Source organism: Nocardia sp. NPDC023852 (assembly GCF_040639505.1).
GTDB lineage: Bacteria > Actinomycetota > Actinomycetes > Mycobacteriales > Mycobacteriaceae > Nocardia.
Map to the genome: position 1 here is coordinate 573,021 of NZ_JBFAAB010000002.1, position 230,686 is coordinate 803,706.

Here is a 230,686-nt window from a genome sequence, read left to right on the forward strand (position 1 = left end):
GGTGAGCGGCTGCAGGCCTGGACCGACCCGACGCGCGAGGCCGCGCAGTCATCTACTGTAGCTTCCGTCGCTGACCCGCCGGAACGTCCGCGAAACTCCCGCGACACCTGTGCGACACGCCGGGACATAGGATCGACGAGTGCGGGAATCCGGAACGACAAGTCTGGCGACATTGCTCGCGCTCGCCGACTCGAGACTGCCGATCGGCGGGCACGTGCACTCCGGCGGCGTCGAGGAGGCCGTCGCATCCGGTCTGGTCCGCGACGTCGCGTCCGTCGAGCTGTATCTGCGCCGCAGGATCCGGAGCTCCGGGTTGGTCGCGGCGTCGATGGCCGCGGCGGTGTGCGCGGGCGAACTCGATCCGGTGCGCGCCGAGGCCGAGACCGACGCGCGGACACCCGCGCCCGGTGCGCGGACCGCATCCCGCGCACAGGGCCGCGGCCTGCTGCGCCTCGCTAAACAGCTGTGGTCCCGACCGGATTGGTCGGTGCTGGGCGCCACACCGCACCTGTCCACCGTCTTCGGCGTAGTCGGCGCGACCTGTGCGGTGTCGCCGAGGGAGACGGCGGGTGTCGTCGTCTACACCACGCTCACCGGTGCGGCGACCGCCGCTCAGCGCTTGCTTGCCCTGGACCCCGCCGCGGTCGCCGCATGCACGATTCGTCTCGCCGACCTGTGTGACCGTACCGCTGAGCAGGCGGCGAGTGGTCTCGCCGCGGTGTCCGATCCGCTGCAGGACGCGCTCGCCCAGCGCCACCTGCAACGCGAAATGCCGCTGTTCGCCAGCTGAAGCCTCGGGAAGAAGGAGATCGCGCAATGCCCCCGCACCTGATCGACGGTGAGCCGCACGACCATATCCACGATCGGCCCAAGCGGGCACGCACACCCGGCGAGGCGCTGCGCATCGGCATCGGTGGCCCGGTCGGGTCGGGCAAGACCGCGCTGGTGGCCGCGCTGTGCAGGCAGCTGCGCGACGAGCTGTCGCTGGCGGTACTGACCAACGACATCTACACCACCGAGGACGCCGACTTCCTGCGCCGCCACGCGGTGCTGCCGGACGAACGCATCACCGCTGTGCAGACCGGCGGCTGCCCCCACACCGCTATTCGCGACGACATCACCGCGAACCTGGACGCCATCGACGACCTGGTCGCGGCTAACCCCCCGCTGGACCTGATCCTGGTCGAATCCGGCGGCGACAACCTCACCGCGACCTTCTCATCCGGACTGATCGACGTGCAGATTTTCGTCGTCGACGTGGCGGGCGGTGACAAGGTCCCGCGCAAAGGCGGCCCCGGGGTGACATTTTCGGATCTGCTGGTGATCAACAAGACCGACCTGGCCCCGCTGGTCGGCGCCGATCTCGGCGTGATGGAGCGGGACGCAGCGCGGGTGCGCGATGGCCGCCCGACCGCGCTCATCTCGCTCACCGAAGACCCAGCCGCCATCCCGGTACTTTCCTGGGTGCGCCAGCAGTTGCGCACGGCAGCCGAGCAGGACCGCGCGGCGGGCACTGAATCCTCAGTTGCGCACTGAGCTACGGATAGTCGCGACCAACGCGACCCTCCCGGAGATCCATGCGAGCGGCGGACTGTCGGCTCGCCGTACCGGCCCGCACATGGTGCATCTGATCGGCACCGCCGCCACGCCGCTGGGTGGTGATCAGCTCGATATCACCATTGCGGTCGGACCGGGCGCCGAGCTTGTGGTGCGTTCGGTCGCGGCGACCATCGCACTACCGAGCGTGGCGACTCCGTTGTCGATCGGTCGCTGGCACTTCGAGATCGGCAGCGGGGGCACACTGGATATCGATCCCGAGCCGATGATCGTCGCGGGCGGTGCGCGGCACCACACCGTCACCACGATCCGGCTGGCCTCCGATGCCCGGTTGCGGATGCGCGAACGAATTCAGATCGGCCGCGCCGGCGAGGACGACGGTTGGTGGCAGGGAGAGCTGATCGCCGACCTCGACGCCACGCCGTTGCTGCGCCATCGCCTGGAACTGGGTGCGGGCACGCCGGCAGACGATGCGCTGGCGGCCCCGCGCGCACTGGAGAGCGAACTCGTCTACCCCGACAAGCGCCCGGTGGCGACAACAGGATTGACGCAGACTCGGCTGCCGCTCGCGGCCGGCGGCAGCTTGTTCACTCGCACCGGGTCGCTGCTCACTGTCACCGGATGACGCGGAGGGGATCGGTGTCGACCCGCCGTTGGCGCCGCGCTCTGATGGCGCCCCGACATTCCGAAGTCGGCCTCGCGAGTCGTAATGAGCGGCTGGTGTGCCGAATTCGTCCAGCTACGGTGTAATCCGGACGGGGGAGAAAAGTGGTGGGAACCCGACAATGTCGTCGGGTTCCCACCCTTCTCGGTCATTCCTCGAGCGCACCGTCTGATGACTCGCTGATGGCACGCGGTGGCGCGCTGAGAGAGTGCACCGCACCGACGGCCGCACCGACGCCCGCCCCGATGGCCGCGATGGGGACGGCGATGACAGCCGCGCCGTAAGCGATGCTTATGGGAATGGCGGCGAGGCCGATCGGCGCGAACGGCAGGCCGATGGCTGTGCCGATCACGCCCCCGACGGCTGCCGAAAACAGCGCGAAAGGGCTCGCTATCGCCGCGCCTGTCGCCGCGCCTGTCGCCGCGGCGCCGACGGTCTCGCTTGCGATCCTGTCAGACCTGCTGCGTTCCATTCCGATCGAGTCGAGGAATGTCGCCATATTGGCCTCGGCTACCGCTGCGCCGTCGTTGATCTGGATGGCTTGTTCGCGATAGAGCTGCGATTCCGGCGCGTCGACCACCACGTCACCGAAGCGGAACTTGCCGGGCGGCGGCGCGATCGGCGGAACCGGGGCGACCGGAACGGGCCCGTGTAGGGGGCCGAGGGGCGCCAGGTACTTTCTGTCCGGTATCGGCCGCGCCCACTGCAGTGAACTCAGCGTGCCCTCCGGGATCTGCCGTCCCAAGTACGGATGCACATTCGGCTCTTCGGCGGCAGGCCACTGCGCCGACTCGTCGGTCTGGCCGGTCTGGGGGTCGGTCTGGCCGGTCTGGGGGGCGGTGGGGTCGGTCTGGGGGTCGGCTTGCGGGTCGGTGGGGTTGGTCTGGGGGTCGGCTTGCGGGTCGGTCTGGTCGGGCTGGGTCACCGGCGGGGTGGGCCGAGCGGGCTCGGCGTTCGCAGTGCCGGTTCCCACCAGCAGCGCCAGTGGAACTGCTACCGCCACGACCATCGAGCTCATTCTCTGTCGCTGTGGGTCGTGAACTCTGTGCTTGCCTGTGCCCATCGATCACCTTTCATACGGAAAGAGACTTTCGACGCCGACATTCGTACCTGCTGGCCACGCGGATTGGTTGTCTCTCGGTGACACAACAGCGCGAGCATAGCTGAAGAGTTGCTATTAGGTGGCTTCTTGGGCAAGCTTCCGTCTCGACGCCGAAGCCGCCCGGATCGGGCCGCTCGACGGGCCGGGACGGCAACCTGTGACGTGGAGCCCGGAAAGGGCCGACCGGAAAGGGCCCACGAGGAGACCACGAAGGTTCGCCGGATGGGTGCAAACGGGCGTCAGCCCGCCTTCGCGTCCCTGGTGGCTTTGTCCACTGCGACCCGGCTGTTGCTGGCGGCACCGAGCGTGGCGGCGAGTTCTTCGGCGTCCTCGTCGTCGCCGGTGCTGATGGCTTCCAAGGCGAGCCGCGCGAATACCCACTGCTCGGTGGCGGCCATCTGTCCGCGAGTGCGCCCGAGGAAGGTGACGAACCACTGGATGACGGTGATGATCCGGCTGCGGTAGCCGACCAGGTAGTACAGGTGCAGCCCGAGCCAGGCCAGCCATGCGAGGAAACCGCCGAACTCCAGCTTGCCCACCTGGCATACAGCGCTGAACCGCGAGACGGTGGCCATGCTGCCCTTGTTGAAGTACTTGAACGGCTTACGTTCCGCCTGGCCGTTCAGCCCCGCTTTGATCTGCTTGGCGGCGTAGGTCGCGCCCTGAATGGCGCCCTGCGCCTGGCCCGGCACATTCGGTACCGACATCAGGTCGCCGACGACGAAGACGTTCGGGTGGCCCTTGACGGTCAGATCCGGCTCGACCACGACCCGGCCCGCCCGGTCGACATCGGTGCCGTCGGACTGTTCCGCGATCATCCTGCCCAGCGGGCTGGCCTGCACGCCGGCCGACCACACTTTGCACGCCGACTCGATGCGGCGCACCGTGCCGTCGGAGTCCTTGACTGTGACCCCGAATGCGTCGACATCGATCACCATGGCGTTGAGCTGGATCTCCACGCCCATCTTCGCCAGCCGCCGTTCGGCCTTGCCGCCGAGCTTCGGCCCCATCGGTCCGAGTACGGCGCCCGCGCCCTCGAGCAGCACGACACGCGCATCGCGCGGATCGATGTTGTGGAAAGTGCCCTCCAGCGTGCGGTCGGCGAGTTCGGCGATCTGCCCGGCCAGCTCGACGCCGGTGGGGCCCGCGCCGACGATGACGAAGGTCAGCAGCCGGTCGCGCTGCTCCTGGGTGGTGGCCAGCTCGGCCTGTTCGAACGCGCCGAGAATACGCCCGCGTAGCTCGAGTGCGTCATCGATGGTCTTCATGCCGGGGGCGTACGTGGCGAACCGGTCGTTGCCGAAGTAGGACTGCTGCGCGCCGGTCGCCACGATCAGGCTGTCGAACGGGGTGACGGTGTCCTGGTCCAGCAGCCGCGAGGTGACGATCTTCTTCTGCAGGTCGATGCCGGTGACCTCGCCGAGCAGCACCTGCGCGTTCTTCTGCTTGCGCAGGACGAGCCGGGTGGCGGGCGCGATCTCGCCGGTCGACAGGATTCCGGTGGCGACCTGATAGAGCAGCGGCTGGAACAGGTGGGTGGAGGTTTTGGAGATCAGGGTGACATCGACGTCGGCGCGCTTGAGGTGCTTGGTGCCGAACAGGCCGCCGAAGCCCGAACCGATCACCACCACCCGGTGACGGTTCTCGACAGTCTGAGTGCTCATCGTCCTGCTCCTCGATGGACCGGGGGTTCGTCCCCGGCAACGGTTTCTGACACGCCCAACCGTAGTCGGCGCGCCCTCCACCGTCACGACGAGATCCCGGTCCTGGCATGTCGCAGTGCGACATCTCACCGCTGCCGGGCGATTGCGGCGAGGCATGTCGCGCGAACCGACCGAGCGAATGCGCGAAGAAGAATACGATGGAAATCGTCGCTGAGGAGGTTTGCCATGGTCGCCGGGGACCGTGTGGTCGGCCGAAAGCCCAGCGTGCAGTCCGAATCCGAGAATCAAGCGCTGATCGAGGTCCCGCATAGGCACTTGATCGACCGCGCCCTCGGGTTGCTGCCGGAACGGCACCAGGTGCTGGCCACTCCACCGCAGGGCAGCGCGATCGCCCCGGTCCAGGGCGACGCGGGGTTGCCATATCTGGGCCGGGCGTTGCACTACATGCGCTGGGGTCCAGCCGAGATGATGGAGCGCTATCGCCGATACGGTCCGGTCTCGTTGAACACCTCGCTCGGCGTCGATCGGGTGTTGGTCGCCGGTCCGGACGCGATCGACGAGGTGCTGGGCCGCAGGCGCCGCGATTTCGGGCAGGGCTGGGACTACTTCATCGGCCCGTTCTTCCGCCGCGGATTGCTGTTGCTGGAATTCGACGAACACAAATTCCACCGCAGGATCATGCAACAGGCCTTCACCAGAGACCGGCTGGAGGCGCATCTCGCCGCGCTGACCCCGGTGGTGCGCGCGAGTATCGGACGGTGGGTTCCTCAGGGGCGCAACGCGGAACGCACCGTGGGCCTGTATCCCATGATCAAGGAGCTCACCCTCGATATCGCGGGAGAGAGCTTCATGGGCGTCGACGTCGGTGCACGGCGCAAACAGCTCATCGATGCTTTCGTCGACTGCACCCACGCCGGGCTTGCCATCATCCGGCACTCGGTGCCGGGCGGCAACTGGCGGGCCGGGCTGCGCGGCCGCAAGGTACTCGAGGAGTACTTCACCGCGATGCTGCCGGAGAAGCGCCGCACTGTGTCGCCGGACTTCTTCTCCGGGCTGTGTCATGCGCGTAGCGAGGACGGCGGTGTCTTCGGCGACGCCGACGTGGTGAACCACATGATCTTCCTGATCATGGCCGCGCACGACACCACGACCACGACTGCCACCGCGGTCGCCTACTACCTGGGCAAACATCCCGAGTGGCAGGAACGGGTGCGCGCCGAGGTCCGTGCGATGGACGACCGGGTCCGCAACGCGCCGCCGACCATCGCGGACCTGGAGGGTCTGCGCGATCTGGATCTGGTGGTCAAGGAGAGCCTGCGGCTGATGCCGCCGGTTCCCGGGTTCTCGCGCCGCGCTGTGCGTGACACCGAGATCGCGGGCCACTACATTCCGGCGGGCGCCCCGGTCGATGTGGCCTACCAGGTCAATCACCTGTTGCCTCAGCTGTGGACGCGGCCGGAGGTATTCGATCCCGAGCGGTTCGGCGAGCAGCGGCGCGAGGACAAGTCGCACCGTCTGGCCTGGCTACCGTTCGGCGCGGGCGCGCACAAGTGCATCGGGATGCACTTCGGCACATTCGAGGTGAAGACGGTGACCGCCGCACTGGTGCGCGAGTACGAGTGGTCCATCCGGGAGAAATATCGAATGCCCTGGGGATTCACCACGATCCCCTTCCCGAGGGACGGTGCGCCGATGACGCTGCGCAGGCGCTCGGCCGACTGACGGGAGAGCGCACCACCCCGGCGGACGCTGCGCGTCAGCGTCCGGAGAAGAGCAGCTGGGCGACCTTGGTGTCGGTGTCGGCGCCCTCTGCGTAGCCGCCCGTGTCACCCAGCGAGTTCATCACGGCCAGGGTGTAGCGCTCCCCCGGCCCTGCGAAGCCGACCGAGTTCACGACCCAGCCACCCTGCTCGGCGGACCAGCCGTTCTTCAGGCCAGGACGCATCTGCTCACCCGCGCCCCACACGCCCCAGTGCTGATTGGAGTCCACCGCACGCATCCGGTCGACCAGGTAGTTGCGGTCGTCGGGGTGCATCTGGTTGAGGATGTGGTCCATCAGCCGATCCAGGTCGGCGGCGGTGCACTTCTGGAACGACCAGTCCGGGAACAGGGCGGTGTTGGTCGGCTGCGGCTCCAGCGTGGACATCCCGTTGGCGCGGAACGCGTTGTTGAACGCCATACGGTCGATGCCCGCGTACTTGACCCACAACCGGTCCGCGGCGCCGTCGTTGGAGGTGGCCAGCATTGATTCCAGCAGCCCGCGGTCGTCCGGCGACAGGGTGATCGCCCCGAGGCGTGCGCGGTTCAGCAGATCCGCGGCGATCGCGAGTTTGATCGTGGACGCGGTCCAGACCGCGTTCTCCGCATTGCCGTTGGCGTAGACCCCGCCGGAGACCCGGTCGCGCACGACGTAGCCGGTGATGCCGGGACGGCTGCTCAGGTAGGCGTCGACGCTGGCGATGCGGCTGCTCATATCGCAGTCGAAACCGGGCAGGCACGCCTGCGTATGCGCGAGCGGCGCCGCGCCCGCGGTCGGGAGCATGGCGGGCACGCTCGGAACGAGAATCGCCGCGGCGGCGAGGACACAGGCTGAGGCGGCGACGCGGGGAATGGCCCGGGTGGCGGGGATCGGGTAACGCACGAGGGACCACGATCGCACATCCCGGCTCCGGACGCACGTCTTGAGCTCGGTCACAGGTTGTGCTAGCGCTGGTTGCACACTTGTGCCGCAGTGGGTTTCGGCCATGGGTATGGTCAGCGGAAAGCGGCGCGCAGCTCTTCGACGGTGCGTCCGTTGAGGCGGTAGCAGTGCTCGAACGCCTCGGTGTGCCGGTCGCGGGGCCAGGAATGAAGGATGACGGTGCGACCGTAGTGGCGGGAGTTGACGAGCTCCCAGCAGTCACCGATCCGGCGGACCGTGAACCCACCTCTCGGAACCAGGGGAATCACCATCGCATCCATGAACGCGAACCAGCCTTTCGGTGCAGCTCTCTCGTTCCTCCCCGGTTCAGCACTGTTGCACATCAGGCCCGCGGATCCTGCGTGACACGGCGGACGAATCCGTTCTCGTGTGGTCTATTTCACTTCGGTCCGCCAGGGGTGATGCAGTTGCGCGTCGGTCGCTGGGCGTATAAACGTGCACGAAGCCCGAGGGGCCGCGCCATCCCCGAGTAATTAGGGAGCCGCGAACTTCCAGCGCAGTCCGACACATCGACCGAGAGGGCGCAGATGCCGCTGCACATCCACCGTGCCGAGCGCGCCGACGTCCTTGCCGAGGCGCTCGCCGGTGCGCTGACGACGCCGCAGGCGGACCCGTTCGCGGCCGAGGTGGTGGCGGTGCCCGCGAAAGGTGTGGAGCGATGGCTGACGCAGACGCTGTCGGCGGTGCTCGGGGCCGCCCACGCGGCGGACGGTATCTGTGCGAATATTGCCTTCCCGTCCCCGGCCGCGCTGGTCTCGGAAGTACTCGCCGCGGCGAGTGGGGTACGCCCCGCTGATGATCCGTGGGCGCACGAGCGGGTGGTGTGGAGCCTGATGCGGGTGATCGACGCTTCGCTGTCCGAACCGTGGTGCGCCGTACTGGCCAGGCATCTCGGCGCGCAGGACGCCTCGGCTCGCGATCACCGCCTCGGCAGGCGGTACGCCACCGCGGCTCACCTGGGCGCGCTGTTCGACAGCTACGGCTCGCAGCGTCCGGAGCTGCTCACCGCATGGGCGGCGGGCCTGGATGCCGATGGCGCGGGCGGAGAGGTGCCCGACGACCTGCGCTGGCAGCCGATGCTGTGGCGCAAGCTGCGCGCCGAGATCGGGGCGCCGAGTCCGGCCGAGCGACTGGATGCCGCTTGCGCGCGGCTGCGCGCGGAACCGGGTCTGGTGACGCTGCCGCCCCGACTGTCACTGTTCGGCGTGACCCGGCTACCCAGCGACCAGCTCGCGGTGCTGTCAGCGCTGGCGGGGGGCCGCGAGATCCATCTCTGGTTGGCGCATCCGAGCCCGGCCATGTGGTCGCGCCTGGACCGGACGTCCGCGGTGCGGAAGCGCGCCGACGATCGCACCGCGACAGCGGTGGCGCATCCGCTGCTTGCGGGACTGGCCCGCGACGTCCGGGAACTCCAGCAGCGGTTGGCCGAACTCGCCGCAACGGGCACCGATACATACCATCCCTCGAAGGAAGGCACTCCTCGTTCGGCGGAAGTTGGTGCGCTGGACGAGGATTCGCTGCCCACGACATTGCTGCGCGCGTTACAGGTCGGGATCCGGGATGATTGCCGGCCGTCGACGGCCGGCAAGGTCGGCGCCGACGGCACCGTGCAGGTGCACGCGTGTCACGGTCCCGCGCGGCAGGTCGAGGTGTTGCGGGACTGCCTGCTCGGACTGTTCGCCGCCGACGAGACTCTGGAGCCGCGAGATGTGCTCGTCATGTGTCCCGAGGTGGAGGCATACGCGCCGCTGGTGCGGGCCGCGTTCGGGCAGCGCATGCCGGGACCGTCCGAGTGGCAAGACGATTCAGAGCACCCGGCGCATCGGCTGCGGGTGCGCCTGGCCGATCGCGGACGCGGCGTGACCAACCCGCTGCTCGCGGTGATCGGCGTCCTGCTCGAGCTGGCCGACGGCCGAGTGACCGTCACCCAGGTGCTCGACCTCGCAGCCGCCGAAACAGTCCGGCGCCGTTGCGGATTCGATGACGAGGACATCGAGCGGCTGCGCGAGTGGGCGGCCGAATCGGGCGCGCGGTGGGGGATCGGGCAGCGCCAGCGGCAGGCGTTCGGGTTGGCCGACTTCGCTCAGAACACACTCAACAGCGCGGTGGATCGGATCTTGCTCGGCGTCACGGCGGGCGAAACCTCCGACGACTGGCTGGATCTCGTGCTTCCGCTGGACGACGTGGACAGCAACGACGTCGACCTGGCCGGACGCTTCGCCGAGTTCATCGATCGGCTGGCTGTGTGCCTGCGCGACCTGCGTGGTCCCCGCCCGGCGCACGAGTGGGCCGCGGTGCTCGGCCGCGCGCTCGACCTGCTGACGGATGTGGCGGACGCCCAGGCCTGGGTGCGTACGGAGGCCAGGCAGGAGATCGCCGCCGCCACCGACCACGCGGGCGAGGTGCCGTTGCGGCTGGCCGATGTCGCGGTGCTGCTGCGCTCGCGGCTGGCGGCGCGGCCGGCCCGGGCCAACTTCCGTACCGGCGAGCTGACCGTGTGCACGATGGTACCGATGCGGTCGGTGCCGCACCGGGTGGTGGTGCTGCTCGGACTGGACGACGACGTGTTCCCGCGCGCGGGCGGTGTCGTCGGCGACGACGTGCTCGCCCGGGAACCGCTGCTCGGGGAGCGGGATCCGCGCAGCGAGGACCGGCAACTGCTGCTGGATGCGGTCCTCGCGGCGCGCGACACGCTGCTGGTGCTCCACACCGGCGCGGACCCGGTCAGCGGTGCACACCGCCCGCCCGCGATCCCGGTCGCCGAGCTGCTGGACGCGCTGCGGGCCCATGTGGGCGCCGCGGCGATGAGCGCGGTCGTCACCCGGCATCCGTTGCAGCCGTTCGACCTTCGCAATTTCCGTGCCGAGCGGCCGTTCAGCTTCGACACCGTGGCGCTGGCCGCTGCGCACGCGGCCGACCGGCCCGCGCAAGCGCGCCCCCCATTCCTCGCGACACCGCTGCCCGCGCCGGAGGCGGCGGATGTCGCACTGGCCGATCTGATCGCTTTCGTCGAGCATCCGGTGCGCGCGTTCCTCTGGCAGCGGCTCGGCCTGCGGGTCCCTGAGCACGAGGAGGACATCGCCGACCGGCTGCCCATCGAACTCGACGGCTTGGCGAAGTGGGAGCTGGGCGAGCGCCTCCTAGCGGCCCGTCTGACCGGCGCCGATCCGGCCGGGTTGCGCGCGGCGGAGTGGCGGCGCGGTACGCTGCCGCCCTTCGGCTTCGGCGCCGCCGTTCTCGACGAGGTCGAGCACACCGTAGACCGGCTGGTCCGCGCCTCGCAGGCCGACTACGCGGGTACTCCGCGAGCCGTGGACGTGGTGGTGGATCTGGGCAACGGCCGCAGGCTCACCGGCACTGTGCCCGAGGTGCGCGGTGACACCCTGGTCCGTACAACCTTCTCCCGCCTGGCCCCGAAACATCGCATCGGTGCGTGGGTTTCGCTTCTCGCCCTCACCGTCACCGAGGATCGGTCCTGGCGTGCGGTGAGCACCGGCCGCGGCCGATTCGGCCGCCCGACATGGCGTTGCGAGCTCACCGCACCCGATGCGCCCGTAGCCAGGGAGATCCTGCGGGAGCTTGTCACCATGCGTGAACTGGGACTGACCGAGCCGCTGCCCATCGCGCCCGCCGCCACCGCGGTCTATGCCGAACGCCGCTTCCGTGGCGCGAGCATCCACGACGCCGTTGCCGCGGCCGTACGCGAATTCGACGGCGGCCCCAACGGTCCCGGCCCGTTCGGCGATCACACCGACCGCCACCTGCGCTACGTGTGGGGTCCGGATCCGCGCCTCGACGACCTGATGGCCGCGCCCGCTCCCGTGGGGGAGCCCGGCGAGGCCACCCGCTTCGGCGCGCTGGCACGACGGATGTGGGCTCCGCTGCTCGGCGCGGAAAGCCAGGGGCAGCCGTGAACGGCCACGGCGCGGTCCGTGACCATCCGTTCGGCACGGCCCGGCCTGCCGAACTCGCCGCGCCCGGATTCGACTCCACCGATCCGTTCCAGCTGTATGGTCCGCTGCCGACGGGAACGACCGTGCTGGAGGCCAGCGCGGGCACCGGCAAGACGCACGCCATCGTGGGTCTGGCCGTACGGTACGTCGCCGAAGCCGGCATCGACGTGTCGCAGCTGCTGCTTGTGACGTTCAGCCGGGCGGCGACACAGGAGCTGCGGGAACGCACGCGTGACCGGTTCGTCGCCGTCGCGGCGGGGCTGACGGATCCGGACTCGGCGCGAGCACACGCCGACGACTTGGTTCGATATCTGGCGCGAGCCGACGACGACGAGGTGCGGCTGCGGCGGCGCCGGTTGCTGACAGCGCTTTCGGATTTCGACGCGGGCACCATCGCCACCACCCACAGCTTCTGCCAGCGCATGCTCGACGAACTAGGTCTCGCGGGAGAACACGATCCCGGCTCTCGGCTGGTGGAGACCGTGGACGATCTCGTCGGCACTGTCGCCGACGATCTGTACCTCAACCGCTACGCCCGCGCCGAACCGCGGTTCTCTCTGAAAGAGGCGCGCACCCTGGCTTTGGCGGCGGTGCGGGACCGGCACGCGGTGCTCGTTCCGGACGACGAGTCCGCGGCGGGTGAGCGGGTGGCATTCGCGCGCGCGGTGCGCGCGGAGACCGAGCGTCGCAAACGACTGGCCGGCCTGCGCGACTTCGACGACCTGCTGGTCTTGCTGCACGACGTGCTCGCCGATCCCGAGCACGGCCCGCGCGCTTGCCGCCGCATCCGCGCGCGGTACCGAGTCGCCCTCGTCGACGAGTTCCAGGACACCGACCCGCTGCAGTGGGACATCCTGCGCAGGTCCTTCCATGGGCACGCCACTCTGGTGCTGGTCGGCGACCCGAAGCAGGCGATCTACGCTTTCCGCGGCGCCGAGGTACTCAGCTACCTGGACGCGGTCGCGCACGCCGACACTCGTATGGAACTCACCACCAACTGGCGCAGTGACGCAGGGCTGCTTGCCGCGCTGGACCACCTGCACGGCGGCGCGGCTTTGGGACACCCGGAGATCACTGTGCACCCGGTCGCCGCGACCAGGCCGTGGTCGCGTCTGTCCGGCCCCGGGGAGCTGACCACCCCGATGCGGGTGCGGTGCCTGCCGCGGACCGGCGCGGGTCCGCTGAACAAGTCCGGCTTCCCGACAGTGGGCAGGATGCGGGCCGAGGTTGCCGCCGATCTGGCCGCCGACATCGTCCGCCTACTCGAATCCGGTGTCCTGCTCGACGCGAAAGCTGAACCTGTTGTCGCCGCCGATGCCAGCGGGCTCCGGACGCCCGGCCCCGCGGTGCGCACGCCGGTAGGGCCCGGCGATATCGCGGTCCTGGTGCGGACCCGGTCACAGGTCGATGTGGTGCGCGCCGCGCTGGACCGGGTCGGTGTCGCTTCCGTGCTCGCCGGCGGCACCAGCGTCTTCGCGACCAGCGGCGCGACCGACTGGCTATGGCTGCTGCGGGCGCTGGAACAGCCGCACCGCGGCGACCGGGTGCGGCTTGCCGCGTGCACGCCGCTGCTCGGTGTCACGGCGGCCGAGATCGACAGTGGTGGCGCCGACCTGGTCGGTCGGATCAGCGCACAACTGCGAGACGCGGCGCGGTTGTTCGCCCGTGCGGGTTTCGCCGCCGTCTTCGAGAAGCTCTCCGCCGAAGCGCGTCTCGCGCAGCGGCTGCTCGCCATCGAGAACGGGGAACGCCAGCTCACCGACCTGCGCCACCTCGCGCAGCTGCTCGATCAGGTCGCGGTCACCGAGGGACTCGGGCTGACCGCGCTGACCAGGTGGCTGGCCGACCGGGTGCGTGATCCCGCCTCCGGCGCCGTGGCCGATCGCAGTCGCAGGCTCGACCGCGACGCCGCTGCCGTGCAGATCGCGACCGTGCACGCCAGTAAAGGGCTCGAGTTCCCCGTCGTCTATGTGCCTTTCGCATGGGACAGCGCGAAGAACCCGTATCCGGCGACGCTGCTGTTCCACGCCGACGATGGTGCGCGCGTACTCGACGTGGGTGGTCCGGACGCCCCGGGATACGCCGAACGCAAAGGGCGCTGCGAATCCGAGGAGGCGGGGGAGGAGCTTCGGCTGCTGTACGTCGCGCTGACCAGGGCCATGTGCCAGATCGTCGCCTGGTGGGCGCCCGCGATCAGCACAGCGGCCTCTCCGCTGCACCGGATGGTGTTCGGGCGGCCAGAGGGCGGCGCCGCGGTGCCTGCCCGCGCCGCGGTCCCGGCGGATACCGTTGCGGCGTCAACCCTTTCGGCATGGGCGGCGAGCGCGCCGGAGGCGATCGCGGTCACGGCGGTGGCCGGTGCCGACGATGTCGCGATCCGGCGAGTTCGCACCGAGCCCGCAACCGGCGAGCTGGCGGTCGCCCGGTTCGACCGAGCCTTGGACCAGCAGTGGCGGCGCACCTCGTATTCGGCACTGACCGCCTCCGCGCACGGACCCGCCGCGCCGGAGGTCGACAGCGAACCCGAGGAAGCCATAGGCGTCGCCGATGAGCCCACCGGCACCCCGCTGGTCGCCGAATCCAAGCCTGAGCAGGCGGGCATCGCCTCGTTGATGAACGCGCTGCCGTATGGCGCGGAGTTCGGCACCCTCGTGCACGGCGTGCTGGAGCGCATCGACACCGACACCGCGGACCTCGACACCGAGGTGCGCGACCGGTGCCGCGAGGCCGTGACCGAACTGATGGCCGAGGCGGACCCGGAGCTGCTCGCCACTGCGCTGCTCGCCGTGCTGCGCACTCCGCTCGATCGCGGCTGTCTCGCTGACATTCCCTGCCGCGACCGGCTCAACGAGCTGGAGTTCGAACTGCCGCTGGCGGGCGGCGACCGGCCCGGCGGCGCCGCGGCGACGCTGCGGCGGATCGCCGACCTGGTGCGCGCCCACTTGCCGCCGGACGACGACCTGTTCGAATACGCGGACCATCTGGCGGCGCTGGAGGACATTCCGCTGCGCGGGTATCTGACCGGCAGCATCGACGCCGTCCTGCGCGTCACGGACGGCACGGACCCGCGCTTCGTCATCGTCGACTACAAGACCAATCGGCTCGGCACCGGAGACCTCACCGTCGCGCACTACACCCGCGATCGCATGGCCGGCGAGATGCTGCGGTCCCACTATCCGCTGCAGGCGCTGTTGTATTCCGTTGCCCTGCATCGGTATCTGCGCTGGCGACTGCCAGGCTACGACCCGGCCCGCCACCTCGGCGGCGCGCGATACCTGTTCGTGCGCGGCATGATCGGCCCGCGAACGCCCGCGGGTTGTGGTGTCTTCGACTGGAACCCGCCCGTCGATTTGATCGTCGCGCTGTCGGCGTTGCTGGCAGGAGAGGACGGGCGATGACCTCGATTCAGCTGGCGCAGCGGGGAACCGGGCTGTTGCGCACGTTCAACGAGGCTGGCGTGTTGTCGGCCGCCGACGTGCATGTCGCGCTCAGGTTGGGCAGGTTGGGCGGGGAGCCGTCCGAGCAGGTGCTGTTCGTCGCGGCGCTGGCCGTGCGCGCGGTGCGGTCCGGGTCGGTGTGCCTCGAGCTGCATCGGATGCGGGAGATCGGCGTCGACGCCGACGAAACCTGGGACGCTGGAATCGATCCGGCGACGCTGCCGTGGCCGGACATCGCCGCGGTGGTGGCCGCGCTGCGGGTCAGCCCGCTGGTGCGCGGCGGACCGGCGGGGCCGCTGCGGCCGTTGCGACTGGTCGAATCGCAAAGCGCGGACGATTCCGGGCCACTGCTCTACCTGGATCGTTATTACCAACAGGAGCAGACCATCCGTCGGGTGCTCACCGAACGGTCCGGCAATCATCCGGTGGTCGATCAGGAGATCGTGCGCCGCGAACTGGACCGTTTGTTCGAGACGCCGACCGGTGCGACGCTCGACCGCCAGCGTCTGGCGGCCGCGCTGGCCGCGACGCATTGGACCACCGTGGTCGCGGGGGGTCCCGGCACCGGCAAGACCCACACCATCGCGCGGATCATCGCGTTGCTGGACGCACATCGCAAGGCCACCCCGAAGTTGCCTGCCCTGCGCATCGCGCTGGCCGCCCCGACCGGCAAGGCGGCGGCTCGACTGCAGGAATCCGTGCGTGAGCAGGCCGAATCGCTCGGGCTGCCCGAGCTCACCGCCGCCACCCTGCACCGGCTGCTCGGTTGGCAGCGCGGTCGCACCACCCGGTTCAAGCACCACGAGTTCAACCGGCTGCCGTACGACGTGATCGTCGTGGACGAGACATCGATGGTTTCGCTGACCATGATGAGCAGGCTGCTGGCCGCGCTGCGCCCCGACACCCGACTGGTCCTGGTCGGCGACCCGGACCAGCTCGCCTCGGTCGACGCGGGCGCGGTGCTCGCCGACCTGGTCGCCGGACCTGTCGCGGGCGCCCGGAACCCGGTGCTCGACGAGGTCATCGGCCTGGAATCGGCTACGCCCGAAGCTCATCCGGAAGGATTGACCGCGCTGGAGCGGATCCGTCTGCGTGGCGGCATCGTCCGGTTGACCCGCGGACGAAGGTTCGGCGGCCGGATCGCGGATCTCGCCGTCGCCGTACGGGCCGGCGACGCCGACACCGCGCTCGGACTGTTGCGTGCGGGCGGTACCGAACTGTCGCTGAGCGCGTCCGACGACATGGCCGCGGTCCGTGCCGACGTCGCGCGGGCCGCTCACGCGGTCACGGCCGCGGCGCTCGACGGGGACGCAGCCGGCGCGCTCACCGCCCTCGAATCGCACCGGTTGCTGTGTGCCCACCGGCAGGGCCCCTTCGGCGTCGAACGCTGGGACGGAATGGCCGCCGAGTGGGCCGCCGCCGCGGGAGCGGGGCCCGACTCGCATCAGGCGCCGTGGTATCCCGGCCAGCCGTTGCTGGTCACCGCGAACGATCACGAGGCCCGCATCTACAACGGCGACACCGGCGTCGTCGTTCGGATGCCTGACGGTTCGCTCCGTGCGGCACTGCAACGCGGCAGTGAACCATACCTGGTCCACCCCACGCAGTTTCCCGCGGTGGTGACAGTGTTCGCGATGACCATCCACCGCAGCCAGGGCAGCCAGTACGACACCGTCTCGGTCGTGCTGCCAGAGCCTGAATCGACCTTGCTCACCAGGGAACTGCTCTACACCGCGATCACCCGTGCCCGCCGCCATGTGCGGATCATCGGGACCGACGATTCGGTCCGTGCGGGCATCGCGCGTCGAGTGCTGCGCGCCAGTGGACTGTCGCGCCGGGATGGGGGACCGGGCGCTCGATGACGGAAGCACCTTCGCGATGCTGTTGCTCGCCACGATGCCCGCGCGCCCGCCCGGGTCCCCAATCCCATCGAAGCCGCGACGCCGTGCTCGTCACCCGGATCAGCCCGGGATGCTCGCCGTCCCCGCGCAGCTGGACGCTGCCGCGTGACAGATCGACGAGTACTTGCAGGCGCCGGAACGCATTTCGATTTTCGCTGAATCCGCGGCTGTCGGCAGAACACGTCGCTGATTCCGAGGCGTCGGCCTGGTTTATTGCCCGGCCGAGGCGAAGAGCAGATGGCTGCACCGATTCGGCAATTCTCTATGCTCAGAGGTACATTCGTCTTGTCAACCATTGAGCGATCGGTTGGTAGGCGCGAATACCCCCGAACGAGCCCCGAACCGACACGAATCGGTCCGGGGCTCGATTGGTATGTGCGACCCTGCATTCCACGACCGATCGCCAACGCACGCCTCGCAGTGGTGTTGTTCCTGAAATGCGTGACCCGCCCGGCATTGTTACGTCGTCCGGGCGGGTCACCTCCCCGCTACCGAGCGGACGCCGCCACGTCCGAGCGCGCAGCGATCGTACGCAATTGCGAGAACGTGTGCGACGGCGGGAGAATGAGATCAGCGAGCCCTGCAACCGGAGATATGCGCGGATCACGGAGATACATCGGGGAAAGGTGAGGTGATCCCGTGGTTTCGTCGGGCAGCGCACCACCTCGGCAACAATGGCCGCACGATATCGACATTGCCGAGGTGAGCTGGGTGAACTCGTATACTGCTGCCAGGGCGGGAATTCGGGTCAGCTCGCCTCGTCGAGCCGCACTTTCACCATGACACGGCCGCGTTCGTCGCGTCGTGCCACGGCATGTCCGCGCCGATCGGCACCATTCAAATGCAGCGTGATCGGACCGCCCTCATCGAGGAAGTTTCGCCACCAGCTCTTTGTGTCCGGCAGGGCGACTCCGATGAGGAGCTCGTTGCCCTTTCGCCGGTAGTTCACGGGCGTGCTGAATGTCCGCCCGGACCGCCGCCCCACATACGTGATTACCACGAACCCCTTGCCCATCAAAGGCCCGAGCACCGGAACCTCGAGGAGGGCGACCACCCCGGTATTGAATCCTCGCGCGACGCGCCCCAGCCCCGTTTTCAGCCCCACGATATTCTCCTGGTCAGCAAGCGGAAGTATCCGAACACGACCACCCTAGCCCGCCGCAGCGGTAGCCCGCCTCGGTCTCGGTGTCAGCCTCGGTCGACTGCGCAGTGACTGACGCTCGGCTCGCGCGCCATCCTGCTCGGCGTGAGCGCGCATAGTTCGAGGGTGAGTACGGCGTGACATCAATTTCGCGGCGCGGCATCAGTCGGGAGTCGAAAGGCGATGCCAGTGGAAGCGGCCGCGCCCCGTTGCGCGCCGTGCCACGCAATGGTCGGGTTCGGCCTGCACCGGACGAGACCTCAGCTGAATCGGACAATCGAGAGCAGCCCGGCGACCAGGCAGTAAACCGCGAACGGCAGCAGCGTGCGGGTGTGGAAGTATCGCTCCAGGAACCGCACTGCCAGCCACGACGACACCCCGGAGACGATGGCGCCGACCAGCACCGGTCCTCGGATGCCGTCGGTCTTCGGCCCGACCAGTTCCGGTATTTCCAGTACCCCCGCGCCCAGGATCGCCGGAGTGGCAAGCAGGAAGGCGAATTTGGCGGCGTGCTCGCGTTCGAGACCACGCCACAAACCGCCGACCATGGTCAGACCCGCCCGGCTGAAGCCGGTCAGCAGCGCGCCGACTTGGGCGAACCCGATGCCGATGGCATCCACGGCCCCGAGGGCGGCCAGTGGCCGGTCGGATTGGCGGCCCGTTTCGGCTTCGGCGCGGAGAACGCATTCGCGTGCCTCCCGTCGGGCGAACCGTCGCCCGTATTCCGCCAGTGACGGCTCGTTGCGTCGGCGCAGTCCCTCACCGACGATCAGCACGACACCGTTCAGGGTCAGGAAAATGCTGGCGTATGTCGGCGCCGCGAACAGCGCGTGCAGCGGATGTTCCAGCAACGGCCCGAGCACACCGACCGGGACGGTGGCGATCACGATCAGCCACGCGAGCCGCTGGGGAACAGTGTCGAGGCGCCTGGTCCGCAGCGTGGTGATGAAACCGGCGCCGATGGCACACCAGTCGCGCCAGTAGTAGCCGAGCAGCGCCATTGCCGTCGCCACATGCAACGCGACCACGAACGCCAGATACGGTGTGCCCGTGATGGACTCGCTCTGGACGGCCAACTTCCTCCAATCGTCGCCGAGCCATGCGGCAACCAACACGGAGTGCCCGAGGCTCGAGATCGGGAAAAGTTCGGTGACACCCTGCACCGCGCCGATGACAGCCGCTTGAAAGTAGGTGAGCATCGTGACGAGTCTCGCATGCGCGCAACGGAAACACCGAAGGGCCCTTTCGCGACCAGGTCTGCCCGAACGCCTTTTCCCTCATTGACTTTCGTCGAATTCACCCGGTGCGTGGTGCCTCGGTTCGAACTGATGACTTGCCATGCCGCATCAGTTCACGCCAGAGTGGCGGACTGCCCTACGAGCTTGTTGCTCGTAGTCCACAGGTCGGTTGCCTTCTTTCGGTCGTAGGAGTCCGCAGAGGACGCGATTCGGCGTCGACCGGAGAAGTAGCCGCCGGTGATTCCTTCGAGCTCAGGGTCCAGGATGAGTCGTGCCAGCGCTGTTGCGGAGCGGCGTGGTGTGTGTATGTTCAGGCCGGGGACCACGGTGAGGCTGGGGAGCAGGTTTCGCCAAGCCCATCCTTGGATGCCGTGATAGTCCCGACCCAGGCCGGTGCCGGGCATCAAGCCGGGATCGAAGGCGTTGCTCGTGATCGCTGGATACGGTCCGGTATCGAGTTGCCGGGCGAGTTCGTAGGCGGTGAGGACGTTGCAAAGTTTGGACGTGGTATATCGGCGTCGCCCCGACGGGCCGGTGCCCTCGGGGTCAGTCGCAGTCGGATGGGCAAGGTCGGCCGCTGTGGTGTACGCGGGTGCGGGCATGCCGGTAGGTTTGGTGGGATCATGGGTATCACTCGCGACAAACACCACCCGACCGGGCGTGGCCATTCGCGGTAATAGCCTGCGCACGAGCAGCAGGTGTGCGAGGTGGTTGACAGCGAATGTCTCTTCGAAACCGTCGACAGTCGATCTTGTGCCGGACACGATTTGAATTCCGGCATTACAGACAATCGCATGCAGTGGTGGCAGCCCGTTCGTCGAGAATTTGTCGGCGAATTCGCGAACGGTCTCGAGCGAGGCGAGGTCGAGTTGCAGACCGATGGCGTCGGATCCGAGTCGGCGAGCAGTGTCTTCGACCGTCGCGGCATTACGGCCGGTAATGACCACGCACCAGCCTCGATCAGCCCGAAGGATTGCTTCGGCGGCGCGGTAGCCCAAACTGCCGGTGCCGCCGGTGATCAGTACGGTGCGTGCGGTCATCGGCTCTCCTGTGCTGATACGGTTTTCGCTTTCCGTGCGCGGTCGAGTGCGGCGGGCGCCAGGGCGAGCAGTGCCGTCAGGAGGTCGCTGTACATCTGGTGTAGGTCGACCTCGTCGGGTTCGAGTTGGCTGGCGAAAAAACAACCGTCGGAAAAGGCGACCGCGAACCGCGCCAACTCGACTGCCGCATCGCATGCGATCTCTGGTGCGGCAAGATCGCCGAGCAAACCAGCGATGCCCTCGGAGAAGTAATTCTTGGCGCGCTCACGCACCCGCCGAACGAAATCACCCGCAACCTCGTCCGCGCCGGCCTCCAGCGCCAGGAGGTAGAACAGGCGCAGGAAAAGCGGATGCTCGCCGACGGCCGCGGCGCCAAGTCGCTGGACTGTCGCCGCACGCTGCTGATGATCGCCGGTCAGCTCACTCCAGCGCGGCAAGGCGGCGAACCAGCGGGCAGCGCCACGTTCCATTACCGACGCCAGTAACCCTTCTTTGCTGCCAAAGTGCCAGTACAACGAAGTCGGCGCCACACCGGCTGCCTTGCAGATGGCCGACACAGGCGTGCCCGCATAGCCTTTCTCGCTCATCAGCTGTTCCGCTACATCGAGTAGCTGGTCTCTGGACTGCACACCACTCCGGCCTGACGGTGCGGCGGAACTTCTAGACATACCGCCAATGTAGTGATCGTTACATACAGAGTCAACGCCGCACTTGGTCCAACGGCATGAACTATCGGGAAGACGACCTCAGGCAGTATTCGCTGCAAGTCGAGATCGCGGCCCGATGCACATTCTGCTGCACCGAGTTCGTGGCGCTGCCGTCGTATCCATCACGCTGATGTTCCTGGCGATGTTCGGCTTCTACCTGTTCATGAGCTACTACATGCAGACCGTCCTGGCGCCCACCCGAGTTGACCGCGATCGCCCGGCGACCTTGCCGGTCTCGGCCCTGGGTGGGCATCTTCCGCGGAGGTCGACGCCGAAAGCGCTGGCCGGAACCGCATACCGCCGGCATCGCGTCTTCCTCGCTGCCGAATCCGACGTCGGCGGCGCGCGCCGACACCGGCGAAATCGTCACGCTCACCGCGGGATTCCTGGTCTCGTGCTCCGGCTGCTATCGCTAGGGAGAGGGCTGGCCAACCGAGTTCGCCGTATCGAGCGGTTCGCCGGGCCGATCGTGCATCCCCAGTTCTCGCCGGAGGATCTCGACTGTGCAGGCAAGGTCGAGCGCGTGGCGATCCGAGCTGGTCCGAACGAGGGACTAGGCCTCGGTGTCCAACGTGGAGCGCGCCGTGGCGATCCGTTCGATGACATTCGCGGCGTGCTCGTCGAAACGTTTTCGCGGGACGGCTATCTCGCCGTCCAACCACGGTGGGTAGAGGTAGGCCAGGGCGCCGAAGATGGCACTGGCGTTGAGCGCGTTGTCGAACTCGTCGGGCACCGAGTCGCTCGCACCGATGATCAGTGCGATCGGCGCGGTGAACAGTCCGATGAGCTCGTGGGCGTGCGGCATCAGCACCGGCGTGGCCTGAGATTCCACGAACATGATCCGGCCGCGGCGGCGGTCCTCGACCAGGTAGTCGGTGAAGACGCCGACCATGTGGCGGAACATCGCGTCGCGTTCGACCGGCGCATGGGATAGCTCCTCGAGCAGCCGGTCGCGTGCGCCGAGGACCACGGTGTCGAGCACGGTGGTCAGCAGCGCGTCCAGGTTCGGAAAGCTCTCGTAGAAATAGCGCTCTGTCAGCCCGGCCTGCCTGCACACGCCGCGCATCGAGGTCTCCGCGGCGCCGACCGTGGCCATCAACTCCATGCACGCTTCGATCAACTGTTCCCGCCGGGCAGCGACCCGATCGGCGGGCGAGCGTCCGCGCCAGTGACGCATACCCGGAACCGATCCGTCCGCTTCGACCATGGCGTCATCCTCTCATAGCTACTGAATTGACATCATGTGATGTTGACAGCATGTGATGTCACCAATAGATTGCGAGAACGACGACCATTGACGAGGGGTGTGATATGGGGCCTGACGCCTACGTCGACCAGGCACACGCGATCAACGCGCGCGCCGTCGACTTCGATTTCACCACGGTGCCGATGCATTACATCCCCGGCGAGGCGATGGCCACGCACATCATCAACGTGATGCACTTGGTGCTACCGGAAGGCGAACGCGCGATGGCGCAGGCGCTCGCCGAAGCGCTACCGCTGATCGACGACGAGCGACTACGCGAGGAAGTCCGCGGTTTCATCGGCCAGGAGTCCATGCACGCGAACTCGCATGAGAAGGCGCGGCGGCAGCTGGAACGGCTCGGTCTCGAGGTCGGCCCGATGGTCGAGCGGGTCGCGTGGCTGATCGACCGGGTGCTCGGCGACCACGGGCTGACCGGTCGGGCCAAGCACGAGTGGCTGTGCGAGCGGCTGGCGCTGTTCGCCGGCATGGAGCACTACACCGCCGTGATCGGCGAATGGTTGCTGACCAACGACAAACTGGATGCCAAGGGCATGCACCCGGCGATGCTGGACCTCATCCGCTGGCACGGCGCCGAGGAGGTCGAGCACCGCAACGTGGTCTACGACGCGTACATGTACGTCGACGGCGGCTACGCGCGCAAGGCGCGGCAGGCGCTCATCGCCAGTTCGGGATTGCTCGTTCTATTCGTCATCTCGGGCGGCTACTTGTTCTCCAAGGATCCGTCCAGGAACAAGGGGCGCTTCTGGCCGCTACAGCTGGCCAGCGCGTCGGTCCGGGGTGTGGTGCCCAGCCTCACTACCTTCTTCACCGAAATCCCGCGTTACCTGCGGCCGGGCTTCCACCCGTCGCAGCTGGGCCCGATGGACAACGCACTGCGCTACCTCGCACAATCGCCCGCGGCACGGGCGTCGGACGCATGACGGCCGTCAGCGAGCGGTTCCGCCCCGGCGCCGCGCTGCGGCTGATCGGTTCGGCGGCCGACGTGTACAAGCGAATCTTTGTCGAAGGCGACGCCGCGCAGCTGCTGTCGCGACCGCACCCCGTGCGGCACATCGGCTACGACTTCGAAGTGGTCGTCGAACGGATCGAGCAGGAGGCCGACGAGGTGGTCAGCCTGACGCTGCGCGACCCGGACGGGACGCCGCTGCCCGCTTGGACGCCCGGCGCGCATCTCGACGTCTTCCTGCCGTCGGGTCGCCAGCGGCAGTACTCGCTCACCGGCGACCCGGACGACCGCCGCTCATACCGGATCGCGGTGCGTCTCATCGCCGGCGGGGAGGGCGGCTCCGTGGAGATCCACCGGCGGCTGCGAGCGGGTGACCGACTCCGTGTGCGGGGGCCGCGCAACGCCTTCGCCTTCGTCGAAGCGCCCTGCTATCTGTTCGTCGCGGGCGGTATCGGGATCACGCCGATCCTGCCGATGGTCGCCGCAGCCGAACGCGCCGGGGTGCCCTGGCGGCTGATGTATCTGGGCCGCGCCAGGTCGCGGATGCCGTTTCTGTACGAGCTCGCCGAGTGCACCGGCGGTGACGTGGTGGTACGGCCGGACGACGAGTTCGGCGCCCCGGACGCCAGGATGATCTTCGAGCAGGCACCGACCGGTGCCGCGGTGTATGTCTGCGGGCCGCCTCCGCTGGCAGCGGCCGCGCGAGCGGTGCTCGCCCTGCACGACCCGACGGTCTCGCTGCACACCGAGCGGTTCTCGCCGCTGCCCGTACGGGACGGCGAGCCGTTCCGTATCCGTCTGCACCGCAGTGGATTCGATGTGGAGGTGGCCGCCGACGAGTCCGCGCTCGCGGCGATCCGCCGGGTGCTGCCGGGTGTCGCGTACTCCTGCCAGCAGGGTTTCTGCGGCACCTGCAAGACCAGGGTGCGCGCGGGCGTGGTGGAGCACCGGGACCGCCTGCTGCCCGACGCCGAACGCGAGCACGCGATGCTGACTTGCGTATCCCGGTCGCGCGGCAGCCAACTCGAACTGGACCTGTGAGTTCGGCGGGTAACGGTGCCCGCGTGGGAGAGGAAGACATGACTGTGCTTGCGGATGCGCGACACGTCCCGATCGCGGTGATCGGTGCGGGCATCGCCGGAGTGGGGCTGGCGGTGTCGCTGCGCGCCGCGGGAATCGACGACTTCGTGGTGCTCGAACGCGCCGACGACCTCGGTGGGACCTGGCGGGCGAACACCTATCCCGGCTGCGCCTGCGACGTACCGTCGCAGCTGTACTCGTACTCCTTCGCCCCCAACCCGGACTGGTCGCGCACCTACGGCACCCAGCAGGAGATCTTGGCCTACATCCGGTCGGTCGCCGTTCGACACGAGGTGGTGCGGCATATGCGGTTCGGCACCGAACTGCTGGAGGCGCGCTGGGACGACGCGGCGAGTAGGTGGCGGGTGCGCACCACCCGGGGCGAACTGACGGCCGACGTGCTGGTGTCGGCGGTGGGACCGTTCAGCGAGGCGCAGGTTCCTCGGCTGCCGGGCGCGGAGACTTTCGAAGGAACACAGTTCCACTCACTGCACTGGGATCACGAGCACGATCTCACCGGCGAGCGGGTCGCGGTGATCGGCACCGGCGCATCGGCGGTGCAGTTCATCCCGGAGATCCAGCCGAGAGTCGGCAGGCTGACCGTATTCCAGCGTTCGGCGCCGTGGATCGTCTCGCGGCTGGATCGGCGTACGCTGTCCGCCGAACGGGCGCTGCTACGCCGTGTCCCTGCGCTCGGCAAGGCGCTGCGCGGCCTCTACTACACCGGCATAGAGGGGTTCGGCCTGGTCGGCTTCGTGGACAAGCGATTTCGGCACCCGTATGAGGCGGTGGCGAAGCTGCAGCTGCTGCGCCAGGTCCGCGACCCCGCTCTGCGTCGCAAACTCACCCCCGACTACGTGATCGGGTGCAAGCGCGCGATCTTTTCCGACGCCTACTATCCGGCCCTGACCAAACCGAATGTCGAGGTGGTGACCGAGGGTATCGAGGAGATCCGTGCCAACTCGATCCTCAGCGCCGACGGTGTCGAGCACGAGGTGGACACCATCATCTGGGGCACTGGCTTCGGCGTGCCGCCCGCGGTTTTCGACCGCGTGCACGGCACCGACGGCCGCTCGATCGGCGACCGATACCGAGAACGTCCGAGCAGCTACCTCGGCGCGACGCTCGCGGGATTCCCGAACTTCTTCTGTACGCTCGGGCCGTTCGGTGCGGCGGGCAATCAGTCCGCGATTTATATGATCGAGGCGCAGGTTCGCTATATCGTCGATGCGGTGACCACCATGCGCGCGCAGAACATTCACCGGATCGATGTGCGTGAGGAGGTCCAGCGGGCCTTCCTCGACGAAGTGAGCGAACGCAGCCGCGACACCGCCTGGCTCACCGGCGGCTGCCGCAGCTACTACCAGACGGCCGACGGTGGCAACGCCGGGCTATATCCGAACTGGAGCTTCGAATATCGGCGGCGCACAAGCCGGTTCGATCCGGAGTCCTACGAGGTGCGGGCCCGGTGAGCGTCATGAGCCTGCTGCGTCAGGTGCTGCCGCTTCCCGTCCCGTTCGCCGCGGAAACACTGGACGTGCGGGGCCGGGTGGTCGTGATCACCGGTGCGGGCACCGGCATCGGCCGCGCCCTCGCCGAAAAGCTCTACGCCACGGGCGCTTCGCTGGCACTGATCGACATCGACCAAGCCGCCGCCGCGGCGGTCGGACGCTCGATGGGGGAGCGTGCGGTGGTCGTGCGTGCGGACGTGTCCGATCGAATCGGCATGCGCGAGGCGATGTCCAGGGTGCGTGCCCGATTCGGCCGGATCGATGTGGTGGTGGCCAACGCGGGGGTGGTGCCCCAGCCTGCGACGATCCGGACGATGAACCCCGGTGATTTCGATCGCGTCATCGGCATCAACGTGACCGGCGTGTTCAACACGGTGCACCCGGCGCTGGACGACATCATCGCCGCCAAGGGGCACGTCGTGGTGGTCTCGTCCGCCGCGGCGTTCGCGCCGGGCATGGGCGGCTCGCCCTACATGGTGAGCAAGGCCGCGGTCGAGCAGTTCGGCCGGGCATTGCGGGTCGAGCTGGCCGCGGTCGGGGCCACCGCCGGCGTCGCGTATTTCGGTATCGTCGACACCGCGATGACGCATGGCACCCTCGACGAGGACGAACTGGGCGCCGATCTCGGCGCGCTGCTGCCCTGGCCGCTGAACCGGCGGATCACGGTGCGGGACGCGGCGGAATCCCTTGCGAACGGCATCGAACACCGTGCGCCGCGCACCATCGCGCCGCCGCAGTGGGAGCCGTACGCCCTGTTCCGCGGCGTGATCAACGTGGTCCTCGATAACCAGCTCGCGCGCGACCCGCGTGTACACGCTCTGATCCACCGCGTGGAACAGCGGATCGCCGAGAGCCGTCCGATCAGCCCTGTGCCGCGCTGAGCCGTGGGCTCGTCGATCACGGGGCGGTGGGAAAGATTCCCGGCAGCGCCGGAGCATACTCGAGGGCCCACCGTGCTGGCCGGCGGGCGCGCCCGCTGTCCGGTGCCATCGACTGGTGATTCGCAGCCATCGCTGACTGTCGTGGCCGACGTCGGTCAGGCGGGGCGGGTGCCGATCACAACGGTCGCGTAGTGCTCGTCGGACTCCGCGATTCGGCCCGCGAGTCCATGTCTTGCCAGCACGGCGAGCGCGACCGGCGCCTGATGCTCGCTGGACTCGACGAGCAGGTGCCCGCCCGGGGCGAGCCAGGAGGGTGCCTCGGCGACGACGCGGCGGAAGATGTCGAGTCCGTCGAGGCCGCCGTCGAGGGCGATACGCGGTTCATGGTCGCGGGCCTCCGGGGGCATCCGTGCGATCATCTCCGAGGGCACATACGGGGTATTGCAGAGCAGGATGTCGATGCAGCCGCGCAGCTCGCCGGGCAGCGGTTCGAAGAGGTCTCCTTGGTAGACCGGGGCGCCGAGCGGGGCGAGATTTCGGCGGGCGCACTCGACCGCGACCGGATCGATGTCGGCCGCCGTCAGCGTCACCGGGCGTGCCTCGGCGGTGATGATGGTGGCGACCGCGGTGCCCAAAGCGCCCGAGCCGCAACACAGGTCGACGATCACCGGATGGCCGGGCCCGGCGCGGATCAGGTCGACCGCCTCGTCGACGAGGAATGCGGTCCGTTGCCGTGGCACGAAGACGCCCGGGGCCACGGCGATCCGGAGCCCGTGGAACTCGGCCCAACCGAGTAGATGCTCCAGTGGGGTACCGGAAACACGTTGCGCGACGAGCACCTCGAGTACGGCACCGGTCTCCGCGGCGGCCGCGGTGAGCAGCCGCGCCTCGTCCTCCGCGAACACGCAGCCCGCTGCGCGCAGTTGAGCGACCACATCGCTACGTCCGGCTGACATCACCGATCCATCCTGCCGTGCAACCGCGTGATTCCGCCAACAGATTCGGCGCATCCGGTCGGGGAGGACCCGCACCTGCACAGACCCTCGAGCGGGTGCGGATCCCCGTGAGATCAGTGGGCGGCGTTCAGCTCGAAAGTGCGTATGGCGTCGAGATAGATGCCGCGCTGAGACGGCTTGGCGGGCGGCGGTAGGTGCGAGACCAGCTGCTCGAGCGAGGTCATCGCCCCCACGACCCGGGTGCCCGCGACGATGAAATCAGCGACGGCGCGGCGGACGTGGTTGGGCGAGGTGACCACGATCGCGCTTGTCGCGCCCGCATCCCGCAACATCCTGGTGCTGAACAGGGCGTTCTGCACGGTCGAGCTCGCACGGGTCTCCACGTTGATGCGCGCTTGCGGCACGCCGTGGCCGACCAGCCAGTTGCGCATTGCCTCGGCCTCGGTGATGCCGTTCTGGGGGTTGCCGCCGGTGACCACAATGGGCGAACCGGGAGCCACGAGCGACTGCAACCAGGCGGCGGTCAGCCGGTTCTCCAGCTCGGGGCGCAGCGAGCCGTCCGGGAGCAGCCCGTAACCGAGGACGACGATGCCGGTCTGCGGCCCGGCCAGCGCCGGCAGCGGATTGGGCAGAGTGCCGACCGCGGCGCGGACGGCGCCGAGGACGTTGTCGGTGCCTTGCGCCATCGCCGGGTCGACGATGTGCAGCCGCCCTAAGGCACCGGCGAGCGCGGGCAGGTCGCCCGCGTAGTCGGACCAGATCGCTTGCAGGGCCAGCGCTTCGGCGTGATTGGGATCGGCCCCGATGAGGGTACGTAGGTCGGCGCGGCCCGCGGCGTCGTTGCCGTCGGTGAAGTTGCGCTGGGCGGAGTTGTAGAGGGCATCGGTGTCCGGCGCTGCGTGTGCGGGGACACCGGCCAGGCCGGTGATGGTGCAGGCCGCGAACGCTGTCGCGACAAGAAATTTCCAATGCCTCGAGGTCTTCACTACAGTCGACACCTTTCCGCGGATGAAACCGATTGGTATGTGCTGACGGTTAGCGGAGCAAAGCAGAGATCACAATACGGACGCCTGACTTCGATTTAGTGCAATTGCCAGGAGGATTCTTCAGCCTAATTCTCGGTGCGGGTGCGCACCGGGTGCGCCGGTGGACTGCGTGCAACCAGGTAGGGCGACCGGGATAGGGTGTGTCAACGTGGATACCGTTTCGCTGTCCGGCAAGGAACTCGCCGCCGCCATCAACGCCGACACCAAGGACCGCGCCGCCGCGCTCACCGGCCGCGGAGCGGCGCCGCGCCTTGCTCTGATCGTGGCGAACGACGACCCCGCCAGCGCCTGGTATGTGAACTCGCTGCGCAAATCGGCCGAGCGTCTCGGAATCGACTGCGCCACCGTCGATCTCGGCGCTGACGCGAGCGCCGACGCGATCCGTCAGGAGCTTGCCGCGCGCGGCACGGACGGCGCCACCGACGCGATCATGCTGCAGACCCCCCTCCCCAGTGGGGTCACCCTGGACGACGTGAGCTCCGCGATCGTCGCGACCAAGGATGTCGACGGCGTGAGCCCGCTGTCACTCGGCCTGCTTGCGGCGGGACTCGCCGGTTTCGTCCCCGCCACCTCCGAGGCGGTGGTCGAACTGCTGAAGTATCACGACATCCCGCTCGCCGGCCGGCATGTCGTGGTCGTCGGCCGCTCCAATATCGTCGGGAAGCCGCTCGCCCAACTGTTGCTCGCCGAGGACGCCACCGTCACGGTGTGCCATTCCCGCACCGCCGACCTGGCGGCGGTCACCGTCACCGCCGATGTCGTGGTCGCCGCGGCGGGTCGCATCGGCCTGGTCTCCGGCAAGCACGTCCGCGGCGGCGCGGTGGTAGTCGACGTCGGCACCAACGAGGCGCCCGACGGCAAGATTGTCGGCGATGTGGACGCGGAGTCGGTGCGCGGCAGGGCCGCGGGACTCAGCCCGGTGCCGGGCGGTGTCGGCCCGGTCACCACCGCCCTGCTGATGCGCCACGTGGTGGTTGCCGCGGAAAACGCACGTAGGAGTTGAGGCTGCTGCCAAGCGTCGATCCTTCCGGGTCGACATACTGGTCGGGCCGGGTGACCGGGGCGGAATTCAACCCCGGCTGATCGCGTTGATCAGGTGGCGGTTGCCTTCTTTGGCGGTGGAAACTATCTGCGGGTTGTAGGCCATCGGGCCGTGGCCGGGACGATGTTCCGTGATCACGACGACGTACTGACCCGCGAACGCGCCGGGGGTGATTGCCAGGCAGTAGGTGGTGCCCGCCGGGATGGAGTCGATGCCCTCCTGGATGGCGTGGGCGGTGGGGACCGCGGCGTGGGCGGTGGCGGTGGCGCGGGCCTGCTCGCCGGAGCGCGACACGTAGTAGGCGTGCTGGAAGGCGAAGATCGCGGCCGGTCCGGAGTCGAAACCCCCGATGCCGTTGCCCTGGATCCGGTTGCCGACTCGCTCTGCCGGACACTGGTTGCCGGGTCGTGCCGCGGGCGGGTTCGCCTGTGTCGGCGCGGACGGCCCCGCCTGCTGGTCGGAGCCGCCGCCCCAGAACTGCGTGAAGGCCGCGAAGGTCAGAGCGGCGATGGCGAGGGTGCCGAGAAGCGGTGGTGCCCACCAGCGCTTCGTGCGCCGCGGGCGGGAGCGATCGATCAGCCCGGAGAATTCGCCTTCGTAGTGCTCGGGTTCGGGCGGCGGTGCGGTGGGTAGCCTGTCGACCCATGCGGACCAGTCGCCCCGGTACTCCTCGTCGCGCGTGGAGGACTTGTCCGGCCCACCATGTCCGGTGAGCTGAGGATTCCCGCGGTTGTAGCCCGGTCGTGCGCTCATCTCCGGTCGATCCATCGCCCCACCTTCATCAAGGTCACAGTCAGGTTGTCCGCACCGGCCCGGGCGCGCTCCGCCGCGTTCGTCCAGCCGAATGGGAGAATACTGCCCGATACCTGGTTCGAGTACTCGCTTGTGCACTCAGCGTCCGGGAGTGTCGAGTGTGACGAGCAGGTCGCACATGGTTTCGCGCTGCGTAGTCGAGAGCGTCGCGAGCAGTTCCTCGGCGGACGCACGACGCGTCTCGGTTACGCGGGTCGTGCGGCGCGGCCCGCGTCGGCGTGACCAGGGTCGCGCGTCGGTCGGCGGGGTCGGGTGAGCGCGTGACTAGTGCCACCGCTGAGACATTGCCGCAGGGCGCTGGAGGTTACCAGTGTGTGACCACCGGGTCGCCGACGCCGATCGCGTGGTAGACCCATTCGGCGTCAGCTGGCGCCAAGTTGATGCAGCCGTGGCTGACGTTCGAATTGCCCTGCTGCTCTACCGACCACGGGGCGGAATGAATGAAAACCCCGCTCCATGTGAGGCGTTCGGCGAATTCACCCTTGATGACGTAGCCCTCGGGTGAGCTCAGCGGAATGCCGATGGTGCGCGAGTCGAACACCACCGAACGGAACTTCTCCAGCACCGGCCACGTCCCCGACGGTGTCTCCCAGCCCGGCTTACCCATGGAGGCGGGCATCGTCCGCACGACATTGCCGCCGACGCGGAGCGTGAACGTGTGCGCTGACATGTCCGCGTCGCCGACGACTCCCGCGTTTGTTCGGAAGTCCGTGCGCGCGTTACCGACTGCGACAGAGATACGGGCGTTGGCGGGCAGGAACCCGGTCGGCGTCCACATCGCCTCACGGTCGTCGGTCCACGCGAATGTGCCCGCGACTGGCTGGGTAGTTCTGATATCTATGGATTCTTCCGCGCGTGCGCGATCCGCGACGGGAGCGGCGAAACGAATGGTCACGGGATGAGCGACGCCCACCATCTGGCCGTTCGAAGGTTCGATCGCTGCCACCGCCTGCGCGGAGGGCGTTTCGATCAGCATCGCTGTCGCCGCACCCGACCCGAACGCGGCGAGTGCCACGATCACGGTCGCGAGGAACAAATACCGAATTGCGCTCCTCATGGCTTCCACCCCTTCGAAATGGTGTGGTAGGCAAGCAACATTCTAGGCCCGCGTGATCAACTCGACCGACGATAGCCTGGTCCACGGTCCAGTTGTGACCCGGTGGACCTGCCTACATTGATCGGCTACCCGGTCGGACGCGAAGGAAACCCAGCGCTGCCGCAGGCACGGTTTCAGCGGAACGGGGGAGCGAGGTGGCCGGTCAGCGAGAGGGGTCGGACGTGAGCGGCTGCGGCGCGGTTATCGCCCGCGCGTCGAATTCCGCTCGCGCGGCGAGGATTCGGTCCTGGTGCTGCACCGCCCAGACACCCATGGCGTGGCTGAGTTCACCTATGCTCGCGCCGAGCTCGGTGAGGGAGTACTCCACCCGCGGCGGCACCGTGGGATAGACCGCACGGCGGACCAAGCCCTCACGCTCGAGGTTACGCAGGGTGCGGGTGAGCATCTTCTGGGTGATGCCGTCCAGGCGGCGGCGCAGATCGTTGAAGCGGACCGGTCCGTCGCTGCCGCGCAGCACGCTCAGCACCAGAATGACCCACTTGTCGGCGAGGACGGCTAGCACCTCGCGCGCTGGACAGTGGTGCAAATAGCTCTCGACCAGGGTCGGAGAATCGGACCGACCAAATGCAGTATCCATTGGGAACCTCGGTATCGAGAAGGTGCCTTCTTTCCAGAAGGTACCAGGCCCCCGCAGAATCGCCATATGCTCGCAATAACGCAGAAAGTCTTCGGTGGTCCGGAAGTACTCGATATCGAGGAGGTCGATCGACCGCGTCCCGGCGCAGGCGAGGTGCTGATTCGGGTAGCCGCGACCAGCGTCAACCCGGCCGACTGGAAGGTGCGTGCCGGGCTCCTCGACAGGATCGGTGAACCACTGCTCACGCTCGGCTTCGACGTCTCCGGCATCATCGAGGAGCTCGGCCCCGGGGTGGACCGCTTCGGTGTGGGAGATGCGGTATACGGCATGGTGTTCGGCGGCGCGAACGCCGAATATGTTGTCGTCCAGGTCCATACGTTGGCGCCGAAGCCGCACCACATCGACCACGTGCACGCGGCGGCTTTGCCGACGGCTGCGCTGACGGCGTGGCAGGCGCTGGCCGCGATCGGCGTGGAACAGCGCATCCTTGTGCACGCGGCCGCCGGCGGGGTGGGGCATCTCGCGGTGCAGATGGCGAAGCATCGCGGCGCGTACGTGATCGGCACCGCGCGCGCCGTCAACCACGAGTACCTGCGCGGGCTGGGCGCCGACGAGCTGATCGATTACACCGCGACCGATTTCGGCACCGCAGTGCGCGACCTGGATATCGTGCTGGACCTTGTCGGCGGCGAATACGGTTCCCGTTCGGCGCGGGTGCTGCGGGCCGACGGCAGGTTGATAGATACGCAAGGCTCGGACGCGGAGGACGACCCGCGCTACGAGCGCTTCTATGTCGAACCGTCCGGGGTCTCGCTGCGTGAGATCGCCACCATGGTCGAGCACGGGTATCTGGGCGTCACGATCGACCAGGTGCTGCCGCTCGCGGAGATCGCGAAAGCTCACCAGATCAGCGAATCCGGCCGGGTGCGCGGCAAGATCGTGCTGGTCCCCTGGAATCCGCCGGCCTGACAGCGCCGGAACGCAAGGGCGCCGGTGGCGAATCGGCCACCGGCGCCACGCCGAAGCTGACGCTAGCTGCGCACCGCGTGCACGACGTCGGCGTGCAGGGCGTCCGCGCGGGCGGTCAATTCGTCGATGCGAATCAGGACGGTGGCGAAACGATCGCCCTCGCCCGCGGGCAGCGACGCCACGTTGATCTCGATGTTGAGCTGCGAACTCGCCGCGGCGGCGCGGCAGGCGTCGGCTGCGGCGCCGATGTCGGTAACCACGTTCGGGTTCCCGATCGGGAACAACTCCGCCGCCAGCGTCAGCACCTCGTCGGCCTCGTCGACGACCGCGGCGGGCACCTGCGCGGCTTCGATGAGCGCGGCATTGATCGCGGCGGTGCGGGCGGCGAGGTTCTCCGGGGTGTCTTTCGGCAGTTTGTAGGCGGCGCCGACGGCCGTGAACGCGGCGGCGTCGGCATCGGCCAGCGCGAGAGCCCGGTCGCGGGCGGAATCGGCGGCCTCGATGATGCGATCGACCACCGGGCGGTTGTCGGCGTCCTTGGCGCGGGTGGTGTAACGCGCGACCATCGCCACCAGCGCCGCCGCCTGCGCGGCGTGCAGTGCGGCCACCGCGCCTCCGCCCGGCGCGGGAATCTTGGCGGCCAGATCGCTCAGGTACTGCGCGAGGTTTGCCCTGCCGAAGGACGACGCAGTTTCCGTGGACGAGGTGCTGGGCTGCGACACGAGAGTGTTGCCTTTCGTTCTACGGCGAGGGGATGGTCAGGAATAAACGCTACTCGGTTGCGCTGCCGGCCCCGGCCGATACCACCACCTGTCGCACGTTCCCCTGTGGCCGGTGCGTGGGCGCCGGTCAGCCGCCGTTATGTTGAGTGCTATGCGGATCGGATTGGGCATCAACTACTCGGGCGGTTTCAAGGAGGCCGCGGCGGAAGTCGCGGATCTCGAACGGGCTGGTCTGGATATCGTATTCGTCCCCGAGGCGTACTCGTTCGACGCGGTGAGCGCGCTCGGCTACTTGGCGGCCAAGACCACGCGCCTGCAGCTGGCCTCGGGCATCCTGCAGATCTACACCAGGACCCCGAGCCTGACCGCGATGACCGCGGCGGGCCTGGACTTCGTCTCCGACGGCCGCTATGTGCTCGGTCTCGGCGCATCCGGCCCGCAGGTGGTCGAAGGATTTCACGGCGTGCCTTACGACGCGCCGATCGGCCGCACCAGGGAGCTGGTAGAGATCTGCCGGAAGGTCTGGCGGCGCGAACGCCTGGAATACCAGGGCAAGTACTATCAGATTCCGCTGCCCGCCGGGCAGGGCACCGGACTCGGCAAGCCCCTGAAGTTGATCAATCACCCGGTACGGGAACGCATTCCGGTGCTGCTTGCCGCACTCGGCCCGAAAAACGTGGAGCTGGCCGCCGAGATCGCCGAGGGCTGGCAGCCGATCTTCTTCCTGCCGGAGCGGGCGAAGCAGGTGTGGGGTGATGCGCTGGCAGCGGGCTCGGCCAAGCGCGATCCCGCGCTCGGCCAACTGGATGTGTACGCAGGCCCGACACTGGCCATCGGCGAGAACGTGGAACACCTGCTCGAGTTCGTGAAACCGCATTTGGCGCTCTATGTCGGCGGCATGGGCGCCAAGAGCAAGAACTTCTACCACGCGCTGGCCACGAAGTACGGCTACGGCGCCGAGGCCGACCGCATCCAGGAGCTGTACTTGGCGGGCAAGAAGGACGAGGCCGCGAAGGCCGTGCCGGACGACCTGGTGCGTGATATCTCCCTGGTCGGCCCTGCGAGCTACGTCAAGGAGCGGGTCGCGGCCTTCAAGGAGGCGGGCGTGACGGTCTTGAACGTCGTCCCGATGGCGGCGACTCCCGCCGAGCGGATCAAGCTGATCGAGCAGCTGCGCGAGTTGGTGTGAGAAAGGCCGCTGCGCCGCTATCCGGGGATGACAGCGGCGCAGCGGCTCCGGTCAGCTCTGCCGGAACGCTGCCAGCGCGGCGTCCAGGGTGGAATGTAGCGCGAACACCTGGTCCAGGCTGGTCATCTTCAGCTGACGGCTGGTCGCGGGGCCGTCGGCGACGACAGCGATCGCGGTCGCGGCACCCGCGCGCTGGTGGGCCGCAACGAGCGTCGCCATGCCCGCCGAGGCGAGGAAGCTGACCGCGGTGAGGTCGATGATCAGGGCCGCGGGTGTGCCGCTGAGGATGGCCTCGATCGCATTCTCCAGCGCCGGTGCTGTCGCCAGATCGACCTCGCCGGCCACCGTCAGCACCGTCGCGCCGTCCTGCGCCGCGATCGTGGTGGTCATCGTGTCCGCGAGGGGATACGCGTCTCCGGAAGTGTTGGTCACCTCACCACAACACACAAATCGCAGCGGATTTGCAACATTTGAGTGTTCATAGCACAAACCATACTTCGTTCGCCCGGCCTCCCCGGGCGATGACTCCACAGCGTCGCGGTCACCGACGCCATCGGGTGCCTCTCGCTATCTGTTCGTGCACAGCCCCGCCTACGACATTCCCTTGAAACCTCGCCGCCATTCTGGACCCGGGGCCGCGGTCGCGGCACCCAGCGGGCAAGCCGGACGCCGCAACCACGCACATCAGGCCGGCGAGGTGATCGGCCGGCCGAAGTGCCGGGCGAAGAACCGGACCCCGCTGTCGGCCTCGAACCGGGGCAGCTCCTTGTGCTTGCCCGAGTTCGCGTGCAACGACTTCTCCTTTGAGGCGAAGGCGTCGAACAGCGCGAGACCCTCCTCGCGCGAGATGTGCTCGTCGTCCCACTGCAGGTCGAACTCGATCGGGATGGTGATCTGCTTCGCCTTCTCGGCCAGGACATCGGGCCAGTGCTGGCCGAAGACCGCGGCGGTGATCCTGGGTTCGATCGCCACGAACGGTATGCCGATCGCGGTGCCCATGTTGATGCCCCAGAAGCCGACCGGCCCTTCGGTGCCGATCTCCGGAAGTTCCTGGAGGGCGTTCAGGGTCGCCTGGTACTCAGGCACGGCGAGCTGCGCCAGGTGCGCGTTGTAGCGCACGACGATCGGGCCTTCCGGCTTGCCCGCCGCCCGCGCCCGGAACAGGTCGGCGATTTCCGTCTCGTCGTGTGTCGTGCGCGGCCGGTCGCCGTGACCGGGCGCGTCGATGACGGCGACGTGGAAGCCGCAGCCGGTCACGAGGAGACGGGCGCGGCCGGACATCGCCGGATGCTTCTTGTGGTTGCCGCCACCGTGGGCCATCAGGACCAGGGGTGCGCGATTGGCTGCGGCGGAAGCCGGCGACCAGAGAACGCCGGGGATGCCGCCGACGATGAAGTCGCGTTCGACCATGCCGTTCGACGACGACTCGGCGGTGAACTGCAGAGAATGCATAGGTGTTGCCTTTCGGGAATGCCTTGGCGAGGCGCTCCCGGCGACACCTACGTCAATCGCCGGCCGTGATGGGAAGGGGGAGCACCCACATGGATACAGCGTTCATGGGTCTCACCTCCTCGGGCGGTGTCACGGTCGACTGAAAGCTACCAGCCCGATGACCACCCCTCAACCCTTTCCCCGTCACGTCGTTACGACTCCGGATAGGCCCTGGGCATCGATCCTCGGCGCCCGTGTCGTCGGGTGCTGACCGGCATCCGCCGAGAAACGGCGGCTCTTCCTGTAGAGCGCCGCGACCCTTGCCGAAACCGAATCTCTATGTCTGGGAGACAAAGGCGATGCGGTTCGGGGATACGGGCCGTCACCGATGCTGCGCCTTGCTCAGCTCGTCGGTGAGCCGTGCGAGGGCGTCCTCGGCCGTGGGGACGGGGCCGAACAGCTGCTCCTGCCGACGGGGGTCGGCGACGTAGCGGCCGCTGTCGAACCAGCCGAACATCGCGGCCATGTCCTGAACCGTCGGCATGAAGCGGCCGGTGACGGCTCCTGCGGCGCGGGTGACGGCGGAAGGGATGGCCCACACCTTGATCTTCTTTCCGGCCCGGTTGCCCATCAGGTCGGCCATCTCGCGCATGCTGACCGGACGGTCCCAGCCGATGTCGATGCGCTCACCGTCGTCGACGTCGGCGTCGACCGCGGCCGCCAGGTACGCCGCGAGTTCGGAGGTGTGGACGAAGGTCAACGGGACGGTGGTCTTGCCTATCCACGTCAGGCGGCCCTTGTCGATCGGGTTGCCCGCCATGCTCGCGATCTGGTCGACGAACGCCCCCGGGCGCAGTGCGACGAACGGCACGCCGAGCTGTTCGAGCTTGTCCTCGGCGATCTTCTTGTGCCAGAAGTGTGGGACGCCGGGCGTCTGGTCGCTGGTGAGGATGCTGGTCAGGACGAACCGCCGGATGCCGGCGCGGTGGGCGGCCTCGGCGAGGTTGGCGTTGCCGACGGTGTCGATGTCGTGCGCGTTCTTGCCGCCGCGGGTGTAGCCGGCAGCGGTGGTGATGACGGCATCGGCGCCGTTCATGGCGGCGATGAGCGAGCCGAGGTCGAGCATGTCGCCGCGGGCGATCTCGACACCCCGGCTTTCGAGCCTGCTCGCGTCAGTGGTCGGCCGGACCAGGGCGCGGACGTTCTTGCCGCGCTCGAGCAGTTCGTCGACGACCTTGCCTCCGAGGGAGCCGGTCGCGCCGACGACGAGGACTGGGAGGGGGGTGGGACGAGTGGGGGTCATGGGGTCTCACTTTCGATCAGGTCAGTAGTGGGGGCTTGGGAGATGGATCCGCGGCGCCGGTCGCCGCCGGTCTGCAGGAGCTTGCCGAGGTCGACGGTGACCCGGACGCGGGGTGCCGTCCTCGATGTGCAGTTAGCTGGCGACGGGGAATGAACTCGCAGAGGTGAGTGGTGACCCCGCCACAGCCCATCGGGGTTTCCCCGTTACATGGAATCCTCTTGCGGAAGAGCGCGGCTGTTGATGGCGTCGATGATCGCGTATGCGGTGCGGACGAAGGACTCTGCCTGCTGCGCCGACAGGTTCCGTGTGGAGGTTTCCTCCAGGGCCTGCCACATGGCCGCGATGGGCTCGCGCATGGCCCGGCCCTTGTCGGTGAGGTGGACGACCATCACGCGCCTGTCGTGTTCGGCCGGCTCGCGGACGAGCAGACCGGCGTCCTGCATACGGCGGAGCGACTTGGAGACGGTGGAGTGGTCTAGGCCGACGCTTTCGAGCAGCTCGGACTGGGTTTGGCCATCCCGGTCGAGCAGATGCATCAGTAGGAGTTCCTGTCCGGGATGCAGGCCCATCTCGCGGAGGAGGGCGGAGGCGTAGCCCCGGTGAGCGCGGGCGAGCTCGAAGATCGCGTAGCTCACCTGCCCCCCGCTGGCGGTAGCAGGGGTGCGGGGTGTGGGTTCGGGCATGGTGCGGTGTTCCTCAGGCGGTGTAGGTGGGGTAATCGGTGTAGCCGGCCGCTCCGCCGCCATAGAAGGTCGCCGGGTCAGGGGCGTTCAGCGGGGCATCAGCGCGTAGCCGCTCGACCAGGTCCGGGTTTGCGAGGGCGAGGGCGCCGACGGAAACAAGGTCGGCCGTGCCGTTGTCGATGTCTTTGGCACGGATGGGCAGGTCGGTGCCGCCACGGTTGAGGATCAACGTGGTTGGCCACAGCGTGCGCAGGGTTTCCAGCAGTGCATCGTCGCCCATCTGCATGACGTGGAGGTAGGCGAGGCCGAGTGGGCCGAGGGCGCGCACGAGCGCCGGATATAGCTCGGCGGTGTCGGACTCGGCGATGTCGTTGTAGGGGTTGCCGGGGGAGATACGCACGCCGGTGCGGTCGGAGCCGATCTCGTCGGCCACGGCAGCGGCGATCTCGACGGCGAAGCGGATACGGTTGTCGATGGAGCCGCCGTAGCGGTCGGTGCGCTGGTTGGTGTTGCCGGACAGGAACTGGTGCACCAGGTAGCCGTTGGCGGCGTGGATCTCCACTCCGTCCGCGCCTGCCGCGACGGCAGCCGCTGCGGCGCGGCGGAACTCGTCGACGGTCGCGGCGACCTCCTGCGTCGACAGTGCACGCGGTATCGGCATCTCCTGGGGCCCGGACGCGATAAACATCACGCCCTCCGGCCGGATCGCCGAAGGGGCGACCGGCTGGCGCCCGTGTGGTGTGTTGTCAGGGTGGGAGATGCGTCCGACGTGCATCAGCTGGATGAAGATCCGGCCGTTGGCCGCATGCACGGCGTCGGTGACCTTGCGCCATCCGGCGATCTGCTCGTCACTGTGGACGCCGGGTGTGAGGAGGTAGCCCTGGCCGTCGGCGGACGGCTGGGTTCCCTCGGTAATGATCAGCGCGTGCGAAGCTCGCTGGGCGTAGTACTCGGCGTTCAGGTCCGTCGGTATGCCTTCAGGTGTGGAGCGGTCACGGGTCATAGGCGCCATGACCAGGCGATTCGGGAGGGGCATGCCACCGACGGTGGTCGGTGTCAACAGTGAGTTCAGCATCATCGGTCCCTTTTCGGTGCGGTGATCGAGCAGGTGGTAATCGGCAAAGCGGCGGGCGTAGTGGAAGGAGAGGGCGGGCGTGATCAGTCGAGAGTGAGGACGAGCTTGCCCCGGACATGTCCGGTGTCGCTGACCTGCTGAGCCGTGGCGGCCTGCGCGAGCGGGTAGGCGGTGACGACGGTGACGACCTTGCCGGTCGCGGCGTCGTCGGCCAGGGCGGCCAGGCGAGCGGCTGAACGTTCCTGGGTGTTGGAGAAGGTGATGCCGAGCTGGTGCGCCCGGAAGTCGGCGACGGTCACGATGCGTTCCGTGCCGCCACGCAGGGTGATGGAGTCCTCGAGTGCTCCCTTCCCGGCAACGTCGAGGACCGCATCCACGCCGTCGGGGGCGAGTGCCATGACCCGCTCGACCAAGCCCTCGCCGTAGAGGGTCGCGGTGGCGCCGAGCGAGGCGAGGTATTCCTGGTTGGCGGGGCCGGCGGTGCCGATGACACGTGCTCCGCGGGCAGTGGCGAGCTGGACCGCCAGGGTTCCGACCGCTCCGGCTGCGCCGTGGATCAGCACGGTCTCCCCGGCGGTGACGCCGAGCAGGTTCAGGGTCCGCTCGGCCGTCTCGCCCGCCACCGGCAGCGCGACCGCGTGCTGCCAGTCCAGGCCGGCGGGCTTGGTGGCCAGGGTGGTGGCCAGCGCGTACTGGGCGTATGAGCCGGTGTCCGACCAGCCCAGCACCTCCTCGCCCACATTCACGTCCTTCACGCCCTCGCCCAGGGCGTCGACCACGCCGGCGACCTCGTGTCCAGGGATGGCGGGCAGCGGCGTCGGGAACAGGGCCTGCAGCGCCCCGGAGCGGATCTTGCCGTCCAGCGCGTTCACCCCGGCCGCCTTGACGCGGACGCGGACTTGTCCGGGGCCGGGTTGCGGGACCTCGATGTCCACCTGGTGCAGGACTTCCGTGCCGCCGAAACGGTCGAACAGGATGGCTTTCATATGACAACTCCTCACGTATTACCACCAATTAGGTGGCTAGACACATAAAACTAGCACTGAATCCGTGGCTAGCCAAGTATTCGCGACAGGTGGCGTGGAGGATGGGACAGCAATCCGCCGACATTGCGCAGGTCAGTGAAGTTTTTCCCGCGAAGGCAACGTCGGATTGACGGCCCTACCCCGGGTACGATCGACTTGCCGGGGCCTTTCCAGCAGCTCGAGGGGTGCGCGTATGGCCGGCCATGATCCGTGGTCCGGTCGAACTCACCGTCGGCGAGCGGCAAAGCCTCGGCGTTGCCGAGTGTCCCCTCGACGCCGAGCGCCCCGTCGGCGGCGGCGACCATGGCTGTGGAGTTGTCGTCGCCGACCAGGCGCCGGCGGTGCCCGTGTTCGGTGAGCTGGGCGAGGAATCGGCCGTGGCCGCACCCGATGTCGGCCAGCGCCTCCGAGCCGGTCAGCTCGAGCGCGTCGAGAACCGCGTGGACTGGATCGTCGGGGTGCTCACTGCCGTGGGCATGGGTGTCGATTCGTACCTGTAACGGCGTCGTCGAGGTGTACTCGGACGCCGGTCGGCGATCTCGCGGACCAGGCCATGATCGAGGTCGAACCCCTCGGGTGTCATCCAGGTGCAGCCACCATCCGGCTGCCGACGGCACCGTATTCAGCGGCCGATGATCACGCGACCGTTCCCGGGGTTTCCCAAAGAGTGGCGAGCTTGTCCACGAAACGAAGCATGCCAGGGTCGAACCGGCTGGGATCGGTCCATTCGGTGGGGTCATCGAGGGCGAACCAACGCAACTCGTGCGCTTCGGCGGGGTCGCCCACGAGCGCCATCGCCTCACACCCGGACAGCACGAACCAGAACGACACATCGGTATGCGAATGCGCGCCACGGGTCTGGGTGACGGTCAGAAAGAATGGATCCTCGCCGACCTCAGGGTGCAACTCGGCTTCGATGCCCAATTCCTCACCTGCCTCGCGCAGCACCGCCTCGCGCGGAGACTCCCCATCATCGACGTGTCCGCCGGGCGGCAGCCATGCCCCGGCTTTCACGTGATCGGCCAGCAGCACCTTACGTGCAGCGGTGTCCACCAGCACCGCATACACACACAGGTGCGGATCTGGGGTGGCCGGCGGCTGGATGCGGAACAACCCAGCACCGGAGGCGATCCAGTCCAGCGTGAACGCCTGCGCTTGACGTTCCTGCTCGTCGTGGGGGGTAATCGCCTCAGCGAGATCATGAACAACATCGCGCGGACTATTCGACGACACGGGGCCCTCCCAAGCATCGGCGGTCTCCAGCAGGGGTGTGCGCAGCACCTTAGTCATCTCGCTCGTAAGTTCGTCGGGGCCAGGCCCAGGCGGTGGGGTCGTTGAGGTAGAGGCCGCAGGTTGTGTCGAGGGCGTCTTCGGTTGCGCCGACGTGGTGGCCGGTGGGCGGTGGGCAGGATGGAGGCTTCGTAGCCGTTTTTGCTGGCCGGGTAGATCGCGAAGCTCCGTCGACGCGGGTGAGCTGGGGTCATCGCTCGCGGGCAGGGTGATGCGGGTGGAAACATCACTACCGCGGCGCCAAAGCTGTTGCACGGCTGCGCGACGCGCACACCAACGCGATCATGATCCACACACCGGTCCAGCCGCACTGAGGGGACTCGTGCGGGGGCTGAGTGGGGGACTGAGGCGGGCTGAGCCAAGTAAGTGTTGCGAGTGAGCCAATATGATGCCATACTGGCTCACATGGATCTCAGGCCCTATCTCGAAAGCCTTCGGTACGAGCTGGTCGTCGCTGCGGATGCGGGCGGTGACGAGGCGCGTGAGCTGGCAGAACGTCTCACCTCGACACTCAACTCGGCGACGCGGCTGGCCCTGCTCAACGCGTTGTCCGACGCCGCTGACGAGATCACCCGCGACCTCGCGCCGGGCTCGGTCGAGGTGCGCCTGCGTGGCGTGGATCCGACCTTCGTCGTAACTCCGCCTCCCTCGGACCAGTACTGGGAGGGAGGTGCCACGGTGGCACCGGCGGTGCCATCAGTGGCACCACTCGATGACGGCGGTGGCACCTCGCGGATCAACGTCCGGCTCCCGGATCAGCTCAAGCAACGGGTCGAGGAGACGGCGGGCCGCGAGGGACTCTCCGTCAACGCCTGGCTCGTCCGTGCGGCAGCGGCGGCACTGGAGCCGCGGCCTCTTCCGCCCGTCGCGAGCCGAGGGTCCCGTGCCACCGCGAGCGGACAGACCTTCACGGGCTGGGCTCGCTGACATAGCGCCGCAGTCAACGACTTTCACGCCCCAACCCCACCCGGGGATTTCGCACCACATCAACAAGAGAGGGCACCGCCATGCCTATATTCGACACTCCCGAAGCCATTTCCGTCGTCGTCGACGCCTACGTGGGCGACATCAGAATCGTCGCGAGCGAACGCGCCACCACCATGGTCGACGTTCACCCGGTCAGCCAGAACCGACTCGACGTCGAGGCCGCCGAGCAGACCCGGGTGGATTACTCCGCCGGGCTCCTGCGAGTGAAGGCGCCGCGCCCGCCGATGTGGAAGCAGGCGGTCATCTTCGGCCGCAGGTACGGCTCGATCGAGATCGTGATCGAGGTGCCGAATGGCTCACGAGTCCAGGTTGACATGGAAATGGGGGCGATCCACACCCGAGGCAGGCTCGGTGATTGCCAGTTGAAGAGCTCGTTCGGCGACATCGAGGTCGACACGGCGGGCGCACTGGAATTGACCTCCGGCATGGGCACCATCTCGGTGGAGCAGGCCCACGGTCGGGTCGAGGTCCACACCGGTTCCGGGGCAGTGCGCATCCGGCGCGTCGACGGCTCCGCCGAGATCGACAACTCCAACGGCGCCACCATGATCGACGAGGTCACCGGCGAGCTGCGGGTCAAGTCGGCCAACGGCGATATCACCGTCGGCACAGCGGAATCCGGCGTCATTGCCAAGACGGCCGCGGGTTCCATCCGCATCGGAGAGGTCGCCCGGGGATCGGTCTCCATGGAGTCCTCCGCCGGCCGGCTGGAGGTCGGCATCCGCCGCGGCACCGCGGCCCTGCTCGACCTGCACACCAAGTTCGGCTCGGTGCGCAACGAGCTCGACACCGCCGAGGGCCCCGAACCGTCCGACGAGAAGGCCGAGGTGCGAGCGCACACCTCCGCCGGCGACATCATCGTCCGCCGCTCCGCCTGACGACCGCGGCAGAAACGAAAGGGAAACAGCTATGTCCACCACCGCGATCGACGTCCGCGGCCTGCGAAAATCGTACGGCGACAAGACCGTTCTCGACGGCATCGATCTCACCATCGCGGCGGGAAGCATCTTCTCGCTGCTCGGCCCGAACGGCGCCGGCAAGACCACCACCGTGCAGATCCTGTCGACCCTTATCCCCGCCGACGACGGCGAACTGCACGTGGCAGGTTACGACGTGACGCGCGAGCCGGAAGCCGTGCGCGCCACGATCGGCGTCACCGGCCAGTTCTCCGCGGTCGACGAGCTCATGACTGCCGAGGAGAACCTCCTGCTGATGGGCGACCTGCACCACCTGGACCGGCGCGAGAGCAAGCGTCGCGCAGGCGAACTGCTGGAGAAGCTCGACCTCGTCGACGCGCGCGGCAAGATGGCGCAAACCTTCTCCGGCGGCATGACCAGGCGACTGGACCTGGCGATGACTCTCCTCGGCGAGCCGAGCATCATCTTCCTCGACGAGCCGACCACCGGCCTGGACCCCCGCAGCCGCCGCGCCGTGTGGGACATCATCCGCGGCTTGGTCGCCGAGGGCATGACGGTCTTCCTCACCACCCAATACCTGGAAGAGTCCGACGAACTCGCCGATCGGATCGCGGTGCTCGACCACGGCCGAATTGTCGCCGAGGGCACCCCGGACCAGCTCAAGCGCCTGGTGCCCGGCGGCTACATCCGCCTGCAGTTCGCGGACATGGATAGCCTCGCTGCGGCCGCGAACACCCTGAACGGTGCGCTGCGCAACGGCCACGACCTGACCCTGCAGGTCCCCAGCGACGGCGGCATCGGCTCACTACGCGCCGTGCTCGACCGGCTCGACCACGCCCGGATCCCTGTCGACGGCCTCTCGGTGCACACCCCCGACCTCGACGACGTCTTTCTCGCACTCACCGGTCACGCCACCGGAAAAGAAACGGAAGCGGCACTGCGATGACCACCCTGGCCTACACCTCGAACGACTCGCTCACGATGCTGCGGCGGAATCTGTTGCACGCCCGGCGCTATCCGGCGATGGTCTTCTCGATCATCATCATGCCGATCTTCTTGCTGCTGATTTTCAACTACTTCTTCGGCCACGCGCTCAACGCAGGCGTCGGCGGCGGACACGGCGGCAAGTACATCAACTACCTCGCCCCGGGCATGCTGCTCATGATCCCGGCGTGGATGGTGGCGTCCACAGCGGTCGGCGTCGCAACCGACCTGACCAAGGGCATCGTCAACCGGTTCCGCACCATGGCGATCTCCCAGACGTCGATGCTCACCGGCCACGTCGTCGGCTCGCTGATCCAGGCGATGCTCGGGGTGGGGTGCATGATCGGAGTGGCGTTTGCCGTCGGATTCCGACCGACCGCCAACACGGTCGAGTGGCTCGCCGTCCTCGGCCTGCTGGCTGTGATGTCGTTCGCGTTGATCTGGCTGGCCGTCGGATTCGGCGCGTCTGCGAGCAACCCCGAGTCCGCGAGCAATGCGCCGACCCCCATCATCATGCTGCCCTTCCTCGGCAGCGGATTCGTGCCGACCGATTCCATGCCGACCGGCGTCCGCCAGTTCGCCGAGTACCAGCCGTTCACACCGATCACCGAAACCGTGCGGGGACTGCTGATGGGCAGCCACATCGGCAATAACGGCATCATCGCCGTGGCTTGGTGCGTCGGCATCGCCGTCATCGGATATTTCTGGGCTCGAGCGTCTTTCCAGCGCAAGGCCACAGCGTAAGCAGCCCGGTTCCCGCCCCGCCCGCTCGAGTACACCGAGCAGGCGGGGCTGTGTCGTTGCATGCCGACCGAAAATCAGTGCGAAATCGGCACGTCAGTACCAACCGCGCACTAGCGATCATGGTCGATTCGACCTCGTGTGCACGCTGGTGGGTCGCGGCACCGCGTCCTTTCGGATACCACGCACGGGGTGCCCACCTCTGACGAGGCGGGCGCCGATCGCGGCGCCGATCTGGCCGGGGTGCAGGAGTCCGACGATCACCGCGCCCCCGCCGCTGGGCAGGGCCGGTCGAGGTCGACACTCACTTCCACCACAGCCAGGTCTGGCGAGAGTTCCTCGCCGGCGACTACGACCGCTGACAATCGGTGTCGTGGATCACAGTCGCTACGGCTGTGTCACACCGTGAGGGCAGTGAGGCTCTTCGGTGGCGAACATAAAGACGGCTGAGGAGGTTCACTATGACGTCGATGCCGCGGGATGCCGCCGACGATGCGATTACGGAGCGGTTTATCGGTTTTCGCGAGCTGTTGTTCTCTGTGGTCTACACCATGCTCGGCAGTGTTGCCGACACTGAGGACGTTCTGCAGGAGGTGTGGCTGGCGTGGGCGGCTCGGCACCGGAGCACTGACGCCGAGCCCGTGGAGAACGCCCGCGCTTACCTGGTTCGGGTCGCGGCGAACACGGCGTTGGCCCGGCGTGCCGAACTGAGCCGTCGCCGGGAGACCTACGTGGGTCAGTGGCTCCCGGAGCCGTTGGTGGCGAGCGATGATGATGTGAGCGGGGGCGTCGAGCGCGCGGAGTCGTTGTCGATGGCACTGCTCGTAGTACTGGAGACGCTGTCGCCGCTCGAACGTGCGGCATTCGTGCTGCACGACGTATTCGGGTTCGGTCATCCAGAGGTGGCGCTGATTCTGAACCGTTCCCCGGCGGCCGTGCGTCAGCTGGCCACACGCGCCCGTCGGCATGTGCATGCGCGTCGTCCGCGGCAGCGGGCCGAGCCGGGCGTCCATGCCCAGGTCACCGAGCGGTTCGCCGCGGCGGCGCTGGGTGGTGACCTACCGGCGCTGCTGGAGGTGCTGGCACCGGAGGTGACGTTGTGGACTGACGGCGGCGGTAAGGGGCCGGCCACCAGCCTGCGGCCGGTCCATGGCCGCGCCGCGGTCGCCGCGCTGTTCATGTCGGTGGCCGAGACTCTGCCTCAGGGACTGGATATCCACTACCGCCGGGCCGGCGACGATCCGTGCGCGCTGGTGTTCACCGGCAGCAGCCCGCTCGCCGTGGTTGTGGTGGACCTCGCTTCGGAGGGTGACCGGATCACCAGCGTCTATTCGATTACCAACCCGGACAAGCTCACAGGCATCCGATGACCGCCATGCTGTCCCGGCATCCGCGACGCGCACCAGCGCGCGATGGCCGGTGGTCCGGTGCACGTGCATCTCGATCCGTTCTTGGTCGTCGCGCGCAACCACCGGCGCCCGGACAGTTCGACTCGGGGTGGAAGGACACCATCGACATGAATCCGTCCGAAGCTGGGAGATCGCCGTCCGCTTCACCGACCACGCCGGGACCTACATGCGCCACTGTCACAACCCCGCGCACGAGGACATGGCCATGATCGCCGACTACGTCACCGAGGAGTGAGCGGTTGTTCGAGGAGAAGCAATGTCGTTGACCGCCATAGGACTTCGAACCAACGGCCGGGACGCACCGTTGGGAATCGACAGCCCGGCACCCGTATTCTCCTGGCTCCCGGTCGCGGATGACGACGGCGCGGAGCAGATCGCCTATGCGATCGAAGTATCACGTTCGGAGCATTTCGGTGCGGAGATGGTGTGGCGCAGCGGTCGAGTCGAGTCTGCGTTGCCGTTCGGTGTGGTTTACGAGGGGCCGGCGCTGCAGTCGCGGTGTCGCTATCACTGGCGGGTTCGTCTGGAGGATTCCTCGGATGGCATCGGGAAGTGGAGCCAGCCGGCGTGGTTCGAAACCGGGGTGCTGGATCCGGCGTCATGGTCCGCGCAGTGGATCACGGCGGCGCCCGTGACGTTGCCGAGCGCGGACGCCGCAGTGTACCTGCGCGGTTCGGTCGAGTTGACCAAGGAGGTCGTGCACGGCCGGGCCTATGTCAGCGGGCTGGGCTGGTATCGGTTCTTCGTCAACGGCCGCGATCTGACCGGCGCTGCGCTCGTTCCACGGTGGACGCCGTTCGACACGATCGTCGAGTATCAAACCTACGACGTCTCGGAAAACTTCCGACGTGGGCGCAACATCCTTGCGCTGGCGATCGGTGACGGCCGCTATCGGGGTCGTATCGGCATGAACGCCCGGCGCGCGGTGTATGGGGATCGGCTTGCGGGATTCGTGCAGATCGAACTGAAACTTGCCGATGGCAGCACCGTCACCATCGTGACCGGTGAGGGGTGGCACGGCGGACCCGGGCGGATACGCGCTTCGGACCCGATGCACGGTGAGCACATCGACCTGCGTGTCCCGGACGACGACTGGCTCCTTGGCGAAAACCCGCCCGCGCGGATGTCGCCCGTACAGGTGCTGGCGCCGGCGTCTCGGTCGCTGGTGGCCGAAGAACTCCCGCCGGTGCGCGTGATCGACGCGCCGACGCCGCAGACGATCACCCGGTTGCCGTCCGGTGCGCAGATTGTCGACTTCGGCCAGAACATCGCCGGGGTGGTCCGAATCCGGTTGTCCGGACCCGAAGGCTCGCATGTCCGGCTCACCCACAGCGAACTACGCACTCCCGACGGCGAACTGGACCTGACCTACCTCGACGCGCCGCCCTTCATGAAGGTCGCGCCGCAGCGTGACGAGGTGACGCTGAGTGGTCGAGACGAGTGGATCGAGCCGTGGTTCACCATCCACGGATTCCGCTATCTCCAGGTCGATGGACTCGGACACGGCCTGCGCCCGGATGACGTGCGAGCGATGGTGCTGTCTACCGACCTTCCGGTCACGGGCACGTTCGAGTGTTCCGACGAGCGCCTGAATCGGCTGCAGCGCAACGTGTTGTGGAGCCTGCGGTCGAACTTCACCGACACCCCGACCGATTGCCCCACCCGCGAGCGGTCCGGCTGGACCGGTGACATCCAGGTTTTCGCCCCCACCGCTACCTTGCTCGTCGATGCGCACGGTTACCTGAACCGCTATCTGCGCAACCTGGCGCTCGAGCAGTTCCCGGACGGCACCGTGCCGCCGTTCGTCCCCAGCGAAACATCCGCGTTCAGCGGTGGTCCACCTCGACTCGTCCGGATCACGGCGAGCGCGGTCGGCTGGGGCGACGTCGCTGCCATACTCCCGTGGACGCTCTATCGATACTACGGCGACACGACGGTATTGCGCCGCCAGTACGACAGCATGCGGCGGTGGATCCATCATCTCGAGCGCACCGCCCGGACGAAGCGTTCACCGACGCGGTTGCTGCGCAAGCGTGTCGGTGCGAAGGAGCGCTACATTCTCGACACCGGTTTCCACTGGGGGGAATGGCTGCGGCCCGGCGAATCCTTTGCGGTGCTCGCGCGGGATCTGTTGTGGCACCGGCCCGTGGTCGCGACGGCGTACTTCGCTCACTCCACGATGCTGATGTCCCGCATCGCCGAGGTGATCGGCGTGACCGCCGATGCTCGGCACTACGCCGAGTTGTCCGAACACGTCAAAGACGCATGGCGATCCGCGTTCGTGCGGCAGGATGGCCGGATCGGGGCGGACCACCAGGACGATTACGTGCGTGCGCTGGCATTCGATTTGCTCACCCCGCAGCAGCGTCCGGTCGCCGTCGAGCGGTTGGCGCAGCTGATCGAACAATCAGACCATCATGTCGGCACCGGCTTCCTGAGCACGCCGATGATCCTGCCAGTCCTCGCCGACAACGGCCGCGCCGAACTGGCTTTCCACCTGCTGTTGCAGACGACCGGTCCGTCGTGGCTGCACCAGATCGAGCGGGGCGCGACGACGGTCTGGGAGACCTGGGACGCCTACGACAGGAACGGCAAAGGCAAAGGATCGCATAACCATTACGCGTTCGGCGCGGTGGCGCAATGGCTGAGCGAAGGGATTGCGGGGATTACTCCCGCCGAGCCCGGTTATCGCGTCGTCCGGGTCCAGCCGCTCGTCGGCGGCGGCATCACCCATGCGGCGGCGTCGATCACCACTCCTTTCGGGGTCGCCCGCAGCAGCTGGCGGGTTGTCGGTGAGCTGGTCGAACTGGACGTGACGATTCCACCCGGGGCGGCCGGAGACATCCGGCTCGGCGACGGCCGGGTCGAGCGCGTGGGGTCTGGAACACACAGATTCGAGTGGAGTGCCGGCTGAACGCGGCTGCGTCGGCGGCTGCGATGTCACACCGGATGCCTCAGCACCCTCTATGGCTGTGCCCGGAGCGGTTCCGGGATACGAGTCAGGAGAAGAAGCGATGACCATCTCGAACAACGACGACAAAGCTCTGCTTGTCCGGCACGACGACGCCGAGACACTGGACACCATGGGGGTGCGGCTCTACGCCGATCACGACATGACCAACGGAAAGCTCAGCGCGAACCGAGCCTTCCTGCCAAAAGGCGCGGATGGCCCGCCACCGCACTACCATTCGACCTCCGCCGAACTGTTCTACATGCTCGACGGCCGGCTGCGTGTGCTCGCCGGGGACGAGATCCACGAGATCGGCGCGGGCGACTTCTTGCTGATACCGCCGAACATGACCCACGCGTGGGCAGCTCCCGCAGCCTCATCGGCGGACGTCCTGGTGATCTTCACTCCAGGTATCGAACGTTTCGATTACTTCCGGCTGGGCGATCGCATCCGCAAAGGCCTGGCGAGCCCACTCGAAATCCTCGACACCCAGGAACGATTCGACAACCACTTCGTCGACAGCCCGATCTGGCGACAGGCCACGAACGGCGACGGTCGTGGCCTGCTGGATCGCGAAGAGCACCGCACCGCATTCCTCGCCAGTGACGTACTCCAGGCCCAGCCCGGCGGAGCCGCCCGACCGACCGCCGGTGCGGGCTGACCGAACATGTACATCGCGGAAATCACCAAGGCCCGAGCGGCTACGCCGAGTGAGGCCGCCGACACCCGCCTGTGACGGGCGTTATGTGAGCACCGTCGCTGACCACGCCGCACTGACTTCCTTCGCTGAAACTCCGAGCTTCGGGCAGATCCCGCCCCGCTGTCCGGCGGGGGCGCGGCAACCGATTCGAATGAGCGCGCGACATGCATCCCTCGGGATCTCGTCGATGCTGGTCAGGATGATGTAACGTCGGTGCCGCCCTCATCATGTTGGGGAGCGCGATCGCGAAGTCGGCCCCGGTCTTCCTGCAGAGACCGGGGCCGACTCCTGGGCGGACGCACCCGATCGAGTGGTTCGATGGATCGTCGAATGTGTCGAACAGTTTGTCGCTGACGACATGTTGACAGAGACACTTCGGCCCTCGTAGCCAGCCCAGCCCGCCGGTGGCCGGAGGTATGGGACGCGGCCTGATCGGGGTCATCGACCTCGGCAAGGGGTACGGCCGATGAGGTCGGACGCATCCTGCCTGATCCGGTCAGCTTGCCAAGGGCTGGCCATCACAAACATTTCCGACCGTTGATCCAGTGCTTCCGGAGGCCAGATTGTCGTGGGCTTGGCGGATCGCGAAGGTGGCGATGGAGTTGATGGCGGTGCGGGCTTCGGGGAGCAGGTCCCAGGCGGCTTGGAAGGCATGTGGCGCGCGGTCCCAGATTTGTAGGGTGCACCGCACCTTTGCTTCAGCACAACGTTGCGCGAGCCGCTCGGCGTCCGACAGGAGAATCTCGGTGGAGCCGACCTGGATCAATACCGGTGGCAGGTTGGTGAAGTCGCCGTTGATCGGTGACCAGCTCGGGTCGAGCGTGTTGTCGCGCCGGAATCCCCAGCGCGCGATGACGCCGAGAGCCTCGGTAGGTATATAGGCGTCGCGCCCGGCGTTGGGGTGGGCGCGGCGGTGGGTGTTTTCGAGGTCGCCGAATGGTGACAGCGCGACGATTCCCGCGGGCATCGGCATGCCGTGCCGGCGGGCTCTCATAGCTGTCAGAAACGTGAGTCCGCCGCCCACCGAGTCGCCTGCCAGAATGATTCTGTGCGCGGGAAAGCCTTCGTCGAGTAGGTAGCGATAGGCACTGACGCAGTCGTCGACTGTGTCAGTGATGTGTGCGTGGGGCAGTTGTCGGTAGGCGATATTGAGTACCGGCATGTTGGCGGATCGGCCGATTTTGGCGGCGAGTCTGCGGTGAGTATTGAGGCCGCAGGTAATGAATGCGCCGCCGTGGATGTACAGGATCGCCGACCCCGCTTCACGTATTTTCTCGAGGCTGTGATCGCGCCACAGCCATTCACCACGGAACCGTTCGTCGACTGTGACAGGTATTCGTTGGGTTCCAGGTGGCGGAGCGAACGGTGCAGCGTAGCCGTCGGCGCAGCTGGTGACTGCGAATATCCGCCTTGTGGTGATCGGGCTGAACTTGCCTGCGACAGTAAGCGCGGTCAGCGTCCACCGAAGCGGGGTCAGAGCGGTGGGAGCCAATCGAGTCGCCAAACTCGCGGTACCGGTCGGCTCGATCCGCACCGCATGGTCACTTTCTACCGGGAAATTATTCGGTGAATTACGGTTGCCTATCGAACGAGCGTCCTGTCTGGGATGGACAGAGCGCTGGGCGCCGGTTTCTGTTGAACGGGGCATTTCAGAGTGCCCGCCGAGCAGGGCCGGCTTCGTATGCGCCGTGTCGGCCGGCCTGGCGCGGCCGCTGGACATCGCCACATGCGCAGGACGGCGCATCCTCTCGGGAGACTTGTCACATCCGCGTACTGCACGGAGGACAGCTACATTGTGTAGTCCAGCCAAGACCAGGCCTCCTGCCAGCAATGCGTGAATGACCATATCGCTCCTACCTCATAGGTCCCTCTATTTTGTTGACCCGGAGGAGGATCAACGGCGTGGTGGCTATTCCGAACGGTTGCCGCGAAAGCTACGATGCCAAAGTTTGGATATCGCTGGAAACGACGACCGGGTCGGTCGATCTATTCGGCTGGATATTTCTGTTCAGCGCGCCAGATACAGGCGTTCATTGGGCAGACGCGGATAATTGCCGGTGTCTCCGGAGGAGACTGTGACATGCTTCGGATACCGTTGGGCGCGGCAATCTTGTATGAACAACAAAGCTGCGGTGACGCAAGCCGTGAAGTGGAAGAGCACATCACCGAGTTGCACTGATAGGTGCACGTCCTCTTCCTCGGGCTGCGGAGACATCCGATTATCCATTCTCAGCTTCGGCGGCATCAGGCGCAGGGCGAAAGTCCAGGTGCCCATCGATCGCGACGAGCCGACGGTAATTCATGAGTTCGTTCCTTGGCATATCCCAATTAAGGCCTTACGCCGCCGGAAAGATACCTGCCGCGTCCGCGGTGAACTACCCAGGCGATCGTAGTCCGGCATGGGGAATTTGCCGCGACCCTCCGCGTCCGCTCACGGGCTACATGCGGGTGCTGCCACGAACCAGCACAAAACCGCGAGGTCGCTCGACGGGATGAGAAGCGACCATGGGCGGCGGGTTGTCGTCTCGGGCGCGAGCGTCCGGGTGAGCCGCGCCGCAGAGTGGAAGCGCGGGCAGTGGTACGGCGTCCCACCTCGTCGACGTCGACGAGGTGGCCACCGACTGTGGTGGCGGTGGTATACCCCATGTCCGGAGGAAGGGCCATGTGCTTGGCGGTTACGTCGCCGGCTTGCAGATCGGTCATGCAATGTCCTCGGAAGTAGTCACCAGAGCACTCGAGTCAATATCTACGCTGATAGTTATCTGGTGATGTGGGACACACACTAGCTACCGATATAGTGGTTGGCAAGGACGGACTGGTCGTTGAGGAGACATGAGCCTTCGTTACGCTCTCTTGGCCTTGCTGACCGCTGGTCCGCTCACCGGCTACGACGCCGCGAAGCGGTTCGGCGGATCGGTGGGACAGGTCTGGCACGCGCCCGATTCCCACATCTATCCGGAACTGCGCCGCATGTACAAGGAAGGCTTGGTCGAAGCCGAACAGGTCCGGTGGGGGCCACGCAGCACCAAGACGCAGTACCGGATCACCGAGGACGGCATCGGCGCGTTCCGTCAGTGGATGAATACTCCGCTCGGCCATCCCCCCGAGCGCGATGTGCACCATATGCAGGCGGCGTACTTCGAATGGGCCGAACCCGAGCATGCGCGGGAGATCCTGCGCCGCCACATCGAGTACTACACGATCCATGTCCAACTGCTCACCGACGTCCGCGACGGCATCCGAGCCGGAACCGATCCCGTGATCGTCCGCCGCCTCGGCAATTACCCCGACCATGAGCACGCACGAATCATCGCCTACAAGGCATACACCTACGAAGGAATGATCGCGCGCAGTCAAGCCGAAATCGACTGGGCTCGAAGGGGACTCGAACTCGTCGACCGCTTGTCGCAAGACCGCCCCAAGGGCATCGATTCCCCTGGTGCGCAGGCGCGGCCTCCCGTTTGATCGTCGACCGGAAACGGCCGCGACCCGGCCCGATCGCCGATGCCACCGCATTCTCGAGGGTCGAGCCGGAGTGTTCTCCGGGCCGGATGCGCGCCCGCCGTGTCGGTGGCTCGCGGTGGCGGTGAGTAGAGTGCGCTCTCTCGACCGGCCTGCCGCGAGTTCGACTCACCGTCGAGACGATTGCCGCGATGACGTTGCCTGTTGTGGCCCGATCGACTCCGGCAGGTGCACGAGGATCAGGCCGACGGCGGCGATCAGGAAGTTCTGCAGCGCGGCCGACGACGCGTTCACCTCCTTGTTCGCCCACATTCGGAACCATTCACCCGCGACCGTGAGGAACCCGCCCGCGAACAGGAGCATCGCCATGGTCCAGCCCAGGCTTGACAGTTTCACGGCAACGTCCACCCCGGCTCGAAGCCGGCGCGGGCGACCCGTCAGTACGCGGGCCCAGACAGCCGCGGCGGCAAGCAGCACGAAGGCGATCAAAAACTCCCAGATCACGACGAGGATGTAGGCGACAAGGGCGACGCTGCCGCTGGTGATCGCCCGCCAGTCCGTTCCGGTGTTGTGGATCGTCGATCTCATCGACAGCACGGCGGCAACGCCGTGCCGGTTGGTGTCGGTGTCCATGCAGTTGGTGACCGCGACGAACAGGTAATAGAACCCGGTGATCGTTGCCAGCATCGCCACCGCCATCCGACGGCTACCCACTACGTCGAGAATCCTTGTACCACTGCGTCTCACATGCCCTACCTCAGGTCGACTGTCACCACTGTCGGGCCATCTCGGCGCCGACGTCACGGATTATCTCAAGGTGAACGCCGATACCGCACCGGAACTCCGCCGGTGCTGCTCAGGTGACTCGCTCGCACTGATCGTTGTCGGCCGAGGGCATGGTGCGGCGACAACCGAGCGGGCTGTGCTGGCTCGATGCAGCCCGGTCGCCGCGTGATTCGACCCGGGGGAGTTTGTGGCGCGGCGGCGCCTGGGCGCACGTCCGCACTCCGGCATAGGTCGGAGGCGCTTGACGAGAACATCACCCGACCCGGGTGTTGCTCCGAAAAGGAAAACACCGCAGATCTTTTCGCATCCGTAGGGCGACGGAGCGGCCACACGCATGGTTCCTGATCGGAATGCTCTGGCCGGAGATCTTCTGACGCGAGGCTGTGTGGGTCAGGCTGGGCCCTCCCCTCACAGACCTCATTTGGCGTTGACGGCGCCCTTCGTCACTACATTGCCCATATTGTCGAGGACGGGTCGGTAGTGAGGAATTATCGCCGGTGACCTCAGATGCAGAAGGCAACACTGCCGAGGGGGAAACACAACACGACCGATCCCCCGACGGGAGTGGCTGAGTTCGATGGCGACACAACGGATGGCGTCGTGTTTGCCGAAGCCATAGGAGCTGCGACCGTGCCCAGAGACAAGGTCATTGCTGTCGCGGCGGCGATTTTGATTGCTTTAGTAGACATTTTGCATCCTTCTGGTCGGGTGGATGAACGGCTTTGGTCAATCACTCACAACCCTCAGTGTTCGCCTACATGACCACGGAAGCTAGACAAGGATTTATCAATTTCCGGAAGGTGACGTCACAGGGCGGTCACCCGTGATGTATTCGCAAGTGGGGCAGTGAGTGATCTGGTAGCATACCGCTGGTCTCCGTTATTGCGCGCCGGCGATCGAGCATTATTCAGTTCCGCGCGGAGCAGGGCAACTGCGAGGTGGTGACTGCGTATCGGCACTGTGCTGGGATTCTGACGGACGTATGCATGAAAGCCGCGCAACACTCGACTATTTATGGCTGATACTGCCCGAAATGTCGAATAATTCTGATTGATATCCCGAGACGTCGAGTTGCGGCCGCGTATGCACGGATCGATGAGCCGACGCTGGTGGTCGGGTCAGGACTGCGCGAGTTGGGGTGGGAATCCGCCGGCGGCGATCGGTCCCCACCGATCGATATGGATGCGGATCAGCGACTTGTTCTGCTGGGCCATCGCTTCGCGGTACTCGTTCCAGTCCGGGTGCTCACCGGAAACGCTGCGGAAGTACTCTACGAGACCGTCCAGTGCCTGTGGCATGTCCAAAACTTCGGCGCGCCCGTCGACTTGGACGTAGGGGCCATTCCAGTCGTCGGAGATCACGCATATCGACACCTGCGGGTCGCGGCGGATGTTGCGGGTCTTGGCTCTGCCAGGATAGGTCGACACCACAATGCGCTCGTCCGGGTCGACTCCGCAGGTTACGGGCGAAATCTGCGGACGTCCGTCGGCTCGAGTGGTGACCAGCACGCCCTGGTGTCGAGGGCGCAGAAACTCGAGTAGCGCGGGCCGCTCTACCTTGTCCGCGGTGGCGATGCGTGGCATACACCGATCCTATCGGTGACGCGGCGCTCCAGCAGTCTGCTCGAAAGGCAAGTACCAGCGGCCGCCGCCGTCTTTACCACACGCCGCACAGCCAGTCCAGCACCACCGCGGCCGTCCACGACTGGTTCGTGCTGCCCAGCGGCTCGCCCGTGAACGGTTCGTAGTACTCGCCGAACGAGCCGTCCGACACCAGATGCACGCCCTGGGCACGGAATTCGCTTGCGTGCCGCGGCCAGTCGCGCTGCTCGAACGCCCATCCGAACAGCCAGATGATTACCGGCCACTGCGGACCACGCCAGTAGCAGCGCGAGTCGAAGTCCGGCGACGACGGCGAAATCGACGGTGGCACTGCGGCGAGCAGGTGCGGGTTGCCTGACCAGTTCGTTCCGTCCAAGGTCGACATGAGTTGCTTCTCGACGTCGCCGGGCAGGCCGCCGCACAGCAGCGGCGCGAACCCCGCGATCGACTCGGTGGTGAGCCACCGACCGCGCCTGATGTCGCGGTCGCGGGCCATGCCGGTCTCGGGGTCGACGCTGTCGGCGACCGCATCTCGCGCCCGCGCCGCCCAGGTTCGGAGTTCGCCGATCTGCCCGGGATCGCATCCGAGGTCCGCGCCGACCTCGGCGAGCGCGTCGCTGGCCAACGCGAATACCGCCGTGGTGAACACGTCGCCGACCAGGAAGCTCGACGTGCGCACGACGTCGTCGGGCTGGTAGTTCACGCGCCTCATCTGCTCGATGAGCCACAGGTAGCGGTCGTACTCGTCGCTGCTGGGACGCTCGCCCACGTCGTTCACCTGCTGCAGGTCGAGCCGCACGTACGGCGGCAGATCCGGGCCCGGAACAACGGCCGCGTAGGGCTCGTCCCAGCGTGGCGAGTTGTCCATTCCGGACTCCCACCCGTGCACGATCGCCACCAGGCCGCTCGCGTCGGGCATGCGGTGCCGCGCGATCCATCGGTGCCAGCGATACAGTGCGGGCCACGCGCGTTCGGCGAACCGCTCGGCCAGCTCCGCGTCGGCCTGCGAAGTCTTGCGCGCGATGTCGACGATCCGCCGCAGTGCGATCGCGTGCACCGGCGGCTGGCAAATCCCCGACGTGCGAACGTCGGCCGGTGCCTGCGGCGCGGAATCGGTTCGCCAGCGGTCCGGGCCGGGGAAGTAGTTGCTGTCGTCGGTGAACACGATGTGCGGGATCATCCCGTCGTCCCACTGCGCGTCCAACAGTGTGCTCAACTCCGTGACAGCGCGGCTCACGTCGAGATATGCCAGTCCGATCGAGATGAACGCGGCATCCCAGCTCCACATGTGCGGGTAAAGCTTGGGTGCGGCGGTGACCAGCGTGCCCGTGTCGTTGTCGCGCAGGACCAGCGTGGCCTTGGCGACAAGGCGGGCGGGCTGGAAATGGATATCGCGGTCGCCCGCGGCGGTGATCACCTGACCTCCTGTGTCTTGCGGGGGTTCCCGCACCCCGTCGGCGCGATGAGCGCTGCGCGATTGTGTCTCATCGAGCCTCCAGCAGCAATCCGGTTTCCGGGTCGTACCAGCGGCATGCCTCTGGCGGCATGCGCAGTGTCAGCGTGCCGCCCTCGTCGGCGCGGAAGCCCGGCGCCGCTTGAACTTTTACGGTCTGCCCGCTGACGTCGGTGGTCAGCAGGGTCGACGAACCGAGTGGTTCGAGCACTTGGAGTTCGCCGCGGACCGCGTCGTCTACGGGCCCGCTGCCCACCACAATGGCCTCGGGGCGGATACCGAGCCGGAGCGTCCCGCCCTCGAACGACGACAGCGCCTCAGGCACGGCGAGTGACTGCCCACCCAGGTCGATGCGTGGCCCGGCATCTCCCGCCGCGACTTCGCCGGTGAGAAAGTTCATCGGCGGGCTGCCGAGGAAGCCACCGACGAACTCTGTCGCGGGGCCGTCGTAGACCTCCGTGGGCGGGCCACATTGGGCGATCGCCCCGGCCCGCATCACGGCGACGCGGTTGCCCAGCGACAGCGCCTCGACTTGGTCGTGAGTGACGTAGATCGTGGTGGTGCCGAGCTCGGCGACGAGCTTCTTCAGATCGGCGCGGAACGACAGCCGCAGCAGCGCATCCAGGTTGGACAGCGGCTCGTCCATGAGTAGCACGTCGGCGTCCATCACGATCGCCCGCGCCACGGCGACACGCTGGCGTTGCCCGCCCGACAGCCGCGCCGGGTACCTGTCCAGGTACGGCGTCAGCTGCAGCAGATCCGCGGCCCAAGCGACCTTACGGCTGATCTCGTCGGCGGCCACGCCGTGTACCTGGAGGCCGAAGCCGATGTTGTCGGCGACCTTCTTGTTGGGGAACACGGCGTAGGACTGGAACACCATCGACAGGTTGCGCCGCCGTGGCTCGAGATAGGTGACGTCCTTGCCGCCGATCACGATCTGCCCGGAGTCCGGGAGCTCCAACCCTGCGATCATGCGCAACAAGGTCGTCTTGCCGCAGCCGGACGGCCCCAGCAGCACCATGAACTCGCCGTCCGCGACCTCGAGCGACACCTGGTCGGTGGCGCGCGTCGTACCGCCGGGATAGGTCTTCACCAGATCCCGGACAACCACCTCTGCCATTAGCGAACCTCTGTCATCTGAGCGTCGTCCCCCACATGTTCACCAGGTAGCGCCGCATCACGAAGATGAAAACCAGCGCTGGAATGATCAACGCGAAACCGCCCGCGAAGCGGTACGCGGTCGACGCCTCACCGAGCGCCGTGAGCACCTGCGCCGGAAGCGTGCGGTGCCCGAGTGTGACGATCGTCGCGCCGAGAATCTCGTTCCAAGACAGGACGAACGTGAAGATCGAGGACGCGGCGAGGCCCGGCAGCGCGAGCGGCACCACGATCTTGCGCGCGGCCTGCCACCGCGTGCAGCCGAAGATCTGCGCGGCCTCCTCGAGGTCGGCCGGCACCGAGACGAAGATGCTCGCGGTGATCAGCACGGTGGTCGGCAACGCGAGCGTGGTGTGCACGAGCGTCACCGCGAACACCGTGTCATAGACGCCGATCCGAAGGAACATCGTGGCGAGCGGCACCGAGAGCACCACGATCGGCAACGCGCGCACGAAAAGGATGAACACTTGGTAGGTGTCCTTTCCGCGAAACACATGCCGTGCCAACGCGTATCCCGCCGGTGCGCCGACGACAAGTGACAAGAACACCGTGTAGATGCCGACGAGCACCGAGTTGCCCAATGCTGGAACAGTTCCCGTGGCCCGGAAGAACGCGACCAGCGTTTCGGTGGAAAACTCATGGGGGATCAACGACTTCGGGAACTCGTTGAGCGCGTCGCGTGAGGACACCGCGGCGAGTCCGATGAGCACGATCGGCAGCGCCATGAACAGCGTCACCGCGATACACGCCACCTGAACCCATATCGCGCGCCAGCGGCGCCTGCGCAGCGGCGCACGGTCGACGGGTGGCAGCACGGTCTTCGGCGCCTCGGCCTTGTTCATCGCGACCCCTGTGCCTCGCGGGGGTTTCCGCGCCCCGTCGGCTCGATGGGCGCTGCGCGATGGTGCCTCATCGAGCCTCCTGTGTCCTGCGGGGGTTCCCGCGCCCCGTCGGCTCGATGGGCGCTGCGCGATGGTGCCTCATCGAGCCTCCTCTGGCTGCCGGACCGTCCGCAGGTAGAACACGGCGGTGGCGAGGGAGATCGCCAGCACGATCAGCGAGACGGCGCTGGCTACCGCGGGGTTCTGCAGGTTCGAATACCACTCGTAGGTCTCACCGACGAGCAGCGGAAAGTCGCGCCCGGTCAGCGCCTGCGCGACCGCGAACGCCTGCAATGCGAGGATCGTCCGGAGGATCAGTGCCACTTGCAGGCTCGGCCCGAGCAGCGGCAGCGTGACATGCCGCAGTCGCTGCCAGAAGTTCGCGCCGAACACCTGCGCGGCCTCGTCGTAATCGCGCGGAATCATCTGGACGCCTGCCACCACGATGACGAAGACGAGCGAGGTCGCGCGCCAAACCTCGGCGAGCACGACCGCGAGCAGCATTGTGCCGGTGTTCTGATAGCCGAGCCACTGCACGCCGTCATCCGAAAGGCCGAGCGAGACCAGCAGCGAGTTCAGGTAACCGCGGTTGTCGAAAATGGACAGCCACACCAGACCCGCGGCCAGCTCGGAGATTGCCAGCGGGAGGCACCACAGGTAGAAGTGGCCGCTGGCGAATCTCGGCCGTGCCTGCATGAGCAGAGCCATGCCGATAGCGAGCAAGATCTGGATCGGCACGACGATGACGATCAGCACAAGCGTGTTCCGCAGCGCGGTGAAGATATAGGGATCGTTGAACAATCGCTCCCAGTTGGCGAGTGTGAAGCCTTCGTCGCCACGGAATGCCTCGAGGACGCCCTGCATGAGTGGCCAGCCGAACAGCGCCAGCATCAGCATGATCGAGGGCAGCAGCAGGATCCACGGAGAGCGCAGTCGCGACATCATGTCTATCCCACCTCGCAGACGTCGGCGGCCGGGTCGGGAGCCCAGCACGGCACCTTCAAGTCGTCGAGGAGGCTCTGTAGCACCCGTGCCTGCTGGTCCAACGTGGATCGAATGTCGGCTCCTTCGAGCACGATCGAGCGGAAACTGTCTTTGAACACCTTGCTCACCTCTCCCTCGCGCTGGCCGAGGCCCACCGGCGGCAGGGAGAGGATGGCGCCCTTTGCTTGCTGCTGTCTGCGCACGGCGTCCGCCTCGAGTTCGATGGCCGGTGGCAGGTCGTCGGGGATCGTCGTATCGACGGACGGGAAGAAGCCGTTGGAGCGCAGCAGCTGAATCTGGGTTTCCGGACGGGTGAGCGCGCTGATCGCCCGTTGCGCGAGTTCGGGGTCGGGACTGCCCTTGGGGACCGCGAGCCCGGCGATCACAGCCATGTAGCCGAGGCCGTGCGCTCCGCGCGGTGCGGGCAACATGCGCCAGTTCTGCGGGTCGCGCTCGGGCGCGTGGACGAGGCGCACGACATGGTCCCACGCCATCCGCACTTCGCCGCTCTCCAGCGGCTCCTGCATGAAGTCGTAGTTCGTGCTCGACGACACGCAGTTGGCCCACAGCTCGCGAAAGTACTGCCACGCCGTCACTGCCTCGTTCGAGCGAAACGTGGTGATCTGACCGCCGGTGAACGACGGCAGCAGGAAGCCTTGCGTGAAGCGGTGTAGCAGACCCTTCGGGCCCGCGGGTAGGCCGAGCACCGGCCGGTTCCCGTTGGCGCGGCGAGCGGCGATAGCCCAGTCGAGGAACTGGTCGTAGCTGAGCGACGTGGCGTCAGCGCCGGACGGCAGGTGCGCGAGCGCATCGGCGTGTGCGGCAAGAACGTAGCTCGCGGTGGCCCACGGGATGTACCAGGTGTGGGCGGTGCCCGCCTTGGCGAGTTGCAGGTACTCGGCGGGCCAGCGGCGGTCGCCGAGATCGGCGAGCAGTCCGGTGAGGTCTTGCAGGTAGCCGTCGGCGAGCGGCGCGACGTCGCCGTGCAGACCGCCGAGCAGACCGATCTGTGTCGAGCCCGCGTCGACCTGGCTGCGCACCTGGCTCGAGAACGGGCTTTCCTCGATGGTCACATAGCCGACACCGGGTGCGGTCTCGGCGAGCAGGCTGCGAAACCGCTCGGCCTCGTCGGCGGGCCGGAACTGCGTGGACAGGAAAATCATGCCGCCATTACCGCTGGTGGCGAAGCCGGTGCAGGCCGCGGCGGAGAATGCGGCCGCGCCGACACCCGCAGCGCGCAAGAAGGACCTGCGCGTCAGGCCGGGTACCAGCATGCATGACTCCTGTGCTGTCGCACTATGTTTCGAACTTTTGTCAGTTTGGTTAACGTAAGTGCAATGGGGGATATTGTCAACATGCTCGTGACCACATCGACGCCCTCGAGCCCCACCTCTGCGGGACACGTGCTCGCCCTGCTTCGCGCGGCGGGCCCACTGACGCGGCTCGAGCTGCAGGAACGTGTGGGGCTGTCCAGGGTGACTTTGGTTGAGCGGCTGGATGTTCTGCGCAGTCTCGGGCTCGTCCGCCAAGCCGGGCACCGGAAGTCGAGCGGCGGCAGGCGCGCCGAAGTGCTCGAGGTCAACGACACCGGCCGCACCGCGCTCGTCGCCGACCTAGGGCAGAGCCATGCGACGCTGGCGGTGGTCGACCTGCGTGGGACGGTGTTCGCGCGCGAGGATCACCGGCTGCCCATGCGGCACAGCCCGCGCGAGATCGTGCCCGTGTTGCTCGACGCGGGGCGGAAACTATTGCGGCGCACGGAGCGTGCCGACACTCTGTGTGCGATGGCGCTGTCGGTCCCAGGTCAGATCGACCATGAGCGCGGCGTCACCGTGGCACCACCAACCATGCCGGACTGGAACGGCGCGCCGCTGCGCGAGCCGTTCGCCGCCGCGCTCGGTGTGCCTGTTCTGCTGGAGAACGACGCGAACGCGTTGGCACTCGGCGACTTCTGTGCGTTGGGTCGTCCCGACGTGACACTCGTCGGGGTCAAGGTGGGGACCGGAATCGGTGCGGGCGTGGTGATCTCGGGACGCGTGCACCGCGGCAAGAGCGGCTCCGCGGGCGAGATCGGGCACATGCGGATCGAGGGCAGCCAGCAGCAGTGCAGCTGTGGCCGCCGCGGATGTGTCGCGGCCAGTGCCAGCGGGCAGGCGCTGACTCGCGACCTGCAACCCCTCGGGGTGCGCACGGTGGCCGATGTCGTCCGCCTGGTCGACGAGGGCAGATCTGACGCGATCCGGGCGACGGAGAAGGCCGGGCGACTCGTCGGGGCCGTAGTCGCGACGATGGTGTCGATCGTCGATCCGACTTACGTCCGCGTGGGGGGAGCGGTGGGTGTGTTACCACCGTTTCTCGAGGGGCTGCGGCGCACCGTCGAGGCGAACGCTCACGCGAGTGCGCTGCGCAACCTCGACATCGGCCCGTCGCAACTGGGGGAGAACGGTGCGTTCGTGGGATTGGCGGGCTTGGTAGCCGACGAGATGTTGTCCCCGGCGACGGTGGACGCGATGGTCGCCGGGCGGTAGGCCGACACGGTGCTTCGGGGCGCCAGCATGCTCGCGGCCACTCCGGGCCAGCCGAACACCGCCTGCGAAACCGGGCCCGCGGGGCGGAGCACCCCCGTAGATCGAGCTCACGCTGTGGTTTCGTACGCCGACCAAGGCTTTCAGGGCAGCGCGCCCGGGTTGCGGGTTCGGCTGATGAGGGGGATTCGATTCCTGCTGCGTCACCCAGAAAAACGCCGGGGCGTATCACGCAACGGATTGGCCACCGGGAATGTAATCGCGGGCAGGGTCACCGACATCCGGACCGTGGTGCCTGGTCCAGAGTGATCGATGTCGAGTTCCTCGGTCAACGCGCGCATCATCTCGATCCCGCGGCCGCGATAGCCGGGATCGGAGGCGCGCGGCTTCCAGTTGCCCGAGTCGGTGACCATGATGACCACCGTATCGGTGTCGCAGGTGGCCGACAGCCGGACCCGCCCGCCGTCGCCGTTGCGGTAGGCATGCTCGATGCTGTTGCTGCACGCCTCGTTGGCCGCCGCGACCAAATCGGAAGCCAGATCGTGCGGCACCGCCGCGGTGGCCAGCCAGCCCTTCAGGGTGCGCCGCAGCACCGCGAGCTCGTCCGCGTGCGCGGGCACGTCCAGCTGCAGCGGTGCGGGGGGCTGACGGTAGACCACCATCGCGACGTCGTCGTCGTATCCTGCCGCGGGCCGCAGCCGGGAGAGTACGGCGTCGGCCACCTCACGTGGCAGCCGTCCCGAGGTGTCGGCGAGCACTGCCGCGATCTTGGCGAATCCGTCATCGATGTCGACGCCGCGCTGTTCCACCAACCCGTCGGTGAACAGCACAAGCGTCGAACCAGGTGTCAGCGCCGTGGTGGCCTCGGGCCGCCTCGGCGTGTCGAACGTCGCCAGCGGAACCGCGCGTCCGCCCTCGAGCAGCCTGCCGGTCGCGGCGACGTCGGCGAGGATCGGCGGCATGTGCCCGGCGCTGCTGTAGCGGACGAGCCCGCGTATCGGATCGAGCACCGCGGCGCACACGGTGGTGCACATGGCGCCGGGGATCCGTCCGGCGACGGTGTCGAGTTCGGCCAGCAGCTGCGCCGGGCCGGCGCCGCGCAGCAGCAGCGCTCGTGCGGCCGTGCGCAGCTGGCCCATCACGACGGCGGCGGACAGGCCACGTCCGACGCAGTCGCCGACCACGACGCCGATGGTGCCGTCGCGCAACGGCACCACGTCGTACCAGTCGCCACCGATCTCCAGCGGCGGCAGCGCGGGCTCGTAGTGCACCGAGAACCGCGGCGGCAGCTCGATCGGGCCGAGCATGGCGCGCTGCAGGGTGAGCGAGGTGGCGCGCGCCTGGTCGAAGTTCCGCGCTCGCTGCACTGCGAGGCTGAGATGGCCGATCAGCAGGGAGAACAACGTCCAGTCCGCGGCGCTGATCGCTCGGGGCGCGGCGAAGCGCAACCACATCGCCGCATCGCCGGTCTCACCGAGCGGGGCGACGATGCCCTCGGAGCTCTCGGCGCCCTCGGGAATGGCCGATAAACTGCGGGCCGGCCTGCGCCGGGCCCGGCCGAGCAGCGTGCGCGAGCGTTCGTCGAGCGTGACATCTCTGTCGTGTGAGGTGCTGTCGGCCCCCACGCCGGAGACGTACACCTCGGGTGCGGCGTTGCGGCTCGGCCACACCGCCACCACCGCGGTCTCCGCGCCCACCGTGCGCCGCAACTCGTCGAGCCCGACGGCGAGCACCTCCACCACGCTGGTCGCCGCGCCGACCGCGGTGGCGAGCCGGGAGGCCGCCTGGTCGCGGGCCTGCGCATCGTGCTCTGCGGTGACATCACGGATGGTTCCGACGAAGATCCGCTCGTTGCCCTCCGGCTTGATCAGCGCGCTGGTACTTACCGCGAGCCACACGTTGCGGCCGTCCCGGTGCCGGATCGGGATGACGAAACGCTGTGCCTCGGTCCCGAGATGGGGGTAGCGCGGCCCGTCCGGGCAAGACCAGGGATGCGGAAGCGGATAGGGGATACCTGCGGCGCCGTAGCCGGTCAGCGCGCCGAAGGCGGTGTTGACCTCGATGATGGTGCCCTGCGCGTCGGCGACGAAGAACCCATCCTGCAGCGATTCGACGAGCGCGGTGCGGAACGCGTCGCGTCCGGCGAGATCGTCGGCGCGCGAACGCTGTTGCTCGTAGCGGCGGGTGCCGTCGAGATAACCGCGAGTGGCGATGTCCAGCGGGACGAGGGTCTGCAACAGGAATTCCAGCGCCGCTTCGGGCAGGCGGTTGTCGGATTCGCCGCCTTCCCACTGGATCTCGTGCCGTTGCTGTTCGGCGTCGTGGACCACCTGGAAGTGGTTCTCGGTGATGTCGAGCAGACTGATGCCCTCCACCAGCGCGCGCCGGCCGAGCTCATAGCCTTCGGCGAGGCCGGCCTGGGTCGGCGCACCCAAGTGCCGCCGTAGCGCGTCGGCGTAGGCGCTGAGGAAATCGGCCAGCAGCTCACTCATGTCGTCGGGCCTGCTGTGCCGCGATGCCGCGCCGCCAGCACGAGTGCGTCGTCGGTGTCCTTGGCGTCCCTGGCCAGGATCTCGCTGGTGATGTCGGCGGTGGACTTGGAAAGGTCGACCCGCTCGGCGGATTCGGTGACGATGCCGTCGGTGGACATCAACAGCAGATCGCCGGGGCGGACCGAAACGGACTGCGGCTGTAGGTTCGCCGGTAGCCGATAGCCGACGATGCCCGCGGTGAGCAGCACGGTGGCGTGCACGCTCAGACCGATGGGACCTGCGGTGAGTACCCGGGATTCGACGTTGCCGACACCGAGCCAGCGCACCCTGTCGCCCTCCTCGAAGTGGGCGAGCGAGATCGCTGCCCCTCGGGTGTCGGCCAATGCGCGGTGGCAGAGCACCATGAGCACATCTAAGGGTTCGGCGCGGTTCTCCGCGAGCACCTGGGCCGCACGGCCAGCGGCGTCGGCAGCGGCGGCACCGTGCCCGAGTCCGTCCAGGACAGCGAAAAGGACTGTGCCGCCGCCGGTGTCGAGGACAACCCCGCGATCACCGGAGACATCTTGACCGGGTAGTGCGCGACCGGCCACGGCCCACTCGATCCGGCCGATGAACCCGTCCTCATGCACCGTTGGGTACCCACTTCCACATCTCCACCAGCGTGCCGCGCCCCGGCGCAGAGTCGACGGTGAGCCGGTCCATCAATCGTCGGGCGCCGGGGAGGCCGAGCCCAAGACCGCGCCCGGTGGAGTAGCCGTCCTCCAGCGCGCGAGTTATGTCGAGGATGCCCGGCCCCTGATCCTCGGCCTGCACCACCAGCGCCTGGCGGCCCTCACGGTCATCTACCAGCAAACGTATTTCGCCGCTTCCCGCGTAACTGGTGATGTTGCGGGCGATTTCGGAAATCGCTGTGGAGATCATGGTCCGGTCGGTCAAGGTGAATCCGAGCTTTGCTGCCAGTTCACGTCCGGCCTGACGTGCGATCACGATGTCCCCCGACACCCTGACCGCGATTACCACGTTCTCAGCGGCCACTGTCACGACCGTCTCGCTGGCGACGGGCTGGGGTCTTGCGGTTCAGCCAGGCGAGGCCCTCTTCCAGATCGAGGGCAGTGTGCATGTCTTCGAACGTGAGCCCGAGCTGCACCATGGCGAACGCGACTTCCGGTTGCAGCCCGACGATCACCGTTTCGGCGCCGCGCAGCTGCGTCATGTGCGCGATGGTACGCAACGATCTCGCCGCGAACGAATCCATCACGTCGATCGCGGTGACGTCCACGATGATGCCGTGCGCCCGATATTTGCTGACCTGTTTCATCAGGTCGTCCTGCAGGCGTTCGGTATCAGCGTCGGTCAGGGCGGACTGGACCGACGCGATGAGATACGTACCCTGTTTGAGAATCGGAACCGGCATCAGGTCAGCCTGATCAGCGGCCGTCGCGTTCGGACACCCGGGAAACCTCGTAGCCCAGGAGACGTTCCGCTTCTTCGATACCACCCTGAAGGTCGCCGACCGCATTCATCTTCGACAAATCCAGGCCGATGGTCACCAGCGTCAGCGCGATCTCCGAGGACAGACCGGTGATGATCACATTCGCACCCATCAGGCCGGACGCGTCGACGGTCTGCACCAGGTGGTTGGCCACCGTGGAGTCGATCGCGGGCACACCGGTGATGTCGATGACGACAACCTTCGCGCGGTTGGCCCGGATCGCCCGCAGCAGCTGCTCGGTGAGCTGGCGGGCGCGCTGGCTGTCCAGCACACCGATGATCGGCAGGATCAGCAGCTGCTCGCGCACCTGGAGCACCGGCGTCGACAGCTCGCGGATGGCCTCCTGCTGCTGGCGGATGACGCGCTCACGCTCTTGGACGAAGGAGACGCCTACGGTGTTGGCGATGCGGTTGGCGGCCGGTTCATACGCGTCGAGCACGGCGTTGAGCAGCTCGAAGTCGGCCTGGTACTTCTCGAACAGGGACCGGGCCAGTACGTCGCGCAGCAGCAGCACGATGCCGAGCACTTCGTCGGTCTCGACTCCTCTCGGGATGATGCGTTCGGACAGGTCCCGAGCGTAGGCCTGCAGGGCCTCGACGCTACCGGTCTCGAGCACCTCGACGTAGTTGTCGTACACCGAGGTCGCTTCGGAGAAGATCTCCTCGGGGGTCATCGCGGTGAGCAGTTGGGCGTCGGTGATTCGCCGGGCCCATTCCTCACGTAGCGCGGTGCGGTTCTGGCGTAGATGCTCGACCAGCTGCGGGAGCAGGTTGTCGACCGGGCCCGCGGTCAGCGAATCCGCCGAAAGGCTCATGGACACCTCGGACATGGAAACTCCTGCCCCTTTCGACGGTTGCGTCAGGATCTTCGTACGTTTCGGCTGCGAGCCGATACCGAGCCTAGTCATACCCCACCCGGGTCGCCGCCGAAACCTGCCGCTTGTTCCGCCCTCGACCCGGATGGCATGGACGTCATGGCACCGTAGCGAATCCCCTTTCCAGCGCCGCGAGTGCCTCGTCCAAATACACGGTGAGGTCGCTGTCGGCACGGGCGAGCCAGGCGTCGAACGCCGCGCGGGCCGCCGCGAGGGTGGTCCGCCCGACGGCGAGGGGAATCAGGCCGTCCTTCGGCTCGCCGAGCCGCTCCGCGGCGAACGCGCTCACCGTGCGCTCCCAGGCGTCGTAGTGTGCGCCCGCGGTGGCGGCCAGCGCGGGGATGGTGGCGACGAGCTGCATGCGGGTGCGCAGTTCGGGGACGTCTTCGGCGCGATATCGGTTCGCGTTGACCACGACTCGGCGCACGGCGGTCATCATCGGTACATCGTCCGGCACCGTGGCGAAGGCTCCGCGTAGTGCGGCGACTTCGTCGTCGAACTGGTACCAGAGCACCTCCGCCTTGGTGGGGAAGTAGCGGAAGAAGGTTCGTCCGCTGATGCCCGCCGCGGCGGCGATCTGCTCGACGGTGGTGTCGTCGAAGCCCTGCTCGGTGAAAAGCCGCATGGCGATCAGTTCGAGTTCGCGCTTGGTGGTGCCGCGTGGGCGGCCGCGCGTGGTCCGGTTCTCCCGCATCGTCTGATTCTGCTCGGCGGTCATGTCCCTTGATTATGTCAGTGGCTGACGATAATCTCGCGGCATGTTGGCGGATCTCACCTGGCCCGAAGCGGGCGCGCGGGCCGCCGCCGGTGCGATCCTCGCCGTGGCGGTGGGGGCTACCGAGCAGCACGGTCCGCACCTGCCGCTGTCCACCGACACCGACATCGCCGCGGAATTGTGCGCCCGCCTCGCCGCCGTACGGCCCGAAGTGCTTGTCGGGCCGGCCATTCCATACGGCGCCAGCGGTGAGCACGCGGGCTTTCCCGGCACGCTGTCGATCGGACAGGCGGCGCTGGAGCTGCTGATCGTCGAGCTGTGCCGCTCGGCGACCGAAACCTTCGACCGGATCCTGCTGGTCAACTGGCACGGCGGCAATATCGAACCATTGCGCAGGGCGAAGGACCTGCTGCGCACCGAGTCGCGCGACGTGCGCGTCTATCTGCCACGCTTCCACGGCGACGCGCATGCCGGGCGGTCGGAGACCGCACTCCAGCTGGCGCTCGCGCCCGATCGGGTCCGCAACGACTCGGCCGCCGCAGGCGACACCCGTCCGCTGGCCGAGTTGCTGCCGCTGCTGCGCGCCGGGGGAGTGCGCGCGGTGAGCGCCAACGGCGTGCTCGGCGACCCGGCGGGTGCGACCGCCGGCGAGGGCGCCGCTCTGCTCGAACATCTCACCAGCGACCTGATCGACCGAACCCGGCTCTGGTGGCCGGTAGCCTCCCAGGAAAGGACCGGAACATGAACCCGTGGTTCGAGACTGTCGCCGAAGCGCAGCGACGTGCGAAGAAACGGCTCCCGAAGTCGGTGTACGGCGCGCTGATCGCCGGATCCGAGCGCGGCCAGACTATCGAGGAGAACCAGAGGGCGTTCACCGAACTGGGCTTCGCGCCGCACGTCGCGGGGCCGATCGGCACCAGGGATCAGACCACAACGCTACTGGGACAGCAGCTTTCGATGCCGGTGGTGATCTCGCCGACCGGCGTGCAGGCGGTGCACCCGGACGGTGAGGTCGCCGTCGCCCGCGCCGCGGCCGCGCGCGGCATCGCGATGGGCCTGAGCTCGTTCGCCAGCAAACCGATCGAAGCGGTGACCGCGGCCAACCCGGCTACCTTCTTCCAGCTGTACTGGTGCGGCGGCAAGGACGAGATCCTGCAGCGGATGCGCCGCGCGAAGGCGGCGGGCGCGGTCGGCCTGATTCTGACCCTGGACTGGTCGTTCTCGCACGGCCGCGACTGGGGCAGCCCGGTGATCCCGGCAAAGCTCGACCTGCGCACCATGCTGAAGTTCGCGCCGCAGACGCTGGCGCGGCCGCGTTGGCTGGCCGGCTATGTGCGCTCGGGCCACATCCCGGATCTGACGGCGCCGAACATGGCCGTCGGCGACGGTCCCGCCCCAGGTTTCTTCAGCGCCTACGGCGAATGGATGGGCACGCCCGCGCCGGACTGGGGGGACGTGCGGTGGATTTGCGAGCAGTGGGGCGGGCCGGTGATGCTCAAGGGCGTCATGCGGGTGGACGACGCGCACCGCGCAGTCGACGCCGGTGTCGCGGCGATCTCGGTCTCCAACCACGGCGGCAACAACCTCGACGGCACTCCGGCCGCGATTCGGGCGCTGCCGGTGATCGCGGAAGCGGTGGGGTCGCAGATCGAGGTGGTGCTCGACGGCGGCATCCGCCGCGGCAGCGATGTGGTGAAGGCGGTGGCGCTGGGCGCTCGGGCGGTGCTGATCGGCCGTGCCTACCTATGGGGGCTGGCCGCGAACGGGCAGGCCGGCGTGGAGAACGTGCTGGACATCCTGCGTGGCGGCATCGATTCGGCGTTGCTCGGCCTGCGCAAGACCAGTATCGCCGAGCTGGAACGCTCGGATCTGGTGGTGCCTGCCGGATTCGAGCGGGCGCTCGGGACACCCGAATCGGCCGGTGCGGCAGGCGCATCGGCGGAGCGCGCGGTGCGACCGGCGGCGTCCACGTCGGCCTGACGGTTCAACTCTGGGCCGCCGATCTTCGATGGTGTGTGAGCAGCGTGTCGTAGATGTCGGCGAGCGCGGCCAGCTGCTGGCGATCGAGGATGTCGATCATGTGCCTGCGCACGCTCTGCACGTGCGCGGGCGCGGCGCCGGTCAGCACCTCGGCGCCGCGCGGGGTGAGCCGCGCGGCGGTGCGGCGGGCGTCGTCGGGGATCGGCTCGCGCACCACCAAGCCGCGTTTCTCCATCCGGGTCATCTGGTGCGAGAGCCTGCTCTGCGACCACTCGAGTTTGGCAGCAAGCGCTGCGAAGGTGAGCTGGTGATCGGCGGTCTCCGCCAGGTAGGCCAGGACCGAGTATTCGACATAGGTGAGGTTGGACTCCCTGGTGGAGTCCCGCCCGACCGCCGCGGCGATGAGGTCGCGGGTGCGCACGAAACCTACCCAGGCGCTCATCTCGACGTCGTCGAGCCACTGAGGATCGGTCACGATAGCGCTCCAAACTCTGACATATGGCATCACCCATTCCGCGTCGCTGTGCGCGGCGCGCGAATAGTCTGCGCGCGGCCGGGCGAGGGGACGCCCGAGCGCTTTCTCAGAGATGAGAGGTAGCACCACCTGGGTTGAACGTGCAACCTTTTCGGGTCGGCTGTCCGACATAGGGTTGCCTAACCATCGGTGCGGTGCGGCTCAGTGGCTAGGCTCGCTTTTCTCGTGACCAGCCCGGCTGTTCGTCAGCGCTCGGGCCCACCCAAAGGAGTGCGACTGGTGACCGCGCCGGACTTCCGCTATTCAGACCTGCTGCCGATCGGCGGGGATGACACCCCCTACCGGTTGCTCACCACCGAGGGCGTCAGCACCTTCGAGCACAACGGCCGCACGTTCCTGCAGGTCGAGCCGGAGGCGCTGAGACTGCTCACCGAAACGGCGATGCACGACATCAGCCACTACCTGCGACCAGCGCACCTGGGCCAGCTGCGCAAGATCATCGACGACCCGGAGTCCAGCGGCAACGACCGCTTCGTCGCGTTGGACCTGCTGAAGAACGTCAACATCTCCGCGGGCGGTGTCCTGCCGATGTGTCAGGACACCGGCACCGCGATCGTCATGGGCAAGAAGTCCGAGGGAGTCCTCACCGGCGCCGACGACGCCGAATGGATCAGTCGCGGCGTCTTCGACGCCTACACCAAACTGAACCTGCGCTACTCGCAGTTGGCGCCGATCACGATGTGGGAGGAGAAGAACACCGGCTCCAACCTGCCCGCGCAGATCGAGCTGTACTCCACGGCGGGCGACTCGGCGCATCCGGCGTACAAGTTCCTGTTCATGGCCAAGGGTGGCGGCTCGGCGAACAAGTCGTTCCTGTACCAGGAGACCAAGGCCATCCTGAACCCCACGCGGATGCTGGAGTTCCTGGACGAGAAGATCCGCTCACTCGGCACCGCGGCCTGCCCGCCGTATCACCTCGCGGTCGTCATCGGCGGTACCAGCGCCGAGTTCGCGTTGAAGACGGCGAAGTACGCCTCCGCGCACTACCTGGACAACCTGCCTACCGAAGGGTCGCTGGCCGCGCACGCTTTTCGCGATCTGGAGCTGGAGGAGAAGGTCTTCGAGCTGACGCAGTCCTTCGGCATCGGCGCGCAGTTCGGCGGCAAATACTTCTGCCACGATGTACGCGTGGTGCGTCTGCCGCGGCACGGCGCCAGCTGCCCGGTGGCCATCGCGGTGTCCTGCTCGGCGGATCGACAGGCGCTGGCAAAGATCACCGCGGAGGGCGTGTTCCTGGAGCAGCTCGAGCGCGAGCCCGCCCAGTACCTGCCGGAGCAGACCGACGCCATCCTCGGCGGTGACGTCGTGCGGGTCGATTTGAATCGGCCGATGGACGAGATTCGCTCCGAGCTGTCGAAATACCCGGTGAAGACTCGGCTTTCGCTGACCGGGCCGCTCGTTGTCGCGCGCGATATCGCGCATGCCAAGATCAAGGAGCGCCTCGACGCGGGCGAGCCCATGCCGGACTACCTGCGCGATATGGCCGTCTACTATGCGGGCCCGGCCAAGACGCCCGAGGGCTACGCCTCCGGCTCCTTCGGCCCGACTACCGCGGGCCGGATGGACTCCTATGTCGACCAGTTCCAGGCCGCCGGCGGCTCGTTCGTCATGCTGGCCAAGGGCAATCGGTCCGCGCAGGTTACCAAGGCATGCAAAGAGCACGGTGGCTTCTACCTCGGTTCTATCGGCGGCCCGGCCGCGCGGTTGGCGCTGGACTGCATCAAGGCGGTCGAGGTGCTGGAGTACCCCGAACTGGGCATGGAAGCCGTGTGGAAGATCGAGGTCGAAGATTTTCCCGCGTTCATCGTCGTTGACGACAAGGGCAACGACTTTTTCGCCGAAACCCAGAAGCCGATCGCGCTGCGCGTGCGCACCCGCTCCCGAGAGCGCGTCTGAACCCGTCGTTCGAACCCGCGCGGTGGCAGCGCGCGGACACGACGATGTCCTCCGATCACCGGGGTAGCGTCGCCATTTCGCCGGGCACCCTCTGCGAAGTACGTCGTTGATTCCGGCTGCCGACGCAAGTCGAGGAGGGCAATGAGTACATCTAGGGCTGTACCGATGTCGTTGTGTATTTCCGAGTCGGCGGCTCGGCGATTGGCCGAGCGCGCCGCCCGGGACGGAACGAGCTGCACCGCACTACTCGATCGCCTGATCCGGGAGGGTGTCGATCAGCTGGACCATCCCGGGATCGTCTTCCGTGGTTCGATGAACGACCGTCGTGCCGCGCTGGCGGCAGGGCCCGAGGTCTGGGAAGTCGTTGCGCGTCTTCGAGAATTGGATGGTCCGGTGGAACGCCGCATCGAAATCCTCGGTGCGAAATCGGACCTGAACGTCAGCCGGATCCGGGTCGCCGTCGCCTATGCCCGCGCGCATGGCGCCGAGATCCTCGAGCGGATCGGGCGCAATCGCCAAGCGGTAGAAGCGATTCGCCGCGCACGCGCGCGGGTGACCGCGACGCCGGCGGGGCCGAGCGCGCAGGACCGTTCAACGCGCGTGTAATTCGGCCGGATTGTCCGGTGTAGTAGCTCTTCACATGCTGGGGAGCGAATGTGGAAACCCGTGTTTCTGGAGCGACCGATCGACCCGCGGACGGCTACCCGGCGTTGGCCCGGGAGCCGTCCGCGGTGCGTCCGGCCGGATTCGCAGGGCTTGGAGAGCAACGAATTACGTGCTTTCGGCATCGACCGTGGGCGATGGTGCGGTCGCGAAGCGGGTGGCAGGTCGCCGGATTCCGGCAATCCGGATGAATAGCAACCTATTTCCGCTGTGATCCACAGCACTGGAATAGATTGTGGACAAGGCGATTTCCTTGTGAGCGAATTGTTAGCCAGCTGGGGATGGCTGACCCGAAATTCGACATAGCACATTGCTATGATCTCAAGTCATCTGCTCTGTGTATCCGAATTGTGCTGTTCTCAGTATGATTCGCCAGATATTGTCTACAGGGGCGCGGCTTCGAATCGGCGCAGTCGATCGCCGTGCTCGCCGGCATACTGAAGCGGCTCGGTCGTCGCGTCGCCACCGTCCGCTTCGCGCGGGTAGTCGGCGCGGGCCATGAGCGAGCCGATATCGGCGCCGCGAGCGCCACGCACCGGGATGCCGGGTCGGCAACCGCAGGCGATAGCATCGCGACATGGCGCTGTGGAGTGGTGGGCGGAATCGCATGCTGATGGTGCTGCCGGTGGCGGTGCTGTCCGCGCTGGTCGGGACCGTGGCGATGGCAGGGCAGACGCAGGCGGAGCCCGGTGTTGCGACCGATCAGCGGCAGTCGGCGGGGTCGGCGACCGGAACCGAGGGGCTCGAGCCCCGATTGGCCCTGGCGTACACGCTCGCCGAACGCGAGGCGCGTGCACAGGGCGTGCCGCTGTCCATCACCTCCGGATATCGGACGCCGGACGAACAACAAGCGCTGTGGGACGACGGACTGGCAACCTACGGCAGCCCGGAATCCGCGCGTCGGTGGGTGCTCCCGCCGAATGAGTCCACCCATGTCCAGGGCAAGGCCATCGATGTCGGCCCGAAGCAGGGCGCGGCATGGCTGGAGGCCAACGGTAACCGTTGGGGTCTCTGTCGCACGTTCGAGAACGAATTCTGGCACTTCGAGTTGCAAACCCTGCCTGGGACGCCCTGCCCACCCATGCTGCCCGACGCAAGCGTGCGGTGATCGCGAGGTCTGTAGGACGTGACAAGTTCGACAACGAGTGGTGGTGTTTCGAGCTGGCCACCATGTCAGGCGTGGACTGTCCGCTGATGCGGCAGGACGCGAGCGGGCGGTAACCATTTCGGCGAACAACCGCACCCGCGCCATCGTCCGGTCGGGACCGGCGACTGCACCCCGGCAGCCTCCGAAGTCAGGTCACCGGCGCCAGCTCGAGTCCGTCCTCGATCGTGTTCGGGACGCGGCGGCGATTGGGCGAGCCGAGCGCGGCGGTGAGATCGGTGCCATCGTGTTCGGCGAGCAGATCACCGCTGTCCCACACCAGTAGCGTCGCGCTGACGGTGTTCTCGGCCGCGGCGTGCGCCAGGTCGTAGTGCGCGCAGCCGGGGACGTGTGGGTAGGTGATCCACAGGTCGTAGCCGGTCATGAACAGGTCGAGGTCGAATTGCACGCTCAATCCGAGCAATTCGCTGCGTCCGTTGTCGTCCACACCCGCGAACGCCTCGTCCAGCGCGAGCAGGCGTGGGGCCTGCGGGTCGGCCGAATCGAGCATGACGTGCGCGGCGGCGAACAGCGGCAGGTGCAGCGACACCGACTGCTCGCCACCCGACAGCGCGCTGTGGCGGGCTACCGTGAGCTTGTCCTCGCTGCCGTCGGCGGAGATCAGCGTGAACGAGAACACCCGCCAAGTGCGGTAATCCAGGGTCGCCGCGAGGATCTCGGGGTAGGAGCGTTCCGGGTTCGCGGCCCGCGCGGCGCGGATCTCGGCGGCGAAATGCGCCCTGATCGACGCCAGGTCCTCCGCGGACAGAGCCGAGGCGTCGCGTTCGAGTAGCTTGCACATGGAACGCGCCGCGTCGGACAAGCTGTCGGCGAGTACCCAGTGCACGCCGATGGTGTTGCCTGAGGACATACGGCGTTGCTTCATCTCCGCGCCCATTCTGGCGATGAGGTGGCGGGCGTCGCTGGTGCGTTCGTGGATCTGCTGGGCGAGGCCGGTCAGCAGCGCGTCCTCCAGGATGCGCCGCTCGGCGTCGGTGAGCAGCAGCTCTTGGTCTTTGCGCGCGGCATCGATTCGGGTGGCGAAATCGGCCACCGCCGAAACGCCGTACTCATCCTGTACCTGGACCACGGTGAGGCCGTCGGCAGCGTCCCACTGCAGCCGATAGTCGCGACCGGAACCGGCGAGCGCGGCGTCGAACTCCTGCAGCGCCGCGGTGACCGCGCTGCGAGTGGACTTGCGGGTGGCCTCGCTCGCGCGCACGGATGCGGTGGCTGAGGTGAGACTGTCGAACAGCTCGGCAACCTCGTCGGGCAGCACCCGTGGTTCGGCCTGCGGCCCCGCCGACGCGATCCGGTACAGCAGCTGTTGCGGCGTCGACCACGCGGCGTCACTGCTCGGCCAGCGTCCGCCGGGCGGCGCGCCGAGCAGGGTGAGCAGATCCGGCTCGGCATAGGGCCCAAGGGCTTTCACCTCCGCGAGTACTTCGGTGAGCGCGGTGCTCAGAGACTCGTGCGCGGTGCGGTAGGCGGCCTCGGCGTCGCCGACCGCCTCGATCGCCTCGTTAGCGGCCTTGCGCGCGGCCTTCTGTTCCACCTTGGTCGCTTCGATCCGCTGCCTGGCCAGGTCCAACGCGCGGTCGATATCGGCCGCGCCCGCACCAAGCGCATCGCGCAGCGTCTCGAGTTTGCGCGATTGCTCCTGGTAACCGGACTGCGCCGCCTCCGCCTCCTCCGCAAACGCCTCGGCCAAGTCCGTCGCCTCGGTCAGGCGGTCCTCGCCTTCTCGTTCGCGTTCGCGTTCGCGCTCGTATTCGGTGCGCAGGCGCAGCAGCCCGGTGCCGGTGTTCTCGAAGTGCCGGATGGCGGCGGCGAGGGCGTCGAGCTCGCGGGCCGAGCGTGGTGTCCGGTGTGCCGCCGCGGCGGCACGTAGCTTCTTCTCGACGGCAGACGCCTCCGCTACCGCCTGGTCGAGGTCGCGCTCGGCTTGGGCGGCGGTCTCGGAGCGGGACCGCATCATGCCCGCGGTCTCCGCGACCGCGCGCAGCGCGGCGGTAACCGCCGTCGGACGCGAAAGTGTCTTGGCAGCGGCGGAGATCCTGGCGAGTTCGGCGGTGGCGTCCGCTTCGTCCTCTTCGGCGACACACCGGGATTCGTTCGCGACTTCGATGGCGGCCGCGAGTTCGGCCGCGCGGGCCTCGCGCCGTCTGGCCCGCGCGGTGGCACCGATGAACTCCGCTTCGGCCTTCCGGTGTCCGCCGACCTGCACGCCCTGGCGGAAGCGACCACTGGTCGCGACTGCGACCACGCCGGTCGGTGCGTCCGCGTCGTCGTGCAGGGCGATCGAAGCGAGCAGGTCGGTCACGATCTGCCGCGGCACCGTGAAGGTGTCCGAAGCGTCCTCGACGACAAGGACATCCGCGAGCGTGCGTCCGGAAGGTCGCTGTTTCGCCGGCAGCGGCACGAGGAACTGATCCGACTCGTAGTCCGAGGGCGGCTCGTCATCCGCGCAGACCCAACCGTCGAGCAGATCGGCGGCGTGCAACGCGGCCTCGATGCCTGCCGCGGCCGCGGGGGACACGTCGTCGGCGAAACGGACCAGGCGCCACAGCGGAGCGCCGGACCGGTCGCCCGTCCGACCGGAGCGCGCCGCGAAAGCCGGTGGCGCGTCGTCGCGCTGGGCGCAGACCCGGTCGCGTTCGGTGGTCAGCTCGGTAAGGCGCGCGGTCGCTGCGGCCGCGCGAGCGCGGGCGTCTTGGCGGCGAGTACGGATCTCGTCGAGCAAGGGCTCGGTCCGCTCGGCCAGCACCTCTGCGATGGTGGCCTCGTCCGAACCGGCCTGGGCCACAGCGGTGTCCAGTGCCTCGAAGAGGCCGTCGCGAAGCGGTGAGTAGACCTCACGGTGCTCGTCCCACCAAGCCCGCAGGGCGCACGCGGCCTCGGTACGGGCCAGTGCCACGGCCGCCTCGGCGTGGGCGACCTCCGCGGCGGCCGCCTCGCGCAGCTCGCGGGCGCGCTCGGCGAGCCGCTCGGCCCTGGTGCGCTCGGCGGTCGCGCTGTCGAGGAACCCCAACGCCTTCCGTGTCGCGCGCACGTCGGCGTCGCGTTCCTCGGCGTGCGCGCGGACGGCGGCGGTAAGTTGCTCGGCGCGCACCGTCCCGGGCAGCGGCGTCCACACGATCCCGGCTTCTTCCGCGGTCGTGCGCAATTCGTCCTCACCGCGGGCGAGCGCGGCGGCGGCGGTACGAACCGCCGTGCGCGCGCGTTCGGCTTCCTGGGCACGCTGATCCATAGTCCGACGCGCCTCGAGTGCCTTGTCGCCGTGGACGCCCGCCGAGGTCTCCAGGCGCCGCACGGCGTCGGCCAGGTCGTCGAGCTGCTGCTTGCCCTCGTACGCGCTGGAGCGCTGCAGGTTCTCCCGGTCGGCGAGGGCCTGCTCGTAGGTGCGGTCGGCGTCCTCGGCGCGGGTCTCGGCGGCCGTGCGCTCGGCCTCCCTGCGCTTGCGCAGCGCCGTGGCGGCGAACAGAGCCGTGCTCGCATGGGTGACAGCTTCCAGCCGGGCGCGAACCAAGTCGACGTCCGTCTTCGCCTGGACCGCAAGGTATTTTCGGTACACCGCCAGGAAAGTCCTGGTCGCGGTGTCGGCGTGCACCAAGCCCTCCAGGGTGCGACCGACCTCTTCCATGTCGCTGAAGGAACGGGCGGCGTCGAGAATCAGCTGCTCGTCGAGCGGACGTAGGCCATCGGTGAGCGCCTGGGACAGACCGCGCGGGTCGAGATTCTTCGCCAGCTGCGGGCGGCGCAATGTGAGGATCAGGTTGATCAGCTGGTCGTAGCGCTGCGTGCCGAGGCCGAACATGCGCGCGTCGATGGCATTGCGGTAGTCCACCGGCCGGTCGACGATCGAGTCGGTGCCGATCTGCTCGGCGAGCTGCTTGCGAGTGAGCGGGCGGTCGTCCGGGCCGATCAGCGAGAAGTCGACGCCGACCCGGCCGTCGGCGACGAAGTACCAGCGTGTCACCTTGTCCGACGAACGGGTGGCGCGCATGCCGATCCCGACGGTGACCACCTCCGGGTCGTCCCGGCGACCGCGCGCGAACTCCATCCAGACGTAGGAGTAGGCCGACTCTTGCTTACGGTAGAGCAGGTTCGACTTCATCGTGCGTTCCTCGCCGGCGAACGGGTTGAGCCTGCGCGGCTCGATCCGACCGTCCAGCACGAAGGGGAACAGCACCTCCAGCGCCTTGGTCTTGCCCGACCCGTTCGGCCCGCGCAGCACCAATCTCCCGTCGGCGAAACAGAATTCCTGATCGCGGTAGTCCCACAGGTTGACGATCCCGGCGCGGGTCGGGGTGAACCGCACTCCGCCGTGAATGAGCGACATCAATCAGTTCCCTTCCGTTCCGGTGGTGTCGCGCCCATAGGTGTCGGCCGCGGTGACGAATAATTCCGCCGCACGCTTGGTGCGGACTGTCACGACCGCGCCGCGGTAGCGCGCCAGGGCGGGCAGCACGAGCAGTCCGTCGTCGACCACCCGAACCAGCCGCAGCCGCTGCAGCAGCGCCACCACCTCCGTCGCGAGGCCAGGGATGTCGGCCTGCCACTGTGCGGCAAAGGTGGCGCCATAGCGGTCGGCGAGCGCCTGCACCGTCTCGCGCACCCACGTGGTGTCGACGAGCGGATACGTTGCGACCCCGCCCACCGCGTGTCCCGTAAGGCCGTCCGGATCCGGTAGATGTTCTTTTCCCAGCGAATCCAGCGAGCGCAACTCGGCGAGCGGTGCGAATACGGTGGATTCGGGGATGGCGTCGTCGAGCTGCTCCGCGAGCACCTCACCCGCGTCCGGTGCGCCGGACCGCAGGGGCAGTGGGTTGTCGATGTCGAGCACGCGGTCGGCGATCTCACCGGCCAGCAGCAGCGCTACCTGGGCGAGGGTCCCGGTGCCGGGAAAACGGATGTCGGACAGCCGTCCCGAGGTGTCGATCAGTGCGACGCCCTCGGCGCGGCGCTCGGCGCGCAGGCCGGTGAACAGTTCCACGTCGGTGACGATCCGTTCCTGCGCGAGTACCGGGCGTTCCTCGGGCGCCAGATCGTCGGTGTACACCACCGGTCGTTCGACCAGCGCCCTGCGGACGCGCCGCGCGATCTCGGCGGCGGTCGGCGGGTGCGGGGAAACGCTGGTGGCCGCGGCCTCTTCGGTGAGCAGCCCGCGCACGCTGTGCAGATGCTGCAGTGCGCGCGGCGGCCGGAACAGCGCGAAGACCACCGGTCGGTCGATGTCGTAGAGCGCCTCACCGGCCTCTGGATCGCTGGCCCAGCCGCCGGCGTCACCGTCGGCGAGGGTGATCGCGCCGCGCCGGGTCAGCCAGCCCACCGCGTCGACGAACGCGTCGCGGTCGGCGGCCCGGTCGGTGGATAGCTCGAGCCCGTCCACCCGGCCGGTGTAGGCGGCGACGTGATCGGCCAACTCCGACAATGTGATCTGATCGCCTGCTCGGCCCAGCGCGGCGAGTGCCAGCGCGAGATAGGCATAGCGGCGGCGATCGAAGACGCGCTCGCCCAGCGTGCGCGCGGGCCTGCCCGCGTCGAGGTGGTCGAGCACCGGAAACACCCGCGCGGTGGTCTCGGTGACTTCCAGCCGGTAACCGAACAGCTCGGCCAGATCCTCGCGCAGCTCGGTGGCCCATCGGCGGATCAGCGGCAGCGCGATCCGGTCCGGATAGGTCCGGGTGACGAGGTGATTGGCCAGGACGACCCGTGCGGCGCGTTGGTAGTTGTCCAGCGCGAGGGTGTCGATCTTGTGTCCGCGCATCAGGTGCGCCTCCCGATGGCACGCGACCGCGCCATGGTCGTCTGCTCGACCTTCAGCGCGCGATTGTTCAGGTGCAGCAGCCCGCGCGCAGTACGCACGACGGTCGACCCCTCGTGCTCGGACACGGTGAGGGTGACGCCGCTGTCGGAGCCGGTCGTCCCCGCGACCCGGCCGCGCACCGGAACCCACGCGGTGGACGCGGCGTCCAGCAGCCGAAGCAGCACCTCGGTTTCGCGTTCGTCGAGAACACGTGCATGCACGTCGCCGGAGGCCAGCGACGCGGCGGCCTCCGCGCGGGCCCGCTGCGTGTCGAGCTGCGCCTCGCGCAGCCGCCGGATGCCCGCGTCGTTGCGGTGGATACGCGCCGGCGCGGCCGCCGACGGCGGACGCCCGGTCTCGGCGAGCGTTCGCGAGATCTCCAACGGCGGTGCATCCCACCAGGATCGGATCGCCGGAATCAGGTCGGCGTCCGGGTGCTCCATCGCCAGATGCCGCGGCCTGCCCAGCCCGAAGACGGCGTCGAAGAGCGCATGGGCGCTCTCGGCCGTCGGCGCTGCGGTGAACCATCCCGCCAGATGCCGCAGCGCCGACTCCCGGCTCACCCCGCCGCGCCGAGTCTCGGTGACCCGGCGCAGGAGGGACAGCACCGCTGCGATGGCGCTCATGGTCGCCTCGCGTAGCCGCTCGGCCTCCGTCGTACCCGCGGACTCGCCGCCGCCCGAGGCGACGAACCAGGTCCGCAGTCCATTCCATCGGGAGCGCCAATCCGACTGGCGCTCGGGAAGACTCAACAGCACTCGCTCGTCACAGTTCGCCGCGCGCTCGATCAGGTCCTCGACGCCGGTCTTCTCTATCTCCGCGATCGCGCCTGCCAGGCGTGGTGTGAATCGGGCAAGGTCGAGGCTGAACTCCCGCATGTGCGCCAGCAGTGCGTCTTTGTGCGCGAGAAACGATTCCGGGGTGACCTCGGTGGTGCGTACCAGGTCGCCGAGCCCGAGATAGAAGTGCGCGGCGCGGGCGGCCATGTCCGATAGCGCGGCGTCGAGGCGGCGCAGCGTGCGATACACGCGTTCGGCGTCGCCCGTCCGATTGGCTTCGGCCAGGGTATGTAGGTCGGCCAGCAGTTCAGGAAGCACGAGCCGCGAGAGCGCGGCCTCGTCGAGGCGGGCATCGAGCACACCGGCCACCGCGCGGTAGGCCCGGAAACCGGCCTGCGAGAACTGGTACACGTAGTGCCGGTTGCGGTACTCGGCCAGGGTGGCGGCGCGGGTTCCGTCGTAACTGCGCTCCAGCACGCCCCATCGGTGCAGCTGGTCGAGCAGCGTGCCGATCTCGGCGGCGGTCAGACGCGGAGCGTTCGGCCGGCCTTCGGCCGCGGCGGTTCGGGAGGGTACACCGGCATCCGACTCGTCAGCACCACCGAAGTCGGACGTGCGCGGGCTGCTTCCGTCTCGCTCCATCCATTCCGCCACGTCGTTCGCGTGCAGCAACACCACGTATGCTGCCCGCGCGCTGTCGAATGCGCGGAGCACCCAGAGGTAGTCGGCGCGCCGCTCGGCGGTGGTGAAGGAGAACAGCCGAAGCCGGTCGTCCCAGGGGACGGCGGAGCCGTCGACGGAGTCGGTCACCGGGAACAGGGTAGTAGCGGGCCGATCGCCGCCCACGCGATGCTCCGGAGTTCGGCGTGGCTGCGTCCAGTTCGCCGCCGTTCGCCAACGTTTCGGTGGCAAGCCCGCTCACTCGATGGACAGCGAACGCAGCTGGTCTGTATACACCCGAGTACGTGGGTCGCCGGGATAGCGTTCGATCATCTCGCGCGCGGCCTCGCCTGCGATCCATACCAGTGAGGGCAACGAGCGTCGCTTTCCCGCGAAGGCACGCATGCCCTCGTCCAACGCCAGTTCCAGATCGCGGTTGCGGACCGCGACCACGGCCAGGGTCAAGTGCGCTTCGGACACCCGCATCGGGTTGCGCACGGAACCGTCGGCGCGGGTGGCGTTCCGAATCACCTCGCGCGCGTACGATTCGGCGAGCCGATCCTCGCCCGCCACTCGGCAGCAGTCCATCGCATAGAAGTCGAACTTCTGCGCGTCGATCACGAAATGGTTGTCCAGATTCGCCGGATGATCGAGTCGCTCCAGGATCGCCCGGCCGTCGGCCAGTGCGGCTTCCGCCTCCCGTCGTTCGCCGAGCCTGGCCCAAGCTTTGGCCCGCTGGGCGGTGAGCTGGACACCGACCCGCAGACTCCGGCTTACTTCCAGCATCGGGTCAACCGTGTCGATAACGCCCCGGTAGTTGCCTTCGGTGAGCGCGGCCCAGGCTGCCAGTTCCGCGGCCCAGCAGGTGATCTCGGCATGCTCGGCTTCTCGCCCCAGCGAGTACGCGGCACGGCGCGTCGCCTCAGAGGCAGTCCGCCGACCCAGGTCGAAGTCGACACATCCGACAAGTAGCGCGACCCAGCCTGCGAGGACCAGGATTTCGCGGTGCTGGGACAGCGTCAGGCGACCGTCCAGCAACGAAGTGATCCTGCGCAGCCACGCGGTGCCTTCGGCGTGCAGTTCATGGGGGTCGGCACAGGAGTAGTCGCAGCACAGGCGCTCGGCGGTGATCCGAATGGCCTCCAGCGTCACGGAAGACACGTCCGAAATGCGTAGTCTGCCGAGGAACTCCAGGGTGTCCATGCCGGTGGCGGAAAGCAGTTCGTCGTCCCGGTTCGGCCTGGCCTTGGGGAAGAACGCCGCGGTGACCGTGTCGAACGCGGCGGCGATGATCGGGGCGTAGAAATCATCCGGGCGTGACTCCCCGGATTCCCAGCGGCGCCAGTTCCGTAGGAGTGTACTGTCGGTCGGCAGGTTGCTCGATGACTTCGCGCGCATCACGCGGACGGCGTCGGCTTGTGACCACCCCCTCGCGTCGCGCTCGGAACGCATTCGAACAGCCCAGACGGGTCGATCGTCAGCAGCGGCCACGTCTGTAGTATCGCACCAGTTAACGCTCGAGGGTCGCATTAGGGCAGAGCGATGTCACCGGGTTGACATCTACATTCGCACTGTGGCGTTGTGCATGCTGGAGATGGAAGCTGAGAGTTTGCCCTACATCTACTCTTGTATGAAGCGCAATAACCCCGTAAGACGGGTGGATCCACATAAGAGAACAGCGATCCCAATCCAACGGAGGTTCGGGTGGAAGCGTTGATCTATGGATACTTGCGTGACGATCTGGCCGATGGCAACAGCGAAGAGCTCGAGGACGCGATGAGCAGCTTCGCCCGCGAAGAAGGGCTATGTTTCGCCGCAACGTTCCATGAATCGACAGCGGGGGACGGTACGGCGTTCGCCGAGCTGACGGCCGAACTCAAGCGTGCCGACGCACACCACGTGGTGGTTCCCTCACTTGATCACTTTGCCGGCCAGACGATTCCGCGCGACATCTTGATCGCGAAGCTTGCCCACGAGGCGGCGGCCCGGGTCTGGACCATCCAGAGCTGAGCCGAGCGACAGGATCACCCTGCACCGCGGGGAACCCCAGCGCCGTAGACCAGCCACCATCCTCGTCGCGACCACACCGGCCGCGAGGGACGCGAGCAACGCCGCGACCTGGCGCTGCCCGAACAGTGGATACACCTGCCAGTGCAGCAGATAGGCGAACAGCGAGCTATCGGCCAGCACCGCGGCGCCGACGGCGACGAGCGCCGGGACCCGGATCGCGGGCAGCCACACCAGCAGGAGCAGGCCTGCCATGATCAGCCTTTCCCGATCGGGAACGCCGAAATACCCGGGCACGGTAGCCAGCACGACCGCGCCGACCATCAACCGCTGCCACGCCGTCGTCGCCTTCGCCGCTGCCCAGCCGAGCGCGAAGAACCACACGGCCAGGGGCGAGAAGGGCACATCCTTCGCCGGGTACACTCCGAAAGCCTGGTAGCGGAACATGATGGTCACGGTGACCAGCGCCATCGCGAACCAGAACGGGGCACGCCGCTCCAGCCGGTCCACCAACGGGATACGGATCAGCAGCGCGGCCACGATCATGAAGTAGACGAGCACCTCAAGGAACCACAGGTGCCCCGCGGTGGCGCTGTCGCGTGGGCCGAGAATCTTGTTGAGCAGCAGCACGTTCTGCCAGCTGTAATAGTCGTCGGCCACCAGGGTGAGTGCCACCCACGCCGCGGTCGGCACCGCGATCAGCGCAACGGTGCGCAGTGTGTGGCGCAGTCGTTCGGCACGCGGCGTCGCCGTCACCGCGAATCGCGCGAAGTTGAATCCCGCCACGCCGAGCAGCACGTGTGCCGCACCCCACAGCACGAACAGGCCGACGTGCGAGCCGACGATCAGCACGATGCCGATGGCGCGCAGCAGTGTCCCGGTGTCCAGCGAGCGCCCGAACCGCGTGCGGCGCTCGGGGATCCGTTCCAGTTCCGCGACCGTCGTGGTCGGCCAGTCGCCGGGCAGGCGGCCGAGTGCGCGCTCCAGCCGCGCCGCGGCGGTCACGTAGGTGAGTGAGTTGCCACCGAGATCGACGAACGTGCTGTCCTGGCGGATCAGTACGGGATCGATCCCGAGTGCGTCAGCGTACAGGGCGCGGATGTCACGGACCTGCGCGGCGGGCTCGGCCAGCCGCCGGATGGCGGGATAGTCGGGTTTGCCGTTGGCCAGCCGCGGCATCCGTTCGACCGGACAGATTCGGACGGCCGTGGCGGGCAGCCCGGCCAGCCGCGCCGCGGTCTCGGTCGGATCGGACGGCGGAGCCTCGACCGCCACGACCAGATGTTCGTCGTCGTCGGCGCAGCAGGCCGTGAATCCGGCGGCGGCGAGGCCGGATTCGAGGCGTTGCAGGTCGACGCGCAGGCCGAAGATCTTGGCGAACCGGCTGCGCCTGCCCACCACCTGATACAGCCCCTCGGGAGTACGCCGGGCCAGATCGCCGGTGCGCAGTACCTCGACGGTGCGACCCAACGCGAGCTCGCGCGCGGACTGCGCATAACCCATCATCACATTGGGGCCGCGATAGACCAGCTCACACGGCGCGTCTGACCCGTCGCCGGCATCCTCGAGCGGCTCGAGAGTGAATTCGCCGCCGGGAATCGGAATTCCGATGCAATCCGGATGCTCGGCCGCCAGATGCGCGGGCAGATAGGCCATACGCGCGGTCGCCTCGGTCTGGCCGTACATGACCACGAAGTCCCAGCCGGATTGCTTGCCGAGCGCGGCGTACTCGCGCACCCGCTCCGGCGGGAGCCTGCCGCCCGCTTGGGTGATGTAGCGCAGGTCGGGCAGCGTCATGCGGGCGAAACCGATGCGGTCGAGCAGATCGATGGTGTACGGCACCGCGGCGAATGATGTTGCGCGGTAGTCGAGGAACTCGCGCCAGAACTCGTCGTGGAGCACCGACCGCTCGGTGAGCAGCAGACTCGCGCCGCGCAGCAGGTGGCTGTGCACCACCGAGAGGCCGTAGCAGTAGAACATCGGCAATGTGGTCGCGGCGCGGTCGTCCGGGCCGATGGACAGGTACTCGGCGATAGCGGTGGCGTTGGCGCGCAAGTTCGCCGCCGAGAGCCGGACCAGCTTCGGCGAGCCGGTGGAACCCGAGGTGCTCAGCAGCAGCGCGAGATCCGGGTGCAGGCGATGCGCCGAGGTCTCGCGGATCACGTCGGCGTGGCCCGCTTCGACGACGATGTCCGGATCGTAGGTCGCCCGCAACTCTTCGGTGATCTCGGAGGCCAGCAGCACGGCGCAACCGGCGCTGAGCGCACCCAGATACGCGACGAGAGACGCGAGGTCGTTGCGCGCCGCGAGCGCGACGAGGCGCGGGGCCGGTCCGAGCTCGGTCGCGTAGTCCTCGACGAGCGTTGCCAGTCGCGCGTAAGTGACCTGTTGCGGACCCTCCCGCACCGGCTCCGCCGCGATGACGCTCGCTGAGCTCGGTGCAGAGCACTGGACGGCGATCCGGTCGTCGAAGCCGCGGAGATGCGCGACGATCGGGAGAACGGTCACCGGCGGAAGTGTAGGTGGCGGGCGTTTCCCGGCCAGAAGGTGGCCCCCTAGCGAACTTCCGGTGAACCGGCGATGGGTACCCGCGGGAACCGAAGTCGCCGCCGCGACAAGCTCAGAGCCCGAAGCTGCCCGGACCCCGTCTGCGCAGGTACTTCTCGAACTCGGCTGCGATGGCATCGCCGTCGATCTTGGCCATCGCCTCGTTCACGTCGGCCGCGGCATCGCCGCGCTCCTCCAGTGAGCGCACGTACTCGCTGATCTCGTCGTCGCCAACGGTCATCTCGTTGACGGCGGTCTCCCAGTCTTCGGCCTGCTTGGGCAGTTCGCCCAGCGGCACCTCGATGTCGAGTACGTCCTCGACTCGGTGCAGCAGCGCGATCGTTGCCTTCGGGTTCGGCGGCTGCGAGACGTAGTGGGGGACCGCGGCCCAGAACGACACTGCGGGCACGCCCGCCTTCACGCACTGGTCCTGCAGCACACCGGTGATGCCGGTCGGTCCCTCGTAGCGGGTCTGCTCCAGGCTGAACCGCTCGGCCGCCTCCTTGCTGTAGGCGGAGCCGGTCACCGGGACCGGTCTGGTGTGCGGGGTGTCGGCCAGTAGCGCGCCGAGGATGACGACGGTCTGCACTCCGAGCTGTTCGATGAACTCCAGCAGGTCACCGCAGAAGCTGCGCCACCGCATGTTCGGCTCGATGCCGCGCAGCAAGACCACATCGCGGTCGCTACCTGGCGGCGAGCAGACCGACAGCATCGTCGAGGGCCACTGGATTTCCCTGGTCACACCGTCCACCTGGCGCACCGTCGGCCGGTTCACCTGGTAGTCGTAGTAGTCCTCGGAGTCGAGTTCGGCTAGCGGTTCGGCGTCCCAGATCAGTTCCAGATGCTCGACGGCGCCGCTGGCCGCGTCACCGGCGTCGTTCCAGCCCTCGAAGGCGGCGACCAGTACCGGATCCCGCAACGTCGGCAGTTCCGGATCGGGAGTTTCACTGGCGTTCACTCGGTCAGCCTACGGCGTGAGCGGAGGTGGCGTGTCGTATGACGGTCGGATGGGTCCGCGTGTTCCCCGGCCTGTCGCAGATCGGCGGTGTGGCGCAGGACACCGAGCCCCTACGCCGTGGGCTGGATCGGCCGCCCTGCCCACTACGCTGATCATATGTCTGCGCCCATCCCCGCCGAGTTCGACACCACGCTACTCGACACGCTACGCCGCCGTGTTGTCATCGGTGACGGTGCGATGGGCACGATGCTGCAAGCCGCCGATCTGACGCTGGACGATTTCCGCGGGCTGGAGGGTTGTAACGAGATCCTCAACGAGACCCGCCCCGACGTGCTGCGCGGTATCCACCGTGCCTATTTCGAAGCGGGCGCCGACGCGGTCGAGACCAACACCTTCGGCTGCAACCTGCCCAACCTTGCCGACTACGACATCGCCGACCGGATTCGCGACCTCTCCGAGCGCGGCGCGCGGCTGGCCCGTGAGGTCGCCGACGACATGGGCCCGTCCTCGGACGGTACGCCACGGTACGTACTCGGTTCGATGGGGCCGGGTACCAAGCTGCCCACACTGGGCCATGCGCCATACACCGCGCTGCGCGACGCCTACACCGAGGCCGCGCTCGGCATGCTGGACGGCGGCGCCGACGCCATCCTTATCGAGACCTGCCAGGACCTGTTGCAGGTGAAGGCGGCGGTGACCGGCAGCCGCCGGGCGATGTCGAAGCTCGGACGCCGGATCCCGATCATCACACACGTCACTGTGGAGACCACCGGAACCATGCTGGTCGGCAGCGAGATCGGCGCGGCGCTGACCGCGCTGGAGCCGCTCGGCATCGACATGATCGGCCTGAACTGCGCGACCGGCCCGGACGAGATGAGCGAACACCTGCGCCATCTGTCCCGGCACGCGCAGGTGCCGGTCTCGGTGATGCCGAACGCCGGTCTTCCGGTGCTCGGCGCCGACGGCGCGGTGTATCCGCTCACGCCCGAAGAGTTGGCGGTCGCGCTGCGCGGTTTCGTCTCCGAGTTCGGGCTCGCCCTGGTCGGCGGCTGCTGTGGCACCACCCCGGAACACATCCGCCAGGTCACCGCCGCGGTGCGCGAGGTCGAGCCGAGTCTGCCGCCGATCGCCGAGCGCCGCGAGCCGGCGCACGAGCCGAGCGTGTCCAGCGTGTACACCGCGGTGCCCTTCGAGCAGGACGCTTCGATCCTGATGATCGGCGAGCGCACGAATGCCAACGGCTCCAAGGCTTTCCGTGACGCCATGCTGGCCGAGGATTGGCAGAAGTGCCTGGACATCGCCAAAGACCAGACCCGTGACGGCGCGCATATGCTCGACCTGTGCGTCGACTACGTCGGACGCGACGGCACCAAGGACATGGAGGCGCTGGCCAGCAGGCTGGCCACCGCATCGACGCTGCCGATCATGCTCGACTCCACCGAGACCCCGGTGCTGCGGGCCGGCCTGCACCATCTCGGCGGCCGCTGCGCGGTGAACTCGGTGAACTACGAGGACGGCGACGGTCCCGAATCTCGCTTCCAGCAGACGATGCGGCTGGTCGCCGAGCACGGCGCCGCGGTGGTCGCTCTGACCATCGACGAGGAGGGCCAGGCCCGCACCGCGGAGAAGAAGGTGTCGATCGCCGAGCGTCTGATCACCGACATCACCGGCAACTGGGGCCTGCTGGAGAGCGACATCATCATCGATACGCTCACCTTCACCCTCGGCACCGGCCAGGAGGAGTCCCGCCGCGACGGCATCGAGACCATCGAGGCCATCCGCGAACTGAAGCGCCGCCACCCGGACGTGCAGACCACGCTGGGCTTGTCGAACATCTCCTTCGGCCTCAATCCGGCGGCACGTCAGGTGCTCAACTCGGTATTCATGCACGAATGTGTGGAGGCCGGTTTGGATTCCGCGATCGTGCACGCCTCGAAGATCCTGCCGATGAGCCGGATCCCCGACGAACAGCGGGAAGTCGCACTGGATCTGGTGTACGACCGTCGCGGCGAGGACTACGACCCGTTGCAGAAGCTGATGGCGTTGTTCGAGGGTGTATCGACCGCGTCGTCGAAGGCTTCACGTGCCGAGGAGCTGGCCGCGCTACCGCTGTTCGACCGGCTGGAGCGGCGGATCGTCGACGGCGAGCGCAACGGCATGGAGGCCGATCTGGACGCGGCCATGACCGAGGTGCCGCCGCTGCGGATCATCAACGAGACCTTGCTGTCCGGGATGAAGACAGTCGGTGAGCTGTTCGGATCCGGCCAGATGCAGCTGCCGTTCGTGTTGCAGTCCGCCGAGGTGATGAAGGCCGCCGTGGCGTACCTGGAGCCGCACATGGAGGCCACCGACGACAGTGGCAAGGGTCGCATCGTGCTGGCCACCGTGAAAGGCGACGTGCACGACATCGGTAAGAATCTGGTCGACATCATCCTGTCGAACAACGGCTACGAGGTGGTCAACCTCGGTATCAAGCAGCCGATCGCGACCATCCTCGACGCAGCGGTGGACAAGAAGGCCGACGTCATCGGCATGTCCGGTCTGCTGGTGAAATCGACCGTCGTGATGAAGGAGAATCTGGCAGAGCTCAATGCCAAGGGTGTGGCCGAGCAGTTCCCCGTGCTCCTGGGCGGGGCGGCGCTCACCCGCTCGTATGTGGAGAACGACCTCACCGAGGTGTACGAGGGCGACGTGCACTACGCGCGAGACGCGTTCGAGGGTCTGCGGCTGATGGACGACATCATGACTCGCAAGCGCGGCGGCGGCCCCGACCCGGACAGCCCGGAGGCCATCGCCGAGCGGGAGCGGACCGCGGAGCGCAAGGCGCGCCACGAGCGGTCCAAGCGGATCGCGGCAGAGCGCAAGGCGGCCGAGGTGCCCGTCATGGTGCCCGAGCGCTCCGACGTCGCGGTGGACGTGCCGGTGCCGGTGCCGCCGTTCTGGGGCACTCGCGTGGTGAAAGGACTTGCACTGCAAGAGTATTCGGGCTTGCTCGACGAGCGGGCACTGTTCCTCGGGCAGTGGGGGCTGCGCGGACAGCGCGGCGGCGACGGCCCAGGCTACGAGGAGCTGGTGGAGTCCGAGGGCAGGCCGCGGCTGCGTGCCTGGCTGGACCGGCTGAGCACCGAGGGCGTGCTGCAGCACGCCGCAGTGGTGTACGGGTATTTCCCGGCGGTGTCCGAGGGTGACGAGGTCGTCGTGCTCACCGAGCCGGACCCCGCTGCTCCGGAGCGCTATCGGTTCACGTTTCCGCGCCAGCAGCGCGACCGGTTCCTGTGCATCGCCGACTTCATCCGGTCGCGGACCTACGCACAGGAAAGCGGTCAGGTGGACGTGCTGCCGTTCCAACTGGTCACCATGGGCCAGCCGATTGCCGACTTCGCCAACGAGCTGTTCGCGGGCGACAGCTACCGAGACTATCTCGAAGTGCACGGCATCGGCGTCCAGCTCACCGAGGCGCTGGCGGAGTACTGGCACCGCCGCATTCGGGAAGAGTTGGTTCTCGACGGCAGCGCGGTCGCCGACTCCGATCCGGCGGACGTGCTGGAGTACTTCAAGCTCGGCTACCGGGGCGCCCGGTACTCCTTCGGTTATGGGGCATGCCCCGATCTGGAGGACCGCGCCAAGCTGGTCGATCTGCTCGAGGCCGACCGCATCGGCGTCGTGCTGTCCGAAGAGCTTCAGCTGCATCCGGAACAGTCCACCGACGCGTTCGTCCTGCTGCACCCGGAGGCAAAGTACTTCAACGCCTGAGCCGGGCTGCGGTACCGCCCGGGCGGGCCCTCGGCCGAGGGCCATCCGCTCGGCTCGGGCTGTTGTGACGGTGTTCACCGTGCGGCGTAGCGGAATTCGGTCGCTGCAAGGTCCTCGGCTACCTGGACATATAGCCTGATTTGCGGAAATCCGGCGCCGCGGAGGGTGGGACACGGCGCGCGGGCGCGCGGCATTGACCTGGGGGATCGCCGGAACCCGCGCCGGAAGGTGGATGTCTGTCGGGTCGGTGTGCCATTGTCGAAGCGTTGCAACTGCATCCGGAGCAGTCGGCGGATGCGTTCGTGTCGCTGCTTTGGGGGTGCAAAGCACCTTGGCGCGTGGGATGTTCGGAGATTTTCCGGGCGTGCGCGCTGAATGCTGGACGGCTGGGCGCGTAAGTAGGAGAGGCACACCACCATGACTGCGGATCGATTGATCGCGGGACGATACCGGCTCACGGATCCGATCGGCACCGGTGCCATGGGAGTCGTCTGGCGAGCCACCGACGTCCGGCTGCGGCGCACTGTCGCGGTCAAGCAGTTGCTGCTCGGTCCTGGTCTGTCGCGTTCGGCGGCGCTGGAGGCGAAGTTGCGCGCCATGCGCGAAGGCAGAATCGCGGCGCGGCTGCACCATCCGAACGCCATCACTGTTTTCGACGTGGCGGAGGAAGACGGCCAGCCCTGGTTGGTCATGGAGTACATGGACGCGCCCAGCCTGGCGGCCAAGCTGTCCGGAAAGCGCACGCTGGCCCCCACCGAGGTTGCGAAGATCGGCGCTCAGGCCGCGTCCGCGCTGGCCGCCGCGCACGCCGCGGGCATCATGCACCGGGACGTGAAGCCGGCCAACCTGCTGGTCGGTGACGACGGCACGGTGAAGATCACCGATTTCGGCATCTCCCGCGCCGTCGGTGATGTGACGGTCACCGCCACCGGATTTCTCGCGGGGACTCCCGCCTATCTGGCGCCGGAGGTGGCGCGCGGGGAGGATCCGGAACCGGCCTCCGACGTCTTCGCCCTCGGCTCGACGCTGTATACGGCTGTGCAGGGCAGTCCGCCGTTCGGTGAGGGCGACAACCCGCTCGCGGTGCTGCACGCGGTGGCCAGGGCGCGGGTCGAGGAGCCCGAGCGAGCGGGCGTGCTCGGACCCGTGCTGATGCGTCTGCTGGCCCCGACCATCGATGCCCGCCCCACCATGCGCGAGGCGAAGGAAGCGTTGGAAGCCGTTGCGGCGGGCCGGGAGCCGGGACTGGCGCCGCCGGTGCTGACCAAGGTGATGCCCGCGCCCGGCGCGACGGCGATTCTTCCGCAGTCGGGTGCCGCCGGGTCGACCGGTAGGCCGAGCGATACCGCCACCGCGGTCGTGCCCGCAGCCCTCGCGGGTCCGAATGCACCCCACCCGGTTTCCGCCCAGCCGCCCATCCCGCCGCAGGGCGGCGCGACGCTGCCCGGCGGTACGAGCGGACCCGAGCGTGGCCGGATAGCAGCGCTGGCCGCCGCCGCGGTGATCGTTGTGCTGATCGCGGCAGGCATCATCGCGACGATGACCGCCGGAAACGGTGAGGAGGGTGGCACCGCGGCGGCATCGTCGATCGTGCCCTCGACCTCGTACGCCGAGAGCTCGCCGCCCCCGGCGAACGCGGTCGGGCCCGCCCCACAGGAGACCGCGGCGCCAACTACCGCGGCCCCGACCACCACTCCCGGCCCTGGTTCCGCATCAGCCACGCCGAGTAGATCGGGTCAGCCCACGACGCCGAGTCGAACGTCGACCGCCATCACCACCACCCCGTCCGGCCCCGCGTCGCCCGACCGGATCGTCACTTTCATCCAGGGCTACTACGGCATGCTGCCCGGCAACGTGTCCGGCGCCTGGTCCCAGCTATCTCCCGGGTACCAGGCGCAGACCGGCTACGACTCCTATGTGAGCTTCTGGGGCACGATTCGCTCGGTAAGCGTGGGCGCAGTCACACCGAACGGCGTGAACCGGGCGGTTGTCGCGCTGACCTATACCCTGAAGAACGGCACGACCACCTCGGAGAATCGATGGATCGAGATCGTCGGGGACAATAGCCGACTACAGATCGCCGGATCGGGCACCTAGGCGGCCTCGCCTTCGCTCGGCCCGGCGCGAGGCTGCGGACGAACTTCGTCCGGCTGCGCGAGTTACGCGGCAGTCTCGCCTTCGCTGGGCTTGGCGCGGGGCAGCGGACAGACTTTCGTCCGGCCGCCTCATCAGCAGACGAGACAGAGGAGACGCACCGAACGTGACAGCGCGACTGGCCGGAGTGCTCTGGGATATGGACGGCACGTTGCTCGATTCGGAGAAACTCTGGGACATCGCGGTACGCGAACTTGCGCGCGAGCACGGACATGAGATGACCGATGCGGTCCGGCACGCACTGATCGGCGCTTCAGGGCCGAACGCGCTGCTGATCATGTTCGCCGGTCTCGGCATCGAGCCGACGCTCGACGCACTGCGGTCGGCGGGGGAGTTCCTGGATCGGCGGGTGACCGAGCTGATGACGGGACCGATCCCGTGGCGGCCCGGTGCGAAAGACGCATTGGCCATGGTGCGCGCGGCCGGTCTGCGCAGCGCGCTGGTCACCAACACCAAGCGGTCGCTGACGGAGTTCGGGCTCGACACTCTCGGGCGCGACTTCTTCGACGTCTCGGTCTGCGGCGATGAGGTGGCGCACGGCAAACCCGAGCCGGATGTCTACCTGCGCGCCGCCGAATTACTCGGCCTGGACCCGCGAGACTGTGTGGCCGTGGAGGATTCGCCGACCGGCGCCTGCGCCGCCGAGGCCGCCGGCTGCGCGGTGCTGGTCGTCCCGTGCGAGATTCCGGTACCGGACGCGCCCGGGCGTGTCTTCCGCGATTCGCTGGTCGGGCTGAGCTCCGACGAACTCGAGCGCGCGCTGCTGGTACCCGGCGGCTGAGCCGGCGGATACGACACTCCCGACCTCGGTCTGCCGAGAGTTACTGTGCCGCAACCAGAGTGATCGCAGCTGATAGGTGTGACGGTGATCACCGGCAATCTCGCCGAATCTCGGGCGTGTCGGCAGACGCTACACGAAAATGACGCCATGGCAGCGTGGGGTGCACTCGACGAGATCGTAGATACCGCACGGTATTCTCTCGCGGATCGGGAAGGGGCCGGCCTGCGCGGGGTGGTGCGCCGCGCCCGCGCGGAACTGGACGACGGTGGCTGCACCGTACTGCCTGGTTTCATTCGGCCGGAGCTGATCGACACGCTGCGCGCGCAGGGGGAGCGGATGGCACCGCACGCGTACTACCAGGTCGAGCGAGTCAACGCCTACAACATTCCGCTGGACGCCGAACTGCCACAGGATCATCCGGGCCGGATCGTTCTGGAGCGGGGCAACGCATTCGTGCCGCGCGACCGCATTCCGGCCGATGCGCTGATCCACCGGCTCTACATTGCGGAGCCGTTCCAGCGATTCATCGCGGACTGCTTCGGTCTGTCCGAACTGCACGAGTTCGGCGATCCCCTCGCAGGACTGTGCCTCAACGTCGTCGCGCCGGGAATGTCGCATCCCTGGCATTTCGATACCAACGAATTCACCGTCTCCATGGTGACCCAGCCTGCGGAGACCGGTGGAATTTTCGAGTACTGCCCCAACATACGCACACCGGAGGCGGAGAATTTCGACGATGTGCGTGCCGTTTTGACCGGTTCCGGCGAGCGTTTCGTCCAGCGGCTCCAGTTGCGCCCCGGCGATCTGCAGCTGTTTCGCGGCCGTTTCTCGCTGCACCGTGTCTCACCTGTCGACGGAGCGCGCCAGCGCCATTCGGCCATCTTTGCCTATACCAATCGTCCCGGGATGGTCGGCACGGTGGAACGTACTCGGCAGCTGTTCGGCCGCGTGCTGCCCGACCATAGAGCCGCCGCCGACGTGGTCCGGGGCGACCGACTGCTCGACTGAGCCGAGCCGTTCGACTGACCGAGCTCGACCCGAAAGGACCGACAGTGCCAGTTCCATTACATACAACCGGGAAAGCGTCTTTCGACGATATCTACGTCCACCCCGATCCGTGCGCGTACTACACTCGCATGTCCGATCTGGACTACCGCATTCCGGAACTGGCAAAACCATTCTTCCAGCAACAGATTCGGGAATACCGCGCCTCCGCCCGGGTTACCGCCCCGACCGTCCTGGACATCGGCTGCTCCTACGGCGTCAACGCCGCGCTGCTGCGCTTCGACACCACGGTGCCCGGGCTGGCCGACTACTACAACCACACCGACTCCGACCGGGCCGGCCTCATCCGGCGCGACCGAGCCCGGGTAAACGCGGGCACCGGCCGCACCGACGTCCGTTTCCTCGGCATGGACGTTGCCCGTCCCGCCCTGAACTACGCGCACGAGGCGGGCCTGCTGGACGATGTGGTGCACGCCGACCTGGAGTCCGGTGAGCCGACCGAGGAGCAGCGCGCGTTGCTGGCCACCGCCGACCTGGTCGTCTCCACCGGCTGCGTCGGCTATGTCACCGAGAAGACCCTCGCGCGCGTCGCCACCGCGCATCCGCGGAGGCGACCCTGGATGGCACACTTCGTGTTGCGCATGTTCGACTTCGCCCCGATCGCCGCGGAACTCGCCGCACTCGGTTACCGAACCGAACAGGCGCCCGGGCTGTATCAGCAGCGCAGGTTCGCCTCCGAGGCCGAGCAGGCTCAGGTGCTCAACACCCTGTCCGTCAACGGGATCGACATCACCGGCTGGGAGGACAGAGGTTGGCTCTACGCCAATCTGTATCTCTCCAGGCCGTTGCCGAAACATCACGCCGACATCGAGGATACGCATTGACCGAACGCACCTTCGCCGCCGACGACCATCTACCCCGGGTGCCCCTGCCGACGCTGGAGGACAGCTGCGGCCGGCTTCTGCAGTGGTGCGCGCCGTTGCTGACCGCCGACGAACTCGCCACCACCAGAGCCGCGGTCGACGACCTGCTGCGCGCCGACGGACCGGGCCGCACGCTACAGGCGGCACTCGCGGAGTACGACGCGACGCCTGGTGTAGGCAGCTGGCTGGATCTTTTCTGGCCGTCGCGGTATCTGGGCAGGCGTGATCGAATCGCGCTGAACGCGAACTTCTTCTTCCTGTTCCGCGACGACACCCCGCTGGCCACGTCCACCGCGGCGACACAGGTGGACCGCGCATCCGGGATCATCTCCGCCGCCGTCGACTACAAGCTGGCCCTCGATCAGGAGGCCATCCCACCGGTGTCCCAGCGCGGACAGAAGCTGTCGATGTGGCAGAACAAGTACCTGTTCTCCGAGACCCGGATCCCCGGTGTGGAACAGGACACCGTGCGCGTGCCCTACAGTGCCGAGTGGCCGGGCCACTCCGAGGCCAGGCACATCGTGGTGTTCTTCCGCGGCAGCATGTTCCGGATGGACGTGATCGGTCCGGACGGTGCGCCGTACTCGCCGGAGGATCTCGCCGACGGGCTGCGCGCCGTGCTGAAGGCGGGCGCGCGGCCGACCCGCACCGACACCGCCGTGGGGCACCTGACCACGAAGGCCCGCGCCGAATGGGCGGCCAGCAGGCAGGCGCTCTCGACCGAACCGGCGAACGTCGCGGCGTTGGACGCCGTCGAGACCGCGCTGTTCGCGATCTGTCTAGAGGATTTCACCCCGCGCGACGAGCTGCACGCCTGCGATCAGCTGTTGCACGGCGACAGCGCGAACCGGTGGTTCGACAAGTCGGTGTCTTTCATCGTCTTCGGCGACGGGCAGGCGGGCATCAACGTCGAACACTGCGGGCTGGACGGCACCACCATCCTGTCCTTCGTCGACACCCTGCTGGAAACTCCGGTACCAGAGCACGCCGTCCGGTCCGGAGCGCAGGCGCAGGGCCTGCCCACGGTCGAGCCGATCGAGTTCGTGCTCGATGCGTCGCAGCGCGCAGACATCGCCGCGGCGGGTGCCGCCTTCGCCCGCTACGCCGCGGAGAACGCCACGCAGACGGTGACGTTCCCAGGCTTCGGGACCTCCCGCGCCAAGCAGCTCGGCATCTCCCCGGACGCGTTCGCGCAGCTGAGCTACCAGCTCGCCCACCGGCGCAGCAAGGGACTCACCGGCGCCACCTACGAGTCCATCGCGACCAGGCAGTACCGCAATGGCCGCACCGAGGCGATGCGGGTGGTCACCCCCGAGATGGTCGCCTTCGTGGACACGATGCAAGACCCGGAGACCGGCCACGAGTCGAAGCGCGCGGCCGCGCGTGCGGCGGCAAGCGCGCACGTGGCGCGGGCCAAGCAGTGTCAGGCGGGCGACGCGCCGGAACAACACCTGTGGGAACTGCAGTGGATCCAGCGCCGCCGTGGTGCGGAACTGGGCGTCACCGACCCGATCCCGCTCTACGACAGCCCAGGTTGGACCATCCTGCGCGACGACTACCTGAGCACCAGCTCGGCGCCGTCGGTCAACATCCGCTACTTCGGGTTCGGCTCCACCAGCTCTCGGTGCATCGGGGTCGCCTACGTCTTGCTCCCGGACCGCTGGAACCTCTACTTGGCGACGCCGACGCCGGTCGCCGACCAGATGTACGCGTTCGCCGACCACCTCCGCACGGCGGTCGCCGACCTGGAAGCGCTGCTGGCCGGAAGCTGACGGCACAACGCCCGGCTTTCCGCACTCCGAATGCCAGCGGGGAAAGCCGGGCTGAGCCGTAGCCTCCAGTGTGGGCCGGAGCAACAGGCCCGCATACGGGTCTGAGACAATGGCCCATCGTGAAGAACTTCGAAACCCTGTTCGCCGAGCTGCAGGATCGTGCGGTCAACCGCCCCGCGGGGTCCGGAACCGTTGCCGCGTTGGACGCCGGCGTGCATAGCCAGGGTAAGAAGGTGCTCGAGGAGGCCGGTGAGGTGTGGCTGGCCGCCGAACACGAGAGCGACGAGTCGCTCGCCGAGGAGATCTCCCAGCTGCTGTACTGGGTGCAGGTGCTGATGGTGGGTCGCGGGCTGAAGCTCGAAGACGTGTACCGACATCTGTGACGGCCGTCTCGATTCCGGTTTCTCCTCCCGAAAGGACTCCCATGCTGCGTGTCGCTGTCCCCAACAAAGGCGCTCTGTCCGAATCCGCCGTCTCGATCCTCGCGGAGGCGGGGTACCGCAAGCGCACCGACTCGCGTGACCTGACTGTCCTGGACCCGGCCAACCAGGTCGAGTTCTTCTTCCTGCGGCCCAAGGACATCGCCATCTACGTCGGCTCCGGCGAACTCGACCTCGGCATCACCGGACGCGATCTCGCTCTGGATTCCGGCGCACCCGTGCAGGAACGGCTCGCACTCGGCTTCGGGCGCTCCACCTTCCGTTACGCTGCGCCCGCCGGACCGGAGTGGAAGGTGGAGGACCTCTACGACAAGCGCATCGCGACCTCCTATCCGAACCTGGTGCTGAGCGATCTTCGGCGACGAGGCATCGAGGCCGAGGTGATCCGCCTGGACGGCGCGGTGGAGATCTCCATCCAGCTGGGCGTCGCCGACGCCATCGCCGATGTCGTGGGCTCCGGGCGCACCCTGCGTCAGCACAACCTGGTCGCGTTCGGCGAATCGCTGTGCGACTCGGAGGGCGTACTCATCGAGCGCAAGGATGCCGACCAGCGCGACCGGGCCCGCAACCAGCTCGTCGCCCGCGTCCAGGGCGTCGTCTTCGCCCAGCAGTATCTGATGCTGGACTATGACTGCCCCAAGGACCTCCTCGACCGAGCATTCGCGATCACCCCAGGGCTGGAGTCGCCGACCGTGGCGCCGCTGGCCGACACCGGCTGGGTCGCGGTGCGCGCCCTCGTGCCACGCAAACAGGGCAACGAGCTGATGGACCAGCTGGCCGATCTAGGCGCGAAAGCCATCCTGGCCACCGACATCCGCTCCTGCCGCGCATTCTGACCGTCCGACTCGCCTGGCCGGGTGATTGGTTCACGCTGAACGCGATCCGTGTGCCCGCTGATCCGGTGTAGTTACCGTGCGGCCTCTCGATGAGGAAATGCCAGGAGCGCACCTATGTCACAGCCACCGCCCGGGTGCGGAGGCTCCGCTTCGGGATGTTCGAGGAGGATGTTCTGCCGCTGCCGATTTCGCGCATTCGATCGAGATTTCCGGTTCATCGGGAACACTGTCGGTCGTGTCGGACGAGATGAACGACGAGAAGGCCGCAACGCGATCGAAGGTGCGTGGCCGCATCGGGGTGGACGGCGCCGCGCCGCGATGGCCGCGGATGCGGAACCTCTTGATCATCGCGGGCGATGGGGTCGGTGTCGCGGTTCTCATCGCGGCGCTCGCCCTCATCGCATCGCATGGCTCCGCATTGGATTTCATGGTTGCCGCGACCGGCCGCTAGCCACTCACTCGGACACCGCGTCCGCCAGGGTCTCCGCCGGCGACTCGTCCGTGCCGCCGGTCGGCCAGCCCGGGTAGGGCGGGGGTGTGCCGCCGAATTCCGGGCACAGTGGTTTGTAGTCGCAGTAGGAGCACAGCCAGCTCGGGTTCGGCGGGAATTCGCCGGTGCGGCCAGCATCCAGGATGGCCGTCCACAGCGCCGACAGCGTGCGCTCGAAGCGCAGCAATTCCTCCTCATCGGGGGCGTAGGTGAGGATCTGCTCGTCGGCCAGGTAGATCAGCCGCAGCTGGGCGGGCACGATTCCGCGGGTGCGCAGCAGGACCAGCGCGTAGAACTTCAGCTGGAACAGTGCCCTGGTCTCCTGCGTGGGCCCGGGCGCGCGGCCGGTCTTGTAGTCCACCACCCGCAGCGCGCCGGTCGGGGCAATATCTATTCGGTCGACGAACCCACGTAGCAGCGCACCGTCGGCGAGCTCGACCTCCACCCGAGCCTCCCGCGATTCCGGGTCGAAGCCGGTCGGATCCTCCAGCCGGTAGTAACGCTGGATCAGCGCGCGTACCTCGCCGAGGAAGGCATCGAGCGGCTCGCCGGCGAGCAGCTCGGCCACCTCAGGTCGCTCGGCGCGCACCCGCGCCCAAGCCGTCGGCACCAGTGTGTCGGCACGCTCGGGCAGGCGCTCGACCGCAGGCAACCCGTACAGGTCCTCCAGCACCGCGTGTACCACCGTGCCGCGCACGGCGTGCCGCGACGGCGGCTCCGGAATCCGGTCGATCGCCCGGAACCGATATTTCAACGGGCACTGCTTGAAATCCATTGCCCGCGAAGGAGACAGCGCGGGCCGCGCGCGGCCGACCCTCGCACCGGCAGCGGATGCGTGCGCGTCATCGGCAGGGGGCGTGGATACGGGCGAGGACATACCTGGCAGGCTATCCGGCGGCACCGACACGCCGGTGCGCGGCAGCACGATTCGAACCAGCGGAACGGAGATTCATGACGGCCAGACGGACCGGGCCATTCACCATCGGTGACCGGGTGCAGCTGACCGATGCCAAAGGGCGTCTGTACACGGTGGTCTTGGAGCCGGGCAAGGAGTTCCACACCCATCGCGGCGGCATCAAGCACGACAGCCTGATCGGCGCCGACGAGGGAAGTGTGGTGCAGTCGACCAACGGCACACCGTACCTCGCGCTACGTCCACTGCTGGTCGACTATGTACTGTCCATGCCGCGCGGCGCGGCGGTGATCTACCCGAAGGACGCCGCGCAGATCGCGCACGAGGGCGACATGTTCCCCGGTGCGCGGGTGCTCGAGGCGGGCGCGGGGTCCGGCGCGCTCACCTGCTCGCTGCTGCGCGCGGTCGGGCCGCAGGGGCAGGTGGTGTCCTACGAAATCCGCGCCGACCACGCCGAGCACGCCGTCCGGAATGTGGAGACGTTCTTCGGTGAACGCCCGGCCAACTGGTCGCTGACCATCGGCGACGTCGCCGACTACAGCGCAGAGCCGGTGGACCGTGCGGTGCTGGACATGCTCGCGCCTTGGGATGCGTTGCCCGCCGTCTCGAAGGCGCTCGTCCCCGGCGGTGTCCTGATCGTCTACGTGGCGACCGTCACGCAACTGTCCAAGGTGGTGGAGGCGCTGCGCGAGCAGGAGTGCTGGACCGAACCGCGCTCGTGGGAGTCGCTGGTCCGACCATGGCATGTGGTCGGCCTCGCCGTGCGCCCGGAACATCGCATGCAGGGCCACACCGCCTTCCTGGTCAGCGCCCGCAGGCTCGCCGAGGGCACGGTCACCCCCAAGCCGCAGCGCAGGCCGTCGAAGGGCTGAGCGGGGCAGCGACGGCTCGTTCGGCCGACACTCGCCTCCGATCGGATACGGCTCAGGCCGGGACGCAGGGCGCCTGCGCGAAGCCGAGCATCAGGCAGCCGCTCGCGTCCGACAGCTTCCAGGTGCCGCCGATGTTCTCCCAGGTCATCGGCACAGCGGGTGCGGCGCCGTGCGGGGAGTTGATGGTCACCTTCGCGTTCGCGGCGTTGCCCTGAGTGGTGATGTCGGCGATCGTGAAGGTCAGCGTGTAGCCGTGCAGCCCCGCGTTCATCTGGTCGATGTTGGCGGCGCGCTTCTCGCCGTCGACGATCAGCTTCGTCTTGTCGGCGGTGGGGACGTTCGGGTCGGCCAGCTTCACCAGGATCGCCTGCAGCGTCTCGGCCGTCGGCGCGGCCGCCGCTTGGTCGCCGTGGTTGTGGGTACTCGCCGTGGCGGCGCCGGTGGTAGTCGCGGTGGCGGAGTCGTCGTCGGAGCCACAGGCCGCCAGGCCGACGGTAAGGGTCAGTGCCGCCGCGGCGGTGACCACAGAAACGCGCAGAGTTCTGGCGGGAAGGAGCATCGTCAGCAACCTTTCGGCTCGGTCGGCGAGCGCGCTCGCCTGGTATGGGTTAGGGCAGGCTAACATGGTTGTCCGGCCGTTGATCGCCGCCCAGATGTGATCACCACGAAATCATGTCGGAAAGCGAGAATGGGCCGCGACCGGTAGCGTTGATAGACCGGGACTGGGAGGAGCAGCACATGAGCCCCATCGAGAATTCGGATTCGGCGGCCTGGAGAGAGCTCGAGGCAGTACGCGCCGAGGCGGCTGCACTCCGAAGGCAACTCGCCGATTCGCCGGATCGCACACGGGAATTGGAAGCCCGCATCGATTCGCTGACCATTCGCAACACGAAGCTGATGGACACTCTCAAGGAGGCGCGCCAGCAGCTGGTCGCGCTGCGCGAGGAGGTCGATCGGCTGGGTCAGCCACCGAGCGGATACGGCGTTCTGATCGGTGTGTACGAAGATCAGACGGTCGATGTGTTCACTTCGGGGCGCAAGATGCGGTTGACGTGTTCACCGAACATCGAGACCTCGACGCTCGAGTACGGTCAGACCGTCCGCCTCAACGAGGCGCTCACGGTCGTCGAGGCCGGGGTCTACGACGCGGTCGGCGAGATCGGTACCCTCCGGGAAATCCTCGACGACGGTCGTCGCGCCCTGGTCGTCGGCCATGCCGACGAGGAGCGTGTGGTGTGGCTGTCGGGCCCGCTGGCCAAGGTCGCCGAGGTCGATGACCTGGACGACCCCGATTCTCCCATCCGCAAGCTGCGGCCGGGCGATTCGCTCCTGGTGGACACCAAGGCCGGCTTCGCGTTCGAGCGCATCCCCAAAGCCGAGGTCGAGGACCTCGTGCTGGAGGAGGTGCCCGACGTCGGCTACGCGGATATCGGTGGTCTCGGTCGGCAGATCGAGCAGATCCGCGACGCGGTGGAGCTTCCGTTCCTGCACAAGGACCTTTTCCGCGAATACGCGCTGCGTCCGCCGAAGGGCGTGCTGCTCTATGGTCCTCCCGGCTGCGGTAAGACGCTCATCGCCAAGGCGGTGGCCAATTCACTGGCCAAGAAGATCGCCGAGGCGCGCGGTGAGGATGCCAAGGAAGCCAAGTCGTACTTCCTCAACATCAAGGGTCCCGAGCTGTTGAACAAGTTCGTGGGCGAGACCGAGCGTCACATCCGGATCATCTTCCAGCGGGCCCGTGAGAAGGCGTCCGAGGGCACTCCGGTGATCGTGTTCTTCGACGAGATGGACTCGATCTTCCGCACCCGCGGCTCGGGCGTCTCGTCGGACGTGGAGACCACGGTGGTGCCCCAGCTGCTGTCGGAGATCGACGGCGTCGAGGGCTTGGAGAATGTGATCGTGATCGGTGCCTCCAATCGCGAGGACATGATCGACCCTGCCATTCTGCGGCCAGGCCGCCTCGATGTGAAGATCAAGATCGAGCGTCCGGACGCGGAATCGGCCCAGGACATCTTCTCGAAGTACCTCACCGAGCACCTTCCACTGCACGAGGACGACTTGGCCGAGTTCGGCGGCGACAAGGGGCTGTGCATCCGCGCGATGATCGAACGGGTCGTCGATCGGATGTATGCCGAGAGCGAGGACAACCGCTTCCTGGAGGTCACCTACGCCAACGGTGACAAGGAGGTTCTGTACTTCAAGGACTTCAACTCCGGCGCCATGATCCAGAACATCGTGGACCGCTCCAAGAAGTACGCCATCAAGGCGGTGCTCGACACCGGCAACCCGGGTCTGCGCATCCAGCATCTCTACGATTCGATCGTGGACGAGTTCTCCGAGAACGAGGACCTGCCCAACACCACGAATCCGGACGACTGGGCACGCATCTCCGGTAAGAAGGGCGAGCGGATCGTCTACATCCGCACGCTGGTCACGGGCAAGAACGCCAGTGCCAGCCGCGCCATCGATACCGAGTCGAATACGGGTCAGTACCTGTAGCGGAGGGCGAACGGACCGACTACGGCTGCGTCTGATTCACCCGTAAGGTTCCACCGATCGAAGGGCCGCGTCTCCACTGGAGACGCGGCCCTTCGGCATTCGGCGGACGTGCGGTTTGCCGTCCGCGCGGCTTGATCAGAGGGGCCCGGGCGCGGCTGGGTAAGCAGGTCGCGGAGGTAAACGTTGTAGCACTGCGACGAAGCCGACTCGATCGCGTCGGCGGCCTGGTTACCCGGTTTCCGGGCTGGGTTCGGAATCGGGTCGGCGGTGCGTACTTCGAGCCGGATGTTCCGCCGGCTGCATCCAGCGTCGCCGCTCGACGGTGGATTGCACCAGCACGAGCTCCGCCGACTGGTCTAACCCAACGTGCTAAAATTTGGCCATGGGGCCAGAAAAGCATACGACCGGCCAACGGAGGTCGTTCATCGAGGAGGCGCGCAGGCGGCAAATCATCGCCTCGGCGGTGGAGGTGATCTCCGAGGTCGGGTACGGCAACGCGTCGTTGGCGCGGATCGCCGAGCGCGCGGGCATCTCGAAGGGCGTGATCTCCTACCACTTCGAGGGCAAGGACGAATTGATGACGCAGCTGGTGATCCAGCTGTACGTCTCGGCGGCGGAGTACATCGCGCCGAGGGTCGCCGCGGCGGTCGGCCCGCGCGATCACCTGCTGGCCTACATCGAGTCGAACCTGGCTTTCATCGACGCGAATACGAAGTACGTGGCGGCGCTCATCGACGTCGTAACGAATCTTCGTGACGCGGAAGGCCATCCGAGGTTCGCCTCCGCCGACGGCGAGCGCGACATCATCGTTCCCCTCGTCGACATCATGACCGAGGGGCAGCGCATCGGGGAGTTCCGGGAGTTCGATCCGTTGCTGATGGCGAAGTCGATTCGCGACGCCATCGATGGTGCGGCCGCACGGGCGGTCCGGGAACCGAATTTCATGATGGACGCGTACTCGGCGCACATCGGCAGGTTGTTCGATCTTGCGACACGAAAGGCGGGGAACAATGACTGAGGTGCTGGACACCGAGTCTCGGGAAACCGATACCCGGAAATCCTTGCCGCCCTTCGCCCTCGTCGGTGTGGGCGCGGTGGCGGCGCTCGCGGCGCTCGCGCTGCTGGTCTCGATCGGCCGGTACGGATTCTTCGGTGACGAGCTGTATTTCGTCTCCGCCGGGCGCAGGCTTGCGGTCAGTTACGCCGACCAGGGGCCGCTGGTGCCGGCGATCGCCCGTCTGATGGATCTGCTCGCCCCAGGTTCCCTGGTGGCGCAACGGATTCCGGCAGTGCTCATCACCGTGGCCGCCGTGGTGATCACCGCGCAGATCGCCAGGGAGTTCGGCGGAACCAGGGCAGCGCAGGTACTGGCCGCGGCGGCGTACGCAACCTCACCGTTCCTGCTGATACAGGGCGATCAGCTGGCCACCAACTCGATCGACACGGCGCTGTGGGTAGCGGTGAGCTGGCTGGTGATCCGCTGGGTCCGGACGCGCCACGACGGCCTACTGCTGGGAGCCGCGGTGGTCACCGCATTGGACATGCAAGTCAAATGGCTGATTCCGTTCTTCTGGATCGCGCTCGCGCTCGGTGTGGCGTTGTACGGGCCGCGGGAACTGCTGCGCCGACCGGCCCTGTGGTCGGGTGCTGCGCTCGTCGTCGTGACCGCGGTGCCCAGTCTGGTATGGCAGGCCACGCACGGGTGGCCGCAGCTGGGCCTCGGGAGTGTGGTCGCCGAGGAACAGGACACGATCGGCGGCCGCTATACCTGGCTGCCCCTTGCACTCGCCTCGGCCGGGCTGCTCGGCGGGCTGTTGCTGATCTACGGGGTGTGGACACTGTGGCGAGCCGACTCCTGGCGGCCCTATCGGTTTCTCGGCCTGCTGCCGCTGGTGCTGGTCGTGGTCTTCATCGCGACCAACGGACGCCCGTACTACGCGGCGGGCTGCTACGGCGCGCTGATCGCGGTGGGTGCGGTGCGCTGGACGAACGGCTGGGGCCGCTCACGCACGATCGTCACCGTCCCGCTGGTCGCGATGTCGGCCGCACTGCTGGTGTACTCGCTGCCGTTGCGCGCGGAGACAGATATCGAGCCGGTCGACACCCAGGCCGAGGCGGGGTTGGAAATCGCGGTCTACGGACGTTTCGGTTGGTCGGAACTCGCGACACAGACGGCGGCCGCCTATCAGGCGTTGCCGGAGTCGGAACGGGCGTCGGCCGTGGTGATCGCCGATTCCTATTGGCAAGCAGCCGCGTTGGATGTGTACCGCGCCGAATACGGTTTGCCCGCCGTCTACAGCCCAAACCGTGGCTTCGGCTACTTCGGCTCTCCGCCGGACACGGCGAGCACGGTCCTGTGGGTCGGTGGCGCCGAGCAAGACGTGCGCGAGTTCTGCGCCGAGGTGACGCCGGTCGGGCGCGTCGACGCCCGGCTCGGGTTTCCCGGCGTCACCCGCCACGTCACCCTCTGGCGCTGTGCCCAACCGCGCGCGTCGTGGTCTCGCGTGTGGCCGGACATGCTGCGCCTGAACTGACCGGGCGCCGCCTCACCACCAGCCGAGGATCGGTGAAAGCTGCCTGCCCAGTTCCGGTGCCAGCGACCGCGAATAGCTGGCGGTGAGGTGATGCTCGTCGTGGTAGATCAGGATGTTGCCCTCGGTGACTGCGCACACGTCCCGCTCGCACACCGCGTCGCTCAGGTCCACAGGAAACACGTTGGCGAACGAGGCGGCGAACTCCAGCGCCGGATTGACCTCGTCCAGCGCGGCGGTGCGCGGCATGCCGCAGCTGATCCGGTCGCCGTTCTGGGCGAGACAGTCGATCGCCCGATAGCGGACGCCGTCGCGGCGCAGCCACGGGGTGTCGCGAATGGCCAACACGTTGAGCCCCCGCTCGGCCAGGTGCGACCACACGTCCAGATAGTCGGCGGGCGTCTCGTCGCCGAGCTTGTCGCGGGGGCGGGTCGCGGTGGTGAACACCCACTCCGGGCGGTCGTGGCCGAGGCGGTCGATCACCTCGGTGGACCAGTCTCGGCAGTCCGGAATGGCCTCGCCCTTGTACTTCGGCTCCGCTGCCACAGTCAGTGGGCAGCCCATCTTCAGATAGACGTCGACGCGGAAGTTGTGCTCACGCGCCAGCAGGTCGAGGGCAGGAACCCAGTGTTCGGCATGCGAGCTGCCGACCACCGCCACGGTGCGCTGCGCGTCGGTGTTCCCGTAGGCGCAGGTGATGACGTCGCGGGTGTCCCAGTCCGCGATACAGCCGTCCTGTGACGGATACGCGTGATCGGCGGGCGCCTCGTACACGGTCGGACGCAGCCGCGCCCGGGGCGTGGTTGCGCCGCCGACCAGGGCCTCCGCGCCCGGATAGTGCACAGGGTCGAGGAAGGCCACCGGCTGCGGCGGGTTCGCCCGAGTCACCACCTGCTCGCCCACCGATATCGCGAGCACGGCGATCCCGAGCACCGCGACCACCTGGCCGGTGCGGCGGCGGGCGGGGGTCTGCTGGGCCGACCACGTGGGCCGCCGGATTCGCAGCGGCTCCTCGATGAACCTGTTGGTCAGGTAGGCCAGCACCAGGGACCCCGCGAGCACGCCCAGCCCGCGGACGAATCCGGCCGTGGCCGACCTGGTCTCCGCGAGGACGAAGATGAGGATCGGCCAGTGCCACAGGTACAGCGCGTAGGCCAATTCTCCCAGGCGCACCGCGCCGGTTGTGCCGAGCAGCCGGTTGGGCAGCGGGTGCGCGGCGCTGGGAACATTGGCCCCCGCCACGATCAGCGCCAGGGCAGCGCCCACCGGCACCAGTGCCGCGGGCCCGGGGAACTCCTCCGCGCCATCGATCAGCCAGCCGCACGTCACCACGGCGGTGGCGCCCAGCACGGCCAGCGTCACCCGCAGGAGACGCGGCGCGGCCAGCCACGGCACCACGACCGCGAGCAGTGCACCGGCCAGCAGCTCCCAGGCGCGCGCGAAGCTGTCGTAGTAGTTCCAGCCCTGATGCACGGAGGTGCCGTACGCGGCGTAGCGGAACGAGGCCGCCGCGCTCGCCGCGAGGATGATCGCGAGGCCCGGCCGCAGCGCGGCTGGGCCCGCGAGGCGCCTGCACAGTCGCACCGCGAGCGCCACGCCGAGCAAGATCACCAGGTAGAACTGCCCCTGCACCGCCATCGACCAGAGATGTTGCAGCGGGCTTACCGAAGGGTCGGCGGCCAGGTAGGCCGACCAGGACAGCGCCAGATACCAGTTCTGGTAGTACAACAGTGACGCCAGCGTCTGCGCTGCGATCTCGTGCCACTGCGTGAAGGGACGCAGCGGTATCGTCGCCGCGAACACCGCGGTCAGCACCGTCACCAGTGCTGGAAGCAGCCTGCGGGCGAGCCTGCGCACGATGTGACCGATACGAATTGCGCCGCTGGACTCCGCGCCGCGCAGCAGCGAGCCGGTGAAGAAGAAGCCAGTGAGGACCAGGAAGACCTCCACCCCGCCCGAGACGCGGCCGAACCAGATATGGAACGCCACGACCAGTGCGATCGCCACACCGCGCAGCCCATCCAGATCGTGTCGGTAACTGCCCGCCGCGCCGCGCCGCGGCGCCGCGGCAGCATCCGTGCCCGACCGCCGCAACCGGCTCACCACTCGGGCGACCGTCACCGGACTCGCATGGCGTCGCTGAATCGACAGTCGAAGGTGACGGCGTAGCGACGGGCTGAGGTACGGGACACGTCATTCTCTTACCACGGGCGACTAACGACGGTCCAAACCCGCGCGGCCGGAGTGTCGTGCGGAATTACCGAAGTGATACGGACAATTCGGGCACCTTTCTGCGGGGGTGCCCCGCTGGGTGGCTAGGCTGAAGTCGTGAACGTTGAGGTGACACCCCTGCCCGGTATCGGTGTACGCAAGGACTTTCGGCTGACCAACAGCCGGCGCCGGATCGGGGTGATCGATCATCGCGACGGCACCATGGATCTGATCGTCAGCAAGGCCGACCACCCGGACGAGACCGAACAGATACCGCTGTCGGGCAAGGAGGCGGCACTGATGGCCAACCTGCTCGGCGCGCCGCAGCTGGTGGAGCAGCTGCGCGAAGAACACCGCCAGTTCGCCGGGCTGACCACCCGCCAGCTCTCCGTACCCGACCGGTCCCGCTACGACGGGCGGATGCTGGGGGAGACCCAGATACGAACGCGCACCAAGTCGTCTATCGTCGCGGTGGTGCGCGGCGGGCAGCCGATCCCTTCGCCCGGCCCGGATTTCACGTTCACCGCTGGTGACGTGCTCGTCGTTGTCGGTACCGCGGAGGGCCTGGAGGCCGCCGCCAAGATTTTGCTGGACGGCTGAGCGGGGATGGTTGCTCAGGAGACCGCGCTCGCGCTGATCCAGTTGGGCGCGGTATTTTTCGGCCTCGGTCTGCTCGGCCGGATCGCCGCGCGCATCGGCATGTCGCCGATCCCGCTGTACCTGGTCGGCGGGCTGGTGTTCGGTACAGGGGGTCTGGTCGAGCTGCGGCAGGTGGACGACTTCATCCACCTTGCCAGCGAAATCGGCGTCGTCCTTCTGCTGTTGCTGCTCGGCCTCGAATACAGCGCGCCTGAACTGGTCACCGGGCTGCGTCGATCCTGGGCCGCGGGCATCGTCGACATCGTGCTCAACGCCACCCCCGGCGTGCTCGTCGCCTTCGCGCTCGGCTGGGGCCTTACCGGTGCCATCGCCATGGCGGGAGTTACCTATATCTCGTCCTCGGGCATCGTCGCGAAAGTGCTCAACGACCTGGGGAGGCTCGGCAACCGGGAAACACCGGTCGTCCTGTCCATCCTGGTGTTCGAAGACCTGGTGATGGCCGGTTATCTGCCGGTGCTCACAGCCGTGCTGGCCGGCGTCGGTTTCCTCGCGGGGCTGAAGACGCTGACCATCGCGCTGGTCGCGGTCACGGTCGTGCTCATCGTCGCCCTGCGCTACGGCCGCTACGTCTCCGCGATCGTCGACAGCGAGGACCGGGAGATCTTTCTGCTGAAGTTGCTCGGCTCCGCACTGCTGGTCGCGGGGGTCGCCGCCGCGGTGCAGGTGTCCGCGGCGGTGGGCGCCTTCCTGCTCGGCATCGCCATCTCGGACTCGACCGCGCACAACGCCACCAAAATCTTGGAGCCGCTGCGCGACCTGTTCGCCGCGCTGTTCTTCGTCCTGTTCGGTCTGAGCACTGATCCGGCCAGCATCCCTCCGGTGCTCGGCTGGGCCTGCCTGCTCGCGGTCGTCACGACGGCGAGCAAGGTAGCGACCGGATGGTGGGCGGCCAAGCGGGCCGGCGCGGGCCGCTACGGCCGGGCGCGAGCAGGCACCGCATTGGTCGCCCACGGCGAGTTCTCGATCGTCATCGCGGGACTGGCGGTCTCCGCGGGCGCGGTCCCCGCCGAGTTCGCCGCGCTGGCCACCACTTACGTGCTGCTGATGGCGATTCTCGGCCCGGTCGCCAGCCGCGTCGTCGAGCCGGTCCTCGCGCTGGTGCCGCGGCGCATGGTCGGGGGTGTCCTGACTCGCACCGAGCTGTCGCCAACTAGCGGTGGCGGCGCCGAATCGGCGCCGCCACCTGATGCGATGTGACTCAATTGCGTACGGCGGCAACCGAATCGAGCACGACGTCCACGGCTGGCGCGCCGTCGGCCGAGCCGTCTTTGACGCCTGCGGCGGCGATGGACGCGAGCACGTCCAAGCCCGCGGTGACCCGACCGAATGGGGTGTAGTTCGGCGGCAGCTGGGTGTCCTGGTAAACGAGGAAGAACTGGCTGCCGTTGGTGTCCGGTCCCGAGTTCGCCATCGCGACCGTGCCGGCCGGGTAGGTCGCGTCCGCCAGGTTCTCGTCGTGGAAGCGATAGCCGGGGCCGCCGGTGCCGGTCGCGGTCGGGTCACCGCACTGCAGGACGTAGATGCCCTCGGTGGTGATCCGATGGCACTTCGTGTGGTCGTAGTACTGCTCATTGGCCAGGAACACGAACGAGTTGACCGTATGCGGCGCGCGGGCGGCGTCCAGCGCGATCGTCACCGCACCGCAGGTGGTCGCCAGTGTCGCCGTGTATCCGGCGTTGGCATCGATCGTCAGAGCCGGCTCGACGGTCCACTGCTTGTTGTTCGGCTGACCGGCGGCCGGCGCATGACAGCCGGCCGGCGCCTTCTCCCGTACGGTGCCCGGATTCGCGGAGGCACCGCCCGCAGCGGACACCGCCAGCGTCGCGCCGACGGCAAGGACACCGAGAACGCGCAGTGTCCGCCACGGCACGCCGAGGCGTCGCCGACCGCTGCCGAGTTGCCGTGCCTGCACTTCGCTCACGCTGGAAATCTCCTTCATTCGAGTTGCGCACCGGACGATGCGACGCGAATCATTCCATCTCGCTCCGTCGGGCGTGGCCGTACGGCCTGATTTCCCTACCGCGCGTTACGGTACGGTCCCGCTCATACCCGTCGCATGCGGCGGTAGGTCGGGGCGACCGTGGCGGCGGCCGCGAGTTCGGCCGCGAGCCAGTCGACATCACCGTCGCTGACGGCGGCGATGGTGAGGCGCAGGTGATCGGCGCTCGGATGATGGCCGACCGCGAAGGGGCCACCGGGGGCCGCTTTGATGCCCGCGGCGGCGAGGGAGATCATGGCCGCGTTCTCGTCGGCGACGGGAAGCCAGAGGTTGATGCCATCGCCGCGGCCAACGGTGACGCCGCGGCGGGCCAAGGCGCGCCGGAGCGCGCCGGAGCGCTTGCGGTATTCGGCGCGCGCGGTGGCGACAGCTTGGCAGGCGGAGTCGTCGTCGAGCATGTTCACCAGCAGGCGTTGCAGCAACAGGCTGGTCCAGCCTGGGCCGAGCATGCGGCGCGCGACGACCGGGTCGAGCAATTCGGCCGGCCCGCCCGCCACGGCCAGACGCAGGTCCGCCCCGTGGGATTGGGAGTATGAGCGGATGTGTACGGTGCGGCCCGGTAGCCGGGCGCCGAGCGAACGCAACGCGGCGGAGGCAATTCCGGCGGAGTGGTCATCCTCGATGACCACCGTTCGGGAGCCGTCCAGAACATCGGACAGTTCGCGGACCCGGTGTGCGGTGAGCGAGACGCCGGTGGGATTCTGTGCGCGCGGTTGCAGAATCACCGCGACGGCAGCGTATTGCGTGACAGCACGCGCGAGATCAGCTGGAAGCGGACCTGATTCGTCCAGGCGTAGCGGGACCGGGCGAGCGCCCCGCACCGCGAGTAGGTCGAGAAACGGCGGAAAACACGGATCCTCGACGGCGACGGCATCGCCGAGCCGGACGTGCGCGGTGAGCAGGCGGTCGACCGCGTCGAGCGCTCCGTCGAGCACGGCGAGGCGCTCGGCGCGAAACGGCCAGTCCGCGCGAACCTTCGCGGCGAGGTCGGGGAGCACCGCCTCGCCGAGGTAGTCGGCGGTGAGGTCGCCTGCCTGGTCCTTGCTCAGCGCGCGCAGCGCTGCTTCGAGGTCGGGCAACAGCTCGGGGTCGGGGGTGCCGCGGGCGAGGTCGACACGAAAAGCGTTGTCGGATGGGGGATGCAGTCGTTGATACCTGCCGACCGGAGTGGCGCTCACCTGTTCGCCGACGAACGTACCCGCGCGTCCACGCGCGACGATCGCCCCGGTGGCGGCGAGCGCCCGCCAGGCCTGGTTGACCGTGGTGGGCGAGACCCTCAACTCCCGCGCGACCTGCCGGACGGTGGGTAGTCGCGAGCCGGGTGAGAGCGTGCCCGAACGAATCAGTCGGCCGACCGCGGCGGCGATCCCCACCGGGGTGCGATCATCGAGATCCGCGATGAACCGCCCTGTCGACTCATCGGAAGGTGCGCCGGCGGCGGGTGCGGGATCGGCGGTCGCGGGCTCGATACTCACAGCGCCATTCTGCGTCGGGCGCCGGGTGGGAACTACGACCGACTCCAAGGTTTACGGCTACGAAACTGTTTCCGCAATGTTGTAACACAACCGAATTAGTTCCCGGTGAAGTATAACAAAGCATGGGAATCGTTCGAGCGGCGCTCGTCCAGACGAACTGGACCGGCGACAAAGAGTCCATGATCGAAGCGCACGAGGACTACGCACGTCAGGCCGCCGCGCAGGGCGCGCAGGTGGTCTGCTTCCAGGAGCTGTTCTACGGCCCGTACTTCTGCCAGCTGCAGGACGCGAAGTTCTACGACTACGCCGAATCCGTGCCAGGGCCGACGACGGAGCGATTCGCCGCGCTGGCACGGGAATTGGGCCTGGTGATGGTTTTACCGGTGTACGAGCAGGAGCAGCCCGGTCTGCTGTACAACACGGCGGCGGTGATCGACGCCGACGGCAGCTACCTCGGCAAGTACCGCAAGCATCACCTCCCGCACGTCAACGGATTCTGGGAGAAGTTCTACTTCCGGCCGGGCAACCTGGGCTGGCCGGTGTTCGACACGGCGGTCGGCAAGGTCGGCGTCTACATCTGCTACGACCGGCACTTCCCGGAGGGGTGGCGCGCGCTTGGCCTGGCGGGCGCCGAGATCGTATTCAACCCCTCCGCCACCTCGCGCGGTCTATCCGGCTACCTGTGGAAGCTGGAACAGCCCGCGTCCGCGGTCGCCAACGAGTACTTCATCGGCGCCATCAACCGCGTCGGTGTCGAGGAGTACGGTGACGACGACTTCTACGGCACCAGCTACTTCGTCGACCCGGAGGGCAAGTTCGTCGGCGACGTCGCCTCCGACACCGACCCCGAACTGGTGATCCGAGACCTGAACATAGACCTGATCAAGGTAGTGCGCGATCGCTGGGCCTTCTACCGCGACCGCCGCCCCGACGCCTATGGGCCGCTGGTGGCCCCCTGAGACAGGTGAGACCGACATGACGCGCACCTTCATCCACGGCGGCACGGTGGTCTCGGCCACCGGATCGCAACCGCTGGACGTACTGGTCGACGGTGAGATCATCGTCGCCGTCCTGCAACCCGGCGCCACCGCGCTCGGCGCCGACCTCACCGAATCGGCCGAGGTCGCGATCGACGCTACCGGCAAGTACGTGATCCCCGGTGGCGTGGACGGCCACACTCATATGCAGATGCCCTTCGGCGGCACCGAGGCATCCGACACCTTCGAAACCGGTACCCGCGCCGCCGCCTGGGGTGGCACCACCACGATCGTCGATTTCGTCGTCCAGAAACCGGGGGAGCGGCTGCAGGACACGCTCGGCGCCTGGCACCAGAAGGCGGCGGGACAGTGCGCGGTCGACTACGGCTTCCATCAGATCATCGGTGAGGTCAACGACGAATCGTTGAAGGGAATGAGCGAATTGGTGGCCGAAGGCGTCACCAGCTTCAAACTCTTCATGGCCTACCCCGGTGTCTTCTATTCCACCGACGGCCAGATCCTTCGGGCCATGCAGTCCGCCGGTGACCTCGGGGCGCTGCTCATGATGCACGCCGAGAACGGGATCGCTATCGACGTACTGGTCGAACAGGCGATCGCGCGCGGGGACACCGCTCCGTACTTTCACGGCACGACCAGGCCGTGGCAGATGGAGGAGGAGGCAACCCATCGCGCGATCATGCTGGCCCACCTGACCGGTGCGCCTCTATACGTTGTGCATGTCTCGGCCAAGCAGGCGCTCGCGCAGATCGCCGCCGCGCGTGGCGACGGCCAGAACGTGTTCGGCGAGACCTGCCCGCAGTATCTGTATCTCTCGCTCGAAGAGCAATTGGGCGCAGCGGGTTTCGAGGGCGCCAAGTGGGTGTGCTCGACTCCGCTGCGGTCCAGGGCCGAAGGACATCAGGACGAGCTGTGGCGCTACCTGCGCACCGGCGACGTCACCACGGTGAGCACCGACCACTGCCCGTTCTGCATGAAAGACCAGAAGGAGATGGGCGTCGGTGATTTCAGCAAGATCCCCAACGGCATCGGCGGCGTCGAGCACCGGATGGACCTGATGTTCCAAGGCGTCAAGGCCGGACGGATCTCGCTGGAACGCTGGGTCGAGGTCTGCTGCACGACGCCGGCTCGGATGTTCGGCATGTACCCCCGCAAGGGTGTGATCAGCCCGGGCGCGGAGGCCGACATCGTGCTCTACGACCCCAACGGTCGCACCAGCATCGGGCTGGGCAAGACCCATCACATGAACATGGACTACTCGGCCTACGAGGGCTTCGAGATCGACGGTCATGTCGACACGGTGCTGTCCCGCGGCCGGGTGATCGTCGACGACGGCACCTACCTCGGCAGCGCGGGGCACGGCCGGTTCGTCAAACGTGAACTGTCGCAGAATCTGCTCTGATCCTCGAAACGGAGTGTGCCGCATGGACATCGGCGTGGTGCTGCAATGCACACCCCCTGCCTGGCGGGTGGTCGAACTGGCCAGACTGGCCGAGACGCACGGATTCTCGCACGTCTGGACCTTCGACTCGCATCTGCTCTGGCAAGAGCCCTATGTCATCCACAGCCAGATCCTGGCCGCCACCCGCAAGGTCGTCGTCGGTCCGATGGTGACCAACCCGGCCACCCGGGACTGGACGGTGACCGCGTCGACCTTCGCCACGCTGAACGACATGTTCGGCAACCGCACCGTGTGCGGTATCGGCCGCGGTGATTCGGCCGTACGAACCCTGGGCGGCACCCCGACCACCCTGGCGACGCTGCGGGAATCGGTGGAGGTGATTCGGGAACTCGGCAACGGCCGCAGCGCGCGGGTGGGCGACACCGTCGTGCGGTTCCGCTGGGCGACCGCCTCGCGGCTGGAGGTATGGGTGGCCGCGTACGGTCCCCGCGCCCTCGATCTGACCGGCGAGGTGGCCGACGGGTTCATCCTCCAACTGGCCGACCCGGACATCACGGCCTGGACCATCGCCCGGGTGCGGACGGCGGCCGAAGGGGTGGGCCGCGACCCGGCGTCGATCCGGATCTGCGTCGCCGCGCCCGCGTACATCACCGACGGATCGGATTCGGCGCTGGCGCACGCACGGGAGCAGTGCCGATGGTTCGGCGGAATGGTCGGCAACCACGTCGCCGACATCGTCGCGAAGTACGGGTCGGGTAGCGAGATCCCGGCTGCCCTCACCGAATACATCGTGGGCAGGCAAGGATACGACTACAACCAGCACGGGCGCGCGGGCAATACACACGCGCAGTTCGTGCCCGACGCCATTGTGGACCGCTTCTGCCTGCTGGGCACGCCCGACGACCAGCTGGCCCGGCTGCGCGAGCTGGAGAAACTCGGCGTCGACCAGTTCGCGGTCTACCTCCAGCACGACGCCAAGACCGCGACGCTGGAGGCGTACGGCGAATCGGTGCTGCCGCGCCTGGCTATTCCGTGAACGCTACCGAGGGGGTCGGATGAGCAGGTGGTCAGCCGTGGCGTCGGTCGGCCAGTCTTCGATCGAGACTGTCGCGCATCGAAGCGATCGAGTCGGTCTCTGGCGCTGCTAGGCATGGCGGCTACGCGGTGAAAATGATGTTCACTAACATCGGCCGCATGACCACCATCCACCATCGGACGGGTAAGCCAGGCACCGGAACGTCGACACAGGATCCGGCCGCGGCAGAAGCAGTCTTTCTCGACGCCAGCTTGCGCTTGCTCGAGCCGTTGGACGTCGCGCAGGGCGACGTTGTCGTTGATGTGGGACCGGGAGCGGGGTCTGCCACGGTGGCGCTGGCCCAGGCGGTTGGCGACCAAGGGCGTGTGTATGCAGTCGATCTCGACCCGGCGATGCTCGACGCCACCCTCGACGCCGCGCAGGCAGCCGGGGTAGCTGACCGGATTCGCCCGGTGCTGCACGACCTGGAGGACGGCACACCATCGCTGCCCGAAGCCGCCGATGCTGTCTGGTCGTCGTGGTGTGTGCATCACGCACGCGACTGGGATGCCGCGGTTCGCGCGCTGAGCGGCATGCTTCGACCGGGTGGTGTGCTTTGCCTGGCAGAAGGGGGGCTACCTACTCGGTGCCTGCCTTGGGATGTCGGGACAGGACGGCCTGGGCTGGAGGTACGTCTGGACGAAGCCCATGGCCGGTACTTCACCCAGTGGTTTTTCGGCCGAGCAGCCGTGGTGCGGCCGACTAGGGGGTGGACCGAGATCCTCGCGGCCGCGGGACTGGTCGACGTCACGGCCTCCACTGCGCTGGTCGATTTCCCCGCTCCGTTGTCCGAGCGGGTTCGCACGGTGGTCCTGGCCGAACTGGCGGCGCGCGTCCGCCGAGCCGGACCGTTTCTGGCCGAGGACGACACGGCGGCGTGGAAACGTCTGCTCGACCCGGACGACGACGCCTGGCTAGGGCGTCGCACGGACCTCGCTCTGCTCAGTGCCCGCACCGCGTTCAGGGGCCGCTCTCCTCGAGCTGGCCGAGGGTAGGACCTGCGACCACTGCGCGAACCCGGCTTGTGTTGCCGCTACGAGGAAGCCGAAATCAGGCACCCATACCCCCGTGCGCAGCCCGAGCCGGCCACCGATGACGCCGCCCCGGAGCGCCCCCGTGGTTCCGGTTCGCACACATCAGCGGGCGCATCCCGCCGTCATGCGGCTCATCGACTCGCGCGGCGAGTGGGAAGGCACTCACCTGCGTCGCTCACCGCTTATTGAGTACTATTTTCATTTGCGTTACGGTGCCGAGGATTTGATGGGTACTCGGCCCCGGTGACGAGGCGGATGTGAGGATGTACATGCGGTTCAGGGGTAAGGCATCGATGGGTGGGCTGGTGCTGGCCGTCGCGCTCGGCGTGACCGGATGCGCGACGCCAACGCTTGATCGCGGAGCCGGGGAGCGCGGCGCCACCCACGGGCCCGACATCAACCAGCAGGGCCCAGATGCTCTGCGCGAGGGCGGCGACCTGCGGGTGCCTATCGACTCCCTGCCGCCGAACTTCAACCCCAAACATGTCAACGGCGCCCGGGTAGTGACCTACCAGCTCGCCGACGCCATCCTGCCGAGTGCGTTCCTCGATTCCGCTGACGGCCTGCCCGCGGTGAACGAAAGTTACTTCGCCTCCATCGAAGTGGAGTCCACCTCGCCGCAGGTGGTGCGCTACGTCATCGCCGAGGACGCGGTCTGGAGCAATGGCAGGCCCCTGACCTGGCAGGACCTGCGCGGGCACTGGGCAGCGTTGAATGGTGCCGACACCCGTTTCGAGGTCAATAACCACGTCGGATACCAGGACGTGGCGAGTGTGGAGCGCGGAGCCTCGGACAAGGAGGCGGTCCTCACTTTCGCCAAGCCGTTCGCCGAGTGGCAGGGACTGTTCCGGCCGCTGGTACCGGTGGAGGTCACCGATACGCCCGAGGCGTTCAACAAGTCCTGGATCAACGGGCCCACGGTGACCTCGGGCGCTTTCGAGGTCGCCGAGATCGACACCACAGCCAAGGTGGTGACGCTGCGCCGCAACGAGTCGTGGTGGGGCGCCCGCCCGAGACTGGACCGCGTCATCTTCCGCGTGCTCGCGCCCGCGGCCAGGGCCGACGAGCTCGCCAACGGCGGCATCGACCTGTACCCCATCGGCGGTGATATCGACCTGTTCACCCGCGCGCGGACGATGCCGGGCGTGGAGATCCGGCAAGCAACCGAACGCCGTGCCGGGCAGCTCACTTTCAACGGCGGCGAGGGTGCGCTGCTGTCCGACGAGCGGCTACGTATCGCGATCGCGCAGGCAATCGACTCGCAGGCGGTGACCGATGTGGTGGTCGGCCCGATCGTGCCTGGCGCGAAGGCGGTAGGCAACCACATCTTGCCTCCCGGGTACGCCGGATACGAGGACAATTCCGGTGCCCTTCGGCACCATCCGGATGCCGCGCGCGCGGCGCTGGAAGCCCAGGGCTGGGTGCTCGACGGCAATGTGAGGGTCAAGGACGGGCGTCCATTGAAGCTGCGGTTCGTGGTGCAGGCCACGCCGACCGGGCGCGCCGTCGCAGGCGTGATGACCGAGCAACTGGCCGCGGTCGGGGTGCGGGCTCAGGTCGAGGCCGTGCCGGTGGAGCGCTTCCAGGACACTTACCTGCAGCCGGGCAACTTCGACATCATTGCCTTCGAGTGGACCAAGTCCCCCTACCCGATCTCGCACGACCGGCCGGTGTTCCAGATTCCGGACGGTGCCAAGGCGGGCAACAACTTCGGTCGCGTGGTCGTCCCCGGCATCCAGGAGCTCTACGACCGCGCCATCGCCGAGTTCGACCCGGAGAAACGCGACGCGCTGGTCAACGAGATCGACGTGCTGGCATGGCAGCACGCCCATCACGTGCCGCTTTATCCGGAGTCTGGCGCGTACGCCGTGCGCGCCGAATTGGCGAACTACGGCGCCCGCGGTTTAGGCGCCTACGGATTTGCCTCAGCAGGATTCATGAAGTGAGGCCGCTACGTACGCGGCGTCCTCCTACGCCCCCAGCGCCCATGCCGCGCATGCTGATCCGGCTGGTCACCCGGCTGGCAGGCTGGACCGCGGTGTGTCTGGGATCTGTGCTGCTGACCTACACCCTGTCGGCGCTGAGCTTCGACCCACTGGCCGAACTGCGCACCACGCAGCCGCCCACGCCGCAGGCGGTTATCGACGCGCGCGCCGCCGAGCTCGGCCTCGATCAACCGTTGCTGCCGCGCTTCTGGGGCTGGCTGTCCGGAATTCCCTCGGGTGAGTTCGGGGTCACCGTCGACGGCCGCGACATCGCGAGCGAACTGGGGGAGCGGGCAGGCACCAGCGTGCATTTGTTCCTGCCGGGCAGCCTGCTTGCGGTGGTGCTCGGCATCGCGTTCGGCCTGTGGGGTGCGATGCGGGCGGGCCGGACCGGTGACCGGTTGTCGATGGCTGCGTCCCTGCTGTTGCTGGCCGTGCCCGTCTTCGTGCTCGGGACCGTGCTGAAGATCCTCTGCCTCCCGATCAACGAGGCCGCGGGCACCGACGTGCTCCCGTTCAGTGGGGAGAAGACCCCGGGCTCGGATCTGACCGGTTGGGCCGCGGTGGGCGATCGGTTCCGGCATCTGGTCTTGCCGACGATCGCGATCGCGCTTCCGCAGATCGCGTTCTACAGCCGCTTCCAGCGCGCCGCGATGCTGGAAGTGCTGAACAGCGAGTACCTGCGCGGCGCGCGGGCGCGCGGGCTCACCCACATTCGAGCGGTGCGTGGTCACGGGCTGCGCATGGCGCTGATACCGGTGACGGCGCTGGTGGCGTTCAGCTTCGGTCTGCATCTGGCAGGTGGAGTGTTCACCGAGCGGATCTTCGGCTGGCACGGGCTCGGCGACTGGCTCATGTCGGCCATCGAGAACCAGGACACCATGGTCGTGGCGACGGTGACCCTGCTGATGGCCGGTCTCGTGCTCATGGTCGGCTGGCTGGCGGATCTGGCACTGGTGCTACTCGATCCGAGGACGAGATCATGACCGGCACGCTCGTTGCGGCTCGCCGGGTCGTGCGCCGCCCCGGCGTCGTCGTGGGCACCGGAGGGCTGGTGCTGCTCGCCGTCGCGGCGTTCGCCGGACCGCTGGTGTTGTCGTATTCCCACGACCAGCAGAACCTCGGCGCCATCCTGGCCTCGCCCTCGCCCGCGCACCCTCTGGGCACCGCGCGGCTCGGTGAGGACATGCTCGCACTCTGCCTGCGGGGGCTGCAGAAATCGCTGGTCATAGGGCTGCTCGCGGCCGGCCTCACCACCGTCGTGTCCGCCGTGGTCGGCACCCTCGCCGGTTACCTGGGCGGGCTCACCGACCGGGTGCTCATGACCGTGGTCGACATCCTGCTCGTCCTGCCGCCGATTCTGGTCGTCGCGGTGCTCTCCCCTGCCCTGCGCGAGCAGTCCTGGCTCGTGTTGGTGCTGCTGATCGCCGGATTCCAGTGGATGGTGACCGCCCGCGTTGTGCGCGCACGAGCGCGCAGCCTGCGCAGCGCCGGCTATGTGGTCGCGGCCGAGGACATGGGCGCCTCCACCGCCCGGATCGTGACGCGGCACCTACTGCCGCAGATGGTGCCGCTGCTGGTCATCGACTGCACCCTCAACGTCGCCTCCGCCGTGCTGGCCGAGGCCGGGCTCAGTTATTTCGGCTTCGGGGTGCAGCCCCCGGACGTGTCGCTCGGCACCCTCGTGGCCACGGGCACCGGCTCGGCCCTGACCTTTCCCTGGGTTTTCCTCGCACCCGTCGGCTTTCTCGCAGCGACCGTGCTCGCCTCGGCCACGCTGGGCGAGGGACTGCGCGACGACGAGGTTCACCGATGACACCACTGCTCGACATATCCGAGCTCACCATCACTTTCGGCCCTCGCGCCGGTCGGGTGACCGCAGTCGATGACCTGTCGCTGACCGTCGCCCCGGGCGAGGCGCTGGCGCTGGTCGGTGAATCCGGTTCGGGCAAGTCGGCCACCGCGTTCGCAATCATGGGTCTGCTGCCGAGCACGGCCGACGCGCGCGGTTCGATACGCCTCGACGGCGACGAACTGCTCGGCCGCACCGACCGCGAGATGTCGCGCATCCGAGGCCGACGGATGGCGCTGGTCCATCAGGATCCGCTCGCCGCGCTCACCCCGGTCCTCTCGGTGGGCGCGCAGCTCGCCGAGGCCGTGGCTGTACACACACCCGGAATCGGCCGCCGGGCCGCGGCCGACCGGGTCGTCGAGTTGCTCGACAGCGTGGGAATCGCCTCCGCCCGCACCCGAGCCGCAGCGCTGCCGCACGAGTTCTCGGGTGGGATGCGCCAGCGCGTGGGCATCGCGATGGCGATAGCCCACGATCCGGAGCTGATCATCGCCGACGAGCCCACCAGCGCGCTCGACGTCACCGTGCAGGCACAGATTCTCGACCTGCTCGATGATGTGCGGGCGCGCACCGGTGCCGCGTTGCTTCTGATCACGCACGATCTGGGCGTGGTGGCCCGATGCTGCGACCGGGTCGCGGTGCTGCACCGAGGCGTCCTGGCCGAGCAGGGCGAAGTCCGGCAGCTCTTCACGCAGCCGGCCGGCGGCCCGCTGCGCACCTTGCTTTCCGCGGAGGCCGCGCCGGACGGCCGGCCCGGGTCAGGCGGTGACACGGTGCTGCGGGTCACCGGCCTGAGCAAGCACTACCGGCCGCGACGCGGTGCGGTCGTGCACGCCGTCGACGAGGTGGACCTGCACCTGACCCAGGGGCAAGCCCTTGCGCTGATCGGCGAGTCCGGGTGCGGTAAGAGCACAGTGTTGCGGGAGATCATCGGGCTGCGTACCCCAGAGTCGGGCAGCATCGAGCTGTTCGGTCGCGACCTGGCCGACCTGCGCCGCCGAGACCGCACCGTTGCGCGGCGGCAGGTCCAGATGGTCGTGCAGGACCCCTCGGCGGCGCTGAACCCGACGATGACGGTCGCCGACCTGATTGCCGAACCGCTGCGCGTGCACGGTGCTCAGCGCCGCGAAAGCCGCGCTCGCGCCCGGGAACTCTTGCCGCTGGTGGGCTTGGATCCCGAACACGCCGACCGCCGACCCGGCCAGCTCTCCGGGGGTGAGCGCCAGCGCGTGGCCATCGCCCGGGCGCTGGCGCCCGAACCGCGGCTGCTGCTGCTGGACGAGCCGGTGTCGGCGCTGGACGCCTCGCTGCGGGCCGGAATCATGGACCTGCTCACCGGGCTGCGCAGGCAGTTCGACCTGGCGTTCCTGGTGGTGTCGCACGATATCGCGCTCACCCGGCGTGTCGTCGAGCACGTCGCGGTGATGTACCTGGGACGCGTGGTGGAGACGGGCCCGGCCGGCGATATCCTCGACCGGCCGCTGCACCCCTATACTCGGGCCCTCGTCGCCGCGACATCCGTGCTCGACATGCAGGTCGCGCGGGCAGACGAGGCTCTGCTCACCGGCGAGCTGCCCGATCCGCTCGATCGGCCCACAGGATGCGTGTTCCTCGGTCGATGCCCGCTGGCCGCTGAAATGTCCTCAGCCGAGCGCAGTGTCTGCGCCCACCTTCGGCCACAACTCCGGCACACCGGGACACGCGGCGTCGCCTGCCACCACGTGGACCCGATGTGAGACGGGCCGATTCGGTGGCTTTTGCTGACAGGATGGGACCGTGCTCGCACAGAACACTCTGAACTCCGCACGTAGGCGGGTGTCCTCGACGTATGTGCTCGTCGCGCTGATCGTCCTCGGCTTGGTGGTGCAGGCGCCGGTTGCGCGGGTGGTAGGGGCGTCTGCGCGACTGCAGACCGGTGTGACGATCTTCGCGGGCGTCTTCGTCCAGGCGGTGCCGTTTCTCGCGCTCGGCGTCGTGGTCAGCGGCGCCATTGCGGCCTTCGTCTCGCCGGCTGTCCTGCAGAAGGTGTTGCCGCGCAATGAATCCGCCGCGATCGGTGTGGCTGGGTTGGCTGGTATGGCGTTGCCGGGGTGTGAGTGTGGTGTTGTGCCGGTGGCGCGTCGGCTGGCCGATCAGGGTGCGCCGGGCTCGGTCGCGTTGGCCTTCATGCTGTCGGCGCCCGCGATCAACCCTGTGGTGCTGATCGCGACGGCGGTGGCATTCCCGGGCGAGCCGGCGATGGTGGCGGCGCGGTTCAGCGGTGGGCTGGCTACCGCGGTGGTGATGGGCTTGCTCTGGTCGCGTATCGGGCGCCCGACCTGGATGCTGCCGCGCGGCGGTGGACACGGTCACTGCGTGTCCGGCCGGACTCGATGGGAGATCTTCACCGAGGCGGCGCGGCACGATCTGTTGCAGGCGAGCGCGTTTCTCGTGCTCGGTGCGGCGGCCGCGGCGGCGCTGCATGTGCTGGTTCCGTCATCCTGGTTCGAACAGTTGGCCGGGCAAATGGTTATCGCGATCCTTGTCATGGCGGTACTGGCCATCGTGCTCGCGCTGTGCTCCGAGGCCGATGCTTTTGTCGCGGCGAGCATGTCGACGCTGCCGATGCTGCCTCGACTGGTTTTCCTGGTGGTCGGCCCTGCGGTCGACGTGAAGCTTTTCGCCATGCAGGCGGGCAGTTTCGGCCGCAGGTTCGCTATGCGGTTCGCGCCGTCGACCTTTGCGGTGGCCGTGGTGTGTGGGACGGTCGCCGGGTACATCTTCCTGGGAGGGGCCCGATGAAACGGGAGACGCAGAACCTGCTGCTGTTGCTCATCGGCGGCGCGGTGTTGTGGATCGCGCTCGATGGCCGGTACCTGAACTATGTGAAACCGAGTCTGTATCCGTTCCTGGTGATCAGTGGTATCGGGTTCGTCGTGCTCGCTCTGGTGGCGATCGTGCGCGATATCCGGCGTGGCGCGGCGCCTGCCAACCCTGAGCACGGCACCGGCCGGGCCCAATGGCTGCTGCTGGGCCCGGTTGCGGCGCTGCTGCTCATCGCCCCGCCCGCACTGGGCGCCGACGCCGCAGTGACCAGTTCCCCTGTACAGGTGGTGCCACGGGATTCGGCCGCAGATGAGCCGAAGCAGTGGCCGTTTCCGCCGTTGCCGCCCGGGGCCGCGCCGAACCTGCCGATCTTGGACCTGGTGAACCGGGCACTCCAGGATTCCCACCATTCCCTGGACGGCCGGGAGGTGACCATCAGCGGCTTCGTCCTGCGACCCAAGGCCCTCGAGCAACAGCGCACGGATACACCTGACGTCGATCTCGCGCGTGTGGTCATCACCTGCTGTGTCGCCGACGCCCGGTACGTGCTCGTCCACCTTGCGGGGATGCCGGAGGTGATCGAGGACGACGCCTGGCTCGAGGTTCGTGGTGTCGTGGACCCGAATAGTGCCCGCCGCGACCCTGATCTCACCCCGACGATCGTCGTCACCAGCTACCAGCGCATTCCGGCCCCGGACCGGCGGTACGAGCACGGTCGCTAGATGTGAGCGCCGGGTTCGGTGTGGGAACGACGGACCGGGAGGCGGCGGATCCACACTGCCCTGGCCAGGCAGAGCCGACAGGCAACACAGCCGACCGGGTATTCGGCGGCAACCGAAGATCGCGCTGCCAGGCACGAAAGCGCTGGCTGGACGAATCCGCAAGGGCTAGAGAATCGGTGGGGCATCTGCTGCCGTTTCAGACCTCAGCGATTCATCAGCGCCCATCCCTTACATGCGGACATGGTGATGTGACAATATGCATGCTGAAGAGTGGGGAAAGGATGAGGAAGTAGATGACTGCAGTGATTCATACCCAGCACGAAAGCCACAACCACGCCCATGGCGCCGGTTGCGGCCACGTCGCCGTCCCTCACGACGATCACGTCGACTACGTGCACGACGGTCACCTGCACCGCGCCCACGGTGATCACTACGATGAGTGCGAGCCAACCGGACACACCACCCACGACATTCACGACCACGTCCACGGCGAAGGATGTGGGCATGTCGCAATTCCGCACGGCGACCACGTCGACTATGTCCATGACGGCCACCGCCATGTCGCCCACGCCGGCCACTACGACGAACACTGAATTCGCCCTCGCCGATCAATCCGTTGGTGGGCTGACTATTCGGCGTCATTCGTTGGGGCGCTCAGCATCCGCCGACCATTGCCATACCACCGTGTGAAATCTCAGAGTCTGAGACTACGGTGCTTTCCGGCAGTCGGTCACCGCGACCAATAGTTGATGGCGGCAGACCAGGGCTATTGCGTGGACGTCGGTCGCGCCAGTCGTACGGTGGCCGTGGCGCGGCCGAAGACGGTCTCGCCGTTCGAGTACGCAGTGAGTGCGACCACCGCTGTGCCGTTGCGGTGGTCGACTCTCTGGATTGCGCCAGTGAAATGCACGGCGGTTCGTCCGGTGGCGGGGACGAAGACCGGTCTGGAGAACTGTACGGTGTATTCACCGATGCACGCCGGATCATCGAGGTAGGCGGTGAGGTAATCGGCGCCGAGCCCCATCGTCAGCATGCCGTGCGCCACCACGTCATTCAGCCCCGCCGCGTGGGCCACCTCGTCGTTCCAGTGAATCGGGTTGTGGTCACCGGAAACTCGGGCGTAGTCGATCAACTCCGTACGGGAGAGCCGATACACCCGCGGTGGGATCTCGGTGCCGATGTCGAGCGTACGTGGTGAGGCAGGTCGGTTGCGGGAGAGCGCTCGTCCAGGCACGGCTGCTGACCAGACGCCGGCCGCATCGTGCGGTGCAAAATTCGGGAGAGACTGGTCGGCAATGTTTCGGGTGGCTTCGAGCACGCGGTCGGCGATCATTCCGCAGCGGCCGAAGAGGGTGGTGTGTACGGTCTGCACTGGTGTCGCGTCGCCGTCGGCGATGACGGTGGTGAGGACGATGAGGTCGCCGTTCTCCGTTCTGCGGTGGGAGTCGACAGCGACTCGGCAGGTGAGCTGGGCGCCCGCGATCACGGGGCGGTGGATGCGGATTTCCTGTTCGAGGTGCAGGAGTTGGCTGGGCGCGTGGTTCGTCGTCGCCGTTCGGAACAGCAGTCCTTGCGAGATGGCGCCTATCGATGACGCGAAGGTCGCCGATGCGATGAGCCCGGGATATCCGAGAGAATGCGCCGCGTCGTCGTCCCAGTGCGCCGGGTGGCCATTCTGTACAGCGCGGGCGAATTCGCGGATCGTCTCCGGCTCGACCTGGTAGAAATCGGCGCTGTGCTGGTTGTCATCCATGATTTTCGGCGGCTTCACGGTTCGGTTGCGGGTCTGCGAGCGGCGAATACCCGCTGGCCGTGCACGGCCAGCGGGTGGTGCGGATCCGGCAGCACGAGCAACGGCGGTAGATCGGCGGTGGTGAGCTGGTCGACCCATTCGTGTTCGCGTAGGAAGATGCGGTCGGTTTCGGCGCGGATGTCGGTTCGGCCGGGCAGGGTGGCGCCGGGCCGCGCGGACATCAGGAAGTGCATGGAGGTGAGTAGCTGGCAGTGTTCGCGGCAGGATTCGATGAAGATCAGGAATCCGCCCGGGCTCAGCAGGTCGCGCAGCCGGCGCAGCGTTCGGGCACTGTGGTGGGCATTGTGCAGGACATTCGCGGCGAGGACGATGTCGTAGCGTGGTTGCTGCGGCAGGTCGGTGTTGAGATCGACGATGCCGTAGCGCATCCATGGATAGGCGGCGAACCGGTCGCGGGCGGCGGTGAGGAAGAAGTTCGACAGGTCGGTGAAGTGGTAGTCGACGGGCGAACCCTCCAGCGCGGCCACGACATCCGCCGTGGTGCCGCCGACACCCGCCCCGAGCTCCAAGATCGCGACGGTGTTTCGCTCGCCGGCAAGCTGCCGCACCGCCCACGCGGTGATCTCGCGGGCGGCGGCATTGAGGTAGCGGTTGACCGGGTTGTCGCGGTAGGCGGCCTCGGCGGTGAGGAAGTCGCCATTCGGGAATAGCAGCTCCTGCGCGAGTACCCGGTCGGCCAGCAGCTGCGGTAGTTGGCGGTTGGCGCGCTCGAAGAAGCGGGCGAGTTCGGGGGAGAACCCCAGATCCGCGCACACCTGTGCGAGATCGCCGCGGATCGGTGTGGAGCGCTCGCGCAGCGACCGGTAGCCATCCGCTGCGTGATCGAGCCACCCATGCTCGGTCAGTTCGGTGAGCCAGCGGCGCAGCAGCCATCGATGCCTGGGTGCGGCGCGGAGCCGGTCGGCGATCTGATCCGCATCGAGCATCGCGCCCTCGGGTAAGGCGTCGCGCAGCACTCGTGCCATGGCTCGTAGTCCGAACAGGTCCATGTCATCGCGAGCCGAAAGGCACTGCTGCGCATCGAATTCGGACGCCATTGCGGCGTCGGCCGCCTGGCGGGCAGTAGTGACGAGTTCAGCGATCATCGCGGCCCCCGCCGAGGGATACCGGAGGGATATTGTGGTTGCAGCGGAAGACGTTGTCCGGATCGTAGGCGGCCTTGATCGCCGCCAGTCGCCGGTAGTCGTCGGGGTGGTAGGCACTGCGTACCCGCTGCGGCGAACAGCTCCCGTCGAGGATGCCGATGTAGGGGCCGCCGGCCGAGCACTCCTGAACCGTGTCGACGATCTCGGCGATCCAGCGCCGCGAGGGGCCGAGGTCTTGACCCGCGGGGCCGCCGGAGAACAGGACCATGTGGTAGGCGGCGTGGTGGTAGGCGAATGCCGTCGTGTCGGCGGGTGTGCGCCGCAGTGCGCCGCCGAGTTGGTGCACCGAGACCAGGGAATGCTGGGTCGGCATGCGCCGTCCCAGGGCGATCAGCGCGTCGACGGTGTGGTCGTCCAGCGTGCGCAGCCACTCCGTTCCGGTCGCGGTGCTGTGGCCGGTATTGAATGCCTGCTCCGTATTGCGTTGCAGCTCAGGGTAATTCAGTGGACGCATGAGGTCGAGTTCGGGTTCGCCGATCCGGCGGAGCTGCCTCGAGATGGCGCGGGCGTCGTCGGCAGGACCGAGATAGGCCGCGGTGATCGCCACCATGGGCGGTCCTTGCGGGGCGTTGGGCGGCCAATTCAGCAGGGTTGTGCGCAGAGCGACTTCATCTGGGACGGTGGCGCTGAACTCCCGGAATCCGTCGAACACCCGGCGGGCCGCGTCGTAGCGGTAGAGCAGTGTGCCGGCGAAGACCGTCGTTATCGGATGCAGCTCGAGTTCCAGCGAGACCACGACGCCGAAATTGCCTCCGCCGCCGCGCAACGCCCACAGTAGATCCGGATGGTTGTCGTCATCGACGCGCACCAGGCTGCCGTCGGCGAGCACGATCTCGGCTGAGCGGATGTTGTCGCAGGTGAAACCGCATGCCCGCTGGAGCCAGCCGCTGCCGCCGACGAGTGCCGTGCCGATGACGCCCACGGTCGACACGTCGGCTCCGGTGACCGCGAGCCCGTGCGCCTGGCAGACGTGATCGAATTCGGCCCAGGTCACGCCCGGCGCGACCACGGCACGGCGGGTCGCGGCGTCAACGGTGATATTCGCCAGCGGCGACAGGTCCAGCAGTATCGACCCGTCTGCCGCTGGATGTCGCGCGACATCGTGCCCACCGCCGCGTAGGGAAACGGGCAGTCCGCGACGCCGCGAGAAGTCGACCGCGGCGCGCACATCCGCGATATCGGCGCAGCGGACCCCGGCTGCGGGGCGGGGATCCACGGCGGCGTTCCACATGTGGCGGGCGGTGTCGTAGCCGATGTCGCCGGGAATCAGGACCGGACCGCGGCAGGCTGCGCGCAGCTCGTCCAGATGCTGGAGCGGAAGTGTTGTCGTCATGGGGCGGTGAGCTCCTCGGATACCGCGATGCGGGGTGCGGGCGTGGCGGGTATGTGCTGCTCCAGGTGGTCGGTGAGGACTTCGGGCAGCCTGCGGCGTAGGAAGCGGGTGAAGGGGTCGTTGCAGCGGTCGGTTAAGCCGGTGTCGGACACCGCTTCCAGGCCGGTGTGGTGCTCTGGGGGCCCGACGGCGAGGCGGTGGGCGTCGGCAGAGTCGAGCAGGACGGCCCAGCCTGCGGGTACGGCGCCCGCGAGTTGCGCGGGCGTGACCGCGTCGGGGGCCTCGCCGTCGAGCAGCGCGTTCGGGATACCGGTGATCAGCGTGGGGCTCTGCGCCGTTTCGGTGGCGAGAGTCCGCAGCCGCTCGACACTCGTTCCGGGCAGATCGGCCCATGCGCGGATGCGACATGGTCCCGGTGGGGGCGAGTCGACGGTGAAGACCACGTCGTAGCGGTACCGGGTCAGTTCGGTGTCGGCTCCCAACGGTTTGGCATAGCACGCGACACGAACATCTCGCCGATGACGACGCGCGATGCGGGCGAAAACCCGTGGATCACAGAGCAGCTCCTCATCGGCCGCGAGCCGGCTGGCCGCCTGTGTGGTGAGCTCTTCCGCAGGAATTCCGGGGTGGCGCGCGGATTCGAGCCAGCGCGCATAGTCCGGTGCGTTGGCGAGATTGCGGTTGTCGCCGACGACCACGGTGCCGCCCGGAGACACCAGATCCAGCGCGTCATCGAGAACAGCAGTGAGGTACCGCTCGTTGGGAAAGCACTGCGTGACGCTGTTCAGCACAATGCAATCGGGGGTGACACGGTGTGGGGAAGCCGTGGCGTCGGCCATGGTGCGCAGTGAATCCGTTACCGGGGCGGAGGCGAGTTCGTGCGCGGACGCCCGCAACACCCGAACACCCGGCAGCCGCTGTGCGCGGAGTCGGTCTACGGCGGGCTCGGCCACGTCGAGACCCAGGTAGCTGCGCACCTGGTGGCGGATGCGGTGGACGAGTAGACCGCTGCCACACCCCACTTCGAGCACCACCCCGGGTTTGTCACGCAGCACGAGATCGACCGCATGATCGATCCACTCGATCATGTGCTCCCGGGGGAACGGCGCTCCGGTGTCGGACGCCCGCCAGCCGGACAAGTCGAGGTCGTCACCGTGGCGAAGTTCGCCCGCCGTATAGACGAATTCATACACATGCTGCCAATGCGCAAGGTGCTCGGCGAGTAGCGGCCCGGGCTCGGGCCGTACGGCGATCGCGGCGGCATTCGGCCGCACTACGATCGTGTTCCGCGTCGCGTCCCACCGCGCGTCCGCGACCCACGGGTGGCGTTTCAGGTCGGACAGCATGTCGTCGATCACGAGTTCTGCCCCTGTGCGGCGACGGGCCGCTGTGGCGCGGACAGTTCGGCCGCGCCGAACATCCGGTACATCCGCTCCGGATCGTTGGCGGCATGCGCTCGTCCGGCGTGCGCGTCACGCCAGAACCGCTGAATGGTGGAGTCGGGTGCGAGCGCCCGCCCACCGGAATTCTCGAACATCCGATCCACCGCGGTGATTGCCCGCTCGGTGCCGCGGACCTGGTCGCGGCGGACCCGCAACCGATCGATGGGCGCAATAGGAAGGCCCGCCTCGGCCTTGGCGTAGACCTCGCCGATGTTGTGGGTCAGTTGCAGCCAGGCGGCATCGATGTCGCTGGCGGCCTCGGCGATACGCACCAGGGCGAACGGGTCGTTCTGGAACGGGTCGCCGGTGAATCCGCTGTCCTTGGTGGCCTCACCGGGCAGGGCGGCACGCACCCGGTGGCGCTGGTGGTCGAGATGTGCTTGATACGCACCGCGGGCCATGCCGATAATCGGTGCGGTGATGGCGCTGGTGTGAATCGAGCCGAACGGAATGCGGTACAGCGGACTGTCGTTGACTGCGTGTCCAGGCGTCTCGCACTTGTTCACCGCCACCGAACTCAGTGCCCGGTGCGCAGGCACGAACATGTTCTCGACGATCAGGTCGTTGCTGCCGCTGCCGCACAGACCGACGGCATCCCACACATCCTTGACCGTGTAGTCGGAGAGCGGTACCAGGAAGGTGCACGAGTCCACGACTTCGCCGTTGTCCACCACCCGACCGCCCAGCAGCGCCCACGTGGCGTGGTCGCATCCGGAGGCGAATCCCCAACGGCCGCTGAGTCGATAGCCGCCGTCGACCGGTGTGGCCGTGCCACTGAGGGCATACGAGGAGCAGATGCGGGTGTCGGCGTCGGCTCCCCACACCTCGTCCTGGGCTGCCACGTCGAACAGCGCCACATTCCAGGGCGGTACGCCGAGTACCGACGCCACCCAACCGGTGGAGCCGCATGCGCTCGCAAGCTGCTGGACCGCGGTGTAGAAGGTGACGGGATGGGTCTCGTAGCCGCCATAGCGGTGTGGCTGCAGCAGTTTGAAGAAGCCGATCTGCTGTAGCGCCGTCATGGATTCCGCGGGAATTCGGCGGGCCTGTTCGGCGTCACGGACTCTATCGCGCAGCACGGGTAGCAGTTCCGCTATGGCGGCGAGCACTGCCTGTCCCGCAATGTTGTTGTCGCTCAAGGCGTCTCCATTCATCAAGGTCGTTTGGTGAACCGCAGCAGCCCGGTGTCCGCGTCGGCGGACGCGGGCAGCAGACCCGCGGCCTCGGCTTCACGGGTGAGCCGCTCGGAGGCGGCGGGCCACACTCGGTGCTCGGCGACGGTCTCCTGCAGCAGCCGATCGCCGTCATAGGTGCGGTAAGTCATCCGCCACACCAAGGACTCCGCGTCCACTGGCTGTGCCCGGCTCCAGCCCTCGTAGCGCAGAGCTCCCGCACGGGCCCGGGTGTAGCGGCGTTCGGACACCGCCGCCACCCGTCCGGGTCGCTGCACTTCGATGACGGCGCTCGCCCCGGGTGCGAGCGCGTTGGCGATGGTCGCCCACACTTTTCTCCGAGCGGGGGCGTCGAAGTGCCCGATCACCCCCAGGGCCGCTACGGCGGCGCATCGTTCAGGCAGGTTGGTGTCGAGGAACCCGTGCGGTACCACCGTGATCCGCTCGCGCAGATCGCGGCGGGCCGCCAGCCGTGACATCAGGACCGCGCGCATGGCCGGGGAAGGCTCCACCGCCACTATCTCGGCGTCGGGCAGAGCGTCGGCGATCGCGACGGTCGACAGTCCGGTGCCCGCGCCGATGTCGATGACCGGTCCGGCGACCGTGTCGACATCGGCCAGCAGAGTCGCCAGCACCGGCTCGACCTGGGCGATATAGGGGGTCGCCATGAGGTCGTAGAACTCCGCGGCGGCGGCTGTATAGGTATCTGTTCCGGCACCATCCGGGTGCGGGTCGTGCGAGTATCCCGCGGTCACCGACGATCTCCGTTCGCCAGGTCGATACGGCGCACTGCCTCCGACAGCACCCGCGCCACGACGTCGACGGCGGGCTCCCGCAGCAGCGCGTAGTGGTGCGCCTCGACCTGGTGTGTGGTGATGAGCCCGGGGGTGTGCTCGCCCCATCCCAGATCCGGCAGATCCGCGCAGTCGTCCACACCCATCCCGACTCCGGAGTTGCGGGGCGAGAGCAGACTCGCCCGGACAAGCAGCGTTTCCGCAACGTCGTCCAGCAGACCGGTGCGGTGGTCGCCGAGGGCGCGCAGGTGCCGCCGGAAGACGTCTGCCCGGTGCCGCAGCGTCTCCGGATCGCCGCCCACCGCCAACCCCGCGGCGGTCAACCGGCGTGTCACCTCGTCATGTTGTTGTGACTCGGACAATCGATCGAATGCCGCGTCCAACGAATGGGATTCGAGGTCGATCTCCAGAAATGCCTCCAGTGAGCCGAGATAGCGCGACCAGAATTCGCGACCGTCGGCGGTGTGGCGAATGCGATCGGCGATATTGGCGTCGATCAGCGCCAGCACCGCAACCTCCTCGCCCGCGGCGCGCAGCCGCCGGGCCACCTCGTGGGCGACGATGCCGCCCATCGACCAGCCGCCGAGGTAATAGGGGCCGCGCGGCTGCTGGGCGCGCAGCACCCGTTCGTAGCGGCGGGCGAGGTCGGCGATGCTTGCCGGCTGTTCGGCCGTGCTACCCGAGCCGCCGTCACGGCCCAGGGCGGGGTCCTGGATGCCGATCACGGGTCGCCGAGTGTCCAGCTTGCGCGCCAGCTCGACATAGCAGAGCACGTCACCGCCGGTGGGATGCAGCATGAACAGCGGGTCCCCGGTGCCGTCGCGGAGGGTGACAGCGCAGTCGGCGTCCCCGTCTCCGGCCGCCGTGTCCGCCGTTGCGGCGATGGCGGCCAGGGTGGGGTCGGCGAGGAAGTCTCGCGGTGTCACGATCAGCCCGAGTTCGGTGCGCAGTCGTCGCAGCATCCGGATCGCTATCACCGAATCACCGCCGCCGGCGAAGAAATCCGCCGCCCGATCGAAGTCGGTCGGGTCTGTTTCCAGCATGTCCGCCCACAAGTCGGCGATCGCCTTCTCGGTCGCGGTGGTGGGCGGTCCGGACACGGCTGTGGGCGCACGTCCGGATCCGTGTCGGTCGGGCAGCTCCGGCGCGGGCAGCGTCACGAGCTCCGACCACGCCTCGGGCCGCTCTACAAGCGCGTCGATTCCGGCGCTGATATCGGCGAACAGGTCATCGAGCACGCCGGCGGAAAACAGTTCGGCCACGGCGTCCAGGTTGACCACCACCGAATCATCCCAATCCCATTGGAAGACCTGCATATCCAACGCGACCTGCGGGGTGCGCAGCCGCTGATAGAAATCGCTCACCCGCACCGCCGCCGGGGTGCCGCCCGGTGGATGCAGACCGAGGGTGCTGTGGAACACCACCGGTGCTTGCGGAGAGGTGTCTCGGCGGCGGCGGCCGAGTTCGCGCACGACCTCCACACCGGTGACCTGGCCGTGGTCGAGCATGCGGCCGGTCGCCTCCTGCACGTGCCGGGCCGCGGCGACGAAGGTGGGCGCGGCGGGGAGGGCGACATCCATCAGGACGGTGCCCGCGTATGGGCCGATGGCGTGATCGAGGTCCGCGGGCAGGTGCAGGCGGTTGAGGTAGAGCACGTTCAGCAGGAACCGGCGGTGCCCGGCCATCCGCGCCAGCGCGGCCGAATAACAGGTGGCGAACATAGTGGTCGGTGTGATGCCGTATTCGGCGCAGCGCTCCCGCAGCACCGTCATACGCTCACCGGACACTCGCAGCTCTCGGCGCTCCATGGCATCGGGGCGGGCCTGCTCGAACGGGATGGCCAGCGGCAGTGCGGGTGCGGTGGGCAACTCGTCGAGACGCTCCCACCACCAGTCGCGCTGGGCCAGCCATTCGGGTTCGTGGCGCTGTCGGTTGATGGTTTCGACGTAGTCGCCGAAGTGGGCGGTCAGCGGCGGCAGCACCGTATTCGGCTCATCGAGGTAGGTGAACAGCTCGGTGAACATCAGCTGCACCGACCAGCCGTCGGCGACCAGCAGACTGCACACGATGTGCAGGCTCAGTTCGTCACCGGGGAGACGAACGGCGGTGATGCGGAACGGCCACGGGTCCATTCCGGGACCGGTGCTTCGCATCTCGGCGCGAGTGTCGGCGAGGGTTCGGTCGATATCGCCGACGCTCGCGGCGCGCAGGTCGAGTTCGGTGATCGGCAGGACCGCCAGCCGCGGATCATCCTCGGCCAGCACCTGCTGTACCCCGTCGGCCAGGAATACCGCGCGAAGCATGGGTTGGCGCTGCACCTGCCGGCGTACGGCGGCCTGCACGGCCGTCGGGTCGATGCCGGCCAGCCGGAAGTCGACGTAGTTGTGCGCGGAGCTGTAGCTGAGCGCCCAACCATCCTGCTGGCCGACCCAATAGGCCTGCTGCAACGGAGTGAGCGGGAAGGGCGCGGTGGGGTCTTCCTGCCGTACCAGCTCCGAACCGCGAACCGCCGTCGATTCGCCGCGCCGCTCGGCGATGGTGTCCGCCAGTTGCGCCAGCGTCAGGTCGCCGACCAGATCGACTACCGGAACCGCGACGCCGAGGCGACCGCGGACCATGGTGGCCATGCGCACGGCCAGCACCGAGTCGCCGCCGAGGCCGACGAAGGTCGAATCCGGTTGGACAGTTGCTGTGTCGACGCCGAGGACCTGGGTCCAGATCGCGGCGACGGCGGCCGTCACGTCTTCGCCCGGGGCGGTCAGCCGTGGGCCGGTGTTGTCGGCGCGCCAGGCGTCCGGATCGTGCACGAGCTGCCGTAACCAGGCCACGTAGGCGGCGAATGCGGTGTCGGCGCCGTCCGGATCGAGCACGGTTTCGAGCACGTCCCATTGCAATTGGAGTGCCCCCGCCTGCATGAACGCCTGATGATCGAGCCACAGTTGCGGGGTTTGGCTGACGCCGTGCACGATTCGTCCCGCCCACTCCAGATCCGGTTCCGCGCCGGTTAATTCCGCCGCGTCCAGGGCGCTGGTGAACACGACTGGTAGCAACTGTCGTTGCCCGGTGCTGCTGGACATCTCGGAGAGCAGTTCGAGCGCCGAGTAGTCGCGATGATCGATGTCGTCGAACAGCTGCCGCTGCGTCCGCCCGACCCGTTCGGCGAACGAATCACTGTCGGTTCGATCCACCTCGTGCGCCAGTAGTGTGGTGAAATCACCGACCACGTCGTCGATTCCGGGTAGCGCCACCGGGCGGTCGATCAGCGTCAGCATGACCGAGAACCGGTCGTCGCCCGACCACGCTGCCAGCACATCGGCGTAGGCGGTGAGCAATACGGCTGACGGTGTTACGCCGTGTTCGGCTGCCAGTCGGCGCAGCGCCGCCCACTCCGGCGCAGAGAGCTCTCCGCTGCGCCGGGCGAACCACGGCCGTGTCTGGGTCCGGGTGCGGGTCGGCAGTGTCGGCGGGCCGGGAATCCGCTGCATCCGCTGCTGCCAGTAGTCGACGCTCCGACGCCGGTCCAGGGAATCGGCGCGGGTCGCCAGGTGTGCCACATAGTCGGCGAATCCAGTACGCACCGGTGGCAACGGAGCCGCTGGATCGTGGTAGCTGCGCCGTAGGTCCCGATCGAGCACGAGGAAGCTGCCCGCATCGCAGATCAGCGCGTCGATCCCGAAGAACAGGCGCACGGTGGAGTCGTCGAGCGCGGCGGCCCGGACGTCGAACAGCGGCCAGCGGTCGGGCCGGTGCACCCGGTGGGAGAGCTGGCGTCGCAGCTCGGCGAGCGTCTCCTCGCGCTGCTCGGCCGCCATATCGGTGAGGTCGTGGCGGCGGATCCGGTACTCGGGCACCGTGTCGAGCACATGGTTGCGGCCGTCGTCGCCGACGACCGCGCGCAGCATGTCGTGCCGCTGGATCACCCGATTCCACGCCTGCTGGTAGCGGTCGAGATCGATGCTGCCGCAGTCATATTCGAGGTAGATGTGGCAGGCGGTATCACTGAGCCCGAATGCGCCGGAGCGTCCCACCCAGTAGGCGTGCTGTACACGGGTGAGCGGAAAAGAGCCGGGAGCGCCTGCGTCGAGAACCTCGAGTTCGGCCTCGGGGGCAGGTGTGTTCGCGGCGCCGTCCTCGGGCGTAACGGCGGTGTCGGCGCCGAGGCCCTCGCGCTCGACATCGGATGGTGCTGAATCGTTCGGGAATTCATTCGGGCGGCCGTACTCGGGTTCGGTCGGCCGCAATGTGGGATCTGGGTGATCGGTTGGCGTCCGCCGCTGCGACAGCAGCTCGGCGAAGGCGGACAGGGTCGGGCTGGCGAGCAGTTCTCGCAGACGGATATCCGTTTCTTCACGAGCATTGAGGATGTCCAGCATCCGGGTCGCCTGCATGGAGCTGCCGCCGAGGGCGAAGAAGTCGTCTTCCGGATCGTTCACCGGACGTCCGAGAAGCTCACTCCACAGTGCCGCCACGCTCTGTTCGTCGCGTGTCGCGGACCCGGTATCCCCAGACGGCACGGCGGAAGGGACGGGATCCGACAGCGGCGGTTCCATGGTTCGGGACGCGACGGCCCCGTCCGACGAAAGAGTCTCGGCAGCGGAGAGTTCCGAATCAGCCGGCGGATCGATCCAGAACCGTCGGCGGTGGAACGGGTATCCGGGCAGTCGCACGCGCTGCCGTCGGCGGTGCAAGGCATCGGGAGCGAGTTCCGCACCGTCGCACCACAGCTGCCCGATGGCGGCCAGCAGTGCACCACGGTCCGGTGGTGGGGTATCGACAGGGAGCGCGGCGATCTCGTCGGCGTCCGGTAGCGTGCTCAGCGCTGCCGCAAGGCCGGACGGTGCATTCCGTCGAGCCAGTGAGGCCAGCGTGCCACCCGGGCCGACCTGGACGAGCGTCGTCGGCCGCGTTGTCACGGCGGTGTGCAACGCCGCGGCGAAACGCACCGGCTCGCGCAGATGGCGCGCCCAGTGCTCGGCGTCCACAGTATCGACGGCCTGCCCGGTGAGCGTGCTGTACAGGGGCAACGCGGCCGGTGCCGTCGGCACGCTCGCCGCCACTTCCCGCAGCGCCGCAACGGCATCCTCGACGGCAGGGGAGTGCAGCGCCGCGTCGATCCGCAGCCTACTGGTCCCAACTTCCTTGTGTGCCAGCGCGGCCGCGAGTTCATCGATGGCGACAGCGGGGCCGGACACCACGTAGGAGTCGGTGGCGTTGATCGCGGCCAATGTCACCGACGGATGATCGGTGAGCAGGTCTGCCACCTGCGGCTCACTTGACGCGACCGCCAGCATCGCGCCGGGCGCCGCATCGGCCAGGGCGAGCGAGCGGACCGCCACCAGGCGCGCCGCATCGGAGGCGCTCAGCATGCCGGCCACCACCGCCGCCGCGTATTCGCCCAAACTGTGCCCCAGCACCCCATCCGGCTCGATCCCGAAACCGCGCAGGGTCATCGCGGTGGCGAGCGATACCGCGAACAACGCGGGCTGACCGTAGCGCACGTCGTCTGCGTCGCGGTGTGGTGCGCTGCCGGTGATGATGTCTCGAATGTCGTAGCCCAGTAGCGGTTGCATCGCTGCGGCGCATTCGTCAACCGCTGCGGCGAACACCGGTTCATCGCGGTAGAGGCCCGCGCCCATGCCGGGGTACTGCGCACCCGCGCCGGGGAAGGCGAAGACGACGGCCGGCCGGCGCGCAGGCAGCTTCCTGGATGTCACCTGTCGCGGCGCGCCGCCGTTTTCCGGCAGGATCGCCGCGGCGCGCCAACCGCTGTCGCGATGCGCTGCCCGCAGCGCGGTGTAGGCGTAGTCGGCGCGGTTGCGCTCGTCCACGGTCGCGGCGGCCAAGTCGAGCTGGGATCGGCAGGCTTGTTCTTCGGCGCCTGACATCACCAGCAGTTGCGCACGGCGATCGGGGGCGGCCGGCGTCGCGGCGGTCGATTGTTCGAGCACGACGTGGCAGTTCGTGCCGCCGATCCCGAACGAGCTGACGCCCGCGATCCTGGTGCCCTGGTGTTCCGGCCAGGCACGGGTCCGGTCGGGGACCTCTAACAGGCCGCGGTGCTGTGCCAGTTCGGGATGGGCCGGGTCGGCGTGCAATGTCGCCGGGATGCGCTGGTGCCGCAGCGCCAGCGACGTTTTGATCAGCGAGGCGATACCGGCGGCGGTGTTGGTGTGGCCGATATTGCTCTTCACCGAGCTGAGCGCGATCGGCTCTGGTGCCGAGCGTTTACCGAATACCGCGGCGAGCGCGGACAATTCGATCTGGTCACCGAGCGCTGTCGCGGTGCCGTGTGCTTCGATCAGACCGACCGCGTCGACATCCACATCGGCGACGGCCAGCGCTTCGGCTACCACGCGCGCCTGACCGGTCGCCGATGGCGCGGTGAATCCGGCTTTGCCCGCTCCGTCGTGGTTCACCGCACTGCCGCGCAGCACCGCGTAGATCGGATCCCCGTCGGCGAGGGCCTCGTCCAGCCGCCGCAGCACCACCACGCCGACACCTTGGCTGTGCACCATCCCCGAGCCGTCGGCGCCGAACGCACGGGTATGGCCGTCCGCGGAGAAGATGGAGTCCGGCACATGCAGGTAGCCGCGGCCCTGCGGCACGATCAGCGATACCCCGCCCGCCAGGGCGGAGTCGCATTCGCCGAGCAGCAGCGACTGCGCCGCCATATGCACGGCGACCAGTGAGGTGGCGCAGGTGGCCTGCACCGCCACCGCGGGACCGGTCAGACCGAGCCGATAGGCGATCTGCTGGGGGAAGTAATCGGTGATCGCGCCCATCGTGGCCTGCAGATGGCCCATCGGGTCGTGGTCCGCCTCCCGTCGATACCGCGCGAGGTTCTTGTCCAGGTAGTCGCTGTGCGATGCGCCGCTGAACACACCCACCGTGCCGAGTCCCGCGCCGCCGCCGTGCCCGGCGTCGCCCAACGCATTCCACGCGCACTCCAACAGCAGCCGCAGCTGCGGGTCGAGCAGCGCCGCCTCGGTCGGGGTGAATCCGAAGTGGTCGGGATCGAAGCGGTCCTGCCCGTCGATGATCCCGCCGACCGGCACATAGTTACGGTGCTGGCGCAAGGCAGCGGGCACGCCGCGGTCAGCCAGTTCGGCATCACCGAATCCGCTCATTCCCTCGCGCCCCGCGGCGATCAGATCCCAGAATGCCGCCAGGTCGGGCGCGCCGGGAAACTGGCATGCCATACCGACGATTGCGATGGTATTGGTGTCGCTCACGACGCGATCTCCACTTCCGACTGCACCGGCATCTCGCCGCGCATCATGGCCAGCACAGGGCAGGACTTCTCGACGAGCTGCTGCAATTCCCGGTAGCGGGAGGGGTTTTCGGGGCCGCTCACTCGCGCACGCATCCGGATCTCACCCGGCTGGGCGTCGTCGAGGCCGAAGACGGGGCTCATATCCAGCAGGGCGTTGACATCCACGGTGAGTGAGTCGATTTCGACGCCCAGACGCGCCGCGTGGAACTGGTAGGTGATCACCTGGCAGGTGCCCAGCGCCGCGAGGGCGAGTCCGATCGGATCGGGGCCCGTATCGCCGCCGCCCGCCGCTTTCGGTTCGTCGACTACGAGGCTGTGGCCGTTGATCCGCACACTCACCTCGGTGGCCGTCCGGTGTTCGGTGCGCGCGGCGAACCGCTGTCGCCGGTCGTCGCGGCCACGCAGGGCCACTTGGATCCGTTGAACGCTGTCAGTGAGCGACATGCGATGTGTGCCTCGCTTTCGGGTGGGAGTTGCGTCGGCGTCGTCCCCGCGCGGCGGCGTTCGCGATATCGATGTCGGCATCGGGGGTTTCGGTGCGGGTGTGCGCCGGATCGGAGGCAGCGGACAGCCGGGCGATCCACGCGGCGAGCCGGCGCACCGACCCATGGCGGAAGATGTCGGGCACGGTCAGCGCCGGAGTCAGATGGCGCAATCGACGATGTGCCCGGACCAGAGTCAGGGAGGTCGAACCCAGGTCGTAGAACGGTGCGCTCGGACTGATATCGGATCCGAGGAGTTCGGCGAAGACCGCGGTGACCGCGCGCTCGATATCCGGATGCGCGCCCTCGGCGAGTGGTGGTGCCGCATCGACGAGCTCGAACGTCACTTCCATGAGCCCTGTTCTGGGACAGATATTCTCGGTCGCTTGTATGCCGTGGGTGGCGGCCGCCGCAAGGAGTAGACGGGACAACGCGTTGGGCGTATCGGAGGTGGCGGCTGCCGCGGGTTCCAGCCGAACGGTCATCGCCAGTCCGTGTTCGTGCGCCATCCTCGCCGCCGGCGCCAACCAGGCCGTGTCCTCCCGGTCGGCGCTCGGCGCACCATTGCCTGCTACGGGCGCCGCGGTCCCCGGAGCCGGTTGTGCGGGTGTGCCGCGTCGGAACGGATTCGGCAGCCGGGAAACATCCACCTTGCCGTTGGGTGTGAGCGGGATCGCGTCGAGCGCCACCCAGTGTGACGGCACCATGTACTGCGGCAGGTGCCGCGCTGCGTAGGCAGTGAGTTCCGCGGGCTCCGGGGCGGTCGACCCAGCGACAAGATAAGCCACCAGCCGCGGCCGCTCGTCGGCTCCCGGCACGGCTGCCGCCACACACCGGCGTATGCCGGGCAGCCTGGCGATCACCGCTTCGATCTCGCCGAGTTCGATGCGGTGTCCGCGGATCTTGACCTGGCGGTCGGCGCGGCCGAGGAATTCGATGGTTCCGTCAGGTCGCCACCGGCCCAGATCACCGGTCCGATACAGCCGATGACCCAGATACTCGTGCCGGATGAACCGCTGCGCAGTCTGCTCCTGGTCGCCGACATAGCCACGCGCCAAGCCCGCGCCGCCGATGTGCAGCTCACCGGGCGATCCGATCGGACATGGCCGGCCCTCGTCATCCAGCACCAGGAAGAACTGGTCGCGCAGCGCGCGCCCGTACGGGATGCTCGTCCACTCGGGCGCCACTTCGTGGATCGGATAGCAGATCGACCAGATCGCCGCTTCGGTCGCACCGCCCAGACTGATCACCTGGACATCGCCGATCAGCGCACGCAACCGGTCGGGCAGCGTGAGCGGAATCCAGTCCCCCGATAGCAGCATCACCCGCAGCGACCGCAGCTGAGCCACGGCTGCCGGATCCGCCTCGGCGTATTCCACCAGCATTTCCGCCACGGCCGGAGCGGTATTCCACACCGTCACCCGATGCTCTGCGATGAGATCGCACCAGTGTCCGGGGTCACGCTGCCGAGCTGCGTCGGGAACCACCACCGCGCCACCCACACCGAGCAGCCCGAACATGTCGTAGATCGACAGGTCGAAACTCAACGCGGACAACGCGAGAACCCGATCGTCGGGGCCTATGCCGAATCTGTCGTTGATGTCGTCGATCGTGGTGCGTGCAGCCCGGTGTTCGATGGCAACGCCTTTCGGCTCACCCGTCGAACCGGAGGTGAAGATAATGTAGGCCAGCTCGTCCGCCCCGGCACGGACCGGTTCGCCGATCGCCGCCTCGTCGATTCCTGCCAGCTGGTGCACCGAGTGCGCGATTACGTGATGTGGCAGACAATCCTTGGCGTCCGCTGTCACCAGAGCGTGGCCTATACCGGCGCGCCGACACACCGATTCGATACGGGCGGTGGGCCACTCCGGTTCGATGGGAACGAAAGCGGCACCGGCCCACAGCACTCCGTAGGCCGCGACGATCTGCTCGCTCGACTTCGGCATGGCCACCCCGACACGATCGCCAGGCCCGACCCCGGCCGCGGTCAGCTCCGCGGCGATGGAACGCGAACGCGCCAGCAGTTCGACGTGGGTGAATGAGCGTTTCGAGTCCACCAGTGCGGGTGCCTGTCCGTGGGTGTCCACAGCAAGCAGCTGCGGATCCGTCAGCCGCGGCCCCGGATCGATACCCATCGGCGCCGGTACTTCCGCCACCGGCTCGAAGTGGGGATTCCACCCCAGATCCATGGTGCCCCAGGCGGTGTCCTCTGTGGCGAGGCGGTGCAACAGTCGCAGGGAGGCCGCGAGCATGTGCTCGACGAACCCGGGCGAGAAGACTTCCTCCACGGCATCCCAAGCAATGCGCAGCGCACCGGATTCGTCCCACACGATGTGATCGAGCACCACCTGCGGGGTTTGCGACACTCCGAACACCTCGGCCCCCAGCCAGCCCGCGGCCGGACCACCCGCCTGACCCAACCCGACACCGCTGGTGAACACCACCGGGTAGCGCGGCGCGAGATCGCCGGCCTGGGACCGCTGCACCTCGACCCCGCTGTACGAACGATGCTCGAGATCGGCCCAGAACTGGCTGTTGACCTGCGTCGCGAAGTCGGCGAACCCGCGCAGTGACCGCAGATCGACGGCGGGCATCTCGACCAGTGCGGTGGTGCTGAAATCCCCCACCACATCGGGATGGTCCGCTGTCCAGTCCGGCCGGTCGAACAAGGTCGTGTTCAGGCAGAACGGTTCCGTCGCACCCCACCGGGTCAGGGTCAGCCCGAATGCCGCCAGCAGCACCGCGGTGGGGCTCAGGCCGCGTGCCGCCGCCCGTGCGGTGAGCGCCGACCAGTGCTCCGCATCGAGCCGTTCCTCATGCCGCCGGAAGCGCGGTGTGCGGACCTGCTCCGGCGCCACCGCGTACGGCAGTCTCGGGCCCGGCGGCAGCGTGGCCGCCCGCGCATCCCAGTATTCGTGGTCGCGCTCCCGCCGCTCCGAATCAGCCTGCCGCGCATGAAGAATGCTCAGAAACGACGCGGTCGGTGCCGGCTCGGCGGCCAGATCGGCGACGAGCTCACCCCACTGCCGCATCAACAGGATCCAGCTCGCCATGTCCAGCACGATGATGTCGAAACCCACGAACAGCCGCAGACTCTCATCCGGCAGTACCGCGGCGTGAATGTCGAACAGCGGCCAGAGCGTGGTTTCACGCACCTGATGCGACTTCTCCCGGCGCAACTCGGCCAGCACTCGGTCCACGTTCTCCGGCTGTCGACGCAAGTCGGTCACGCCGATGGTGTAGCGGACACCCGGCGGTTCCACGCGCTGCATGCCGTCGTCGGTGACCGTCGCCCTCAACATGTCGTGGTGGACGACGAGTCTGTTCCACGCCTCCTCCAGAACGGCGATTTCGGCTGTCCCATCTGCTGCAACGAATTCTGTTGTCCTGCGGTCGAATTCGAAATAGTAGAACGTGGCCACACCGCCCAGCGGCATGTCCGTTTCGCGGCCGACCCAGTAGGACGCCTGGATCGGAGTCAGCTCCGCTTCCGCAGGTGCGTCACCACTCAGTGCGGATGCGTTCACACGGTTTGCCGCTGGTTCACTCGGTGTGCCGGAAGGTGTTGCACCGAGGCGCTTCTCGACCTCGACGATCAGCGAGTCGAGGGTGATGCCGACGAATGCCTCCAACGGCACCCGCACCCCCGTTCGCTCCGCCAAGCGCAGGTGCAGCCGGACCGCGAGGAACGAGTCCATCCCTAGCTCCTGCAGCGGCCGATCCGAAACCAGTTCCGGCTCTTGAATCGTGAGCACGGTACAGACGCACCGTTGAACCTCGTCTGCTGTTGTCGCCATCTCCACCCTTGCTCCAGGAACCAAACAAGCCTAGCTTAATGGGAATGACTATCATTATCAATAAATTGGCGGGCGGTTGGCTGGGACGGCAAACGCACCGGTGCGAAGCCGGCAGCGAAAAGTTCGGAGCCGAAAAATGCGAGGGAGGAAAGGGATTTGGTGGAACGAATGACACGGTGCGGGGTGTCCGCCCTGGACTGCTACCGCGTGCTCGGTCGCTCCGGCCTGCGTGTGTCACCGCTCGCACTGGGGTCGATGACTTTTGGCACCGAATGGGGCTGGGGGTCGGACAAGCTCGAAGCGCGCCGAATCTTCGACACCTACGTCGGCCGCGGCGGCAACTTCATCGACACCGCGAATCAGTACACCAACGGCACCGCGGAGGAGTGGCTCGGTGAGTTCGCCGCCGCCGACCGCGAAAGCCTGGTACTCGCTACCAAATACAGTGCACTGCGACGACTGACCGATCCGAACTCCGGCGGCAACCATCGAAAGAGCATGATCGCCTCGGTGGAGGCGAGCCTGCGCAGACTGCGCACCGACTACCTCGACCTGCTCTACCTTCATCTGTGGGACGGTCTGACACCCGTCGAGGAGATTCTGCGAGCGATGGACGACCTGGTGCGGGCGGGCAAGGTGCTCTACCTCGGCATTTCCGACACCCCGGCTTGGCAGGTTTCGCGCATGCAGGCCATTGCCGAACTACGCGGCTGGTCTCCGCTGATCGCACTGCAGATCGAGTACAACCTCATCGAACGGACGGGGGAGCGCGACCTCATCCCGATGGCGCGTCAGATGGGGCTCGGCGTTATTCCGTGGTCCCCCTTGGCCGGTGGTGTGCTGACCAACAAATACCATCGCGCCGACCTGACATGCGATTCGGTAGCCGCCGCGGCTGGGGATTCCCGCAAGCACCTGGTGATCGCCAACGAGTCCCTGACCGAACGCGGTCTGGCCATAGCCACGGTAGTGGCAGAGGTCGCCGAAAAGGTGGGGCGCACACCTGCTCAGGTGGCGCTGGCCTGGACTATGCGTGACCCGTCGGTGATCGCGCCGATCGTCGGCGCCCGCACCGCCCGGCAGCTCGCGGACAATCTCGGCGCGCTCGAGGTGGAGTTCGACGAGGAGCACCTACAGCGGCTGGAACGGGTGTCCGCGGTCGAACTCGGCTTTCCGCACGACTTCCTCAGTCGTCCAGCAGCGCACCGGACGGTATTCGGCGATCTGCAGGTCCAGGCGTGAACTGCACAGCGACAACAGCTCTCAGCTCCGGCACACCGCCGGTGGGCGGAAAGAACAGGTGGTGACGATGACAATCGCCGACATGGTGGCCGATCGACTGCTCCAGCGACCACGCGGAAGAATTGCCCGGATGTGGTGGCGCGATATGAAGGCCCACCATGGAATCTTTCGCGACACTTTGGAAGCGCTGGACCTCACCCCCGACGACCATCTACTCGAAATTGGCTGCGGTGGCGGCACGTTCGTGAAGTGGGCGCTCGAGACCGGCTGCCGAGCCACCGCGGTGGATCACAGTGTCGACATGGTGGAGCTGGCAAAGACCAACAACGCCGACGCGGTGCGGGCGGGAGGGCTCGACGTCGTTAGCGCCCCCGCCGAGAACCTGCCATTCCCAGAGGGGCAGTTCACCTGCGCGGCACTGATGAACGTCCTGTTCTTCCTCGACGCTCCCGCCGCGCTCGCCGAACTGAAGCGCGTGCTCGTACCAGGAGGTCGGGTGGTCGTTCACACCGTGGCGCCCAACCCACCCGCCAAGGTGGTCCCACCGACAATGGCGAAGCGCATGCGGCTGTACGGCGACGACGAGCTGCTGGCCTGCTTCACGGCCTCTGGTTTCACCGACGGTCATCTCACCCGGATCGACGGTGCGTACCAACTGGTCATCGCCACGGCGAAGGCCGCAGGAAGGGTCTGAGTGGCGCAGAGGATCGTGTTCGTGGGAGCCGTGGGCCGACACCACGGTATCGCCGTCGATCTGCTGAAACATCGCCCATTGCGCCGGACGTCCCTGTCGAACCGCCGTGCGGTAGTGGCCTTGATCGAAGACCGCGCTATGCGTGTGGGGGTTCTCCGGTGACGATGTGGTCGGCGTGGTTCATGCCTTCGCGTACCAGGCGGGCGAGGTGGCCGTCGCGGATGCGGTAGATCACTCGCCGTCCTTGTCTGCGGGTGTCGACCAATCCGGTGAATCGGAGTTTGGCCAGGTGCTGGCTGACGGCGGTGCGTGACGCGCCGCAGGCGTCGGTCAACGCGGTGACGTCGGCTTCGTTCTGGGCCAGGATCCACAGAATATGCAGCCGGGTGGGGTCGGCGAGCATGCGGAAGGTGTTTGTGGCGGCGTCCAAGTGCTGTTGATCCGCCGCGACGGGGTGTACCAGACTCGCGGCGGGCAGGCCCCGCGCAGTCTTGGGCTGCGCTTCGTCGGCCATCGCCGTCACCGCCCTCCGACTGCCACCAATTCCGGAGCTGCCGGGACCGAGGTGGGCCATACCCGTGCAGCTGCTATTGCTGCGAGTGTAGCGACCACGGCCAGTGTGAGTGCCGCGGCGAGCTGGCTGATCGAGGCGCCGACCCATCCGGCGATCGGATAGGTGAGCATGAAACAGGCATGCGACAGCGAGAACTGCGCGGCGAACACCGAGGTCCGGTTGTCGGGCTCGGATTGTGCCCGTAACAGCCGCGCGGACGGCGTGTTGATCATCGAGGTACCCGCGCCGAGCGCGACCCACAACAGCCCGAGCATCACCCAGCCCACCCTCGGGGAGGGGGAAACCGCCAGTACCACGGTGACCGCGGCCAGTCCGAGCGGGATGGTCGTTGCGCCGGTCATCATCAGGCGACGGTCCGCGACGGTGCTGAGTAGGCGCGGCACCAGCAGGGCGACGAGCATGGATCCGGCGCCGTAGCAGCCGAGGGCGATCGCCACGGACGTATTCGATCCACCGAGCATGTCCCGCACGTATACGACGGTGTTGACCAGGACAAGGGCAGTGGCCGCAGCGACCGCGAGGTTCATAGCCAGCAGCCCGCGCAGCACCGGCCGCGACAGCATGGTCCGCGCGCCGCGGGTGATCCTGTCCATGAGCGGATCCGACCGATCCGCGGGAACCAGCCGCGGTAGCGTCGTCGAGATCACCAGCAAGGCCGACGCGACGAACCCCGCCACAGTGCCCAGGAACAGCAGGTTGTAGCTCATCATGGTCAGCAAGGCTGCGGCCAGTACCGGACTGAGCAGCGACTCGAGATCGTAGGCCAGTCGCGACAGCGACAAACCGCGCGTGTAGTCCTCCTCCTCGACCAGCACCGAGGGGATCACCGACTGGAAGGTGGGGGTGAAGGTCGCCGACGCGGCCTGCAGCAGGAAGATCAGCACATAGATCTGCCAGACCTGTCCGACGATCGGGAGTAACAGCGCGATCACCGCACGCACCGCGTCCGCCGACACCAGCACGATCTTGCGGGGCACCCGATCGGTCACCGCCGAAATCACCGGAGCCACAGCGACGTAGGCGACCATCTTGATCCCCAGCGCGGTCCCGAGTACCGCGCCGGCATCGCTGCCCGCGATGTCATAGGCCAGCAAGCCCAGCGCCACCGTGAGCAGGCCGGTACCGACCAGCGCCACGACCTGAGCGGTGAACAGCCGACGGTACTGTTCGTGACGCAGCACGCTCAACAACGCGGGCACCGGACCTCCAGGCTTCGTTCAACAGTGGCGCACCCACACTTTATCTCTTTTGGGTGCGCACGTGCGCACTCAAATGTGCCTGAATGATGGATCTGTGCCGTTGTTGGCTGAGGGAATCTGATATCAGTACTGAACCTGATCATGTCGGTGCTCGGCGGCATGTCCAAAGGCGAGCGCAACCGCGTCAAGATCCGCGTCCGGCCGCGATGGCCACCCAAACGCAAGTCGAAGATCGTTACCTCGGCGACCGGCCGCCCTTCAGCTACCGGCTTGCCGACGTTGGCCTACAGGGGGTTTCGGTGTACCCCGATCCTCCGGCGCCGGGCGGTTACGCGGCAGCCGCGTAGAGCACTTCCCGCAGTCCTGGTAGGGCTTCGCGGTCTGTGCGCCAGACCAGGCGTAGATGCAGCTGAACGGAGGCTGCATCCAGTGGCAGCCGGACCAGCGAGCCTGCGGCTAGTTGGTCTCCTACGGCGAACTCGGGTAACAGCGCGATGCCCAGGCCGAGCTCGGCGCAGGCGCGGGTCGCCGCCACCCCGCCGGTGCGGACCCGTTCGATGTCCTGGCCGAGCAGGAGTTCTCCTGCAAGCCAGAAGGAGCAGGCGGGAGTGTTCACCAGCAGTCGCTGGCCCCGCAGATCGTCCCTGGCCAGGAAGCTGGCGCTGCTGAGGAGATGGGTGGGCGCGGCGACCAGGGCGAACGGCGCGTCCTCCGGATCGAGGTAGTCCAGCGGGGCCGGCGGCAGGTTGAAGCCGAGTTCGCCCAGCGGGCCTGCGGTGTCCAGGATCATCGCCGCCTCCAGTTGACCGGTGGCTACCGAGTTGAGTAGCCCACCGCGGGAGGCATCGGTATGCAGTGAGATGTCCAGGTCGGGGCGGCGTTCGGCCAGGCGGACGAGCACACCGGGTACATGGGTGGCCGCAATGGTCTCCAGCGCGCCGAGCCGCAGCCGGGGCCGGGCAGCCAGGACCTCGCGCCGGGCCTGCTCGGCCTGGTCGAGCAGCCGCTGTGACCACAGCAGGAGCCGATCCCCGCCGGAGTGCGGGTCATCCCGCGTGGGGCGCGATCGAACAGGGTAACGCCCAGGGATTTCTCCAGGGCGCGGATCTGTTCCGAGACCGAGGACGGCGCGAGGCCAAGCGCCACGGCGGCGTCGGTGACCCGTCCGATGAGCCAAAACCGCCTCAAAGGTGCGCAACTGGCGCAGTTCCACTGGGCCCCTGTCGATCTCGGGCTGTGACGCTCCAGCATTCGCGCGTTCGGATATTCCGAATGGTACCTGCGGTTGGACCGGTGGAGTCGGCCGCGCCCCGACCAGAGACTGAGCGTCAGAATACCTCTGATCATCCGGAGACCCCCTGATGCCCACTGCTTCCCTCGACTTCGTCGACGCGCACGCACACTTCTGGCAGGTGAGCACGCACGATTGGTATCCGATGCTGCGCGTCGCGAGGCCAGCGCTCTACCGCGACTATCTCCTGTCCGACTACCAAGCGGACGCGGGCGCTGCGGGCATACACGTCACCGGCCTGGTTCACGTGTCAGCAACCACCGCCGCTGGAGCTTTTCTGGACGAGACCCGGTGGCTGAATCAGCTCCATCAGGACACGGGTCGTCCTTCGGGGATCATCGGCGCTATCGATCCGCAAGTACCCTTCCAGGCCATCGCACAGCAGACGCTCACTCAGGCCGCTAGCGCCGCCTTCCGTGGAGTACGCGTGTTTACCGGTCTGAATCCAGCCGAGACAAGCTCGGCAGAGCTGCTCCGGCTTCTGGGCGAGCATGACCTGGTCTTCGACCAGATGATCCGCCCGGCTGAAGTGGCGGCCTACCTCCCACTGATCGAAAAGGCCTGCGGCACGGCCATTGTGCTGGAACACGGCTGTCGACCGCGTCGAGATCCCGTTTCTCAGCGTCGGCGTGCGGTGACCAAGAGGTACTCCCACTCCATCCGTCCATTGCCGAGGTCATGCTGGACAGCAAGATCAGCGAGCTTCCGGTCCAAAACTGCGATTCGGCCGGGCTCGGCGGCGATGGCCTTGTACACGGCGACCGTCGGCCCGTAGTTGGTTTTGAAGTAGTCGCGGAACTCGATGCCGTCGGCGAAACGATCGATGACCGCGTTCTCGCGCCGTAGCTCCAGATCGGTGACACGATCGCCCAACAACGACCGGACATGCGCCTCGTCGCCCCACAGTGGTGGCGGCTGCGCACCGGTCGGGGGCGGCGGAGCGAACGGCTTCATCGCGGCGAACATCTGCCCGATGAATCCGGTGGGTGTCCAGTTGATAAGTCCGATCGTCCCACCCCGCTTGGTGACTCGCACCAGTTCGTCCGCGGCGGTCTGATGGAACGGTGCGAACATGACACCGACACACGAGATGACCGAGTCGAACTCCGCGTCGGCGAAGGGCAATGCTTCGGCGTCGGCTACGTGCCACTGCAGGTTCACGCCCCGTGTGGCGGCGAGACGCCGGCCCGCCTCGAACAGTTCCGGCGTGAGGTCGCTCGCCACCACCTCGGCACCGGCCTCAGCAGCCGGGATCGCAGCGTTCCCGGATCCGGCCGCAATGTCGAGCACCCGCTGACCGGGACCGATGCGGCATACCTGGACGAGGCGTCGGCCCAGTTCCGGGATCACTTCGGTGGCAACGGTGGGGTAGTCGCCCAGTGCCCACATTGCGCGATGCTTTGCCTTGAGATCGGCGGGGCTGTAGTCGGTCATCGGGGGCTCCCTCGAATGTATGTAGCCGATAAATACGCCGTGAGAATGCCGAAATGGATCGGACGGTCGAGACTGGAAGTGGCGCTGCGGCTGCATCGAACGCCGACTCGAAACAGACTCCTGGGACTCGAATCAGCGGTTCGATGACGGACTTATGTTTCGGTCTCGACGACGTGCGCGAGTCTGTCGGTAGTGGGAATCGGCGTGCACCACCACCATCGAGAACGAAACGCAATCGCCAGATCTTCTGTAGCAGCGAAGGTCATACCCGCCTCCTCGTGGACGGGACCGCTGGACGGGTGCGGTCGGAGGTCCGATCGGCGATATGCTGGATGTTTGCCAGCGCTGTTCGCTCACACTGATCGAATTGTGGCGGGGACCGACATCGCCGGACAGTGATCCTCCGAGCATCCGGTTGGGAATCCACCGTATCCATCGGGATGGGTCCGCCACCAGGACGCCGGTCAGTCGATCTTCGCCATCACGTGCTTGACGCGGGTGTAGTCCTCCAGCCCGTACATCGACAGATCCTTGCCGTGCCCGGACGACTTGAACCCGCCGTGCGGCATCTCGGCGATCAGTGCGGTGTGGGTGTTGATCCACACGCAGCCGAAGTCGAGCGCGGCCGACACGCGGAGCGCCCTCGACACGTCCTTGGTCCACAACGACGACGCCAGCCCGTATTCGACGCCGTTGGCCCATTGGATCGCCTCGTCTTCGTCGATGAACGACTGCACGGTGATCACCGGGCCGAAGATCTCGTTCTGGCTCAGCCGGTCATACTGGCGCAGCCCGCCGACGACCGTCGGCTCGACGTAATACCCGTGGTCGCCCTGCCGGCGCCCGCCGACCACGACCGAAGCGTGGTCGGGCACCTCCTCGAGGAAGGCGAGCACCCGCTGTAGTTGGTTGGCGTTGTTGACCGGTGGCACCCAGGCGTCCTCGTCGTCGGCTGCCTTGCCGAACGTCGTTGTGGCACTGCTGGCCTGCTCGGCCAGCGCCGCGGTCAAATCATCGGCCACCGACGCGTGACCGAGCACCCGGGTGGCCGCCGTGCAGTCCTGCCCGGCGTTGAAATAACCCGAGGCCGCGATACCTTCGGCGGCAGCAGCGATATCGGCGTCGGGGAATACGATTACCGGCGCCTTGCCGCCCAACTCCAGATGTGTGCGCTTCAGGCGGCCTCCGGCCGACTCCGCGACCGCACGGCCCGCGGCCACCGAACCGGTGATCGACACCATCATCGGGGTCGGATGCGCCACCACCGCTGCGCCGGTCGTCTGGTCACCGGTTACCACGTTGAGCACGCCCGGCGGCAGATGCTTGGAAGCCAGTTCGGCCAGCATCACCGTCGTCACCGGGGTGGTGTCGCTCGGCTTGATCACCACGGTGTTGCCCGCCGCGATCGCGGGAACAAACTTCCAGATTGCCATCATCATCGGGTAATTCCACGGCGTCACCTGTCCGATGACGCCGACCGGCTCTCGGCGGATCCACGATGTATGGCCCGCAAGGTACTCGCAGGCCGACTTGCCCTCGAGAACCCGTGCCGCTCCCGCGAAGAACCGGGTCTGGTCCAGCATCTGCGGGATCTCTGCGGCCAAGGTGACGTGGTTCGGCTTGCCGGTGTTGCGGCCCTCGGCCTCAACAAGCGCAATGGCGACATTCTCCAACTCGTCGGCGAAATCGAGCAGCGCCTTCTGGCGGTGCGACGGCGTCGTGCGTTTCCAGTCGCAGAATGCCCTGGCCGCCGCTGCGTACGCGTTATCGATATCCTGTTCATTGGACGCAGGGGCGGTGCCGTACTGATCGCCAGTGGTGGGGTCGACGAGCGTCATCGTCGCACCGCCGACCGAGTCGACGAGCTTGCCGTCGATGAAGTTCTTGACAACTGTCACAATGCTGCTCCTCGGTCGCTTTGTTCGGTAGACAATTGCCTTGCGCGAGGCGTTCGGTCGTCATGGCATCCAGTCGCCGTCGCCTGCAGGCTCCCTGCTCGGTAGAATTTTGATGCATCGACACCGAAAAGAACTAGCTTACTCCTTTTAACGCTGAGGACATGCATCCGGAGCAATTTCTATTTGCAGTGATCAGTATCGTTTCATCTCTCATTGCGACGAATTTGCCTGCGCCACAATAGTGTGGCGAAGTCATTCACAGACATCTACAATATTAGGGATCGATGATGACTCGACGCATTGTGCAAATCCGCAGAATCTATGACGAGCCAACCCCGCAAGACGGCACCCGTGTGCTCGTGGACCGCCTCTGGCCTCGCGGTGTCAGCAAAACCAGGGCACATCTCGACGAATGGTGCAAAAAGGTCGCCCCCTCCACCGAACTGCGCACATGGTACGGCCACGACCCGGAACTGTTCGATGAATTCGCCCGTCGCTATCGCGAGGAACTGACCGACCCCGACCGCGCCGAAGCGCTCGCCCATCTGCGCGAACTGGCAGGGCAGAACAAACTCACATTGCTCACCGGCACCAAGAGCACCGACATCAGCGAAGCAGCTGTACTCGCCGATCTGGTCGCACAGCAGGGTAGGTCCCCCAGAAAGTGACGAGACGCGGCCCCCGGTGGTATACGGATTGGCGCTGGAAGCCGACGGCGCACGCACGGTGGCACCTGTTGCGATCGCGGGCCAGCGCGGACCTGGAACGTCAGGTGGAATCCGAACTGGTGATCCGTTTGCTCGAGGGCGGCGCGAACGCGGCGACGGTGGCCAGCAGGCTGGGTTGGCGCCGGAGAGTTTGCGGTTGATCGCGCTGTGCGCACGGATCGCCGACGAGCAGCACGCCGCGCTGCTGGTCTTCCTCTCACCTTTGACGCCGAACAGTGCTGTCGAGTTCTCCGATATCCCGGCCGTGAAAGAAACCGGCCCCGGCTTTGCAGGGAAACCGAGGCCGGCTTCTGCAGGGAAATCAACCCGCGTAAGCGGGCCGACTGCGAGGCTAGGTGAGCAGACCAGGAAAGACAACGACTCCCGGGGCAAGCGTGTCACCCACGGCGCACCCGCCCGGTGATGGTTACGCAGCTGTAGGTCCAGGTGCTCTGGCCGCCAGGTGTGGTGACGGGGGGACTGCTGGGCTGGTGGGATGCGGCGGGGCGGTGGTGCTGATCGTGGTGTCGGAGATGAGAGCGAAGTTCGCCGGGATGCCGTCGAAGGCCACGGTGTCGGTGTCGGTGTCGGTGTGGGTGAGGTCGCTGCCGGTGATGGTCACAAGGGTGCCGCCGGTAGTCGGTCCGTGGTGGGGTCGATGGTGGTGATGGTGGGGCTGGGCCCATCAGCCGTCGAACCGGTGCTGCACCTGTGTGCAGAATAGGCGTGCCTACCCCTGGACGGCGCGTGCGTCAGGACGCGATGTCGCCGCTGTGCCTGGCCTGCAAAATTCGGCGTGCCCCTGTCAGCGCCGCGGTGCCGAGGACCTCTTCCAGTTGCTCCCAGCGGGTGACCAGGTCGGCGATCATCATCATCATGACATCAGGGAAGGCGTAGAGGAACGTCTTGTAGCGGTAGTGGTCGAGGTAGTAGAGGCGGACCGCAGTCACGGCGGTGACGGTAATGGTTCTGGCGTCGAAGAACAGGTCGTGGCCGCCGAGGATACTGCCTCTGGTCAGCACGGCGCGGTCGTAGACACCGCCGAAATCGACCTCCACGTCACCCTCGGCGACGACGTAGACGCCGTAGGCGGTGTCGTCTTCGCGGCAGATGGGGTCGCCGGGGGCGTAGGTGAGTTCATCGAACATAGAGGCAAGGGTTTCCAGGTCGGCGTCGACAAGGGGTGCGAACAACGGCACGCCGAAGGGATCGACGCCATCGGTGAGGCAGGCTACGCGAGCTCGTAGACAGTCGAAGCTGAGGTGCCTCATACGCATTCGCGCGAAGCGTTTCATGCGGTCGATATCGCGGCGTTGTCGGCGCGAGGTCTCGGTGCTCGGTGGGCTGTAGATCGACGGGTCGTCGGCGATGCGGGCCGCTTCGCGCAGACCCGACTCGTAGGCACTGTGGACGCAGCCCCAGTGGTAACTGTTGGTCGCCTCGCCCGCGAAGAAAAGGCGCGCGCCGACGGGTTCGGCGAGTGTGTCGAGGTCGCGCGGGGAAGCGTCGACACCGATGCAGGCGTAGGAACCGAGCGCGTACGGGTCCGTCGACCACGCCGTTCTGGAAACATGCTTGGGCGTGGGAGTGTTCGTGCCGAAGATATCCCGCACGACGCCGGCCGCGTAGTCCTGGACCTCGACATCGGCCCAGGTTTCCATGGCGCGCCCGAGCGATGCGCCGAGCAGCAGGACCAGAATCGGCTTGCCGTGCGACTTCCACATGCTGATCACCACGGTCGGGTAATTGTCGGTCTCACGGCACAGATAGCCGAAGACGTATTGCTCCGCGGGCCAGAAGATTCGGTCGTAGTGCAAGGCAATCTTGTTCAGCGTGCCGAACCCGACGCGGTCGATGGCTTGGCGCTTGGTCTCCGGCAGCAACGGGCTGAACTCGATTTCGTTCGATTTGAGAACGCCGAGTGGCACGGTGACCAGCACCTTGTCGGCTTCGTGGACGCCGCGGTCGGTCGTCACCCGCACCGGCGTCGAGCCGTCACCGGTATCGATCCGGCGCACGACGGTTTCCAGTTCGATGGTCACATCCTCGGCGAGTGCATCGACCACGGCCTGGTAGCCGCCGTGCAGGACGCTGTCACCATATCCGTAGACGCGGTAGCCGTCCTCCCAGAACTTGAACGATAGTCCGCCGGGATCCTCACCGACGTCTTCGCGCAGGATCACATTGAGGTGATAGCGGATGGCCTGTTCATCGTCGTGACTGTGGCCCGCTTCAGCGAGGATCTGATCCACGACCGCGGCCAGCGGCACATCTGGATGTTTGCGGCTGCGGGCGATTTCGGCGCGCCGCTCGAGTTCGTGGAGTACTTTGTCGGCGAGTTCCAGGGTTCGGTTCTTTACCGTCGCGGGGCTGATCTTCCGATCGGGTCCGATCAGCGCCAGACTGTCGAATCCGCCGGTATAGGAACTGTCGCCGCCGACATAACTGTGTGGGATTTCGAGTTGTTCAACCAGTTCGGTGAGCGGATTGCCCTCCGTACCGTGTATCCAGTGCGCGCCCAGGTCGACGCCGTCGCTGTCGGTCCAGATCCGGCCGCCGATCCTGTTGCGCGCCTCCAGCACGGTCACGGCGTGCCCCAGCTTCCGAAGCGCTTGTGCCGCAGTCAATCCTGCGATTCCCGCACCCACGACGAGTATGCTCGACGGCCTCCTTTCGACCGTTGCGTCGCCGATCGTTGTCTGCCCCGCGAAGGCGGGCTCCGAGCCATTACTCGACGGAATATCATTCGACTGTTCCATCGTCACAGTATCGGGGAAATACGTTGGGTGAGAAGGTAATTCACCAGATTCACATACCGGCCAATCGAAAGTTGAGCAAAGAGGTTCTGTCGGGTCCGGCCGAAGCCCTGCCATCGGGGGCGTCTCCGGGAAGTAGACCCGAGACGGCTGGTCGAGGACAAGGAAGCGGGGCCCGGGATTGCGCTGTTCGGAGAACCACTTGTGCATGCTGAGGAGGGCGGTGACGTGGTAGCCGAGCCAATTCTCGTCGCCGCCCATGTCGGTCAGGCGGACCGGGCCGCGGGCGGTGTCCGCGACGACGGTCAGCCCTCGCGGGTCGAGGCGTATGGGTGACTTCTTGTGTTCGAGGTCAAGGGCGACGGCCTTGTCCTTGATCTAGAGCGCATGGCGCACAGACGGCGGGATCGGGGTCGTGCGCAACAGCCCACGGAGGTACCCCGTGGGCTGTTGCGCTTCGAACTCACTCCGGTCGGCTACCCGCCCGCGGGCAAGGCAGGCTACTGCGCGTCGCCATACGCCAGCCAATCAACATTGACGCTGTACAAAACGGTGTCGTCCCACGCTTTGACCACCAGATCGAAACCCTGGCCCGTGATATTTTCCGCTTCGACCATCACCCGAGAATTCGCGACTTTCCCTATGTCGACCATGGAAAGCCCCACCGTAACTTCCGGTGGCGAGTTGAACGGTTTGGTGAATGTGACAGGCTCTCGCCACTCCCGCCACCCGGGGGTACCGCTGGTGAGGTCCCATCCCGGTGAGATAAGATAGCCCACCGAGATTTTACCGCTTTCGAAGTGGTTGGGGGTGGTCTCGTTGACCGTGACGGTGAAATAGTCGTTTTGGTCGATGTTCGTGCCGCTGCCCGGCGTCGGCGCGACGGTGAAAGTGTGCTGTCCCGCGGCCGCTGGGATGAGGACCGCGACCGGGACCAGCGCTTTGTGTGAGCTGGCTTCGTTCGTGTAGACCGATGCGGTGGCGATGACGGTCCCGTCCATCAACAAATCGACGCTGACTTTTCCGGCGTTGCCGCGCCAGGCCGACCCCGAGAACTGTATGTAGAGAGTCCCCCCGTTACTGGTCATCGTTTGACTGAAAGAAGACGGTGCGTTATTTACGACCGGCGTAATTTGCATGGTTCCTACTCCCCTGAACGCGACTGTATTCCCGCATATCCCCCGACGAGGGGACTGCGTAGTCTTCGAAACGCTTGTAGAACCTGGGTTGATGCGTGCATCAAAGAAATGCCATACCAGTACTCGAGTGGCCACCAACTTCGGTGGGGATCCCCTACACCATGCTAGCGCGAAAGATGCTGTCGCACAGCGGTTTTCACTACACGGGGTCCCGGTAGTAATCGGACGAAAAACAACGACAATGGCTTGACCAGCGGAGATAGCGAGCTCCTGGTTTGTCCTGCGGGGCATCGTGATTGGTGGTTGGCTGGGCTGCCGATGAGGTTGGTCGGCGTGCTGGAGGTCGGGTTTCGTGGCGATGCAGGTGTTCGCGACCGAGGAGTTGGCGCGGCTGCGTGAGTTCCCGGATATCAGCCGCGAGGAGTTGTTCCGGCACTTCACGCTCACTCCGGCTGACATCGCCTTTCTGACGCCGGGACGCGGGCGCGGCCCGGCGGAGCGGCTGGGTTTGTCGGTGGCGTTGTGCGCTCTGCCGTGGTTGGGGTTCGTGCCGGACAAGGTGGCTGCCGCGCCTGTGGTGGCCGTGGCGCGGTTGGCGCAGCAACTGGATGTTGATGCGTCGCTGATCCGTTCGTACGGCAAGCGGGCGCAGACGCGCACCGAGCACCTGCGATTGGCGGCTCAGTATCTGGGTTGGCGGTCGGCCGGTGCGCTGGAACTCAAGGAGTTGGACGAGTTCTTGCTGGCGCGGGCGATGGAACATGATTCGCCGACACTGCTGTTCCGGTTGGGGTGTGAGTATCTGCTCTCGGCGCGGGTGATCCGCCCCAGCCCCGATACCGTCGTGCGCCGCGTCGTGCATGCTCGTGAACAAGCACAACGGGAGACCTACGATCGACTCGCGCACGAGCTGACTCCGCAACGACGCGCCGAGCTGGACCGGTTGCTGGTCATCGATGCCTCGATTCGGATGTCGCGGCTGCGGTGGTTGTCCACCGGACCGGTGGAGGCGTCGGCGGCCGCGGTAAAGAACGAGGTCGAGAAGCTGGGGTTCGTTCGTGGTCTGGGGGCGGACACCCTGGATTTGTCGGTGCTTCCGGCCGAGCGCCGCCGGTTCCTGGCCACGCTGGGTCGCCGCCTGACCGGTCAAGCACTGGAGCGCCGTGATCCCGAGCGTCGGTATCCGATCTTGTTGACGGTGCTGGCGCAGTCTGCCGCCGAGGTACTTGATGAGGTGGTGGCGCTGTTCGACCAGGCGGTGTCGGCGAAGTTCAGTGCCGCCGAGAACCGGATGCGCGAGGAACTGGTCGAACGCGGCAAGAGCGGAGAGGACCGGCAGGCGCTGCTGGACGAGCTGCTCGCGGTCATCACCGACCCGCAGGTTCCCGACGAGGACGTGGGGGCGTTGATCCGGGGTGAGGGCATCGGGTGGGAACGGTTGCGGGCCGCGATCGCCCAGGCCCGGCCGCGGCTGCCGCGTGATCACGGGCACCTGGCCGCTCTCGATGGGTCGTATTCGTATCTGCGGAAGTTCACTCCGGCGGTGTTGTCGGCGGTGCACTTCGCCGGCGGAACTTCGGCGACGGAGTTGCTGATCGCGGTGAACATGTTGCGCGAGCTCAACGCGACAGGTCGCCGGAAGGTGTTCGACGACGCGCCCACAGGATTCGTGCCGACCAAGTGGCGGGGCTATCTCGACGAAGCACGTAAGACCGGGAATACTGTGGCCTACCGACACTTTTGGGAGTTGTGTGTGCTGCTCGGGCTGCGGGACGGGCTGCGTAGTGGGGATGTGTTCGTTCCAGGGTCGCGGCGCTACGCCGATCCAGCCGCCTACCTGCTCACTCGGCAGCAGTGGGAGCCCCAACGCGGCGAGTTCTGCCGCCTGGTCGACAAACCGGCTGATCCGGCTCGTGCGTTGGCCGTACTGTCCGATGAGTGGGGTGAGGCCGTCAGCGAACTGGAGCAGATGCTCACAGCCGGTGACGGGCCGGTGCGCCTGGACGAGGCCGGTGATCTGGTGATCTCACCGTTGACCGCCGAGGACATTCCGACCGAGGCGATCACGTTGAAGGCTGAGTTGACCGAGATGCTGCCGTTCGCGCCGATCGTGTCGTTGCTGATCGAGCTGGACAAACGCACCGGCTACCTGGACTGCTTCACCCACGCCGGCGGCAAACAGGCCCGCAGCCCGGAACTCAAACGCAATCTGATCGCGGTGCTGCTGGCCTACTCCACGAACCTGGGGCTCACTCGGATGGCCGAAGCCAGCGGCATCACCTACGACATCCTGGCCTGGACCGCGGAATGGTATGTGCGCGAGGAAACGCTGCGCGCGGCGAATCTCGCGATCATCGGCTACCACCAAAGACTGCCGCTGACAGCGGCTTTCGGAACAGGAACCCTGTCATCCAGTGACGGTCAGCGGTTCCCGACGCGCGGCAAGTCGACCACTGCTCGCACTGTGCCTCAATTCTTCGCTGACCAGGGCTTATCGACCTACACCCACGTCACTGATCAGCACACCACCTACGGCACCAAGATCATCGTCACCACCCGCCGCGAAGCCCACTACGTACTCGATGAAATCCTGGGCAACGCAACCGATCTGCCGATCACCGAGCATGCGACAGATACCCACGGGGTCACCCTGGTCAACTTTGCGCTGTTCGACCTGCTCGGGATGCAGTTGTCCCCACGTATCCGGGATCTGGGCAAGATCACCCTGTACCGGCCGGTGCCGCGCGTCGATGCCGACGCGCGGTTCCCGCATGCGGGACCGCTGCTGACCCGCAAGTTGAATCTGGACTTGATCGCCGAGCATTACGACGACCTGCTCAGGTTGGCCGGGTCGCTGAAGTTCGGGCACGCCACCGCGTCGCTGCTGGTCGGCAAGCTGTCGGCCTCGGGTCGACAGAATGCTCTGGCAGCGGCGCTCAAGGAGTACGGTGCGATGCGCCGCACCATCTACGCCTGCCGGTACCTGACCGATCCCGACTACCGGCGCAAGATCTCGCGCCAGCTCAACAAGGGCGAATCCATCCATGCCCTCAAACGCGACCTCACCTACGCTCACGAAGGTGCCTTCCGTGCCCGGCACCTGGAAGCCCAGACCGAGCAGGCATGGTGCCTGACCCTGGCCACTAACGCGGTAATCGCCTGGACCACGGAGTATTACGGGTTGGCGGTCGAACAGATGCGCCGGGCCGGGCGACGGGTTGACGACGATGTCTTGGCCCACATTTCGCCCGCGCACAGCGAGAACATCAATTTCTTCGGGGCGATCGAAGTCGACGTCGACGCCGAACTCGCCGCGCTCGGACCCACCGGCTACCGGCCGCTACGCGTCCGCGACACCTTGTTCTGACCGAACCGTGAGCTGCAACAGCGGGAAGTCGTGTAGAGGATCTCCTCGATGGGGGTGTGATCGGGCTGCGGCTGGGTCGGCGGCGGCATGCCGACCCAGCCGTGGAACCGGCGAATTGCAGGTTTCGCCGGAGACGAAGGCGCGTCAGCGCACGAGCGGAAGGAAGATCGTGTCGACGATCTCCTCGAAGACGTGCTCGGGTACCGATTCGAACGCTGAGAGGATCTCGTGGCGGTCAAACGTCCACTGTGGTGAAGGTACCGACATGGGCCTAGCTTCGTTCGAGCGTGGCTGCTAGTGCTGCGAACGCTTCTTCGGGCTTGTCGGCGAAGAAGCGGATCATGCTGACCTCGGCTTGGGCGCCCAAGGGGCGGGTCAGGGTGACTGGTTCACTCAGTTCGACGACGAGGTTGGTTTGCGACGACACGGCGAGGGCGAACTTCTCATCCTCGAGCACGAACCAGCCGGGTTCGCTGAAGTTGCGGGCCCTGCGCACCGAGGCGATCAGCTCCCGCGGGATCCGCAAGTCGAAGTAGCCGCCCGACCGCAGTCGCAACTCGTCCTGCGAGATCACGTGGGGGCGGGTGACCGCAGCGGCGGCGATGGCCAAGCCAATCAGGATTCCGTACACATCGGCGGCCAGGATGATCTTTCGCAGCGGCCCTGGGGCGTCGATCGCGCGCAGCAGCAGGTCCACCGTGACGGCCTCGATCACCATCGCGACCATGAACATCATCATGATGGCGTTCTGCTCGCGGTGATAGGAGACCGGGGTCGTGCCGTCCGGGACGCCGTGCCTGCGGCGCGCAGCGAACAGGAACAAACTGACCAGCGCCTTGAAGTCGAATCCGACGATCCGGCGCACCTTCAACGGCACCAGATCCTCATAAGCGGCGCGCGCCGCTGTACGCCCGCTCAGCCCGGACTGGCGGTGCCCGCGCCACAGCCAGGCCGCGACCGCCGCCTCGAAGACGAGCAGGGCGAGCACAACAGCCTCGGTGCAGACGGTCACCGCGCGCGGCAACTCGACCCCGGCAATCAGCAGGATCAGGATCAGGACCTCGCCCGGCAGGACAGCGAAGATGGCGGCACGCGCGACGCGCAGCATCGGAACCTCTCTTTCAGTCTTTCAGCAGGTGGCCGAGGCGTTCGAACACCTCGGCCTGAGCAGGGGAGAACTCGTCCAGGACGGTCCGGCTCCAGGGGACGTCCAGGTTCTGGATCATGGTTTCGATCACAGGGGCGGGCAGGTGCGCCGCCAGATCCCGGGCCAGCAGGTCGATCCGAGGATCGTCAGTCGGCGCGTCCTGCAGCTCGTCCAGCCGGGCGTATAGGGCATGGCTGCGGGCAACAGCCTCTGGCTCGGTCAGCGGCTTCAGCAGCTCCATGAAGGCGCTACCCTGCTCGAGGCCCGACACAAGGGCGAGCATCTCCCGGTCCATTTCGGCAAACCGGGAGGTGCCGGGCGCAACACTCCTCAGAACGGCCGCGGCCTCGGGTGGCAACGTGGGGTCGGCATCCAGGTCGGCTAGGGCCAGCAGCCCGGCCAGCTTTTCCCGCCGCACCCGCAGCGCTTCTTGCTGCCCGGCGAGATCGGTGTCCAGCTCCAGCAAGACCTCCCGCAGCTCCCGCCCTTGATCGTCGGCCAGAACATCCCTGACCTCGTCCAGCGAAAGCCCCAGCTCAGCGAGCCGCCGCACGCGGGCCAGCAGCACAGCGTCCCTCAGCCCGTACTCCCGGTAGCCGTTAACAAGACGCTCGGGCTCGGACAGCACACCAATGTGGTGATAGTGCCGCACCGTCCGGGTCGACACCCCGACTAGCCGCGCAAGCTCTCCAATCCGCATACCACCATTAGAAACGTTAACGCTACGTCAGGGTCAAACCCCCGCCGGGCCGACCTATTGTGGTGCCGGTAAGAATCGTGTCACCTGGTACATGAAGCGTTGCTGCTCTCTTGATCCCGCACCTTTGGAGTGCCCGACGGTGACGAGTCGACCGCAGCCGGAGTGGGCGGAAACGATCGTTTCTGTCCCACAACGACATCGCGGCCAGGTCGTCGTATCCGCCCAGCTCACCGCCGACCCGATTCGGGCCAGAACTCGTGTGCGGTATCTACGCGACGGATCCGCAGGTGTCAGCCCTTTATGGGACAGTTCCGGGCATGGCTCGGTTCGGGTACGCGCGGGTGTCGACTCGCGGGCAGAAAGACGATTCCCAGATCGACGCGCTCACCGCAGCCAGGTGCGAGCGGATCTGGGTGGACAAAGCCTCTGGCAAGCTCGCCCGGCGGCCGGAGTGGGACAAATGCTTCGAGTACCTGCGCTGCGGTGACGAACTGGTCATCACCCGGCTCTCGCGTCCGTTCCGCTCGGTACGGCACATGACCGAACTCGCCGCCCAACTCGACGAACGTGGTATCGATCTGGTCGTGCTCAAACAAGGCATCGATACCACGACGCCTGCAGGACGGTTCCTGTTCCACGTCATCGCCGCGATGGACGAGATGCTCGCCGACCTGATCAGCGAAGGCACCCTCGAAGGACTCGAATCCGCGCGCGCCCGAGGACGAGTCGGCGGCCGGCCACCCGCTCTCACCGAGTTGCAAGCCCTCAAGGCCCGCGAGATGTACGACGAACGCGACAACCATGGCAAACGCAAATACACCGTCGCTCAGATCGCCGATACCTTCGGCGTCTCCCGCAAAACCATCTACCGCCACCTCGAACCCGCCTGACCGCAACGGCCGCGTGCGACTCAAGCCAGCCACAAGACTCCAGGGCTATCACCGCTGGTCAAGCCATTGTCGTTGTTTTTCGTCCGATTACTACCGGAACCCCTACACCGCCAAGCGTGTTCCCGGCCCTTCGGCTCCACCCCGCACGCCGTCTCCACACAGATGGCCGACATCAATGACCACAAGGACGCATGTCAGCGATACCGCATGCCCGCTCCGTAGCAGACTGTCCAACCCGGAGGACCGATTAAAACCCTCCGCTATACCTGGGGGCTCCACCGCGTGCGGGCGACACGGCTCCGGGTTCCTGCGTGTCACCTACGGCGTTGTGGCTATGAGGTTTCCGCGTCACCCCGGACCGGCCAGCATAATCCTGCCGTACCGGTCAGCCGGTCCCTATCAACTCTCGATGTCTGCGGCGATCTTTACCCCCGCCTCACGGAGTTCGTCCAGGGCCCGATCGATGCTGGCGGGGGAGACGCCGGCGGACAGGCCCAGGAGCACTCGGGTGTCGAACCCCGCGATGCGGGCATCCAAGGCGGTGGCGCGAACGCAGTGGTCGGTGGCGATGCCGCAGACATCCACGGTGTCGATTCCCTTGGTGCGTAACCAGTCCGCGAGGGCAATGCCGTCTTTGGTGGCGCCTTCGAACCCGGAATAGGCGGCGGCGTGGGCGCCCTTGAAGAAGACCTCGTCGATCGGCGCGGTATCCAGGTTCGGGTGGAAGTCGGCACCGGGGGTGGCGGCTCGGCAGTGTGGCGGCCACGTGTCGATGAAGTTCGGGTTGTCGGAGAAGTGCGCACCAGGGTCGATGTGGTAGTCGCGGGTGGCGGTTATCGCGGCGTAATCGCTGACGCGCAGATACTCGCTGATCCGTTCGGCCAACACAGCCCCACCTGCGACGGCCACCGAACCGCCCTCGCAGAAGTCGTTCTGTACGTCGACGATGATGAGAGCTCTGCTCATGGTGCCCCCTGAATCGGTCCGCAACGATTTTCGGCCTGCACCGAGTGTAAGGGTAATCAGCACTGCATATCGCCGAACACGCGCGCGTCCGGCCCATGACTGTTCGTCTCGGTCGAGCACTTCGCGCGCACCACCACCGGCCTCGCATAACGCTGAAGCGTGAATCCTGGTCGGGTCGTGACGGGATGAAGCGGCGCAGCGAGGTCGGGCGCGGTGGGCATGGGTTGGTGCAGGCTCACGCGGGCGCCCCCGGTGTTGCCTTCGGGGTAACGCCCGGCCAGTGATCCGGGGGTAGTCAGTCGCAGCAGGCGCAGTCGTGCCCGGAGGCAACGGTCTCGCCGAGTGCGGCGGTCGGTGCCGGGCAGCAGGGGTCGCCCTTCCAGGCGTTGATGCCTTCCTTCGCCGCTATGGCGGCGATGACCAGCGCGGCGGTCGGGTCGGCCCACGACCAGCCGAACAGGCTGTTGAGCAACAGTCCGATCAGCAGGACCGCCGACAGGTAGGTGCACAGCAGGGTCTGTTTGGAGTCGGCGACCGCGGAGGCGGAGCCCAGTTCACGGCCAGCGCGGCGTTGTGCGGCCGACAGCACCGGCATGATGACCAGGCTGACCGCGGCGAGCCCGATGCCGATCGTCGAGTGCTCGACGTCGCCGATGCCGAGCAGGCCGCGGATCGACTCGATGGTGACGTAGGCGGCGAGGGTGAAGAACGAGAACGCGATGATCCGTAGCGCGATTTTCTCCCGTTTATCCGGATCGCGGCCGGCGAACTGCCAGGCCACCGCGGCCGCGGAGGACACCTCGATCACCGAATCCAGCCCGAACCCGATCAGCGCGGTCGAGGACACCCGGGTGCCCTCGGTGAGGGCGATGATCGCCTCGATCACGTTGTAGGTGATGGTCGCGGCGACCAGCCAGCGGATCCGTCGCGCCAGCAGCGCTCTTCGGGCCGGGCTCCGGCCGAGTGAGACCGCGGACGGCGAGGGCATACCGAGCGAGGTCATCAGCAGCATGCCGCCGTATCGGCGTCAGGGCAGCAGGTCGGGTCCACCGCCAGCACCAGCCCCAGCAGGTCATCCAGTGCGGTCGCGATGCGCGCGTCGGCCAGCTCGTAACGGCTGCGCCGGCCTTCCGGTACCGCGACCACCAGCCCGCATCCCCGCAGACACGCCAGGTGGTTGGACAGGATCTGGCGGGTCACTCCGATCCGCTCGGCCAGCTCCGACGGATACCCCGGCGCCCGGCGCAGATTCAACAAGATCTGGGTGCGGGTCGGGTCCGACAGCGCGTGCCCGAACCGGGCCAACGCGTCGATGTGCAGTACCGCGGTCGTCTCCATACTCAAACAGTACACAAGAATCTGTATTCAGAAAAGGATGAACTTTCAACTTCGGGTATCGAGATCTCACGGTGGTTCTCGCGTTCACTGCTAACCGCTGGAGGAGTGAGGCGCCCAGCTATGCCCCTGCGATATCGCCACGGCTACGCCGCAGGCTTTCACCATGGCCTTCGGGGCCGACGACCTGAACCGACCCCGAGTTCGCAACGCCGAAAGGTGTTGGTGCGCATCGCAGACAGCCGGAATCCACCGGGTTTTGGAGCTGGCGGGAGACTCGAGGGGCGTTAGAACACTGGTTCCTCGCGTACTCCTTCTCCTCATGCTTACCGAACCCGAACCATCCGGTGGTGCTGGTCCGTCCCGCCGTTGTCGGGGCTGCTTGCCACCCGTCCCGGCGTCTCCCGGTTCGGGTTGCCCCAGCTTCGTTATGCTGCTGCGACAGCGCAACGGTGCTGCCCTGCGATGTGAAGGAGGCCGCCTGAGATGGCCGGACGCCCGTTGTCCGTCGCGGAATGCGACCGCCTCTGGCAAGCCTGGACTCCCGCCGAAGCCGCCGAACGGCTCTCGGGCACCCCGCCATGCTGGTATGTCGCAGCCGGGTGGGCGCTGGACCTGTTTGTCGGCGGCCTCGGACGTGCACACTCCGATCTCGAAATCGGAGTCCCGCGTGAGCGATTCGGTGAGATTCTGGACGCGTTCCCCGGCTTCGAATGGGACGTCGTCGGCGACGGGTGCGCCTGGCCGTTTCCTGAGGAAGCGGACAGTCAGCATCAGACATGGCTGCGCGAACCGGCGACCGGGCTGTATCGCCTCGATGTGTTCCGCGAGCCGCACCTGGGCGATCGATGGGTGTGCCGCCGCGCCGCCTCGATTACCTTGCCCTACGACGAGCTGATTCTCCGCACCGCCGATGGCATCCCATACGTGATTCCTGAGGTCGTTCTCCTGTTCAAGGCGAAAGCCCGGCGAGCCAAAGACGAGACGGACTTCCTGCGCGCGCTTCCCACTATGAACCGATCGCGGCGATCCCGACTATCCGGGTGGCTATCGCGAGTGCACCCCGGCCATCCCTGGCTGGAAACACTCTCGAACCACAGGTATTGACAATTGCTCGGCTTTCTCCGCAGGTGATCGTTGCTCCCAGTCTTGCCGACGCGGATGATGCACGCGCCGTGCGTGACCGTTCCTCGAAAGCGAGCGATCTGTAAGTACTCACCAAATATGTTCTGGGACAAGCAAACTGGCTGCTATCCTGGGTCTGATCTTTGACAATCGGGCGAAGGTGGGTTCAGCATGCTGGCGAGCCTGGTTGAAACCGTTGGATCGATGATCAGACCCTTGCGGTGAACCCGAACGAGGTGGGTGCCGTTGTGGACGCGGTGCTCACCGGCTTCCTGGACGACAAGGATCACCGGTCACCCGCTGTCGAACTGCTCTATTTCAGTGGGCAGTTGCGCGGCCTGCTTTCCGCTGGTGGTAAGCGCTTTCGGCGACGCGCTGCAATTCGGCGGCGGAGGCATTGCACACCGACCATCTGCACCCGGCCGCCGTGGCGGTGCTGCATCAATTCGCCGCCGCCGCGACCTCGCGCGCGGTCTGACCACAGAACGGCGGTCCACCGCACATGCCAACCGAGAAGAACGCCTACGCGCCAGGATCCCCCGCCATCTTCTGCCCCCTGCCCAGACCACCGGTGCGCCAGGCGGATGCCCTGCTCGACGACACTGTGACGTGGATCCGGAAAATCGGCTTCGCCCGCGATGACAAACATGCCAGGTTGCTGGCCGCCGCCGGGGTCGGCTACACGATGTACGTCTGCCACTACGCCCGCCCGGAACTGCTGGAGCACCTGTGCCGATACAGCGCGTGGGGCTTCCACCTCGACGACATCTCCGAGTCGCCGCGATACACCGAACGGCTGCCCGATTTAGCCCTCCTGCTGGCCCGGCTGACCCGGATTGTCGAGGTCCCCGCAAGCCACCCTTGGGGCCAGGACCCATTTCTCGACGCTGGGCGCGACCTCCTCACCTGTCTCGGGCGGCACGCGAGCCCGACTTTGATGCGGCGTTTGAGCGACTCTTTCCGGCAGTGGATGTTCGGCAATCTGACCGAGGTATCGCAACGCAGCCTCGGACACCCAGCTGACCTCGACGCCTACCTGCGGCTGCGCGCTGGAGCCGTCGGCGGCGAACACGGCGTAGCCGTGGGCGAAGTCGCACTGGGGGTGGAGCTTTCGAGCCAGGAGCGTGACCAGCCCGCGGTCCGCGCCGCCTGCGAGGCGGCGATTCTGACAGCCGCACTCGACAACGACCGGTACTCCCTCGCCAAATCCGTGCAACTCGACGAAGACAGCCCCGACATCTTCACCATGATCCAACGCGAGAACCCCGCCCTGTCCTTCGTCGAAACGCTGGCCGCCGCCGTCGCGGTCCGTGACCGGTGCTTCTCCCGCTACCTGACTCTACGCACCCGACTCCACCGCGACGGCAGCACCGAGCTGCGCCGCTACTTCACAGTCCTGGATGCCCTCGTCGCCGGCAACCTCGTCTTCGGCTCCATCGCCACCCGCTACCTCTTCCCCGACAGCCCCACCACGGACCTCCCGTGGACCGACACCCCCAGCGACTCCAACCCAGACCCCCTGCCACTGCCCGCCATCGCCTGGTGGTGGGACGTCTAGACCAGCACGGGATTTCCAGGAACGGTATTCACCGATCATGGACTGGCCGAATCTTGGGCGGATATGGGCGTGAATCGGATTACCAACTGTCAGCCTGAATTCGCAGGACTGGCCGGATAGTCGTCAGGAAATGTCTGGTATGGGGCTACTCTGACGCCTTTCGAGTGCCGGGCGGATACGACGCTGGGGTGTACCTCTACTCCACACTGGCCGCTGATCTGCGCGGCATCAAAATCGGCCGATCACAACATCTTCGGCGTGATGTGGTGTCGAATTGCCATTGATCAGCGGCGTCGGATGACCGCTGTACTCAGTCAGGAGTTCCCCGCGTGCCACGTGAAATCGATTCGGCTGTCTTCCCGCATCTGGATGCGGACCTGGGCCGCGTCCGTGACGTTCTCGGCCCCGTGGAGTTCCGGGGCAGGCCCGAGTTGACCGCGCTCACCGACGAAGGACCCGATACCTCTCGCCGCCTGGTCCGTCCCACTCTGACGTTGCTGTCGTACTACCTGCTCACCGATCCCACGGTACCGGCCGACGACCGGGTGGTGCGCGCCGCTGCCGGCGTCGAGTTGCTGCATCTGGGTTCGCTCTACCACGACGACGTCATCGATCACGCCTACCAGCGACGCGGGCGCCCCAACGCCAACGCGGTGTGGGGATCGCACATGGCCGTACTGGGTGGAGACTCCGTGACGACCGCGGGCATGCGCATGCTGATCGAACTCGGCCAGCGCGAAGGGCTCGCAGGAACGACCGCGAGTGAGCAGATGTGCGCGGGCATGGTTGTCGAGGCCGCCGACCAATACGTGGCCTCCCGCAGCGAGCAGGCCTACCTGGACACGATAGACGGCAAAACAGCGGCACTGCTGTCGCTGGCATGCCAGGTGGGCGCGATGCAAGCCAGCCGCCCCGAGGATGCAGAAGAGGCGTTGGCCCTGTTCGGCCGACACTTCGGGCTGGCCTACCAGCTGTATGACGACATCCTCGATCTGACCTCGACCGCCGAAGAAATGGGCAAGCCCGTCAACGCAGATCTATCTGAAGGCATCTACACACTTCCCGTGATCCGCGCCGCCGCCCGCGACCAGGACCTTGCCCGCCTGCTGCGCAGAGCAATGACGGGTGAGCAAGCCGCACGTGCCTGTGAGCTCGTCATCGCCTCCGGTGCCGTGGACCAAGCACAAGCGGTGGTCGATGAATTCATGGACCAGGCTGCCGGTCAGTTCGCTGACCTGCCCGTTGACCTGAGCGCCCGCCACGCGATGATCGCCTACGCCCGGTCCATACTCGACCGGCGAACTCCGCTGCGCGCGGTCCCCCGGCAGTCGACGCAGCCATCCCGAGCCCACGGTGCTGGGCTCCCGCCGCAGCTCGCGCAATGGCTGAGGAGCTGGCTGGTAGACACCGGCCTTGCCCTCACCCCGGCCGAGGCCGACTACCACCGGTGGACAGGACTGTTCCGGGTCCCGGTACAGGCCGCCCTGGCCCTGACGGGCGCGGCCCGTGAACAGACCGCCGCCGGTACGCTCACGCTGGTCCTTGTGTGGGATGACCTGTTCGAGGATCCGCAGCTGAGGGACCCGGAAGCGGTGACCGCGCTGAAGCGTGGCTTGGTGGCCATGCTGCGCCAGGACCCGTCGGTACCGTGGAGGTCTGGCGCGATCCCGACGGCGTGGGCGAGTTTGTGGCCGCGCCTGTGCGAGGGCCGCACCACTCGCTGGCAGGAGTGGTTCCTCGACGACCTCGAGGAGTGGTGCGAAGCCGCCGAACGCGAAGCGCACCATCGCATCAATGGCTACATCCCGTCCACTGCTGACTACCTGCCGCTACGGATGTCTACCAGTGGGTTCAACACCGCTCTCGCCTGCATGGAGGTGTACCAGGACCGGGAACTGCCCCCGAAGCTGCGTAACCACCCCGTGATCCGCCGTCTCGAGGAACTCGTCTGCTTTGTGGGCCTCGTGGAGAACGACATGGTGGGGTTGGATCAGGACGAGGCTGACCAAGTCCCCTACAACCTGGTGCGGGCGGTCCGTCACGAGATCGGCTGCACCCGCGGCGAAGCCGTCGAGCAGGTGCAGCGCCAGGTGGCGGATCAGCGCGCCCAACTCGAGGCGGTGATCCGTTACGTCCCCGCGCTGCTGCGCGTGCTTCCCGGCCTGTCGGGCCAGTGGAAAGAGTACGCGGAGTTGTACGGGAAGCTGACGGATGCGACGCTCGTGTTACATCAGAGCGATCGGTACAAGCAAACCTCCGCTTCCGCAGCTTCTGCAGCGCCGGACTTGGAACGCTTGCGGCGTGAGATCTACCTCCCGGCCGCCGAACCGGCTCCTACCGTGGCGTAACCCCCGGCCACCTTATTCGTGGCCCTGACACGGACCGACGGTCGCCGGCGAAAGACGTTGTCTCGACGCCGTTCCGGCCGGTTACTGGTGGGGTGTCAGGTCATATCCCCGACCGGATACGTGGAGAACCGGCTGGATTGCGCTGTCAAGCGGGGCAGCAGATCCAGTACGGGCGAACCTGTGGAATCACCGGCGGGACAGTTCTTGTCATAGACCGCGCCTCCAGCCGTGCGGGAGCCGCAATCGCGCTATGGTGCCAATGTGCTGTTGTATCCAGCTTCGAAGGGGGAATTCGCCCCATGATCGGGTCAGATCACGTCTTCTATCCGTGGAGCGCTCAGGCCGAGTTGAATCCGGTGCCGATCACCGGGGCATCCGGGTCGTACTTCTGGGATGCCGCCGGCAAACGCTACCTCGACTTCTCCTCTCAGCTTGTCAACGTCAACATCGGCCATCAGCATCCCGACCTCGTCGCCGCGATCGTGGCGCAGGCACAGCGACTCACCACCATCTCGCCGACCGTCGGTAACGAGGCGCGCAGCGAGCTGGCGCGCTTGATCGTCGAACGGGCGCCCGGCGAGCTGAACCGGATCCTGTTCACCACCGGCGGCGCGGAAGCCGTCGAGCATGCGGTGCGCCTGGCTCGCAGCTACACCGGGCGCACGAAAATGCTCGCGGCGTACCGGTCTTACCACGGCGGCACCGGCGTCGCGATCGGCCTGACCGGTGAACCGCGCCGTTGGGGCGCGGAGCCGACCAACGTCGACGTGGTGCGGTTCTTCGGACCATATCCGTATCGTTCGCCGTGGGCCACCGCCACTCCCGAGGAGGAGACCGCCGCCGCGCTGGCCCATCTGCGGCAGGTGATCGAACTGGAGGGTCCGCAACACATCGCGGGTCTGATCTTGGAGACGGTGGTCGGCACCAACGGCGTGCTCGTGCCGCCGCCCGGATATCTCGCGGGGGTGCGCGCCCTGTGCGACGAATTCGGCATCGTCTACATCGCCGACGAGGTGATGGTCGGGTTCGGCCGGGTGGGCGAGTGGTTCGCGGTGCAGGCGTTCGGCGTCGCACCGGATCTGATCACATTCGCCAAGGGCGTGAACTCCGGTTACGTCCCGCTCGGTGGCGTGCTCATGGCGGAACGAATCGCCCAGCGGTATGACCACACGGTGTATCCGGGTGGTCTCACCTACGCTGGACACCCGCTCGCCTGCGCGGCGGGCGTCGCCTCGATCGAAGTATTCGAGCGGGACGGCATCCTGGACCATGTGCGCTCGGTAGGCGCCGACGTGCTCGGAAAAGGTTTGCGGGAATTGGCCGCCCGTCATCCGAGCGTCGGCGACGTGCGCGGGCTCGGCTTCTTCTGGGCGCTGGAACTGGTGCGCGACCCACACACTCGGCAGCCGCTGGTCCCGTTCGCCGCGGCGGGCACGGCCGCCGAACCGATGGCAGCGGTCACCGCGGCGGCCAAGGACCGCGGGCTGTGGCCGTTCAACGCGGGCAACCGTTTCCAGATCGCACCGCCGCTCACCACGACGGCGGACGAGCTGCGGGCCGGCCTGGAGATCGTCGACGAGGTGCTCGAGGTAGCCGACGGCTACGTCCAGGGGGGCTGATCCGGCTTCAGTGCGGCGTCAGCTCGACCACGACGCCGCCCTGCTGCCAGGTCTGGTAGATGTCGGCTTTCGACGGCGAACCGTCGGCGGTGCGGCCGATGCCGTTGAACTTCGCGTTCTGCCGGTTGTCCCGTGCGATGATCTCGTAGAGCCGCAGCACGTCGGCCTCGGCGGTGTGGACGACCGGGTCGAACGTGCGTGGTCTCCCGCCGAACGATGCCTGCACCGGGGCGCCTGCGAGCAGGTTCTTGACCCAGGGGCGCTGGGCCGTGCCGATGAGCAGTGTCTTCCCATGCTTCGTGTAGGCCAGTGGCACATCGTAGACGGTGCCCGACTTGCGCCCGACGACGTGCAGGATCATCAGTCTATTGCCGACGACGCCGGAGATCCCCGGGACACGGAGCAGCGTCCGCACGAGCCCGTTCACTACCCTCTGATACGACGGAATGGGTTCCGGGCCGGACGTGGTCGGTGTGCCGTAAGGGTTTTCGGGCAGGGGTTCCGCGGTCATGACTGCGCCTCGCCGGCGCTCGGCTCCGCCATGACCGAGAACTCGGCTGTCTTTGTTCGCTCGCGCATGGCTCCAGTATCGAACAGCGCGTCCGGATCCGCCCCGCGGTGGCCGAGACTCGCCAGCGTGGCGGCCGGTTCTCCGGGGCGACCGGGTGCCGTCGCGCTGGTGGCCGCTGTGGCCCTCGGTACCCTACGTGCATGACCTCCCGGCAGACAGAGATCTGGCACAACCCGCGGTGCAGCAAGAGCCGTAACGCCACCGCATTCCTCGATGAGACGGGCGTCGAATACTCGGTGCGCAAATACCTCGATGAGCCACCGACCGCTGCCGAGCTGCGTGACGTGCTGCGGCGGCTCGGCGCCGAACCGTGGGACATCACCCGTATCGGCGAGCAGATCGCCAAGGATCTGGGAATGGCGAGCTGGGGGCGCACCGCCGAGGACCGGGACCGGTGGATCGAGGCGCTGGCCGAACACCCGAAGCTGATTCAGCGCCCCATTGTGCTGACCGCGGACGGCGGCGCCGTCGTCGCCCGGGACGACGCCGCGCTCGGGGTGATCCCTGGGCGCTGATCCGGCCGAGCTTTTCTTCGGAATAGGGCGGTAGGGTCGGCGGACATGAAGGTACAACTGCGGCACAACCCCGCCTCGACCATCGCGCGGTGCTTCCTGGCGGGTGGCGAGCCGATGCGCGTCGAGAGCGGTGCCATGGTCGCCCATTCGGCGGGAGTCACGTTGCAGGCCAAGGCCGAAGGCGGCATCTTGGCTGGATTGAAGCGGTCGGTGCTGGCCGGCGAGTCGTTCTTCGTCTCGACGTTCACCGCGCCGCCGCAGGGCGGGTGGGTGGATGTGGCGCCCGCGCTGCCCGGCGACATGCTGAATCTTCAGATCAGCCCGGATCGTCCGTTCTTCATCAGCCGTGGCGGCTGGATCGCCAACTCGCATGGCGTGCAGGTGGAGAGCAAGTGGGGCGGTTTCGCGAACCTGTTCGGCGGCGAGGGCGGGTTCGGTCTGCGCGCGCACGGCGAGGGCGAGATCGTCGTCGGCGTGTTCGGCGCGATCGATGTCATCGATCTGCAACCGGGGGAGCCGATCACCATCGACACCGGCCATGTGGTGGCTTATGACCTGGCGATGAATTTCACTATCCGCCGGGCAGTTTCGGGCCGGTCGATCCAGTCGCTGAAGTCGGGCGAAGGATTCGTGTTCGACTTCACCGGTCCCGGCCGGGTACTGCTGCAAACCCGCAATCCCGGCGCCTTCGCCGCGTGGGCGGGTTCGGTGACCTCGTCCAGCTGATCCTCTCGGCGGCCCGCCGGCGCTTTCGGCCGGTGGGCCGTTCCGGCCCCAGCCGCGCAGGTGCGCGCTCTACGGTCGGCGGCGGTCTCCGGGTCGAGATAGACGACAGCGCCGTGTGCGGCGCCGACATCGATCCGATGCGGCGCGTCGGATCGGAACGATGACGTGGGTGCCGTGCAGGTGGGCGCCGCTTCCGTCCACCCCCACTATCGGGCTACAGGCCGTGACGATCTGCACCGCGTGATAGGCGTGTAACTCCGTCGAGCCGATCGCCCCCTCCAAGGCCAGGATCTTGGGCCGTAGTAGCGCGGTACCCTGCCGACGTCGAGAAGTCGTTGATGACCACAGGCTTCATCGGTGCTTCCGGCTGACGCGTGTCGCTGGATCCTCCGACGAGACCAGCTTTTTCGACGCCGCGGCAGTCGCACTTCGCCGATCGTCGCCGCTGGTACCGGGGACGAGGTCACCGCGGCCAGGATCCGCCCCGTTGATACCGCCGCGGCTGAAACCACTCGACACCGCTCGGTGGCTGTCAGTCAGTCGGTGACGTCGACGCCGCGCCAGAAGGCGACGTAGTTTTCGATCTGGGCGGCTTCGGATTTCGGGTTGGGGTAGTACCAGGCTGCGTCCGGGTTGGATTCGCCGTCGACCACCACGGTGTAGTAGCTTGCGGTGCCCTTCCAGGGGCAGACCGTGTTGGTGTCGGAGGGCTGGAAGAACTCGGAGTGCACCGAGTCCGGTGGGAAGTAGTGGTTGCCTTCGACGACGATGGTGTCGTCGCTGGTCGCGAGGACGCGGCCGTGCCAGATTGCCGTTGCCATACCCCGATTCTGCCCCAGCCGCGGGAATGCTGGGGGCGGGGCCTAGCGGCGGATTCGGGTTCCGACGCGAATGCCACGAATAGTGTTCGCGGAGATCGCCCGCTGTCTGCCGGGAGCCCTCCGTTCACGGCTGCCGTCGCCTCCGCGTGCTGCCCACGCAGAAGGTTGTCGACCGCGGCGGCGCCCATAACGTCGCCCTGGGATGTCTAGTCGGCATGCAGTCGAAGGCGCCGCCTGACATCGGTACCGCCGGACGTGAGCCGCCACGTCGGTAGCCCGACGGCCCGGCGGGTCCAGCTAGGGCGGCCCGACGCTAGTGCTTGCGCGCGGAGAGACGTTGCTCGGCGCGTGCGATCAGGCATCCGGTCATCGTGGATCTTGGCCACGGTCAAATGGGCGGCCCGGGGATCGTGCTGGATCGAGCCGGAATCCGGGGCGATGGAATTCGACGGCCAGCGCGACCAGTTCGGTCATGTGGCCGCCATCCGTGCCCGCGCGACACATTGCCTCCGCGACCGGGAAAGTCCGAACCTCGAGGATCCGTTCGGCGTCGTCGGGGTTGGTCGGCGCGGAGTCGAGCACCACATCGGCGGTGCACCAGAGCCACGCCTTGTGTGGGTGCGGCTGCCACTCGCGGTACGGTGCCAGGCGATTGCTGGTGGCGTGGTGGGCGCCGAGCCATCGTATCGGGCCGACCGGTCGTGCGCCCGCCTCCTCCCGCAGCTCCCTGCCGACACATTCATCGACGGACTCGCCGCCCTCCCTGGTGCCGCCAGGAACCAGCCAGACGTCGCGATCGTCGCGGCAGAGCACGATCTCGTCGCCGACGAAGCAGACCACATGGACATTGGTGACCAGCCCGTCGAGCGGGAGCTCGGTGGAGAACCGGACGTCCAGACCGCCCCATGCCCAATGCGTCGGCATGTGCAGTAGAGGGTAGCGGTCGGCGAGCGTCACGAAATGACGGTAGCGGGTCCCGGGCGACCTTCGATCCGATGGGTATCCACGTCGAGATCGGCGATCGATGCGGTCGTGTATCGACTGTCCCGTCCTGCGTGGGAGAGGTCCTCCGGAGGTACCACCTGCAGTATTGGAGTCTTACTCCGCCGGTCGCGACGGGTGCGGCCGGGTGCGTCGCCTAGGCTCGACACCATGCAGCGCATCATCGGAATCGAGGTCGAGTACGGCATCTCGACCCCTACCGAGCCGTCGGCCAACCCGATCCTCACCTCCACGCAGGCGGTTCTCGCGTACGCCGCGGCCGAGGGCGTGCCGCGTGCGAAGCGCACTCGCTGGGACTACGAGGTGGAGTCGCCGCTGCGTGACGCGCGCGGATTCGATCTGAGCCGGATGAATGGGCCCGCGCCCGTGATCGACGCCGATGAGGTCGGCGCGGCCAATATGATTCTCACCAATGGCGCCCGGCTCTATGTCGACCACGCGCACCCCGAATACTCTGCGCCCGAGGTCACCGACCCCTTGGACGCGGTCATCTGGGACAAGGCGGGCGAGCGGGTGATGGAGGCCGCCGCACGGCACGCCTCGAGCGTGCCAGGAGCCCCGCGCCTGCAGCTGTACAAGAACAACGTCGACGGCAAGGGCGCCTCCTACGGCACCCACGAGAACTATCTGATGAGCCGCGACACCCCGTTCAACCAGATCATCGTGGGGCTCACCCCGTTTTTCGTGTCCCGCCAGGTGATTTGCGGCTCCGGCCGGGTCGGCATCGGCCAGTCCGGCGACCATGCGGGCTTCCAGCTGTCCCAGCGTTCCGACTACATCGAGGTCGAGGTCGGCCTGGAGACCACGCTCAAGCGCGGCATCATCAACACTCGCGACGAACCGCACGCCGACGCGGACAAGTACCGCAGGCTGCACGTCATCATCGGCGATGCCAACCTGGCCGAGATGTCGACCTACCTCAAGGTCGGCACCACCGCCTTGGTCCTCGACCTCATCGAGGCGGGTGAGGACCTGTCCGACTTGCAGCTGGCCCGCCCGGTCACCGCGGTGCACGCGATCAGCCACGACCCGACCCTGCGGGCCACCGTCGCGCTCGCCGACGGCCGCGAGCTCACCGGTCTCGCGCTGCAGCGCGTCTACCTGGACCGGGTGGTCGAGTTCGTGGACCGCACGGGCAATGACGACAAGCGCGTCCAGGACATCATCGAGAACTGGGCCATGGTGCTCGACCTGCTCGAGCGCGACCCGATGGAGTGCGCGAGCCTGCTCGACTGGCCCGCCAAACTGCATCTGCTCGAGGGCATGCGCAGCCGGGAGGGCCTGGGCTGGGCGGCCCCCAAGCTGCACCTGATGGACCTGCAGTACTCCGACGTGCGCTTGGACAAAGGTCTCTACAACCGCCTGGTCGCGCGCGGCTCGATGAAGCGGTTGATCAACGAGCAGCAGGTCTTGGACGCCATGACCAATCCGCCCACCGACACCCGCGCATACTTCCGCGGCGAATGCCTGCGCCGTTTCGGCGCCGATATCGCCGCGGCGAGCTGGGATTCGGTGATCTTCGATCTGGGCGGCGACTCGCTGGTCCGCATCCCGACTCTCGAGCCGCGTCGCGGCACCAAAGCCCACGTCGGAAAGCTGCTCGACGGTGTCGACACCGCCGCCGACCTGGTCCAACAACTCACCACCTAGACGGTGTGCCCCTCTGGGCGGTGGGCGGAGTGGTTCGCAGCGCCGCAGCGCGGCCATAAACACAGCGCGTCGCAAATTAGACACAGTGTCGGTGTCGCTGGGTAGTGTTGAAGGACGAGCACGGACATTGCTCATGATCGGAGCCGTGCTCAGATGGGCTCCGATCATGATGAGGACAGAGGAGGTCGGCTGCTATGGCACAAGAGCAGACCAAGCGCGCCGGGGGCGGCGACGAGGACGAGGGCCCGGATGGTGTCGACGCCGCGGGTCAGGAGCGCCGCGAAAAGCTGGCGGAGGATACCGACGACCTGCTCGATGAGATTGATGACGTACTCGAGGAGAACGCCGAAGACTTCGTTCGTGCGTACGTCCAGAAAGGCGGCCAGTGACAGTAGGTGACCCCTCGCGTCTCCACTTGGGGTACGCCCTCTCTTCCTTCTCCGAACACTTGCGCGCGCATGCTCCGGACCTGTTGCCTTCCAGCAGGTTCGGGCAAGGTGCCGCCGGAATTACCGGCGGCACTTCCGCGAAGGACATCGCTCCGCACGGCACGACCATCGTCGCGGTCAGCTACCGCGGCGGTGTGCTGATTGCCGGTGACCGGCGCGCCACGCAGGGGAACCTGTTGGCCAGCCGGGACATCGAGAAGGTCTACATCACCGACAGCTACTCCGCGGCCGGCATCGCCGGTACCGCAGGAATGGCCGTGGAACTGGTGCGGATCTTCGCGGTGGAGCTGGAGCATTACGAGAAACTCGAGGGCGTGCCGCTGACCTTCGACGGCAAGGCGAACAAGCTGTCGAAGATGGTGCGAGAGAACTTGCCCGCGGCCCTACAGGGTCTTGCGGTGGTACCGATGCTGGTCGGCTATGAACTCGACGCCGCCGATCCGGACAAGGCGGGCCGCATCGTGTCGTTCGATGTAGTGGGTGGACGCAGTGAGGAGAGGTTCGGCTACGCTGCGGTCGGTTCCGGCTCGGTGTTCGCGAAGTCCGCGCTGAAGAAGTTGTACGCCAAGGGAATCGATCAGGAGCGTGCGCTGCGCATCGCCGTCGAGTCGCTGTTCGACGCGGCCGACGACGATACCGCGACGGGCGGTCCGGATCTGCTACGCGGCATTTTTCCGACGGCGATTGTTGTCGATGACGAGGGCGCGGTCGAGGTGACCGAGTCTCGGTTGGCGGAGATAACCCGTGGGATCATCGCCGACCGTGAGGCCGCCGAAGAAGGGAGCGCCTGAGCATGACACTGCCGTACTACGCGTCGGCCGAGCAGATCATGCGCGACAAGACCGAACTCGCGCGAAAGGGCATCGGTCGAGGTCGCAGTGTCGTAGTGCTGGCCTACGACAAGGGTGTGCTGTTCGTCGCGGAGAATCCGTCCGCGACGCTGCACAAGGTGAGTGAACTCTATGACCGTGTCGGATTCGCCGCGGTCGGCAAGTACAACGAGTTCGAGAACCTGCGTAGAGGCGGCATCCTGCAGGCCGACATCCGCGGTTACCAGTACGACCGCCGTGATGTCACCGGCCGTGCCCTGGCCAACGCCTACGCGCAGACCCTTGGCTCGATCTTTACCGACCAGCTCAAGCCTTACGAGGTGGAGATCTGCGTGGCCGAGGTGGGCTATCCGGAGCAGGCCGCGCGGTCGGTGCTGTACCGGATCACCTTCGACGGGTCGATCGTGGACGAGCGCGAGTTCGTGGTGATGGGCGGCACGACTGAGCCGATAGTCACCGCACTGAAGGCCTCCTACAAGGCGGGTCTCGACCTGGCCTCCGCGGTCGGTGTCGCGGTGCGCGCGCTGCAGGCGGGCGTGCCGGAGGGCACCGAGAAGGAGAAGCGGGTGCTGGGCGTGAACTCCCTCGAGGTGGCCACGCTGGAGCAGGCGCGGCCGCGCCGGGCGTTCCGCCGGGTCACCAACACCGCGCTCGAGCGGTTACTGAGCCCCGCGAAGACGGCAGGTGAGCCGGAGTCGAAGGATGAGGAATCCCCGGCGGAGGACGCTCCGAAGTCGGAGTGAACCGTCCGGCGGGCCGAGTTCCGCGGCCTGTGAACGGAGCGTCGACGGCGCCTCGTTCACGGGCCGTCCTGTCGTGTCCCAGTTCCGGGGTGTGCATCCTTCGGTGGAAACCGGGGTCGACCGTGCGAATTCCGACAAATCGGGCTAATCGTTGTGAAGACGTATGCATCCGGGTTGTTCGCTGAACCACGCAAGTCGATGACATGGCTGTAATGTCGATAGTGTGCAGCGACGAATCATGGGGATCGAGACCGAGTTCGGTGTGACATGCACCTTCCACGGTCACCGTCGACTGTCCCCCGACGAGGTGGCCCGGTATTTGTTCCGCCGGGTGGTGTCCTGGGGCCGTAGCTCGAACGTGTTCCTCCGCAACGGTGCCCGGCTCTACCTCGATGTGGGGTCGCACCCGGAGTACGCGACCGCGGAATGCGACAACCTGGCGCAGTTGGTGACCCACGACCGTGCAGGCGAGCGGGTCCTCGAAGAGTTGCTGATCGACGCCGAGCAGCGTCTGGCCGAAGAAGGTATCGGCGGCGACATCTACCTGTTCAAGAACAACACCGACTCCGCGGGCAACTCCTACGGCTGCCACGAGAACTTCCTCGTGGTCCGCGCAGGTGAGTTCTCCCGGATCTCGGACGTGCTACTGCCGTTCCTGGTAACCCGCCAGCTGATCTGCGGTGCGGGCAAAGTGCTGCAGACGCCGAAGGCCGCCACCTTCTGCCTGTCGCAGCGCGCCGAGCACATCTGGGAGGGCGTCTCCTCGGCGACCACCCGCTCGCGCCCGATCATCAATACCCGCGACGAGCCGCACGCGGACGCGGAGAAGTACCGCCGCCTGCACGTGATCGTTGGCGACTCCAACATGTCGGAGACCACCACCATGCTCAAGGTCGGCACCGCCGCGCTGGTGCTGGAGATGATCGAGGCGGGCGTCTCGTTCCGCGATTTCGCCTTGGACAATCCGATCCGCGCCATCCGCGAGGTCAGCCATGACCTGACCGGCCGCCGCCCGGTGCGCCTGGCCGGGGGCAGGCAGGCCAGTGCCCTCGACATCCAGCGTGAGTACTACGCCCGCGCGGTGGAGCACCTGCGCAACCGCGACCGCGATCCCCAGATCGATCAGGTGGTCGATCTGTGGGGGCGGACCCTGGACGCGGTGGAGGCGCAGGACTTCGCCAAGGTAGACACCGAGATCGACTGGGTGATCAAGCGCAAGCTGTTCCAGCGCTATCAGGATCGCTACGGCATGGAGCTGTCCGATCCGAAGATCGCTCAGCTGGATCTGGCCTATCACGACATCAAACGCGGACGCGGTGTCTTCGACCTGCTGCAGCGCAAGGGCCTGGCCAAGCGGGTCACGGAGGACGAGGCCGTGGACACCGCAGTGGACACCCCGCCGCAGACCACCAGGGCCAAGCTGCGTGGTGACTTCATCACCGCCGCTCAGGAGGCAGGCCGTGACTTCACCGTCGACTGGGTGCACCTGAAGCTGAACGACCAAGCGCAGCGCACTGTGCTGTGCAAAGACCCGTTCCGCTCGGTCGACGAGCGCGTGGATCGCCTCATCGCATCGATGTGAGTGGGCGGTCCGGCCGCTGAAGCTACTTCTCGGATAGGTACTGCTCGACCTTGTCGACTTTTGCGGTCATGGCATCCGTGACGCCGGGCCGGATGTCGGCCTTCAGCACCAGGCTGCACCGCGGTGCGACCGCGAGGATCGCGTCGGTTGCCTGCTTCACCACGCCCATCACCTCGTCCCATTCGCCCTCGACCGTGGTGAACATGGCGTCGGTGCGATTGGGCAGTCCACTGGCCCGCACCACGCGGACCGCTTCGGCGACGGCTCGCCCGACGTCCACGCCGGTGCCGAGCGGAGTTACGGAGAAGGCGATGATCATGTAGTGATGATGCCCCCCCGGCACGCTGTGACCGACCGAATTGCGCGCCGCCGCGCGGCGCCGATTACCCTCTATCGGGTGGCGATATCCAAGGTCGAGCGGCTGATGAATCTGGTCATCGCGCTGTTGTCGACCCGGCAGTTCCTGACCGCGGAGCGGATTCGGGACAGTGTCGCGGGATACGAGGACTCCGCCAGCGACGAGGCGTTCAGCCGCATGTTCGAACGGGACAAGAACGAACTACGTGATCTGGGCATCCCGCTCGAGGTCGGACCGGTGAGCCGGTATTCGACGGTCGAGGGTTACCGGATCAACCGGGACGCCTACGAACTGCCCGATATCGACCTGACCGACGAGGAGGCCGCCGCCGTCGCGGTGGCCGTGCAGATGTGGGAATCGCCCGAGCTCGCCGCGGCCGCGGAGGGCGCGCTGCTCAAACTCCGCGCGGCGGGTATCCACGTGGAGACCGACGCCGCGGTGGCGTCGGTGCCCGCCGTCCCGGCTCGCACCCGCGGCTCGGAACCGGTGCTCGGCAAGCTGCTTGCCGCGATAGACGCGGGCCAGGCCGTTCGATTCGAGCACCGCGGCGCGATCAACGCCCCGTACTTGATGCGCGACGTCGAGCCGTGGGGTGTGGTCACCCACCACGGCCGGTGGTATCTCGTCGGCCACGACCGGGACCGGGATGCGGTGCGCAGCTTCCGTCTTTCCCGGATCGGCGACGACGTGACCGCTTGTGGTCCACGCAACGCGGTCCGTAAGCCGGATGGTGTCGATCTGCGCGCGATCGTCGACCAGGTCACCAGCACGGTGCCGGTCAGCGGTTCGGCCACGGTATGGGTCGCCGACGGACGTGGACAGGAGATCCGCAGGCTCGGACAGGTCACCGGCGAGCGCAGCCTCGGGGGTCGCACCGGCGCCGTGGTGCAGCTGCCGGTCCGTTCCCGCGACTGGCTGGCTCGGCTCATCACCGGCCTCGGGCCGGACGCGGTGGTACTCGCGCCCGAGGCGCTCAGGGCCGATGTCATCGCCCGGCTGCGCTCGGTGTTCGACCACACGGAGGTCCGGGCATGAGCCAGCGTAGCGAGCGAACGATGGGTATAGCCGAGTGCGACCCCGGCGCGATGTGCGAGGTGGCGTGGTGAGTTCAAGGCTCTCGGTGCGCCTTTCGCGGCTGCTCAATATGATCCCGTACTTCATCGCGCACCCCGGCATCAGCGCCGCCGAGGCCGCCGCCGACCTGGGTGTTACCACCAAACAGCTGATGAGCGATTTGAACCAGCTGTGGATGTGCGGGCTGCCCGGATACGGCCCGGGCGACCTGATCGACCTGTCGTTCTCCGAGGAGAGCATCGAGGTCACCTTTTCCGCGGGCATCGATCGGCCGTTGCGACTGACCTCCACCGAAGCGACCGCGTTGCTGGTCGCGCTGCGTTCGATCGTGGACATGCCCGGCATGGTCGACCCGACCGCCGCGCACGCGGCCATAGCCAAGATCGAATCGGCCATCGCGGGCGGGTCCTCGGACGCTGCCGAGGAGTCTCGTACGCCGCCGCGGGAGGCGCCCGCCGTGGCCACGGTGCGGTCGGCGCTGGCGCGTGGACGCGCGGTGCGCCTGGTGTATTACTCCGCGAGCCGCGATGTGGTGTCCGAACGGGTCGTCGACCCCATTCGCATCGTCCTCGTGGACAACAACAGCTATCTGCAGGCCTGGTGCAGACAGGCGGAGGGAGTGCGGCTGTTCCGTTTCGACCGGATCGAGGACGCGACAGCGCTGGACGAGCCCGCGCGGCCGCCCAAACATGCCACCGAGGCAGCGGCCGGGCTCGACCTGTTCCAGGACGATCCGGCGGTTCCCTTGGCGCGCTTGCGAATTCACTCGCACTACGCTTGGGTACTCGATCAGTATCCGATGCACCGGCTCGCGGTGCACCCCGACGGTACCCTCGAGGCGACCATGCGGTTCGCCACGATGGACTGGATGGCGCGCCTGTTGCTCGGCTTCGGCGCGGGCGTCACCGTCCTCGGTCCGCCGGAACTGGTCGCCGCGGTGCGAGAGCGCTCGAACGCCGCTTTGGCCGCCTACGAGGAAGCCGGAGACCTGGAGGCACGATGACGGGACAACCGGCAGTGCCGTATCGAGCCGACGGGGTGGCGCAATTCCCGCGGAGGCTCGATGAGGAGCAAGTCTTCCCGGGTCTCGTTGGCTCACCAGGTGCAGGTGCAGGGGTCCGTCGGACGCGAGGGGCTGAATCGGCATGAAGAGTCGCGTGCTCGTGATCGGTGCGGGCAGTATCGGCACGTTCGTCGGCGGCAAGCTGGGAGTGGCCGGGGCGCAGGTCACGCTGGTTGGTCGCAGGCAGATGCTCGACGAGATCACGGCGTCAGGGCTACGGCTCACCGATCTCGACGGTGCCGACGACGCCCTGACCGCGGACCGATTCCATGTCGCCACCGAACCGGAGGACGCAGGATCGGCGGATCTCGTGCTGGTCACGGTGAAATCGGCGGCGACCGCGGGTGCGGTGCGCGGGCTCCGCGACGAGATCCGGCCGGGCACCGTGGTGCTGAGCCTGCAGAACGGCATCGGCAACGACTCGGTGATCCGGGAGTTTCTGCCGCATTGCGTGGTCTTGGCGGGGATGGTGATGTTCAACGTCGTGCGCCATCCTGACGGCCACTTCCACCGCGGCACCGAGGGTGGGCTCGCCGTGCAGGACGACCCGGCGCTCGCGCCGTTCCTCGGCGTCTTCGAGCAGGCGGGACTCGGGTTGCGCCGATACCCGGACCTGCGCCCGGTGCAGTGGGCGAAGTTACTGCTCAACCTCAACAACCCGATCAACGCGCTGTCGCGGCGCCCGCTGCGCGAGGAACTCGCCGACCGCGACTACCGGCGCTGCCTCGCGCTGACGCAGCGCGAAGCGCTCACGGCGATGAGCAGGGCGCGAATTCGCCCTGCCCGGTTGACCCCGCTGCCGCCGCGGGCGATGGCGGCGCTGCTGACCGTCCCCGACCTGCTGTTCCAGCGCGTGTCCGGGCAGGTGCTCACCCTCGATCCGACGGCGCGCTCATCCATGGCGGACGATCTGGAGCTCGGCCGCAAAACCGAAATCTCCTGGCTGTGCGGTGAAATCGTCGGGTTGGGCGCGATGGTCGGGGTACCGACGCCGGTGAACCAGCGGCTGATCGAACTGATCGTCGCCGCCGAACAGGGCGATCGGCGCAGCTGGACCGGCAGTGAACTGCTCGCCCAACTGCGCGCCGCCGCGGCGGGCCACACGGCCGGACCCCGGGCAAACGAGCAGTGACGGCGGCGTTCGCGCACGTCACGGTCCGGTAGCATCGAAACATCACAGTCTTGGGAGGTAAAAATCATGGGCAGTCTGAGCATCTGGCACTGGCTGATCATCGCGGTGGTTTTCGTGATGTTCTTCGGCGCGAAGCGGATGCCCGACGCGGCCCGCAGCCTGGGCCGATCATTGCGCATCTTCAAGAGCGAGGTCAGCCAGATGCAGAGCGAGGGCAACACGTCGAACGCCGCCGCCTCGCCGCAGCAGCCCGCGCAGCAGCTGCCGCCCGCGCAGCCGGTGACGCCGTCGGTCACCGAGCCCCGTACCGAGCAGAAGTCGGTCTGAGCGGAAACGCTCGCGCCGGGGTGAGGAAGAACTCACTCCGGGCATAGCGCTGTTGCCGAGCTGAGCGAGGCACGTCAAACCAGGGGCGATCACCAACCATGCGAATCCCGTTCGATCCGCGCCGCAGTAAGCGCAGGACCAATCCCGACGGCACCATGTCGTTGATCGAGCATCTGCAGGAGCTGCGCTACCGCCTGCTGGTCTCGATCGCCGCGGTGCTGGTCACCACGGTGCTCGGATTCCTCTGGTACGGGCATTCATTCCTCGGCATCGAAAGCCTCGGTGACATTCTGCGCGGGCCGTACTGTTCGCTGCCCGCGTCGGCGCGCGCGTCGTTGAGCCCGGATGGCGCGTGCCGTCTGCTGGCCACCGCGCCGTTCGAGCAGTTCACCTTGCGCTTGAAGGTCGGTATGACCGCCGGTGTCGTGCTCGCCGCGCCGATCTGGCTGTACCAGCTGTGGGCGTTCATCACACCGGGGCTGTACGCCAAGGAGCGCAAGTACGCGATTGGGTTCGTGTCTTCGGGCACGGTATTGTTCACCGCCGGTGCGGTGCTGGCCTACGTCGTCATCGCGCACGCGTTGAGCTTCCTGCTCACCATCGGCGACAATGTGCAGATTACGGCGCTGAGCGGTTCGCAATACTTCGGCTTCATCGTCAACCTACTGATCATCTTCGGCGTCAGCTTCGAAACCCCCTTGCTGATCATCGGACTGAACCTGATCGGGGTGCTGACCTACCAGCGGCTCAAGGCGTGGCGGCGCGGCATCACGTTCGGCTTGTTCGTCTTCGCCGCTATCGTCACCCCGCAAGACCCGTTCTCCATGCTGGCGCTCGCGCTGGCGCTGACGGTCTTGTTCGAGGTCGCCATACAGTTCTCCCGGATCAACGACCTCCGCCGCGCCCGCAAGGAGCGCGAGGGGTGGGGCGCGCTGTCCGACGAGGAGGCCTCCGAGGTGGGCGGCCCTGAACCGATCGATCCCGCGGAGTCGATCACGACGCCGCGGGAGAAATCCGCGCGACCGGTGTCGGACTACTCCGATACCCTCTGACGGTGACACATCACCGGTCGCGGACGGGCGAGTTGGCTGTATTCTCGGCCGAGCTGAAGTTCGAGCTCGACCCGTTTCAGCGCAATGCCTGCGTGGCGCTCGAGGACGGCCACAGCGTGCTGGTCTGCGCCCCGACCGGCGCGGGCAAGACCGTCGTCGGCGAATTCGCGGTACACCTGGCGCTGGCAGCGGGTGGTAAGTGCTTTTACACGACACCGATCAAAGCGCTGTCGAACCAGAAGTTCGCCGACTTCACCGAACGGTACGGCCGCGACAGCGTCGGCCTGCTGACCGGCGACCAGTCGATCAACGCGGACGCACCGGTGGTCGTGATGACCACCGAAGTGCTGCGCAACATGTTGTACGCCTCCTCCGACGCCCTGCGCGGGTTGTCCTACGTAGTGATGGACGAGGTGCACTATCTCGCCGACCGGTTCCGCGGGGCGGTGTGGGAGGAGGTCATCCTGCACCTGCCGCCGGACGTCCGGCTGGTCAGCCTGTCGGCCACGGTCAGCAACGCCGAGGAATTCGGCGCCTGGATGGCGACGGTGCGCGGTGACACCGCCGTGGTGGTCGACGAGACCAGGCCGGTGCCGCTGTGGCAGCACGTCATGGTGGGGCGGCGGATGTTCGACCTGTTCGACACGAAGTCCACCGATCAGAAGGTGCTCGTCGACGAAGACCTGGTGCGATTCATCCGGCACCGCGAGGCCGCCGACCGGATGAACGGCTGGGGCGGTCCGCGCAACGGCCGCGGCGGTCCGCGCCGCGATTTCCGTCCGCTGCCGCGCCCCGAGGTGCTGGCCAAACTGGACGACGAGGGTCTGCTGCCCGCGATCACGTTCATCTTCAGCCGCGCCGGCTGCGACGGAGCGCTGGCGCAGTGCCTGCGTTCACGGCTGGATCTGAGCCGTGAAGACGAGCGTGACGAGGTCGACGCGATTATCGAGAAGCACACCGGCGATCTGCCCAAGACCGATTTGGAGGTGCTCGGCTACTGGGAGTGGCGCGAGGCGCTGCACCGGGGGCTGGCCGCGCACCATGCGGGCATGCTGCCTGCGTTCCGGCATACCGTCGAGGAACTGTTCGTCAACGGCCTCGTGCGAGCTGTGTTCGCCACGGAAACACTGGCGCTCGGCATCAATATGCCCGCGCGCACTGTCGTGCTGGAGCGCCTGGTGAAGTTCAACGGCGAGTCGCACGCGGAACTGACGCCGGGAGAGTACACCCAGCTGACCGGGCGCGCAGGAAGGCGCGGTATCGACGTCGAAGGACATGCGGTGGTGTTGTGGCAGCCGGAGGTGGATACCAGCGCGGTCGCGGGCCTGGCTTCCACGCGCACCTATCCGCTGCGCAGCTCGTTCCGGCCGGGGTACAACATGTCGATCAACCTCATCGACCGAATGGGCGCCGACGAGTCGCGTGCCCTGCTGGAGCGGTCGTTCGCCCAGTTCCAGGCGGACCGATCGGTGGTCGGGCTGGTGCGCGGCATCGAGCGCAACGAGGTCGCGCTGCGCAAGCTGCGCGACCAGCTCGGTGGCACCAAGGGCGGGTTTCTGGACTACCTCGCGCTGCGCGAACGGATCAAGCAGCGGGAACGGCAGCTTGCACAGCAGGGCCGTGCCGACCGGCGGGGTGCGGCGGTGGACGCGCTGGTAGCACTGCGCCGCGGCGATGTGGTGGCGATTCCGTCCGGGCGGCGTGCCGGGCTCGCGGTGATTCTGGAGCCGGACGCGACGCCGGGGGATCCGCGCCCGTTGGTGCTCACCGAGGACAAGTGGGCGGGTCGAGTGTCGGCCGCCGACTTCCCCGTGCCCGCCGAACCACTCGGACACATGCGGTTGCCGCGTCGGGTGGACCATCGCACCGCGCGCATCCGCAGCGATCTGGCCTCGGCGCTGCGCAGCACCGGGATCTCGTCGCCTGGCCGGCCCCGGCGCGGCAAGCGTTCCGCGGCAGCAGACGACCGCGAACTGTCCACATTGCGACGCAGCCTGCGTTCCCATCCGGCGCACACGCGACCAGACCGCGAGCAGATGTCCCGGATCGGCGAGCGCTACAACCGGCTGCTGCGCGAAACCGAATCGATGCGCCAGAAGGTCGCCGCGACTACCAACTCGTTGGCGCGCACCTTCGATCGGATCCTCGGGCTTCTGGAGGAACGCGGATTCGTGCACGAGAGCGAGGTGACCGCCGACGGGCGCAGACTGACCCGCATCTACGCCGAGAGCGACCTACTGGTCGCCGAATGTCTGCGGCAGGGATTGTGGCGCGGCCTCGGCCCCGCCGAGCTGGCCGGCGTGGTCTCGATCCTGGTGTATGAATCCCGGCAGGAGAGCGGATATCTCGCCGCCGGCGGCCCGACGGCGGCGATCCGCCGGGCGGTCGGCGCGACCATCGGCGTGTGGACCGAGCTGCGTTCCGACGAGGCCCGGCACAAGCTGCCGCCGACCAGGGAGCCGGATCTCGGTTTCGTCACGGGCGTCTACAAGTGGGCGCGTGGGGACGGGCTGGCCGACTCGTTGCTCGCCAGCGGTGATCAGGGCGCGCCGCTGTCGGCGGGCGATTTCGTGCGCTGGTGCAGGCAGGTGATCGATCTGCTCGATCAGATCCACAGCACCGCCGACGATTCCGAGATCGCCGCCACGGCGGCGAAGGCGGTGCGGGCGATCCGGCGCGGTGTCGTCGCGGTGGACGCCGCCTGATCGGTGTGAGCTACGGGCCAGGATGAGGCAGCCTGCGTAACCACGCGACCGCGAACGCCGCCAATCTCAACACAGCTGATCCGATTGTGATTTGATTTCTTTCGCGTACCGACCGTGGCGGAAGAGTCGTGTCATGCGACGAGGCCCACGCGGGGGGCTACCGTGAGTACAACGATGCGAGTGGAGGCAAGCAGATGAGCGGCCCTTTCGGACCGAGCGACCCCGGGGAGGGACGCAACGATCCCACCCAGCAGTGGGGCGGACAGCAGGCACCCGGCGGGGCAGGTCCCACGCAGCAGTGGGGCGGTCAACCACAGACCCCGGCCTCGGCCCAGCCGACCCAGCAATGGGGTGAGCAACAGCAGCCGCAGCAGTGGGGGCAGCAACAACCGCAGCAGTGGGGTCAGCAACAACCGCAGCAGCCCCAGTGGGGGCAGCAGCCCGCACAGCAGGGCCAATCGCAGCAGGGCCAGCCGCAGTGGGGCCAGCCCCAACCGCAGGATTGGGGCCAGCAGGGCCAGCAGCAGTGGGGTCAGCAGCAGCCTCAGTGGGGCGCGCAGCAGGCGCCACCGCAGGGCGGTAAGGGCGGCAAGGGCCTGATCATCGGCCTTTCCGCGCTCGGTGTCGTGGTAATCGGCGCGATCATCGGCCTCGTGCTGGTGCTGACCGCAAAGGACAAACTGGACCAGGCCGCGGTGCAGGACGGCGTGAAGAAAGTGCTGTCGGACTCCTACGGCATCCAGGATGTCAGCGACGTCTCCTGCCCGTCCGGCGAGGAGGTCAAGGTCGATGCCACCTTCCAGTGCGATCTGAAAGTCAGTGGCGAGGCCAAGAAGGTGACCATCAAGATCACCAAGGAGGACGGTACCTACGAGGTCGGTCGCCCGAGCTAGTTTCCGGCCCGCTTGCATCCCGGTGCGGCCCGCCCGCGGGTGGGCCGCACCGGTCCGAGTTCGGCGTCGAAACCGAGCGGTCCCATCGCGAAATGTGTGCGATGGGATTTTCTGCATGTGGGGTCAGGTGTCGCGCGCTGCGCCCATGGCCGTGATCAGGCGGGTGATCGGGCTCTCGGCGTTATAGGTGGTGGCGAGTTCACGCAGCCGGACTGGATCGGCGGGCTCGGTGGGGACGACATCGGTGCGGGAGAGTTCCACGTCAGCGTCACACACCACACGCACAACGGGCGCCGCGGCTTTCAAGTACTCCTGCGCGGTACGGAGTTTGGCGCGCACGCCGTTGGAGAGGTCGGCGTCCGGATCGTCGACGGCCGCGCGCAGAGCATCGAGCGAACCGAAGCGTGAGATCAGCATCGACGCGGATTTCTCGCCGATGCCCGCGACGCCGGGCAAGCCGTCGGAGGCGTCACCGCGGAGCGTAGCCATATCGGCGTACGCCGGACCCGCATTCTGCTGCGGCACACCGTATTTCGCGGAGACCTCAGCCGGGCCGAACAATTCCGCCTTGCCCAGGCCGCGCCCGGCGTACAGCACCCGCACCGGTGGTGCCGGTTCGTCCCGCACGAGCTGGAGCAGGTCGCGGTCGCCGCTGACGACGATCACCGCGTCGGTGCGCTCCCGGGTGGCGAGGGTGCCGAGCACGTCGTCGGCCTCCAGCCCGGCCGCGCCACCGGTCGCGATGCCGGCCGCGTCGAGCACCTCCAAGATCATCGGAACCTGCGGCGTCAGCGTATCCGGAACCACCTCGGCGCCGGCCACGGCATCCGGCGAGGTGTCCAGCCGGTGCGCCTTGTACGACGGCACCAGATCCACCCGATACTTCGGTCGCCAGTCCAGATCCAGGCATACCACCAGCCTGCTCGGCGCGTGCTTGGTTATCAGCGATGCCACCATGTCGGTGAAACCACGCAGCGCGTTCACCGACCGGCCGTCCGGCGCGGTGATCTTATCCGGGATCGCGTGAAAGGCGCGGAACCACAGACTGGCTCCATCCAGCAGTAACAGGGGCCTACCAGCAGCAGAGGTCACGGGCTGAGGCTACTCGCCGATACCGACACCACCCGGGGCAGCGGGCGGGCCGTCTGTCGGGCTTGCCCCGGGTAGGCGCCAGTGCCCAATGTCCGGTACTGGGCAGGTAACGTCGGTCGTATGAGCTCGCATACGGATTCCAGGTTCGCGGCGGACGTCTACGGTGCTCGACTCGAGCGGGCGGTGGAGCTGATGCGGGCCGCCCATCTGGATGCCTTGTTGATCACTCCAGGATCGGATCTTCGCTATCTGATCGGGTCGGCGGCAGAGTCCTTCGAGCGGCTCACCTGCCTGGTGATCCCGGCCGATGGCGCGACTCCGTCGGTGGTGATCCCGAAGCTGGAGCTCGCGTCGCTGGAGAATTCGGCGGCGGGCGAACTGGGTCTGCAGGTGCTCGACTGGGTCGACGGCACCAACCCGTACGGTGTGGTGAAGTCCGCGATGCACGTCGGTTCTCGGGTGGGCGTCGCCGACGCCATGCCCGCACTGCATCTGCTGCCGCTCGCGGAATCGTTCACCGGTCTACCTGTGTCCGCCACTCCGGTGTTGCGCGAACTGCGCATGATCAAGGACGCCGCCGAGGTGGACGCGCTGCGCCGCGCGGGTGCCGCGATCGACAGGGTGCACGCGCGGATGGGCGAGTTCCTGCAAGTGGGTCGCACCGAGGCCGCGGTCGGCGCCGACATCGAGGCCGCGATCATGGCGGAGGGTCACACCGAGGCTGCGTTCGTCATCGTCGGCAGCGGTCCACACGGCGCAGACCCGCATCACGGGGTGTCCGAGCGGCGCATCGAGGCTGGGGACGTGGTGGTGATCGATATCGGCGGTCCGGTCGACCCAGGCTACTATTCGGACTCGACCCGCACCTATGTGCTGGGCGACCCGAACCCGAAGGTGGCCGCGCGGTTCGCCGAACTCGAGCGCGCCCAAGCGGCTGCGGTAGCCGCGGTTCGTCCCGGCGTCACTGCCGCCGCGGTGGATGCCGCAGCGCGAAATCTATTGACAGAGGCTGGTATCGGTCCTGCCTTCGTCCACCGCACCGGCCATGGCATCGGCCTTTCGGTGCACGAGGAGCCCTACATCGTGGAAGGCAACGACCTTGTCCTCCAGCCGGGCATGGCCTTCAGCATCGAGCCGGGCATCTACTTCCGCGGCGAGTGGGGCGCTCGTATCGAGGACATCGTCGTCGTCACCGCCGACGGCAGCGAATCCATGAACAATCAGCCCCATGGCCTCACGGTGCTGTGACCACCGGTGAATCGGGACAATCGCGGTGTGTCGAGAGAATCCAGCGGTGCCCGCTCAGCGGGACGTGACGTCGCTCGGTGCGATGCCCTCTCTCGGTAAGCGATGCGTCTGACCCGAGGATATCGGCATTGACCGGTGTTACGGGTGCCGGTGCTGCGGCGACACGTGGTGCTGGTTGCGGCGAGGTGGTCGTCGTTGTGACCGATGCGCGGTGGTGGCGACACCACCGCGCATGGTCGATACGCCCTAAGTGGTGGCGCCGTTTTCTGCGGCTTTGCCGTTGGCGGCCGGTGCGAGGAGGGTGCTGCTCGAAAGGACGCGCCGGACCTGGATCGCGATCACCACGCGGGTCGGGTTCTCCCGGGGGACGCGGTAGCGGCCGGCGTAGCGCTCCACCGCCTCGGCTACGTCCTCCGCGTCGTCGAGCACGGTCGCTGGGCCCTCCAGGGTGATCCACCGGATTCCGTCGACCTGGCTGACCGCCGCGTACCCGGTGCGGCGCACATTGCGCACCTTCACCGATCCGTCGTTGGTGATCACCCGCGCGATTCCCGCCTTCTCGTCCCAAGTGAAACCCACCGCCACCACATGCGGCGTCCCATCCGCCCGCAATGTCGTCAACGTGGCAAGGTGCCGTTCCGCCACGAACTCGACAGCACCAGGCGACAACTCGGCAATACTCGTCGGCATTCCCCGACCGTAACCCACTCTCCATCGGCCCCGACGAGTGGCACATGGTTGCGGCGTAGCGCGAGACGCCCCTCCGGTGGTGCCACTGGTCGAGCTGACAGACTGGGCGCATGGGAACGCGAGGGTTGGCCGAGGGCGCGGTGCTGCTGCTCGGGGGGCGTAGTGAGATCGGGGTCGAGGTGGCTCGGAGGCTGGCGCCGGGGCGGGTGGTGGTTCTCGCGGCCCGGCGCAGCGGCGAATTGGGTGAGCACAGCGAGGCGATCGCGGCCGCGGGTGCGACCGCCGTGCACAGGGTGGAGTTCGACGCCGACGATGTCGCAAGTCATCCGGCGATGCTGGCGAAAATCGCCGCAGAGCACGGTCCGATCGGCATCGCGGTGCTCGCGTTCGGTGTGCTCGGTGATCAGGGTCGTGCCGAGCAGGACCCCGCCCACGCGATGGCGATCCTGCACACCGACTTCGTCGCGCAGGCCGGTGTGCTGACCAGCCTGGCGAATCTGCTGCGTGCCCAGGGAGCTGGGCAGATCGTGGTGTTCAGTTCGGTCGCGGGCATCCGCGTCCGCCGCGCCAACTATGTTTACGGATCGGCCAAGGCCGGCCTCGACGGTTTCGCGAGCGGACTGGCCGACTCGTTGCACGGCAGCGGCGTTCATCTGCTGCTGGTGCGTCCCGGCTTCGTCATCGGCCGGATGACCGAAGGCATGTCTCCCGCGCCGTTCTCCAGCACGCCCGACCAGGTCGCCGCCGCCGTGGTCAAGGGGCTGCGCACGAGAGCGGGTCGCGTCTGGGTGCCCTGGATCCTGCGGCCGGTGTTCTTCGCGATGCGCCTTCTGCCTCAACCGATCTGGCGCCGGATGCCGCGGTGACCAGCTCGTCTGTGGTGTGGACCGGACCGCCGATCGCGGTCGTCGGGATCGGCGCCGACGGTTGGGACGGTCTCGGACGCGTCGCGCGGGAAGCCGTCGCCGACGCGGAGGTCCTCTTCGGTTCGGCCCGTCAGCTCGCGCTCGTTCCCGACCTGGTGGCGGGCGAGCGGGTGGCTTGGCCTTCGCCGTTGGTCCCCGCACTGCCCGGGCTGCTCGAACGGCACGCCCGGTCGCGGCTGTGTGTCTTGGCCAGCGGCGATCCGATGTTCTACGGCATCGGTGTCACGCTGGCCCGATTTATCGGATCGCGGGCGCTGCGGGTGCTGCCGCAGCCGTCGTCCGCCTCGCTGGCTTGCGCACGACTCGGGTGGTCGCTGGCCGAAACGCCGGTGGTCAGCGTGGTGGGACGCCCACTGGAAACGGTGTTGCCCGAACTGGCCGCCCGCAGGCGTCTGTTGGTACTCAGCGCCGACGAGCACACACCGGCGCGCTTGGCGGAGTTGCTGGGTCGCCACGGTTTCGGTGCGTCCGAGCTGACCGTCCTCGAGCAACTGGGCGGACCGGCCGAATGCCTCGGCATCGGTGTCGCGAAGCGGTGGGAGCGCCCACCTGGTGACCCGCTGAACATCGTCGGGGTCTCCTGTGTGGAGGACCTGGAGCACCCGCGCGCCACGCGGCTGCCCGGCCTGCCGGACGAGCTTTTCAGCGGTGACGGGCAGCTCACCAAGCACGAGGTCCGCGCGTTGACGCTGGCGGCGTTGGCCCCCGCCCCTGGCGAGCTGCTGTGGGATGTCGGGGGAGGCTCGGGCAGCATCGCGATCGAGTGGTGCCGCGCGCATCAGGCCAATCGCGCCGTCATCTTCGAGCGGCTGGAGCGTCGAAGGACGCACATCGTCGACAATTCCACGGCTCTCGGGGTCCCGCACATCGTGGTGCGTGGCGAGCTGTGCGCGGAAGTCGGTCGCGCTGAAATCGACTCTCCCGACGCTATTTTCGTCGGCGGCGGGCTGACTCAGGATGGCCTCCTCGAGACATGCTGGGCGCAGCTGCGACACGGCGGAAGGCTTGTCGCGAACGCGGTGACCGCGGAATCGGAATCACTGCTGCTCAGCTGGGCGGCGGCACAAGGCGGTGAGCTGCGGAAGTTCCAGATCTACCGTGCCGAACCGCTGGGATCCTTCACGGCCTGGCGGCCTCAGCTTCCGGTGGCGCAGTGGTCGGTGGTGAAAAGGGAAAATATCGTTCCGGAATTCCCAGCCGATGGATGAACGTGTTCTCGGCCGCGGGGGTAGGGTCGGGGCCGAGTTCCGATCATGATCGGAAATCCGGTTCCTGACGGGGAGATACATGAGATACAAGAAATTCGCCGCTACCGCACTGATGGCAATCGCCGCCACCGGAGTCGCCGCTGGCACCGCTTACGGCGCGCCGCCCACGGCGCCCGCGCCCGCGCCGCCCACAGCGCCTGCACCGCGGGACCAGGCAACCTCGCCGACGGTCACAGGTGCGGATCAGGGTGTCGGCTATGTGCTGCAGCTCGCCGACGCGGGTAAGTCCGTGGTCACCAGCGTGACCGGCGGTGTGTTCGACCTCGACACCGACAAGCAGTCGGTCAGCCTGAAGAACGCCGCGGGCGAGACCGTCACCACGGTTCCGCTCGCCACGACGGCCAAGGGCCAGCAGGTCCAGATCGCCGCGAACATCGCCGACGAGGGCAGGCAGCTGACCCTGACACCGCAGGTCGCGCCGACCGCGAACGCGCCGGTCGCCGCCGAGTTCATCGGCGCGCAGGAGTGGTTCTTCGCCGAGCTGCAGCGCGCCTCCCTCGGTGCTCTGGTCGGTGGCCTGATCGGCGCTGCCATCGGCATCCTCTTCTTCGGTGTCGGCATCCTGCCCGGCGCCGTGCTCGGCGCGATCATCGGTCTCGCCGTCGCCGGTGGGCCGGAGTTGCTGAACGCGGGCATCGCCTACTTCAGCGGCCAGCCCTGAGAATTCTGATTCTGGGCGGCACCCGGGAAGCCAGGGAGTTGGCCCATATCGCTACCGGCGAGCGAGGTTTCGAGATCGTCTCCTCGCTCGCCGGTCGTGTGCGTGCGCCCCTGCTGCCGGAGGGCGCGGTCCGGATCGGCGGCTTCGGCGGCGCCGAGGGGCTGCGCGACTGGGTCGCGGACAAAGGTATCGAGGCCGTGGTCGACGCCACGCACCCGTTCGCGGCCGCCATCAGTGCCAATGCGGCTGTCGCCCTGCGTGATTCGGGAGTTCCGCTGGTGCATCTGCGGCGGCCGAGCTGGTCGCCGCAAACGGGGGATCGATGGGTACGAGTGCGGGATCTCGCCGCCGCCGTGCGCGTTGTCTCCACGCTCGGCGAACGCGTCTTTCTGACGATCGGCCGCCAAGGCGTCAGCGCCTTCGCGGGGCAGGCTGAGCAGTGGTTCCTGATCCGTGCCATCGATCCGCCCGAGGGTCCGTTGCCGCCGAATCGCGAAATTCTCCTTGCCCGAGGGCCTTTCGCGGTCGAAGGCGAATCGCGGCTGCTCGTGGAATATCGGATCGATGTGCTCGTCACCAAGGACAGCGGCGGCGACCAGACCCACGCCAAACTGGCCGCCGCACGCGCGGCGGGTATTCCGGTCGTCGTGATCGAACGCCCGCCTCTGCCCGACGGCGCCGTTACCGTGGAAACCGTTGCGCAGGCATGGGATTGGCTGCGTGAAGCGCGAGCTGGTATCCGGCCTCGCTGAGTACGGGGTACGAGGAGACTCGATCAACCGTCGAGAAGCTCCGGCAGATGGTCGAACCATTCCAGCACCGCCCTCTCGTAGCGGATGCCGAAATCCAATGTGGCGCGGGCGAAGGACGACTTCCCCTCGGGATTCTCGGCAAGATACTCGGTGAGCCGTCCCAAATGGATCTCCCGGTTGGCTGCGACGATGCCATCGAGCCGATCGCGATCGAGGTGCTCGCCGAACGAGAGCGTGAGCAGCAGCGGCACCCGGATGGTCTCGCCGCCGGGGTCGCGGCCGATCCATGCCAGGAACGCCTCTCGTCCCGCGTCGGTGAGGCGATAGGGTGTCCGTTCACGAGCGCCGGTCTCGCCCTTCTCGACCAGCCCCGCCGCGTCCATCGCGGCGAGCTCGCGATAGACCTGACTCTGCGTGATCGTCCAGAAGTCGCCGATGCGGTCTTGCGCCTCGGCTACCAGGTCCCATCCCGACATGGGACCTTCGTGCAGAAATCCGAGCAACGACGCCGCCGTGGAGTTCAACGACTTGCGTGTGGTCGCGGTGTTCGTCAACGACTGCTCCCTTTCGCTTTAACATTCCATAGTGGAATGTTACCCGAATGGAACGACTAGATGTCGCCAGCCAGCCGGTCGAGATCTTACGCGCCGTCGACTCCCGCGTCGCCTGCGTGACCGTAGCGCCGGGAGGTGTAGACACGAGTGCCCTGGTCGGTCTCCACCGCCGCGGTGGTGGACGCACCGATGATCACCAGCGTGCGCATGTCCACTTCCGCGGGGTCGAGGTCACCAAGGGTCACCACGCGAACCGACTCGGCGGGACCGCCCACGTCGCGGCCGAGTACTACGGGCGTGTCGGGCTTGCGGTGCTCGAGCAGCAGGTCCCGCATCGCGCCCACCTGCCAGGTGCGTTGCGACGACGCGGGGTTGTAGACCGCGATCGCCATGTCGGCGGCCGCGACGGCGGAAAGGCGTTGTGCGACAACCTCCCAGGGCTTGAGCCGGTCGGAGAGCGAGATCATCGCGTAGTCGTGTCCCAGCGGTGCACCCACCCGGCTGGCGACGGCGTTGGCCGCGGTGAGTCCGGGAAGCACGCGCACCGGAACGCTGTGCCACCGCGGGTCCGTGGATTCCTCCAGCACGGCCGCCGCCATCGCGAAAACCCCTGGATCGCCGGAAGAGACGACCACGACGCGCGCGCCGCGCTCGGCCAGGTCCAGGGCCATGGTGGCGCGTTCGGATTCCACTCGATTGTCGCTGGCATGCCTGCGCTGGCCCGGACGCTCCGGCACCCGGTTCAGATAGGTGGTGTAGCCGACCAGATCAGTGGCCTCGGCCAGGGCCGCGCGCACCTCGTCGGTGGTCCACTCCGGCGCACCGGGACCCAAACCGACGACGACAACTTCGCCGATGGCTTCGGTCGAGTCCGTCTGTGGAACCGAGATCTGCTCAGCCACAGTGAAATTCGACTCGGTACGAAGGAGCGGAGTGGTCGGCTCCGGGCCGGGGACGAGGGTGATGGCGAAGTAAGGGACCTCGGTATCGTCGACCGAGTCGGCGTGCAGGACGCGCTGGTCTGCCGTGCTCGCGCGCTCGACGTAGTACGCGCCTGCGAGGCGTCCGGAATCCGCAAGAGCCCGGCGCACACCGGGGTAGGTGCGTCCCAGCTTCATGATCGCGGCGGCGTCGGTGTCGCGCAGTCGCCGGGTGAGCTCGTCGGTGGGCATGGTGCCGGGCAGGACGGTGAGCACCTGCTCACCCTCGACCAGCGGTGTCCCTAATGCGGCCGACGCTGCGCTTACCGACGTGATGCCGGGGATGATCTCGGCCTCGAAGCGGTCGGCGAGGCGCCGGTGCATGTGCATATACGAGCTGTAGAACAGTGGGTCGCCCGCGGCGAGCAGCGCGACCGAACGGCCCGCCGCCAGGTGTCCGGCGAGCCGCTCGGCGGCCTGCTCGTAGAACTCGTCGATCGCGCCTTGGTAGCCGCCGGGGTGGTTGGTTGTCTCGGTGGTCACCGGATAGATGAGGTGCTCCTCCAGCTGGCCGGACCGCAGGTACGGCGCGGCGATGCTGCGGGAGATGCTGCGGCCGTGGCGAGCGCTGTGGAACGCGACGACATCGGCCACGCCGATAACCCTGGCCGCCTTGACCGTAACCAGCTCGGGATCACCGGGGCCGAGCCCGATGCCCCACAGTTTGCCAGGGCTGTGAATGCTCATTCTTGTTCGCTCGCAATCGCATTGAGCGCGGACGCGGTGATGGCGCTGCCGCCTCGCCTGCCTCGAACCGTGAGATACTCGACGGCGCCGAGATCGATCAGCGCGTCCTTGGACTCGACGGCGCCGACGAACCCGACCGGGATGCCGAGTACGGCAGCCGGTCGCGGCGCTCCCGCGTCGAGCAGGTCGAGCAAATGGAACAGGGCCGTCGGGGCATTGCCGATGGCGACGACCGCGCCGTCGAGACGGTCGCGCCAGAGCTCGAGCGCGGCAGCAGAGCGGGTAGTGCCCAACGTCGCGGCAAGTTCCGGTACGCGGGCATCGCCGAGGGTACAGATCACCTCGTTGTCGGCGGGCAGTCGCTTGCGGGTCACCCCGGAGGCCACCATGGTCGCGTCACACAGAATCGGCGCGCCCGCGCGCAGCGCCGCTCGTGCGGACGCGACGACGCCGGTGGAGAAGGCGATGTCCTGCGCCAGATCCACCTGGCCGCTGCCGTGGATCATCCGCACGACCACCTGTGCCACGTCCGGGGGGAACCCGCTCAGATCGGCTTCGGCGCGGATCGTCGCGAACGAGCGCCGGTAGATCTCGGCTCCGTCGGTCAGGTAGCTGGCACGTACGTCGGGCATGCGGTCCACCCTATGAGGTGGCGTGGGCGGCTCGGGTCGCGGGCTTCGTGTGCCGCGGCAGGGCCCGATCAGGTCCTCGGACGCTCGAGTATCCGTGACATGACGATCGAACTGCGGGTGCGCCCCACACGTGCGTTCTCGCGAATCCGCTCGACGGTCACCTCGATCTCGGCCATGTCGGTAGCCATCACATGCACCAGGGCGTCGGCCTCGCCCGCGATCGTCCACACGCCGACCACCTGAGGGATCGGTTCCAGGCTGCGCTTCAGCTCGCCCGGGGAGATGTTGTCGCGGTAATAGACCTCGACGTATGCCTCGGTCTTCCATCCGAGCGCGGCCGGATTGACGAGGGCGGTGAACCCGGTGATCTGTTTGCTCGAGACCAACCGGTCGACCCGGCGCTTCACCGCGGGCGCGGACAGTCCGACCGCGCTGCCGATCTCCTGGAACGAGGCGCGCGCGTGCCCGAGGAGATGTTCGAGAATTCGGCGATCGAGGTTGTCCACGTCACACTTCCTCTAGCTTCACGCAATGATCAACCGTGTGCAAGGCAATCTACGCAATGAATTGCTGTTCCTGGCACAATAGCAGGCGAATTACGGTCGTTGGAGTTGAAAGTTCACGCCGACCTCCGGAGCCACCGTTGACATCTGTAGCCACTCTCCAGGCCGAGTCCGCCGCACGTCGTCCGTCGCCGCGACGGTTTGTCATGTGCCGCCCGGATCACTTCGACGTCACCTACTCGATCAATCCCTGGATGAACCCCGATGAGCCCGTCGACCGCTGCCTGGCGATCGCGCAGTGGGAGACACTGCGCGCCAGCTACGAGGAGTATGGACACAAGGTCGATGTGGTGCCCGGTCTTCCGGGCCTGCCCGACATGGTGTTCGCCGCCAACGGCGGGCTGATCGTGGGGGACCGCGCGATGTCCGCCCGCTTCACCCACCCCGAACGTGCCGCCGAGGGGCCGGCCTATCACCGGCGATTCGCGGAGCTCGGGCTAGCCGGTGTGGTCGGCGCCGAGGAACTGAACGAGGGGGAGGGTGACTTCCTCCTGGTCGGCGACCGGTTGTTGGCTGGCGTGGGGTTCCGAAGCTCACTGGCGGCGCATGAGGAGGTGTCCCGCCACTTCTCCTTGCCCGTGGTCTCCCTGGAACTGGTAGATCCGCGTTTCTATCACCTGGACACAGTCCTGCTGCCGCTGGACTCCAGTACCGTCGCCTACTATCCGCCCGCTTTCAGTGCGGCGGCCCGCGCGACCCTCGCCGACCTCTACCCCGACGCGATCCTTGCCACCGACGCCGACGCGGCGGTACTCGGGTTGAACGGCGTCTGCGATGGATTCAACGTCTTCCTCAGCAGCCGCGCCACCGAACTGAGCGAAGCTCTCCGCGCACGCGGCTACAATCCGGTCGGTATCGAGATGTCCGAACTACTCAAGGCGGGCGGCAGTGTCAAATGCTGCACGCTCGAAATCCACTAGCGAAACCGGGACACGCGCGTAGTCGGCCGCCGGTTCGGCGGCGATGGTGCCGTCGGACCACCTCGAGCAGGTGTCGGACGCCTCCGGTTCGGCTGATCGCCGAGTGGGCTTCGGGTGCTGCCGCACTACGGCAGACTCTTATTCGAAGTGATAGCCCTCGTTGGTCGCCACGACATCGGTGACCGTTCCGCGGGGGCGGCCGCAGCGGCGGTCACAGCCGGACCAGTGCTGACGTCCGGCCACCGAGACCTCCGCCGGTGCCAGGAGCGGAGCATCCGAAATGCCTTGTCGCGAAGCTGGTTTCGCCTCCGCATGCCCGGTTACCCGTTCGGCTCGTTCAGCTGGCGGAAGCACACGGCCTGCTGCGACCGCCGCCGCCGCGTCGGCCCGGACATCGGTGTGCGACTTCGCGCAACCGGGCCGTCCCGCGCATGCGCTGACCAGTAGCCACGGGGAATCGGCGTCGAAGATCAGGCCCATCGGCGCGAGCACGCGCACCACCTGTTCGGCGGCCCATTCCTCCAGGTCGGTGACGACCAGGCTGCGCCACGGCGTCACGAAGACCGTTCGTTCGACGGCGGCGAGGAATTCGGCGGTGCGGGCGGGCAGGGAGCCGAGGCGGACGCCGGCGCCGAGACCGACCAATCCGTCGTCCTGCTCCAGCCAGCCGATCGGAATGTCCTGGCCCGCAGCGAGTTCGATTCGATCGGGCCTGGGTGAGAGACCGAGGAGATCGGCTAGGCGTTCAGCACCGCGCTCGAGGTCGCGCAACCGCCACCGGCCTGGGTCGTCGCCGCGCAGCTCCAGGAAGCCGTGCGCGGCGGCGAGCATGACGTCGACCGCGTCGTCGGCGGTGATCCGGATGCCGCTGTCGCTTCCGGCCAGTAGCAGCGCGAAGTCGTCCGTGGCGACGGCGTGCACACCGATGTCGGCGGCGAGTCCGCTGACATCGCCGCGGCCGTCGTCGAGCGAGAACAGCACCCTGCCCGGCAGGTCGGCCAGACGCGGCGCGGCGAGCAGCCCGGCATCCAGTGCGGGTACCAGCGCCTGCACGTTCGCCAGTCCGCCGATCCGTCCGGACAGCGGAGAAGCAACGATATTGCGCACCCGCTCGTGGGTGCGGCTCGGCAGGAGACCCGCGCCGGTCAGCCGTTCCGTCAGGGCCGTGGCGTCGCATATCCGGCGCAGTTGGACGTTGCCGCGCGCGGTGAGCTCGATATTTCCGTCCCCGAGGTCGCGCGCGGCCCCGGCGAGCACCTGCCACTGCGCGGGCTCCACCCGGCCGCCGGGCACCCGAATCCGCGCCAGCGGCCCGTCGGCCGCCTCGTGCAGCCGCAGCACGCCGGGACAGGAATCAGCAACATGTCGCGCCATAGCCTCCTCAGCCTACGTACACCGCCAAGCGGAGGGCCCGCGCCGACCCGGTGTCCGCTGGCTCACCACGCCAGGGACGCCACCCGATATGGAGCGGATCGTCGGTGGCGGGCATCCGGTTCAGCGGGGTGTGGTCGTTTAGGGTGGGCGGATGTCTGAAATCGCTACGGTGGCGGACCGGCTCGATATCGTTGAGGTGATCACAAAGTTGTTCGTGTACACCGACCAGCGTCGGTGGGAGGGGTTGCTAGGGGAGGTTTTCACGCCCACGGTGGATTTCGACGGCGGGTTCGGCGGGCCGGTCGGGAATCGGGCCGCGGCCGACATCGTCGAGGACTGGCGGACTGGGCTCGCCGAGCTGGACGAGGTGCACCACCAATCCGGTAATCACCTGATCGATCTTCGGGGTGACGTCGCGATCGCGCATGCCGACGCGATCGCCGTCCACGTGAAGAACTCGGCGGCAAACGGCAAGACCCGCACGTTCGTCGGCAGCTATTCGCTGGGCACCGTGCGTACCCCGAATGGATGGCGGATCGACCGGTTCCACTATTACCTGAAGGTCGTCGACGGGAACGGCGACTTGACCTAGTCGGATAGTGGACGACTTTTCGGCCACCGGCGCCGCGGAGCCTCGCCGCCGCCCCCGAGCAGGACACATGGGAAAGCCGGACTCGGGCGGCGGGTAGCATTTGCTTGCTCGGCGGACGACGAGGAAACCGGTGGAAATCCGGTGCGGTCGCGCCACTGTGAAAGCCAGACCCTCTCCGGCGAGCAGCGAACCCCCGATGGGCGCGTCACCCGAGGAAGGCTGCCACCCGTGTTTTTGTTGCTGTCCACATCCGACACCGATCTGCTGAGTGCCCGCGCCAGCGGCGCCGACTATCGGTGGGGCAACCCTGCTCGCCTGCTGGTCGACGATCTGCCCGGCCTGCTCGGCGGCGTCGACCTGGTGATCGTGCGCATCCTCGGCGGCAAGCGGGCGTGGGAGGACGGGCTGGCTGCACTGCGCGCCAGCGGCGTTCCGATGGTGGCGCTCGGCGGCGAGATCGCTCCGGACGCCGAGCTGATGGAGTGCTCGACCGTGCCGGGCGGTGTCGCGGCCGACTCGCACAACTACCTCGCCGCGGGCGGCCCGGGCAACCTGCGTCAGCTGCACAACTTCCTGTCCGACACGGTGCTGCTCACCGGGCACGGCTTCGAGCCGCCGGTCCAGCTGCCCAGCTGGGGTGAACTGGACCGTGCCGCGGCGCCGGTCGACGGGCCCACGGTCGCGGTGATCTATTATCGCGCACAGCATCTCGCGGGCAACACCGCCTATATCGACGCCCTGTGCACCGCGCTCGAAAACGCGGGAACGCGCCCGCTGCCGCTGTACTGCGCGTCGCTGCGTACTGCTGAGCCGGAACTCCTCGCCACCCTGCGGCAGGCCGACGCCCTGGTGGTCACAGTGCTGGCCGCGGGAGGAAGCAAACCCGCCACCGCCTCCGCCGGCGGCGAGGACGAGGCCTGGGATGTCGGCGCGCTCGCCGATCTGGATGTGCCCATCCTGCAGGGACTCTGTCTGACCACCGGCCGCGCCCAGTGGGAGGCGAGCGACGACGGCCTGTCGCCACTGGACGTCGCCACACAGGTCGCCGTGCCGGAGTTCGACGGCCGGATCATCACGGTCCCGTTCTCGTTCAAAGAGTTCGATGCCGACGGCCTGTCGACCTACGTTCCCGACGCCGAACGTGCGGCTCGCGTCGCGGGTATCGCGACGCGCTACGCCCGCCTGCGCTACGTTCCCGCCGCCCGCAAGCGCGTCGCCGTCATGCTGTCGGCCTACCCGACCAAGCATGCCCGCATCGGCAATGCCGTCGGCTTGGACACCCCGGCGAGCGCGATCCGGCTGCTCACCGAAATGCGTGCCGCCGGATACGATCTCGGCGATCCCGGCGAGGTCCCAGGCCTGGACGAACGCGACGGAGACGCCCTTATCCACGCCCTCATCGCGGCGGGCGGACAGGATCCGGACTGGCTGACCTCCGAACAGTTGGAGGGCAATCCGATCCGCATCGGCGCGGCCACCTATGCCGCATGGTTCGACACGCTGCCCGAGGATCTGCGTGAAGCCGTCGTCGAGGCGTGGGGCCCGCCGCCTGGCGCGCTCTACGTCGACCGCTCGTCCGACCCGAATGGCGAGATCGTGATCGCGGCATTGTGTTTCGGCAACGTCGTGCTGATGGTGCAGCCGCCGCGCGGCTTCGGCGAGAATCCGGTCGCCATCTACCACGACCCCGACCTGCCGCCTAGCCACCACTACTTGGCCGCCTACCGCTGGCTCAGCGCGCCCGAGGGCTTCGCCGCCGACGCGATGGTGCACCTCGGCAAGCACGGAAATCTGGAGTGGCTGCCCGGCAAAACGCTCGGTATGTCCGCCTCGTGCGGCACCGACGCCGCGCTCGGCGACCTGCCGCTGATCTACCCGTTCCTGGTGAACGACCCCGGCGAGGGCACCCAGGCCAAGCGGCGCGCGCACGCCACGCTGGTCGACCATTTGATCCCGCCGATGGCCCGGGCCGAAAGCTACGGCGACATCGCGCGTCTGGAACAGCTGCTCGACGAGCACGCAAACATCTCCGCCCTCGACCCGGCCAAGCTCCCCGCCATCCGCCAGCAGATCTGGACGTTGATGCGCTCCGCCGAGATGGACCACGATCTAGGTCTCACCGAGCGCCCGGACGAGGAGTCCTTCGACGACATGCTGCTGCACGTCGACGGCTGGCTGTGCGAGATCAAGGACGTGCAGATCCGCGATGGTTTGCACGTGCTCGGCCAGGCGCCCGCTGGGGATGCCGAACTCGACCTGGTGCTGGCAATGCTGCGTGCCCGTCAACTCTGGGGCGGCGAGCGTTCGGTGCCCGGCCTACGTGAAGCGCTCGGCCTCGACGAGTCCGGAACCGAGGCGCGTGAGCGCGTCGACGCCGTTGAAGGCCGGGCCCGGCAACTGGTTTCGGCATTGCAGGCCGCGAACTGGTCGCCGGACGCGGTCGACGGCATCACCGACAATGCGGAGGTCCGCCGGGTGCTGCGGTTCGCGGCTACCGAGGTGGTGCCGCGCCTGCGCCGGACCGGCGCGGAAATCGAGCGGGTGTTGCACGCGCTCGACGGCGGGTTCATCCCGGCGGGCCCGAGCGGTTCTCCGCTGCGCGGCCTGATCAATGTGCTGCCGACCGGGCGCAATTTCTACTCGGTCGACCCGAAGGCTGTGCCGTCGCGCCTGGCCTGGGAAACCGGTCAGGCTATGGCGGAATCGCTGCTGGACCGGTACAAAGCCGACCACGGCGAGTACCCGCGATCGGTGGGTTTGTCGGTGTGGGGCACCTCCGCAATGCGCACCTCGGGCGACGATATCGCCGAAGTCCTTGCGCTGCTGGGTGTCCGACCGGTGTGGGACGAGGCGAGCCGCCGGGTCACCACACTCGAGGTGATCCCGCTTGCGGAACTGGGCCGCCCCCGGGTCGATGTCACCGTGCGCATCAGCGGCTTCTTCCGCGACGCCTTCCCTCATGTGCTCGCCCTGCTGGACGACGCGGTCCGCTTGGTCGCCGACCTGGATGAGCCCGCCGAATCGAACTACGTGCGCGCGCACGCCGAGGCCGACCTCGCCGAGCACGGCGACCGGCGCCGCGCGACCACCCGACTCTTCGGCTCCAAGCCTGGCACCTACGGTGCCGGCCTGCTCCAGCTGATCGATTCGAAGAGCTGGCGCACCGACGACGACCTCGCGCAGGTGTACACCACGTGGGGCGGCTACGCCTACGGCCGCGATCTCGACGGCGCGCCCGCCGCCGAGGACATGCGCGGCGCGTACCGGCGCATCGCGGTGGCCGCCAAGAACACCGACACCCGCGAGCACGACATCGCCGACTCCGACGACTATTTCCAGTTCCATGGTGGCATGGTCGCCACCGTTCGGGCGTTGACCGGCAGGAACCCCGAGGCCTACATCGGCGACAGCACCCGCCCCGACGCGGTGCGCACGCGGACCCTGTCGGAGGAGACCTCGCGAGTGTTCCGTGCCCGCGTGGTGAACCCGCGCTGGCTGGAGGCCATGCGCAGGCACGGTTACAAGGGCGCCTTCGAGATGGCGGCGACCGTCGACTACCTGTTCGGCTATGACGCCACCACCAATGTCGTCGCCGACTGGATGTACGAGAAGCTCTCGGAGAGTTATGTTTTCGATGACGTGAACCGCAAGTTCATGGAGCAGTCCAACCCGTGGGCGCTGCACGGTATCGCAGAGCGGCTGTTGGAGGCCGCCGAGCGCAAGCTCTGGGAGCACCCCGAACCGGCCACCCTCGATCGGCTGCGTCAGGTCTACCTGGAGACCGAAGGAGAATTGGAATAGTACGAAAGATCAACCCCCCAGTTCTCGGGGAATATCGAAATATATGATTGTGCAAGACAATTCGATTATCCACAGATCTCGACATCGTCATGTCGGGAGCGCATGATGAGTGATGTTTCATGGCCGTTTTCCGGGGAACGCCACACTCATATCGGCTGGATGATTGGAAAGTCTCATGAGGATAAGGAAATTGGTAGCGACCACGCTGCTGACCATTGCCGCCACCGGAGTCACCGCGGCCACCGCCCACGGTCAGGCCGAGGTGTCCGACCAGGTGATCAGTGGTGTCGACCACGGTGTCGCCTACACGGCGGCCGTCGCACCCGACCGGTCGAGCGCGACCGTCACGCTGGCCTCCGGCACGTTCGGCTTGACGCCGGACGCGGAGGTGGCGGTGCTCGCGCCGGACGGCGCGGTGGTCGCGACGGTGCCGACCACTCTGCAGAGCGTGGCCGGTCAGCAGGTCAGGGTGGTGCCGGAAGTCGACGCGGCCGCGACCACGCTGACGTTGACGCCGGTCGGCGCCGCCGTCCCGGAACTTGGTGCGCCACAGTTCATCGGTGACGCGGGCACCACCGTGGCAGGTGTGTTGATCGGCTGCGCCGTCGGCGCGCTGATCGGTCTCCTGTTCTTCATCGTCGGGTTCCTGCCCGGCTGTGTGATCGGCGGCATCATCGGCGGTATCGCGGGCGCGAACCAGCCGTAGAGCGCTGCGACGGCGAATCGGCCGTGGTCGGTGGGTATTTCCGAGCGCGGCCGGTTCTCTGTGCCGCCGGATTGTGCCGTGCGCCCGGCCCGGTCGCGCGGCAGCTGCAATAGCGAGAGCCGCGCCAACTCCGCGATCGCGATCGTGGAAGGATCGCTCCCGCGATCGGCAGCCGTATCGGAGCGCTCGCAGGTGCTAGCGGGTTTGTGTCATGCAAGGCTCGACCGCGAAGTCGAGTCCGAAGTTGTTCAACGTCACCGGCAGCGGAGCGCTCGGGTCCGGCTGTGGCGTGGACCGCAGTCGGAATTCGGCGGCGGTCAGCAAGTGCGCGAGCAGCGTGCTCGTGACGAACAGGACGAGGTTGCGGCCGGGGCAGTCGGCTGGGCCCGCGCTGAACGGCACCAGTTGCGGATACTGTTCCGCGCGGCCGTCGAGCCAGATGTCCGGAACGAACTCGTCGGCGAACGGAAGTAGGTCGGGATCCCGATGGAAGGCCGGGACCGCGATCATCAGCGCGGCACCCGCCGGGATGGTGAAGCGCTCGTCGCCGTCGCGCCACTGCGTGTCGGTGGTGACGTCCCGCAGGATCGTCGGCGTGGTCGGCCACAGCCGCACCGACTCGAGCACACAGGCCCGCAGGTAGTTCCGCAGGTCCAGACGACCCGGATCGGCGGCGTCGGCCAACGCGCGGGCGTGCTGCTGTGGGTGGGTCGTCAGCACCGCAAGCGCTCGGCTCAGCGCCATCCCCGCGGCATCGAACGCGAACAACCAATGCGGAATCTGCCCGACGGGGTCTGTGGCGCCCCCCGCCGGGAGAGCGGCCAGTGCCCCGGCCAGACTGTCGGGTTGGGCGGACTCGACATAGCGGTACAGGCGATTGGTGAACAGGTCGCGCTGCCTGCGGTGCGCAGGCGCCAGAAACGACCAGTTGCCCGCCGAGCGCAGTCGCCAGAGTTCGTCGGTCAGTGTGCTGTCGTCGCGGCCCCGGTCGCCGAGCACCAGCCGTCGCACCAGTCGCCACCAGTGCACCGTGAACTCTGACGCGTCCAGGTGACCCCGGTGCAGCGCGGACACGACGACTTCGCGCGCCTCGGTCGCGACGACCGCGGCGAACGGCCCCGCGAGTCGATGCAGGGGCTCGCCCGCGTCCAGCGCGGCCTCGTTCAGCGCTCGGCGCTGTGCACGAATCGGGCCGTCGGACAAGAGGACACCGTGCGGCTGGAATTGTCGCAGCGCGGCACGCTTCTCCCGATTGGCCGGGTGAAACGGTGTCGGCGAATCGGCAAGCACTCGGCCGACGTCACCCGGGTCGAGTACCACGACGATCCGTCGTCCTGGCACAACGAGTTCCACTGGACCGGAACCGAATTCGCGACGCAGCAGCCGCATGCGTTCGATGGCTCGGGAATCGGCCCTTGTGCGCTCCAGCAATCCCAGCACCGGCCGTCGCCGTGCGATCACCCCGGACGCGACCGAGGCGAATCCGAGATCCGCCAACGCCGCCGCCGCGGACACCCCCACCAGTCGGTGTTCGCGGGTCCTTGTCATACGGCCTCCTCCCGGTGTATCGACGTCGACACGGTGCCGACGACCGAGCAATTACCCGGCAATGTGTGCCTGAAACCGCGCGGGGTGCGCACGCATCGGTCGTCTTCCTCATCTCCGCAGGTCGGAGCATGGAATGCCGCCGAAGATGTCGGGTGGACGGTGCCCGCCGAGCAGGCATGCGCTCTGCCGTTCGACCATCCCCAGGCGGGACCGTGCTCGGGCACCGGCAAGGACGAGTTGCGTATGCTGGCCCGACCGCCTCGATCAGTGTTCTGCCGTTCTGCCGCACTGCGGCCGAGAGCACTCGCAGGAGGGAAAGGAGACGGTAGTCGATGGTCGACGAGCAAGGCGAGCTGGACACCATGGTGTCCTGGTTTCACCGGGAATCATCGCTGTTGCTCGTCGAGGACGACGCGGCGGATGCCCTCCTCGTCGAGGAACTGGTCGCAGACGCGACGCCAGGCCTGCGGCTGGAGTGGGTTCGTTCGCTGTGCGAGGCGGGGGAGCGCCTTGCTGAACAGTTGCCCGACTGCGTGCTGCTGGACCTGCATCTCCCCGATGCCCAGGGACTAGAAGCGTTGGCGCGCGTGCGCGAGTACACCGACGAGGTCGCCGTCGTCGTCCTCACGGGGCTCGCCGAGGAGCGCACCGGTCTGGCCGCGGTCGCCGCGGGCGCGCAGGACTACCTGGTCAAAGGTCGAGTCGAGCCGGAACTGTTCGCGCGCGCGGTGCGGTACGCCATCCAGCGCAAACAGGCCGAACGCGCGACGGCGGCACTGCGGGCAGGGCAGATGCGGGCGCAGGAGAACGCCCGCCTGGAGCGCGGCCTGCTGCCGACGCCGCTGCTGCGCGGGGAACGCCACGCCGACGTCGTCACGCGGTATCGGCCAGGGCGGGCACAGGCGTTGCTCGGCGGTGATTTTTACGACGTGGTACAGCAGGCCGACGGCACCGTACACGCCGTGATCGGCGATGTGTCCGGGCACGGCCCTGACGAGGCGGCAACGGGTGTGGCTTTGCGATTGGCTTGGCGCACGCTGGTTCTCAGCGGGATCACCGGGGCACGGCAGCTTCGGCTACTGGAGCAGCTCTTGCTTGCCGAACGCACCGGCGGTCAGACCTTCGCGACGGTCACCAGTCTGGTGCTGCTGCCGAGGCAGCGGAGCGTCCGGGTGCTTCGGGCCGGGCATCCGGGCATGCTGGTGTGCACCGAAGCCGACGTGCGGTGGGTAGAGGTGCCAGGCGGCCCCGCCCTGGGATTCCTACCGGAACAGGCGGATTGGCCGGTCCATGAACTGTCGCTGCCGATTGGGGCCGGACTGGTGTTGTTCACCGACGGCTTGTTCGAAGGACGCACCGGCCCCGAGGGAGCGCGGCTCGGCGAGGACGGGCTGCTACGGCTGGCCCGCACGCTGACCACCCGGGAGCCGGAAGACTTCGTCGACCAGCTCATCGGCCGCGTCGAGGCGTCGGCCCAGGAGGCGGGTGGACTGGACGACGACGTGGCTGTCATGTATCTGCGATGGAGCCGAGATCAGGACGAACCATGACGACAGCGATACCGAACACCGGTCTGGCCGGACGTCTGACCGCGCGCGCCTGGTTCCAGTTGGTACTGGCACTGATGATCCTCGTGGTGGTCGTCGGCGCGTTCGCGGGTGCCCGCGTGATCACCGAGACCAACCGGGTCACCGACCGGCTGGTGAACGAGACGCAGCCCGCTGCCGCCGAGGCGTACCGGCTGCAGAGTGCGCTGGTCAACCAGGAGACCGGGCTGCGCGGGTACGCTATCGCGGGCGATCCGCGGTTTCTCGCGCCCTACACCGAGGGCAAGCAGGAGGAAGCCAGGTCGGCCGCGCGCATTCGTGAGCTGCTGGCGGGCCGTCCCGGGCTGCTCGCCGACCTGGACGGAGTGGAACACTCCGCACAGCGGTGGCGCGACGGCTACGCCGAACCGCTGGTGGCCGCGGTGTCGCAGACCAGCTCCCGCGCGATCGACGCGGTGCGCGGCAACGAAGTCTTCGACGAGCTGCGCGGCCGATTGGACAGCCAAAACCGCGATCTCGCCGCTGCCATCGACGGAGATCGCCGCGAACTCGACCGAATGCGCACCACGCGCAACGCCGTGCTCACCGGCATGGTGGTGGTCTTCCTGCTGGCGGGCGTCGCGTTGACGACCCTGGTGCGTCGCCTCGTCGTCAGGCCACTCGCCTATCTGCAGTCCGCGTCGCTGCGCGTCGGACAAGGCGACTTCCACCATCGCATCAGCGTGCGCGGGCCCGCCGACCTCGCCACCGTCGCAGCGGCGGTCGAGAGCATGCGCCGCCGGATCGTTGAGGAACTGGCGTCTGCCCGCGCACAGGAGTCGCTGCTCGCGGAGCAGGCCGCGGACCTGGACGCGCAGACGACCGAACTGCGCCGTTCCAACGCTGAACTGGAGCAGTTCGCCTACGTCGCCTCCCACGACCTGCAGGAGCCGTTGCGCAAGGTGGCCTCGTTCTGCCAGCTGCTGGAGAAGCGGTACGGCGACCAGCTCGACGAGCGCGGCAAGCAGTACATCGACTTCGCGGTAGACGGCGCGAAGCGGATGCAGGTGCTGATCAATGACCTGCTCACCTTCTCCCGCGTCGGACGGGTCACCGACCGTAACGAGCCCACCCGCCTCGACAAGACCCTGGACAAGGCCCTGACGAACCTCGCCGCCGCCTGCGAGGACACCGGCGCCCGCATCGAGTTTCCTGACGAACTGCCCGAAATCACCGGCGATCCGACGCTGCTGAGCATGCTGTGGCAGAACCTGATCGGCAACGCGATCAAGTTCCGCAGCCCCGATCAGCCTCCGGCGTTGCGCATTACGTGCGAACCGCAGGGCCCTGCGGGCTGGCTGCTGTCGGTGTCGGACAATGGCATCGGTATCGCCCCCGAGTTCGCCGAGAAGGTGTTCGTGATCTTTCAGCGACTACACAGTCGCGACGAATACAGTGGTACCGGAATCGGATTGGCGCTGTGCAAGAAGATCGTCGAGTACCACGGTGGGCGGATCTGGATTGATCCCGCGTACACCGAAGGCACACGGTTCTGGTTCACCCTGAACACGTCGGCCGACGACGGTATCCGCGAGGACGAAGGAATTTCGTCGACCACGTCGGCGTGACGCCGGAACCGTTCGAGGAGCTCTCGCTCAGTTTCGCGACTGCGGCTCGTCGGCCGCCAGTGCTGCCTCCACGGTGTCGAATATGGTGAGCAGCCGGTCCAGCGCGGTCACCTCGATCGGCCGTCGCGCCGCGACGCTCGGCACCACCCGCAGTCCACCGGAACCGGTCGCCGCCGACGCGGCGAGCAGGACGCTCAGACCGGCCGAGCCGAGGAATCCGACGTTCGACATATCTACGACGACGGTGGGTGGCGTCTCGCCCATGACTTCCTCGAGCGCCGACTGCAAATGCGGCGCGGATGCCATATCGATTTCGCCGTGCACGGTGACGATCACGACGTCGTCCGCCGAACGCACCTGGACTTCCAGGGTCCGGGGTGTGCCGTCGGCACTCACAGTCCACCTCCCGTGTGAGCGGCGCGCCATCCGGGGACGTGACCGGAAGTCGACGGCACACGGGAGGGATACTCGGGTTTGCTTCCGCTCGTCGGGCCGCAATGCGCCACTTCTGCCTCCGCTGCGTGTCGAACCTCTGGCGCACTGGGCACGGCGCAGAGTAAGTAGTCTGTGGTCAACTTACCCCATCAGGTCCGGGGTCAGCACACGCCGCGATGCCACCCCAGCCGAACGACCAAGGCGTTCGTTCGCGACGAAAGCGCCTTCTGCCAGCCGAAACTGGTGTTTGCCTGCTTGCGTCGCGGCCGTCACCGCTCGTGGTGGGGATCGCATCGCCAGATGCCGGCGGAATGAGAATTCCGCCCACCACCAAACCGGTGTAGGAGCCGCAGCCGGTGAGGTTATAGCGCGATCTCCCTGCCTTCCGCATGGCACTGGCAGAAGCTGGTCGAGCGGGATGCTGCGCTCGTTCCGGAGCACGATGAACCGCGATCAATGTTGCACCGAACTGTTCCGGCACATCTATCCCGGAGCCCTGCCGCGGTGCAGTCCGACCGCTTCCGCGACACCGACGAAAACCCTTATCGATCACCTGGTTCCATCTGTCGCGCCGACGCTACCGGGTAAGCACGGGATCGTCCGGTGGGGGCGGTGCGGTGCTCCCCTACGGTCGGAAATGCCCCGGAGATCGTCGGCGGCGTGCAGTCCGCAAATCGGAGGCGATCTCCCTGATAGGTAGGGTGCCCGCGCCGCTGGCGGCAGACCGACACCGAATTCGTGGAATGTGGCGATGAGCCAATCCGCCGGGTGGCCCGTCGCGAAATCCAATCATGCAGGTTGATCCGGAGTTCTCGCCGATCCGTCTGCGCGCTGGTGCGGGCGAGTCGGCGCGGGGGGCGTGCCCGGTTTGTCCGGAGGGCCGATGTGGTCGAGGTCTGTCGAGCGATCGACTCGGTCGGCGCGTTCGGAGCGGGGGACGAGAACGCGTCGACCGACTTCTGTCGTGCGGTCGCCCAGCGGATTTTCCGGCGGCCATACGGACGACCGAACCTGCGGCGCGGTCGCCGACCATCCCTCCACCTACTGTCGAAGGCCGTGTACGGGACCGGCTCGCACGGCTCCGAACCTGTCTCACTGGAAGTGATCAGCAATGACCGAGACCGGGCAGCCCCACACGGACCTGCTCGACCTGGCCTATCCCTACGCGATGGACGCGGTAGCCGAGATCGAACGCCGCAGCATCGAAAACCGTGTGGCAAAGGCGGATTCCGTCACCGCAATAGCATTCGCCGCCACCGTGCACCGGGTCAGGGAGACGCTGACGGCGCTGAGCATGTCCGAGGCGGTGAATCCGCCGCCGACGCTGGAGTCGAAGGTCCTGCAGGCGCTCGACCAATCGACCGGCCACGCGCCACCACCCGAACGGCGCGGCACAGCGGTGGTCGGTCGGGTGCCGCGGCTGGTCTGGCTCGCTGTCGCCGCCGTGGTCGCCGGGGGCGGGGCGGGTGGCATCGTGATCGCCGAGCGGACCATCGGCAACCATGCCGTGCGGTTCACCGCCGAACAGATACTGGTACAACCGGATTCGAGATCCCATGTCGCGCAGCTGCCCGGCGGGGGCACGCTCACTGTGCGCACCTCGGCGCGGCTCGAGGCTGTCGCGGTGACGTTCGAAGCGGTGCCCGCACCCCCTCCGGGGCAGGCCTACCAGCTCTGGCTGGTCTCCTCCGGAGTCCCGCGCTCGGCGGCGGTGTTGACCAGTGTGCCGCAGGCGGGGGTGCTCACCCGATTCGATCCGGCGGATATCCTCGCCGTCACGATCGAACCCGCGGGTGGTTCCGCGCATCCGACCTCTCCGCGGCTCGCTGCGGTCGCCCTCGGCTGACGGGGCCGACACCGCCGGTGCGGCGGCTACCCGCATCCTTCAAGAGTCGCACCTGCCACCTCACGGATGACGTCACCCACGTCGCGGCGGGCGCGGAATGCCGCGAGCTGACGGTGCGCACCGTTGCCGCGGGCCAAGACGGCGGCGAACGCCTCGTCCACGAACTGGCGGTCACCCGCTTCCTCGAGGGCGGGAGCGGCGTGGTCGATCAGCCTGCCCAGCAGGGTGCGGATGGGCTCCACGTGGCAGTCGAACGGGTCCACCCCGTCCCCAGCGAGCCCTGAACGCGCGGCTTTCCAATACGCCGCCCGCAGTACCCCGGCCGGGACCGCGGGCGCGATCCGACCGGCTGCCAAGGACTTCCGCGCCATCACCACTGTCGCGCGCACCAGCGCGGCCAGCAGCGCGGTCTCCTCGACGGTGGCGGGGATATCGCTGACCCGCACTTCGACGGTCGGGAACGAGATCGACGGGCGGACGTCCCAGTAGATCATCTTTCGGTCCAGGATGGTTCCGCTGCTGAGCATCATCTCGACCATGGCGTCGTAGTCGCGCGAGGAGGAGAAGTACGGCGGTGGTCCCGCGCTCGGCCACCGTCGCCACAGGATGCTGCGCCAACTGGCGTAGCCGGTCTCGACGCCGCGGTAAAGCGCCGAGTTGGCCGTCAGCGCCAGCAGCAGCGGCAGCCACGGCCGCAGATAGTTGCCGACTTGCACCGCCGTCTCACGATCCGGGATGCCGACGTGGATGTGGCACCCGGACAGCCCCTGCTCGTGTCCGAGCATGCCGAAGTTGTCGGCGATGCGCTGATAGCGTGGGGTGTCGGTGACCGGGACCTCGGTCGGCGCCGTCGGTGGGATGCCCACCGCGAGCAGGCGCGCGTCGTTCCGCTCCGCACAGGCGGCGATGCTGCGCCGCAGCTCGCGCAGCTCCCGGTGGAGCGCGGCGATGTCGGTGTGCACCGCGGTGTTGGCCTCCAGTTGGCAGCGCGTCAGTTCGAGTTGCAGATCGATGCCGCTCTCTTTTGCCGTCCGAGCCACTTCGACGTTCTTTGCCACCGGGGCTCCGGTTCCCGGATCGGCCAACAGGAACTCTTCTTCCACACCGACGGTCGCGCGCCCAGCGTCCATGCTGGCCGGATACCCAAGGTTTCCGTCGCTAGTCGGCCGTTGCGGTGCGAGATCGCCGCTCGGATACCGCTCGACCACCGGGGGTCGCCGCGTTTGAACGGCGTCGCGTGGGCAACCTCGGCCGCATGGGCCATACCGATGGGAGGCATGACATGTTTCGAATCGCCGTCCGAATCGCCGCGACAGTGGGCTCGGCAGGGGTGTTCGCCGCGACTGGGGCGGGACTCGCCGTCGCGGCACCGACCTTGTCGGCGGACACCCAGGAAGAGGGGAGCATCAAGGTGGGAAGCCAGCCGGACGGGGAAACCTGGATGTGTGCGCTGGTGGGCTCCGCTGAGACGTCGGGTCCGCGCGTCGACATCGCCCAGGCCATGGAGAGCCGCGGTGGGTTCGCGGCGGGGAGCACCGTCCTCGCCGGCTGCTGGGGACAGCAGCTGCCGTTCGTGGCCGTGACCAGCGGGGTCACTTCGCTCGACGACGAAGACTAGCGCCGCCGCTCGGGAGTCGCGGCGGCCTCCCACGGACGGTGCTGCGGAAATGCCGCCGCACCGAGTCCGACGATAGGTTCGTCGCATGCGGATCGTCGTCCTCGGTTCGGGCATCTCGGGTCTTTCCACCGCGGCGGAACTGCTGCGTGACAAGCACGACGTCACGATTGTCAGTGCCGAGCCGATCACGGCGACGACCTCTTTCCTGGCCGCCGCCGTCTGGTTTCCGACTGCGGCGGGCCCGGTCGAGCGCGTTCGAGCATGGAGCGAAACGACATTCGAGCGTTTGGCGGTCTTGGCCGCGGCGGGCACGCCGGGCGTGCGGATGTGCGAGTCCACGGCGCTCTACCGCGGCGAGCCCGCGGTCCCCGTGTGGTCGCGGTCGGTCCGTTCCTTCCGCGCCGCCGACCAGGCTGAATTGCCGCGCGGCTACTCCTTCGGCTTCCGGTTCGCCGTTCCGCTGGTGGAGATGCCGACCTACCTGCCGTATCTGCGCGACCAGGTGGACGCTGCCGGGGCGCGGTGGGTGTTGCGCACCATTCACCGGCTCGACGACCTCGGCGACCTGTGCCCGGACGTGGTGATCAACTGCGCGGGACTGCGCGCCGCCGAACTCGTCGACGACCCCGAGGTGTATCCGATCCGCGGCCAGATCGTGCGCGTCGCGAACCCGGGGCTGTCGATGTCGCTGCGCGACGAGGCCCACCCGCTCGGTCGCGCCTACGTCCACCCCCGCGCGAACGACTGCGTTCTCGGCGGCTCTCTGGACCTCGGCGAGTGGGACACCACTCCGAACGCCGAACTGACTCGGTCGATTCTGGCGCGCTGCCGCGACCTGGCCCCCGCCTTGGCCGACAGTCGGGTTCTGGAAACCCTCGTCGGTCTGCGCCCCGGCCGCAGCGAAGTCCGGCTCGAACTCGACACCTCAGCGCTGCCCGGCATCCCCGTGATCCACAATTACGGCCACGGCGGTTCCGGCATCACCATCGGCTACGGTTGCGCCCGCGAGAGCGCCGCTCTCGTCGCCGCTCTGTGAACGGCGGTTTCGCGGCCAGTCGCCGTAGCTGCGCGATACCGCCGACGCCAGCGCGCTCCAAGCGGTCAGCCCCACAAATCCGCGCGAAGGAGCGCATCGACGGAATCGGGTGTCCATCGGCGGTCCGCGCCGGGGCGGGTCGCGAGGTAGGCCGCGGTGGTCGCGGTGGTCCAGTGATGTGCGGCGGACAGGCCGGTGGCGAGGTGTCGGAGGTAGGCGGGGGAGGGTGGGTTGCCGGGTAGGTCGCGGTAGCGCCAGGGTGCCGTGAAGGTCAGGACGGGATGGCTTTCGTGTGTTCCGGCGCGGACCAAGGTTTCGTACCGGCCGGGCCCTAGTGCCGTTGTGCCACTGTCTATCACCTTGACCAAATCCAGGTCGGCGCCGGGGGCGCGGTACATCTCCTGGGCCATGATGTCGGAGAACTGGGCGGCGGTGACGAGGTGGGCGTGCACGGCGATCTCGCTCCGGCCGGCCGGGTCGTAGAACGCTCGGCCACCGGTCCAGGTCAGCGATTCGGTGGCGAAGTACAACAGGCCCGGGAGCATTAAGGGCACCGAGCGGATCGGATCGGCTCGATCACGGCAGCCGGGCAGGGTCAGCGCTCCGCCTTCAGGCTTGCCACCGCGCAAATAGGTGCGCAACCGCGTCAAGCTCATGTTCGAGCCGTAGGCGGCATACCACACCGGATCCGTCCAGGAGCGTGCGTCCGATCGCGCGGGCAGCGCTTCCCATCGTGTGGCCACCGAATCGGCGGCCACATACTCGGTACGCCGTGCCGTCATCTCACCCATTCTCGGCCGAATCGGGCCCGCGCGGCCACCGCCTAGGCGACCGCGGACTCGGCACTCAGGCGTCGAGATCGGCGGCGACCAGTTCGGCGACCTTGTCCAGGACCACCTGGTCGTCGCTGGTGACGACGACCGCGGTGCCCTGGGTGGCGCCGAGGGTCATGATCATGAGCGCTGAACCTGCGTCGACGGGCTCGCCGCCGACGACGGACAGCGTCACGGGAACGCCCGCTGCCTGAACGACTTCAGCGATGATGTTGGCGGGGCGGGCGTGTAAACCGATGGATGAGCCGACTGCGACGGTCGCGTGTGCCATGGTGGAACTCCTTGTGGGACGGGTTTATACAACGGTGACGGTTGCGGGGGAGGTGGCAGGACGAGCCCGGACGAGTTCTTTGGCCACCGTGACGCAGAGTGCTCCGACGACCGCTCCGGCAGCCAGTGCGGCGAGGAACCAGAGCAGGTGTCCCACGGCGAAGAAGACGAAGATGCCGCCGTGCGGTGCGCTCAGCGTAGTGCCGGTGGTCATGATCAGCGCTCCGGTCACGGCGCCGCCCGCCATCATGGATGGGATGACGCGCAGCGGGTCGGCGGCGGCGAAGGGGATCGCGCCTTCGGAGATGAAGGACGCGCCGAGCAGCCACGCGGCCTTGCCGTTTTCGCGTTCGGCGGTGGTGAACAGGCCGGGCCTGATCGTAGTGGCCAGCGCCATGGCCAGCGGAGGCACCATGCCCGCGGCCATAACCGCGGCCATGATGCGCAGGGAGGCGGTGTCGGTGACGCTGAGACCGGCGACGGCGAACGAGTAGGCGGCCTTGTTGACCGGTCCGCCGAGGTCGAAGCACATCATCAACCCAAGGATGATGCCGAGGAACACCGCCGACGTGCCGGACAGGCCATTGAGCCAGTTGGTGAGTCCGGTGGTCACGGCGGCGAGTGGTTTGCCGAGCACGATGAACATCACCGCGCCGACGACCAGCGACGCGAACAGCGGGATCACCACGACCGGCATCAGCCCCCTGGCCCACCGCGGGACAGCAAGTTTCGCGATCCACAGGGCCGCGAATCCGGCGATCACTCCACCCGCCAGACCGCCGAGGAACCCGGCGCCGACGAAGACCGCGACCGCTCCGGCGGTGAATCCGGGTGCGAGGCCCGGCCGGTCGGCGATGGCGAAAGCGATGTAGCCGGCCAGTGCGGGGACCAGGAAGCCGAAGGCGAGTGAGCCGAGCTGGAACATGACCGCACCGAGGTAGGTGGCCAGACCGCCGTCGGGCAGCGCGCCGAGCGAGTTGTCCAGGACGATGGACTTGGCCTTCTCGGAGATCTCGTAGCCGCCGAGTAGGAAGCCGAGCGCGATGAGCAGGCCGCCCGCCGCGACGAACGGGATCATGTAGCTGACGCCGGTCAGCAGGATCTGCCGCAGCCGAGTGCCCCACCCGATGGCGCCGGGAGCCGGTGCGGTGGAGGGCTTTTCGCCGAACTCCGAATCGGCGACGGTCGCTGCGGCGGGATCGTCCGCGGCGCGGAGCGCATCGGCGATCATGCCATCGGGTTCGTTGATCGCTCGTTTGACCCCGGATTCCACGACAGGCTTGCCCGCGAATCTGTCGCGCCCGCGCACTCCGACGTCGGTGGCGAAGATGACCGCGGCGGCGGCCGCGATAGTCGCGTGGCCGAGTGGAGTACTGCCGCTCGAACCCTGAGTTTCCACGTGTACCGTCACCCCGGCGCGTTTACCCGCGGCGACCAGGGAGTCGGCGGCCATATAGGTGTGCGCGATACCGGTCGGGCAGGCGGTGACCGCCACGATCGCCCGCTCGGCGCCTTGCTCCTCGTCCTCGGCCGCCGTGGTCGTGCTAGCCGGTGCGGTGTCGGCGACGGTGGGTGTGCGCTGCGAGCCCGTCACTGGACTCGGCGGGCCGAACACGGCCTCCACCAGGGTCACGATGTCGGCGGCCGTGGCCGCAGCGCGCAGGTCACCGACGAACTCTGGTTTGACCAGTGCCCGAGCCAGACCCGACAGCAACTTCATGTGCTCGGCGCCGGCCCCCTCCGGCGCCGCGATCAGGAAGACGAGGTCGGCAGGGCCGTCCGGGGCGCCGAAATCGACCGACGGAGCGAGCCGGGCGAACGCGACCGACGCCGTGATGACGGTCCCGGCGCGGCAGTGCGGAATCGCGATGCCGCCGGGAAGACCGGTCGCGGATTGGGATTCACGTGCCAGTGCGGCGTCGCGCAGCGCCGTGGCGTCGGCCGCGCGGCCGACGCCGGCCAGGCGTTCGGCGAGCGCGGCGATCACCGATTCTTTGCCGGTGCCGAGATCGACGTCGAGGGTGATCAGGTCCTGGGTGATGATCGAGTCGGCCACTGTGGCCTCCTTCTAGCTATAGTGCAGAGAATTCAGCGCCGTCACGGAAACGGCGTCGAGGTCGATGTCGTGCGGGCCGGGTAGGCCGGTGCCGGGCAGCGCGGCGGCGGCGCTGCCGTACGCGACGGCGTGTCGCAACCGCTCGGCCGGTCCGGCGCCGTCGAATTCGGCGAGCAGATAGCCGGCCAGCGACGAGTCGCCCGCGCCGACGGTGCTGCGCGGTGTGACGGGCGGCGCCGCCGCGAACCAGGCGCCCTCGTCCGTCACCAGTACCGCTCCGGTCTTGCCGAGCGTCGCGAGTACCGCACCGACGCCGCGGTCGACCAGGGTCGCGGCGGCGTGGGCGGCGGCAATCGGATCCTCCAGGTCGGCGGGGTTGCCAACGGTGATCTGGGCCAGCTCGTCGGTGTTCGGTTTCAGCAATCGCGGTGGGGCCGAGCCGAATTCGGCGGCGAGCGCCTGCAGCGGGCCATCGGAGGCGTCGACCGCCACCGGGATCCCCGGCAACCGGCGGAGCAGTCTGACGTACCAGTCGGCGGGCACCCCCGGGGGCAGCGAGCCCGACAACACCACCCAGGACGCGGCGGCCGCGAGACTATCGAGCGACTCGGCCAGTGCCTCCGTGCACGCGGAGGTCAGTGCGGACCCTGGCTCATTGATCTTCGTGGTGGTTCCGTCGACTTCCGCGACCGTGAGATTGGTCCGCGCGGAGCCGGATGTCGCTACGGCGCGGTACGCGATGCCCGCGTCGGTGAGTTCCCGCAGCAGCGGATCTCCTTCGTTGCCGGGCAACACGGCAATGGTGGCATGGCCGGCCGCGGCGATCACGCGCGATACGTTGACGCCTTTGCCGCCGGGATGCGAGCTCACCGCGGCGGCGCGGTGGACCGCTCCGCGGTGCAGCGGTCCGGTCAGGGTGACGGTGCGGTCGATGCTGGGATTGGCGGTCAGCGTGAGGATCATGCGGTGACCACCTCGATGCCGTACTCAGTGAGCTCGTTGCGCACCGATGGCACCAGGTCGGTGTCGGTGACCAGGGCGTCGATGTCCTCGATGGCCGCGAATCGCACGAGATCCTCCCGGCCGACCTTGCTCGAGTCGGCGACGACGACTACGCGATGCGCACTGGCGACCATGACGCGTTTGACCGCGGCCTCGTCGATATCCGGCGTGGACAGGCCGTGTCCGGAGGCCAGCGCGTTGGTACCGATGAACGCGACGTCGACGCGTAGCTCGCTGAGCATGCGCTGGGTTTCCGGCCCGACGGCGGCCTGGGTGACGCCACGGACGCGCCCGCCGAGCAGATGCAACCGCACCGCGGCGTGCCCGCTGAGCCGGGCGGCGATCGGAACCGAATTGGTCACCGCGACGAGCTCTCGATCCGTCGGCAGTAGCGCGGCGACGCGCGCGGTGGTGGTGCCCGCGTCGAACAGGACGCTGCCGCCGGTCGGCGGAAGGAATTCCAATGCCGCTTTGGCGATGCGGTCCTTCTCCGCGGCGTGGCTGTGTTCGCGTTCGCCGGTGCCGAGTTCGATCGCGGTCAGTGCGGCGGCGGGCACCGCGCCGCCGTGCACCCGTCGGATCAGCCCCATCCGATCGAGCGCCGCGAGATCACGCCGCACGGTTTCGGTGGTGACGCCATACTGCTCGGACAGATCGGTGACCGACACCCGCCCCCGTTGCCCGACCAGCGTGGCGATGGCCTGCTGCCGTTCCTCGGCGTACATCCGATCCTCCCGGGCTTGATGTTGATTTATGTTGTTTTATATCTGTATATGTTGCTTTGTCAAGGTGTTCGAGTATTCTGGATCACATCGGAAGTGGGGCGAGTATGAAACGGGACTTGCTCGGCAATGGCACGGAGGAGACGACGGATGACCAGGTCGTTGCAGGTAAAGGCAGGATCCATGGTGCTGCGCGGTACTCCGGCGGTGTCCGGGGTCGCGCTCGCGGCCGCGGTCCGTCCAATTCCGCGACTGAGCGTCGAGGTGTCGACGGACCCGGTTCCAGAGCCCGATCGGGCATCAGAGCTATCCGCGTTCCATGCCGCGGCGACCACCGTTGCCGCTCGATTGCGGGAACGCGCCGCGCGCGCCAGCGGCGCGGCGGCGGAGGTGCTCACGGCTGACGCCGCGATGGCCACCGACCGTGGCTGGCTCGGTGCCGCCGAGAAGCTGATCGCCGCGGGCACGCCCGCCCGGGCGGCAGCGGTCGCGGCCACGGACCAGTTCGCGGAGGTGTTCACAAAACTCGGCGGCCTGATGGCCGAGCGCGTCACGGACTTGCGGGACGTCTGCGACCGGGTGGTCGCGGAGCTGGCCGGCGTGCCGGAGCCCGGAATTCCGGTACCCGCGCGGCCGGCGATACTGCTCGCGGACGACCTGGCTCCGGCGGATGCGGCCGGACTCGATCCGGCGCTCATCATCGGTTTGGCGACGTCGCTGGGCGGGCCCACCAGCCATACGGCGATCATCGCGCGCCAGCTAGGCATTCCCTGTGTCGTCGCGGTCGCCGGGCTCGATGAGGTCGAGGCGGGCGCGGGGGTGCTGTTGGATGGTTCGTCCGGTGAAGTCGTCGTCGATCCAGATCCCCGCCTCGCGGCACAGGCGATCGAGGAGTTCCGTGCACGCGCCGCCCGCGACGCGGCTTGGACGGGGCCAGGTGCCACCGCGGACGGTCACCGCGTGGAGGTCCTGGTGAACGTCCAAGACGGCGCCGGGGCCCGCGCGGCGCGCCGGACACCGGCCGAGGGTGTGGGTCTGTTTCGCACCGAATTGTGTTTCTTGGACCGGGAAACCGAACCGAGCGTGTCCGAGCAGGAGCAGATCTACCGTGCCGTACTCGACGCGTATTCCGGAGCGAAAGTGGTGATCCGGACCCTCGACGCCGGATCGGACAAGCCGCTGCGGTTCGCCGACCATCCCGACGAGGCGAATCCCGCGCTCGGGGTGCGCGGGATCCGCATCGCCGCCCGGGACAGTGGCATCCTCGACCGGCAACTGGACGCCATCGCGCGAGCCGCAGTCGGCCGCCGGCCTGTTCCGTGGGTCATGGCGCCGATGATTTCGACCGCGGCCGAAGCGGAATCCTTCGCCGCGAAAGTTCGGCAGCGCGGGTTGGTGCCCGGTGCGATGATCGAAGTGCCCGCCGCCGCGCTGACCGCGGAGTCGATTCTCCGGCACGTCGACTTCCTATCCGTCGGCACCAACGACCTTGCGCAATACACGATGGCCGCCGACCGGATGTCTCCGGCACTTGCCGCCCTTACCGACCCCTGGCAGCCGGCGGTGTTGTCTCTGGTCGCGCGCACCGCGGCCGCGGGGCGAACCCTCGGCAAGCCGGTCGGGGTGTGCGGTGAAGCCGCGGCCGACCCGGCTTTGGCGTGTGTCCTGGTCGGCCTCGGCGTCGGATCCCTGTCCGCGGCCGCGAGTGCTGTCGCCGCGGTGGGAGCGGGATTGTCGGCGGTCACCCGAGAGAACTGCGAGCTCGCCGCGGCCGCGGCGCTGGTCGCCGCCGATCCCGCCGCGGCCCGCGTGGCGGCCCGATCGATTCTGGGGTGGGCGCCCTGACTCTTCGGGCCGCTGGACCGGGTGCTGCTACCTTCGTGGCGACACCAGCATCGGCTCATGCAAGTCGAAGTATGTGACCTCGCGCATGAGCTGGTTCTCCTCCTCGAACAGCGACCTCAGATCGTCGGGTATCTCCATCTTCTCGTGGGCGCGCGCTTCGGCTTCGGAAGAGAAGTACACCGCCTCGACGAATCCGTCGCTGCCGTATGTCGCCAAGGTGCCGCCGAGAATCTCTGGGCGGACTTCGTGCAAACGATCGCTGGCTTGCGTCTCCAGTTCGCGCATTCGGCCTGCGTCGCGAGTATGGCCCTCCATGATCTGCACGAAGCCGGCCTGGTCGGAGCCGCCGCCCATCCACTGCGTGACCTCGGAGCAGTCCATGAATGTGACAGGCCCGTCGAAACATCTTTCGGTCTCGGCCCACCATGCGCTTTGCTCCGGGCGCGCACTATTCCGTCGCGCCGCGTCCGCGGACTCGAATCTTGCCAACGCTATGCATGTTCCGTCGTCGCACAGTCCCCAGGTCGTTCCGAGGTAGCCGACAGCTCCCGGTTGCAGTTCCTCGGTCCACCGATCCATGCATCGACGTAGTCCGTCGACATCGGAGACTTTGCCTTGAATGACTTGGATGAACATCGAACCCTCCTCGTGTGGAGCGATCACCCCGCAATATCGCGGAGGCCAACGCGTCGTGGTCCACCGAGGGTGCGCGACCACACGGCCCGCGAACGCAACCGCCGCACAGTTAATCGTTCGCTGCCGGAAAGCTGTTCGCAAGTGCCGCTGCTGCCGACACGTAGCCACGGTGGGGCGGCAGCTCGATCGGCCAGAAGCTGTGCCGCAGTCCGCGCTGCTGCTCGGCCTGGCGTTGGGCGCCGATAACAGAACTTGCGTCGCTCCAGAAGATCGCGGTCGCGGGTGAGCAGGACCGATGCTCGGCGGTGGGCGGCCGGCGGGTCGCCGTAGTGAGTTTTCGCGGTCGGTCTGCGGGTATTGCCCACCCGCATCATCTGCGAGATGTCCTGACGATCTTCTCGACCAAGCGCGACACACTCGACGGGTCCGGCGCGCGGAGTGAATGGTATCGCGTATTTTGCGCTCCGAATCACGAGCGCAAGACCCCGACCACACCGTGATCCGGTCACAACCCCAAAGGACTGACATGACCGGATCGGGAGTCCACGATGTCAATCGCGAGCCGCAAGACCTCGACAACCGACACCAAGTCGGATTCGGCCCGGCGGTTCAACGGCAATCCCAGGAACTTTGGAGGACGACGAAGCGTCCCGGGCTGCCCGCCACCCGCGGTCGGCATGGGAACAGCGGGACGGCGGTGACGTATCGCGTAACCGTCGAAGATGGGTTCGCGGGTGTGGTGAGGATCGCGCACCTACTCGATACGCCCCGTTGCCGGGTCACGGCGTTGGACGTGCGGCGAATCGGTGCGTCGAACACCTGGATTGTCGACTATGACATCTGCGGTACCGACCATGAGCAACAGAATCTGAGCAAGCGGGTGGAACGGCTGCCGGGGGTATCGAAGATCGAACTTCTGCCAACCCACCGCTAGGTCGCCGGAACGAGTCCCACTCCCTGGGGTCTACGCCAAGCGCAGCAGTTGGTCACGCCAGCCCTGGCGACCGGATCGTCGTCTGGACCAATCCGACGACCTACGGCATCATTGGCACGCTGGCCATTCGCGGGCACAAGCTGCTGCGCGGGGCGGACGCCTCCGTCGGCGTCGCGATCGATCAGAAGGTTGTCGGCGACTGACGCTCAGGCCGATTCGGCCAGCCCGGCCGAGCGCCAGGCATCGGCGAGATCGTCAAGGGGGAGTGCGAGGACCTGGCTGAGCGTCACGACGGTGCCGAAGGCGGGGGAGGGAAGTCTGCCGGTCTCGATCTTACGCAGTGTCTCCGGCGAAATCCCGGCCGCCCGTGCGACTTCGGTGAGATCACGATCGGCGCGGGCGGTGCGCAGAGCGGACCCGAGGCGGCGGCCTGCGTCGATCTGCGCCGGGGTCAACGGGAGACGGACCATGCGACCAGAGTATGAGCGGTGTTTTTATACCGCAAGATGGTATTAAAATACCCATGCCGCTAGGGTGGTATTAAAATACCGGCACTGGAGGGTTCGATGGTCGAGTTGAAGAGTCCCGCGGAGATCGCGCGGATGCGGGTGGCGGGGTGCTTCGTCGCCGACGTGCTCACGGAATTGCGTGAGCGGGCACGGGTCGGGGTGAACCTGCTCGAGCTGGAGGCTCACGTGCGTGAGCGGATTCGCGAGCGCGGCGCGCAATCCTGCTATTGGGACTACACGCCCTCGTTCGGGCGTGGGCCGTTCCGCAACACCGTCTGCCTCTCGGTGAACGACGCTGTGCTGCATGGGCTTCCGTTCGACTATGTGCTGCGGGACGGTGATGTGCTGAGTATGGATCTCGCCGTCGGGATCGAGGGCTGGGTTGCGGACTCTGCGACCTCGGTCGTCGTCGGGTCCGCGGCGGCCGAGGATGTGCGGCTCGTCCGCGCGACCGAGGAGGCCCTCGCGGCCGCCATCGCGGTCGCGGTGCCGGGCAACCATATCGGCGACATCTCCGCCGCCATCTCCGCCGTCGCGCGCGACCACGGCTATCCGGTCAACACCGAATTCGGCGGACACGGCCTCGGTCGCACCATGCATGAAGACCCGCATGTGCCGAACGACGGACGCCCCGGCCGCGGCTATCGCCTGCGGCCAGGGCTCACCATTGCGATCGAGCCGTGGTTCGCGCGCACGACCGACAGCATCGTTACCGGTCCCGACGGCTGGACCATTCGCTCGGCGGACGGCTCGCGCACCGCGCATTCCGAGCACACGGTGGCCATCACCCCGGACGGCCCGGAGGTGCTGACGCGCGCGGCGTGACGCCGTCGGCCCCGGGGATCACTTCTCGGACAGCCAGGCGGCGAGGTCGTCGGAGGCGCGAAGCTCGTCGGCGACAGCAATCCGTTCCTCGTCGGACAGCTCCATCGCGCGTAGTTCGGCACGGAACTGCTCGGCGCGGTCGGGTGCGTCGGTCGCGACGGAAAGTTCGGCGAGCGCCGCCAGCGCCCTGGCTCGATCCAGTCGGGAAGCCTCGGCGCGGAACCGGCCGAGCCCGACCTCGAGTACGCGGAACGCGGCCTTGTAGTCGATCTTGAAGTCGCGCAGGATGCGGGCGTTGTCCAATACCCTGGCCAGTCCCTCGAGCTCTTTCGAGCCGCCGTATTCCACCTCTTCGGGCTCGTCGTGCTGGATGTAGATCACTGCGTTGCCTGCCGGATCGACCACGGTGAACCGGCTCTGGCCCGGCCGGAAGCGGGTGATCCGCGGGTAGCCCTTCGCGGGCACCTTGCCGTAGCGGGCGCGCAGTGCCGCGGTGAACGTCTGATGTCTGCTCGCCACGTCATCGACCATCACCAGGCAGCCGACATGCTCGATGGGCAGCGCGGTGTCCTTGGGTGCGGGCACGAAGTGCAGGGCGCAACCATGGTCTTGCACCGCGCCGTAGACGTACGGGCGGGTCTGCTCGTGGGTCACGGTGTAGCCGAGTGTCTTGTAGAAATCCAGCGTGCCGGCCAGGTCGCCGGTCCAGAGTTGCGGTACCGCTGTGTCGGCCATAGAGCCCCTCCCATTCCCTGCAGTAATCAATTTTGACTAGTTGCAGGTTAGGGTCCCTCTTGCCGGGAAGTCAAACTTGACTACTATGACGTTTCCGATCAGGAAGGAGGCTTGCCATGTCGGCCGTGCGCCTGTTGGTACTGGGGGTGATGCGCCTCCATCAGCCCACCTACGGCTACGCCGTGCGCAGAGAGTTGCTGTCCTGGCGCGCCGAGACCTGGACGAACGTCAAACCCGGATCCATTTACCATGCGCTCAAACAGCTCACCCAGGAAGGAAAGCTGAGCGCCTTCGGCACCGAGGGCAGCAGCCAGGGACCAGGGCGCACGCTGTTCGAGTTGACCGAGGAGGGCGAGGCCGAGTTCCGCAAGCTCATGGACGAGGCGCTGGTGAGCATCGACATGGAGGAACTGGGCGCGGGGATTGCCTTCATGGACGCGCTGCCCCGAGCGCACGTCATCGAGAAGTTGCGCGAACAGCGCCGCCGCAGCGAGGAGGTGCGGGCCAGCCTGCTCGACATGATCCCGACCTTCCCGGGGCGCTACGATGCGCCGCACGCAACAGATCTGCTGGAGCTGTGGAGCGGTGTGTTCGGGAACCTGTCGGGGTGGACCGAGGGGGTGCTGGCACGGCTGGAGAAGGGCGAGTACCAGTTGCCCGAGTAAGACACGAGGTCCGGTGTTCTCTCACCCGAGCGGAGCCGAGCGAGGTCGGGTTTCGTGGTGGGGAGACCGGACGTGGAGAATTCCTCGCGGGCGCGACAAGAACAGGGTGCGGCGGCGTGTCTCGGCCCGGAGAGCGGCGCGCCTCCGGCGTCGGCGGCGGATAGGCTGCCCTCATGACGAACTCGCTGGCGGCCGTCGCCGAAGCCGACTATGTGTTGCTGACCACCTTCCGCAAGGACGGCAGCCCGGTCGGCACCGCGGTCTGGGCAGTCGCCGAGAACGGAAAGCTATACATCTGGACGGTGACCGACAGCTGGAAGGTCAAGCGGCTACGCCGCAATCCTGCGGTCACCCTGCAGCCGTGCACCGCGTCCGGCAAGCCGCACGGCGAGGTCGTCGAGGGCACCGGCCGCATCCTCGAGGCCGACGGCACCGAGCGGGTGCGCAAACTGCTGCGGCGCAAGTACTGGCTCACCGCGCCACTGATCATTCTCGTCAGTAACTTGCGTCGCGGGAAATCCGGCACCATCGGCGTCGAGATCACCCTGGCCGCTTGATCGGTTCCCGGCTCCGAAGCTTACAGCGCGACAGGTTCGGTTTCGAAAGGTCAGCACCACACCGGAGGACGAGCTGAAACGCACCACCTTCCGGGTATGATCGCGCCGCTCAGGTCGCCTGGCTGACCGACGACATGTGGAAGTCGGGAATTCGCAAGGGCGGCATGGCGGTTCTGGTGAACCAATCCTTCCATTCGCGCGGCAGAGTGATTTCGGTGGCGCCCGCCTCGGTCGCCCGCCGCAGCACATCCAGCGGGCTCTCGTTGAAGCGGAAGTTGTTGACCGCGGCGGTGACCTCGCCGTTCTCCACCAAGTACACACCATCGCGGGTCAGGCCGGTGAGCAGCAGCGTCGCCGGATCGACTTCGCGGATGTACCACAGGGTCGTCAGCAACAGGCCGCGCTCGGTGCGGGAGATCATGTCGTCGAGGGTGACGTCGGCCCCGCCGGTCAACAGCAGGTTCTCACCGGGAACCGTGGTGGGGGCGCCGAATTCGGCGGCGGTGGCGCGCGGGTAGACCAGCGATTCGATCACGCCCTCGCGCAGCCAGTCGACTCGCTCGGCGGGCAGTCCGTTGTCGAATACCGACATCGACTCCGACGAGGCGGGCGCCACGACGAACGGGCAGTATTCCAGCCCGGTGGCGTACGGGTCGGAGTAGAGGGTGAGTGGAAGGTCGGTGAGACGCTCGCCGATTCGGGTGCCGCCCGCCCGCGCGAACGCCGTATGGCCCTCGTGCGCACCGCGACCCTCCATCGCCCAGGCCATATAGATCATGAGGTCGGCGACGGTGGACGGTGGCATCAGGGTTTCGTAGCGGCCCGCGGGCAGCTCGACCTTGCGCTTGGCCCAGTCCAGCCGGCGGGACAGCTCGGCGAGCAGGCCCGACACATCGACGTCGGTGAAGTCGGCGGTCCCGACCCCGACCCAGCCGCTGGCCAGCTCTGCACCCGCGCCGCGCTTTCCGTTGACCTCCACCGAACCGGTCGGTTGCACGAAACGGCGACGGATGCCGGTCGAGGTGCCCAGCCAGGTGGTGTGTACCTGGTGGTGGGCGAAACCGTAGAGGCGGTCGGCGCCGTCGAAACCGGTGGCGAGGTCGTGGGCGAGGTCGGTGAACACCTCGATTCCGGTGCTGCCCGGTGCGGCGGCCCAGTCGTCGTCGGGCGCGGCATTCGGTTCCAGCAGGGGCATGGCGTCCCTGGCGGGCTCGGCGGTGCGCGCGGCGTCCTCGCTGGCGCGCACCACCGGCTCGATGTCGTCGGGGTCCACGCTGGAGGAGCCGATCATGCCGACCCGGGCGTGCGTGGGCCCTTCGCGGAATACCGAGATCATCGCCCACGTCCGCGCCACCGACGACCCGTTGGTGGTCATCGAGTTCCCGGCCCAGCGCAGCGAAGCTTCGTGCTCGTCGCGCACGATCACCATCGCCTCGTCGGCGCGCGACAACCCGAGCGCCCGCTCGACGACCGCACCTGCGGGGATCAGATTGTCGGTCACTGTCCCGCCTCCGTCCGGGTGTTCAGAATGTTGATGCCGCGCACCAAAATCGACGGGCAGCCGTGGCTCACGGCCGCCACCTGCCCAGGCTGTGCCTTGCCGCAGTTGAACGCCCCGCCGAGCTGCCAGGTCGATGGTCCGCCGACTGCCTCCATCGCGCCCCAGAAGTCGGTGGTTGTGGCCTGGTAGGCGACGTCGCGCAGCTGACCGTCCAGCTTGCCGTCACGGATGCGGAAGAACCGCTGTCCGGTGAATTGGAAGTTGTAGCGCTGCATGTCGATCGACCACGACTTGTCGCCGACGATGTAGATGCCGTCGTCCACCCGGGAGATCAGCTCCTCGGTGCTGGTGTCGCCGTCCGGGTCGGGTTTCAGCGAGACATTCGCCATTCGCTGGATCGGCACGTGATGGGCCGAGTCCGCGTACGAACAGCCGTTGGAACGCTCCAGGCCCAGGCGGGGGGCGAACACTCGGTCGAG

The 230,686-nt window shown here is 67.5% G+C and carries 196 protein-coding genes, 5 pseudogenes and 1 riboswitch (2 of these 202 only partly in view); of the genes and pseudogenes, 101 read left to right on the plus strand and 100 right to left on the minus strand.

The genetic code is table 11. The features are described 5' to 3' along the window. From AB0H00_RS06395 to AB0H00_RS06410, 4 genes are all read left to right on the plus strand, one after another. On the plus strand, positions 1–5 hold the 3' portion of the coding sequence (locus AB0H00_RS06395; RefSeq protein ID WP_357261696.1) for an MFS transporter. 1,468 nt of this gene lie to the left of the window's left edge; only the last 5 of its 1,473 coding nucleotides appear in the window; its start codon lies off the left edge, out of view; its stop codon occupies positions 3–5. Positions 6–139: 134 nt separating this feature from the next. Further along, a complete protein-coding gene (locus AB0H00_RS06400) occupies positions 140–790 on the plus strand; it encodes an urease accessory UreF family protein (RefSeq protein ID WP_357261699.1) in 651 nt (216 codons plus the stop codon). Between the two features lie 26 nt (positions 791–816). Next, on the plus strand, positions 817–1,536 hold the full coding sequence (ureG, locus tag AB0H00_RS06405) for an urease accessory protein UreG (protein ID WP_357261703.1): 720 nt from the start codon (positions 817–819) through the stop codon (positions 1,534–1,536). Beyond that, on the plus strand, positions 1,526–2,182 hold the full coding sequence (locus AB0H00_RS06410) for an urease accessory protein UreD (RefSeq protein WP_357261706.1): 657 nt from the start codon (positions 1,526–1,528) through the stop codon (positions 2,180–2,182). Before ureG ends, AB0H00_RS06410 begins: the two co-directional genes overlap by 11 nt. Positions 2,183–2,369: 187 nt before the next feature. On the opposite strand, the gene AB0H00_RS06415 is transcribed toward AB0H00_RS06410, so the two are convergent. Beyond that, positions 2,370–3,239 carry a hypothetical protein gene (locus tag AB0H00_RS06415; RefSeq protein WP_357261709.1) on the minus strand — a complete coding sequence of 290 codons (870 nt, stop codon included), beginning with the start codon at positions 3,237–3,239 and terminating at the stop codon, positions 2,370–2,372. Between the two features lie 323 nt (positions 3,240–3,562). Beyond that, entirely contained in the window at positions 3,563–4,987 is a 1,425-nt protein-coding gene (locus AB0H00_RS06420) for an NAD(P)/FAD-dependent oxidoreductase (RefSeq protein WP_357261712.1), read from the minus strand. Between the two features lie 225 nt (positions 4,988–5,212). On the opposite strand from AB0H00_RS06420, the gene AB0H00_RS06425 reads away from it, so the two are divergent. Continuing rightward, on the plus strand, positions 5,213–6,709 hold the full coding sequence (locus AB0H00_RS06425; RefSeq protein ID WP_357261715.1) for a cytochrome P450: 1,497 nt from the start codon (positions 5,213–5,215) through the stop codon (positions 6,707–6,709). Between the two features lie 34 nt (positions 6,710–6,743). Here AB0H00_RS06425 and AB0H00_RS06430 read toward each other — a convergent pair whose 3' ends face one another. Beyond that, entirely contained in the window at positions 6,744–7,628 is an 885-nt protein-coding gene (locus AB0H00_RS06430) for a tat pathway signal sequence (RefSeq protein ID WP_357261718.1), read from the minus strand. 113 nt (positions 7,629–7,741) lie between these two features. Continuing rightward, positions 7,742–7,939 carry a hypothetical protein gene (locus tag AB0H00_RS06435; protein ID WP_357261721.1) on the minus strand — a complete coding sequence of 66 codons (198 nt, stop codon included), beginning with the start codon at positions 7,937–7,939 and terminating at the stop codon, positions 7,742–7,744. Positions 7,940–8,215: 276 nt separating this feature from the next. Between AB0H00_RS06435 and recC the strand changes: the two genes are divergently transcribed. The 3 genes from recC to recD all read left to right on the plus strand — a co-directional run bounded on the left by recC (position 8,216) and on the right by recD (position 16,940). Continuing rightward, positions 8,216–11,602: an exodeoxyribonuclease V subunit gamma gene (gene recC, locus AB0H00_RS06440; protein WP_357261724.1), complete on the plus strand. Its 3,387-nt coding sequence runs from the start codon at positions 8,216–8,218 to the stop codon at positions 11,600–11,602. Positions 11,603–11,694: 92 nt separating this feature from the next. Next, the gene (locus AB0H00_RS06445; RefSeq protein WP_357262426.1) at positions 11,695–15,039 is read left to right on the plus strand and encodes a UvrD-helicase domain-containing protein; all 3,345 of its coding nucleotides are present in this window, start codon (positions 11,695–11,697) and stop codon (positions 15,037–15,039) included. After that, positions 15,036–16,940, plus strand: a complete 1,905-nt coding sequence (gene recD / locus AB0H00_RS06450; protein ID WP_357261727.1) for an exodeoxyribonuclease V subunit alpha — start codon at positions 15,036–15,038, stop codon at positions 16,938–16,940. The genes AB0H00_RS06445 and recD overlap by 4 nt, the downstream gene beginning before the upstream one ends. A gap of 787 nt (positions 16,941–17,727) precedes the next feature. Here recD and AB0H00_RS06455 read toward each other — a convergent pair. The 5 genes from AB0H00_RS06455 to AB0H00_RS06475 all read right to left on the minus strand — a co-directional run bounded on the left by AB0H00_RS06455 (position 17,728) and on the right by AB0H00_RS06475 (position 22,312). Then, positions 17,728–18,084 carry a nitroreductase/quinone reductase family protein gene (locus AB0H00_RS06455; protein WP_357261730.1) on the minus strand — a complete coding sequence of 119 codons (357 nt, stop codon included), beginning with the start codon at positions 18,082–18,084 and terminating at the stop codon, positions 17,728–17,730. A 296-nt stretch (positions 18,085–18,380) separates the two neighbouring features. Then, positions 18,381–19,319, minus strand: coding sequence for an undecaprenyl-diphosphate phosphatase (locus tag AB0H00_RS06460; RefSeq protein WP_357261733.1), 939 nt, complete (start codon positions 19,317–19,319; stop codon positions 18,381–18,383). A gap of 152 nt (positions 19,320–19,471) precedes the next feature. Further along, positions 19,472–20,398 (minus strand): SDR family NAD(P)-dependent oxidoreductase, encoded by a 927-nt coding sequence (locus tag AB0H00_RS06465; RefSeq protein ID WP_357261735.1) that lies wholly within the window; start codon positions 20,396–20,398, stop codon positions 19,472–19,474. Further along, complete coding sequence (locus AB0H00_RS06470; protein WP_357261738.1) at positions 20,395–21,066, minus strand: TetR/AcrR family transcriptional regulator; 672 nt, start codon at positions 21,064–21,066, stop codon at positions 20,395–20,397. Before AB0H00_RS06470 ends, AB0H00_RS06465 begins: the two co-directional genes overlap by 4 nt. 592 nt (positions 21,067–21,658) lie before the next feature. Beyond that, positions 21,659–22,312 (minus strand): TetR/AcrR family transcriptional regulator, encoded by a 654-nt coding sequence (locus AB0H00_RS06475; RefSeq protein WP_357261741.1) that lies wholly within the window; start codon positions 22,310–22,312, stop codon positions 21,659–21,661. 104 nt (positions 22,313–22,416) lie between these two features. On the opposite strand from AB0H00_RS06475, the gene AB0H00_RS06480 reads away from it, so the two are divergent. From AB0H00_RS06480 to AB0H00_RS06495, 4 genes are read left to right on the plus strand one after another with little or no spacing between them, the layout of a single operon-like run. Beyond that, complete coding sequence (locus AB0H00_RS06480) at positions 22,417–23,292, plus strand: metal-dependent hydrolase (protein WP_357261744.1); 876 nt, start codon at positions 22,417–22,419, stop codon at positions 23,290–23,292. Further along, on the plus strand, positions 23,289–24,359 hold the full coding sequence (locus tag AB0H00_RS06485; protein WP_357261747.1) for a PDR/VanB family oxidoreductase: 1,071 nt from the start codon (positions 23,289–23,291) through the stop codon (positions 24,357–24,359). The genes AB0H00_RS06480 and AB0H00_RS06485 overlap by 4 nt, the downstream gene beginning before the upstream one ends. Before the next feature lie 38 nt (positions 24,360–24,397). Continuing rightward, positions 24,398–25,870: an NAD(P)/FAD-dependent oxidoreductase gene (locus tag AB0H00_RS06490; protein ID WP_357261750.1), complete on the plus strand. Its 1,473-nt coding sequence runs from the start codon at positions 24,398–24,400 to the stop codon at positions 25,868–25,870. A 5-nt stretch (positions 25,871–25,875) separates the two neighbouring features. Beyond that, complete coding sequence (locus AB0H00_RS06495) at positions 25,876–26,790, plus strand: SDR family oxidoreductase (protein WP_357262428.1); 915 nt, start codon at positions 25,876–25,878, stop codon at positions 26,788–26,790. Between the two features lie 155 nt (positions 26,791–26,945). Here AB0H00_RS06495 and AB0H00_RS06500 read toward each other — a convergent pair whose 3' ends face one another. Further along, positions 26,946–27,746 (minus strand): putative protein N(5)-glutamine methyltransferase, encoded by an 801-nt coding sequence (locus AB0H00_RS06500; protein WP_357261753.1) that lies wholly within the window; start codon positions 27,744–27,746, stop codon positions 26,946–26,948. 113 nt (positions 27,747–27,859) lie between these two features. Next, positions 27,860–28,732: a YdcF family protein gene (locus AB0H00_RS06505; RefSeq protein ID WP_357261756.1), complete on the minus strand. Its 873-nt coding sequence runs from the start codon at positions 28,730–28,732 to the stop codon at positions 27,860–27,862. A 208-nt stretch (positions 28,733–28,940) separates the two neighbouring features. On the opposite strand from AB0H00_RS06505, the gene AB0H00_RS06510 reads away from it, so the two are divergent. Further along, positions 28,941–29,795 (plus strand): bifunctional 5,10-methylenetetrahydrofolate dehydrogenase/5,10-methenyltetrahydrofolate cyclohydrolase, encoded by an 855-nt coding sequence (locus tag AB0H00_RS06510; protein WP_357261758.1) that lies wholly within the window; start codon positions 28,941–28,943, stop codon positions 29,793–29,795. Positions 29,796–29,861: 66 nt separating this feature from the next. On the opposite strand, the gene AB0H00_RS06515 is transcribed toward AB0H00_RS06510, so the two are convergent. The 3 genes from AB0H00_RS06515 to AB0H00_RS06525 all read right to left on the minus strand — a co-directional run bounded on the left by AB0H00_RS06515 (position 29,862) and on the right by AB0H00_RS06525 (position 32,341). Next, positions 29,862–30,602 (minus strand): hypothetical protein, encoded by a 741-nt coding sequence (locus AB0H00_RS06515; RefSeq protein ID WP_357261761.1) that lies wholly within the window; start codon positions 30,600–30,602, stop codon positions 29,862–29,864. A gap of 349 nt (positions 30,603–30,951) precedes the next feature. After that, complete coding sequence (locus AB0H00_RS06520; protein WP_357261764.1) at positions 30,952–31,704, minus strand: L,D-transpeptidase; 753 nt, start codon at positions 31,702–31,704, stop codon at positions 30,952–30,954. Between the two features lie 202 nt (positions 31,705–31,906). Continuing rightward, positions 31,907–32,341: a helix-turn-helix domain-containing protein gene (locus tag AB0H00_RS06525; protein ID WP_357261766.1), complete on the minus strand. Its 435-nt coding sequence runs from the start codon at positions 32,339–32,341 to the stop codon at positions 31,907–31,909. A 66-nt stretch (positions 32,342–32,407) separates the two neighbouring features. On the opposite strand from AB0H00_RS06525, the gene AB0H00_RS06530 reads away from it, so the two are divergent. After that, a complete protein-coding gene (locus AB0H00_RS06530) occupies positions 32,408–33,310 on the plus strand; it encodes an NADP-dependent oxidoreductase (protein WP_357261769.1) in 903 nt (300 codons plus the stop codon). A 62-nt stretch (positions 33,311–33,372) separates the two neighbouring features. Here AB0H00_RS06530 and AB0H00_RS06535 read toward each other — a convergent pair whose 3' ends face one another. Further along, positions 33,373–34,032 (minus strand): cyclodeaminase/cyclohydrolase family protein, encoded by a 660-nt coding sequence (locus AB0H00_RS06535; RefSeq protein ID WP_357261772.1) that lies wholly within the window; start codon positions 34,030–34,032, stop codon positions 33,373–33,375. A 151-nt stretch (positions 34,033–34,183) separates the two neighbouring features. Here AB0H00_RS06535 and AB0H00_RS06540 point away from each other — a divergent pair, with 151 nt between their 5' ends. Next, positions 34,184–35,221 (plus strand): LLM class F420-dependent oxidoreductase, encoded by a 1,038-nt coding sequence (locus AB0H00_RS06540; RefSeq protein WP_357261775.1) that lies wholly within the window; start codon positions 34,184–34,186, stop codon positions 35,219–35,221. Between the two features lie 51 nt (positions 35,222–35,272). Here AB0H00_RS06540 and AB0H00_RS06545 read toward each other — a convergent pair whose 3' ends face one another. The 8 genes from AB0H00_RS06545 to AB0H00_RS06580 form a co-directional block, all read right to left on the minus strand. Continuing rightward, the gene (locus AB0H00_RS06545) at positions 35,273–35,611 is read right to left on the minus strand and encodes an STAS domain-containing protein (protein ID WP_357262431.1); all 339 of its coding nucleotides are present in this window, start codon (positions 35,609–35,611) and stop codon (positions 35,273–35,275) included. 294 nt (positions 35,612–35,905) lie between these two features. Then, the gene (locus AB0H00_RS06550) at positions 35,906–36,673 is read right to left on the minus strand and encodes an alpha/beta hydrolase (RefSeq protein ID WP_357261778.1); all 768 of its coding nucleotides are present in this window, start codon (positions 36,671–36,673) and stop codon (positions 35,906–35,908) included. A 361-nt stretch (positions 36,674–37,034) separates the two neighbouring features. Beyond that, positions 37,035–37,955, minus strand: coding sequence for an SDR family oxidoreductase (locus AB0H00_RS06555; RefSeq protein WP_357261781.1), 921 nt, complete (start codon positions 37,953–37,955; stop codon positions 37,035–37,037). A 203-nt stretch (positions 37,956–38,158) separates the two neighbouring features. Next, positions 38,159–38,638 carry a MarR family winged helix-turn-helix transcriptional regulator gene (locus tag AB0H00_RS06560; RefSeq protein ID WP_357261784.1) on the minus strand — a complete coding sequence of 160 codons (480 nt, stop codon included), beginning with the start codon at positions 38,636–38,638 and terminating at the stop codon, positions 38,159–38,161. Positions 38,639–38,651: 13 nt separating this feature from the next. After that, a complete protein-coding gene (locus AB0H00_RS06565; RefSeq protein WP_357261787.1) occupies positions 38,652–39,716 on the minus strand; it encodes an alkene reductase in 1,065 nt (354 codons plus the stop codon). Positions 39,717–39,796: 80 nt separating this feature from the next. Next, positions 39,797–40,699: an NADP-dependent oxidoreductase gene (locus AB0H00_RS06570; protein WP_357261790.1), complete on the minus strand. Its 903-nt coding sequence runs from the start codon at positions 40,697–40,699 to the stop codon at positions 39,797–39,799. Positions 40,700–40,767: 68 nt separating this feature from the next. Continuing rightward, positions 40,768–41,478, minus strand: coding sequence for a class I SAM-dependent methyltransferase (locus AB0H00_RS06575; RefSeq protein ID WP_357261793.1), 711 nt, complete (start codon positions 41,476–41,478; stop codon positions 40,768–40,770). Next, positions 41,375–42,028, minus strand: a complete 654-nt coding sequence (locus tag AB0H00_RS06580; RefSeq protein WP_357261796.1) for an NUDIX domain-containing protein — start codon at positions 42,026–42,028, stop codon at positions 41,375–41,377. Before AB0H00_RS06580 ends, AB0H00_RS06575 begins: the two co-directional genes overlap by 104 nt. 405 nt (positions 42,029–42,433) lie before the next feature. Between AB0H00_RS06580 and AB0H00_RS06585 the strand changes: the two genes are divergently transcribed. The 8 genes from AB0H00_RS06585 to AB0H00_RS06620 all read left to right on the plus strand — a co-directional run bounded on the left by AB0H00_RS06585 (position 42,434) and on the right by AB0H00_RS06620 (position 50,677). Further along, positions 42,434–42,955 carry a hypothetical protein gene (locus tag AB0H00_RS06585; protein ID WP_357261799.1) on the plus strand — a complete coding sequence of 174 codons (522 nt, stop codon included), beginning with the start codon at positions 42,434–42,436 and terminating at the stop codon, positions 42,953–42,955. Positions 42,956–43,035: 80 nt separating this feature from the next. Beyond that, positions 43,036–43,893 (plus strand): DUF4097 family beta strand repeat-containing protein, encoded by an 858-nt coding sequence (locus AB0H00_RS06590; RefSeq protein WP_357261802.1) that lies wholly within the window; start codon positions 43,036–43,038, stop codon positions 43,891–43,893. Positions 43,894–43,924: 31 nt separating this feature from the next. Beyond that, a complete protein-coding gene (locus AB0H00_RS06595; protein ID WP_357261805.1) occupies positions 43,925–44,878 on the plus strand; it encodes an ATP-binding cassette domain-containing protein in 954 nt (317 codons plus the stop codon). Further along, on the plus strand, positions 44,875–45,660 hold the full coding sequence (locus AB0H00_RS06600; protein ID WP_357261807.1) for an ABC transporter permease: 786 nt from the start codon (positions 44,875–44,877) through the stop codon (positions 45,658–45,660). Before AB0H00_RS06595 ends, AB0H00_RS06600 begins: the two co-directional genes overlap by 4 nt. A 458-nt stretch (positions 45,661–46,118) precedes the next feature. Continuing rightward, positions 46,119–47,027 (plus strand): RNA polymerase sigma factor SigJ, encoded by a 909-nt coding sequence (gene sigJ, locus AB0H00_RS06605; protein ID WP_357261809.1) that lies wholly within the window; start codon positions 46,119–46,121, stop codon positions 47,025–47,027. A 127-nt stretch (positions 47,028–47,154) separates the two neighbouring features. Further along, complete coding sequence (locus AB0H00_RS06610) at positions 47,155–47,301, plus strand: multicopper oxidase domain-containing protein (protein WP_357261812.1); 147 nt, start codon at positions 47,155–47,157, stop codon at positions 47,299–47,301. A 21-nt stretch (positions 47,302–47,322) separates the two neighbouring features. Next, on the plus strand, positions 47,323–49,980 hold the full coding sequence (locus AB0H00_RS06615; protein ID WP_357261815.1) for a family 78 glycoside hydrolase catalytic domain: 2,658 nt from the start codon (positions 47,323–47,325) through the stop codon (positions 49,978–49,980). A 100-nt stretch (positions 49,981–50,080) separates the two neighbouring features. Then, positions 50,081–50,677: a cupin domain-containing protein gene (locus tag AB0H00_RS06620; RefSeq protein WP_357261818.1), complete on the plus strand. Its 597-nt coding sequence runs from the start codon at positions 50,081–50,083 to the stop codon at positions 50,675–50,677. Positions 50,678–51,212: 535 nt separating this feature from the next. Here the strand turns inward: AB0H00_RS06620 and AB0H00_RS06625 are convergent. Continuing rightward, entirely contained in the window at positions 51,213–52,250 is a 1,038-nt protein-coding gene (locus tag AB0H00_RS06625) for an alpha/beta hydrolase (RefSeq protein WP_357261821.1), read from the minus strand. 474 nt (positions 52,251–52,724) lie between these two features. Then, complete coding sequence (locus AB0H00_RS06630; protein ID WP_357261824.1) at positions 52,725–52,991, minus strand: hypothetical protein; 267 nt, start codon at positions 52,989–52,991, stop codon at positions 52,725–52,727. A 557-nt stretch (positions 52,992–53,548) separates the two neighbouring features. Here AB0H00_RS06630 and AB0H00_RS06635 point away from each other — a divergent pair. After that, positions 53,549–54,181: a PadR family transcriptional regulator gene (locus AB0H00_RS06635; RefSeq protein ID WP_357261827.1), complete on the plus strand. Its 633-nt coding sequence runs from the start codon at positions 53,549–53,551 to the stop codon at positions 54,179–54,181. A 165-nt stretch (positions 54,182–54,346) separates the two neighbouring features. On the opposite strand, the gene AB0H00_RS06640 is transcribed toward AB0H00_RS06635, so the two are convergent. From AB0H00_RS06640 to AB0H00_RS06670, 7 genes are all read right to left on the minus strand, one after another. Beyond that, complete coding sequence (locus AB0H00_RS06640) at positions 54,347–54,892, minus strand: DUF2165 domain-containing protein (protein ID WP_357261830.1); 546 nt, start codon at positions 54,890–54,892, stop codon at positions 54,347–54,349. A gap of 1,190 nt (positions 54,893–56,082) precedes the next feature. Next, complete coding sequence (locus tag AB0H00_RS06645) at positions 56,083–56,547, minus strand: PPOX class F420-dependent oxidoreductase (protein ID WP_357261833.1); 465 nt, start codon at positions 56,545–56,547, stop codon at positions 56,083–56,085. Between the two features lie 73 nt (positions 56,548–56,620). Next, positions 56,621–57,982 carry a glycogen debranching protein gene (locus AB0H00_RS06650; RefSeq protein ID WP_357261835.1) on the minus strand — a complete coding sequence of 454 codons (1,362 nt, stop codon included), beginning with the start codon at positions 57,980–57,982 and terminating at the stop codon, positions 56,621–56,623. A gap of 67 nt (positions 57,983–58,049) precedes the next feature. Beyond that, on the minus strand, positions 58,050–59,138 hold the full coding sequence (locus AB0H00_RS06655; protein ID WP_357261838.1) for an ABC transporter ATP-binding protein: 1,089 nt from the start codon (positions 59,136–59,138) through the stop codon (positions 58,050–58,052). A gap of 13 nt (positions 59,139–59,151) precedes the next feature. Next, the gene (locus AB0H00_RS06660) at positions 59,152–60,018 is read right to left on the minus strand and encodes a carbohydrate ABC transporter permease (RefSeq protein ID WP_357261840.1); all 867 of its coding nucleotides are present in this window, start codon (positions 60,016–60,018) and stop codon (positions 59,152–59,154) included. Between the two features lie 138 nt (positions 60,019–60,156). Beyond that, the gene (locus AB0H00_RS06665; protein WP_357261843.1) at positions 60,157–61,002 is read right to left on the minus strand and encodes a sugar ABC transporter permease; all 846 of its coding nucleotides are present in this window, start codon (positions 61,000–61,002) and stop codon (positions 60,157–60,159) included. Between the two features lie 2 nt (positions 61,003–61,004). Continuing rightward, a complete protein-coding gene (locus AB0H00_RS06670; protein WP_357261846.1) occupies positions 61,005–62,315 on the minus strand; it encodes an ABC transporter substrate-binding protein in 1,311 nt (436 codons plus the stop codon). 63 nt (positions 62,316–62,378) lie between these two features. On the opposite strand from AB0H00_RS06670, the gene AB0H00_RS06675 reads away from it, so the two are divergent. Further along, a complete protein-coding gene (locus tag AB0H00_RS06675) occupies positions 62,379–63,569 on the plus strand; it encodes an ROK family transcriptional regulator (protein ID WP_357261848.1) in 1,191 nt (396 codons plus the stop codon). Positions 63,570–63,769: 200 nt separating this feature from the next. On the opposite strand, the gene AB0H00_RS06680 is transcribed toward AB0H00_RS06675, so the two are convergent. The 6 genes from AB0H00_RS06680 to mftR all read right to left on the minus strand — a co-directional run bounded on the left by AB0H00_RS06680 (position 63,770) and on the right by mftR (position 69,142). Continuing rightward, complete coding sequence (locus tag AB0H00_RS06680; protein ID WP_357261851.1) at positions 63,770–66,058, minus strand: SpoIIE family protein phosphatase; 2,289 nt, start codon at positions 66,056–66,058, stop codon at positions 63,770–63,772. Continuing rightward, positions 66,055–66,687: a SpoIIE family protein phosphatase gene (locus AB0H00_RS06685; RefSeq protein ID WP_327118409.1), complete on the minus strand. Its 633-nt coding sequence runs from the start codon at positions 66,685–66,687 to the stop codon at positions 66,055–66,057. Before AB0H00_RS06685 ends, AB0H00_RS06680 begins: the two co-directional genes overlap by 4 nt. Next, positions 66,680–67,093, minus strand: a complete 414-nt coding sequence (locus AB0H00_RS06690) for an ATP-binding protein (RefSeq protein ID WP_357262434.1) — start codon at positions 67,091–67,093, stop codon at positions 66,680–66,682. The genes AB0H00_RS06685 and AB0H00_RS06690 overlap by 8 nt, the downstream gene beginning before the upstream one ends. After that, a complete protein-coding gene (locus AB0H00_RS06695) occupies positions 67,083–67,472 on the minus strand; it encodes an STAS domain-containing protein (protein ID WP_159930623.1) in 390 nt (129 codons plus the stop codon). Before AB0H00_RS06695 ends, AB0H00_RS06690 begins: the two co-directional genes overlap by 11 nt. 13 nt (positions 67,473–67,485) lie before the next feature. Continuing rightward, positions 67,486–68,379 (minus strand): STAS domain-containing protein, encoded by an 894-nt coding sequence (locus tag AB0H00_RS06700; RefSeq protein WP_327118405.1) that lies wholly within the window; start codon positions 68,377–68,379, stop codon positions 67,486–67,488. 142 nt (positions 68,380–68,521) lie between these two features. Next, positions 68,522–69,142 carry a mycofactocin system transcriptional regulator gene (mftR, locus tag AB0H00_RS06705; protein ID WP_357261855.1) on the minus strand — a complete coding sequence of 207 codons (621 nt, stop codon included), beginning with the start codon at positions 69,140–69,142 and terminating at the stop codon, positions 68,522–68,524. Positions 69,143–69,182: 40 nt separating this feature from the next. Here mftR and mftE point away from each other — a divergent pair, with 40 nt between their 5' ends. Together mftE and mftD are read left to right on the plus strand one after the other, a co-directional pair. Continuing rightward, positions 69,183–69,884, plus strand: a complete 702-nt coding sequence (gene mftE / locus AB0H00_RS06710) for a mycofactocin biosynthesis peptidyl-dipeptidase MftE (protein WP_357261858.1) — start codon at positions 69,183–69,185, stop codon at positions 69,882–69,884. Next, positions 69,881–71,119: a pre-mycofactocin synthase MftD gene (gene mftD, locus AB0H00_RS06715; RefSeq protein ID WP_357261861.1), complete on the plus strand. Its 1,239-nt coding sequence runs from the start codon at positions 69,881–69,883 to the stop codon at positions 71,117–71,119. The genes mftE and mftD overlap by 4 nt, the downstream gene beginning before the upstream one ends. A 4-nt stretch (positions 71,120–71,123) precedes the next feature. Here the strand turns inward: mftD and AB0H00_RS06720 are convergent, their stop codons facing one another. Continuing rightward, complete coding sequence (locus AB0H00_RS06720) at positions 71,124–71,594, minus strand: MarR family winged helix-turn-helix transcriptional regulator (protein WP_357261864.1); 471 nt, start codon at positions 71,592–71,594, stop codon at positions 71,124–71,126. Positions 71,595–71,873: 279 nt separating this feature from the next. Between AB0H00_RS06720 and AB0H00_RS06725 the strand changes: the two genes are divergently transcribed. The 3 genes from AB0H00_RS06725 to AB0H00_RS06735 all read left to right on the plus strand — a co-directional run bounded on the left by AB0H00_RS06725 (position 71,874) and on the right by AB0H00_RS06735 (position 75,321). Next, positions 71,874–73,550 (plus strand): fumarate hydratase, encoded by a 1,677-nt coding sequence (locus AB0H00_RS06725; protein ID WP_357261867.1) that lies wholly within the window; start codon positions 71,874–71,876, stop codon positions 73,548–73,550. A gap of 141 nt (positions 73,551–73,691) precedes the next feature. Further along, the gene (locus tag AB0H00_RS06730; RefSeq protein WP_357261870.1) at positions 73,692–74,156 is read left to right on the plus strand and encodes a hypothetical protein; all 465 of its coding nucleotides are present in this window, start codon (positions 73,692–73,694) and stop codon (positions 74,154–74,156) included. 718 nt (positions 74,157–74,874) lie between these two features. After that, positions 74,875–75,321 carry a M15 family metallopeptidase gene (locus AB0H00_RS06735; RefSeq protein WP_357262437.1) on the plus strand — a complete coding sequence of 149 codons (447 nt, stop codon included), beginning with the start codon at positions 74,875–74,877 and terminating at the stop codon, positions 75,319–75,321. A 187-nt stretch (positions 75,322–75,508) separates the two neighbouring features. Here the strand turns inward: AB0H00_RS06735 and AB0H00_RS06740 are convergent, their stop codons facing one another. The 4 genes from AB0H00_RS06740 to AB0H00_RS06755 all read right to left on the minus strand — a co-directional run bounded on the left by AB0H00_RS06740 (position 75,509) and on the right by AB0H00_RS06755 (position 84,057). Continuing rightward, entirely contained in the window at positions 75,509–79,699 is a 4,191-nt protein-coding gene (locus AB0H00_RS06740) for a TIGR02680 family protein (protein WP_357261873.1), read from the minus strand. 3 nt (positions 79,700–79,702) lie between these two features. Continuing rightward, the gene (locus AB0H00_RS06745) at positions 79,703–81,127 is read right to left on the minus strand and encodes a TIGR02678 family protein (protein ID WP_357261876.1); all 1,425 of its coding nucleotides are present in this window, start codon (positions 81,125–81,127) and stop codon (positions 79,703–79,705) included. Beyond that, the gene (locus AB0H00_RS06750; protein WP_357261879.1) at positions 81,127–82,755 is read right to left on the minus strand and encodes a TIGR02677 family protein; all 1,629 of its coding nucleotides are present in this window, start codon (positions 82,753–82,755) and stop codon (positions 81,127–81,129) included. The genes AB0H00_RS06745 and AB0H00_RS06750 overlap by 1 nt, the downstream gene beginning before the upstream one ends. 108 nt (positions 82,756–82,863) lie before the next feature. Beyond that, positions 82,864–84,057, minus strand: coding sequence for an XRE family transcriptional regulator (locus AB0H00_RS06755; protein ID WP_357261882.1), 1,194 nt, complete (start codon positions 84,055–84,057; stop codon positions 82,864–82,866). 252 nt (positions 84,058–84,309) lie between these two features. Between AB0H00_RS06755 and AB0H00_RS06760 the strand changes: the two genes are divergently transcribed. Then, on the plus strand, positions 84,310–84,615 hold the full coding sequence (locus AB0H00_RS06760) for a hypothetical protein (RefSeq protein WP_357261885.1): 306 nt from the start codon (positions 84,310–84,312) through the stop codon (positions 84,613–84,615). Here the strand turns inward: AB0H00_RS06760 and AB0H00_RS06765 are convergent. Together AB0H00_RS06765 and AB0H00_RS06770 are read right to left on the minus strand one after the other, a co-directional pair. Continuing rightward, complete coding sequence (locus tag AB0H00_RS06765; RefSeq protein ID WP_357261888.1) at positions 84,517–87,120, minus strand: AMP-binding protein; 2,604 nt, start codon at positions 87,118–87,120, stop codon at positions 84,517–84,519. The genes AB0H00_RS06760 and AB0H00_RS06765 overlap by 99 nt on opposite strands. 112 nt (positions 87,121–87,232) lie before the next feature. Then, positions 87,233–88,117 (minus strand): PAC2 family protein, encoded by an 885-nt coding sequence (locus tag AB0H00_RS06770; protein ID WP_357261891.1) that lies wholly within the window; start codon positions 88,115–88,117, stop codon positions 87,233–87,235. 156 nt (positions 88,118–88,273) lie between these two features. Here AB0H00_RS06770 and metH point away from each other — a divergent pair, with 156 nt between their 5' ends. The 9 genes from metH to AB0H00_RS06815 all read left to right on the plus strand — a co-directional run bounded on the left by metH (position 88,274) and on the right by AB0H00_RS06815 (position 100,232). Then, a complete protein-coding gene (gene metH, locus AB0H00_RS06775; protein WP_357261894.1) occupies positions 88,274–91,870 on the plus strand; it encodes a methionine synthase in 3,597 nt (1,198 codons plus the stop codon). A gap of 417 nt (positions 91,871–92,287) precedes the next feature. Next, positions 92,288–93,967: a protein kinase gene (locus tag AB0H00_RS06780; RefSeq protein WP_357261897.1), complete on the plus strand. Its 1,680-nt coding sequence runs from the start codon at positions 92,288–92,290 to the stop codon at positions 93,965–93,967. Positions 93,968–94,130: 163 nt separating this feature from the next. Then, a complete protein-coding gene (locus AB0H00_RS06785) occupies positions 94,131–94,805 on the plus strand; it encodes an HAD family phosphatase (RefSeq protein WP_357261900.1) in 675 nt (224 codons plus the stop codon). 147 nt (positions 94,806–94,952) lie between these two features. Continuing rightward, complete coding sequence (locus AB0H00_RS06790; protein ID WP_357261903.1) at positions 94,953–95,813, plus strand: arpA protein; 861 nt, start codon at positions 94,953–94,955, stop codon at positions 95,811–95,813. A 128-nt stretch (positions 95,814–95,941) separates the two neighbouring features. Beyond that, a complete protein-coding gene (locus AB0H00_RS06795; protein ID WP_357261906.1) occupies positions 95,942–96,694 on the plus strand; it encodes a class I SAM-dependent methyltransferase in 753 nt (250 codons plus the stop codon). Continuing rightward, positions 96,691–98,505 carry a choline/carnitine O-acyltransferase gene (locus tag AB0H00_RS06800; RefSeq protein WP_357261909.1) on the plus strand — a complete coding sequence of 605 codons (1,815 nt, stop codon included), beginning with the start codon at positions 96,691–96,693 and terminating at the stop codon, positions 98,503–98,505. Before AB0H00_RS06795 ends, AB0H00_RS06800 begins: the two co-directional genes overlap by 4 nt. Before the next feature lie 101 nt (positions 98,506–98,606). Further along, on the plus strand, positions 98,607–98,888 hold the full coding sequence (locus AB0H00_RS06805) for a phosphoribosyl-ATP diphosphatase (RefSeq protein WP_357262440.1): 282 nt from the start codon (positions 98,607–98,609) through the stop codon (positions 98,886–98,888). Positions 98,889–98,929: 41 nt separating this feature from the next. Then, a complete protein-coding gene (gene hisG / locus AB0H00_RS06810) occupies positions 98,930–99,781 on the plus strand; it encodes an ATP phosphoribosyltransferase (RefSeq protein ID WP_357261912.1) in 852 nt (283 codons plus the stop codon). 235 nt (positions 99,782–100,016) lie between these two features. Then, positions 100,017–100,232 carry a hypothetical protein gene (locus AB0H00_RS06815; protein ID WP_357261915.1) on the plus strand — a complete coding sequence of 72 codons (216 nt, stop codon included), beginning with the start codon at positions 100,017–100,019 and terminating at the stop codon, positions 100,230–100,232. Positions 100,233–100,236: 4 nt separating this feature from the next. Here the strand turns inward: AB0H00_RS06815 and AB0H00_RS06820 are convergent, their stop codons facing one another. After that, a complete protein-coding gene (locus tag AB0H00_RS06820; protein WP_357261918.1) occupies positions 100,237–101,148 on the minus strand; it encodes a RecB family exonuclease in 912 nt (303 codons plus the stop codon). Between the two features lie 74 nt (positions 101,149–101,222). Between AB0H00_RS06820 and AB0H00_RS06825 the strand changes: the two genes are divergently transcribed. Further along, positions 101,223–102,056 (plus strand): tRNA (adenine-N1)-methyltransferase, encoded by an 834-nt coding sequence (locus AB0H00_RS06825; RefSeq protein ID WP_357261921.1) that lies wholly within the window; start codon positions 101,223–101,225, stop codon positions 102,054–102,056. Between the two features lie 52 nt (positions 102,057–102,108). Here AB0H00_RS06825 and AB0H00_RS06830 read toward each other — a convergent pair whose 3' ends face one another. Continuing rightward, entirely contained in the window at positions 102,109–102,615 is a 507-nt protein-coding gene (locus AB0H00_RS06830; protein ID WP_357261924.1) for a hypothetical protein, read from the minus strand. A gap of 179 nt (positions 102,616–102,794) precedes the next feature. Here AB0H00_RS06830 and arc point away from each other — a divergent pair, with 179 nt between their 5' ends. The 3 genes from arc (at position 102,795) to AB0H00_RS06845 (ending at position 107,089) form a co-directional block, all read left to right on the plus strand. Beyond that, a complete protein-coding gene (arc, locus tag AB0H00_RS06835; protein WP_357261927.1) occupies positions 102,795–104,555 on the plus strand; it encodes a proteasome ATPase in 1,761 nt (586 codons plus the stop codon). A 382-nt stretch (positions 104,556–104,937) separates the two neighbouring features. Continuing rightward, on the plus strand, positions 104,938–105,573 hold the full coding sequence (locus tag AB0H00_RS06840; protein WP_357261930.1) for a TetR/AcrR family transcriptional regulator: 636 nt from the start codon (positions 104,938–104,940) through the stop codon (positions 105,571–105,573). Beyond that, positions 105,566–107,089, plus strand: coding sequence for a glycosyltransferase family 39 protein (locus AB0H00_RS06845; protein ID WP_357261932.1), 1,524 nt, complete (start codon positions 105,566–105,568; stop codon positions 107,087–107,089). Before AB0H00_RS06840 ends, AB0H00_RS06845 begins: the two co-directional genes overlap by 8 nt. 12 nt (positions 107,090–107,101) lie before the next feature. Here AB0H00_RS06845 and AB0H00_RS06850 read toward each other — a convergent pair whose 3' ends face one another. Then, entirely contained in the window at positions 107,102–109,207 is a 2,106-nt protein-coding gene (locus tag AB0H00_RS06850; protein WP_357261935.1) for an acyltransferase family protein, read from the minus strand. 207 nt (positions 109,208–109,414) lie between these two features. Between AB0H00_RS06850 and AB0H00_RS06855 the strand changes: the two genes are divergently transcribed. Together AB0H00_RS06855 and AB0H00_RS06860 are read left to right on the plus strand one after the other, a co-directional pair. Next, positions 109,415–109,897 (plus strand): TrkA C-terminal domain-containing protein, encoded by a 483-nt coding sequence (locus AB0H00_RS06855; protein ID WP_357261938.1) that lies wholly within the window; start codon positions 109,415–109,417, stop codon positions 109,895–109,897. A gap of 6 nt (positions 109,898–109,903) precedes the next feature. Next, on the plus strand, positions 109,904–111,154 hold the full coding sequence (locus tag AB0H00_RS06860; protein WP_357261941.1) for a cation:proton antiporter: 1,251 nt from the start codon (positions 109,904–109,906) through the stop codon (positions 111,152–111,154). 1 nt (position 111,155) lies between these two features. Here AB0H00_RS06860 and AB0H00_RS06865 read toward each other — a convergent pair whose 3' ends face one another. Continuing rightward, positions 111,156–111,878 (minus strand): peptidylprolyl isomerase, encoded by a 723-nt coding sequence (locus AB0H00_RS06865; RefSeq protein ID WP_357261944.1) that lies wholly within the window; start codon positions 111,876–111,878, stop codon positions 111,156–111,158. Positions 111,879–112,000: 122 nt separating this feature from the next. Next, positions 112,001–113,431, minus strand: a complete 1,431-nt coding sequence (locus tag AB0H00_RS06870; RefSeq protein WP_357261947.1) for an aminotransferase class I/II-fold pyridoxal phosphate-dependent enzyme — start codon at positions 113,429–113,431, stop codon at positions 112,001–112,003. A 122-nt stretch (positions 113,432–113,553) separates the two neighbouring features. Here AB0H00_RS06870 and AB0H00_RS06875 point away from each other — a divergent pair, with 122 nt between their 5' ends. The 11 genes from AB0H00_RS06875 to AB0H00_RS06925 all read left to right on the plus strand — a co-directional run bounded on the left by AB0H00_RS06875 (position 113,554) and on the right by AB0H00_RS06925 (position 125,894). Continuing rightward, on the plus strand, positions 113,554–114,390 hold the full coding sequence (locus AB0H00_RS06875; RefSeq protein ID WP_357261950.1) for a nitrilase-related carbon-nitrogen hydrolase: 837 nt from the start codon (positions 113,554–113,556) through the stop codon (positions 114,388–114,390). A 16-nt stretch (positions 114,391–114,406) separates the two neighbouring features. Continuing rightward, the gene (gene hydA / locus AB0H00_RS06880) at positions 114,407–115,828 is read left to right on the plus strand and encodes a dihydropyrimidinase (RefSeq protein WP_357261953.1); all 1,422 of its coding nucleotides are present in this window, start codon (positions 114,407–114,409) and stop codon (positions 115,826–115,828) included. A gap of 22 nt (positions 115,829–115,850) precedes the next feature. Beyond that, positions 115,851–116,864, plus strand: a complete 1,014-nt coding sequence (locus AB0H00_RS06885) for a TIGR03842 family LLM class F420-dependent oxidoreductase (RefSeq protein WP_357261956.1) — start codon at positions 115,851–115,853, stop codon at positions 116,862–116,864. Positions 116,865–117,022: 158 nt separating this feature from the next. Continuing rightward, entirely contained in the window at positions 117,023–117,898 is an 876-nt protein-coding gene (locus AB0H00_RS06890; protein WP_357261958.1) for a methyltransferase domain-containing protein, read from the plus strand. A 308-nt stretch (positions 117,899–118,206) separates the two neighbouring features. Continuing rightward, positions 118,207–119,883, plus strand: a complete 1,677-nt coding sequence (locus AB0H00_RS06895) for an ABC transporter family substrate-binding protein (protein ID WP_357261961.1) — start codon at positions 118,207–118,209, stop codon at positions 119,881–119,883. 50 nt (positions 119,884–119,933) lie between these two features. After that, a complete protein-coding gene (locus AB0H00_RS06900; RefSeq protein WP_357261964.1) occupies positions 119,934–120,908 on the plus strand; it encodes an ABC transporter permease in 975 nt (324 codons plus the stop codon). Next, positions 120,905–121,738 carry an ABC transporter permease gene (locus AB0H00_RS06905; RefSeq protein ID WP_357261967.1) on the plus strand — a complete coding sequence of 278 codons (834 nt, stop codon included), beginning with the start codon at positions 120,905–120,907 and terminating at the stop codon, positions 121,736–121,738. The genes AB0H00_RS06900 and AB0H00_RS06905 overlap by 4 nt, the downstream gene beginning before the upstream one ends. Continuing rightward, the gene (locus AB0H00_RS06910) at positions 121,735–123,510 is read left to right on the plus strand and encodes an ABC transporter ATP-binding protein (RefSeq protein ID WP_357261970.1); all 1,776 of its coding nucleotides are present in this window, start codon (positions 121,735–121,737) and stop codon (positions 123,508–123,510) included. The genes AB0H00_RS06905 and AB0H00_RS06910 overlap by 4 nt, the downstream gene beginning before the upstream one ends. Before the next feature lie 40 nt (positions 123,511–123,550). Continuing rightward, positions 123,551–124,555, plus strand: a complete 1,005-nt coding sequence (locus AB0H00_RS06915; RefSeq protein ID WP_357261973.1) for a permease — start codon at positions 123,551–123,553, stop codon at positions 124,553–124,555. After that, on the plus strand, positions 124,552–125,301 hold the full coding sequence (locus AB0H00_RS06920) for a TIGR03943 family protein (protein WP_357261976.1): 750 nt from the start codon (positions 124,552–124,554) through the stop codon (positions 125,299–125,301). The genes AB0H00_RS06915 and AB0H00_RS06920 overlap by 4 nt, the downstream gene beginning before the upstream one ends. Positions 125,302–125,594: 293 nt before the next feature. Further along, a complete protein-coding gene (locus tag AB0H00_RS06925) occupies positions 125,595–125,894 on the plus strand; it encodes a hypothetical protein (protein WP_357261979.1) in 300 nt (99 codons plus the stop codon). Between the two features lie 173 nt (positions 125,895–126,067). On the opposite strand, the gene AB0H00_RS06930 is transcribed toward AB0H00_RS06925, so the two are convergent. Genes AB0H00_RS06930 through AB0H00_RS06970 form a run of 9 tightly spaced genes read right to left on the minus strand, consistent with a single transcriptional unit; the run spans position 126,068 to position 144,552 of the window. Next, entirely contained in the window at positions 126,068–127,054 is a 987-nt protein-coding gene (locus AB0H00_RS06930) for a MaoC/PaaZ C-terminal domain-containing protein (protein ID WP_357261982.1), read from the minus strand. 14 nt (positions 127,055–127,068) lie between these two features. Continuing rightward, a complete protein-coding gene (locus AB0H00_RS06935; RefSeq protein WP_357261985.1) occupies positions 127,069–128,199 on the minus strand; it encodes a class I SAM-dependent methyltransferase in 1,131 nt (376 codons plus the stop codon). Then, complete coding sequence (locus AB0H00_RS06940) at positions 128,189–129,592, minus strand: FAD-binding oxidoreductase (RefSeq protein WP_357261988.1); 1,404 nt, start codon at positions 129,590–129,592, stop codon at positions 128,189–128,191. Before AB0H00_RS06940 ends, AB0H00_RS06935 begins: the two co-directional genes overlap by 11 nt. Next, entirely contained in the window at positions 129,589–130,950 is a 1,362-nt protein-coding gene (locus AB0H00_RS06945) for a class I SAM-dependent methyltransferase (RefSeq protein ID WP_357261991.1), read from the minus strand. Before AB0H00_RS06945 ends, AB0H00_RS06940 begins: the two co-directional genes overlap by 4 nt. Next, complete coding sequence (gene hsaA, locus AB0H00_RS06950; protein WP_357261994.1) at positions 130,947–132,173, minus strand: 3-hydroxy-9,10-secoandrosta-1,3,5(10)-triene-9,17-dione monooxygenase oxygenase subunit; 1,227 nt, start codon at positions 132,171–132,173, stop codon at positions 130,947–130,949. Before hsaA ends, AB0H00_RS06945 begins: the two co-directional genes overlap by 4 nt. A gap of 14 nt (positions 132,174–132,187) precedes the next feature. Beyond that, positions 132,188–132,961, minus strand: a complete 774-nt coding sequence (locus tag AB0H00_RS06955; RefSeq protein WP_357261997.1) for a class I SAM-dependent methyltransferase — start codon at positions 132,959–132,961, stop codon at positions 132,188–132,190. Next, a complete protein-coding gene (locus AB0H00_RS06960; RefSeq protein WP_357262000.1) occupies positions 132,958–140,232 on the minus strand; it encodes a condensation domain-containing protein in 7,275 nt (2,424 codons plus the stop codon). The genes AB0H00_RS06955 and AB0H00_RS06960 overlap by 4 nt, the downstream gene beginning before the upstream one ends. Then, positions 140,229–140,717 (minus strand): OsmC family protein, encoded by a 489-nt coding sequence (locus tag AB0H00_RS06965; protein WP_357262003.1) that lies wholly within the window; start codon positions 140,715–140,717, stop codon positions 140,229–140,231. The genes AB0H00_RS06960 and AB0H00_RS06965 overlap by 4 nt, the downstream gene beginning before the upstream one ends. Continuing rightward, entirely contained in the window at positions 140,704–144,552 is a 3,849-nt protein-coding gene (locus AB0H00_RS06970) for an amino acid adenylation domain-containing protein (protein WP_357262006.1), read from the minus strand. Before AB0H00_RS06970 ends, AB0H00_RS06965 begins: the two co-directional genes overlap by 14 nt. A 168-nt stretch (positions 144,553–144,720) precedes the next feature. Between AB0H00_RS06970 and AB0H00_RS06975 the strand changes: the two genes are divergently transcribed. Beyond that, positions 144,721–145,794 (plus strand): aldo/keto reductase, encoded by a 1,074-nt coding sequence (locus AB0H00_RS06975; RefSeq protein WP_357262009.1) that lies wholly within the window; start codon positions 144,721–144,723, stop codon positions 145,792–145,794. A gap of 67 nt (positions 145,795–145,861) precedes the next feature. Then, positions 145,862–146,488: a class I SAM-dependent methyltransferase gene (locus AB0H00_RS06980; protein ID WP_357262012.1), complete on the plus strand. Its 627-nt coding sequence runs from the start codon at positions 145,862–145,864 to the stop codon at positions 146,486–146,488. A gap of 136 nt (positions 146,489–146,624) precedes the next feature. Here AB0H00_RS06980 and AB0H00_RS06985 read toward each other — a convergent pair whose 3' ends face one another. The 4 genes and pseudogenes from AB0H00_RS06985 to AB0H00_RS07000 form a co-directional block, all read right to left on the minus strand. Beyond that, complete coding sequence (locus AB0H00_RS06985) at positions 146,625–147,002, minus strand: metalloregulator ArsR/SmtB family transcription factor (RefSeq protein WP_357262015.1); 378 nt, start codon at positions 147,000–147,002, stop codon at positions 146,625–146,627. Positions 147,003–147,007: 5 nt separating this feature from the next. Continuing rightward, complete coding sequence (locus AB0H00_RS06990; protein WP_357262018.1) at positions 147,008–148,261, minus strand: MFS transporter; 1,254 nt, start codon at positions 148,259–148,261, stop codon at positions 147,008–147,010. Positions 148,262–148,589: 328 nt separating this feature from the next. After that, positions 148,590–149,162 (minus strand): substrate-binding domain-containing protein, encoded by a 573-nt coding sequence (locus AB0H00_RS06995; protein WP_357262021.1) that lies wholly within the window; start codon positions 149,160–149,162, stop codon positions 148,590–148,592. A gap of 140 nt (positions 149,163–149,302) precedes the next feature. Further along, a pseudogene (locus AB0H00_RS07000) lies at positions 149,303–149,608 on the minus strand (LysR family transcriptional regulator); the annotation flags it as partial. A gap of 14 nt (positions 149,609–149,622) precedes the next feature. On the opposite strand from AB0H00_RS07000, the pseudogene AB0H00_RS07005 reads away from it, so the two are divergent. Further along, a pseudogene (locus AB0H00_RS07005) lies at positions 149,623–150,150 on the plus strand (amidohydrolase family protein); the annotation flags it as partial. 20 nt (positions 150,151–150,170) lie between these two features. Here AB0H00_RS07005 and AB0H00_RS07010 read toward each other — a convergent pair. Together AB0H00_RS07010 and AB0H00_RS07015 are read right to left on the minus strand one after the other, a co-directional pair. Then, positions 150,171–150,986, minus strand: a complete 816-nt coding sequence (locus AB0H00_RS07010) for a class I SAM-dependent methyltransferase (RefSeq protein WP_357262024.1) — start codon at positions 150,984–150,986, stop codon at positions 150,171–150,173. A gap of 464 nt (positions 150,987–151,450) precedes the next feature. Next, on the minus strand, positions 151,451–152,884 hold the full coding sequence (locus AB0H00_RS07015) for an aminobutyraldehyde dehydrogenase (RefSeq protein WP_357262027.1): 1,434 nt from the start codon (positions 152,882–152,884) through the stop codon (positions 151,451–151,453). 287 nt (positions 152,885–153,171) lie between these two features. On the opposite strand from AB0H00_RS07015, the gene AB0H00_RS07020 reads away from it, so the two are divergent. Both AB0H00_RS07020 and AB0H00_RS07025 read left to right on the plus strand, forming a co-directional pair. Further along, complete coding sequence (locus tag AB0H00_RS07020) at positions 153,172–153,552, plus strand: DUF488 domain-containing protein (RefSeq protein ID WP_357262030.1); 381 nt, start codon at positions 153,172–153,174, stop codon at positions 153,550–153,552. A gap of 40 nt (positions 153,553–153,592) precedes the next feature. Next, positions 153,593–153,802, plus strand: a pseudogene (locus AB0H00_RS07025) (PucR family transcriptional regulator); the annotation flags it as partial. A gap of 216 nt (positions 153,803–154,018) precedes the next feature. On the opposite strand, the pseudogene AB0H00_RS07030 reads toward AB0H00_RS07025, so the two are convergent. The 4 genes and pseudogenes from AB0H00_RS07030 to AB0H00_RS07045 form a co-directional block, all read right to left on the minus strand. Then, positions 154,019–154,234: pseudogene (locus AB0H00_RS07030) on the minus strand (IPT/TIG domain-containing protein); the annotation flags it as partial. A 109-nt stretch (positions 154,235–154,343) separates the two neighbouring features. Then, complete coding sequence (locus AB0H00_RS07035; RefSeq protein WP_357262033.1) at positions 154,344–156,350, minus strand: FAD-dependent oxidoreductase; 2,007 nt, start codon at positions 156,348–156,350, stop codon at positions 154,344–154,346. 183 nt (positions 156,351–156,533) lie between these two features. Continuing rightward, positions 156,534–156,725: pseudogene (locus AB0H00_RS07040) on the minus strand (DUF3732 domain-containing protein); the annotation flags it as partial. Between the two features lie 122 nt (positions 156,726–156,847). Continuing rightward, positions 156,848–157,435: an H-type lectin domain-containing protein gene (locus AB0H00_RS07045; protein ID WP_357262036.1), complete on the minus strand. Its 588-nt coding sequence runs from the start codon at positions 157,433–157,435 to the stop codon at positions 156,848–156,850. A 403-nt stretch (positions 157,436–157,838) separates the two neighbouring features. On the opposite strand from AB0H00_RS07045, the gene AB0H00_RS07050 reads away from it, so the two are divergent. Further along, a complete protein-coding gene (locus AB0H00_RS07050) occupies positions 157,839–160,853 on the plus strand; it encodes a Tn3 family transposase (RefSeq protein ID WP_357262039.1) in 3,015 nt (1,004 codons plus the stop codon). A gap of 144 nt (positions 160,854–160,997) precedes the next feature. Here the strand turns inward: AB0H00_RS07050 and AB0H00_RS07055 are convergent, their stop codons facing one another. The 3 genes from AB0H00_RS07055 to AB0H00_RS07065 are packed head-to-tail and all read right to left on the minus strand — an operon-like array spanning position 160,998 to position 162,700. Next, complete coding sequence (locus tag AB0H00_RS07055) at positions 160,998–161,120, minus strand: hypothetical protein (protein WP_357262041.1); 123 nt, start codon at positions 161,118–161,120, stop codon at positions 160,998–161,000. A 4-nt stretch (positions 161,121–161,124) separates the two neighbouring features. Further along, positions 161,125–161,961, minus strand: a complete 837-nt coding sequence (locus AB0H00_RS07060; protein ID WP_357262044.1) for a hypothetical protein — start codon at positions 161,959–161,961, stop codon at positions 161,125–161,127. Positions 161,962–161,974: 13 nt separating this feature from the next. Continuing rightward, a complete protein-coding gene (locus AB0H00_RS07065) occupies positions 161,975–162,700 on the minus strand; it encodes a MerR family transcriptional regulator (protein WP_357262047.1) in 726 nt (241 codons plus the stop codon). A 317-nt stretch (positions 162,701–163,017) separates the two neighbouring features. On the opposite strand from AB0H00_RS07065, the gene AB0H00_RS07070 reads away from it, so the two are divergent. Continuing rightward, positions 163,018–163,590, plus strand: coding sequence for a recombinase family protein (locus AB0H00_RS07070; RefSeq protein WP_357262049.1), 573 nt, complete (start codon positions 163,018–163,020; stop codon positions 163,588–163,590). 399 nt (positions 163,591–163,989) lie between these two features. Here the strand turns inward: AB0H00_RS07070 and AB0H00_RS07075 are convergent, their stop codons facing one another. From AB0H00_RS07075 to AB0H00_RS07090, 4 genes are read right to left on the minus strand one after another with little or no spacing between them, the layout of a single operon-like run. Beyond that, entirely contained in the window at positions 163,990–164,556 is a 567-nt protein-coding gene (locus tag AB0H00_RS07075) for a nicotinamidase (RefSeq protein ID WP_357262053.1), read from the minus strand. A gap of 56 nt (positions 164,557–164,612) precedes the next feature. Further along, positions 164,613–164,939 (minus strand): DUF3703 domain-containing protein, encoded by a 327-nt coding sequence (locus AB0H00_RS07080; RefSeq protein WP_357262443.1) that lies wholly within the window; start codon positions 164,937–164,939, stop codon positions 164,613–164,615. After that, entirely contained in the window at positions 164,852–165,559 is a 708-nt protein-coding gene (locus AB0H00_RS07085) for a cation transporter (RefSeq protein WP_357262055.1), read from the minus strand. Before AB0H00_RS07085 ends, AB0H00_RS07080 begins: the two co-directional genes overlap by 88 nt. Beyond that, positions 165,559–165,894 (minus strand): metalloregulator ArsR/SmtB family transcription factor, encoded by a 336-nt coding sequence (locus tag AB0H00_RS07090; RefSeq protein ID WP_357262058.1) that lies wholly within the window; start codon positions 165,892–165,894, stop codon positions 165,559–165,561. The genes AB0H00_RS07085 and AB0H00_RS07090 overlap by 1 nt, the downstream gene beginning before the upstream one ends. Positions 165,895–166,377: 483 nt before the next feature. Here AB0H00_RS07090 and AB0H00_RS07095 point away from each other — a divergent pair, with 483 nt between their 5' ends. The 4 genes from AB0H00_RS07095 to AB0H00_RS07110 all read left to right on the plus strand — a co-directional run bounded on the left by AB0H00_RS07095 (position 166,378) and on the right by AB0H00_RS07110 (position 172,541). After that, the gene (locus tag AB0H00_RS07095; protein WP_357262061.1) at positions 166,378–166,998 is read left to right on the plus strand and encodes a hypothetical protein; all 621 of its coding nucleotides are present in this window, start codon (positions 166,378–166,380) and stop codon (positions 166,996–166,998) included. A gap of 520 nt (positions 166,999–167,518) precedes the next feature. Next, positions 167,519–168,574, plus strand: coding sequence for a hypothetical protein (locus AB0H00_RS07100; RefSeq protein WP_357262064.1), 1,056 nt, complete (start codon positions 167,519–167,521; stop codon positions 168,572–168,574). Between the two features lie 329 nt (positions 168,575–168,903). Next, complete coding sequence (locus tag AB0H00_RS07105) at positions 168,904–170,922, plus strand: polyprenyl synthetase family protein (protein ID WP_357262067.1); 2,019 nt, start codon at positions 168,904–168,906, stop codon at positions 170,920–170,922. A gap of 299 nt (positions 170,923–171,221) precedes the next feature. Next, positions 171,222–172,541 (plus strand): aspartate aminotransferase family protein, encoded by a 1,320-nt coding sequence (locus AB0H00_RS07110; protein WP_357262070.1) that lies wholly within the window; start codon positions 171,222–171,224, stop codon positions 172,539–172,541. A gap of 7 nt (positions 172,542–172,548) precedes the next feature. Here the strand turns inward: AB0H00_RS07110 and AB0H00_RS07115 are convergent, their stop codons facing one another. Then, a complete protein-coding gene (locus AB0H00_RS07115) occupies positions 172,549–173,052 on the minus strand; it encodes a hypothetical protein (protein WP_357262073.1) in 504 nt (167 codons plus the stop codon). 200 nt (positions 173,053–173,252) lie between these two features. Between AB0H00_RS07115 and AB0H00_RS07120 the strand changes: the two genes are divergently transcribed. Further along, the gene (locus tag AB0H00_RS07120) at positions 173,253–173,627 is read left to right on the plus strand and encodes an arsenate reductase family protein (RefSeq protein ID WP_357262076.1); all 375 of its coding nucleotides are present in this window, start codon (positions 173,253–173,255) and stop codon (positions 173,625–173,627) included. A gap of 45 nt (positions 173,628–173,672) precedes the next feature. Next, positions 173,673–174,353, plus strand: coding sequence for a TIGR00266 family protein (locus AB0H00_RS07125; protein WP_357262080.1), 681 nt, complete (start codon positions 173,673–173,675; stop codon positions 174,351–174,353). 536 nt (positions 174,354–174,889) lie between these two features. Here the strand turns inward: AB0H00_RS07125 and AB0H00_RS07130 are convergent. Both AB0H00_RS07130 and AB0H00_RS07135 read right to left on the minus strand, forming a co-directional pair. Beyond that, a complete protein-coding gene (locus AB0H00_RS07130) occupies positions 174,890–175,174 on the minus strand; it encodes a DUF427 domain-containing protein (protein WP_357262083.1) in 285 nt (94 codons plus the stop codon). A 366-nt stretch (positions 175,175–175,540) separates the two neighbouring features. Beyond that, entirely contained in the window at positions 175,541–176,131 is a 591-nt protein-coding gene (locus AB0H00_RS07135; protein WP_357262086.1) for an NUDIX domain-containing protein, read from the minus strand. Positions 176,132–176,326: 195 nt separating this feature from the next. Here AB0H00_RS07135 and dop point away from each other — a divergent pair, with 195 nt between their 5' ends. The 5 genes from dop to pafA all read left to right on the plus strand — a co-directional run bounded on the left by dop (position 176,327) and on the right by pafA (position 181,430). Then, a complete protein-coding gene (gene dop, locus AB0H00_RS07140) occupies positions 176,327–177,826 on the plus strand; it encodes a depupylase/deamidase Dop (protein ID WP_357262088.1) in 1,500 nt (499 codons plus the stop codon). Between the two features lie 194 nt (positions 177,827–178,020). Then, complete coding sequence (locus AB0H00_RS07145) at positions 178,021–178,215, plus strand: ubiquitin-like protein Pup (protein WP_040790983.1); 195 nt, start codon at positions 178,021–178,023, stop codon at positions 178,213–178,215. After that, positions 178,212–179,066: a proteasome subunit beta gene (prcB, locus tag AB0H00_RS07150; protein ID WP_357262092.1), complete on the plus strand. Its 855-nt coding sequence runs from the start codon at positions 178,212–178,214 to the stop codon at positions 179,064–179,066. The genes AB0H00_RS07145 and prcB overlap by 4 nt, the downstream gene beginning before the upstream one ends. 2 nt (positions 179,067–179,068) lie before the next feature. Continuing rightward, complete coding sequence (gene prcA, locus AB0H00_RS07155) at positions 179,069–179,848, plus strand: proteasome subunit alpha (protein WP_357262095.1); 780 nt, start codon at positions 179,069–179,071, stop codon at positions 179,846–179,848. 223 nt (positions 179,849–180,071) lie between these two features. Then, positions 180,072–181,430 carry a Pup--protein ligase gene (pafA, locus tag AB0H00_RS07160; RefSeq protein WP_357262099.1) on the plus strand — a complete coding sequence of 453 codons (1,359 nt, stop codon included), beginning with the start codon at positions 180,072–180,074 and terminating at the stop codon, positions 181,428–181,430. A 22-nt stretch (positions 181,431–181,452) separates the two neighbouring features. On the opposite strand, the gene AB0H00_RS07165 is transcribed toward pafA, so the two are convergent. Beyond that, positions 181,453–181,749: an MTH1187 family thiamine-binding protein gene (locus tag AB0H00_RS07165; protein ID WP_357262103.1), complete on the minus strand. Its 297-nt coding sequence runs from the start codon at positions 181,747–181,749 to the stop codon at positions 181,453–181,455. A gap of 78 nt (positions 181,750–181,827) precedes the next feature. Between AB0H00_RS07165 and AB0H00_RS07170 the strand changes: the two genes are divergently transcribed. The 7 genes from AB0H00_RS07170 to AB0H00_RS07200 all read left to right on the plus strand — a co-directional run bounded on the left by AB0H00_RS07170 (position 181,828) and on the right by AB0H00_RS07200 (position 190,034). Beyond that, positions 181,828–182,823 (plus strand): YafY family protein, encoded by a 996-nt coding sequence (locus AB0H00_RS07170; RefSeq protein ID WP_357262106.1) that lies wholly within the window; start codon positions 181,828–181,830, stop codon positions 182,821–182,823. A 67-nt stretch (positions 182,824–182,890) separates the two neighbouring features. Next, a complete protein-coding gene (locus tag AB0H00_RS07175) occupies positions 182,891–183,865 on the plus strand; it encodes a YafY family protein (protein ID WP_357262108.1) in 975 nt (324 codons plus the stop codon). A gap of 142 nt (positions 183,866–184,007) precedes the next feature. Further along, the gene (locus AB0H00_RS07180) at positions 184,008–185,057 is read left to right on the plus strand and encodes a 2-dehydropantoate 2-reductase (protein ID WP_357262111.1); all 1,050 of its coding nucleotides are present in this window, start codon (positions 184,008–184,010) and stop codon (positions 185,055–185,057) included. 66 nt (positions 185,058–185,123) lie between these two features. Further along, positions 185,124–185,384: a Sec-independent protein translocase subunit TatA gene (gene tatA, locus AB0H00_RS07185; protein ID WP_357262114.1), complete on the plus strand. Its 261-nt coding sequence runs from the start codon at positions 185,124–185,126 to the stop codon at positions 185,382–185,384. 98 nt (positions 185,385–185,482) lie between these two features. After that, complete coding sequence (gene tatC, locus AB0H00_RS07190) at positions 185,483–186,436, plus strand: twin-arginine translocase subunit TatC (RefSeq protein WP_357262117.1); 954 nt, start codon at positions 185,483–185,485, stop codon at positions 186,434–186,436. Between the two features lie 2 nt (positions 186,437–186,438). Next, the gene (locus AB0H00_RS07195) at positions 186,439–189,141 is read left to right on the plus strand and encodes an RNA helicase (RefSeq protein WP_357262120.1); all 2,703 of its coding nucleotides are present in this window, start codon (positions 186,439–186,441) and stop codon (positions 189,139–189,141) included. A gap of 194 nt (positions 189,142–189,335) precedes the next feature. Beyond that, entirely contained in the window at positions 189,336–190,034 is a 699-nt protein-coding gene (locus AB0H00_RS07200; protein ID WP_357262123.1) for a DUF4333 domain-containing protein, read from the plus strand. 123 nt (positions 190,035–190,157) lie between these two features. On the opposite strand, the gene AB0H00_RS07205 is transcribed toward AB0H00_RS07200, so the two are convergent. Beyond that, entirely contained in the window at positions 190,158–191,126 is a 969-nt protein-coding gene (locus tag AB0H00_RS07205) for a 5'-3' exonuclease (protein ID WP_357262126.1), read from the minus strand. A gap of 120 nt (positions 191,127–191,246) precedes the next feature. Between AB0H00_RS07205 and AB0H00_RS07210 the strand changes: the two genes are divergently transcribed. Then, positions 191,247–192,374 carry a Xaa-Pro peptidase family protein gene (locus AB0H00_RS07210; protein ID WP_357262129.1) on the plus strand — a complete coding sequence of 376 codons (1,128 nt, stop codon included), beginning with the start codon at positions 191,247–191,249 and terminating at the stop codon, positions 192,372–192,374. A 246-nt stretch (positions 192,375–192,620) separates the two neighbouring features. On the opposite strand, the gene AB0H00_RS07215 is transcribed toward AB0H00_RS07210, so the two are convergent. After that, positions 192,621–193,064, minus strand: a complete 444-nt coding sequence (locus AB0H00_RS07215) for a PPOX class F420-dependent oxidoreductase (protein WP_357262132.1) — start codon at positions 193,062–193,064, stop codon at positions 192,621–192,623. A 110-nt stretch (positions 193,065–193,174) separates the two neighbouring features. Here AB0H00_RS07215 and AB0H00_RS07220 point away from each other — a divergent pair, with 110 nt between their 5' ends. From AB0H00_RS07220 to AB0H00_RS07235, 4 genes are all read left to right on the plus strand, one after another. Then, positions 193,175–193,930 (plus strand): SDR family NAD(P)-dependent oxidoreductase, encoded by a 756-nt coding sequence (locus AB0H00_RS07220; protein WP_357262135.1) that lies wholly within the window; start codon positions 193,175–193,177, stop codon positions 193,928–193,930. Further along, positions 193,927–195,198, plus strand: coding sequence for a precorrin-6y C5,15-methyltransferase (decarboxylating) subunit CbiE (gene cbiE, locus AB0H00_RS07225; protein WP_357262138.1), 1,272 nt, complete (start codon positions 193,927–193,929; stop codon positions 195,196–195,198). Before AB0H00_RS07220 ends, cbiE begins: the two co-directional genes overlap by 4 nt. Before the next feature lie 79 nt (positions 195,199–195,277). Beyond that, complete coding sequence (locus tag AB0H00_RS07230; RefSeq protein WP_357262141.1) at positions 195,278–195,919, plus strand: DUF6861 domain-containing protein; 642 nt, start codon at positions 195,278–195,280, stop codon at positions 195,917–195,919. 2 nt (positions 195,920–195,921) lie between these two features. Beyond that, positions 195,922–196,671: a cobalt-precorrin-6A reductase gene (locus AB0H00_RS07235; RefSeq protein WP_357262446.1), complete on the plus strand. Its 750-nt coding sequence runs from the start codon at positions 195,922–195,924 to the stop codon at positions 196,669–196,671. A gap of 23 nt (positions 196,672–196,694) precedes the next feature. Here the strand turns inward: AB0H00_RS07235 and AB0H00_RS07240 are convergent, their stop codons facing one another. From AB0H00_RS07240 to AB0H00_RS07255, 4 genes are all read right to left on the minus strand, one after another. Then, positions 196,695–197,225 (minus strand): PadR family transcriptional regulator, encoded by a 531-nt coding sequence (locus tag AB0H00_RS07240; RefSeq protein ID WP_357262144.1) that lies wholly within the window; start codon positions 197,223–197,225, stop codon positions 196,695–196,697. Positions 197,226–197,311: 86 nt separating this feature from the next. Then, positions 197,312–198,892 (minus strand): precorrin-2 C(20)-methyltransferase, encoded by a 1,581-nt coding sequence (locus AB0H00_RS07245; protein WP_357262147.1) that lies wholly within the window; start codon positions 198,890–198,892, stop codon positions 197,312–197,314. Then, a complete protein-coding gene (locus tag AB0H00_RS07250; RefSeq protein WP_357262150.1) occupies positions 198,889–199,524 on the minus strand; it encodes a precorrin-8X methylmutase in 636 nt (211 codons plus the stop codon). Before AB0H00_RS07250 ends, AB0H00_RS07245 begins: the two co-directional genes overlap by 4 nt. Before the next feature lie 68 nt (positions 199,525–199,592). Then, positions 199,593–200,030, minus strand: a complete 438-nt coding sequence (locus AB0H00_RS07255; RefSeq protein ID WP_357262152.1) for an Lrp/AsnC family transcriptional regulator — start codon at positions 200,028–200,030, stop codon at positions 199,593–199,595. A 137-nt stretch (positions 200,031–200,167) separates the two neighbouring features. Here AB0H00_RS07255 and ddaH point away from each other — a divergent pair, with 137 nt between their 5' ends. Then, a complete protein-coding gene (gene ddaH, locus AB0H00_RS07260) occupies positions 200,168–201,007 on the plus strand; it encodes a dimethylargininase (protein ID WP_357262155.1) in 840 nt (279 codons plus the stop codon). Between the two features lie 138 nt (positions 201,008–201,145). On the opposite strand, the gene cobG is transcribed toward ddaH, so the two are convergent. After that, positions 201,146–202,381 (minus strand): precorrin-3B synthase, encoded by a 1,236-nt coding sequence (gene cobG, locus AB0H00_RS07265; RefSeq protein ID WP_357262158.1) that lies wholly within the window; start codon positions 202,379–202,381, stop codon positions 201,146–201,148. 151 nt (positions 202,382–202,532) lie between these two features. Between cobG and AB0H00_RS07270 the strand changes: the two genes are divergently transcribed. The 3 genes from AB0H00_RS07270 (at position 202,533) to AB0H00_RS07280 (ending at position 207,480) form a co-directional block, all read left to right on the plus strand. Continuing rightward, positions 202,533–202,973, plus strand: a complete 441-nt coding sequence (locus AB0H00_RS07270; protein WP_357262161.1) for a nuclear transport factor 2 family protein — start codon at positions 202,533–202,535, stop codon at positions 202,971–202,973. 73 nt (positions 202,974–203,046) lie between these two features. After that, positions 203,047–203,168: riboswitch (cobalamin riboswitch) on the plus strand. Positions 203,169–203,201: 33 nt separating this feature from the next. Beyond that, positions 203,202–206,774 (plus strand): cobaltochelatase subunit CobN, encoded by a 3,573-nt coding sequence (cobN, locus tag AB0H00_RS07275; protein ID WP_357262164.1) that lies wholly within the window; start codon positions 203,202–203,204, stop codon positions 206,772–206,774. A 175-nt stretch (positions 206,775–206,949) separates the two neighbouring features. Next, positions 206,950–207,480, plus strand: a complete 531-nt coding sequence (locus AB0H00_RS07280) for a hypothetical protein (RefSeq protein ID WP_357262167.1) — start codon at positions 206,950–206,952, stop codon at positions 207,478–207,480. A 195-nt stretch (positions 207,481–207,675) separates the two neighbouring features. On the opposite strand, the gene AB0H00_RS07285 is transcribed toward AB0H00_RS07280, so the two are convergent. Further along, on the minus strand, positions 207,676–209,028 hold the full coding sequence (locus AB0H00_RS07285; protein ID WP_357262170.1) for a cytochrome P450: 1,353 nt from the start codon (positions 209,026–209,028) through the stop codon (positions 207,676–207,678). A gap of 332 nt (positions 209,029–209,360) precedes the next feature. Between AB0H00_RS07285 and AB0H00_RS07290 the strand changes: the two genes are divergently transcribed. Beyond that, a complete protein-coding gene (locus AB0H00_RS07290; protein WP_357262173.1) occupies positions 209,361–210,578 on the plus strand; it encodes a fused response regulator/phosphatase in 1,218 nt (405 codons plus the stop codon). Then, positions 210,575–212,182 (plus strand): CHASE3 domain-containing protein, encoded by a 1,608-nt coding sequence (locus tag AB0H00_RS07295; RefSeq protein ID WP_357262176.1) that lies wholly within the window; start codon positions 210,575–210,577, stop codon positions 212,180–212,182. The genes AB0H00_RS07290 and AB0H00_RS07295 overlap by 4 nt, the downstream gene beginning before the upstream one ends. Before the next feature lie 27 nt (positions 212,183–212,209). Here the strand turns inward: AB0H00_RS07295 and AB0H00_RS07300 are convergent, their stop codons facing one another. Then, the gene (locus tag AB0H00_RS07300) at positions 212,210–212,578 is read right to left on the minus strand and encodes an STAS domain-containing protein (protein WP_357262179.1); all 369 of its coding nucleotides are present in this window, start codon (positions 212,576–212,578) and stop codon (positions 212,210–212,212) included. 1,150 nt (positions 212,579–213,728) lie between these two features. Here AB0H00_RS07300 and AB0H00_RS07305 point away from each other — a divergent pair. Beyond that, positions 213,729–214,463: an anti-sigma factor gene (locus tag AB0H00_RS07305; protein WP_357262182.1), complete on the plus strand. Its 735-nt coding sequence runs from the start codon at positions 213,729–213,731 to the stop codon at positions 214,461–214,463. 26 nt (positions 214,464–214,489) lie between these two features. Here the strand turns inward: AB0H00_RS07305 and AB0H00_RS07310 are convergent, their stop codons facing one another. Continuing rightward, on the minus strand, positions 214,490–215,593 hold the full coding sequence (locus AB0H00_RS07310; RefSeq protein WP_357262186.1) for a glutamate--cysteine ligase: 1,104 nt from the start codon (positions 215,591–215,593) through the stop codon (positions 214,490–214,492). 152 nt (positions 215,594–215,745) lie between these two features. On the opposite strand from AB0H00_RS07310, the gene AB0H00_RS07315 reads away from it, so the two are divergent. Both AB0H00_RS07315 and AB0H00_RS07320 read left to right on the plus strand, forming a co-directional pair. Next, positions 215,746–216,081, plus strand: a complete 336-nt coding sequence (locus AB0H00_RS07315; protein ID WP_357262189.1) for a hypothetical protein — start codon at positions 215,746–215,748, stop codon at positions 216,079–216,081. Positions 216,082–216,166: 85 nt separating this feature from the next. Then, positions 216,167–217,117, plus strand: a complete 951-nt coding sequence (locus tag AB0H00_RS07320) for an FAD-dependent oxidoreductase (protein WP_357262192.1) — start codon at positions 216,167–216,169, stop codon at positions 217,115–217,117. 65 nt (positions 217,118–217,182) lie between these two features. Here the strand turns inward: AB0H00_RS07320 and AB0H00_RS07325 are convergent, their stop codons facing one another. The 5 genes from AB0H00_RS07325 to AB0H00_RS07345 form a co-directional block, all read right to left on the minus strand. Further along, a complete protein-coding gene (locus tag AB0H00_RS07325; RefSeq protein ID WP_357262195.1) occupies positions 217,183–217,899 on the minus strand; it encodes a histone deacetylase in 717 nt (238 codons plus the stop codon). A 64-nt stretch (positions 217,900–217,963) separates the two neighbouring features. Further along, positions 217,964–218,221 carry an HPr family phosphocarrier protein gene (locus AB0H00_RS07330; protein WP_357262198.1) on the minus strand — a complete coding sequence of 86 codons (258 nt, stop codon included), beginning with the start codon at positions 218,219–218,221 and terminating at the stop codon, positions 217,964–217,966. 24 nt (positions 218,222–218,245) lie between these two features. Then, positions 218,246–220,276 (minus strand): fructose-specific PTS transporter subunit EIIC, encoded by a 2,031-nt coding sequence (locus AB0H00_RS07335; RefSeq protein ID WP_357262201.1) that lies wholly within the window; start codon positions 220,274–220,276, stop codon positions 218,246–218,248. 12 nt (positions 220,277–220,288) lie between these two features. Then, positions 220,289–221,239: a 1-phosphofructokinase family hexose kinase gene (locus AB0H00_RS07340; RefSeq protein ID WP_357262204.1), complete on the minus strand. Its 951-nt coding sequence runs from the start codon at positions 221,237–221,239 to the stop codon at positions 220,289–220,291. Further along, positions 221,236–222,003, minus strand: a complete 768-nt coding sequence (locus AB0H00_RS07345) for a DeoR/GlpR family DNA-binding transcription regulator (protein WP_357262207.1) — start codon at positions 222,001–222,003, stop codon at positions 221,236–221,238. Before AB0H00_RS07345 ends, AB0H00_RS07340 begins: the two co-directional genes overlap by 4 nt. Positions 222,004–222,150: 147 nt before the next feature. Between AB0H00_RS07345 and AB0H00_RS07350 the strand changes: the two genes are divergently transcribed. Next, a complete protein-coding gene (locus AB0H00_RS07350; RefSeq protein ID WP_357262210.1) occupies positions 222,151–223,845 on the plus strand; it encodes a putative PEP-binding protein in 1,695 nt (564 codons plus the stop codon). A 27-nt stretch (positions 223,846–223,872) separates the two neighbouring features. On the opposite strand, the gene AB0H00_RS07355 is transcribed toward AB0H00_RS07350, so the two are convergent. Beyond that, on the minus strand, positions 223,873–224,481 hold the full coding sequence (locus tag AB0H00_RS07355) for a hypothetical protein (RefSeq protein ID WP_357262213.1): 609 nt from the start codon (positions 224,479–224,481) through the stop codon (positions 223,873–223,875). A 697-nt stretch (positions 224,482–225,178) separates the two neighbouring features. On the opposite strand from AB0H00_RS07355, the gene AB0H00_RS07360 reads away from it, so the two are divergent. Then, positions 225,179–225,415 carry a hypothetical protein gene (locus AB0H00_RS07360; RefSeq protein WP_357262216.1) on the plus strand — a complete coding sequence of 79 codons (237 nt, stop codon included), beginning with the start codon at positions 225,179–225,181 and terminating at the stop codon, positions 225,413–225,415. A gap of 206 nt (positions 225,416–225,621) precedes the next feature. Here AB0H00_RS07360 and AB0H00_RS07365 read toward each other — a convergent pair whose 3' ends face one another. Then, on the minus strand, positions 225,622–225,885 hold the full coding sequence (locus tag AB0H00_RS07365; RefSeq protein ID WP_357262219.1) for a helix-turn-helix transcriptional regulator: 264 nt from the start codon (positions 225,883–225,885) through the stop codon (positions 225,622–225,624). Positions 225,886–225,981: 96 nt separating this feature from the next. On the opposite strand from AB0H00_RS07365, the gene map reads away from it, so the two are divergent. Then, a complete protein-coding gene (gene map, locus AB0H00_RS07370) occupies positions 225,982–226,749 on the plus strand; it encodes a type I methionyl aminopeptidase (RefSeq protein WP_357262222.1) in 768 nt (255 codons plus the stop codon). An 18-nt stretch (positions 226,750–226,767) separates the two neighbouring features. On the opposite strand, the gene AB0H00_RS07375 is transcribed toward map, so the two are convergent. Next, the gene (locus tag AB0H00_RS07375) at positions 226,768–227,484 is read right to left on the minus strand and encodes a glyoxalase (protein ID WP_357262223.1); all 717 of its coding nucleotides are present in this window, start codon (positions 227,482–227,484) and stop codon (positions 226,768–226,770) included. A gap of 116 nt (positions 227,485–227,600) precedes the next feature. On the opposite strand from AB0H00_RS07375, the gene AB0H00_RS07380 reads away from it, so the two are divergent. Both AB0H00_RS07380 and AB0H00_RS07385 read left to right on the plus strand, forming a co-directional pair. Next, complete coding sequence (locus tag AB0H00_RS07380; protein ID WP_357262226.1) at positions 227,601–228,149, plus strand: PadR family transcriptional regulator; 549 nt, start codon at positions 227,601–227,603, stop codon at positions 228,147–228,149. A 173-nt stretch (positions 228,150–228,322) separates the two neighbouring features. After that, the gene (locus AB0H00_RS07385) at positions 228,323–228,706 is read left to right on the plus strand and encodes a PPOX class F420-dependent oxidoreductase (RefSeq protein WP_357262229.1); all 384 of its coding nucleotides are present in this window, start codon (positions 228,323–228,325) and stop codon (positions 228,704–228,706) included. A gap of 109 nt (positions 228,707–228,815) precedes the next feature. Here AB0H00_RS07385 and AB0H00_RS07390 read toward each other — a convergent pair whose 3' ends face one another. Together AB0H00_RS07390 and AB0H00_RS07395 are read right to left on the minus strand one after the other, a co-directional pair. Beyond that, positions 228,816–230,195: a metallopeptidase TldD-related protein gene (locus tag AB0H00_RS07390; protein WP_357262449.1), complete on the minus strand. Its 1,380-nt coding sequence runs from the start codon at positions 230,193–230,195 to the stop codon at positions 228,816–228,818. An 8-nt stretch (positions 230,196–230,203) separates the two neighbouring features. Next, on the minus strand, positions 230,204–230,686 hold the 3' end of the coding sequence (locus tag AB0H00_RS07395; protein WP_357262452.1) for a TldD/PmbA family protein. It continues 1,041 nt past the right edge of the window; 483 of the gene's 1,524 nt are visible here — the last part of the coding sequence; its start codon lies off the right edge, out of view; its stop codon occupies positions 230,204–230,206.

What these genes read in the sequence shown, in the direction of transcription:
- ureG (WP_357261703.1), top strand. Translation starts at nt 817, where the DNA reads ATGCCCCCGCACCTGATCGACGGTGAGCCGCACGACCATATCCACGAT.
- AB0H00_RS06415 (WP_357261709.1), bottom strand. Translation starts at nt 3,239, where the DNA reads ATGAGCTCGATGGTCGTGGCGGTAGCAGTTCCACTGGCGCTGCTGGTG.
- AB0H00_RS06420 (WP_357261712.1), bottom strand. Translation starts at nt 4,987, where the DNA reads ATGAGCACTCAGACTGTCGAGAACCGTCACCGGGTGGTGGTGATCGGT.
- AB0H00_RS06425 (WP_357261715.1), top strand. Translation starts at nt 5,213, where the DNA reads ATGGTCGCCGGGGACCGTGTGGTCGGCCGAAAGCCCAGCGTGCAGTCC.
- AB0H00_RS06435 (WP_357261721.1), bottom strand. Translation starts at nt 7,939, where the DNA reads ATGGTGATTCCCCTGGTTCCGAGAGGTGGGTTCACGGTCCGCCGGATC.
- recC (WP_357261724.1), top strand. Translation starts at nt 8,216, where the DNA reads ATGCCGCTGCACATCCACCGTGCCGAGCGCGCCGACGTCCTTGCCGAG.
- recD (WP_357261727.1), top strand. Translation starts at nt 15,036, where the DNA reads ATGACCTCGATTCAGCTGGCGCAGCGGGGAACCGGGCTGTTGCGCACG.
- AB0H00_RS06460 (WP_357261733.1), bottom strand. Translation starts at nt 19,319, where the DNA reads ATGCTCACCTACTTTCAAGCGGCTGTCATCGGCGCGGTGCAGGGTGTC.
- AB0H00_RS06465 (WP_357261735.1), bottom strand. Translation starts at nt 20,398, where the DNA reads ATGACCGCACGCACCGTACTGATCACCGGCGGCACCGGCAGTTTGGGC.
- AB0H00_RS06470 (WP_357261738.1), bottom strand. Translation starts at nt 21,066, where the DNA reads ATGTCTAGAAGTTCCGCCGCACCGTCAGGCCGGAGTGGTGTGCAGTCC.
- AB0H00_RS06475 (WP_357261741.1), bottom strand. Translation starts at nt 22,312, where the DNA reads ATGGTCGAAGCGGACGGATCGGTTCCGGGTATGCGTCACTGGCGCGGA.
- AB0H00_RS06480 (WP_357261744.1), top strand. Translation starts at nt 22,417, where the DNA reads ATGGGGCCTGACGCCTACGTCGACCAGGCACACGCGATCAACGCGCGC.
- AB0H00_RS06485 (WP_357261747.1), top strand. Translation starts at nt 23,289, where the DNA reads ATGACGGCCGTCAGCGAGCGGTTCCGCCCCGGCGCCGCGCTGCGGCTG.
- AB0H00_RS06490 (WP_357261750.1), top strand. Translation starts at nt 24,398, where the DNA reads ATGACTGTGCTTGCGGATGCGCGACACGTCCCGATCGCGGTGATCGGT.
- AB0H00_RS06495 (WP_357262428.1), top strand. Translation starts at nt 25,876, where the DNA reads ATGAGCCTGCTGCGTCAGGTGCTGCCGCTTCCCGTCCCGTTCGCCGCG.
- AB0H00_RS06500 (WP_357261753.1), bottom strand. Translation starts at nt 27,746, where the DNA reads ATGTCAGCCGGACGTAGCGATGTGGTCGCTCAACTGCGCGCAGCGGGC.
- AB0H00_RS06515 (WP_357261761.1), bottom strand. Translation starts at nt 30,602, where the DNA reads ATGGATCGACCGGAGATGAGCGCACGACCGGGCTACAACCGCGGGAAT.
- AB0H00_RS06520 (WP_357261764.1), bottom strand. Translation starts at nt 31,704, where the DNA reads ATGAGGAGCGCAATTCGGTATTTGTTCCTCGCGACCGTGATCGTGGCA.
- AB0H00_RS06525 (WP_357261766.1), bottom strand. Translation starts at nt 32,341, where the DNA reads ATGGATACTGCATTTGGTCGGTCCGATTCTCCGACCCTGGTCGAGAGC.
- AB0H00_RS06530 (WP_357261769.1), top strand. Translation starts at nt 32,408, where the DNA reads ATGCTCGCAATAACGCAGAAAGTCTTCGGTGGTCCGGAAGTACTCGAT.
- AB0H00_RS06540 (WP_357261775.1), top strand. Translation starts at nt 34,184, where the DNA reads ATGCGGATCGGATTGGGCATCAACTACTCGGGCGGTTTCAAGGAGGCC.
- AB0H00_RS06545 (WP_357262431.1), bottom strand. Translation starts at nt 35,611, where the DNA reads ATGACCACCACGATCGCGGCGCAGGACGGCGCGACGGTGCTGACGGTG.
- AB0H00_RS06550 (WP_357261778.1), bottom strand. Translation starts at nt 36,673, where the DNA reads ATGCATTCTCTGCAGTTCACCGCCGAGTCGTCGTCGAACGGCATGGTC.
- AB0H00_RS06555 (WP_357261781.1), bottom strand. Translation starts at nt 37,955, where the DNA reads ATGACCCCCACTCGTCCCACCCCCCTCCCAGTCCTCGTCGTCGGCGCG.
- AB0H00_RS06560 (WP_357261784.1), bottom strand. Translation starts at nt 38,638, where the DNA reads ATGCCCGAACCCACACCCCGCACCCCTGCTACCGCCAGCGGGGGGCAG.
- AB0H00_RS06565 (WP_357261787.1), bottom strand. Translation starts at nt 39,716, where the DNA reads ATGATGCTGAACTCACTGTTGACACCGACCACCGTCGGTGGCATGCCC.
- AB0H00_RS06570 (WP_357261790.1), bottom strand. Translation starts at nt 40,699, where the DNA reads ATGAAAGCCATCCTGTTCGACCGTTTCGGCGGCACGGAAGTCCTGCAC.
- AB0H00_RS06575 (WP_357261793.1), bottom strand. Translation starts at nt 41,478, where the DNA reads ATGACCCCACCGAATGGACCGATCCCAGCCGGTTCGACCCTGGCATGC.
- AB0H00_RS06580 (WP_357261796.1), bottom strand. Translation starts at nt 42,028, where the DNA reads ATGACTAAGGTGCTGCGCACACCCCTGCTGGAGACCGCCGATGCTTGG.
- AB0H00_RS06585 (WP_357261799.1), top strand. Translation starts at nt 42,434, where the DNA reads ATGGATCTCAGGCCCTATCTCGAAAGCCTTCGGTACGAGCTGGTCGTC.
- AB0H00_RS06590 (WP_357261802.1), top strand. Translation starts at nt 43,036, where the DNA reads ATGCCTATATTCGACACTCCCGAAGCCATTTCCGTCGTCGTCGACGCC.
- AB0H00_RS06595 (WP_357261805.1), top strand. Translation starts at nt 43,925, where the DNA reads ATGTCCACCACCGCGATCGACGTCCGCGGCCTGCGAAAATCGTACGGC.
- AB0H00_RS06600 (WP_357261807.1), top strand. Translation starts at nt 44,875, where the DNA reads ATGACCACCCTGGCCTACACCTCGAACGACTCGCTCACGATGCTGCGG.
- sigJ (WP_357261809.1), top strand. Translation starts at nt 46,119, where the DNA reads ATGACGTCGATGCCGCGGGATGCCGCCGACGATGCGATTACGGAGCGG.
- AB0H00_RS06615 (WP_357261815.1), top strand. Translation starts at nt 47,323, where the DNA reads ATGTCGTTGACCGCCATAGGACTTCGAACCAACGGCCGGGACGCACCG.
- AB0H00_RS06620 (WP_357261818.1), top strand. Translation starts at nt 50,081, where the DNA reads ATGACCATCTCGAACAACGACGACAAAGCTCTGCTTGTCCGGCACGAC.
- AB0H00_RS06630 (WP_357261824.1), bottom strand. Translation starts at nt 52,991, where the DNA reads ATGGGCACCTGGACTTTCGCCCTGCGCCTGATGCCGCCGAAGCTGAGA.
- AB0H00_RS06635 (WP_357261827.1), top strand. Translation starts at nt 53,549, where the DNA reads ATGAGCCTTCGTTACGCTCTCTTGGCCTTGCTGACCGCTGGTCCGCTC.
- AB0H00_RS06645 (WP_357261833.1), bottom strand. Translation starts at nt 56,547, where the DNA reads ATGCCACGCATCGCCACCGCGGACAAGGTAGAGCGGCCCGCGCTACTC.
- AB0H00_RS06655 (WP_357261838.1), bottom strand. Translation starts at nt 59,138, where the DNA reads ATGGCAGAGGTGGTTGTCCGGGATCTGGTGAAGACCTATCCCGGCGGT.
- AB0H00_RS06660 (WP_357261840.1), bottom strand. Translation starts at nt 60,018, where the DNA reads ATGAACAAGGCCGAGGCGCCGAAGACCGTGCTGCCACCCGTCGACCGT.
- AB0H00_RS06665 (WP_357261843.1), bottom strand. Translation starts at nt 61,002, where the DNA reads ATGATGTCGCGACTGCGCTCTCCGTGGATCCTGCTGCTGCCCTCGATC.
- AB0H00_RS06670 (WP_357261846.1), bottom strand. Translation starts at nt 62,315, where the DNA reads ATGCTGGTACCCGGCCTGACGCGCAGGTCCTTCTTGCGCGCTGCGGGT.
- AB0H00_RS06675 (WP_357261848.1), top strand. Translation starts at nt 62,379, where the DNA reads ATGGGGGATATTGTCAACATGCTCGTGACCACATCGACGCCCTCGAGC.
- AB0H00_RS06680 (WP_357261851.1), bottom strand. Translation starts at nt 66,058, where the DNA reads ATGAGTGAGCTGCTGGCCGATTTCCTCAGCGCCTACGCCGACGCGCTA.
- AB0H00_RS06695 (WP_159930623.1), bottom strand. Translation starts at nt 67,472, where the DNA reads ATGCCGGTTCCGATTCTCAAACAGGGTACGTATCTCATCGCGTCGGTC.
- AB0H00_RS06700 (WP_327118405.1), bottom strand. Translation starts at nt 68,379, where the DNA reads ATGTCCGAGGTGTCCATGAGCCTTTCGGCGGATTCGCTGACCGCGGGC.
- mftR (WP_357261855.1), bottom strand. Translation starts at nt 69,142, where the DNA reads ATGACCGCCGAGCAGAATCAGACGATGCGGGAGAACCGGACCACGCGC.
- mftE (WP_357261858.1), top strand. Translation starts at nt 69,183, where the DNA reads ATGTTGGCGGATCTCACCTGGCCCGAAGCGGGCGCGCGGGCCGCCGCC.
- mftD (WP_357261861.1), top strand. Translation starts at nt 69,881, where the DNA reads ATGAACCCGTGGTTCGAGACTGTCGCCGAAGCGCAGCGACGTGCGAAG.
- AB0H00_RS06730 (WP_357261870.1), top strand. Translation starts at nt 73,692, where the DNA reads ATGAGTACATCTAGGGCTGTACCGATGTCGTTGTGTATTTCCGAGTCG.
- AB0H00_RS06735 (WP_357262437.1), top strand. Translation starts at nt 74,875, where the DNA reads ATGGCAGGGCAGACGCAGGCGGAGCCCGGTGTTGCGACCGATCAGCGG.
- AB0H00_RS06740 (WP_357261873.1), bottom strand. Translation starts at nt 79,699, where the DNA reads ATGTCGCTCATTCACGGCGGAGTGCGGTTCACCCCGACCCGCGCCGGG.
- AB0H00_RS06745 (WP_357261876.1), bottom strand. Translation starts at nt 81,127, where the DNA reads ATGCGCGGACACAAGATCGACACCCTCGCGCTGGACAACTACCAACGC.
- AB0H00_RS06755 (WP_357261882.1), bottom strand. Translation starts at nt 84,057, where the DNA reads ATGCGTTCCGAGCGCGACGCGAGGGGGTGGTCACAAGCCGACGCCGTC.
- metH (WP_357261894.1), top strand. Translation starts at nt 88,274, where the DNA reads ATGTCTGCGCCCATCCCCGCCGAGTTCGACACCACGCTACTCGACACG.
- AB0H00_RS06780 (WP_357261897.1), top strand. Translation starts at nt 92,288, where the DNA reads ATGACTGCGGATCGATTGATCGCGGGACGATACCGGCTCACGGATCCG.
- AB0H00_RS06790 (WP_357261903.1), top strand. Translation starts at nt 94,953, where the DNA reads ATGGCAGCGTGGGGTGCACTCGACGAGATCGTAGATACCGCACGGTAT.
- AB0H00_RS06795 (WP_357261906.1), top strand. Translation starts at nt 95,942, where the DNA reads ATGTCCGATCTGGACTACCGCATTCCGGAACTGGCAAAACCATTCTTC.
- hisG (WP_357261912.1), top strand. Translation starts at nt 98,930, where the DNA reads ATGCTGCGTGTCGCTGTCCCCAACAAAGGCGCTCTGTCCGAATCCGCC.
- AB0H00_RS06820 (WP_357261918.1), bottom strand. Translation starts at nt 101,148, where the DNA reads ATGTCCTCGCCCGTATCCACGCCCCCTGCCGATGACGCGCACGCATCC.
- AB0H00_RS06825 (WP_357261921.1), top strand. Translation starts at nt 101,223, where the DNA reads ATGACGGCCAGACGGACCGGGCCATTCACCATCGGTGACCGGGTGCAG.
- AB0H00_RS06830 (WP_357261924.1), bottom strand. Translation starts at nt 102,615, where the DNA reads ATGCTCCTTCCCGCCAGAACTCTGCGCGTTTCTGTGGTCACCGCCGCG.
- arc (WP_357261927.1), top strand. Translation starts at nt 102,795, where the DNA reads ATGAGCCCCATCGAGAATTCGGATTCGGCGGCCTGGAGAGAGCTCGAG.
- AB0H00_RS06840 (WP_357261930.1), top strand. Translation starts at nt 104,938, where the DNA reads ATGGGGCCAGAAAAGCATACGACCGGCCAACGGAGGTCGTTCATCGAG.
- AB0H00_RS06845 (WP_357261932.1), top strand. Translation starts at nt 105,566, where the DNA reads ATGACTGAGGTGCTGGACACCGAGTCTCGGGAAACCGATACCCGGAAA.
- AB0H00_RS06860 (WP_357261941.1), top strand. Translation starts at nt 109,904, where the DNA reads ATGGTTGCTCAGGAGACCGCGCTCGCGCTGATCCAGTTGGGCGCGGTA.
- AB0H00_RS06875 (WP_357261950.1), top strand. Translation starts at nt 113,554, where the DNA reads ATGGGAATCGTTCGAGCGGCGCTCGTCCAGACGAACTGGACCGGCGAC.
- hydA (WP_357261953.1), top strand. Translation starts at nt 114,407, where the DNA reads ATGACGCGCACCTTCATCCACGGCGGCACGGTGGTCTCGGCCACCGGA.
- AB0H00_RS06885 (WP_357261956.1), top strand. Translation starts at nt 115,851, where the DNA reads ATGGACATCGGCGTGGTGCTGCAATGCACACCCCCTGCCTGGCGGGTG.
- AB0H00_RS06890 (WP_357261958.1), top strand. Translation starts at nt 117,023, where the DNA reads ATGACCACCATCCACCATCGGACGGGTAAGCCAGGCACCGGAACGTCG.
- AB0H00_RS06895 (WP_357261961.1), top strand. Translation starts at nt 118,207, where the DNA reads ATGCGGTTCAGGGGTAAGGCATCGATGGGTGGGCTGGTGCTGGCCGTC.
- AB0H00_RS06900 (WP_357261964.1), top strand. Translation starts at nt 119,934, where the DNA reads ATGCTGATCCGGCTGGTCACCCGGCTGGCAGGCTGGACCGCGGTGTGT.
- AB0H00_RS06905 (WP_357261967.1), top strand. Translation starts at nt 120,905, where the DNA reads ATGACCGGCACGCTCGTTGCGGCTCGCCGGGTCGTGCGCCGCCCCGGC.
- AB0H00_RS06910 (WP_357261970.1), top strand. Translation starts at nt 121,735, where the DNA reads ATGACACCACTGCTCGACATATCCGAGCTCACCATCACTTTCGGCCCT.
- AB0H00_RS06920 (WP_357261976.1), top strand. Translation starts at nt 124,552, where the DNA reads ATGAAACGGGAGACGCAGAACCTGCTGCTGTTGCTCATCGGCGGCGCG.
- AB0H00_RS06925 (WP_357261979.1), top strand. Translation starts at nt 125,595, where the DNA reads ATGACTGCAGTGATTCATACCCAGCACGAAAGCCACAACCACGCCCAT.
- AB0H00_RS06930 (WP_357261982.1), bottom strand. Translation starts at nt 127,054, where the DNA reads ATGGATGACAACCAGCACAGCGCCGATTTCTACCAGGTCGAGCCGGAG.
- AB0H00_RS06935 (WP_357261985.1), bottom strand. Translation starts at nt 128,199, where the DNA reads ATGATCGCTGAACTCGTCACTACTGCCCGCCAGGCGGCCGACGCCGCA.
- AB0H00_RS06940 (WP_357261988.1), bottom strand. Translation starts at nt 129,592, where the DNA reads ATGACGACAACACTTCCGCTCCAGCATCTGGACGAGCTGCGCGCAGCC.
- AB0H00_RS06965 (WP_357262003.1), bottom strand. Translation starts at nt 140,717, where the DNA reads ATGTCGCTCACTGACAGCGTTCAACGGATCCAAGTGGCCCTGCGTGGC.
- AB0H00_RS06970 (WP_357262006.1), bottom strand. Translation starts at nt 144,552, where the DNA reads ATGGCGACAACAGCAGACGAGGTTCAACGGTGCGTCTGTACCGTGCTC.
- AB0H00_RS06975 (WP_357262009.1), top strand. Translation starts at nt 144,721, where the DNA reads ATGACACGGTGCGGGGTGTCCGCCCTGGACTGCTACCGCGTGCTCGGT.
- AB0H00_RS06980 (WP_357262012.1), top strand. Translation starts at nt 145,862, where the DNA reads ATGACAATCGCCGACATGGTGGCCGATCGACTGCTCCAGCGACCACGC.
- AB0H00_RS06985 (WP_357262015.1), bottom strand. Translation starts at nt 147,002, where the DNA reads ATGGCCGACGAAGCGCAGCCCAAGACTGCGCGGGGCCTGCCCGCCGCG.
- AB0H00_RS07010 (WP_357262024.1), bottom strand. Translation starts at nt 150,986, where the DNA reads ATGACCGACTACAGCCCCGCCGATCTCAAGGCAAAGCATCGCGCAATG.
- AB0H00_RS07020 (WP_357262030.1), top strand. Translation starts at nt 153,172, where the DNA reads ATGACTCGACGCATTGTGCAAATCCGCAGAATCTATGACGAGCCAACC.
- AB0H00_RS07035 (WP_357262033.1), bottom strand. Translation starts at nt 156,350, where the DNA reads ATGGAACAGTCGAATGATATTCCGTCGAGTAATGGCTCGGAGCCCGCC.
- AB0H00_RS07045 (WP_357262036.1), bottom strand. Translation starts at nt 157,435, where the DNA reads ATGACCAGTAACGGGGGGACTCTCTACATACAGTTCTCGGGGTCGGCC.
- AB0H00_RS07055 (WP_357262041.1), bottom strand. Translation starts at nt 161,120, where the DNA reads ATGTCGGTACCTTCACCACAGTGGACGTTTGACCGCCACGAGATCCTC.
- AB0H00_RS07060 (WP_357262044.1), bottom strand. Translation starts at nt 161,961, where the DNA reads ATGCTGCGCGTCGCGCGTGCCGCCATCTTCGCTGTCCTGCCGGGCGAG.
- AB0H00_RS07065 (WP_357262047.1), bottom strand. Translation starts at nt 162,700, where the DNA reads ATGCGGATTGGAGAGCTTGCGCGGCTAGTCGGGGTGTCGACCCGGACG.
- AB0H00_RS07070 (WP_357262049.1), top strand. Translation starts at nt 163,018, where the DNA reads ATGGCTCGGTTCGGGTACGCGCGGGTGTCGACTCGCGGGCAGAAAGAC.
- AB0H00_RS07075 (WP_357262053.1), bottom strand. Translation starts at nt 164,556, where the DNA reads ATGAGCAGAGCTCTCATCATCGTCGACGTACAGAACGACTTCTGCGAG.
- AB0H00_RS07085 (WP_357262055.1), bottom strand. Translation starts at nt 165,559, where the DNA reads ATGACCTCGCTCGGTATGCCCTCGCCGTCCGCGGTCTCACTCGGCCGG.
- AB0H00_RS07090 (WP_357262058.1), bottom strand. Translation starts at nt 165,894, where the DNA reads ATGGAGACGACCGCGGTACTGCACATCGACGCGTTGGCCCGGTTCGGG.
- AB0H00_RS07095 (WP_357262061.1), top strand. Translation starts at nt 166,378, where the DNA reads ATGGCCGGACGCCCGTTGTCCGTCGCGGAATGCGACCGCCTCTGGCAA.
- AB0H00_RS07100 (WP_357262064.1), top strand. Translation starts at nt 167,519, where the DNA reads ATGCCAACCGAGAAGAACGCCTACGCGCCAGGATCCCCCGCCATCTTC.
- AB0H00_RS07110 (WP_357262070.1), top strand. Translation starts at nt 171,222, where the DNA reads ATGATCGGGTCAGATCACGTCTTCTATCCGTGGAGCGCTCAGGCCGAG.
- AB0H00_RS07115 (WP_357262073.1), bottom strand. Translation starts at nt 173,052, where the DNA reads ATGACCGCGGAACCCCTGCCCGAAAACCCTTACGGCACACCGACCACG.
- AB0H00_RS07120 (WP_357262076.1), top strand. Translation starts at nt 173,253, where the DNA reads ATGACCTCCCGGCAGACAGAGATCTGGCACAACCCGCGGTGCAGCAAG.
- AB0H00_RS07125 (WP_357262080.1), top strand. Translation starts at nt 173,673, where the DNA reads ATGAAGGTACAACTGCGGCACAACCCCGCCTCGACCATCGCGCGGTGC.
- AB0H00_RS07130 (WP_357262083.1), bottom strand. Translation starts at nt 175,174, where the DNA reads ATGGCAACGGCAATCTGGCACGGCCGCGTCCTCGCGACCAGCGACGAC.
- dop (WP_357262088.1), top strand. Translation starts at nt 176,327, where the DNA reads ATGCAGCGCATCATCGGAATCGAGGTCGAGTACGGCATCTCGACCCCT.
- AB0H00_RS07145 (WP_040790983.1), top strand. Translation starts at nt 178,021, where the DNA reads ATGGCACAAGAGCAGACCAAGCGCGCCGGGGGCGGCGACGAGGACGAG.
- prcA (WP_357262095.1), top strand. Translation starts at nt 179,069, where the DNA reads ATGACACTGCCGTACTACGCGTCGGCCGAGCAGATCATGCGCGACAAG.
- AB0H00_RS07165 (WP_357262103.1), bottom strand. Translation starts at nt 181,749, where the DNA reads ATGATCATCGCCTTCTCCGTAACTCCGCTCGGCACCGGCGTGGACGTC.
- AB0H00_RS07180 (WP_357262111.1), top strand. Translation starts at nt 184,008, where the DNA reads ATGAAGAGTCGCGTGCTCGTGATCGGTGCGGGCAGTATCGGCACGTTC.
- tatA (WP_357262114.1), top strand. Translation starts at nt 185,124, where the DNA reads ATGGGCAGTCTGAGCATCTGGCACTGGCTGATCATCGCGGTGGTTTTC.
- tatC (WP_357262117.1), top strand. Translation starts at nt 185,483, where the DNA reads ATGCGAATCCCGTTCGATCCGCGCCGCAGTAAGCGCAGGACCAATCCC.
- AB0H00_RS07200 (WP_357262123.1), top strand. Translation starts at nt 189,336, where the DNA reads ATGAGCGGCCCTTTCGGACCGAGCGACCCCGGGGAGGGACGCAACGAT.
- AB0H00_RS07210 (WP_357262129.1), top strand. Translation starts at nt 191,247, where the DNA reads ATGAGCTCGCATACGGATTCCAGGTTCGCGGCGGACGTCTACGGTGCT.
- AB0H00_RS07215 (WP_357262132.1), bottom strand. Translation starts at nt 193,064, where the DNA reads ATGCCGACGAGTATTGCCGAGTTGTCGCCTGGTGCTGTCGAGTTCGTG.
- AB0H00_RS07220 (WP_357262135.1), top strand. Translation starts at nt 193,175, where the DNA reads ATGGGAACGCGAGGGTTGGCCGAGGGCGCGGTGCTGCTGCTCGGGGGG.
- AB0H00_RS07230 (WP_357262141.1), top strand. Translation starts at nt 195,278, where the DNA reads ATGAGATACAAGAAATTCGCCGCTACCGCACTGATGGCAATCGCCGCC.
- AB0H00_RS07245 (WP_357262147.1), bottom strand. Translation starts at nt 198,892, where the DNA reads ATGAGCATTCACAGCCCTGGCAAACTGTGGGGCATCGGGCTCGGCCCC.
- AB0H00_RS07250 (WP_357262150.1), bottom strand. Translation starts at nt 199,524, where the DNA reads ATGCCCGACGTACGTGCCAGCTACCTGACCGACGGAGCCGAGATCTAC.
- cobG (WP_357262158.1), bottom strand. Translation starts at nt 202,381, where the DNA reads ATGGCGCGACATGTTGCTGATTCCTGTCCCGGCGTGCTGCGGCTGCAC.
- AB0H00_RS07270 (WP_357262161.1), top strand. Translation starts at nt 202,533, where the DNA reads ATGTCTGAAATCGCTACGGTGGCGGACCGGCTCGATATCGTTGAGGTG.
- AB0H00_RS07280 (WP_357262167.1), top strand. Translation starts at nt 206,950, where the DNA reads ATGAGGATAAGGAAATTGGTAGCGACCACGCTGCTGACCATTGCCGCC.
- AB0H00_RS07285 (WP_357262170.1), bottom strand. Translation starts at nt 209,028, where the DNA reads ATGACAAGGACCCGCGAACACCGACTGGTGGGGGTGTCCGCGGCGGCG.
- AB0H00_RS07290 (WP_357262173.1), top strand. Translation starts at nt 209,361, where the DNA reads ATGGTCGACGAGCAAGGCGAGCTGGACACCATGGTGTCCTGGTTTCAC.
- AB0H00_RS07295 (WP_357262176.1), top strand. Translation starts at nt 210,575, where the DNA reads ATGACGACAGCGATACCGAACACCGGTCTGGCCGGACGTCTGACCGCG.
- AB0H00_RS07305 (WP_357262182.1), top strand. Translation starts at nt 213,729, where the DNA reads ATGACCGAGACCGGGCAGCCCCACACGGACCTGCTCGACCTGGCCTAT.
- AB0H00_RS07310 (WP_357262186.1), bottom strand. Translation starts at nt 215,593, where the DNA reads ATGGACGCTGGGCGCGCGACCGTCGGTGTGGAAGAAGAGTTCCTGTTG.
- AB0H00_RS07315 (WP_357262189.1), top strand. Translation starts at nt 215,746, where the DNA reads ATGTTTCGAATCGCCGTCCGAATCGCCGCGACAGTGGGCTCGGCAGGG.
- AB0H00_RS07320 (WP_357262192.1), top strand. Translation starts at nt 216,167, where the DNA reads ATGCGGATCGTCGTCCTCGGTTCGGGCATCTCGGGTCTTTCCACCGCG.
- AB0H00_RS07325 (WP_357262195.1), bottom strand. Translation starts at nt 217,899, where the DNA reads ATGACGGCACGGCGTACCGAGTATGTGGCCGCCGATTCGGTGGCCACA.
- AB0H00_RS07330 (WP_357262198.1), bottom strand. Translation starts at nt 218,221, where the DNA reads ATGGCACACGCGACCGTCGCAGTCGGCTCATCCATCGGTTTACACGCC.
- AB0H00_RS07340 (WP_357262204.1), bottom strand. Translation starts at nt 221,239, where the DNA reads ATGATCCTCACGCTGACCGCCAATCCCAGCATCGACCGCACCGTCACC.
- AB0H00_RS07345 (WP_357262207.1), bottom strand. Translation starts at nt 222,003, where the DNA reads ATGTACGCCGAGGAACGGCAGCAGGCCATCGCCACGCTGGTCGGGCAA.
- AB0H00_RS07350 (WP_357262210.1), top strand. Translation starts at nt 222,151, where the DNA reads ATGACCAGGTCGTTGCAGGTAAAGGCAGGATCCATGGTGCTGCGCGGT.
- AB0H00_RS07355 (WP_357262213.1), bottom strand. Translation starts at nt 224,481, where the DNA reads ATGTTCATCCAAGTCATTCAAGGCAAAGTCTCCGATGTCGACGGACTA.
- AB0H00_RS07365 (WP_357262219.1), bottom strand. Translation starts at nt 225,885, where the DNA reads ATGGTCCGTCTCCCGTTGACCCCGGCGCAGATCGACGCAGGCCGCCGC.
- map (WP_357262222.1), top strand. Translation starts at nt 225,982, where the DNA reads ATGGTCGAGTTGAAGAGTCCCGCGGAGATCGCGCGGATGCGGGTGGCG.
- AB0H00_RS07375 (WP_357262223.1), bottom strand. Translation starts at nt 227,484, where the DNA reads ATGGCCGACACAGCGGTACCGCAACTCTGGACCGGCGACCTGGCCGGC.
- AB0H00_RS07380 (WP_357262226.1), top strand. Translation starts at nt 227,601, where the DNA reads ATGTCGGCCGTGCGCCTGTTGGTACTGGGGGTGATGCGCCTCCATCAG.
- AB0H00_RS07385 (WP_357262229.1), top strand. Translation starts at nt 228,323, where the DNA reads ATGACGAACTCGCTGGCGGCCGTCGCCGAAGCCGACTATGTGTTGCTG.